At 55.3% G+C, this 230686-nt stretch carries 217 protein-coding genes, 3 tRNA genes and 6 pseudogenes (2 of these 226 only partly in view); 96 read left to right on the forward strand and 130 right to left on the reverse strand.

What is annotated here, in order from left to right; all coding sequences use genetic code 11:
- The 12 genes from BFV65_RS12125 to BFV65_RS12180 all read right to left on the reverse strand — a co-directional run.
- Positions 1-246: the 5' portion of a T6SS amidase immunity protein Tai4 family protein gene (locus BFV65_RS12125; RefSeq protein WP_052952468.1), read on the reverse strand. Its footprint begins 204 nt before the window's first position; the window shows 246 of its 450 coding nt (coding positions 1-246); the start codon lies at positions 244-246; its stop codon lies off the left edge, out of view.
- Positions 231-725, reverse strand: coding sequence for a T6SS effector amidase Tae4 family protein (locus BFV65_RS12130; RefSeq protein ID WP_022648411.1), 495 nt, complete (start codon positions 723-725; stop codon positions 231-233). Before BFV65_RS12130 ends, BFV65_RS12125 begins: the two co-directional genes overlap by 16 nt.
- A gap of 3 nt (positions 726-728) precedes the next feature.
- Positions 729-1154, reverse strand: coding sequence for a Rap1a/Tai family immunity protein (locus tag BFV65_RS12135; protein ID WP_045308301.1), 426 nt, complete (start codon positions 1152-1154; stop codon positions 729-731).
- Between the two features lie 79 nt (positions 1155-1233).
- Positions 1234-2733 carry a type VI secretion system contractile sheath large subunit gene (tssC, locus tag BFV65_RS12140; protein ID WP_006810956.1) on the reverse strand — a complete coding sequence of 500 codons (1500 nt, stop codon included), beginning with the start codon at positions 2731-2733 and terminating at the stop codon, positions 1234-1236.
- A gap of 3 nt (positions 2734-2736) precedes the next feature.
- A complete protein-coding gene (tssB, locus tag BFV65_RS12145) occupies positions 2737-3261 on the reverse strand; it encodes a type VI secretion system contractile sheath small subunit (RefSeq protein WP_058677561.1) in 525 nt (174 codons plus the stop codon).
- Positions 3262-3336: 75 nt separating this feature from the next.
- The gene (gene tssA / locus BFV65_RS12150) at positions 3337-4353 is read right to left on the reverse strand and encodes a type VI secretion system protein TssA (RefSeq protein WP_015570331.1); all 1017 of its coding nucleotides are present in this window, start codon (positions 4351-4353) and stop codon (positions 3337-3339) included.
- An 11-nt stretch (positions 4354-4364) separates the two neighbouring features.
- A complete protein-coding gene (tagF, locus tag BFV65_RS12155; protein ID WP_045308303.1) occupies positions 4365-5081 on the reverse strand; it encodes a type VI secretion system-associated protein TagF in 717 nt (238 codons plus the stop codon).
- 16 nt (positions 5082-5097) lie between these two features.
- Positions 5098-8718 carry a type VI secretion system membrane subunit TssM gene (gene tssM, locus BFV65_RS12160; protein WP_069596697.1) on the reverse strand — a complete coding sequence of 1207 codons (3621 nt, stop codon included), beginning with the start codon at positions 8716-8718 and terminating at the stop codon, positions 5098-5100.
- Positions 8719-8720: 2 nt separating this feature from the next.
- Positions 8721-9959: a DotU family type VI secretion system protein gene (locus BFV65_RS12165; protein WP_023300334.1), complete on the reverse strand. Its 1239-nt coding sequence runs from the start codon at positions 9957-9959 to the stop codon at positions 8721-8723.
- 17 nt (positions 9960-9976) lie between these two features.
- Positions 9977-11320, reverse strand: a complete 1344-nt coding sequence (gene tssK / locus BFV65_RS12170; protein WP_069596698.1) for a type VI secretion system baseplate subunit TssK — start codon at positions 11318-11320, stop codon at positions 9977-9979.
- 28 nt (positions 11321-11348) lie between these two features.
- Positions 11349-11852: a type VI secretion system lipoprotein TssJ gene (gene tssJ / locus BFV65_RS12175; RefSeq protein WP_022648418.1), complete on the reverse strand. Its 504-nt coding sequence runs from the start codon at positions 11850-11852 to the stop codon at positions 11349-11351.
- 23 nt (positions 11853-11875) lie between these two features.
- On the reverse strand, positions 11876-12370 hold the full coding sequence (locus tag BFV65_RS12180) for a hypothetical protein (protein WP_023300336.1): 495 nt from the start codon (positions 12368-12370) through the stop codon (positions 11876-11878).
- Positions 12371-13300: 930 nt separating this feature from the next.
- Here BFV65_RS12180 and BFV65_RS12185 point away from each other — a divergent pair.
- The 3 genes from BFV65_RS12185 to BFV65_RS12195 all read left to right on the forward strand — a co-directional run bounded on the left by BFV65_RS12185 (position 13301) and on the right by BFV65_RS12195 (position 17266).
- Positions 13301-14281, forward strand: a complete 981-nt coding sequence (locus tag BFV65_RS12185) for a GlxA family transcriptional regulator (RefSeq protein ID WP_023300337.1) — start codon at positions 13301-13303, stop codon at positions 14279-14281.
- A gap of 78 nt (positions 14282-14359) precedes the next feature.
- A complete protein-coding gene (gap, locus tag BFV65_RS12190) occupies positions 14360-15370 on the forward strand; it encodes a type I glyceraldehyde-3-phosphate dehydrogenase (RefSeq protein ID WP_023306461.1) in 1011 nt (336 codons plus the stop codon).
- Between the two features lie 213 nt (positions 15371-15583).
- Positions 15584-17266 carry an alpha,alpha-trehalase gene (locus tag BFV65_RS12195; RefSeq protein ID WP_045623225.1) on the forward strand — a complete coding sequence of 561 codons (1683 nt, stop codon included), beginning with the start codon at positions 15584-15586 and terminating at the stop codon, positions 17264-17266.
- 451 nt (positions 17267-17717) lie between these two features.
- Here BFV65_RS12195 and BFV65_RS12200 read toward each other — a convergent pair whose 3' ends face one another.
- Positions 17718-19820 carry a TonB-dependent siderophore receptor gene (locus BFV65_RS12200; protein ID WP_069596699.1) on the reverse strand — a complete coding sequence of 701 codons (2103 nt, stop codon included), beginning with the start codon at positions 19818-19820 and terminating at the stop codon, positions 17718-17720.
- A gap of 160 nt (positions 19821-19980) precedes the next feature.
- Here BFV65_RS12200 and ycgR point away from each other — a divergent pair, with 160 nt between their 5' ends.
- Positions 19981-20712: a flagellar brake protein YcgR gene (gene ycgR, locus BFV65_RS12205; protein ID WP_022648423.1), complete on the forward strand. Its 732-nt coding sequence runs from the start codon at positions 19981-19983 to the stop codon at positions 20710-20712.
- A gap of 37 nt (positions 20713-20749) precedes the next feature.
- On the opposite strand, the gene emtA is transcribed toward ycgR, so the two are convergent.
- Complete coding sequence (gene emtA / locus BFV65_RS12210) at positions 20750-21361, reverse strand: membrane-bound lytic murein transglycosylase EmtA (RefSeq protein ID WP_022648424.1); 612 nt, start codon at positions 21359-21361, stop codon at positions 20750-20752.
- Between the two features lie 107 nt (positions 21362-21468).
- Here emtA and ldcA point away from each other — a divergent pair, with 107 nt between their 5' ends.
- A complete protein-coding gene (gene ldcA / locus BFV65_RS12215; protein WP_038416239.1) occupies positions 21469-22383 on the forward strand; it encodes a muramoyltetrapeptide carboxypeptidase in 915 nt (304 codons plus the stop codon).
- Positions 22384-22480: 97 nt separating this feature from the next.
- A pseudogene (locus tag BFV65_RS12220) lies at positions 22481-24148 on the forward strand (potassium/proton antiporter); the annotation flags it as partial.
- A 160-nt stretch (positions 24149-24308) separates the two neighbouring features.
- On the opposite strand, the gene dadX reads toward BFV65_RS12220, so the two are convergent.
- Together dadX and BFV65_RS12230 are read right to left on the reverse strand one after the other, a co-directional pair.
- Positions 24309-25379 carry a catabolic alanine racemase DadX gene (gene dadX, locus BFV65_RS12225; RefSeq protein ID WP_022648427.1) on the reverse strand — a complete coding sequence of 357 codons (1071 nt, stop codon included), beginning with the start codon at positions 25377-25379 and terminating at the stop codon, positions 24309-24311.
- Positions 25380-25388: 9 nt separating this feature from the next.
- The gene (locus BFV65_RS12230) at positions 25389-26687 is read right to left on the reverse strand and encodes a D-amino acid dehydrogenase (RefSeq protein WP_022648428.1); all 1299 of its coding nucleotides are present in this window, start codon (positions 26685-26687) and stop codon (positions 25389-25391) included.
- Positions 26688-27008: 321 nt separating this feature from the next.
- Between BFV65_RS12230 and BFV65_RS12240 the strand changes: the two genes are divergently transcribed.
- On the forward strand, positions 27009-28541 hold the full coding sequence (locus BFV65_RS12240) for a SpoVR family protein (protein WP_069596701.1): 1533 nt from the start codon (positions 27009-27011) through the stop codon (positions 28539-28541).
- A 66-nt stretch (positions 28542-28607) separates the two neighbouring features.
- Here BFV65_RS12240 and fadR read toward each other — a convergent pair whose 3' ends face one another.
- Positions 28608-29327, reverse strand: a complete 720-nt coding sequence (gene fadR, locus BFV65_RS12245) for a fatty acid metabolism transcriptional regulator FadR (RefSeq protein WP_015570315.1) — start codon at positions 29325-29327, stop codon at positions 28608-28610.
- A 202-nt stretch (positions 29328-29529) separates the two neighbouring features.
- Here fadR and nhaB point away from each other — a divergent pair, with 202 nt between their 5' ends.
- Positions 29530-31068: a Na(+)/H(+) antiporter NhaB gene (gene nhaB, locus BFV65_RS12250; protein ID WP_069596702.1), complete on the forward strand. Its 1539-nt coding sequence runs from the start codon at positions 29530-29532 to the stop codon at positions 31066-31068.
- A gap of 46 nt (positions 31069-31114) precedes the next feature.
- A complete protein-coding gene (dsbB, locus tag BFV65_RS12255) occupies positions 31115-31645 on the forward strand; it encodes a disulfide bond formation protein DsbB (protein WP_069596703.1) in 531 nt (176 codons plus the stop codon).
- Positions 31646-31744: 99 nt separating this feature from the next.
- On the opposite strand, the gene BFV65_RS12260 is transcribed toward dsbB, so the two are convergent.
- The 3 genes from BFV65_RS12260 to BFV65_RS12270 form a co-directional block, all read right to left on the reverse strand.
- Positions 31745-32185: a cysteine cluster protein YcgN gene (locus BFV65_RS12260; protein ID WP_022648432.1), complete on the reverse strand. Its 441-nt coding sequence runs from the start codon at positions 32183-32185 to the stop codon at positions 31745-31747.
- 93 nt (positions 32186-32278) lie between these two features.
- Positions 32279-32938: a fumarylacetoacetate hydrolase family protein gene (locus BFV65_RS12265; RefSeq protein ID WP_022648433.1), complete on the reverse strand. Its 660-nt coding sequence runs from the start codon at positions 32936-32938 to the stop codon at positions 32279-32281.
- Positions 32939-32985: 47 nt separating this feature from the next.
- Entirely contained in the window at positions 32986-33261 is a 276-nt protein-coding gene (locus BFV65_RS12270) for a YcgL domain-containing protein (protein ID WP_006810982.1), read from the reverse strand.
- A gap of 123 nt (positions 33262-33384) precedes the next feature.
- On the opposite strand from BFV65_RS12270, the gene minC reads away from it, so the two are divergent.
- From minC to minE, 3 genes are read left to right on the forward strand one after another with little or no spacing between them, the layout of a single operon-like run.
- Entirely contained in the window at positions 33385-34092 is a 708-nt protein-coding gene (gene minC / locus BFV65_RS12275) for a septum site-determining protein MinC (protein WP_015570311.1), read from the forward strand.
- A gap of 22 nt (positions 34093-34114) precedes the next feature.
- Positions 34115-34927, forward strand: a complete 813-nt coding sequence (gene minD / locus BFV65_RS12280) for a septum site-determining protein MinD (protein ID WP_003859938.1) — start codon at positions 34115-34117, stop codon at positions 34925-34927.
- A 3-nt stretch (positions 34928-34930) separates the two neighbouring features.
- Entirely contained in the window at positions 34931-35197 is a 267-nt protein-coding gene (gene minE, locus BFV65_RS12285) for a cell division topological specificity factor MinE (RefSeq protein ID WP_003859937.1), read from the forward strand.
- 86 nt (positions 35198-35283) lie between these two features.
- On the opposite strand, the gene rnd is transcribed toward minE, so the two are convergent.
- From rnd to BFV65_RS12310, 5 genes are all read right to left on the reverse strand, one after another.
- On the reverse strand, positions 35284-36399 hold the full coding sequence (gene rnd, locus BFV65_RS12290; RefSeq protein ID WP_123059168.1) for a ribonuclease D: 1116 nt from the start codon (positions 36397-36399) through the stop codon (positions 35284-35286).
- 83 nt (positions 36400-36482) lie between these two features.
- Positions 36483-38168, reverse strand: coding sequence for a long-chain-fatty-acid--CoA ligase FadD (gene fadD / locus BFV65_RS12295; RefSeq protein WP_072201026.1), 1686 nt, complete (start codon positions 38166-38168; stop codon positions 36483-36485).
- Positions 38169-38371: 203 nt separating this feature from the next.
- Positions 38372-38953, reverse strand: a complete 582-nt coding sequence (locus BFV65_RS12300; protein WP_069596704.1) for a Slp family lipoprotein — start codon at positions 38951-38953, stop codon at positions 38372-38374.
- 37 nt (positions 38954-38990) lie between these two features.
- Positions 38991-39686 (reverse strand): tRNA (adenosine(37)-N6)-threonylcarbamoyltransferase complex dimerization subunit type 1 TsaB, encoded by a 696-nt coding sequence (tsaB, locus tag BFV65_RS12305; RefSeq protein WP_023300348.1) that lies wholly within the window; start codon positions 39684-39686, stop codon positions 38991-38993.
- A 66-nt stretch (positions 39687-39752) separates the two neighbouring features.
- The gene (locus BFV65_RS12310; protein ID WP_023303884.1) at positions 39753-41663 is read right to left on the reverse strand and encodes a DNA repair helicase YoaA; all 1911 of its coding nucleotides are present in this window, start codon (positions 41661-41663) and stop codon (positions 39753-39755) included.
- Positions 41664-41796: 133 nt separating this feature from the next.
- Between BFV65_RS12310 and BFV65_RS12315 the strand changes: the two genes are divergently transcribed.
- A complete protein-coding gene (locus tag BFV65_RS12315) occupies positions 41797-42141 on the forward strand; it encodes a RidA family protein (RefSeq protein WP_022648440.1) in 345 nt (114 codons plus the stop codon).
- A gap of 6 nt (positions 42142-42147) precedes the next feature.
- On the opposite strand, the gene BFV65_RS12320 is transcribed toward BFV65_RS12315, so the two are convergent.
- On the reverse strand, positions 42148-42327 hold the full coding sequence (locus BFV65_RS12320; RefSeq protein ID WP_022648441.1) for a YoaH family protein: 180 nt from the start codon (positions 42325-42327) through the stop codon (positions 42148-42150).
- A gap of 61 nt (positions 42328-42388) precedes the next feature.
- Here BFV65_RS12320 and pabB point away from each other — a divergent pair, with 61 nt between their 5' ends.
- The 4 genes from pabB (at position 42389) to BFV65_RS12340 (ending at position 47576) form a co-directional block, all read left to right on the forward strand.
- Positions 42389-43723: an aminodeoxychorismate synthase component 1 gene (gene pabB / locus BFV65_RS12325; RefSeq protein WP_032622420.1), complete on the forward strand. Its 1335-nt coding sequence runs from the start codon at positions 42389-42391 to the stop codon at positions 43721-43723.
- Entirely contained in the window at positions 43720-44298 is a 579-nt protein-coding gene (locus BFV65_RS12330) for a CoA pyrophosphatase (RefSeq protein ID WP_022648443.1), read from the forward strand. The genes pabB and BFV65_RS12330 overlap by 4 nt, the downstream gene beginning before the upstream one ends.
- Positions 44299-44482: 184 nt before the next feature.
- A complete protein-coding gene (gene sdaA / locus BFV65_RS12335; RefSeq protein ID WP_022648444.1) occupies positions 44483-45847 on the forward strand; it encodes an L-serine ammonia-lyase in 1365 nt (454 codons plus the stop codon).
- Between the two features lie 130 nt (positions 45848-45977).
- A complete protein-coding gene (locus tag BFV65_RS12340; protein ID WP_023300353.1) occupies positions 45978-47576 on the forward strand; it encodes a cyclic di-3',5'-guanosine monophosphate phosphodiesterase PdeD in 1599 nt (532 codons plus the stop codon).
- Between the two features lie 6 nt (positions 47577-47582).
- Here BFV65_RS12340 and yoaE read toward each other — a convergent pair whose 3' ends face one another.
- Positions 47583-49142: a CNNM family cation transport protein YoaE gene (gene yoaE / locus BFV65_RS12345; protein ID WP_023300354.1), complete on the reverse strand. Its 1560-nt coding sequence runs from the start codon at positions 49140-49142 to the stop codon at positions 47583-47585.
- Positions 49143-49605: 463 nt separating this feature from the next.
- Between yoaE and manX the strand changes: the two genes are divergently transcribed.
- The 5 genes from manX (at position 49606) to mntP (ending at position 53760) form a co-directional block, all read left to right on the forward strand.
- On the forward strand, positions 49606-50568 hold the full coding sequence (manX, locus tag BFV65_RS12350; protein WP_022651434.1) for a PTS mannose transporter subunit IIAB: 963 nt from the start codon (positions 49606-49608) through the stop codon (positions 50566-50568).
- Positions 50569-50615: 47 nt separating this feature from the next.
- Complete coding sequence (manY, locus tag BFV65_RS12355; RefSeq protein WP_022648448.1) at positions 50616-51416, forward strand: PTS mannose transporter subunit IIC; 801 nt, start codon at positions 50616-50618, stop codon at positions 51414-51416.
- Positions 51417-51428: 12 nt separating this feature from the next.
- The gene (locus BFV65_RS12360) at positions 51429-52280 is read left to right on the forward strand and encodes a PTS mannose transporter subunit IID (protein ID WP_006810994.1); all 852 of its coding nucleotides are present in this window, start codon (positions 51429-51431) and stop codon (positions 52278-52280) included.
- Between the two features lie 54 nt (positions 52281-52334).
- Positions 52335-52793, forward strand: a complete 459-nt coding sequence (locus BFV65_RS12365) for a DUF986 family protein (RefSeq protein WP_022648449.1) — start codon at positions 52335-52337, stop codon at positions 52791-52793.
- A 400-nt stretch (positions 52794-53193) separates the two neighbouring features.
- The gene (gene mntP / locus BFV65_RS12370; protein ID WP_032622454.1) at positions 53194-53760 is read left to right on the forward strand and encodes a manganese efflux pump MntP; all 567 of its coding nucleotides are present in this window, start codon (positions 53194-53196) and stop codon (positions 53758-53760) included.
- Here the strand turns inward: mntP and rlmA are convergent.
- From rlmA to mgrB, 6 genes and pseudogenes are all read right to left on the reverse strand, one after another.
- A complete protein-coding gene (rlmA, locus tag BFV65_RS12375) occupies positions 53757-54572 on the reverse strand; it encodes a 23S rRNA (guanine(745)-N(1))-methyltransferase (protein WP_022648451.1) in 816 nt (271 codons plus the stop codon). The genes mntP and rlmA overlap by 4 nt on opposite strands.
- 39 nt (positions 54573-54611) lie before the next feature.
- A complete protein-coding gene (ftsI, locus tag BFV65_RS12380; protein ID WP_023300357.1) occupies positions 54612-56357 on the reverse strand; it encodes a peptidoglycan glycosyltransferase FtsI in 1746 nt (581 codons plus the stop codon).
- A gap of 216 nt (positions 56358-56573) precedes the next feature.
- Positions 56574-56783 (reverse strand): transcription antiterminator/RNA stability regulator CspE, encoded by a 210-nt coding sequence (gene cspE / locus BFV65_RS12385; RefSeq protein WP_001062678.1) that lies wholly within the window; start codon positions 56781-56783, stop codon positions 56574-56576.
- A gap of 12 nt (positions 56784-56795) precedes the next feature.
- Positions 56796-56940, reverse strand: a pseudogene (locus BFV65_RS12390) (DUF2627 domain-containing protein).
- A gap of 669 nt (positions 56941-57609) precedes the next feature.
- On the reverse strand, positions 57610-57897 hold the full coding sequence (locus BFV65_RS12395; RefSeq protein WP_069596705.1) for a YebO family protein: 288 nt from the start codon (positions 57895-57897) through the stop codon (positions 57610-57612).
- Positions 57898-57971: 74 nt separating this feature from the next.
- Entirely contained in the window at positions 57972-58115 is a 144-nt protein-coding gene (gene mgrB / locus BFV65_RS12400; protein WP_003859906.1) for a PhoP/PhoQ regulatory lipoprotein MgrB, read from the reverse strand.
- A 160-nt stretch (positions 58116-58275) separates the two neighbouring features.
- On the opposite strand from mgrB, the gene BFV65_RS12405 reads away from it, so the two are divergent.
- Positions 58276-58515 (forward strand): YobH family protein, encoded by a 240-nt coding sequence (locus BFV65_RS12405; RefSeq protein ID WP_022648454.1) that lies wholly within the window; start codon positions 58276-58278, stop codon positions 58513-58515.
- A 63-nt stretch (positions 58516-58578) separates the two neighbouring features.
- Here BFV65_RS12405 and kdgR read toward each other — a convergent pair whose 3' ends face one another.
- Positions 58579-59370, reverse strand: a complete 792-nt coding sequence (gene kdgR / locus BFV65_RS12410) for a DNA-binding transcriptional regulator KdgR (RefSeq protein ID WP_022648455.1) — start codon at positions 59368-59370, stop codon at positions 58579-58581.
- A 178-nt stretch (positions 59371-59548) separates the two neighbouring features.
- Here kdgR and BFV65_RS12415 point away from each other — a divergent pair, with 178 nt between their 5' ends.
- On the forward strand, positions 59549-60922 hold the full coding sequence (locus BFV65_RS12415; protein ID WP_022648456.1) for an MFS transporter: 1374 nt from the start codon (positions 59549-59551) through the stop codon (positions 60920-60922).
- A gap of 51 nt (positions 60923-60973) precedes the next feature.
- On the opposite strand, the gene htpX is transcribed toward BFV65_RS12415, so the two are convergent.
- From htpX to BFV65_RS12435, 4 genes are all read right to left on the reverse strand, one after another.
- On the reverse strand, positions 60974-61855 hold the full coding sequence (htpX, locus tag BFV65_RS12420; protein WP_003859899.1) for a protease HtpX: 882 nt from the start codon (positions 61853-61855) through the stop codon (positions 60974-60976).
- Positions 61856-62048: 193 nt separating this feature from the next.
- Positions 62049-64097, reverse strand: a complete 2049-nt coding sequence (gene prc, locus BFV65_RS12425; protein ID WP_003859896.1) for a carboxy terminal-processing peptidase — start codon at positions 64095-64097, stop codon at positions 62049-62051.
- A 19-nt stretch (positions 64098-64116) separates the two neighbouring features.
- Entirely contained in the window at positions 64117-64803 is a 687-nt protein-coding gene (gene proQ / locus BFV65_RS12430; protein WP_003859895.1) for an RNA chaperone ProQ, read from the reverse strand.
- Positions 64804-64899: 96 nt separating this feature from the next.
- Positions 64900-65397 (reverse strand): GAF domain-containing protein, encoded by a 498-nt coding sequence (locus tag BFV65_RS12435; RefSeq protein WP_006811006.1) that lies wholly within the window; start codon positions 65395-65397, stop codon positions 64900-64902.
- Between the two features lie 132 nt (positions 65398-65529).
- On the opposite strand from BFV65_RS12435, the gene yebS reads away from it, so the two are divergent.
- The 4 genes from yebS (at position 65530) to BFV65_RS12455 (ending at position 71279) form a co-directional block, all read left to right on the forward strand.
- Positions 65530-66813 carry a membrane integrity lipid transport subunit YebS gene (gene yebS, locus BFV65_RS12440; RefSeq protein WP_022648459.1) on the forward strand — a complete coding sequence of 428 codons (1284 nt, stop codon included), beginning with the start codon at positions 65530-65532 and terminating at the stop codon, positions 66811-66813.
- The gene (locus BFV65_RS12445; protein WP_069596706.1) at positions 66782-69415 is read left to right on the forward strand and encodes a PqiB family protein; all 2634 of its coding nucleotides are present in this window, start codon (positions 66782-66784) and stop codon (positions 69413-69415) included. The genes yebS and BFV65_RS12445 overlap by 32 nt, the downstream gene beginning before the upstream one ends.
- A 56-nt stretch (positions 69416-69471) precedes the next feature.
- Entirely contained in the window at positions 69472-70935 is a 1464-nt protein-coding gene (gene rsmF, locus BFV65_RS12450) for a 16S rRNA (cytosine(1407)-C(5))-methyltransferase RsmF (protein ID WP_069596707.1), read from the forward strand.
- Positions 70936-71039: 104 nt separating this feature from the next.
- Positions 71040-71279 (forward strand): YebV family protein, encoded by a 240-nt coding sequence (locus BFV65_RS12455; RefSeq protein ID WP_006811010.1) that lies wholly within the window; start codon positions 71040-71042, stop codon positions 71277-71279.
- A gap of 34 nt (positions 71280-71313) precedes the next feature.
- Here BFV65_RS12455 and pphA read toward each other — a convergent pair whose 3' ends face one another.
- Positions 71314-71958, reverse strand: coding sequence for a protein-serine/threonine phosphatase (pphA, locus tag BFV65_RS12460; RefSeq protein WP_069596708.1), 645 nt, complete (start codon positions 71956-71958; stop codon positions 71314-71316).
- 167 nt (positions 71959-72125) lie between these two features.
- Here pphA and BFV65_RS12465 point away from each other — a divergent pair, with 167 nt between their 5' ends.
- On the forward strand, positions 72126-73106 hold the full coding sequence (locus BFV65_RS12465) for a VirK/YbjX family protein (protein ID WP_069596709.1): 981 nt from the start codon (positions 72126-72128) through the stop codon (positions 73104-73106).
- Between the two features lie 45 nt (positions 73107-73151).
- Positions 73152-73349, forward strand: coding sequence for a hypothetical protein (locus tag BFV65_RS12470; protein ID WP_032609507.1), 198 nt, complete (start codon positions 73152-73154; stop codon positions 73347-73349).
- 125 nt (positions 73350-73474) lie between these two features.
- Here BFV65_RS12470 and BFV65_RS12475 read toward each other — a convergent pair whose 3' ends face one another.
- Genes BFV65_RS12475 through yobA form a run of 3 tightly spaced genes read right to left on the reverse strand, consistent with a single transcriptional unit; the run spans position 73475 to position 75072 of the window.
- Complete coding sequence (locus BFV65_RS12475; RefSeq protein WP_022648464.1) at positions 73475-73813, reverse strand: YebY family protein; 339 nt, start codon at positions 73811-73813, stop codon at positions 73475-73477.
- Between the two features lie 16 nt (positions 73814-73829).
- Positions 73830-74699, reverse strand: coding sequence for a copper homeostasis membrane protein CopD (gene copD / locus BFV65_RS12480; RefSeq protein ID WP_023300432.1), 870 nt, complete (start codon positions 74697-74699; stop codon positions 73830-73832).
- Between the two features lies 1 nt (position 74700).
- Positions 74701-75072, reverse strand: a complete 372-nt coding sequence (yobA, locus tag BFV65_RS12485; RefSeq protein WP_023300433.1) for a CopC domain-containing protein YobA — start codon at positions 75070-75072, stop codon at positions 74701-74703.
- A gap of 137 nt (positions 75073-75209) precedes the next feature.
- Between yobA and BFV65_RS12490 the strand changes: the two genes are divergently transcribed.
- From BFV65_RS12490 to exoX, 3 genes are all read left to right on the forward strand, one after another.
- Positions 75210-75440: a DNA polymerase III subunit theta gene (locus BFV65_RS12490; protein ID WP_003859784.1), complete on the forward strand. Its 231-nt coding sequence runs from the start codon at positions 75210-75212 to the stop codon at positions 75438-75440.
- Positions 75441-75551: 111 nt separating this feature from the next.
- Positions 75552-76190, forward strand: a complete 639-nt coding sequence (locus BFV65_RS12495; RefSeq protein ID WP_063148574.1) for a nitrilase-related carbon-nitrogen hydrolase — start codon at positions 75552-75554, stop codon at positions 76188-76190.
- 24 nt (positions 76191-76214) lie between these two features.
- Positions 76215-76877: an exodeoxyribonuclease X gene (exoX, locus tag BFV65_RS12500; protein ID WP_022648468.1), complete on the forward strand. Its 663-nt coding sequence runs from the start codon at positions 76215-76217 to the stop codon at positions 76875-76877.
- On the opposite strand, the gene ptrB is transcribed toward exoX, so the two are convergent.
- On the reverse strand, positions 76859-78934 hold the full coding sequence (gene ptrB / locus BFV65_RS12505; RefSeq protein ID WP_069596710.1) for an oligopeptidase B: 2076 nt from the start codon (positions 78932-78934) through the stop codon (positions 76859-76861). The two genes, exoX and ptrB, sit on opposite strands and share 19 nt — an antisense overlap.
- 75 nt (positions 78935-79009) lie before the next feature.
- On the reverse strand, positions 79010-79660 hold the full coding sequence (locus tag BFV65_RS12510; protein WP_022648470.1) for a tellurite resistance TerB family protein: 651 nt from the start codon (positions 79658-79660) through the stop codon (positions 79010-79012).
- A gap of 172 nt (positions 79661-79832) precedes the next feature.
- Here BFV65_RS12510 and purT point away from each other — a divergent pair, with 172 nt between their 5' ends.
- Positions 79833-81011, forward strand: a complete 1179-nt coding sequence (gene purT, locus BFV65_RS12515) for a formate-dependent phosphoribosylglycinamide formyltransferase (RefSeq protein ID WP_022648471.1) — start codon at positions 79833-79835, stop codon at positions 81009-81011.
- 61 nt (positions 81012-81072) lie between these two features.
- Here purT and BFV65_RS12520 read toward each other — a convergent pair whose 3' ends face one another.
- From BFV65_RS12520 to zwf, 9 genes are all read right to left on the reverse strand, one after another.
- Positions 81073-82467, reverse strand: a complete 1395-nt coding sequence (locus BFV65_RS12520; RefSeq protein WP_045308327.1) for a KPHS_23130 family T6SS system protein — start codon at positions 82465-82467, stop codon at positions 81073-81075.
- Positions 82467-82724: a PAAR domain-containing protein gene (locus BFV65_RS22495; protein ID WP_063147810.1), complete on the reverse strand. Its 258-nt coding sequence runs from the start codon at positions 82722-82724 to the stop codon at positions 82467-82469. Before BFV65_RS22495 ends, BFV65_RS12520 begins: the two co-directional genes overlap by 1 nt.
- A 12-nt stretch (positions 82725-82736) precedes the next feature.
- Complete coding sequence (locus BFV65_RS12525) at positions 82737-83456, reverse strand: T6SS immunity protein Tli3 family protein (protein WP_069596711.1); 720 nt, start codon at positions 83454-83456, stop codon at positions 82737-82739.
- Positions 83457-83459: 3 nt separating this feature from the next.
- Complete coding sequence (locus BFV65_RS12530) at positions 83460-84167, reverse strand: T6SS immunity protein Tli3 family protein (RefSeq protein WP_069596712.1); 708 nt, start codon at positions 84165-84167, stop codon at positions 83460-83462.
- Positions 84168-84176: 9 nt separating this feature from the next.
- Positions 84177-86291: a T6SS effector phospholipase Tle3 domain-containing protein gene (locus tag BFV65_RS12535; RefSeq protein WP_069596713.1), complete on the reverse strand. Its 2115-nt coding sequence runs from the start codon at positions 86289-86291 to the stop codon at positions 84177-84179.
- A complete protein-coding gene (locus BFV65_RS12540; RefSeq protein WP_063147806.1) occupies positions 86288-88801 on the reverse strand; it encodes a DUF2345 domain-containing protein in 2514 nt (837 codons plus the stop codon). Before BFV65_RS12540 ends, BFV65_RS12535 begins: the two co-directional genes overlap by 4 nt.
- A gap of 338 nt (positions 88802-89139) precedes the next feature.
- Entirely contained in the window at positions 89140-89781 is a 642-nt protein-coding gene (kdgA, locus tag BFV65_RS12545; protein ID WP_023300441.1) for a bifunctional 4-hydroxy-2-oxoglutarate aldolase/2-dehydro-3-deoxy-phosphogluconate aldolase, read from the reverse strand.
- Between the two features lie 39 nt (positions 89782-89820).
- Positions 89821-91632 carry a phosphogluconate dehydratase gene (gene edd, locus BFV65_RS12550; protein WP_069596714.1) on the reverse strand — a complete coding sequence of 604 codons (1812 nt, stop codon included), beginning with the start codon at positions 91630-91632 and terminating at the stop codon, positions 89821-89823.
- A gap of 234 nt (positions 91633-91866) precedes the next feature.
- Positions 91867-93342, reverse strand: a complete 1476-nt coding sequence (zwf, locus tag BFV65_RS12555; RefSeq protein WP_022648481.1) for a glucose-6-phosphate dehydrogenase — start codon at positions 93340-93342, stop codon at positions 91867-91869.
- Between the two features lie 354 nt (positions 93343-93696).
- Between zwf and BFV65_RS12560 the strand changes: the two genes are divergently transcribed.
- Together BFV65_RS12560 and pyk are read left to right on the forward strand one after the other, a co-directional pair.
- Positions 93697-94566: a MurR/RpiR family transcriptional regulator gene (locus tag BFV65_RS12560; protein ID WP_003859769.1), complete on the forward strand. Its 870-nt coding sequence runs from the start codon at positions 93697-93699 to the stop codon at positions 94564-94566.
- A gap of 114 nt (positions 94567-94680) precedes the next feature.
- Positions 94681-96123 carry a pyruvate kinase gene (gene pyk, locus BFV65_RS12565; RefSeq protein WP_003859767.1) on the forward strand — a complete coding sequence of 481 codons (1443 nt, stop codon included), beginning with the start codon at positions 94681-94683 and terminating at the stop codon, positions 96121-96123.
- A 43-nt stretch (positions 96124-96166) separates the two neighbouring features.
- Here pyk and lpxM read toward each other — a convergent pair whose 3' ends face one another.
- From lpxM to znuA, 3 genes are all read right to left on the reverse strand, one after another.
- On the reverse strand, positions 96167-97138 hold the full coding sequence (gene lpxM, locus BFV65_RS12570) for a lauroyl-Kdo(2)-lipid IV(A) myristoyltransferase (protein ID WP_032624045.1): 972 nt from the start codon (positions 97136-97138) through the stop codon (positions 96167-96169).
- Positions 97139-97257: 119 nt separating this feature from the next.
- The gene (gene mepM / locus BFV65_RS12575; RefSeq protein ID WP_063146310.1) at positions 97258-98577 is read right to left on the reverse strand and encodes a murein DD-endopeptidase MepM; all 1320 of its coding nucleotides are present in this window, start codon (positions 98575-98577) and stop codon (positions 97258-97260) included.
- A 15-nt stretch (positions 98578-98592) separates the two neighbouring features.
- Positions 98593-99537, reverse strand: coding sequence for a zinc ABC transporter substrate-binding protein ZnuA (gene znuA, locus BFV65_RS12580; protein WP_032622452.1), 945 nt, complete (start codon positions 99535-99537; stop codon positions 98593-98595).
- Between the two features lie 77 nt (positions 99538-99614).
- On the opposite strand from znuA, the gene znuC reads away from it, so the two are divergent.
- Positions 99615-100370, forward strand: a complete 756-nt coding sequence (gene znuC, locus BFV65_RS12585; RefSeq protein WP_003859757.1) for a zinc ABC transporter ATP-binding protein ZnuC — start codon at positions 99615-99617, stop codon at positions 100368-100370.
- A complete protein-coding gene (gene znuB / locus BFV65_RS12590; protein ID WP_022648485.1) occupies positions 100367-101152 on the forward strand; it encodes a zinc ABC transporter permease subunit ZnuB in 786 nt (261 codons plus the stop codon). Before znuC ends, znuB begins: the two co-directional genes overlap by 4 nt.
- Before the next feature lie 52 nt (positions 101153-101204).
- Here znuB and ruvB read toward each other — a convergent pair whose 3' ends face one another.
- The 6 genes from ruvB to aspS form a co-directional block, all read right to left on the reverse strand.
- Positions 101205-102215 carry a Holliday junction branch migration DNA helicase RuvB gene (ruvB, locus tag BFV65_RS12595; protein ID WP_006811035.1) on the reverse strand — a complete coding sequence of 337 codons (1011 nt, stop codon included), beginning with the start codon at positions 102213-102215 and terminating at the stop codon, positions 101205-101207.
- A gap of 8 nt (positions 102216-102223) precedes the next feature.
- Positions 102224-102838, reverse strand: coding sequence for a Holliday junction branch migration protein RuvA (gene ruvA, locus BFV65_RS12600; RefSeq protein ID WP_022648487.1), 615 nt, complete (start codon positions 102836-102838; stop codon positions 102224-102226).
- A gap of 80 nt (positions 102839-102918) precedes the next feature.
- A complete protein-coding gene (gene ruvC, locus BFV65_RS12605; protein WP_014884319.1) occupies positions 102919-103440 on the reverse strand; it encodes a crossover junction endodeoxyribonuclease RuvC in 522 nt (173 codons plus the stop codon).
- A gap of 34 nt (positions 103441-103474) precedes the next feature.
- Complete coding sequence (locus BFV65_RS12610) at positions 103475-104215, reverse strand: YebC/PmpR family DNA-binding transcriptional regulator (RefSeq protein ID WP_003859747.1); 741 nt, start codon at positions 104213-104215, stop codon at positions 103475-103477.
- 27 nt (positions 104216-104242) lie between these two features.
- A complete protein-coding gene (gene nudB / locus BFV65_RS12615) occupies positions 104243-104686 on the reverse strand; it encodes a dihydroneopterin triphosphate diphosphatase (protein WP_023300445.1) in 444 nt (147 codons plus the stop codon).
- A gap of 1 nt (position 104687) precedes the next feature.
- Complete coding sequence (gene aspS, locus BFV65_RS12620) at positions 104688-106460, reverse strand: aspartate--tRNA ligase (RefSeq protein ID WP_023300446.1); 1773 nt, start codon at positions 106458-106460, stop codon at positions 104688-104690.
- A 263-nt stretch (positions 106461-106723) separates the two neighbouring features.
- On the opposite strand from aspS, the gene BFV65_RS12625 reads away from it, so the two are divergent.
- The 5 genes from BFV65_RS12625 to cmoB are packed head-to-tail and all read left to right on the forward strand — an operon-like array spanning position 106724 to position 110304.
- Entirely contained in the window at positions 106724-107290 is a 567-nt protein-coding gene (locus BFV65_RS12625) for a hydrolase (RefSeq protein WP_023300447.1), read from the forward strand.
- The gene (locus BFV65_RS12630; RefSeq protein ID WP_069596715.1) at positions 107287-108105 is read left to right on the forward strand and encodes a DUF72 domain-containing protein; all 819 of its coding nucleotides are present in this window, start codon (positions 107287-107289) and stop codon (positions 108103-108105) included. Before BFV65_RS12625 ends, BFV65_RS12630 begins: the two co-directional genes overlap by 4 nt.
- 51 nt (positions 108106-108156) lie before the next feature.
- On the forward strand, positions 108157-108552 hold the full coding sequence (locus tag BFV65_RS12635; protein ID WP_003859737.1) for an MAPEG family protein: 396 nt from the start codon (positions 108157-108159) through the stop codon (positions 108550-108552).
- Between the two features lie 40 nt (positions 108553-108592).
- On the forward strand, positions 108593-109336 hold the full coding sequence (cmoA, locus tag BFV65_RS12640; protein WP_003859735.1) for a carboxy-S-adenosyl-L-methionine synthase CmoA: 744 nt from the start codon (positions 108593-108595) through the stop codon (positions 109334-109336).
- Entirely contained in the window at positions 109333-110304 is a 972-nt protein-coding gene (gene cmoB, locus BFV65_RS12645; RefSeq protein WP_015570275.1) for a tRNA 5-methoxyuridine(34)/uridine 5-oxyacetic acid(34) synthase CmoB, read from the forward strand. Before cmoA ends, cmoB begins: the two co-directional genes overlap by 4 nt.
- Before the next feature lie 260 nt (positions 110305-110564).
- On the opposite strand, the gene cutC is transcribed toward cmoB, so the two are convergent.
- Together cutC and BFV65_RS12655 are read right to left on the reverse strand one after the other, a co-directional pair.
- On the reverse strand, positions 110565-111308 hold the full coding sequence (gene cutC, locus BFV65_RS12650; protein WP_032622415.1) for a copper homeostasis protein CutC: 744 nt from the start codon (positions 111306-111308) through the stop codon (positions 110565-110567).
- A 78-nt stretch (positions 111309-111386) separates the two neighbouring features.
- A complete protein-coding gene (locus BFV65_RS12655; protein ID WP_069596716.1) occupies positions 111387-111947 on the reverse strand; it encodes a VOC family protein in 561 nt (186 codons plus the stop codon).
- 238 nt (positions 111948-112185) lie between these two features.
- On the opposite strand from BFV65_RS12655, the gene argS reads away from it, so the two are divergent.
- Positions 112186-113919 (forward strand): arginine--tRNA ligase, encoded by a 1734-nt coding sequence (gene argS / locus BFV65_RS12660; RefSeq protein ID WP_022648494.1) that lies wholly within the window; start codon positions 112186-112188, stop codon positions 113917-113919.
- Between the two features lie 45 nt (positions 113920-113964).
- On the opposite strand, the gene BFV65_RS12665 is transcribed toward argS, so the two are convergent.
- The 18 genes from BFV65_RS12665 to BFV65_RS12750 form a co-directional block, all read right to left on the reverse strand.
- Positions 113965-114405 (reverse strand): DUF3421 domain-containing protein, encoded by a 441-nt coding sequence (locus BFV65_RS12665; RefSeq protein ID WP_069596717.1) that lies wholly within the window; start codon positions 114403-114405, stop codon positions 113965-113967.
- 45 nt (positions 114406-114450) lie between these two features.
- Complete coding sequence (locus BFV65_RS12670; protein WP_022648496.1) at positions 114451-114741, reverse strand: hypothetical protein; 291 nt, start codon at positions 114739-114741, stop codon at positions 114451-114453.
- Positions 114742-114986: 245 nt separating this feature from the next.
- Complete coding sequence (gene bglB, locus BFV65_RS12675; RefSeq protein ID WP_069597104.1) at positions 114987-116126, reverse strand: beta-galactosidase BglB; 1140 nt, start codon at positions 116124-116126, stop codon at positions 114987-114989.
- 4 nt (positions 116127-116130) lie between these two features.
- Positions 116131-117714, reverse strand: coding sequence for an MFS transporter (locus BFV65_RS12680; RefSeq protein ID WP_069596718.1), 1584 nt, complete (start codon positions 117712-117714; stop codon positions 116131-116133).
- A gap of 261 nt (positions 117715-117975) precedes the next feature.
- Entirely contained in the window at positions 117976-118368 is a 393-nt protein-coding gene (gene flhE, locus BFV65_RS12685; protein WP_048966690.1) for a flagellar protein FlhE, read from the reverse strand.
- Positions 118368-120446 carry a flagellar biosynthesis protein FlhA gene (gene flhA / locus BFV65_RS12690; protein ID WP_003859723.1) on the reverse strand — a complete coding sequence of 693 codons (2079 nt, stop codon included), beginning with the start codon at positions 120444-120446 and terminating at the stop codon, positions 118368-118370. The genes flhE and flhA overlap by 1 nt, the downstream gene beginning before the upstream one ends.
- Positions 120439-121587: a flagellar biosynthesis protein FlhB gene (gene flhB / locus BFV65_RS12695; RefSeq protein ID WP_022648500.1), complete on the reverse strand. Its 1149-nt coding sequence runs from the start codon at positions 121585-121587 to the stop codon at positions 120439-120441. The genes flhA and flhB overlap by 8 nt, the downstream gene beginning before the upstream one ends.
- 149 nt (positions 121588-121736) lie before the next feature.
- Positions 121737-122381 carry a protein phosphatase CheZ gene (cheZ, locus tag BFV65_RS12700; RefSeq protein ID WP_022648501.1) on the reverse strand — a complete coding sequence of 215 codons (645 nt, stop codon included), beginning with the start codon at positions 122379-122381 and terminating at the stop codon, positions 121737-121739.
- A 10-nt stretch (positions 122382-122391) separates the two neighbouring features.
- A complete protein-coding gene (gene cheY / locus BFV65_RS12705; protein WP_000763862.1) occupies positions 122392-122781 on the reverse strand; it encodes a chemotaxis response regulator CheY in 390 nt (129 codons plus the stop codon).
- 17 nt (positions 122782-122798) lie between these two features.
- Positions 122799-123848: a protein-glutamate methylesterase/protein-glutamine glutaminase gene (locus tag BFV65_RS12710; protein ID WP_014884341.1), complete on the reverse strand. Its 1050-nt coding sequence runs from the start codon at positions 123846-123848 to the stop codon at positions 122799-122801.
- On the reverse strand, positions 123845-124711 hold the full coding sequence (gene cheR / locus BFV65_RS12715) for a protein-glutamate O-methyltransferase CheR (RefSeq protein ID WP_017384409.1): 867 nt from the start codon (positions 124709-124711) through the stop codon (positions 123845-123847). The genes BFV65_RS12710 and cheR overlap by 4 nt, the downstream gene beginning before the upstream one ends.
- A gap of 19 nt (positions 124712-124730) precedes the next feature.
- On the reverse strand, positions 124731-126332 hold the full coding sequence (gene tap, locus BFV65_RS12720; RefSeq protein ID WP_032624035.1) for a methyl-accepting chemotaxis protein IV: 1602 nt from the start codon (positions 126330-126332) through the stop codon (positions 124731-124733).
- Positions 126333-126376: 44 nt separating this feature from the next.
- Positions 126377-128044, reverse strand: a complete 1668-nt coding sequence (gene tar / locus BFV65_RS12725) for a methyl-accepting chemotaxis protein II (RefSeq protein ID WP_069596719.1) — start codon at positions 128042-128044, stop codon at positions 126377-126379.
- Positions 128045-128130: 86 nt separating this feature from the next.
- The gene (locus BFV65_RS12730) at positions 128131-129093 is read right to left on the reverse strand and encodes a Csu type fimbrial protein (protein WP_023300457.1); all 963 of its coding nucleotides are present in this window, start codon (positions 129091-129093) and stop codon (positions 128131-128133) included.
- Positions 129090-131474, reverse strand: a complete 2385-nt coding sequence (locus BFV65_RS12735; protein ID WP_069596720.1) for a fimbria/pilus outer membrane usher protein — start codon at positions 131472-131474, stop codon at positions 129090-129092. The genes BFV65_RS12730 and BFV65_RS12735 overlap by 4 nt, the downstream gene beginning before the upstream one ends.
- Positions 131450-132211: a fimbrial biogenesis chaperone gene (locus BFV65_RS12740; protein ID WP_069596721.1), complete on the reverse strand. Its 762-nt coding sequence runs from the start codon at positions 132209-132211 to the stop codon at positions 131450-131452. The genes BFV65_RS12735 and BFV65_RS12740 overlap by 25 nt, the downstream gene beginning before the upstream one ends.
- A gap of 16 nt (positions 132212-132227) precedes the next feature.
- Positions 132228-132773 (reverse strand): Csu type fimbrial protein, encoded by a 546-nt coding sequence (locus tag BFV65_RS12745; protein ID WP_022648507.1) that lies wholly within the window; start codon positions 132771-132773, stop codon positions 132228-132230.
- A 7-nt stretch (positions 132774-132780) separates the two neighbouring features.
- Positions 132781-133353 carry a spore coat protein U domain-containing protein gene (locus BFV65_RS12750; RefSeq protein ID WP_022648508.1) on the reverse strand — a complete coding sequence of 191 codons (573 nt, stop codon included), beginning with the start codon at positions 133351-133353 and terminating at the stop codon, positions 132781-132783.
- 427 nt (positions 133354-133780) lie between these two features.
- Here BFV65_RS12750 and BFV65_RS12755 point away from each other — a divergent pair, with 427 nt between their 5' ends.
- A complete protein-coding gene (locus BFV65_RS12755; protein WP_063162933.1) occupies positions 133781-135040 on the forward strand; it encodes a dicarboxylate/amino acid:cation symporter in 1260 nt (419 codons plus the stop codon).
- A gap of 96 nt (positions 135041-135136) precedes the next feature.
- On the opposite strand, the gene cheW is transcribed toward BFV65_RS12755, so the two are convergent.
- The 6 genes from cheW to flhD form a co-directional block, all read right to left on the reverse strand.
- A complete protein-coding gene (cheW, locus tag BFV65_RS12760; protein WP_003859699.1) occupies positions 135137-135640 on the reverse strand; it encodes a chemotaxis protein CheW in 504 nt (167 codons plus the stop codon).
- Between the two features lie 19 nt (positions 135641-135659).
- Positions 135660-137669: a chemotaxis protein CheA gene (cheA, locus tag BFV65_RS12765; RefSeq protein WP_022648510.1), complete on the reverse strand. Its 2010-nt coding sequence runs from the start codon at positions 137667-137669 to the stop codon at positions 135660-135662.
- 4 nt (positions 137670-137673) lie between these two features.
- Positions 137674-138603 carry a flagellar motor protein MotB gene (gene motB / locus BFV65_RS12770; protein ID WP_022648511.1) on the reverse strand — a complete coding sequence of 310 codons (930 nt, stop codon included), beginning with the start codon at positions 138601-138603 and terminating at the stop codon, positions 137674-137676.
- Positions 138600-139487 carry a flagellar motor stator protein MotA gene (gene motA, locus BFV65_RS12775; protein WP_003859696.1) on the reverse strand — a complete coding sequence of 296 codons (888 nt, stop codon included), beginning with the start codon at positions 139485-139487 and terminating at the stop codon, positions 138600-138602. The genes motB and motA overlap by 4 nt, the downstream gene beginning before the upstream one ends.
- A gap of 123 nt (positions 139488-139610) precedes the next feature.
- On the reverse strand, positions 139611-140189 hold the full coding sequence (flhC, locus tag BFV65_RS12780) for a flagellar transcriptional regulator FlhC (RefSeq protein ID WP_022648512.1): 579 nt from the start codon (positions 140187-140189) through the stop codon (positions 139611-139613).
- 2 nt (positions 140190-140191) lie between these two features.
- Positions 140192-140542 (reverse strand): flagellar transcriptional regulator FlhD, encoded by a 351-nt coding sequence (gene flhD, locus BFV65_RS12785; protein WP_003859693.1) that lies wholly within the window; start codon positions 140540-140542, stop codon positions 140192-140194.
- Positions 140543-141338: 796 nt separating this feature from the next.
- Between flhD and uspC the strand changes: the two genes are divergently transcribed.
- Positions 141339-141767, forward strand: a complete 429-nt coding sequence (gene uspC / locus BFV65_RS12790; RefSeq protein ID WP_022648513.1) for a universal stress protein UspC — start codon at positions 141339-141341, stop codon at positions 141765-141767.
- A gap of 15 nt (positions 141768-141782) precedes the next feature.
- Here the strand turns inward: uspC and otsA are convergent, their stop codons facing one another.
- The 6 genes from otsA to BFV65_RS12820 form a co-directional block, all read right to left on the reverse strand.
- On the reverse strand, positions 141783-143207 hold the full coding sequence (gene otsA, locus BFV65_RS12795) for an alpha,alpha-trehalose-phosphate synthase (protein WP_069596722.1): 1425 nt from the start codon (positions 143205-143207) through the stop codon (positions 141783-141785).
- Complete coding sequence (otsB, locus tag BFV65_RS12800; protein ID WP_032676180.1) at positions 143182-143985, reverse strand: trehalose-phosphatase; 804 nt, start codon at positions 143983-143985, stop codon at positions 143182-143184. Before otsB ends, otsA begins: the two co-directional genes overlap by 26 nt.
- Positions 143986-144138: 153 nt before the next feature.
- Positions 144139-145119, reverse strand: a complete 981-nt coding sequence (gene araH / locus BFV65_RS12805) for an arabinose ABC transporter permease AraH (RefSeq protein ID WP_022648516.1) — start codon at positions 145117-145119, stop codon at positions 144139-144141.
- 14 nt (positions 145120-145133) lie between these two features.
- Positions 145134-146648 (reverse strand): L-arabinose ABC transporter ATP-binding protein AraG, encoded by a 1515-nt coding sequence (araG, locus tag BFV65_RS12810; protein WP_069596723.1) that lies wholly within the window; start codon positions 146646-146648, stop codon positions 145134-145136.
- Between the two features lie 71 nt (positions 146649-146719).
- Positions 146720-147709, reverse strand: a complete 990-nt coding sequence (gene araF, locus BFV65_RS12815) for an arabinose ABC transporter substrate-binding protein AraF (protein WP_023300466.1) — start codon at positions 147707-147709, stop codon at positions 146720-146722.
- 316 nt (positions 147710-148025) lie between these two features.
- A complete protein-coding gene (locus BFV65_RS12820; protein ID WP_069597105.1) occupies positions 148026-148583 on the reverse strand; it encodes a DJ-1 family glyoxalase III in 558 nt (185 codons plus the stop codon).
- 504 nt (positions 148584-149087) lie between these two features.
- Here BFV65_RS12820 and BFV65_RS12825 point away from each other — a divergent pair.
- Both BFV65_RS12825 and BFV65_RS12830 read left to right on the forward strand, forming a co-directional pair.
- Positions 149088-149591, forward strand: a complete 504-nt coding sequence (locus BFV65_RS12825) for a non-heme ferritin-like protein (RefSeq protein ID WP_022648520.1) — start codon at positions 149088-149090, stop codon at positions 149589-149591.
- A gap of 141 nt (positions 149592-149732) precedes the next feature.
- Positions 149733-151076, forward strand: a complete 1344-nt coding sequence (locus BFV65_RS12830; protein WP_022648521.1) for an anaerobic C4-dicarboxylate transporter — start codon at positions 149733-149735, stop codon at positions 151074-151076.
- A gap of 80 nt (positions 151077-151156) precedes the next feature.
- On the opposite strand, the gene BFV65_RS12835 is transcribed toward BFV65_RS12830, so the two are convergent.
- Together BFV65_RS12835 and azuC are read right to left on the reverse strand one after the other, a co-directional pair.
- Complete coding sequence (locus BFV65_RS12835) at positions 151157-151408, reverse strand: DUF2766 family protein (protein ID WP_003859683.1); 252 nt, start codon at positions 151406-151408, stop codon at positions 151157-151159.
- Between the two features lie 106 nt (positions 151409-151514).
- Complete coding sequence (azuC, locus tag BFV65_RS23160) at positions 151515-151598, reverse strand: stress response protein AzuC (protein ID WP_003859682.1); 84 nt, start codon at positions 151596-151598, stop codon at positions 151515-151517.
- Positions 151599-151812: 214 nt separating this feature from the next.
- Here azuC and BFV65_RS12840 point away from each other — a divergent pair, with 214 nt between their 5' ends.
- On the forward strand, positions 151813-153231 hold the full coding sequence (locus BFV65_RS12840; RefSeq protein ID WP_069596724.1) for an MFS transporter: 1419 nt from the start codon (positions 151813-151815) through the stop codon (positions 153229-153231).
- Between the two features lie 42 nt (positions 153232-153273).
- Here the strand turns inward: BFV65_RS12840 and BFV65_RS12845 are convergent, their stop codons facing one another.
- The gene (locus BFV65_RS12845) at positions 153274-153912 is read right to left on the reverse strand and encodes an RpiB/LacA/LacB family sugar-phosphate isomerase (RefSeq protein ID WP_003859680.1); all 639 of its coding nucleotides are present in this window, start codon (positions 153910-153912) and stop codon (positions 153274-153276) included.
- Between the two features lie 245 nt (positions 153913-154157).
- On the opposite strand from BFV65_RS12845, the gene yecR reads away from it, so the two are divergent.
- Entirely contained in the window at positions 154158-154496 is a 339-nt protein-coding gene (gene yecR / locus BFV65_RS12850) for a YecR family lipoprotein (RefSeq protein WP_069596725.1), read from the forward strand.
- Positions 154497-154696: 200 nt separating this feature from the next.
- Positions 154697-155194 carry a non-heme ferritin gene (ftnA, locus tag BFV65_RS12855; protein ID WP_022648525.1) on the forward strand — a complete coding sequence of 166 codons (498 nt, stop codon included), beginning with the start codon at positions 154697-154699 and terminating at the stop codon, positions 155192-155194.
- Between the two features lie 36 nt (positions 155195-155230).
- On the opposite strand, the gene BFV65_RS12860 is transcribed toward ftnA, so the two are convergent.
- Positions 155231-155470 (reverse strand): YecH family metal-binding protein, encoded by a 240-nt coding sequence (locus BFV65_RS12860; RefSeq protein WP_032622412.1) that lies wholly within the window; start codon positions 155468-155470, stop codon positions 155231-155233.
- 188 nt (positions 155471-155658) lie between these two features.
- Between BFV65_RS12860 and tyrP the strand changes: the two genes are divergently transcribed.
- The gene (gene tyrP, locus BFV65_RS12865) at positions 155659-156870 is read left to right on the forward strand and encodes a tyrosine transporter TyrP (protein WP_069597106.1); all 1212 of its coding nucleotides are present in this window, start codon (positions 155659-155661) and stop codon (positions 156868-156870) included.
- A 316-nt stretch (positions 156871-157186) separates the two neighbouring features.
- Here the strand turns inward: tyrP and BFV65_RS12870 are convergent, their stop codons facing one another.
- Positions 157187-157855, reverse strand: coding sequence for a YecA/YgfB family protein (locus BFV65_RS12870; RefSeq protein WP_069596726.1), 669 nt, complete (start codon positions 157853-157855; stop codon positions 157187-157189).
- 411 nt (positions 157856-158266) lie between these two features.
- Here BFV65_RS12870 and BFV65_RS12875 point away from each other — a divergent pair, with 411 nt between their 5' ends.
- The 6 genes from BFV65_RS12875 to BFV65_RS12900 all read left to right on the forward strand — a co-directional run bounded on the left by BFV65_RS12875 (position 158267) and on the right by BFV65_RS12900 (position 163876).
- On the forward strand, positions 158267-159388 hold the full coding sequence (locus BFV65_RS12875; protein ID WP_023300472.1) for a branched-chain amino acid ABC transporter substrate-binding protein: 1122 nt from the start codon (positions 158267-158269) through the stop codon (positions 159386-159388).
- A gap of 68 nt (positions 159389-159456) precedes the next feature.
- Entirely contained in the window at positions 159457-160371 is a 915-nt protein-coding gene (locus BFV65_RS12880) for an ABC transporter permease subunit (protein WP_003859667.1), read from the forward strand.
- A gap of 11 nt (positions 160372-160382) precedes the next feature.
- Positions 160383-161657, forward strand: a complete 1275-nt coding sequence (livM, locus tag BFV65_RS12885; protein ID WP_045308585.1) for a high-affinity branched-chain amino acid ABC transporter permease LivM — start codon at positions 160383-160385, stop codon at positions 161655-161657.
- Positions 161654-162529, forward strand: coding sequence for an ATP-binding cassette domain-containing protein (locus BFV65_RS12890; protein ID WP_023306508.1), 876 nt, complete (start codon positions 161654-161656; stop codon positions 162527-162529). Before livM ends, BFV65_RS12890 begins: the two co-directional genes overlap by 4 nt.
- Positions 162526-163242: an ABC transporter ATP-binding protein gene (locus BFV65_RS12895; RefSeq protein WP_069596727.1), complete on the forward strand. Its 717-nt coding sequence runs from the start codon at positions 162526-162528 to the stop codon at positions 163240-163242. Before BFV65_RS12890 ends, BFV65_RS12895 begins: the two co-directional genes overlap by 4 nt.
- 163 nt (positions 163243-163405) lie before the next feature.
- The gene (locus tag BFV65_RS12900; RefSeq protein ID WP_023306510.1) at positions 163406-163876 is read left to right on the forward strand and encodes a hypothetical protein; all 471 of its coding nucleotides are present in this window, start codon (positions 163406-163408) and stop codon (positions 163874-163876) included.
- 5 nt (positions 163877-163881) lie between these two features.
- Here BFV65_RS12900 and BFV65_RS12905 read toward each other — a convergent pair whose 3' ends face one another.
- Both BFV65_RS12905 and BFV65_RS12915 read right to left on the reverse strand, forming a co-directional pair.
- Entirely contained in the window at positions 163882-164808 is a 927-nt protein-coding gene (locus BFV65_RS12905) for a LysR substrate-binding domain-containing protein (RefSeq protein ID WP_045308586.1), read from the reverse strand.
- A gap of 355 nt (positions 164809-165163) precedes the next feature.
- Entirely contained in the window at positions 165164-165466 is a 303-nt protein-coding gene (locus BFV65_RS12915) for a DUF4225 domain-containing protein (protein WP_225303286.1), read from the reverse strand.
- On the opposite strand from BFV65_RS12915, the pseudogene BFV65_RS23480 reads away from it, so the two are divergent.
- Positions 165404-165535, forward strand: a pseudogene (locus BFV65_RS23480) (integrase); the annotation flags it as partial. The gene BFV65_RS12915 and the pseudogene BFV65_RS23480 sit on opposite strands and share 63 nt — an antisense overlap.
- Positions 165536-165668: 133 nt before the next feature.
- Here BFV65_RS23480 and BFV65_RS12920 read toward each other — a convergent pair.
- The 6 genes from BFV65_RS12920 to uvrY all read right to left on the reverse strand — a co-directional run bounded on the left by BFV65_RS12920 (position 165669) and on the right by uvrY (position 169221).
- Positions 165669-165755: transfer RNA gene (locus BFV65_RS12920), tRNA-Leu, on the reverse strand.
- An 11-nt stretch (positions 165756-165766) separates the two neighbouring features.
- Positions 165767-165840 (reverse strand) — tRNA-Cys (locus BFV65_RS12925).
- 51 nt (positions 165841-165891) lie between these two features.
- Positions 165892-165967, reverse strand: a tRNA-Gly gene (locus BFV65_RS12930).
- 163 nt (positions 165968-166130) lie between these two features.
- A complete protein-coding gene (pgsA, locus tag BFV65_RS12935) occupies positions 166131-166679 on the reverse strand; it encodes a CDP-diacylglycerol--glycerol-3-phosphate 3-phosphatidyltransferase (RefSeq protein WP_069596729.1) in 549 nt (182 codons plus the stop codon).
- Between the two features lie 56 nt (positions 166680-166735).
- Positions 166736-168568 carry an excinuclease ABC subunit UvrC gene (gene uvrC, locus BFV65_RS12940; protein ID WP_023300478.1) on the reverse strand — a complete coding sequence of 611 codons (1833 nt, stop codon included), beginning with the start codon at positions 168566-168568 and terminating at the stop codon, positions 166736-166738.
- A complete protein-coding gene (uvrY, locus tag BFV65_RS12945) occupies positions 168565-169221 on the reverse strand; it encodes a UvrY/SirA/GacA family response regulator transcription factor (RefSeq protein ID WP_017384478.1) in 657 nt (218 codons plus the stop codon). Before uvrY ends, uvrC begins: the two co-directional genes overlap by 4 nt.
- Before the next feature lie 374 nt (positions 169222-169595).
- Between uvrY and BFV65_RS23580 the strand changes: the two are divergent.
- Together BFV65_RS23580 and BFV65_RS12950 are read left to right on the forward strand one after the other, a co-directional pair.
- Positions 169596-169691, forward strand: a pseudogene (locus BFV65_RS23580) (hypothetical protein); the annotation flags it as partial.
- Complete coding sequence (locus BFV65_RS12950) at positions 169688-169912, forward strand: DUF2594 family protein (RefSeq protein ID WP_003859644.1); 225 nt, start codon at positions 169688-169690, stop codon at positions 169910-169912. The pseudogene BFV65_RS23580 and the gene BFV65_RS12950, both read left to right, overlap by 4 nt.
- A 64-nt stretch (positions 169913-169976) precedes the next feature.
- Here BFV65_RS12950 and sdiA read toward each other — a convergent pair whose 3' ends face one another.
- From sdiA to BFV65_RS12990, 8 genes are all read right to left on the reverse strand, one after another.
- On the reverse strand, positions 169977-170699 hold the full coding sequence (gene sdiA / locus BFV65_RS12955) for a quorum-sensing transcriptional regulator SdiA (protein ID WP_032622448.1): 723 nt from the start codon (positions 170697-170699) through the stop codon (positions 169977-169979).
- A 223-nt stretch (positions 170700-170922) separates the two neighbouring features.
- Entirely contained in the window at positions 170923-171675 is a 753-nt protein-coding gene (gene tcyN, locus BFV65_RS12960) for an L-cystine ABC transporter ATP-binding protein TcyN (protein ID WP_023306513.1), read from the reverse strand.
- Positions 171672-172340 (reverse strand): cystine ABC transporter permease, encoded by a 669-nt coding sequence (gene tcyL / locus BFV65_RS12965; RefSeq protein WP_003859632.1) that lies wholly within the window; start codon positions 172338-172340, stop codon positions 171672-171674. The genes tcyN and tcyL overlap by 4 nt, the downstream gene beginning before the upstream one ends.
- A gap of 21 nt (positions 172341-172361) precedes the next feature.
- Positions 172362-173348: a D-cysteine desulfhydrase gene (gene dcyD, locus BFV65_RS12970; protein WP_069596730.1), complete on the reverse strand. Its 987-nt coding sequence runs from the start codon at positions 173346-173348 to the stop codon at positions 172362-172364.
- 103 nt (positions 173349-173451) lie between these two features.
- Positions 173452-174252 carry a cystine ABC transporter substrate-binding protein gene (gene tcyJ, locus BFV65_RS12975; RefSeq protein ID WP_023300481.1) on the reverse strand — a complete coding sequence of 267 codons (801 nt, stop codon included), beginning with the start codon at positions 174250-174252 and terminating at the stop codon, positions 173452-173454.
- Between the two features lie 86 nt (positions 174253-174338).
- Positions 174339-174890 (reverse strand): flagella biosynthesis regulatory protein FliZ, encoded by a 552-nt coding sequence (gene fliZ, locus BFV65_RS12980; RefSeq protein ID WP_023300482.1) that lies wholly within the window; start codon positions 174888-174890, stop codon positions 174339-174341.
- Positions 174891-174944: 54 nt separating this feature from the next.
- Positions 174945-175664 carry an RNA polymerase sigma factor FliA gene (locus BFV65_RS12985; RefSeq protein WP_003859623.1) on the reverse strand — a complete coding sequence of 240 codons (720 nt, stop codon included), beginning with the start codon at positions 175662-175664 and terminating at the stop codon, positions 174945-174947.
- A 163-nt stretch (positions 175665-175827) separates the two neighbouring features.
- Positions 175828-177537, reverse strand: a complete 1710-nt coding sequence (locus tag BFV65_RS12990; protein WP_045346616.1) for a FliC/FljB family flagellin — start codon at positions 177535-177537, stop codon at positions 175828-175830.
- A gap of 268 nt (positions 177538-177805) precedes the next feature.
- Here BFV65_RS12990 and fliD point away from each other — a divergent pair, with 268 nt between their 5' ends.
- The 4 genes from fliD to amyA all read left to right on the forward strand — a co-directional run bounded on the left by fliD (position 177806) and on the right by amyA (position 181616).
- A complete protein-coding gene (gene fliD, locus BFV65_RS12995; RefSeq protein WP_063853253.1) occupies positions 177806-179218 on the forward strand; it encodes a flagellar filament capping protein FliD in 1413 nt (470 codons plus the stop codon).
- A gap of 30 nt (positions 179219-179248) precedes the next feature.
- On the forward strand, positions 179249-179659 hold the full coding sequence (gene fliS, locus BFV65_RS13000; RefSeq protein ID WP_003859616.1) for a flagellar export chaperone FliS: 411 nt from the start codon (positions 179249-179251) through the stop codon (positions 179657-179659).
- Positions 179659-180030, forward strand: a complete 372-nt coding sequence (gene fliT, locus BFV65_RS13005) for a flagella biosynthesis regulatory protein FliT (RefSeq protein WP_006811148.1) — start codon at positions 179659-179661, stop codon at positions 180028-180030. Before fliS ends, fliT begins: the two co-directional genes overlap by 1 nt.
- Before the next feature lie 98 nt (positions 180031-180128).
- A complete protein-coding gene (amyA, locus tag BFV65_RS13010; RefSeq protein WP_069596731.1) occupies positions 180129-181616 on the forward strand; it encodes an alpha-amylase in 1488 nt (495 codons plus the stop codon).
- Between the two features lie 506 nt (positions 181617-182122).
- Here amyA and yedD read toward each other — a convergent pair.
- Complete coding sequence (gene yedD, locus BFV65_RS13015; protein WP_022648547.1) at positions 182123-182536, reverse strand: lipoprotein YedD; 414 nt, start codon at positions 182534-182536, stop codon at positions 182123-182125.
- 75 nt (positions 182537-182611) lie between these two features.
- On the reverse strand, positions 182612-182926 hold the full coding sequence (gene fliE, locus BFV65_RS13020; protein ID WP_069596732.1) for a flagellar hook-basal body complex protein FliE: 315 nt from the start codon (positions 182924-182926) through the stop codon (positions 182612-182614).
- 228 nt (positions 182927-183154) lie between these two features.
- On the opposite strand from fliE, the gene fliF reads away from it, so the two are divergent.
- From fliF to rcsA, 14 genes and pseudogenes are all read left to right on the forward strand, one after another.
- A complete protein-coding gene (fliF, locus tag BFV65_RS13025; protein ID WP_022648549.1) occupies positions 183155-184837 on the forward strand; it encodes a flagellar basal-body MS-ring/collar protein FliF in 1683 nt (560 codons plus the stop codon).
- The gene (gene fliG / locus BFV65_RS13030) at positions 184830-185828 is read left to right on the forward strand and encodes a flagellar motor switch protein FliG (protein ID WP_003859608.1); all 999 of its coding nucleotides are present in this window, start codon (positions 184830-184832) and stop codon (positions 185826-185828) included. The genes fliF and fliG overlap by 8 nt, the downstream gene beginning before the upstream one ends.
- Positions 185821-186528: a flagellar assembly protein FliH gene (gene fliH / locus BFV65_RS13035; protein WP_022648550.1), complete on the forward strand. Its 708-nt coding sequence runs from the start codon at positions 185821-185823 to the stop codon at positions 186526-186528. Before fliG ends, fliH begins: the two co-directional genes overlap by 8 nt.
- Positions 186528-187898, forward strand: a complete 1371-nt coding sequence (gene fliI, locus BFV65_RS13040) for a flagellar protein export ATPase FliI (RefSeq protein ID WP_032624018.1) — start codon at positions 186528-186530, stop codon at positions 187896-187898. Before fliH ends, fliI begins: the two co-directional genes overlap by 1 nt.
- Before the next feature lie 21 nt (positions 187899-187919).
- Positions 187920-188363 (forward strand): flagellar export protein FliJ, encoded by a 444-nt coding sequence (gene fliJ / locus BFV65_RS13045; RefSeq protein ID WP_006811155.1) that lies wholly within the window; start codon positions 187920-187922, stop codon positions 188361-188363.
- A pseudogene (gene fliK, locus BFV65_RS13050) lies at positions 188360-189575 on the forward strand (flagellar hook length control protein FliK). The gene fliJ and the pseudogene fliK overlap by 4 nt, the downstream one beginning before the upstream one ends.
- A gap of 106 nt (positions 189576-189681) precedes the next feature.
- Positions 189682-190152, forward strand: a complete 471-nt coding sequence (gene fliL, locus BFV65_RS13055) for a flagellar basal body-associated protein FliL (protein WP_003859598.1) — start codon at positions 189682-189684, stop codon at positions 190150-190152.
- Positions 190153-190156: 4 nt separating this feature from the next.
- Positions 190157-191161, forward strand: coding sequence for a flagellar motor switch protein FliM (gene fliM / locus BFV65_RS13060; protein ID WP_006811158.1), 1005 nt, complete (start codon positions 190157-190159; stop codon positions 191159-191161).
- Positions 191158-191571, forward strand: a complete 414-nt coding sequence (gene fliN / locus BFV65_RS13065; RefSeq protein ID WP_003859592.1) for a flagellar motor switch protein FliN — start codon at positions 191158-191160, stop codon at positions 191569-191571. Before fliM ends, fliN begins: the two co-directional genes overlap by 4 nt.
- Before the next feature lie 2 nt (positions 191572-191573).
- On the forward strand, positions 191574-191948 hold the full coding sequence (fliO, locus tag BFV65_RS13070) for a flagellar biosynthetic protein FliO (RefSeq protein ID WP_023306522.1): 375 nt from the start codon (positions 191574-191576) through the stop codon (positions 191946-191948).
- Positions 191948-192685 carry a flagellar type III secretion system pore protein FliP gene (gene fliP, locus BFV65_RS13075; RefSeq protein ID WP_022648554.1) on the forward strand — a complete coding sequence of 246 codons (738 nt, stop codon included), beginning with the start codon at positions 191948-191950 and terminating at the stop codon, positions 192683-192685. The genes fliO and fliP overlap by 1 nt, the downstream gene beginning before the upstream one ends.
- 10 nt (positions 192686-192695) lie before the next feature.
- Positions 192696-192965, forward strand: a complete 270-nt coding sequence (gene fliQ, locus BFV65_RS13080; RefSeq protein ID WP_003859587.1) for a flagellar biosynthesis protein FliQ — start codon at positions 192696-192698, stop codon at positions 192963-192965.
- Between the two features lie 6 nt (positions 192966-192971).
- A pseudogene (gene fliR / locus BFV65_RS13085) lies at positions 192972-193764 on the forward strand (flagellar biosynthetic protein FliR); the annotation flags it as partial.
- 290 nt (positions 193765-194054) lie between these two features.
- Positions 194055-194678 carry a transcriptional regulator RcsA gene (rcsA, locus tag BFV65_RS13090; RefSeq protein ID WP_022648556.1) on the forward strand — a complete coding sequence of 208 codons (624 nt, stop codon included), beginning with the start codon at positions 194055-194057 and terminating at the stop codon, positions 194676-194678.
- 98 nt (positions 194679-194776) lie between these two features.
- Here rcsA and dsrB read toward each other — a convergent pair whose 3' ends face one another.
- Complete coding sequence (gene dsrB, locus BFV65_RS13095; protein WP_003859583.1) at positions 194777-194965, reverse strand: protein DsrB; 189 nt, start codon at positions 194963-194965, stop codon at positions 194777-194779.
- A 128-nt stretch (positions 194966-195093) separates the two neighbouring features.
- Here dsrB and yodD point away from each other — a divergent pair, with 128 nt between their 5' ends.
- Positions 195094-195321 carry a YodD family peroxide/acid resistance protein gene (yodD, locus tag BFV65_RS13100; protein WP_017383339.1) on the forward strand — a complete coding sequence of 76 codons (228 nt, stop codon included), beginning with the start codon at positions 195094-195096 and terminating at the stop codon, positions 195319-195321.
- Between the two features lie 296 nt (positions 195322-195617).
- Complete coding sequence (locus BFV65_RS13105) at positions 195618-196418, forward strand: mannosyl-3-phosphoglycerate phosphatase-related protein (protein WP_032624016.1); 801 nt, start codon at positions 195618-195620, stop codon at positions 196416-196418.
- Here BFV65_RS13105 and dgcQ read toward each other — a convergent pair.
- The 3 genes from dgcQ to BFV65_RS13120 form a co-directional block, all read right to left on the reverse strand.
- Entirely contained in the window at positions 196403-198103 is a 1701-nt protein-coding gene (dgcQ, locus tag BFV65_RS13110) for a cellulose biosynthesis regulator diguanylate cyclase DgcQ (RefSeq protein WP_069596733.1), read from the reverse strand. The genes BFV65_RS13105 and dgcQ overlap by 16 nt on opposite strands.
- A gap of 84 nt (positions 198104-198187) precedes the next feature.
- Complete coding sequence (locus BFV65_RS13115; protein ID WP_022648559.1) at positions 198188-198370, reverse strand: YodC family protein; 183 nt, start codon at positions 198368-198370, stop codon at positions 198188-198190.
- 77 nt (positions 198371-198447) lie between these two features.
- The gene (locus tag BFV65_RS13120; protein ID WP_169441341.1) at positions 198448-199362 is read right to left on the reverse strand and encodes a DUF808 family protein; all 915 of its coding nucleotides are present in this window, start codon (positions 199360-199362) and stop codon (positions 198448-198450) included.
- A gap of 175 nt (positions 199363-199537) precedes the next feature.
- Between BFV65_RS13120 and yedA the strand changes: the two genes are divergently transcribed.
- Positions 199538-200452 carry a drug/metabolite exporter YedA gene (gene yedA, locus BFV65_RS13125; RefSeq protein WP_058646935.1) on the forward strand — a complete coding sequence of 305 codons (915 nt, stop codon included), beginning with the start codon at positions 199538-199540 and terminating at the stop codon, positions 200450-200452.
- Here the strand turns inward: yedA and BFV65_RS13130 are convergent.
- The 3 genes from BFV65_RS13130 to BFV65_RS13140 are packed head-to-tail and all read right to left on the reverse strand — an operon-like array spanning position 200424 to position 203074.
- Positions 200424-200915 (reverse strand): very short patch repair endonuclease, encoded by a 492-nt coding sequence (locus tag BFV65_RS13130; RefSeq protein ID WP_022648562.1) that lies wholly within the window; start codon positions 200913-200915, stop codon positions 200424-200426. The two genes, yedA and BFV65_RS13130, sit on opposite strands and share 29 nt — an antisense overlap.
- Positions 200896-202329, reverse strand: coding sequence for a DNA cytosine methyltransferase (locus BFV65_RS13135; RefSeq protein ID WP_113787992.1), 1434 nt, complete (start codon positions 202327-202329; stop codon positions 200896-200898). The genes BFV65_RS13130 and BFV65_RS13135 overlap by 20 nt, the downstream gene beginning before the upstream one ends.
- A 43-nt stretch (positions 202330-202372) precedes the next feature.
- Positions 202373-203074 carry a phosphohydrolase gene (locus BFV65_RS13140; protein ID WP_069596734.1) on the reverse strand — a complete coding sequence of 234 codons (702 nt, stop codon included), beginning with the start codon at positions 203072-203074 and terminating at the stop codon, positions 202373-202375.
- A 284-nt stretch (positions 203075-203358) separates the two neighbouring features.
- On the opposite strand from BFV65_RS13140, the gene ompC reads away from it, so the two are divergent.
- Positions 203359-204525 carry a porin OmpC gene (ompC, locus tag BFV65_RS13145; protein WP_023300494.1) on the forward strand — a complete coding sequence of 389 codons (1167 nt, stop codon included), beginning with the start codon at positions 203359-203361 and terminating at the stop codon, positions 204523-204525.
- A gap of 55 nt (positions 204526-204580) precedes the next feature.
- Here ompC and BFV65_RS13150 read toward each other — a convergent pair whose 3' ends face one another.
- Positions 204581-205444, reverse strand: a complete 864-nt coding sequence (locus BFV65_RS13150; protein ID WP_023300495.1) for an N-acetylmuramic acid 6-phosphate etherase — start codon at positions 205442-205444, stop codon at positions 204581-204583.
- A gap of 153 nt (positions 205445-205597) precedes the next feature.
- Between BFV65_RS13150 and BFV65_RS13155 the strand changes: the two genes are divergently transcribed.
- A complete protein-coding gene (locus BFV65_RS13155; protein ID WP_069596735.1) occupies positions 205598-207214 on the forward strand; it encodes a sensor histidine kinase in 1617 nt (538 codons plus the stop codon).
- Positions 207211-207930 carry a two-component system response regulator DcuR gene (gene dcuR / locus BFV65_RS13160; RefSeq protein WP_023300497.1) on the forward strand — a complete coding sequence of 240 codons (720 nt, stop codon included), beginning with the start codon at positions 207211-207213 and terminating at the stop codon, positions 207928-207930. Before BFV65_RS13155 ends, dcuR begins: the two co-directional genes overlap by 4 nt.
- On the opposite strand, the gene BFV65_RS13165 is transcribed toward dcuR, so the two are convergent.
- A complete protein-coding gene (locus BFV65_RS13165) occupies positions 207911-208873 on the reverse strand; it encodes an FAD:protein FMN transferase (protein WP_069596736.1) in 963 nt (320 codons plus the stop codon). The genes dcuR and BFV65_RS13165 overlap by 20 nt on opposite strands.
- Positions 208874-208931: 58 nt before the next feature.
- Positions 208932-211712: a flavocytochrome c gene (locus BFV65_RS13170; RefSeq protein ID WP_046619333.1), complete on the reverse strand. Its 2781-nt coding sequence runs from the start codon at positions 211710-211712 to the stop codon at positions 208932-208934.
- Positions 211713-212320: 608 nt separating this feature from the next.
- Between BFV65_RS13170 and BFV65_RS13175 the strand changes: the two genes are divergently transcribed.
- On the forward strand, positions 212321-213829 hold the full coding sequence (locus tag BFV65_RS13175; RefSeq protein WP_022648571.1) for an anion permease: 1509 nt from the start codon (positions 212321-212323) through the stop codon (positions 213827-213829).
- Positions 213830-213881: 52 nt separating this feature from the next.
- Complete coding sequence (gene fumA, locus BFV65_RS13180; RefSeq protein ID WP_069596737.1) at positions 213882-215531, forward strand: class I fumarate hydratase FumA; 1650 nt, start codon at positions 213882-213884, stop codon at positions 215529-215531.
- Here fumA and BFV65_RS13185 read toward each other — a convergent pair.
- Entirely contained in the window at positions 215520-216425 is a 906-nt protein-coding gene (locus tag BFV65_RS13185) for a LysR family transcriptional regulator (RefSeq protein ID WP_069596738.1), read from the reverse strand. The two genes, fumA and BFV65_RS13185, sit on opposite strands and share 12 nt — an antisense overlap.
- 95 nt (positions 216426-216520) lie before the next feature.
- On the opposite strand from BFV65_RS13185, the gene BFV65_RS13190 reads away from it, so the two are divergent.
- From BFV65_RS13190 to BFV65_RS13200, 3 genes are all read left to right on the forward strand, one after another.
- Positions 216521-217816, forward strand: a complete 1296-nt coding sequence (locus BFV65_RS13190; protein WP_046619328.1) for a serine hydrolase domain-containing protein — start codon at positions 216521-216523, stop codon at positions 217814-217816.
- 260 nt (positions 217817-218076) lie between these two features.
- Positions 218077-219378, forward strand: coding sequence for an MFS transporter (gene tcuC, locus BFV65_RS13195; RefSeq protein WP_023300503.1), 1302 nt, complete (start codon positions 218077-218079; stop codon positions 219376-219378).
- Between the two features lie 6 nt (positions 219379-219384).
- Complete coding sequence (locus BFV65_RS13200) at positions 219385-220173, forward strand: substrate-binding domain-containing protein (protein ID WP_048966300.1); 789 nt, start codon at positions 219385-219387, stop codon at positions 220171-220173.
- Here the strand turns inward: BFV65_RS13200 and psrA are convergent.
- Positions 220145-221047 carry an L-proline-binding transcription factor PsrA gene (gene psrA, locus BFV65_RS13205; RefSeq protein ID WP_023300505.1) on the reverse strand — a complete coding sequence of 301 codons (903 nt, stop codon included), beginning with the start codon at positions 221045-221047 and terminating at the stop codon, positions 220145-220147. The two genes, BFV65_RS13200 and psrA, sit on opposite strands and share 29 nt — an antisense overlap.
- Positions 221048-221313: 266 nt before the next feature.
- On the opposite strand from psrA, the gene mtfA reads away from it, so the two are divergent.
- On the forward strand, positions 221314-222111 hold the full coding sequence (mtfA, locus tag BFV65_RS13210) for a DgsA anti-repressor MtfA (RefSeq protein ID WP_063146279.1): 798 nt from the start codon (positions 221314-221316) through the stop codon (positions 222109-222111).
- On the opposite strand, the gene BFV65_RS13215 is transcribed toward mtfA, so the two are convergent.
- Positions 222108-223316: an MFS transporter gene (locus tag BFV65_RS13215; RefSeq protein WP_069596739.1), complete on the reverse strand. Its 1209-nt coding sequence runs from the start codon at positions 223314-223316 to the stop codon at positions 222108-222110. The two genes, mtfA and BFV65_RS13215, sit on opposite strands and share 4 nt — an antisense overlap.
- Positions 223317-223454: 138 nt before the next feature.
- Between BFV65_RS13215 and BFV65_RS13220 the strand changes: the two genes are divergently transcribed.
- The 5 genes in view from BFV65_RS13220 to BFV65_RS13240 are tightly spaced (at most 26 nt apart) and all read left to right on the forward strand, a layout consistent with a single transcriptional unit that may run on beyond the window.
- On the forward strand, positions 223455-225197 hold the full coding sequence (locus BFV65_RS13220) for an IucA/IucC family protein (protein ID WP_069596740.1): 1743 nt from the start codon (positions 223455-223457) through the stop codon (positions 225195-225197).
- A complete protein-coding gene (locus BFV65_RS13225) occupies positions 225197-226144 on the forward strand; it encodes a GNAT family N-acetyltransferase (protein ID WP_069596741.1) in 948 nt (315 codons plus the stop codon). The genes BFV65_RS13220 and BFV65_RS13225 overlap by 1 nt, the downstream gene beginning before the upstream one ends.
- Positions 226141-227883, forward strand: a complete 1743-nt coding sequence (gene iucC, locus BFV65_RS13230; RefSeq protein ID WP_045623409.1) for an IucA/IucC family protein — start codon at positions 226141-226143, stop codon at positions 227881-227883. The genes BFV65_RS13225 and iucC overlap by 4 nt, the downstream gene beginning before the upstream one ends.
- Positions 227880-229205, forward strand: coding sequence for a lysine N(6)-hydroxylase/L-ornithine N(5)-oxygenase family protein (locus BFV65_RS13235; RefSeq protein ID WP_023306541.1), 1326 nt, complete (start codon positions 227880-227882; stop codon positions 229203-229205). The genes iucC and BFV65_RS13235 overlap by 4 nt, the downstream gene beginning before the upstream one ends.
- A gap of 26 nt (positions 229206-229231) precedes the next feature.
- A protein-coding gene (locus BFV65_RS13240) for a TonB-dependent siderophore receptor (protein ID WP_038416341.1) crosses the window boundary here: on the forward strand, positions 229232-230686 show its 5' portion. 735 nt of this gene lie beyond the right edge of the window; the window shows 1455 of its 2190 coding nt (coding positions 1-1455); the start codon lies at positions 229232-229234; its stop codon lies beyond the right edge, outside the window.

The raw sequence follows: 230686 nt of genomic DNA on the forward strand, positions 1-230686 counted from the left end.
AGCATCAAACGGCATCCACTCAATAAATGCACTCGCACTGCGGGCCGCATCAGCAGAAAATTGACTGCCTTTATCTGCAACCTGCGCAAGGCAGCGCGCCAGGACCAAATCTTTTACCACCTGCCGGTATGTTTGCTGCTGATAAAAATCAACGTAAGGGTTGTCACCGCGAGCAGAAAAAGATAAGCAAGTGAGCAAAAGAAATGCGGTCTTTAGAAACCTGAATATAATTATTTTAATTCCCAAAACCAGATTTCCTGACAGTACGGAAAGCAATCGGAGTTACATATAAACGAATTATTACTCAGAGGCTCGATAAGGTCGATATGACCACCCCCATACCCATCAATTTTATTGAAGAAAACAACACCTTTTCGGCCCAACATTGAGCGTGCACCAGCCTCGCGGTCTTTAAAGATTTCTGCCTTGCCAAACACATGGGATTTATAAAGCTGATCGGCAAGTAATTTTGCGCCAGGCTCGATTGTTTTTCCCTTATAGGGACCGGTCTTTATGGGTAAACGCCCTGTAAATTCAACATTGCATTTTAACAATGCCAGGCTCATTCTTACCGCACAGGTATTTTCGTATGCCGGTTGTTGCTTGATAATCGTCGAATAATCGTAGCCAATTTCTGAAAAAACCTGTTCACCCGAGGCAAAACCCGCGCGTGTGTGATTTGAAGAGTAATGCTGACGTTTAAGTTGTTCGTATAATGGTCTCATCTGTCACTCTCCTTTTTTGCACGGGCGTAATTCTTTCATGCCGTCAATGATGATTTTTGAAGCGCGTTCCTCGCCTTGCTGTTTCGATAAGTCCGCAAAACGAGAATAGAGAAACTCATGTATTGTATTTGGCAAAAAAGGCCTGCCCTTGCACCATGCAGTGCCCTCAGACGCGTCGACTACGCCGAGAAGATACATATTTGCCTTAATGCGTTCACGTTCATTCGTTTTCGACAGCCAGGCTTTAGCAAAACGCTCTGCACTCAGATTTAAATCGTACCCTGTTAACAGCGTCGGATCGCGTTGGAAGTTTGATGTGTCATCCTGAGGCAATGCTTCCGCTTGAGGGTATTTGTAATTTCCTGCGTCCGCGCTTGCGAGAGTAGAAACTGCCAGCAAACTGGTCGCGATCAAAAGTATATGTTTCACCGGCTATCCTTATTCACTGACAGAAACAAGCTAAGCTCTTCCGCTCAAATTGCCGGCCCCTTCGGGCCGGCAATCATCATTACGCGTCCTTCGTCTTCAGCGACGGCAGTTTAGATACCAGACGCAGGGAAACGGTCAGGCCTTCCAGCTGGTAGTGCGGACGCAGGAAGAACTTCGCGGCGTAGTAGCCCGGGTTGTCTTCAATTTCCTGCACCTGCACTTCCGCAGCCGCCAGCGGTTTGCGGGACTTAGTTTCCTGGGAGGAGTTAGCCGGGTCGCCATCCACGTAGTTCATCACCCAGTCGTTCAGCCAGCGTTCCATCTCTTCGCGCTCGCGGAAGGAGCCGATTTTGTCGCGCACGATGCACTTCAGGTAGTGAGCAAAACGACAGCAGGCGAACAGGTAAGGCAGACGGGAGGCCAGGCGCGCGTTAGCGGTGGCATCCGGGTCGTGGTACTCGGCCGGTTTTTGCAGGGACTGCGCGCCGATGAAGGCGGCGAAGTCGGAGTTTTTGCGGTGAACCAGCGGCATAAAGCCGTTTTTCGCCAGCTCGGCTTCACGACGATCGCTGATGGCGATCTCGGTCGGGCATTTCATGTCCACGCCGCCGTCATCGCTCGGGAAGGTGTGGCACGGCAGGTTTTCCACCGCCCCGCCGGACTCCACGCCGCGAATCGAGGTGCACCAGCCGTACTCTTTGAAGGAACGGTTAATGTTGGCGGCCATCGCGTAAGCCGCGTTCGCCCAGGAGTAGCTGTTGTGGTTCGCGCCGTCGGTCTGCTCTTCAAAGTCAAAGCTGTCGACCGGATTGGTGCGAATGCCGTACGGCAGTCGCGACAGGAAGCGCGGCATGACCAGGCCCAGATAACGGGCATCTTCCGATTCACGCAGTGAACGCCAGGCGGCGTATTCGGTGTTCTGAAAGATTTTTGTCAGGTCGCGCGGGTTAGCCAGCTCCTGCCAGGACTCCATCTGCATCACGCCCGGCGCGGTGCCGGTAATGAACGGACAGTGGGCCGCAGAGCCGATGCGCGCCATCTCGCCCAGCAGCTCAACGTCCTGCGGGCTGTGGTCGAAGTAGTAGTCGCCTACGATGCAGCCAAACGGCTCGCCACCGAACTGGCCGTACTCCTGCTCGTAGATTTTTTTGAAGATCGGGCTCTGGTCCCAGCCCACGCCCTTGTAGCGCTTCAGGGTGCGGCCCAGCTCCTGCTTGGAGATGCTCATAAAGCGGATCTTCAGCATCTCGTCGGTTTCGGTGTTGTTCACCAGATAGCTCAGCCCGCGCCAGGCGCTCTCCAGCTTCTGGAACTCCTCGTGGTGAATGATCTGGTTCACCTGCTGTGAAAGCTGCTCGTCAATACCGGCAATCAGGTTCTGAATGGTGCGGTAGGTATCGTTTGAGAAGGTCACGGTGTTTTCCAGCGCCTGCTGCGCCAGGGTTTTTACCGCGCTTTCTACGGCAGAGCGCGCCTGATCGGTTTTCGGGCGGAACTCTTTATTCAGCAGCGCGCTGAACTCGTCCTGGCTGAAGGCCTGGCCCGCCTGCTGATCGTGTTGTTGAGTCTGGTTGCTCATCGATTATTCCTCGCTACCTTTCGCACTTTCGTCATTTTTTGGCATCTGGCTCAGGGATTTGAGCAGCGTCGGATCCTGAAGGATTTTTGCAATCAGCTCTTCCGCGCCGTTTTTGCCGTCCATGTAGGTCAGCAGGTTAGAGAGCTGGGTGCGCGCTTCCAGCAGCTTGTTCAGCGGCTCTACTTTGCGGGCTACCGCGTCCGGCAGGAAGTCGTCCATGCTGTCAAAGGTCAGATCGACGTTGAGCTTACCTTCGCCGGTCAGGGTGTTTTCCACCTGGAACGCCACGCGCGGCTTCAGCGCCTTCATGCGTTCGTCGAAGTTGTCGATGTCGATTTCAAGGAACTTACGCTCGTCGACGGCTGGCAGGTTTTCCACCGGCTTGCCAACCAGATCGGCCATAACGCCCATCACAAACGGCAGCTGAATTTTGCGTTCTGCGCCGTAGATCTCTACGTCGTATTCGATCTGCACGCGGGGAGCACGGTTGCGTGCGATGAATTTCTGTCCACTGTTACTCATTGCCATGATGTTCTCCATCAAAGATGCGCGGTGAAGGTGAAACGGCAGACTCCATGCCTGTCGTCATAATGCCAGGACGCGTCATTCGCGGCGTCCAAAGATGTTTTCCAGTTGGTTAACGCCGTCTGGCGCCAGGTCGCGAATAATGTCCATAAAGTTGAGTTCAGACAGCCGCTGCACCCGTTCAATCATCAGCGGTGCGGGGTGGCTGGGTTCGTACTGCGCAAAATACTGTTTCGCTTTTTCCAGCATCAGCTGCGCGTCGGCGCGGCTGGTCACCTGCACGCTGCGCCAGTCCGTCACCTGCTGAACGGGCGACGCGGCCACTGGCTGCGGCTCGGCGTGCTGCTCAGCCTGCGCGTCACGGTTCGGCAGCAGCTTGCTGATATCGGTCACCTGACAGGCGCTGGAAACCAGCCCGACGGTTTTCAGCAGCTGTTCCATCTCCGGTACGCCACTTTCCCCGAGATAGCCGGTAAGCAGTTCGCGGATGGCGAGCAGGCGTTCGTTGATCACGATTACCGCTTCGGTGCCGGGCTGATCGCCCCGGGCCAGCTCATCGATCAGTCGTGGACGACCGCCCGGATAATCCGGACACTCTGTTTTACTGCCGTCAAGCAGCGCCTGGGCGTCACGGAGCGAAATCTCATCGCCGTTAGAGCGGAGCAGTGAGGCGTTACGCACCGCGACCGTCAGGTCAGATTTATCGCTCAGCCCGGCGAGGGCGTTAATGCGGTAGAACGGATCGGTTTCGCCATACTCTTCCAGCAGCGGGTAAAGTTGCTCCCAGTAACGGGACAGGGCTTCCTGCACCAGCAGTAGCCCGTCGGCGTAACCTGCCAGCCCGCGACGACGCGTCCAGGCATGGGTTAACGCCAGCATGACGCGAAGATCTTTGGTGCGGCCCAGCAGGCTGGTGGCGAGTTTTTCCACCGTGTTCCAGTCGGCAGGCTCTGCCGGAATGATGGTGTCGCCAAACTGCTGTTCGGCTTTGCCCTGACTGGCCTGCCCCATGGCCTGGAAATCAGCGTCGTACTCCAGGTTTTCACCGCAGGGGTTATCGGGGCTTATCGGCGCGAGAAATTCATCGATATTCATAAGATCCCTGCTTATTCAAACATAGGCGGGTAAAGACCGTGGCGGCCCGGACGGGCGCCGCCTGCCGGATCGAACAGCAGCGTAAAGAGCTGCCCGGTGAAGTTTCCGCTGTGGACGTGGGTGTAAAGCGGATAGCCGTCGCAGCGGTTTGTCCACCAATAGCTGGTCTGGCGCAGCGGATCAAAACACTCCGCCGCCTGCGGCCAGCCCAGCGTGCTCTGACCCTCGTCGTCATAGCCAATCACGTCGAGAATGTCGGAACGCTTTTGCGGCTCAACCGGCTGGGGCGCCGGGATGGTCATCAGCATTTCATCCAGCTGGGAGGCAGAATAGCTGTTACGCACCGCGTGCAGCCCCAGACGGCCAAGCTGCTGGTACCAGCTTTCAGCCTGCCCGAGCAGACGGGATGACCACTCGGTCGGGGTGAAACTCAGTTGCAGGCATACCGGATAGTGGCGGCCTACGCTGTCACGGCCCGGCAGCAGGCAGCCCATCTGAATCATCTGGCTACCAAGCATCGGCGGGACGACAAAGTTCCACACCGGGGCTTTAGAAAACGGGCGCTCGCCGCTGCGCTGCTCTTCCTGTTGCCAGGCCAGCAGGCCGACCTGAAACCAGTGCGACCACTGGCGTTGCAGGGTATCCGGAAAGCGACGCTGCAAAAAATCTCCGGCGCTGGGTAATTTGCCATACCAGCTATAACGGTTCATCGCAGGGGTATTCGTCATACGGCTGTCCTTGCGGTTATGGGCATGAGAAACGGGGAAGCTGGAACGGGTTACGGATGCTGTTCGGGGCAAACTCCAGCGTGACCTGATGTCCGTCGACGTTGAAGGTCGCCTGACGGCTCAGGCTACCCGCGCCAGGACTGGTGCGCGCCTTGTCGAAAAAGCGGTTGAGCGCCCAGGAACCGTTGGTCACCAGCGTTGCGGTGCTGCCATTGGCAAGACCGAGCTGCATACGCACCTGGTTCGTCCCGCCCGGCCCCGGCCAGGTCATGATCTGCACCGCCTGCGGACCGTGGCTGTAGCGCAGCAGTTGGCCGTCCACGTCCAGCGTCAGGTTCAGAATGGTATTGTCCATACGCACGGTGCGCACCGTCACCTTGAAGGATGGCGTGGTCGCGCCGTTTGCGAAGAAGGCATCGCGGACAGACTGCGCCTGCTGGAACGGACGCAGCAGCCCTTCACTGCCCGGCAGCGTTTTACCGTCGATGCCTGGCATAAAGCGCCAGTTCGCCTGGGTGGTGTCCACCTTGTTGGTCAGGTTGTCGCGGAAAAAGGTGTCCATCAGTCCGGTGCCCGGCGCGAACATGCGGGCGAGATCGTCCGGCGTCACCTCAGTGCTGGCGCTGCGCACCAGCGGATAACGCCCGGCAATCGCCTGACGGCAGAACCCACCCACTTCCACGTTAATGCGCTTACGCACGTTCTCCAGATCGCGACGCTGAGTGTCGCTGCTGGCGCCGACGGCCATATTGCTGAACATAGTTTGCAGCCCGCCCGGCAGACGTCCCGCGCTGGCTTGCAGGCGGCTGATTGCATCGCCGCCCGGCGCGGGCATACCGCTGTTGGCTGCATCCTGAACGGCGGTCAGGTAGCGATAAAGCTCGTCAACCTGCTTAAGAAAATCATCAAAGACGATGGTCTTGCCGCCCTTCTCCAGCGGCTGCGCCAGCTCAATCATCGGCGCATAGTGGTCGGTCACCAGTTGCTCAGGCGCCTGCGTCACAACCGCGCCCTGCGTCGGGGCATTGTCACCGTTGCTGAACAGCGCTTCCAGCGTGCGGGTGGCGCGGTTGCTTTGCTCTTCCGCTTTTTGCGCATCTTCCGGCGCAGGCGCAGTGCGCGACAGGGTCAGCACCTTGCTCAGGTTAAGTACCAGACGGCGCAGCGGCGAATTGGTGCCTGAAAGCAGGCGCGCGGTGTTGATACGCTGGGAAAGATCGGCGCTGTTGTTGAGCTGAATATCAGCGAGAAAGCGATCCCAGTTAACGATAAAGTCGCGCATGTAGAGCTGACGCACGGCGTTGTCGATCTGCTGTTTATCTTCCTGGGCAGTGGTCGCTCCCAGTACCCAGGCATCGTCCTCGTGCAGGGCGGTGGTCACGCTGTCGATCTGGTCGTTGAAGCTTTTCCAGTAGCCGTCCGGCGTGTAGAGGCCCGGTACGCCCTCACTCACCGGCTTGCCGCTTTTGCGCGAAAACACCAGCTCGCTCTGCGGGCCGCCGAGATCAGAAAGCGAAACCGGCTTCAGGTTCTCATCATGCTCCAGCAGACGTTTCAGGCGCCCATATACGCGTGTTGAGAGCGGCTGCTGGTTGATCAGCGCCCTTTCACGGGCCACCAGATCCTCATCCTGCGCATACGGTGAAGCCTGAATTTTTGGCTCCAGCAGCTGCGTCAGGTGCCATTCCAGCTCCTGAAGCTGCGCCTGCGTCACGTTCTGCGGCAGGTTGCGTTGCAGGTTAAGCATCACCCACGAGTGCAGGAATTTACCGTCATAATGCTTAGGCTGGTAGAGCATCTGATAGGCTTTCAGCGCCTCATAGCTGTACTCCACGTCGCTGCCGTTGTCGTTGCGCAGCCAGGTGGTAATGTGCATCGCCACGGCAGGCAGCAGCATCTGATCCAGCGCCTTCTGATACAGAGACTGCGAGGCATCGCTGACGTCATCCCCGCGATAAAGCCCCATGCGGCGGGAAACCGGCGGGTTGTTAACGTCGAAGGCATCGCTTTTCGGCAGATCCACCAGGCTGTTAAGCAGCGGCAGAAGCGCAAACAGATCGCGCTGGGGCTGGTTTTGCAGCGCCTTGCTCTGCTGCTCCAGCATCGGCACTTTTGCATCTACCTCTTCCAGATAAGCTTTATTTTTGGCGTAGCTGGTCAGCCACAGACCACCCAGGATCACCAGCAGGGCCAGCAGCGCCGCGTAGCCGGACCACATCACGGCGCGGTTGCGCAGCTCCCACCAGCGGTTTTCCCCGGCGATGCCCGCTTCCTGAAAAATCACGTTTTGCAGCAGATTTTTAATGAAGAAGCTTTGGCCCTTCGCGCCCGGGATCGGCGCCTCTTTGCTTACCGAATCCCAGCGCGTGCTTTCCTCCCCTTCAGGTAAGGAGAGCGCGCGGTTCAGCTCGCCCATCACGCGGTCAAACGGCATCCCTTCCTGGGTGCCGCTGGCAAAGTAGATGCCGCGCGGCGAAAATTCGGTTTCGAAGTTTGAGCGGGCAAAGACCGTGCTCAGGTAGTCTGCCAGCAGCGGACGCAGCGCGGCGAACTCCTGCGGGAAGAGATAGGCTTCCGCACGGGTTTTGGCGTCATGCTCTTTAAGCATGGTTTCCGGCAGGCCAGCATCCAGACGCTGTTGCAGCAGGGAAAATTCCTGCTGGAAGTTGCCCATCAGGTCGTAATCGGCGTGTTTGGTCTGCTCCCACGGCAGCGTAAAGCCCCAGATCTGATCGCGCTGGGCTTTGTCGTAATCCGCAAACCAGGCGCGGAAGCCTTTAAGCAGATCCGCTTTGGTCACCATCACATACACCGGGAAGCGAATACCCAGCTGTTCATGCAGCTCGGAGAGACGCTGGCGCAGGTTGACCGCCTGCTGGCGGGAGGCCTCAGCGGACTGCGAAAGCAGGTCGGAAATGCTGATGGTGATAATCACGCCGTTGATGGGCTGACGACGGCGGTATTTACGCAGCAGGTTGATAAATTCCAGCCACTCCCCGGCGTCCTGAACCTGCTCGCTCTCCTGAGTGGTGTAGCGCCCCGCGGTATCCAGCAGAACCGCCTCGTTGGTAAACCACCAGTCACAGTTGCGCGTGCCGCCAATGCCGCGCAGCGCGGTTTTACCGAAGCGGTCCGCCAGCGGGAATTGCAGCCCGGAGTTGGCCAGCGCGGTGGTTTTACCTGAACCCGGCGCGCCAATAATGACGTACCACGGCAGCTGATAGAGGTACTGCGTACTGAAGCGCTGCGTCCACTGCGCGCCATGTCCCGCTTTGCTGAAGTGGGCTTTTTTCAGCATCTGGGCGGCTTCATCGAAACGCCCGGCAAGGATCTGCTCCTCGCTGTTCAGACGTTTCTGCGGATCGGCCGCCTCCGGGCTGGTGGTATTTTCGTTAAGCTTGTCCATCAGCTTACGGTTCAGCCAGGCGTTATACAGCCGCGGCAGAATGTGGCTCTGAGCCCAAATCAGGTAGACCACCGCAATGCTGATGACGCGGTTCTGCTCTGATTCAAGGGGCCGGGTGTCCACGATGGACAACAGCGGGCCAATCATCCAGATGACCGCCGCGAGTGCCGTTACGCCCAGGAAGCTCCACAGAATGCGATTGGTCAGTATAGAAAGTAGAGTAGTCAGCATCCTTAGTTTCCTTGCGGCAATCCGTTCAGCTCGGCCTGGGTATTGTCAGGCGATACCAGCAGCGTAATCTCCACGCGGCGGTTACGGGCGCGATTTTCAGGCGTCGTGTTAGGCGCTACCGGGTTGATCTCGCCCCGCCCTTCGGCTTTGACGCGCTCAGGCTGCGAGAGGCTACCCTGGAGCTGTTTTTGCACCGAACGGGCGCGCTCAAGCGAGAGTTCATAGTTAGAGGCGAAGCGTGCGCTGCGGATCGGCACGTTGTCGCTGTACCCCACCACCAGAATTTTGCCGCTGACGTTATTCATCGCCTGGGCGATGCGGTCGATGACCGGCTCATAGCGATCGCGCACCACCGTTGAGGCCGAGGCAAAGAGTCCGTCCCCTTTAAGGATCACCACGCTGCGATCCGCCTCATCCTTAACGGCCACCAGACCGGCATCAATTTCCGGTTTCAGGAAGCCGCGCAGGTTCAGTACCGCCGGCAGCTGGCGCGCAGGTTGCTGGATCGTGGTTTCCGGCAGTTGGGACTGGTAAATTTTCGCCAGCACCGGGCTGGTGTTATCACCGAGACGCCAGTTCAGCACGATATAGAACAGGCAGGCGATAAAGCCGACCAGCGCCACGCACGCCCAGAGTGGAATCATCGGCCGCCAGAGCTTGCGCAGAACGGGGCGATCTTCCGGGTGCGGCGAGAGTGGCGGCGGGTAGCTGCCGCGAACGCCACGGATCATCTGCCACAGGCGCTGTTTGATGGTTTCAAGCTGGGTCCGGCCATTGTCCAGCACGCGGTAGCGGCCTTCAAAGCCGAGCAGCAGACAGTAGTTGATCATCTCCAGCAGCAGAATGTGTTCGCGCGGATTCTGCGAAAGACGTGCCAGCAGCTGGAAAAACTTCTCGCCACCCCAGGTTTCGTTATGAAACGTCACCAGCAGACCATTGCTTGACCAGACGCCGCTGCTTCCCCAGGGGGTCAGAGCGGCGGCTTCGTCCAGCGCCGTGCAGAGGCAGTAGCGCGCGCCGACAATCACTTCATATGGTAAGCCCGCCTGCTGGCATCGCACTTCGAAACGGCGAATTTCGTCAATCAGGCGCTGGCGCAGCCCGACCTGATCGTCGTGGGAAACCGAATGACGGATTTGCGGAATCGCATTGAGCAGCGGATTGGCGGCCGCCACCAGCTGATTGTTCCCACTGGCTCCGGTAAACAGGGCATCACTGCCGGTATCCTGTCGTTCCTGCATATTAAGCGCTCGCTTTATTATTCTGTCGGGCTACGGATGGCCCAGAACTCCATATCGAGACCCGGGAATTCCCCTGCGAGATGCAGCGCGAATGCCCCAGACTTGTCCATTTCGTGCCACAGTTCGCTGCCCCTCTCGAGCTCGAAATAGCTGTAGCCTGCATGCCACGGGATCTGCGGCGGCGCGACGGGCATTGCCCGAAGCATGATGCCCGGCAGCTGGAGCTGAACCAGATCGCGAATTTTCGAGACTGGCGCAACCTTCATCTGGGCAGGGAAATGGGTTTGCAGGTGTTCGCTGGGGACATTGGCTTTTACCGCCAGCACGAAGCCAAATTCGCGGACCATGCTGGTCTCCGGTACGGTGGCGATGTTCAGTCCGTGAGAGCGTTCGTGCAGCGGCAGCTGGATGGCATGATCTTCCATGACCAGCGACAGCCCCTGACGCAGCATCAGCATCAGTTTGCCGAAGCAAAGGGCGAGATCGTCATGGTCGTATACCGGCAGTACGCTCTCTGCGGTACGCTGCGGCGTCCAGGTGGCGAGTTCCGTGGCAAACGGCAGCCAGCTTCGCCAGAGCGCTTCAGGGTGAAGCAGCGGCAGCGTTTTTAAATGTGAGATGTCGCCAAGGTGGCGGTTGATCAGCGAAAGAAGCGTGAACTCAACCATCTCGGACGTATTGAAACGCCCCGGCTGGCGCAGGCGGCCGCCGATCTGCTGGCTACGCTGCACCAGCAGGCCGTGCAGGTCATTGATCATGCCGTACAGCTGCGGGCTGTTATTGGCGTTCAGCATTGGCGGGATGTAGCTGTTATCCAGCCGCACGTGGTTGTCGTTGCGCTTTTCAGCGACGCACGCCACGCCGATGGCGGTCCATTCTGCCGTCAGATCTTTCTCCAGCATCAGGGTCAGACGCAGGCGGCCAAACTGAACCGTCGCTTCCCCGACCGACATGGCGTTGTCGTCTTCTACCTCTTGTTCAAACGTAATAAAACGCGCCAGAGAAGAGTGCTCCTCGCTGAAAATCACCTCTTCACGTCCACCGCGACGAACCGGCAGCGCAAGCACCACCTTTTCATTGGTAAGATTATCGGGGATTTTTAGCGGGGCCGGACCGTTGCGGTCGCTGCGCACCTGGAAAAAGGTGCCGTCAGGGAGCAAACCGCTACAGTAGCTCAGGGCAATACAGCCCTGGCGAAGCATCGCTTCATCCAGCTCAAGGTCGAGAAAGCCCCAGAGATACGAACGCTGCAAGGCCCCCCACTCACGAACGTGGTTGAGGAGGTAACTTTCTGTCCGCTGAAAATGGTGGGGACGCAGGAACATGCCCTCGGTCCAGACGACCTTTTCTGCTTTCGTCATGATGATCTCTTTCCTGTTATGAAGGGCGTTACTGGCTGATGACCCGGATACCATTTACGTCAAGGAAGACGCTGGCCTGGAGTTCATCTGCGGACCATTTCCAGAACTGGTAAATCGCGTTTTCGCCGGGAACAGGCAAAGGAAGTGAGACGCGCCATTTTTTGCCGTCCAGTGCCTGGTATTCCGCCATTACGCCGATATAGCGCGCTTCCGGTGAGCTTTGACCGCTCAGGGTTTTCGAAAGCTGGCCCGGCATCAGGAAGAACACATCGCTGTTCAGCAGATTCGCGCCAAGCGTGGCTGACGCGTTGTTCTGTAAGGAGTAGAAGTCGCTGGACATGAAATCCGCATCGGATTTCAGCAGCAATACTCTGACCTTAAGCGGTGCAGAATCATTGATTTGAGGATGAGCCTGAAACTGAAGATTGTAGCGGGAGGGGTCGCTGTGTGAAGACGACGTACAACCACCGATCAGCGCGAGAATCAACGCAAAAAAAGGGAACCACATCCGATGGAAATTTTTATTATTCATAAAAATATGCTCGTGAAACCCGTTTAGTTCAGGATCCAGGTACCGTTCGCGCTGTCTTTGCAGGCTTTGCTGTTGCCATCGACATCAACACAGGTGGTTTTCTTGCGCGCTTTAGGGCGCAGTGCCTGTTTACGCACGGTGGCTTCGTACTGGTCGGCCTTGATCACGGCACGCATCGGCACGTAACCAATCAGCTGTTCACTCCCATCATCGGCCAGCGCCATCCAGAAATGTTCAACCTGCCCAAGCACGACGTAAGTTTTTCCGGTCTCAAGCGTACGGATCACTTTTCCACCGTAGTCAGGACGGCTCATCAGGGATGCCGGGTACATAGCGCGATACGGTTCATTCACCTGAGTGAACTCCGCCGGAGGGGTAACAGCGTGACGGTGCGTCAGCGTGATGCCATTAACCTGGCTGGTCACAATCGTATCATCGGTGATCGCTGGTTTTTGCGGCGCCTTACAGCCCGCCACCGCCATAACAAACAGAAGTGATAACAATACACGCAGTTTCATATGCTTTTCCGTAGCGATATTTAGAGGATGAAGAGAGGGGATAAAATTTGACTTAGGTGCTATTGTTAAAAATAGTCAGGTTTTTCCGGGGCGTTACTATTATTTGGGCATAGCTACCGCACGAGCCTTCGAGAATAAGGCCCAGCGTAATCCTGACATATTTTGACAAACGGTAAACAAGTTTACATGAGCTTATCGCCTTTTCAATATTTCCTTTTTCGCTACTGCTGATTCATGAGGCATTCGCCTCACTCTGAGATTAATCTGAAAAATAGAGAAATCGCGCAATTAACTGATTTAAAGACAAAAAAAACCAAAAGAGAACCATTATCACTAACGTAATACCACTATTTCTGCCACTACCATAATTAGTAGAACGGAGAATTTTTCAGTTGCATATGAATATATCTCACACGAATTATTTGTTGTATCGATAGCAAATCGTCAATACTCAGGACGATGTCCCATCAAATTAAGTAAACACAGTTAGGATGAAAAAATTAATTTCACGCCGCAAATTAACTTTATGCTCTCCCCCCTTCTTAAGATAATTTTCTTTCGTCTGGGCCGTATGAATAATTAAGCCTGACTACAATCTTGCTCGCCAAAGGATTGCTCAAAATATAACCCACCCTTCCCAGGTAATGAATAAAGACGCTGCTTTCGACAGGCGAACTTCATTTGGCATTTTACCGTAACTACACTATTGCTTGCTTTCCACCACTCCGACGATTTATTACAAACATGATGAAAATTTGTTATGAGTTCTTTGCTTTCCCGCACCATAGCTTACAGGCCGAGCGGTAAAAACAGGTTAAGTGGGTATCAAAATATGTGCCGTTGCCGGCATCGGGGTTGACCATAACCGTGCTCGGTAACTGTCAACGTCCTCCACTTGACTTATATTGTAAGGAAGGTACTTTTCAGGACATGAAGAAGATCCTGATAATTGTTCCTGATGGTGGCATGTTGTTTGAAGCCGCCGGTATAGCCGACATTCTGATGCAGGCCAACCGTCTGCACCCGGACGGTCTGGCGCAGCCCCGCTACCGCATCATTATTGCCACTACCCAGCCTCACCTGGTGATCCATGGCCAATCCGGCTTAAATCTGCTGGCGGACTATCGCCTGCCGGAGCTGGATCCGCGCGAGCCGCTGGACACGATTATCATCACCGGCCGTGGCATGAATGAGCAGGAAAGCACTGCGGTGGTGGACTGGCTGCACCTGGCCGCGCCGCATGCACGACGCGTCGCCTCTGTCTGCGGCGGGGCCCTGCTGCTGGCACAGGCCGGACTGCTCGATGGGCGCCGGGCAACGACCCACTGGCGGCTTCTGGAAACGTTGAAAACCCGCTATCCTGCGGTCAACGTTGAGGGCGGCCCGCTCTATGTTCAGGATGGTCCCGTCTGGACGTCCGGCGGCGTCAGTTCCGGGTTTGATCTGACGCTGGCGCTGGTGGAGGATGATTACGGCTTCACCCTCGCCCGCAACGTGGCGCAGGATATGGTGATGTACCTGCGCCGGCCTGGCGGCCAGCTACAGTTCAGCCGCTATAATCTGGAGCAGTCCGGCGCGACCGGACCGGTTAGCGAACTGCAAAGCTGGATCCTGCAAAACCTCACCGCAGATTTGTGCGTCGAAAGGCTGGCCGAACGGGTCGCCATGAGTCCGCGCAATTTCACCCGCGTGTTCACGCGTGACGTCGGTGTACCTCCGGCCCGTTATGTCACCGAAGCCCGCCTGGCCGCTGCACGACAGCTTCTGGAGCAGACCCCGTATCCGCTTGAGGTCATTGCCGAAAAAAGCGGGTTTGGGACCAGCATCAACCTGCGCCGCGTTTTTGAAAAGCAGCTTCATCTCACGCCGGGCGAATATCGCCAGCGTTTCCACTGCCGCAGAATGGCGTAATCTGATCCTTTTTTGTCATTTACGCCAACCGACCTGACACCTACAGTAACTCCAGACAACACAGATAAGGAGTGCATCATGGTTAAGGTCGGTATTAACGGTTTCGGCCGTATCGGACGTAATGTCCTGCGCGCGGCGCTGGGCAATCCGGATCTCCAGATTGTGGCCATTAACGATCTGACGGACAGTAAAACCCTCGCCCATCTGCTGAAATATGACTCTCTGCTCGGCACGCTACCGGTACCTGTGGAAGCGGCGGACGGCGCGCTACAGGTTGACGGGCAACGCATCACCGTATTCAGTGAACGCGACCCGGCAAACATTCCGTGGAAAGACGCTGACGTTGAGGTGGTAATCGAAGCCACCGGTTTCTTCACCGAACGTGATAAAGCGGCGGTGCATATCACGAGCGGCGGCGCAAAACGCGTCATTATTTCCGCCCCGGCTAAAAATGATGATCTTACGGTGGTAATGGGCGTGAACCACACGCTGTACGATCCGGCCCAGCATTTTGTGGTCAGTAACGGGAGTTGCACCACTAACGGTCTGGCGCCAGCGGCGCAGGTGCTGCACCAGCAGTTTGGCATTGAACACGGGCTGATGAACACCACGCATGCCTACACCAACAGCCAGGCGCTGCATGACCAGCCAGAAAAAGATCTACGCGGCGCGCGTGCGGCAGCATTATCGATTGTGCCTTATTCCAGCGGCGCGGCAAAAGCGCTCGGGAAAGTAATCCCCGAACTGGACGGTAAACTCACCGGGTATTCCCTGCGCGTGCCGGTGCCAGTGGTGTCGATTGTCGATCTGACGGTGACGCTGAGCCGCAACGTGACCGCCGAAGAGGTGAATGACGCGTTCCGTCAGGCTGCCGGTAGCGGGCCGCTGAAAGGCATCCTGGGCTACAGCGATGAACCGCTTGTCTCCAGTGATTATCAGGGCGACCCGCGCTCATCCATTATCGACGGGCTTTCAACGCTGGTGATTGGCGGGAATATGGTGAAGATCCTGTCGTGGTATGACAACGAGTGGGGCTTCTCAAACCGTCTGGTGGATTTGGCGGTGCTGATGGATAAAAAAGGGTTGTAGGGCTTAAGCCGGGTGGCATGAAGCTTACCCGGCCTTTCCGTGGTGTGGTTAAAAATTAAGTAATCCAACCCTGGTGTAGTGAAAGCGCACCCGAATTTTCTGGTTATGCGAAAAATGGGACATTCAACACGCGAAGTTATCGATATTCGTCTAAGGTTTTCAGGTAATTGACAACAGCGGTCACGCTGCTCAGCGAAGACAGGAGACGAACCGATGATAAGACCTCGCGCACGACGCCCCGCTTTTTTACCCCTTGCGTTGGCAGGCGCACTACTCGGTGTTACCGCATTTGGTTATGCTGAAGACCAGCCAACGAGCCAGCAAAGCTCACCTGATATTCTTCTTGGCCCCCTCTTTAATGACGTTCAGAGCGCCAAACTGTTCCCGGATCAGAAAACCTTCGCGGATGCCGTTCCCAAAAGCGACCCGCTGATGATCCTGGCGGATTACCGGATGCAGCATACCCAGTCCGGTTTTGACCTGCGTCACTTCGTGGAGATGAACTTTATCCTGCCGAAGGAGGGTGAGAAATATGTTCCCCCTGAGGGCCAGAGCCTGCGCGAACACATAGACGATCTGTGGCCTGTGCTGACCCGCACCACCGACAAAGCGAACAAATGGGACTCCCTCCTGCCTCTGCCAAAACCCTATGTCGTGCCGGGAGGACGATTCCGCGAAGTCTATTACTGGGACAGCTATTTCACCATGCTGGGGCTAGCCGAGAGCGGCCACTGGGATAAGATCGGCGACATGGTGGACAACTTCGCATACGAGCTTGATACCTGGGGCCATATCCCTAACGGTAACCGCAGCTACTACCTGAGCCGCTCTCAGCCACCGTTCTTTTCTTTGATGGTGGAACTGTTGGCCACGCATGACAGCGACGCGTTGAAGAAATACCGTCCGCAGATGGAGAAGGAGTATGCCTACTGGATGGAGGGGGCTGATGGGCTCCAGCCTGGTCAGGCAAACAAACGCGTAGTGAAGCTGGATGACGGCTCCCTCCTCAACCGCTACTGGGACGATCTGGACACGCCACGCCCTGAGTCGTGGCTGGATGACGTGACCACCGCCAAAAATAACCCTAACCGTCCGGCCACCGAGATTTACCGCGATCTGCGCTCTGCCGCGGCCTCGGGCTGGGATTTCAGCTCCCGCTGGATGGACGATCCCCAGAAGCTGGGTACCATCCGCACCACCAGCATCGTGCCGGTGGATCTGAATGCGCTGATGTTTAAGATGGAAAAACTGCTGGCCCGTGCCAGCCAGGAAGATGGGGATACCGCCAGCGCAAGTAAATATGACGCGCTGGCCTCCGCACGTCAGAAAGCCATGGAGAGCCACCTGTGGAACGATAAAGAGGGCTGGTATGCGGATTACGATCTGAAAACCAGGAAGGTGCGTAATCAGCTGACTGCCGCGGCCCTCTTCCCGCTGTATGTGAAGGCCGCATCACAGGATCGCGCCGATAAAGTGGCCGCAGCCGCATCGTCGCGCCTGCTGAAACCGGGCGGTATTTCTACCACCACCATCAACAGCGGGCAGCAGTGGGATGCGCCGAACGGCTGGGCGCCGTTGCAGTGGGTAGCGGTGGAAGGGTTGCAGAACTATGGTCAGCAGAAAGTGGCGATGGACGTGACCTGGCGTTTCCTGAAAAACGTTCAGCATACCTACGATCGCGAGAAGAAACTGGTTGAGAAGTACGATGTCTCTTCGACAGGTACCGGCGGTGGCGGCGGTGAGTATCCGTTGCAGGACGGTTTCGGCTGGAGTAACGGTGTGACGCTCAGGATGCTGGACATGGTCTGCCCGAAAGAGAAGCCGTGCGACAGCGTACCGGAGAATCAGTCTGCGGCAAACGATGATGTTGCACCTGCTAAACAGGCGGCGCAGTAGCGCCCCTCACCCTAACCCTCTCCCCAAAGGGGCGAGGGTTCCCCAGTGATTTCAAAGCAGAAGCAATAACGCTGCCTTCAGAATAACTGAGAGCTTTCAGCGATGACCTGGTCCGGCTGTAAATCGCTGAGGCGTTTCCTGAAGGCCGGGGCGAGGCGCAGGGATGCGCCGAGAGGGCGGCTTTACAGGGACGTTGCCTCCGCCCGTACCCGATAAGCCGGAAGGAATAAGCCGAGGGCACCGCGAAGCGGCGATTTACCGCCGGGAGCCCGGGTCGCCAGGGTGGTGGCGACTGAGCCACCCTGGCACGTTCACCGGTCATGTCGTTACAGAGTAGCAAGGAACATAAAGTGAACGGAATGACCACCACCGCCGTATGTTCCCCTCACCCTAACCCTCTCCCCGGAGGGGCGAGGGGACTGTTCAGTGCGGTAGCGCCACCGGGCTTTTTTCAGAAGCTGTAGCTCGCCCCGACCTGGAAGGTGCGGTCGCGGCCTATCCAGCAGTTGGTCGCGTCATAGCAGGTGAGCGTCTCTTTGTTGGTGACGTTCTGCGCGCTCGCTTTCAGCGCCAGCCCCTCCAGCGATGGCGCCAGTTCGCCCATGCGGTAAGATGCCGCCAGATCGTACTGCGTCGTACCGCCCAGCTTGCCTGCATCATTGGCTGGCGAGATCTCCATCGGCCCGGTGTAGCGTGCACCAGCCCCCAGCGTTAACCCTCTCAGCGGCGTGCTGTCAAAGGTGTAATCTCCCCACAGATTAAAGGCGTTCTCAGGGACCTGCGTCGGTCGTTTGCCCTGGTACTTGTCATCTTCGGTATTGATGGCGTGGGTGTAGGCATAATTGGCAATCAGCGTCAGGTTATCCGTTGGACGACTAATAGCGGAAAGCTCCGCGCCTTTCGATTCCACTTCCCCGGTCTGGCGGTAGTTGAGGAAGCCCGGATCGCTGGTCACCACATTTTTCTGACGAATGTTAAACACCGAGGCGGTGAAGGTAGTTGCATATTCCGCCAGCAGATATTTCACCCCACCCTCCACCTGCTTACTGGTGGTGGGCTTAACGTCTTTCGCGGTCAGCGTACCCTGCGGCGATACCGGTGCGAAGCCTTCCGAATAGCTGATAAACGGCGAGAGACCATTGTCGAAGGCATAAAGCGCCCCCAGTCGTTTGGTGAGGCGATCCTGCGATACCCAGGCTTTGTCACCGTTTTGCAGATAGTTGGTGGTGACGGAACGGTAGTCGTCAAAGCGCAGGCTGGCCAGCACGTTAAGCCCGCCAAACGCAATCTGATCCTGAAGGTAATAGCCATTCTGCTGATAGCCGAGACGGTTTTTCTGCGCGGTTACAAGCCCCAGCGCATCGTTATCGATCTGCGAGTGATTCGGATTGCGCATATCGATACCCGGTGTGGACGAGGCGTAACGATAATGGAAGTGAGAGTTCAGCTTCTGGTAGTCAAAGCCCGCCAGCAGATGATGTTGCCAGTCCCCCAGCGCGACGGTTCGGGTAACCTGGTTATCAATGTTGAAGCTCTGCAAATCTTCATCCGTGGTATAGGCGAAGCGGTTAAGCTGGTAGACCTCGCTGCCCGTCCCGGTGGAATAGGCGCTGCGCTGGTGGGTATCCACGTCAAAGTAGCGCGCTTTCTGGTTAAAGCCCCAGCCACTGTCAAACTCATGCTCAAAGCTGTAGCCCAGCATCCACTGGCGCTGTTTGAAGCCGCTCCACTCATCCCCGGCATAGTCACGACGATCGGCGTATTTAGACCGCAGATAGCTTAGCGGCATCGGATCAGACGGCGTCAGGCTCGGCGTATTTTGCGCCAGCGCGTCAATGGTCAGGCGCGTTTTGTCATCCGGCTGCCAGGTCACGGAGGGGGCCACCAGATAGTTTTCATAGCGCGTGGTGTGCGCCTGTTCGTCACTTTCCGTCGCTTTGCCCAGCAGACGATAGTTCCAGTCGCTGTTCGCGATCTGCCCCGTGGAATCCAGGTACCCCTCTTTCAGATTGCGGTTTCCGGTATTAAAGCCCAGTTCCGTTTTCGCCTCTTTCTGCGGCTTTTTACTCTGAATATTGACCAGCCCGCCCGGGGAGCCGCCGCCATACAGCACGGATGACGGCCCCTTCAGGATATCGACGCTCTCAATCAGCAGCGGATCGATTCGCGCTTTGGTGTTCCCGGTGACGTTATAGGGAAGTTGCAGGCCGTTGTAGAACTCCTGATCGACGTTGAACCCGCGGATTTTGTACTCGCTCATGTAAGAGGTGCTCCCGCGCACCTCCGTGGAAACGCCCGGCGCATAGCGCAGGATCTCGTTTACCGAACTGGCGTGCCGCTGCTCAATCTCTTTAGCGGCGATGGTGTTGATCACCTGCGGCGTTTTACTTTCCGCAACGGCTGATTTCGTGGCGCTATTGGTCCAGGCAGGGAGCGCGCTGCCCTGCTCTGTAGCGGTTACCACGATGGTGGGTTCTTCTGCGAAAGCCTGTGTCTGCAATGCCAGCGTGACGGCGCCTGCCAACGCGCATAACGCAAAACGTGAGGTGCTCATAGTGTCGTCTTATTATTAGATGATATTGGGAACGACAATTATTATCATTTTTATTACCGAATCAATATCAGCGGAGAAAAACAGATCGTTTGTATTAAGTTTCATGCCAGCGTGCCGATAACCCAGAGACAGTCTGTCATCTATCGAGGAGCCATCTGGCGTGAGTAGCTACAGTGAGCAGTTCCTGAAACAAAATCCGCTGGCTGTATTAGGGGTGTTACGCGACCTGAAAAAGGGCGAGGTGCCGCTGCGCATCAACTGGTCAACCAGCCAGTTTATCAGCAAGATCCTGGACGTGACGGCAGAACACCTGATCGTGGATCTGGGTAGCCAGAGCGATGAAAACCGTGCCGCGCTACAGGCAGAAAACCTCTCGGTGATGGCCGAAACGCAGGGGGCTAAAGTCGAGTTTATACTGCCTCGCCTGACCACGATCGTGTACCAGGGTTTGCCTGCGTTTATCACCCCCCTGCCCGCTAATCTCTGGTTCGTGCAGCGCCGCGAGTATTTTCGCATCAGCGCCCCGCTTCACCCGGCCTACTTCTGTAAGGCGAAAATGCCGGACAAAAAAGAGATCCGCTTTCGTCTCTTCGACCTGTCGCTGGGCGGCATGGGAGCGTTGATGGATATGCCGAAGCCGGAAGGGCTGGTGGAAGGTATGCGTTTTAGTCAGATCGAGCTGGATATGGGCGGATGGGGACGCTTCTGGTTTGACGCCCAGCTGATTGCCATCAGCGAGCGCAAGGTGGTGGACGGCAAAAACGAAACCATTACCACGCCGCGATTGAGTTTTCGCTTTCTGAATGTCGGGCCAGGCGCCGAGCGCGAACTACAGCGCATCATTTTTTCACTGGAGCGTGAAGCGCGGGAACGCGCGAATAAAGTGCGCTGAAAGGCGTCGGGCAGCGTGCTGCCGCCCGACAAAGACGTTACATGGCGTCCATTGCTTTCTGTACTTTCCAGATATAACGTGGAGCCTGTGCTGACGGATGATTCTTCACAACGTGTTCGAAGAATTCATCTTTATCCATATCGTTAATCTCTTCTATCGCCTCTTTGCGATCGGATGAGAAGGTTCGGAGCAGCGCGCCAGCTCCGTTAACGTACGACACCACCAGCGCATATTGCATCACTTCCGGATCGTCAATCCCCTTCAGAATGCCATGCTCCAGAATGCTCAGGTAAGCGGTTCCCATAGAGATATTACGTTCCGGGTTTTTCAGCTCGCTGGTGGATGGCTGTCCCTTCCAGCCCATGTAGCGATAGACCTCTCTTCCCGCCGTAGAGGCTTTTAACTGCATCAGCCCCACCGCATTCGATTTACTCACCAGCGTCGGGTTACCGCCGGACTCCACGGCGATGATCGCGGTGATCAGGCGCGGGCTCACGCCCCAGGCCTTCCCGGCTTGTTCGCTGATCGGCATCCACTGCATGGCCCGCTTTACCGGGACTTCAGGATTCCAGGGGGGATTTTTATAATCATGTTTTGAACTACAGCCAGCGAGCAACACAATCAAAAAAGCAAACCATCTCAATTTCACGTCATCTATCCTTATAGCCGGTCATCGCGGTACGTCGCCCCTTGAAGCAGGCGGCGTATAAGCGGCATGATATAGACAATTAGATTCTCATTCAGCAAGGAATTGCCATGCCTCAGTTTCATCTCATCGCACCGTCGGGCTACTGCATCAACCAGGAGGCGGCACAGCGGGGCGTTCAGCGCCTGCTGGAAATGGGCCATCAGGTAGAAAATCAGACAATTATCCCCCGCCGCATGCAGCGTTTTGCCGGTACGGAGGCGCAGAGACTGAGCGATATCAACAGCCTGGCGACGCTGGAAGGTGAAAACACTATTGTGCTGGCCGTGCGCGGCGGCTATGGCGCAAGCCGACTGCTGGAGAGCATCGACTGGTCCGGGCTGGCCGCACGCCAGCAGCAGGATCCGCTGTTAATCTGCGGACACAGCGATTTCACAGCGATCCAGCTCGGCCTGCTGGCGTTGCATAACGTCATTACCTTTAGCGGCCCGATGCTGGCCGGCAACTTTGGTGCGCCGGAGCTGGATGCGTTTACGCAGGACCATTTCTGGCGCGCCCTGCAAAACCCGACGTTTACCGTCGCGTGGCAAGGCAACGGACCGCACTGGGAATGTGAAGGGCAGCTGTGGGGCGGAAACCTCGCGATGCTGGTATCGCTGATTGGGACACCGTGGCTGCCGCAGATCGAGGACGGCATTCTGGTGCTGGAAGATATCAACGAACACCCGTTCCGCGTCGAACGCATGCTGTTACAGCTTTATCACGCCGGGATCCTGGATCGGCAGTCGGCCATTGTGCTAGGCAGTTTCAGCGGGTCAGCCCCCAACGATTACGACGCGGGCTACACGCTGGAGACGATGGTCGATTTCATTCGTTCCCGGCTGGATATTCCGGTGATCGCCGGTCTGAATTTCGGCCATGAGCAGCAAACCGTTACCTTGCCACTGGGTGCCCAGGCGCACCTTGCACACGGTAATTCAGGCAGTCGGTTAACAATCAGCGGTCATCCGGTCTTAAAGGCATAAAAAAGCCGTTATTCCCCCTCAATAAAACGCAGATACAGTTGTTAATATGTTAGGGTTTTAATAACAGCGTTCACATTGAGGTGGGAGTAAGACGACATTGAGTGCCACAGCGATAATCAGTCTTTTCATTCTGGGTTCCATCCTGGTAACCTTCAGCATTTTATTAAGTTCATTTTCATCGCGCCTTGGCATACCTATTCTTGTCATTTTCCTGGCTATCGGCATGCTGGCGGGGGTTGACGGAATCGGCGGTATCCCCTTCGATAATTACCCTTTCGCCTATATGGTAAGTAACCTCGCGCTGGCGGTGATCTTGCTGGACGGCGGCATGCGCACCCAGGCAAGTTCGTTTCGCGTTGCCTTAGGCCCGGCGCTGTCTCTGGCTACCGTCGGCGTGCTAATCACCTCCGGCCTGACCGGTATGATGGCAGCCTGGCTGTTTAACCTCGATATGATGGAAGGCCTGCTTATTGGCGCGATTGTCGGCTCTACCGATGCGGCGGCGGTGTTCTCGCTGCTCGGCGGCAAGGGGCTGAACGAGCGCGTTGGCTCCACGCTTGAGATTGAATCCGGCAGCAACGATCCGATGGCGGTGTTCCTGACCATCACCCTGATTGAGATGATCCAGCAGCACGAAACTGGCCTGAGCTGGATGTTCGCCTGGCACATCCTCCAGCAGTTTGGCCTCGGGATTATCATTGGTCTCGGCGGCGGTTACCTGTTACAGCAGACAATCAACCGTATTACGCTGCCTTCCGGCCTTTACCCGCTGCTGGCCCTGAGCGGCGGGATCCTGATCTTTGCCGTCACCACCGCGCTGGACGGCAGCGGTATTCTGGCGGTTTACCTCTGTGGATTCCTGCTGGGCAACCGACCGATTCGTAACCGTTATGCGATACTGCAAAACTTTGACGGGCTGGCCTGGCTGGCACAGATCGCCATGTTCCTGGTGCTGGGCCTGCTGGTGACGCCTTCCGACCTGCTGCCTATCGTCGTGCCAGCGCTGCTTTTGTCGGCCTGGATGATCTTCATCGCCCGTCCGCTGTCGGTGTTTGCCGGGCTGCTGCCGTTCCGCGGGTTTAACCTGCGTGAGCGGATATTTATCAGTTGGGTGGGGCTGCGCGGCGCGGTGCCGATTATCCTGGCGGTTTTCCCGATGATGGCCGGACTAGACAACGCTCGTCTGTTCTTCAACGTCGCCTTCTTCGTGGTGCTGGTATCGCTGCTGTTCCAGGGGACGTCGCTGGGCTGGGCGGCGAAAAAAGCCAAAGTGGTGGTACCGCCCGTTGGCTGGCCGGTCTCCCGCGTGGGGCTGGATATTCACCCAGACAACCCGTGGGAACAGTTTGTCTATCAGTTAAGCGCCGATAAGTGGTGCGTGGGTGCTTCGTTACGCGATCTGCATATGCCCGCTGAAACGCGTATTGCCGCCCTGTTCCGGGATAACGCCCTGCTTCACCCGACCGGCAGCACGCGGCTGCGAGAGAACGATATCCTCTGCGTGATTGGCCGCGAGCGCGACCTGCCTGCCCTTGGCAAGCTGTTCAGCCAGTCGCCCCCGGTGGCGCTGGATCAGCGTTTCTTCGGCGATTTTATCCTCGAAGCCAGCGCCCGCTTTGCGGATGTGGCGCTGATTTATGGCCTGGAGGGAGGACTGGAGAATCGCGATAACCAGCAAACACTGGGCGAGATTATTCAGCAAATATTAGGGGCTGCACCGGTCGTCGGTGACCAGGTGGAGTTTGCCGGGATGGTCTGGACGGTGGCCGAGAAAGAGGATAACGCGGTGCGCAAAGTCGGCGTAAGGCCGATGGAGGAGGAGGAGGAGTAGCTGCTTTTTTGCCGGGTGGCGCTAACGCTTACCCGGCCTACGTTCGGGCTTTTGTAGGCCGGGTAAGGCGAAGCCGCCACCCGGCACACACATGTTACACCGTCACAACAGGCACTCTTGACGCCAGCGCGCACATCAGTTCATACCCGACAGTGCCCGCCGCAGCGGCCACATCATCAATTTTAACCTCGTTGCCCCACAGCTCAACCGGTGAGCCGATCCCCGCCTGAGGACATGGCGTCAAATCAATAGCCAACATGTCCATTGAGACGGTGCCTACCGTGCCCGTACGCACGCCATCGACCCACACCGGAGTGCCGCTCGGGGCGATGCGCGGATAACCATCTGCATAGCCCCCCGCCACGATACCGATACGCTGTTCGCCCGCTGCCCGATAGCGGCTGCCATAGCCCACCGTATCGCCCGCTTTCAGGGTTTGCACGCCGATAATTTCGCTTCGTAACGTCATCACCGGCTTCAGGCCGCTGTTGGCGATATCCTGCCACTGACCTGAGGGTGACGCGCCGTACAGCACGATCCCCGGGCGCACCCAGTTGTAATGCGCCTCGGGATGCCAGAGCGTTGCCGCTGAGTTCGACAGCGAGCGCGGACAGTCCAGCCCTTCTGCCGCCTGCTCAATGCGGACCATAGCATCGGCAATGCCGTCCGGCTTTTCCGCATCGGCAAAATGCGCCATCAGCGTCATCTCACCGACGTTTTTCAGCGCACGAAGCTGCTGCCAGACCGTGTGCACACGTTCAGGCTGGAAGCCCAGTCGGTTCATACCGCTGTTCACTTTGAGATAGATATCCAGCGGGGCATGCAGCTTCGCGTCCTGAATGGCCTTGATCTGCCAGTTACTGTGAACGCTGGTCGTCAGGCGGTACTTATCCAGCAGAGGCAGATCTTGCGCATGGAAGAATCCTTCCAGCAGCAGGATCGGTCCTTTCCAGCCGCGCTCACGCAGCAGGATGGCCTCTTCCAGATTCAGCAAGGCAAAACCGTCGGTAGCGCCGAGCGCACTCCAGATACGGTCGATACCATGACCGTAGGCGTTGGCTTTCACCACCGACCAGACACGAGAACCCGGCGCAGCACGACGAACAATTTGCAGGTTATCCTTCAGCGCCTGCAAATCCAGCTGGGCCAGAATGGGACGGGACATGACGACTCCTTAATTATGCGCGCCGTGCAGGTGTTGTGGACGCGAGGGGGTAAACCCTGATTGATAGCGTGCGGCGCTTAAATCGTCAAACGGAATTGCCGGCGTCCGCCCGGAAATCAGGTCGCTAAGCAGCTGGCCCGAACCGCAGGCCATGGTCCAGCCAAGCGTACCGTGGCCGGTATTTGTCCACAGATTTTTGTAAGGCGTACGGCCCACAATCGGCGTACCGTCCGGGGTCATTGGACGCAGGCCGGTCCAGAACGTCGCCTGCTCAATGAAACCGCCGCGCGGGAAGAGATCGCCGACGACCATCTCCAGCGTTTCACGACGTGGTTTGAGCAGTTCGGTATTGAAGCCCACGATTTCCGCCATGCCGCCGACGCGGATCCGGTTATCGAAACGGGTGATGGCGATTTTGTAGGTTTCATCAAGAATAGTTGATACTGGCGCGCCGCTGTCCTCTTTCACGGGAATGGTCAGGGAGTAGCCTTTCAGCGGATAGACCGGGATATCCAGGATCCCTTTCAGCATCGCGGTAGAATAGGATCCGAACGCCATCACGTAAGCATCGGCTTTGATGACCTCTTCTCCACACTTCACGCCGTAAATCTTCTCCCCTTCCGACAGCAGCTTGTCGACAGAGGTGTTGAAGCGGAATTTCACCCCGGCCTGCTCACACATGCGCGCCAGACGCTGGGTGAAAAGCTGGCAGTCGCCAGTTTCATCGTTCGGTAAACGCAGGCCGCCCGTCAGCTTGTGCGCGACCTCGGCAAGTGCTGGCTCCACCTGGGCAAGTTGGCTGGCTTCCAGCAGCTGATACGGTACGCCCGCGTCTTCAAGCACGGCGATATCGCGGGTCGCGTTTTCATACTGTTGCGCGGTACGGAACAGCTGAAGTGTGCCGCCCTGGCGCCCTTCATATTCGATCCCCGTTGAGGAACGCAGCGCTTTCAGGCAATCGCGGCTGTATTCTGCGAGGCGCACCATGCGCCCTTTGTTCTCCATGTAGTGGCGGGTATCGCAGTTGCGCAGCATCTGCCACATCCACTTAAGCTGGAACTGCGTGCCGTCAAGGCTTATCGCCAGCGGCGCATGTCGCTGAAACATCCATTTGATCGCCTTCAGCGGAACGCCCGGGGCCGCCCACGGCGCAGCGTAGCCCGGGGAGATCTGCCCCGCATTCGCCGCACTGGTTTCCAGCGCCGGACCGGATTCGCGATCGATAACGGTAACCTCATGTCCCGCCTGACTTAAATACCAGGCGCTGGTTACGCCAACGACACCACTTCCCAGTATGACAACACGCATAGCCACTCCATTATGAGCAAAAGAACAATCATCTAATTACAGATTGATAACCTAGCTGAAAATATTATTCAACATATGACTTTTTTATGGTGACTCAACTCACATATCCCGCTGTATCAGGGGATGGCGCTTATTTGGGATCTCCTGCTGCGCGTTATTTTTAACCAGTAGAAAATTCTGCGAGCACCGCTTTTTTTGCCGTATCGAAAACGGGAAATCGCAAAGAAAAAATTTCTGCGCCCCGCGTATTTGAATGGGGTGATCTATGCTTGAAAGGAGGCTCTCCAGTCAGAGAGAGCGACCAACAACGAGGGCGCGCTAATGGCTACACTAGATTCCATGTCAAGGGACAGCACCCGTCTGAGCGATGGACCCGACTGGACCTTCGAATTGCTGGATGTCTACCTGGCGGAGATCGACCGGGTGGCCAAACTCTATCGTCTGGACACCTATCCCCATCAGATTGAAGTCATCACCTCGGAACAGATGATGGACGCTTACTCCAGCGTCGGGATGCCGATTAACTATCCGCACTGGTCGTTTGGTAAAAAATTCATTGAAACGGAGCGACTGTATAAGCACGGACAGCAGGGGCTGGCGTATGAAATCGTTATTAACTCTAACCCGTGTATTGCCTATCTGATGGAGGAGAACACCATTACCATGCAGGCGCTGGTGATGGCGCACGCCTGCTATGGACATAACTCGTTCTTCAAAAATAACTATCTGTTCCGCAGCTGGACGGACGCCAGCTCCATCGTCGATTACCTTATCTTCGCCCGCAAATACATTACCGACTGCGAAGAGCGCTACGGCGTGGACGAGGTAGAGAAGCTGCTGGACTCCTGCCACGCGCTGATGAATTACGGCGTTGATCGCTATAAGCGTCCGCAGAAGATCTCATTGCAGGAAGAGAAAGCCCGGCAGAAGAGCCGCGAGGAGTATCTGCAAAGCCAGGTGAATATGCTGTGGCGCACCCTGCCGAAACGTGAGGAGGAGAAAACCGTCGCCGAGGCGCGTCGTTACCCTTCCGAGCCGCAGGAAAACCTGCTCTACTTTATGGAGAAGAACGCCCCACTGCTGGAGCCGTGGCAGCGTGAGATCTTGCGCATCGTGCGCAAGGTGAGCCAGTATTTCTATCCTCAGAAGCAGACCCAGGTGATGAACGAAGGCTGGGCGACCTTCTGGCACTACACCATTCTGAACCACCTGTATGACGAGGGAAAAGTCTCTGAACGGTTTATGATGGAGTTTCTGCACAGCCACACCAACGTGGTATTCCAGCCAGCGTATAACAGCCCGTGGTACAGCGGCATTAACCCGTACGCACTCGGCTTTGCCATGTTCCAGGATATCAAGCGTATCTGCCAGTCGCCCACCGAAGAGGACAAATACTGGTTCCCGGATATTGCCGGTTCTGACTGGCTGGAAACGCTGCACTTCGCGATGCGTGATTTTAAGGATGAGAGCTTTATCAGCCAGTTCATGTCGCCGAAAATCATGCGTGATTTCCGCTTCTTCACCGTACTGGATGATGACCGCAACAACTACCTGGAGATCTCTGCGATCCACAACGAAGAGGGCTATCGTGAGATCCGCTCGCGCCTGTCGTCTCAGTACAACCTGAGCAATCTTGAACCGAACATTCAGGTCTGGAATGTGGATCTGCGCGGTGACCGCTCTTTGACGCTGCGCTATATCCCTCACAACCGCGCACCGCTGGATAAGGGGCGTAAGGAAGTGCTGAAGCATGTGCATCGCCTGTGGGGATTTGACGTGTCGCTGGAGCAGCAGAATGAAGATGGCAGTGTGGAGCTGCTGGAGCGGTGCCCGGCGCGGTTGAATACGTTGTAGATTTTTTACCCGGTAAGCGAAGCGCCACCGGGCGAAAAAAACCTCTCAATCGAGAGGTTTTTTATTTCAGCGACTCTGAATCGCTAAATCACCCGGCAGGGTTTTCTGCATTCGGTGCCAGATTTCACCGGAGTCGTGGCCATAACGACGCACCGTTTCATAGACCTGATCGTGCAGCCCTTCGGTGCAGAGCTTGCTCAGTTTATGGTAAAAGCCGAGCGCCAGGCTGCGGGCTTCAGGGTTGGCAAAGTAGTGACGACCAATGCGTGTATATAACCCTTTCATTCCATTCAGGATCAGACCGTAAACCGGATTGCCGGAAGCAAACGCCAGACCGCGGAACACGTTGTAGTCGAGGGTCGCAAAGGCGTCCGCGTGGTCTTCCACCTCATTGGCGGTGGCAAGCACCTTCAGCGCATCTTCAGGATGCTGACGAAACGCGGTGCGGATGAAAATGGTAGCGATGTTGGTGCGCACCGAAAGCAGATTGTCAATCAGCTGCGGTACGCTTTCGTGATCGAGACGCGCCAGCGTTTCCAGAATATTCAGCCCGGACGTTTCCCAGAAGTTATTCACCTTAGTGGGTTTGCCATGCTGTATCGTCAACCAGCCATCGCGCGCCAGACGCTGGAGCACTTCTCGCAGCGTGGTACGGGTGACGCCAATCAGTTCAGAGAGTTCGCGTTCAGCAGGTAGAATTGATCCCGCAGGGAAACGATTATTCCAGATGCTTTCAATGATGTACTCTTCCGCGAAACCCGCCGGGCTCTGCGCCTTAATGACCATAGTGAGATTTCCATTACACAGCTTTAGCAAATTGCACTCATCATACCAGAGGCGCGCAGAGGCAGATAGCGCAGCAGAGACAGAAAAGAGGGATCGCCGTTTCATTTTTATGAAATTTACAAAATGGCTTTATCCCCCTCTCCGCCGCCGTTTTTGCGTATACTGATGTCTTGTCTTATTTGACGGGGAAAGGACGTCTGTCGTGGAAATTTCATTTGGGCGCGCGCTGTGGCGCAACTTTTTAGGTCAGTCACCTGACTGGTACAAACTCACTCTACTGGTATTCCTGGTCGTTAATCCCGTTATCTTTTTGCTGGATCCCTTCGTTGCCGGGTGGATGTTGGTCGCCGAGTTTATCTTTACCCTGGCGATGGCATTGAAGTGCTATCCGCTGCTGCCCGGCGGGCTGCTGGCGCTGGAAGCCGTGGTCATTGGAATGACCAGCGCGGAGCATGTTAAAAATGAGATTGCGTCGAATCTTGAAGTCCTGCTACTGCTGATCTTCATGGTGGCGGGGATCTACTTTATGAAGCAGCTTCTGCTGTTTATCTTCACCCGTCTGCTGCTGAGCATTCCGTCGAAAACGCTGCTCTCGCTGGCGTTTTGCCTCGCCGCGGCTTTCCTCTCTGCCTTCCTGGATGCGCTGACGGTTGTGGCTGTGGTGATCAGCGTCGCCGTCGGCTTTTACGGTATTTACCACCGGGTTGCCTCGTCTCGTCCTGGCGATAACTTGCAGGACGACAGCCACGTTGAGGCGCACAACCGCGATGTGCTCGAGCAGTTCCGCGCGTTTCTGCGCAGCCTGATGATGCATGCGGGCGTGGGGACGGCGCTGGGCGGCGTGATGACAATGGTTGGAGAGCCGCAAAACCTGATTATCGCCAAAGCGGCTGAGTGGCAATTTGGCGAATTTTTCCTGCGCATGGCGCCGGTCAGCGTGCCCGTTCTGATCTGCGGCTTAGCGACCTGCGTGCTGGTCGAAAAATTCAACCTTTTTGGGTATGGCGCGAAGTTGCCCGATCAGGTCCGTCAGGAGCTGCATAAGTTTGACGAGCAGAGCCGCAAACAACGCACGCGCCAGGAGACGCTGCGCCTGATTGCACAGGGCATCATCGGCGTGTGGCTTATCGCTGCGCTGGCCTTCCACCTTGCCGAGGTGGGGCTGATTGGTCTGTCGGTAATTATTCTGGCAACCAGCCTGAGCGGCGTCACGGACGAACATGCTATCGGAAAAGCCTTTACCGAAGCGCTGCCGTTTACCGCCCTGCTGGCGGTGTTTTTCGCCGTCGTGGCGGTGATTATTGATCAACATCTTTTCGCGCCAATCATCGCGTTTGTGCTTCAGGCCACGCCAGATTCGCAGCTAACGCTGTTCTATTTGTTTAACGGTCTGTTGTCTTCTATATCCGATAACGTCTTTGTCGGGACGGTATACATCAATGAGGCCAAAGCCGCGATGGAGCAAGGGATTGTCAGCAGTGAACAGTTCGAGCTGCTGGCGGTGGCGATCAACACTGGAACCAACCTCCCCTCCGTGGCAACCCCGAACGGTCAGGCGGCCTTCCTCTTCCTGCTGACCTCGGCGCTGGCGCCACTCATACGACTTTCTTATGGAAGAATGGTCTGGATGGCGCTGCCGTACACGCTGGTGCTTACCCTTGTTGGTTTGCTGTGCATCAAAATTACTCTCGTCCCCTGTACGCAATGGTTGTTGCAAGCAGGTATACTTGCGGCGCATTAAAATTCGTTTACACTGCGCTGTCTAAGCATGTTCCAGGGAAATGATTATGTTGCGATTTTTGAACCAGTGCTCACGCGGTCGCGGAGCGTGGTTGTTGATGGCCCTGACCGCCTTTGCGCTGGAAATGGTCGCGCTGTGGTTTCAGCATGTGATGGGGCTGAAACCTTGCGTCCTGTGTATTTATGAGCGTTGTGCGCTGTTCGGCATTATGGGCGCAGGTCTGGTAGGTGCGATTGCACCTAAAACACCGTTACGCTATGCCGCAATTGCCATCTGGCTGTACAGCGCCGGGAAAGGGATTGCGCTTGCCTGGGAGCACACCCAGATGCAGCTTCACCCGTCGCCGTTTATGACCTGCGACTTTGCGGCCCGCTTCCCGAGCTGGCTGCCGCTGGATAAATGGCTGCCGCAGGTGTTTGTGGCCTCCGGTGACTGCTCTGTACGCCAGTGGGAGTTTCTGACGCTGGAGATGCCGCAGTGGCTGGTGGGCATTTTTGTCGCCTACTTCATGGTAGCGCTGCTGGTGCTGATTGCCCAGCCGTTCAAGCCAAAGAAACGCGATCTTTTTGGAAGGTAAAAGCAAAACGGCAACGTCAGTTTTGTAGGTCGGGTAAGCGCAGCGCCACCCGACAAAATTGCGCATAATAAAAAACCCGCCTCGGCGGGTTTTTTATTATCACCGATTAGGGTGATTCATAATGTGGTCTTCCCAGTCCTGCACCTCGGACTCTTTCACCGCAATGTGGCGCACGGAAATACGCTCGCCGTGCATCGCCGCTTTCGACCCCGTCAATAGCGGATGCCATGTGGGCAGATCTTTACCTTCCGCCAGCAGGCGATACGCGCAGGTATGCGGCAGCCACTCAAAGGTCGGCAGATTTTCACGGGTTAACTTGATGCAGTCCGGCTCATAGTCGAAACGGCGCTCGTAGTTGCGGCACTGGCAGGTTTTGATGTTTAACTGCTTGCAGGCTACGTTGGTGAAATAGATCTCATCCGAATCTTCATCCATCAGCTTATGCAGGCAGCACTGCCCACAGCCGTCACACAACGATTCCCACTCCGCGTCGGTCATGTCGTCGAGAGTTTTGCTTTGCCAGAAAGGAATGTCGTTCATCGGGATGTCCACACGTCAAAATAGAGCGCACCTTATAACGAGTCTGGCACGTTGATGCAAGTTTTGCCGCCCTTTTCAGGCGGCAAGGTGCTTTTACAGCACGCGGGTTTTCAGCGACAGGCCGTTAAAACTGACGTCCAGCTCGTCGCCACTGTGCAGCGGCCCCACACCTTCCGGAGTGCCGGTAAGGATCACGTCGCCGGGTTTCAGGGTGAAGAAGCGGCTCATGTAGGCAATCAGCGGAACGATCTTATGGATCATGTCAGCGGTCGTCCCCTGCTGGCGGATCTCGCCGTTGACCTTCAGGCTGAGGGGCGTATTCTGCGGGTCGTCGGTAAATTCACTCACCGGAACGAAACCGGAAATCGGGCATGAATTGTCAAAGCCCTTGGCTTTTTCCCACGGCTGCCCCGCTTTCTTCATTTTGCTCTGGACGTCGCGCAGGGTCAGGTCGAGCGCGACACCGTAACCCGCAATCGCTTTCTCTACATGCTCTTCGGTCGCCTGGCGCAGCGTCGCGCCGATCAGCACCGCCAGCTCCACTTCATGATGCACCGAGCCCAGCCCCTGCGGCAGAACCAGCGGCTGGCGAATATCGCACAGTGCGGTTTCTGGCTTAATAAACAGAACCGGCTCATCCGGCACGGCGCTGCCCATCTCCTGAATATGTTTTGCATAGTTGCTGCCCACGCAGATCACTTTGCTGACGGGATAATCCAGTAATGCACCTTGCCAGTTATGATGTTGATACATGGTCGACCCCTAATCGGTTGATGAGTTGTTCCCGGAATGACCCGGGCTTATTTCTTTCCGCTCACCTCAAGATGCTGTTTTAATAAATTCTCCGGTGGCGGCGGAAGCTGTAAATAATAGCCCTGCTCGGTTAACGCCTTTTTGACTTTCTCCAGATCGGCGTTCACCAGCTTCTTACGGCCGTCCAGCGGCAGCAGCATCGCCAGTTGCGGTCGGCCAAAGCTTTTCATTAATTCCTCAGGCACGCGGGAAAAATCGTCTTTCTTTTCGACATAAAGGTAGGTCTGGTCGCGGCTGGTACTTCTGTAGATCACACAAAACATGTTTTTACTCTGAATTAATGGGTGGTTGCTTGCCTCAATATACTCCTGACTATAACATGCCTGATACTCTTCGGAATATCGCGGCGATGTGTTGCGGTTAATAGCAAATTGAGTAAGGCCAGGATGTCAAATACGCCCATCGAGCTTAAAGGCAGTAGCTTCACCTTATCAGTGGTTCATTTGCATGATGCAAAACCCGAGGTTATTCGTCAGGCGTTAGAAGACAAAATCGCGCAGGCTCCCGCTTTTCTTAAGCATGCTCCTGTTGTCGTTAATGTAAGCGACCTTGAGGGGCCGGTTAACTGGAAGCGACTCCAGCAGGCCGTCGTCTCCACGGGGTTGCGCATCGTGGGTATTAGCGGCTGCAAAGACGCAGAGTTAAAAGCCGAAATTGAACGCGCGGGTTTGCCCTTGTTGAACGAGGGCAAAGAAAAAGCCCCGCGTGCAACGCCTGCAACCGTTCCCGCTCCCCCGCCTCCGGCGCAAAATGTAGCCCCAGTCACAAAAACGCGATTGATTGATCTGCCGGTTCGTTCCGGTCAGCGCATTTATGCGCCAAACTGTGATCTGATTGTTACAAGCCACGTCAGTGCGGGCGCAGAACTGATTGCAGACGGCAATATTCACGTTTACGGTATGATGCGTGGGCGTGCGCTTGCGGGCGCCAGCGGCGATCGAGAAGCACAAATTTTTTGTACTCACCTGACGGCAGAATTGGTGTCTATCGCAGGTGAATATTGGCTGAGCGATAAAATCCCAGCCGAATTTTATGGCAAAGCGGCTCGTCTGCAGCTGGCAGATAACGCTTTGACCGTTCAACCGTTAAATTGATCCCTTTTAACAAGGAATTTCTATGGCACGCATTATTGTTGTGACTTCGGGTAAAGGAGGCGTTGGCAAGACCACCTCCAGCGCGGCCATCGCTACTGGTTTGGCCCAGAAGGGAAAGAAAACCGTCGTAATCGACTTCGATATCGGTCTGCGTAACCTGGACCTGATCATGGGTTGCGAGCGTCGCGTGGTGTATGACTTCGTGAACGTCATTCAGGGCGATGCCACGCTTAACCAGGCGCTAATTAAAGATAAGCGTACCGAGAACCTCTACATTCTCCCGGCGTCCCAGACCCGTGATAAAGACGCGCTGACCCGTGAAGGCGTGGAAAAGGTGCTCGACGATCTGAAAAAGATGGAGTTCGACTTCGTGGTCTGCGACTCCCCGGCCGGCATCGAAACCGGCGCGCTGATGGCGCTCTACTTCGCGGATGAAGCCATCATCACTACTAACCCGGAAGTCTCGTCAGTACGTGACTCCGACCGTATTCTCGGCATTCTGGCCTCGAAATCTCGTCGCGCGGAAAATGGCCAGGAGCCGATCAAAGAGCACCTTCTGCTGACCCGCTACAACCCGGGTCGGGTGAACAAAGGTGACATGCTGAGCATGGAAGACGTGCTGGAGATCCTGCGCATCAAACTGGTTGGCGTGATCCCGGAAGATCAGTCCGTATTGCGCGCCTCTAACCAGGGCGAGCCCGTGATCCTGGATACACAGGCAGACGCGGGTAAAGCGTATGCGGATACCGTTGACCGTCTGCTGGGAGAAGAACGTCCTTTCCGCTTCATTGAAGAAGAGAAGAAAGGTTTCCTCAAACGCCTGTTCGGAGGATAAGTTATGGCATTACTGGACTTTTTTCTCTCGCGGAAAAAAAGCACCGCCAACATCGCAAAAGAACGTCTGCAAATCATTGTGGCGGAACGTCGTCGTAGCGACGCCGAACCGCACTACCTGCCGCAGCTGCGCAAAGACATTCTGGAAGTGATCTGCAAATACGTGCAGATTGACCCGGAAATGGTCACCGTTCAGTTGGAGCAAAAAGACGGGGATATTTCGATTCTGGAGCTGAACGTGACGCTTCCGGAAGCGGAAGAGTCACGTTAATCCGTTTGTGGTTTTGTAGGCCGGGCAAGCATCGTACCGCCCGGCAATTTCCCCGGTGGCGCGGCGCTTACCGGGGCTACAATTCTTTAGCGCGGATACCCTTCCAGCAGGGTGTTCAGGCGTTCAGCCATCAGTTCCCCCCGCCATCCGGCGACCAGTTCCGGTAAGCCATTTTGCGGTTTCAACTTCCAGTGCCAGTTCAGCAGCTGGTTAATCTGACGACGTGAAGCCAGCAGCTCGGCGCTCAGTTTGCTTTCCCCCGCCACCGTCTGCACCAGCGCTTTGATATCTTTGAACGCCTTGCGGTAGCCCGGCATATCCATCAGGTTAAGCAGTGGTTCTGGCAGTGCGTCCTCCGGCAGCTGCTGAGCTTTCTCTACCAGCGCGAGCAGCGTTTTACCGTGGAAACGGATCTCACTCCCGGAAAGGCCAATGCTGTCCAGTTCGCCAAGGCTACCCGGCATATAGCGCGCTACCGCCCACAGGTGTTCTTCACGCACCACGAAGTTAACCGCCAGATCGCGCTCACGTGCTTTACGCAGCCGCCAGTCAGCCAGCAGTTGCAGACAGGCCAGTTGACGGGTGCGCAGCTGCCAGGCGTTAGTGATGTCACGCCAGGCCTCTTTCGGATCAACCACTTCCTGACGACGCTGCTGCGTCATGCGGCACTCGTCCAGGGCGGCAGACAGCCAACCGGACGCCTCAGCCTCTTTCATAAGCTGGCCAGCAATCGGCAGCAGGTAGAATACATCTGCCGCGGCGTATTCAAGCTGACGCGCCGTCAGCGGGCGCGCGAGCCAGTCGGTACGCGATTCGCTCTTATCCAGCGTCAGACCGGTGTACTCTTCCACCATCGCCGCGAAGCCCCAGGAGAGCGGACGACCGCTGAACGCCGCGAGGATCTGGGTATCAATCAGCGGCTGCGGCATGATGCCAAAGGTGTTGAGAAAGACTTCCAGATCTTCACTGCCGGCGTGCAGATATTTGGTCACGGCGGTATCAAGCAACAGCTCGCGCATTGGCGCCCAGTCGGTAATGCCGAGGGGGTCAATCAACGACACGTGTTTGCCGTCATACATCTGGATCAGGCCCAGTTGCGGGTAGTACGTGCGGGTACGGACAAATTCCGTATCCAGGGCGATAGCGGGGAAATCACGCGTCACCTCGCACAGCGAAGCCAGCTCGTCGTTGGTAGTGATCATCTGGTAATTCAAATCGGACTCTCTTTTGTTTGCGCCCATAAAAAACGCCGGCTTAACCGGCGTCTGGGCGATTAACGTGAAGCTCAGGCCTTATTGTCCACTTTGGCACGGGCTTCGTCACGTAATTCTCGTCGTAATATCTTCCCGACGTTGGATTTCGGCAGCTCATCGCGGAATTCCACCAGCTTCGGCACTTTATAGCCCGTCAGCTGCCGGCGACAAAACGTTATCAGCGCTTCCTCGGTAAGAGAAGGATCTTTCTTGACCACAAATATCTTCACCGCTTCACCACTGCTGCCGGAAGGAACCCCCACCGCTGCCACCTCCAGCACGCCGCTGTGCTGCATCACCACGTCTTCGATTTCGTTCGGATAGACGTTGAAACCGGAAACGAGGATCATGTCTTTCTTGCGATCGACGATACGCAGAAAACCTTCGTCATCCATCACCGCGATGTCGCCGGTGTACAGCCAGCCGTCTTTGATGATCTCATCCGTGGCATCTGGGCGCTGCCAGTAGCCCAGCATCACCTGCGGCCCTCTGACGCACAGCTCGCCCGGTTCGCCGTGAGGCACTTCGTTACCCTCATCGTCCACCAGTTTAGCTTCCGTCGACGGGACCGGCAGACCGATACTGCCGCTGTGGTAGTCGATGTCATGCGGGTTGACGCTGACCAGCGGGGCGCATTCCGTCAGACCATAGCCTTCCAGCAGATACTGTCCGGTGAGTTTTACCCAGCGCTCGGCAACCGCCTGCTGAACCGGCATCCCGCCGCCCGCAGAAAGATGCAGCGTGGAGAAATCGAGCTGCTGGAACTCTTTATTGTTAAGCAGCGCGTTAAACAGGGTGTTCACGCCGGTCATGGCGGTGAACGGGTATTTCGCCAGCTCTTTAACCAGCCCCGGAATGTCGCGCGGGTTGGTGATCAATACGTTTTGACCGCCAAGCTCGATAAACAGCAGGCAGTTCATGGTCAGCGCAAAAATGTGATACAGCGGAAGCGCGGTGATCACCAGCTCCTTGCCCGGGTGCAGCAGTGGCCCGTAGGTGGCGTTCACCTGTTCAAGGTTTGCCAGCATATTACGATGGGTCAGCATCGCCCCTTTAGCCACGCCGGTGGTACCGCCGGTGTATTGCAGGAAAGCCAGATCTTCTGACACGATCTCCGGCTTAACGTACTGCATCCGATAGCCCGCATGCAGCGCGCGGCGGAAAGAGATGGCATCCGGCAGGTGGTATTTCGGCACCAGCCGCTTAACGTATTTCACGACAAAGTTGACCAGCGTACCTTTCGCGGTAGAGAGCTGGTCGCCCATGCGCGTCAGGATGACGTGCTTAACCTGGGTTCTTTCAACGACTTTTTCCAGCGTGTGGGCAAAGTTGGAGACAATCACAATCGCCGCCGCACCGCTGTCATTCAACTGATGTTCCAGCTCGCGCGGAGTATAGAGCGGGTTAACGTTAACCACGATCATCCCCGCCCTGAGGATCCCGAACAGCGCCACCGGGTATTGCAGCAGGTTTGGCATCATCAGCGCGACGCGATCCCCTTTCTGCAAGCCCAACCCTTCCTGTAAATAGGCCGCAAACGCCCGGCTGCGCTCTTCCAGCTTACGGAAAGTCATCACTTCGCCCATATTCACAAATGCGGGCTGGTCAGCGTAGCGCCGTACCGAGTGTTCAAATAATTCAATCAGGGATTGATAACGGTCAGGATTGATTTCCGCAGGGACATCCGCGGGATAACGGTTAAGCCAAACCTTTTTCAATGCATCACCTCTGAAATGAGTGTTCGTCGTCATCACAGCCCCGATAATAAACAGTTTGTTAACATTATATTAACTCAGCGTACCAGTTTATTAATTCTTCAGGTTGCAGGTTGCGAAGCGCGTCACTCTTTTTTTTCGTTTTATCCGTAAAAAAACAGAGACAGCGGCTGAGCCGCTGTCTCTTTCCTAATAATAACAGTAACTTACTCAGTTACAATTGTTTGAACCTGTGCAGGGCCTGGATTGTACCAACCCCAGCCACCGTAGCCGTAACGATACGGATGCGGACCCCACATCCACGGATCGATTGGCTGTGGCGGCATCACCACCTGCTGGGCGATACGCCAGCGTTTGTAACCGTTCACCTGCATGGTCATAAATTTGTATGGCGTATTGCCGATTTTCCCCGCCACCGAACCGGTAATCGGCCCGACGACGGTCACCAGCTGCCTGCGGAAATCTACCGGATCGAGGAAGCCGCTGACGTCAGCGTAGATCCGCCCGCGCGAGGCTTCACCCAGAACAGGCCGTGCGCCGCTGTCCAGTGGAACGGTGGCAATCTCCAGCCGGGTTTTCCCCTGCTGGTTTAGCACTTCAACCACCTTGCCGCCAAAGCGCGCTTCCTGCCCGACATACAGCTCCGGAGCATTCATCACGCGTACCAGATCCTGCTGTGGCGTCGGGCTGGTGCCCTTGATCGCATCAGGAACGGTGACGCACCCGCTCAGTGCTATGGCAACCGCGCCTGCCATAAAAAAGCGTACAACTTTAGTCTGAACCGCCATGATGCGACTCCTTTTTCTCAGTTCCTGTTACTGAGATTCACTCGCGGCCAGGAAGTTTCTTCCATGCGACGGTGTTTCGTAAATAAACCGGCTCGGCGTGTTCAACGGCCACGGTTTTTCCTGCGGCAAGCTGCTGACAGGCAACAGGCAACATATCTTCGGCGGCAGGCAGGAGCATGTTACCATCCACCAGCGTAAGGCCGGTGTCCTTCGCCATCTCAGGCCATGCCGGCCAGCCGGTTCCGACCGTCGCCCACTCACCGGTGAGCTGTTTCAGGCGCTCGGTGACGGCTTCAGGTTTAAGCACGGCTTCCGACTCTTCGCCGTGCCAGACGCCGTTTTCGTCACGGGTGTACTCCGCCCAGTAGACTTCACCCATGCGGGCATCAATCGCGGCCAGCACGCGGCTGGCACCGGTCATGCGCCAGGCACCCTGAGCCATAGTCGCAAGCGTTGAAACGCCGATCATCGGCAGGTCAGCGCCCAGCGCCAGCCCCTGCGCAATGCCAATCCCGATACGTACGCCCGTAAAGCTGCCCGGACCACGGCCGTAGGCCAGCGCGTCGAGGTCAGTCAGGGCGGTGTTACCCTCGGTTAAAATGGTTTTTACCAGGGGCAGAATACGTTGGGTGTGTTCCCGTGGGCACTCTTCGAAATGAGCAAAAGTCGTACCGTCGTTCCACAGGGCAACGGAACAGGCCTCTGTCGCGGTATCAATAGCCAGAATTCGCATCAGTCGTCGCGCTCTCGCAATGGTCAGTCACAAAATGGCGCGCATCTTAACACACTCCGGGAAGAATTACTCCGCCGTCGGGTTCGCCAGGAAGCGGACCGCGCGTTTAATATCCCGTGTGCGCGGCGCAGGCGGCAGGCTGGCGAGGAAGGTGGCGCCGTAGGGACGCATCACCAGGCGATTGTCGCAGATCACCAGCACTCCGCGGTCGGTGACGTCGCGTATCAGTCGCCCTACCCCCTGTTTAAGCGTGATAACCGCGTCCGGCAACTGGACGTCGTCGAACGGATCGCCCCCGCGCAGACGGCAGTCCTCCATGCGTGCTTTCAGGAGCGGATCGTCCGGCGATGTGAATGGCAGCTTATCGATAATCACCAGCGAGAGCGTATCGCCGCGCACGTCCACCCCTTCCCAGAAGCTGCTGGTCGCCACCAGCAGGGCATTACCGGCGCTGACAAACTGCTGGAGCAGCTGGCCTTTGCTGGTTTCCCCCTGCAACAGCACCGGCAACGTCATGGTCGCGCGGAACTGCTCGGCCAGATCGCGCATCATGGCGTGAGAGGTGCAGAGCATAAAGCAGCGTCCGTTGTTGGCCTCAATCATCGGCTTTAGCATGGCCGCCAGATGGCGCGCCGCCCCTGGCTGGTTAGGCAGCGGCAGATTGCGTGGCACGCACAGCAGCGCCTGTTTCTCATAGTCGAACGGGCTTGGGAGGAGTAAGGATTCAGCCTGCTCAATGCCGAGACGCTCGGTAAAGTGGTGCAGATCGTCGTTGACCGACAGCGTGGCCGAGGTAAAGACCCAGGTGCCGGGCTTTTGCGCCATCACCTCTTTGAATTTATCGGCAACGGTCAGCGGCGTGAGCGCCAGGGTGAAGTGGCGCGAGGTACATTCATACCAGTAGCTGTAGCCCGGCTGGTTGATCTCTTTCAGCCGCTTCAGCCGCCCACGGTAGAGCGTGGCCCGCTCGAAGGCGGCGTCCAGCAGCGCTGAACGTCCGAGGGATAGCTTCGCCACGTCGTAACAGAGTTCAAGGGCATCATCGAGCAGCAGCAGCGCGCGCTGGATATTTTTGTCCGCGAGCAGCTCGCGCAGGTTGCCGCGATAGCCCGGCTCGCCAAGCTGTAAGCGGAAATCCTGTGCGCATTGCGCCAGGCGGTCCGCGCACTTCTGCAACTGCTGGGTATCTTTGAGCTCGGTGCGATAGGCAATGGTAATATCTTTCGCCAGATCCTGAAGCTGACGGCTGGAGAGCGACTGGCCAAAATACTGGCTGGCGATGTCCGGTAGCTGATGGGCTTCATCGAAGATCATCACCTCCGCCTCCGGGATTAGCTCGCCGAAACCACTGTCCTTGACCACCATATCCGCAAGAAACAGGTGATGGTTCACCACCACCACGTCGGCGTCCATCGCCGTTTTACGCGCTTTCACCACAAAGCAGTCTTTATACAGCGGGCAGTCGCTGCCGAGGCAGTTGTCGTTGGTGCTGGTCACCAGCGGCCAGGCCGGGGAGTCTTCCGGCACGCTCGCGCAGGTGCTGATGTCCCCCTCCTCCGTCTGGTTGGCCCAGGCGCGCAGGACGATCACATCGCTGAGTGTTTGTACCGGCAGGTCACCGCCCGCCAGTGCCTGCTGTTCGAGACGCTCCAGACACAGATAGTTAGAACGCCCTTTCAGCAAGGCCAGACGCCCTTTGTATTTCAGCGCTTTCGCCACCGTGGGTAAATCGCGGCTGTAGAGCTGATCCTGGAGCGCTTTTGATCCCGTAGAGATGATCACCTTTTTTTTCGCCCGCAGCGCAGGAGCGAGGTAAGCGTAGGTTTTCCCCGTACCGGTGCCGGCCTCCACAACCAGCGGCTGCGCCTTGTCGATGGCGTGCGCGACGGCATGCGCCATCTGACGTTGAGGTTCGCGCGGTTTAAAACCGGGAATTGCCTGTGCTAACTGACCTTCAGGGGAAAAATCGTCTGCCACGGTGTTCTCTCACTGTATTTTTGCACAGGGATTATGTCAGCCCCTTCTCTCCGGTGCCACCCCAAATAGTGACGACGGCGGAACAATATGGCAGTCTTGCCGCCTGACGATGAAAGATAACGAGGATACGTTTATGACAATTACGCGCATTGATGCCGAAGCCCGCTGGTCTGATGTGGTGATCCACAACCAGACGCTGTACTACACCGGTGTCCCTGCCAATCTGGACGCCGACGCCTTCGAGCAAACCGCTAACACCCTGGCGCAGATCGACGCCGTACTGGAAAAACAGGGCAGCGATAAATCCCGCATTCTGGACGCGACGATTTTCCTGGCGAATAAAGACGACTTCGCGGAGATGAATAAAGCCTGGGATGCGTGGGTAGTGGCGGGTCACGCGCCTGTACGCTGCACCGTACAGGCCACGCTGATGAAACCGGAGTATAAGGTGGAGATTAAGATTATCGCGGCAGTTTAAGCCCGGTTATTCATCTTCATCTTCAAATCGCGCCACTATCCGCTCGCCGGTATGACTGGCGCGAATTTCCTGAGCGACGACGGTGATCGCTTCTCCGCTGCTCATACCCTGGCCCATCAGTTCCTGAATCCGCTCTACCGCTTTCTGCTGTTGGTCATGACTGAGAGAAGGTAAACCTGCAAACATCGTTAACTCCTGCTAAATTATTCGCGCTAATTATTTCACGCTACCCGGTAGTATGCCATACATGAACATGCGCTTCCCCACTGTTATGACCTTACCCTGGCGTGCAGACGCCGCCGAGTTCTGGTTTGCCCGTCTGAGCCACCTTCCTTTTGCCATGCTGCTGCACTCCGGGCATGCGGATCACCCCTACAGCCGCTTTGATATTCTGGTGGCCGACCCGGTTAAAACGCTGACGACCGATGCGCTGTCACCCACGGACGATCCGCTGATGCGGCTTCAGAACGAGATCCATGCTCTGGGCTTATCTGCCACACCGGATCCGGATCTGCCCTTCCAGGGGGGCGCGCTGGGCCTGTTTGGTTACGATCTGGGTCGCCGTTTCGAAAAGCTGCCCGAGCATGCGCAGGCGGATATTTCCCTGCCGGATATGGCGGTGGGGCTGTATGACTGGGCGCTAATCGTGGATCACCGTAAGCAGACGGTTTCCCTGCTTAGCCACCGAGACGTGCAGGCGCGTCTGGCCTGGCTTGAGGCGCAACGGCCCGCCACAGCGGAACACTTTATGCTGACCTCCGGCTGGCACTCGAACATGAGCGCGGCGGAATATGCGGAAAAATTCTCTCGCGTGCAGGCGTATCTTCACAGCGGCGACTGTTATCAGGTCAACCTTGCCCAGCGTTTCCAGGCGGCGTACCGGGGAGACGAATGGCAGGCATTTACTCGCCTCAATGCCAGCAATAAGGCCCCGTTTAGCGCATTTTTACGCCTTGAACACGGCGCCATCCTCAGCCTTTCGCCTGAGCGTTTTATTCATCTGGCTGACGGTATTATTCAGACCCGCCCGATCAAGGGCACCCTGCCGCGCCTTGCCGATGCTAACGCCGACCGCCAGCAGGCGGAGACGCTGGCGGCCTCGCCGAAAGATCGCGCTGAAAACCTGATGATTGTCGATCTGATGCGCAATGATATTGGCCGCGTCGCCGAGCCGGGCAGCGTGCGCGTGCCGGAGCTGTTCGTTGTGGAGCCTTTCCCGGCGGTACATCATCTGGTCAGTACTATCACTGCACGCCTGCCGGCCTCGCGGACCGCCTGCGATCTGCTCCGCGCCGCGTTTCCGGGCGGCTCCATCACCGGCGCGCCGAAGGTCCGCGCGATGGAGATCATCGACGAACTGGAACCGCATCGCCGCAACGCCTGGTGCGGCAGCATCGGCTATGTGAGCCTGTGCGGAACCATGGATACCAGCATCACTATTCGCACCCTGACGGCCTGCGACGGTAACCTTTACTGTTCCGCAGGCGGCGGCATTGTAGCCGACAGCCAGGCCGGGGCGGAATATCAGGAAACCTTTGATAAAGTGAATCGTATCCTGAAACAACTGGAGAACTCACGGTGAAGAAAGACAACCTGACGCTGGATGATTTTCTGTCGCGTTTTCAGCTTCTGCGGCCCCAGGTTAACCGCGCCGCGCTGAATCAACGTCAGGCGGCGGTACTGATCCCGGTCGTGCGTCGTGAACAGCCGGGTCTGTTGCTTACCCAGCGCTCACCGCATATGCGAAAACACGCCGGTCAGGTTGCGTTTCCGGGCGGCGCGGTGGACAGCACCGATGCTTCCCTGATTGCCGCCGCGCTGCGCGAAGCGCATGAGGAGGTGGCGATCCCCCCGGAGGCGGTCGAGGTAATTGGCGTGCTGCCGCCAGTGGACAGCGTAACCGGTTTTCAGGTCACGCCGGTCGTCGGCATTATTCCGCCCGATCTTCAGTATCACGCCAGCGTCGATGAAGTTTCAGCGGTGTTCGAAATGCCGCTTGAAGAGGCCCTTCGTCTGGGCCGCTATCATCCTCTGGATATTCACCGCCGCGGGCACGATCATCGGGTCTGGCTGTCGTGGTATCAGCATTATTTTGTCTGGGGCATGACGGCAGGCATCATTCGTGAGCTTGCGCTACAAATCGGCCTGAAGCCTTGACTATACTTTACATTCCACCCTTTTCTGGCAGGTTTGCGATCGGCGTCGCGCTATTAGCTAAACCATCGTTAACCATTAGTTTAATTCATGTGAATAGTTAAGCCGAGGTTAGTGTTCCCTCTTACACTATGCGCAGTTATAACATCGTTACTGGAACCCCAGTAACCCTGTCAGGAGTGTGAAAGTGATTAGTATATTCGACATGTTCAAAGTGGGGATTGGTCCATCTTCTTCCCACACTGTAGGGCCGATGAAGGCCGGTAAACAGTTCGTCGATGATCTGGTCGAAAAAGGATTACTGGAAAGCGTTACCCGTGTCGCCGTAGACGTTTACGGTTCACTGTCATTAACGGGTAAAGGCCACCACACCGATATCGCCATTATTATGGGTCTGGCGGGTAATATGCCGGACACAGTTGATATTGATGCCATTCCGGCATTTATCCGCGACGTGGAAACGCGCGGTCGTCTGCTGCTGGCTAACGGTCAGCACGAAGTGGACTTCCCGCAGGATGACGGGATGCGTTTTCGTAGCGACAACCTGCCGCTGCATGAAAACGGTATGACCATCCACGCCTGGAGCGGCGAAAAAGAGATCTACAGTAAAACCTACTACTCCATCGGCGGCGGCTTTATCGTTGACGAAGAACACTTTGGCAAAGAGAGCGCGGGCGATGTGAATGTGCCCTATCCGTTTAAATCTGCCACCGAGATGTTGGCCTATTGCAAAGAGACCGGTCTCTCCCTCTCCGGCATGGTGATGCAGAACGAACTGGCGCTGCACAGCAAGAAAGAGATCGAAGACTATTTTGCTAACGTGTGGCAAACCATGCGCGCCTGTATTGACCGCGGGATGAACACCGAGGGGGTTCTGCCTGGGCCACTGCGTGTGCCGCGTCGTGCCTCTGCGCTTCGCCGTATGCTGGTCACCACCGACAAGTTCTCCAATGACCCTATGAATGTGGTTGACTGGGTGAACATGTTTGCGCTGGCGGTTAACGAAGAGAACGCAGCGGGTGGTCGCGTGGTGACGGCGCCAACCAACGGCGCGTGCGGTATCGTTCCGGCGGTATTGGCCTACTACGATCACTTTATTGAGCCCGTGACACCGGAGATCTATATCCGTTATTTCCTCGCGGCAGGCGCTATCGGCGCGCTGTACAAGATGAATGCCTCCATCTCCGGTGCCGAAGTAGGCTGTCAGGGTGAAGTGGGCGTGGCCTGCTCTATGGCGGCGGCCGGTCTGGCGGAACTGCTGGGCGCAAGCCCTGAGCAGGTGTGCGTGGCGGCGGAAATCGGCATGGAGCACAACCTCGGTCTGACCTGTGACCCGGTTGCCGGCCAGGTGCAGGTACCGTGCATTGAGCGTAACGCCATCGCCTCCGTCAAAGCGATCAACGCCTCGCGTATGGCGATGCGCCGTACCAGCGAGCCACGCGTGTCACTGGATAAGGTTATTGAAACCATGTACGAAACCGGCAAGGACATGAACGCGAAGTACCGTGAGACTTCGCGCGGCGGTCTGGCCATTAAGGTGCAGTGCGACTAAACCTTCCTTTTCGCCCATCTGCAACAGATGGGCGAATTTTCCCACCGCCTCTCGTCGCTTCACGTTTTCCCCACTACACTGTCACTGTTGCGTCTGGCTTTTCCGGCCGGTGCTTATCAGGCGACCGTTCATGCAAACTGCACAAACGATCATTAAAGACTATCGCCGAAAACGCGTTATCGTCTGTGTTACGGTTGCGCTCGTTACGCTCGTCCTGACGCTGGGCATTCGCTTTATTTCACAGCGCAACATTAATCAGGATCGGATCCACGACTTTACTCACCACACCGTGCGTGCGCTTGATAAGGTGCTTCTTGCGTTAGAAACCCAGCGTGAAACTCTACGTTTTCTGGTTGATATGCCCTGCGCTGAAGCGAATCCGATTCTGCGAAAACAGGCGGCGATCCTCCAGACCGTGCGCTCCATCGCCCTCGTCAAAGACGGAATACTGTATTGCTCGAGCGTATTTGGCAGCCGAAATATGCCCGTCAGTGACATTGAGCCGATGCTTCCGTCCAGTGAACCCAGGCTGATCTTGTTGACCGATCGGTGGCTGTTAAAGGGCAGTCCGGTACTGATTCAGTGGTCACCCCTTGCGGGCGACGGCAGTGACGGGTTGATGGAGGTAGTGAATATCGATCTCATCACCAAAATGATTCTGGAGCCACAGCGGCCACAAATCACCGACGTGGTCCTGAGAGTAGGCGATAATTTTCTCCGCGACGGGCAGCAGGTGACGAATACGCCGACCTTCGATGAACACGCCTCCCTGCTGGAACAGTCTTCACAGCACTACCCTTTCAGCGTCACGGTCAGCGGCCCGGGGGCAGGCCAAATGGCATTGAAAAATCTGCCCACCCAGCTACCGCTGGCGTTGATGCTCAGTTTACTGATGGGCTATATCGCCTGGCTTGCCACGGCGCGACGCATAAGTTTCACCTGGGAAATTAATATGGGGATTGCTGCCCGGGAGTTTGAACTCTTCTGCCAGCCGCTGGTAAACGCCCGCACCCGGGAATGCGTTGGCGTCGAGATCCTCCTGCGCTGGAACAACCCGCGTCAGGGCTGGATTTCTCCCGATGTCTTTATCCCCCTGGCTGAAGAACATAGCCTGATTGTTCCGCTTACCCGCTACGTCATCAGCGAAACGGTGCGGCAGATAGGCTTTTTCCCGGCCTCACGGGATTTCCATATTGGCATCAACGTGGCCGCCAGCCATTTTCGCCGCGCTGCGCTGATCCGGGATCTCAACCGCATCTGGTTTAAGGCGAACCCTGTTCAAAAGTTGATTGTAGAGTTAACCGAACGCGATGCGTTGCTCGATGTGGATTACCGCATCGTGCGGGAGCTGCATCGCAAAGGGGTGAAGCTTGCGATTGATGATTTTGGTACGGGCAATAGTTCTCTTTCGTGGCTTGAAAAACTTCACCCGGACGTGCTGAAAATTGATAAATCCTTCACCACCGCGATCGGCACCGACGCCGTGAACTCAACGGTAACGGATATTATTATTGCGCTGGGCCAGAGGTTGAATATTGAACTGGTTGCAGAAGGGGTTGAAACCGAGGAGCAGTCACGCTATTTGCGCCGCCACAGCGTACATATTTTGCAGGGGTACTTGTATGCGCGGCCGATGCCGCTGCGGGAGTTTCCGAAATGGCTGGCGGAAAGTAACCCTCCGCCAGCCCGTCACAACGGACACATCGTGCCTTTATTGCCGTTACGCTAGATAGCGTTACTCTTCTTCGTCGTGTACAGAGTGCTCTTTAACAATACGAACCATATCAACGCGATAGTCGTTGGCTTCAACGATGGTAATTTGCAGCGGCGGCAGCTCAAGCACATCACCGATACGCGGGATCTGCCCGTTAACGGCAATCACCAGCCCCGCTACCGTGGCGATGTCTTCATCGTCATTGACCACGTTTTCGACGCCCAGCGTGTGCGAGAGCGCGTGCAGGTCGGTGGTGCCTTTCACCAGCCAGCCGTCACCGTCGGCAACGATTTCTGGCGTTTCATCCGCATCAGGGAATTCACCAGCAATGGCTTCCAGCACGTCCAGCGGCGTTACCAGACCTTGTACCACACCAAATTCGTTGGTGACGATAACAAAGCTCCCGCGAGCACGACGCAACACGCCCAGCAGGTTAATCGGATCCAGCGTCTCCGGCACCACGATGGCAGGCGACGCGGCCGCTACGGCCTCGACGTTGACGCCCTCTTCCAGCGCCACGAGCATCTCTTTCGCGCGCACCACACCGATGATCTCATCCAGCTCGCCCCGACAGACCGGGAACAGGCTGTGCGGCGAGGAGAGCAGCTGCTGGCGAATTTCGTCGACGCTCAGGTTGGCGTCCACCCAGCTGATTTCACCGCGCGGCGTCATAATGCCGCGCAGGGAGCGGGAGGCCAGCGAAAGCACGCCGTTGATCATGTAGCGTTCTTCTTCCACAAACGCGCCTTCCGGCACCGGAACCGGGTTACGGTTCTCGTTATCCGCCTGCACGTTCACCTGACGACGCCCGCCCATCAGGCGCAGGATCGCATCGGCGGTACGCGCGCGCAGCGGCTGATTCGACTGCTGCTTAATGAAGTTACGGCGCGCAATCTGGTTAAACAGCTCGATCAGAATCGAGAAGCCAATCGCGGCGTACAGGTAGCCTTTCGGTATATGGAAACCAAAACCTTCTGCCACCAGGCTCAGACCAATCATCAACAGGAAACTGAGACACAGCACGACGACCGTCGGATGTTGGTTGACGAAACGCGTCAGCGGTTTCGACGCCAGCAGCATTACCGCCATCGCAATCACAACCGCCGCCATCATCACCGGCAGATGGTTCACCATGCCAACCGCTGTAATCACCGCATCCAGTGAGAAGACCGCATCAAGCACCACAATCTGCAGGACCACCACCCAGAAGCTGGCATACCCCTTACCGTGGCCATCATCATGCTGCCGGTTCTCCAGCCGTTCATGCAGCTCTGTTGTAGCTTTGAACAGCAGGAAAAGCCCCCCCACCAGCATGATTAAATCACGGCCGGAGAAGGTGAAATCCATGACGGTGAACAGAGGCTTAGTCAGCGTAACCATCCACGAGATCACGGACAGCAGGCCCAGTCGCATGATCAGCGCCAGCGAGAGGCCGATCAGACGGGCTTTATCACGCTGTTTCGGCGGCAGCTTATCCGCAAGGATGGCAATAAACACCAGGTTATCAATACCGAGAACGATCTCCAGCACGACCAGCGTAAGCAAGCCTACCCAGATTGACGGGTCCATTAAGAATTCCATGACACGCTCCTGCTAAAGGAATGACAAAACGGTGCCCCGCTAATTTCGGGCATTTCAAAGGGAATGGGGGTCGATGCGTGGCGAAGGTCGCCGGTGAATAAGGCGCGGAATGGCCTGGAAGATGACTGACGTCGGTGACGGTCCATATAGTGGGCTGTAGCCCTATACTCCTGAATAATTAAACGGACGCTAAACATATCAGAGACAATGGGTTTTTAGCAAAGATTTACGTTCCTTTGCAAACTTCTGTAACACACGTGGTTTATCTTACAGAAAAATCTGTAAGGCGTAGCTAAATTACGGATCTTCATCACATAAATTATTTTTTCACTATCTAAAATAATTCGCGGAAGTCTTGGTTTTTTAGAACTCTAACCCTTATCTGAATCGATTCGGTTCGCCAATACGATTCTCAGTACGCCTGCCTGGCAGACGTATAAATGATAATAATAGGAGGTAGCAAGTGACCATTGCTATTGTCATAGGCACACATGGTTGGGCTGCGGAGCAGTTACTCAAAACGGCAGAAATGCTGTTGGGCGAGCAGGAAAACGTCGGCTGGATCGATTTCGTTCCCGGTGAAAACGCCGAGACGCTGATTGAAAAGTACACTGCTCAGCTTGAGAAGCTGGATACCAGCAAAGGCGTGCTGTTTCTCGTGGATACATGGGGCGGCAGCCCGTTCAACGCTGCCAGCCGCATTGTCGTCGATAAAGAGCATTATGAAGTCGTCGCCGGGGTAAATATCCCAATGTTGGTGGAAACCTTCATGGCGCGTGACGACAACCCAGGCTTTGACGAGCTGGTGGCGCTGGCGGTGGAAACCGGTCGCGAAGGCGTGAAGGCGCTGAAAGCACAGCCGGTTGAAAAACCTGCCCCTGCCCCTGCTGCACCAAAAGCCGCGGCACCGGCGAAGCCAATGGGTCCGAACGATTACATGGTTATCGGCCTTGCGCGTATTGATGACCGTCTGATCCACGGCCAGGTGGCGACGCGCTGGACCAAAGAGACCAACGTACAACGCATCATCGTGGTCAGTGACGAAGTGGCCGCCGACACTGTCCGTAAAACCCTTCTTACCCAGGTTGCACCGCCGGGCGTCACCGCGCACGTCGTGGATGTCGCCAAAATGATCCGCGTTTACAACAACCCGAAATATGCGGGCGAACGCGTGATGCTTCTGTTCACCAACCCGACAGACGTTGAACGCATTGTTGAAGGCGGCGTGAAAATCACCTCCGTTAACATTGGCGGTATGGCTTTCCGTCAGGGCAAAACGCAGGTCAACAACGCGATTTCAGTGGATGCGAAAGATATCGAGGCCTTCAACAAGCTGAATGCACGCGGTATCGAGCTGGAAGCCCGTAAGGTTTCCACGGATCAGAAACTGAAAATGATGGATTTGATCGGCAAAGTGGGGAAATAAGCCCGGGCCGGTTTTTCATATAGAGCTTATGTAATAGGAGAAGTGCAATGGAGATTACTACTCTTCAGATTGTGCTGGTGTTCATCGTCGCGTGTATTGCGGGTATGGAGTCCGTACTTGATGAATTTCAGTTCCACCGCCCTCTGGTGGCCTGTACGTTGATTGGCGCCGTTCTCGGTGACATGAAAACCGGTATCATCATCGGTGGTACCCTGGAAATGATCGCCCTCGGCTGGATGAACATCGGTGCGGCAGTTGCGCCAGATGCCGCGCTGGCGTCCATTATTTCGACCGTTCTGGTTATCGCCGGTCATCAGAGTATCGGTGCCGGTATCGCGCTGGCCATTCCACTGGCCGCGGCAGGCCAGGTGCTGACCATCATTGTTCGTACCATCACCGTTGCCTTCCAGCACGCGGCGGATAAGGCGGCCGATAACGGCAACCTGACAGCGCTCTCCTGGATCCACGTCTCGTCCCTGTTCCTGCAGGCGATGCGTATCGCTATTCCGGCCGTTATCGTGGCGATTTCCGTTGGGACCAGTGAAGTTCAAAGTATGCTGAACGCCATACCAGAAGTGGTCACCGGCGGTCTGAATATCGCGGGCGGTATGATTGTGGTCGTAGGTTACGCGATGGTCATCAACATGATGCGCGCAGGCTATCTGATGCCGTTCTTCTACCTTGGCTTCGTTACCGCTGCATTCACCAACTTCAACCTGGTTGCGCTGGGTGTGATTGGTGCGGTGATGGCGATTCTTTATATCCAGCTCAGCCCGAAATACAACCGTGTCGCGGGTGCCCCTGCGCAGGCTGCTGGTAACAACGATCTCGATAACGAACTGGACTAACAGGTGAGCGAAATGGTTGATATGACAAAAACTACCACTGAGAAAAAACTCACTCCGGGTGATATTCGTGGCGTGTTCATCCGTTCTAACCTGTTTCAGGGTTCATGGAACTTCGAACGTATGCAGGCGCTCGGCTTCTGCTTCTCCATGGTGCCGGCAATCAAACGCCTGTATCCAGAAAACAACGAAGCACGCCGTCAGGCAATTAAGCGTCACCTGGAATTCTTCAACACTCACCCTTACGTAGCGGCGCCTGTTCTGGGCGTAACGCTGGCGATGGAAGAGCAGCGTGCAAACGGGGCTGAGATCGACGATGGTGCTATCAACGGTATTAAAGTCGGTCTGATGGGGCCGCTGGCAGGCGTGGGCGACCCGATCTTCTGGGGTACCGTGCGTCCGGTCTTTGCGGCACTGGGCGCCGGGATCGCCATGAGCGGCAGTCTGCTTGGTCCCCTGCTGTTCTTTATCCTGTTCAACGCGGTGCGTCTGCTGACCCGCTACTACGGCGTGGCGTATGGTTACCGTAAAGGGGTGGATATCGTAAAGGATATGGGCGGCGGCTTCCTGCAAAAACTGACTGAGGGGGCGTCAATCCTCGGCCTGTTTGTAATGGGGGCTTTGGTTAACAAGTGGACGCACGTGAACATCCCGCTGGTGGTATCGACGATCACCGGTCAGGATGGTCAGACGCGCGTCACCACCGTGCAGACCATTCTGGACCAGCTGATGCCTGGCCTGGTACCGCTGCTGTTAACCTTCGCCTGTATGTGGCTGCTGCGTAAGAAAGTGAACCCGCTTTGGATCATCGTTGGCTTCTTCGTCATCGGTATCGCGGGCTACGCCGTCGGCCTGCTGGGTCTGTAATAAAATGCGTTACCGACCGGGGGCTTGCCCCCGGTCTTTTTATCTGGAGGATGAATGACTGTCACGGACACCGTACTGGTTTTATTTATTGTTGCCCTTCTGGCTTACGCGATCTATGACGAGTTCATTATGCCTCGCCGCCACGGCGAGACGCTGCTGACCCTTCCCCTCTTACGCCGTGGGCGCATTGATGCGTTTATCTTCGCCGGTCTGGTAGTCATCCTGATTTACAATAATGTGACCAGCCACGGCGCAATATTAACCACATGGTTATTATGTGCGCTGGCATTAATGGCGATTTACCTGTTCTGGATCCGCTCGCCAAAACTCATTTTTAAAAAACACGGATTCTTCTTCGCCAATGTCTGGATAGAATATAACCGCATTAAAGAGATGAATTTATCCGAAGACGGAGTTCTGGTGATGCAATTAGAACAACGCCGCCTGCTCATTCGGGTCAAAAATATTGACGACCTGGAAAAAATCTACAAATTACTCCTTAAAACTCAATGAATTAATTTTATAGCATCGGCTATGTATTGTATTATTCTCAAACCAGCAATATAGCCGATGCTATATCTCCCCTGCGAATTAACTTATATTTATTAACGATACATTTACGCATAAACCTAAATGAAAATCGTTATCAATATAGTGGCTATATAAAGCCATCTTCGTTGTTGTTTTATATTCTCAAAATATGTTAAGGTTGCGCCCGTCGTTGGGGAGTAGCCGATTTCCTGCCTGCGGGAAATGTACGTGTCAACATACTCGTTGCAAAACGTGGCGCGTACGGATCGTTTTCAGCACACTTACTGTGCCAAAAGCGATCAGGCGAGACCATAGATACATCAACTGCTGTTTACTGGGGGCAGTGATGTGTCATATGGATATCCCCGGTCTGGACGCACTTATGAATATCTCCGCTACGATCCTTCTGGCTTTTGGCATGTCCATGGACGCATTTGCCGCCTCTATCGGTAAAGGTGCCACCCTCCATAAACCTAAATTTTCCGAAGCCCTGCGCACCGGTCTCATCTTTGGCGCAATCGAAACGCTGACGCCGCTTATTGGCTGGGGTCTGGGGATGCTCGCCAGCCAGTTTGTGCTGGAGTGGAACCACTGGATTGCCTTCGTGCTGCTGGTGTTCCTCGGCGGACGCATGGTAATTGAAGGTTTTCGTGGCAACAGCGATGAAGATGATGCGCCGCTGCAACGCCACGGCTTCTGGCTTCTGGTGACAACCGCTATCGCAACCAGCCTGGACGCAATGGCCGTCGGTGTCGGTCTGGCGTTTTTGCAGGTCAATATTATCGCCACCGCGCTGGCGATTGGCTGCGCCACGCTGATTATGTCAACACTGGGGATGATGGTGGGGCGGTTCATTGGCCCGCTGTTAGGCAAACGCGCCGAAATTCTGGGCGGTATCGTGTTGATCGGGATTGGTGCCCAAATACTCTGGGCACACTTCGCGGGTTAATCTTCGCGCTGCCAGCAATGGATGCTGAAATCCGTCTGGCAGCGAAATTCTGTCTGTGCTGCCAGCGTTTCCCACACCTCTGGTTTTGCCCGCCACGCAAACGGCGTCATTTGCAGTAACGCCACCGCTTCACTTCCCTGCAACGTCATCTCATACGCCACTGACTGCGTCTGCTTTAACGCGAAGCCCGCCAGCTGTTCAGAGTGCGGCGCATGCAGGTGAACTTCATCATAGATCAGCCCTTTTAGCTCCAGCAGATGACGCGGTCCCGGCGTAACGGTGATAACCCACCCGCCGGGCTTAACGACGCGCGCCAGCTCCTCTGCCTTGCACGGGGCATAGATACGCACCACGGCGTCCATACTCGCTTCCTCAAACGGCAGGCGGTGGCTGGAGGCCACGCAGAACGTTACCGCTGAGTAGCGTTTTGCTGCTGCACGGATAGCCACTTTCGACACGTCCAGCCCGTAAGTTTCGGCGCCCTTCCCAGCCGCGACGTCAGCAAACGTGGCGGTGTAGTAGCCCTCACCGCAGCCGATATCCAGCATAGCGGATGCGCCTTCTGTCAGATATTGACGGAGTAAGTCGACAACGGCATCCCTGAGCGGTTGATAGTGCCCGGCATCAAGAAACGCCCGGCGCGCCTGCATCATCTCCGCGCTGTCACCCGGATCCCGGGAGCGCTTGTGCTGTACCGGCAGAAGATTGACATAGCCCTCTTTAGCCCGGTCAAACTGATGTCCCAGTGGACAGATAAACGTTTTCTCCGCGCGCGTCAGCGGCGCGTGGCAAAGGGGACAACTGAAAGACATGACAGCTCCAGGGCGAAAACCAAAAGGCGAAGTGTACCGCTATTCGCCAGGGTTATAAACGGCTGGGTGACGCATCACGATCAGATGGTCAGAATCTGCCGGCAGTCCGTCTGGCTTCACGTTTTCCAGGCGCAAGACGTTACCCATAATTTCGCTGAACACGGGCGCGGAAACGGCCCCGCCGTAGTAGGCTCCGTTTTTCGGATCGTTGATCACCACCACCAGTGCAAAACGGGGATCGCTGGCGGGCGCAACGCCTGCTGTGTAGGCGACGTATTTATCCACATACTTACCGTGTTCATCGATTTTTTTGGCCGTCCCGGTTTTAATCGCCACACGATAGTTACGCACCGCCGCTTTGATCCCGCCACCGCCGGGTAACGCGACGCTCTCCATCATGTGTTCCACCTCGTGAACAATCTCCCCGGGCATCACCCGTTTGCCAATCACGGGGGGATCGATACGGGTGATGGACAGAGGCCGTTCAATGCCATAGCTACCGATGGTGGCATACACATGCGCCAGTTGAAGGGGGGTAACCATCAGGCCATACCCAAAGGCAAAGGTCGCCCTGTCTAACTGACTCCAGAATTTTCGCTGCGGCAGTAAACCTGAGCTTTCTCCCGTTAAGCCAAGCCCGGTACTCTCGCCAAAACCAAAGTTTTTATAGGTATCAAGTAACCGTTGCACGGGCATCGCGAGAGAAAGACGGGATACGCCCGTGTCGCTGGATTTTTGCAGGATCCCGGTCATGGTCAGCTCGGGGTAGTAACCCACATCGCGAATACGATGACCATCAATGGTGTAGGGATGCGTGTCTATCACGCTGTCAGGCTGCACCAGCCCCTGCTGTAGCGCCGTCATCAGCACCAGAGGCTTAACGGTCGAACCCGGTTCAAAGGTGTCGCTGATCGCGCGATTACGAAAGTCATCCAGTGTTGCCCCTTCCCGATTGTTGGGGTTGAAGTCAGGGAAGCTCGCCATCGCCAGAATTTCGCCCGTCTGGATATTAATCAGCACCGACGCTCCTGACTCGGCTTTATTCCACGCCACGGCATTATCCAGCGCGTCTTCGGTGATAGTTTGCAGGCGTTCATCGATACTAAGCTGGATATTATGTGCCGGTACGGGCGCCACCTCCGTGAGGTTCTCAACCACATGCCCGTAGCGATCTTTCCTGACCAGCCGCACGCCTGCCTTCCCGGTGAGCTGCGTGTTAAAGCTTTTCTCGACGCCCTCAATACCCTGACCATCAATATTAGTGAAGCCAATCAGGTTTGCCGCCACGTGTCCGGCAGGATAAAAGCGACGGGACTCATCGCGTAGGTTGATACCGGGAAGACGCAGCTTATCAATCCACTTTGCCTGGGAGGGATCAACCTGACGAGCTAGATAAATGAATCGCCCGTGCGGATTGCTGTTTATTCGCGATGCGAGCGTGCTCAGAGAAAGGTGTAAAGCATTTGCCAGGGCCTGCCAGCGCGAATCAAAGCCGATCCCCCCTTTATCAAGCACAGTTTTGGGATCGGCCCAGACGGCCTGGACAGGTACGCTTACCGCAAGGGGACGCCCTTCACGGTCAACAATCATCCCACGCGGGGCGTCTATCGCCACTTCGCGCAGAGAACGCATATCCTCCTGCTTCACCAGATTATCCGGTTTGATAATTTGTAGCCATGCCACGCGGCCTAACAGAAAAGCAAGGCTACAAAAGATGGCGAGACACAGAAGTGCAAAACGTGCCGGTGTAAAGTTTCCGTTGGCCGTTATTGTCTTTTTTTTCACTTTAACCCCAGGGCTGTTAATCAACGCCCTGATTTAACGGGAAAAAGGGATAATAAGGCGGGAAAACAATGCTAATAATCTCGCGGGTTTGCAACAAGATAATAACAGAGGAGGAATACGTAACATTTTGAAAAATAAGTGAATAAAAAAGCCCCGCATCGGCGAGGCTTATGTCTGAGATCGAAGCGCTAAGCGCTTCAGTCAGCAGTGATTCGATCAGATAGCAGTTACGTTAACCGCAGCTGGGCCTTTCTGGCCGTCCTGAATTTCGAACTCAACGTTCTGGCCTTCAGCCAGAGTTTTGAAGCCGTTACCCTGGATTGCAGAGAAGTGTACGAACACGTCTTTGCTGCCGTCAGCAGGAGTAATGAAACCAAAACCTTTAGACTCGTTGAACCACTTAACTTGACCTTTAATCTTTGCCATTTGCAAAATTCCTTAGAGTGTTTTCTTAGCCCGCAGGCTTTAACATAGATAAAACTGAGACATTACTGCTTGAGGCACTAATATAAGGTTCGGCAGAGAAGCGGTATTCAACGACAACGTGTTTACTCAGGACTTCTTTACTGAAAATGCCACACATAAACAGAACTGTACCTCGTTTGACCCAAAACGTGTTATCACACACAACGTTTAATATGGCAAGCCATTTTTAAACGTGTCTCGATCCGCCGCACAAATTCAGGCGTTACTCCATAACAATCTGCACAGTTATGCGAATTGTCAAATGAAGCGCCACCTGACCTCACCGCCCACAGGGTGCGCTGGCGCGCCCTGTAATCAAAGACTTTTTAAACATAGCTCAATCATTTCAAAGCGTCCATCCCAATCCCTGAATTTCTTTAAAGGAATGACTGAGTTAGAACATTTTGTGAAAAGTTATGCTGAAAACATCGCAATGCACCAGAGTGTGACAGTGAATAAACGATGTTAAATACATTTTGCTAACTGTATTAAAATCCACCATTTAATAAGCGTTATTCTGCACCAAAATAATGAAATTTTTATGACTCTGCCTCAAAACAAGGCAAGCAAAACGTTTCGATAAAAATAAAACACTTCAGGAAAGTTAAAGCTCACAATTTATTCAACGAAACGGTATGACTTGTATAAGGATAAATATTCGCCAGTTTTCAGTATACTGAAACAGTAGTTAACTGCTGCTTAATTATATGTTGGGATGTTATGGGTCACATTTGATAAGGGAGGAGATTTACGCCGCACGTCAGGCCACCTCCCCGTTCCGGGCAGACTATCGTTCGGCCACCAGGCGAATGAACTCTTCCTCGTCTTGTTTTTGAACATCAGCTTCCTTCGGCACCGCTTTCTCCTCCGGCTCGTTGGCTTCGCACAGACGACGCAGCAACGCAGTCTGCCGTTTCTGCTGATCGAGCAATGCTTCCAGCAGCTCAATCTGCTCGTTTGTGCGGGAGCTGGCGCGATTAACGAAGAACCACAGCACCAGTCCAACGACCAGCACCACTAAAGACATTACCAGGGATGCAATGCTCAGCAGCCCCGAATTCATAAACTCACCCATTTCACCACCTCAGTAAAAACAGTCATTTTACCACTGCAGCCACGTAAGGACATCGCTCAGTGCAAAAATAGCCACTACCAGGGGATAAACTTATTGATTGAACAAATGCCGCTAAAGAACTGTACATCCTGATCGCACATCACATTGATAGTCTGCGTCCACAGCACCACGCATGCTATCAGCACTATAATCAGAATTACCCAGCGTATTTTTTTCACTCCACACTCCGTCTTATGACCTGATGTAGCCAGGTTATCACGGCTATCTTAAACAGGGGCTAACTGTACCTTCAACAGACGCTTTTCGGAATCGTGCACTTGTTTCACTGCGTAAACCCGTTACGCTTACTCCATGACAACAAAGAAAAAAGAGGCATCGATGCGTTTACTCGTTCGTACGATAATTGTACTGGCACTTGTGTGGATCGGCCTGCTGTTAAGTGGGTATGGCGTATTAATGGGAAGCAAAGAGAATGCCGCGGGTTTGGGTATTCAGTGTAAATATCTCACCGCCCAGGGGGTAAGCACGGCTCAGTACATCCATTCCGACAGCGGGATCATCGGGTTAACCAACTGTCCTGTGCTGCGTAAATCATCTGTTGTGGTGGATAACGGCTAATCAGAGCTAAATTTCGCTTACAAAAACGCCGCAAGAGTGCGGCGTTTTTATTGGAGGCATTGATCAGAACGGGTATTCGTTATAGCCCATCTGCTCTGAAATTTTGCGCGCTGCGGTATGCAGAATTGCCACATACTCATGAAGTCGCTCTTCGGAGAAACGCAGCGTTGGGAAAGAGATGCTCAGTCCCGCAATGACAACGCCGAAGCGGTCAAACACCGGCACACCGATGCAGCGCAACCCTTCTTCCTGCTCTTCGTTATCTTCCCCATAACCCTGCTCACGCACTTTATCCAGCACGCTCAGTAGTTCATCCGTACTGGTAATCGTGCGATCGGTGCTGCGTTTGTATTCCACACCGTCAAGGATTTGCTTAACCTCTTCACGATCGCGCCAGGCCAGCAGGACTTTACCAATTGCGGTACTGTACAGCGGGTTACGACGACCGATGCGTGAATACATGCGCAGGTTGTACATGGAGTCAATTTTGTGGATGTAAACGATGCTGTCTTCATCCAGTGCGCCGAGGTGAATGGTCTCTTTCGTCAACCGCGAAAGTTCACGCATCTGAATGTCAGCGCTGCGGATCAGATCCACGTTCTGCAAGGCGCGGGCACCCAATTCAAACAGTTTCAGGGTCAGAGAATATTTTTCTGATTCTCCTTCCTGCGCGACATAACCCAATGATTTCATCGTCTGCAAAAAGCGATAAACGGTGCTTTTCGACATCATCACACGCTGCGACAACTCTGTAATACCAATTTCACGCTCTTCTCCGAGCGCCTGCAAGATGCCAAACACCTTCAGCACGGAAGAAACAGAATCTGGCTGCTTATCCAAATCTGCGATTGCCATTTATCACCTCATGGAGAGTGTTTTATAAAAATCAGAACCGGTTTTTATTATAAATTCGTGTGATGCGCGCTGCAATCTATCTGGGTTTACTTCGTTACAAATCTGCGACATAAAACCGAAATAACGATGCTAAAATAGTTACTCTGAAAATAATTTCACACTGAGTCATTCTTTTCCCATGCAAAAAAACGTTTCTGATGGCCTGCCCTTACCACAGCGGTACGGGGCAATTGCCACTATTGTCATCGGCATTTCGATGGCTGTCCTTGACGGTGCGATTGCCAATGTGGCTCTTCCTACCATTGCCAAAGACCTTAATGCTTCTCCGGCAAGCTCCATCTGGATTGTGAACGCGTACCAGATAGCGATTGTGATTTCCCTTTTGTCACTCTCTTTCCTGGGCGATATGTTTGGTTATCGCCGGGTTTATCAGTGCGGGCTGGTGGTCTTTACTCTCACCTCGCTCTTCTGTGCCCTTTCCGATTCACTGCACACCCTTACGCTTGCGCGTATCGCACAGGGTTTTGGCGGTGCGGCGCTAATGAGCGTGAACACGGCCCTGATACGGCTAATCTATCCTCATCGCCATCTGGGGCGCGGCATGGGCATTAACTCCTTTATTGTGGCCGTGTCGTCCGCCGCCGGGCCGACGATTGCCGCCGCCATTCTGTCCGTTGCCTCGTGGCAGTGGCTGTTTGCCATTAACGTGCCGCTGGGCATTGTGGCGATCTTCTTCGCCCTGCGCTATCTTCCGGAAAATGGTCCGAAAAACACCATGCCACGTTTTGACCTGCCCAGCGCTGTGATGAACGCGCTGACCTTTGGCCTGCTGATTACTGCACTGAGCGGATTTGCGCAGGGACAGTCTTTGTCGCTCATTGCCGCAGAAATCGTTGCCCTGCTTATCATCGGCTTTTTCTTTGTACGACGCCAGCTGGCGCTGCCCGTGCCGTTACTGCCGGTCGATTTGCTGCGTATTCCGCTGTTTTCGCTATCAATTTGTACCTCCATTTGCTCGTTCTGCGCCCAGATGCTGGCGCTGGTTGCGCTGCCATTCTTTTTGCAGAGCGTGCTTGGCCGTTCGGAAGTGGAAACAGGCTTGTTGCTCACACCCTGGCCTTTGGCAACCATGGTGATGGCCCCGCTGGCCGGGTACCTTATTGAGCGCGTTCATGCCGGACTGCTGGGGGCTATCGGGCTGATCGTCATGGCAGCAGGACTGTTTGCGCTGTCGCTCCTGCCCTCCTCGCCGGGGGATCTGGATATTATCTGGCGCATGATCCTGTGCGGGGCAGGTTTTGGTTTGTTCCAGTCACCTAACAACCACACAATTATCACCTCTGCCCCACGTCATCGCAGCGGTGGTGCCAGCGGGATGCTGGGTACGGCAAGACTGTTAGGGCAAAGCACCGGGGCCGCAATGGTGGCGTTGATGTTTAACCTTGCCGGGCAAAATGCGACACACGTTGCGCTGATTACCGCAGGGACACTGGCGACCCTCGCGGCTATCATTAGCGGCCTTCGTGTGACCCAGCCAAAGGCGCAGGCATAAAAAAACCGGGCGGAGATTGTCTCCTGCCCGGTTTTTTTCATCCGGCGGGTATTACTTCAGGTATTCGCCGCTTCGCAGCGCTTCAATACGTTTATCCAGCGGCGGGTGTGACATAAACAGCTCGCTCAGCGACTTTGATTTACCATTGATGCAGAAGGCCATCATGCTGTTTGCTTCCTGCGGCTCGTAGCTGGTTTTCAGACGTTGCAGCGCAGCAATCATCTTCTCACGACCCACCAGTTTCGCAGAACCGGCATCCGCGTGGAACTCACGATGACGGGAGAACCACATGGTAATGATGCTTGCCAGGATACCGAACACCAGCTCCAGCACCATTGAAACAGCAAAATAGATCAGCGGGTTACCGTTGCTCTCTTCACCCTCATCACGGTTGCCACCCATAAATCCGGCAGCAATCTGCGCCAGAATACGGGAAATAAAGATAACGAAGGTGTTCACCACGCCCTGGATCAAGGTCATGGTGACCATATCGCCGTTAGCGATATGGCTGATCTCGTGAGCAATAACCGCTTCCGCTTCGTCACGGCTCATGTTTTGCAGCAGACCGGTACTGACGGCCACCAGGGACGCGTCACGACGCGCACCGGTAGCAAACGCGTTGATATCCGGCGCGTGGTAGATCGCCACCTGCGGCATGGCTATGCCCGCCTGCTTTGACTGCTGAGCAACCGTGCTCATCAACCACTGTTCCATATCGTTACGCGGCTGCTCAATAACTTCACCGCCCACGGATTTCAGTGCCATCCACTTCGACATCAGCAGTGAAATGAAAGAGCCGCCGAAACCAAACAGCAGCGCCATAATCAACAGACCCTGAACGCTGCTCGACTGAATTCCCGTCAGGCTTAGCACCAGCCCGAATACCACCATCACCGCCAGGTTGGTGAGCAGGAAGAGCGCGATTCGCATCATAATATTCTTTTAACCTCAGTTTAACAAAACGCACTATGCGATTACCCACATCGTATGGGTATTGCGGCTATTTTCAAGCATCCAGACGGCGTAAGTCACCAGAAAGACACAACTTTACACAATTGGAAATCTGCCTGACGGAAGGATGAGGAACAAAAAGAAACAGGCACAATTTCTTGTGCCTGTTGGGGGATTATTTTGTCGGAGCAGGTTGTACGGCAGGTTTCTCTTTTTCCAGCTTCGCGAGATCAAGCGCGATATGCACCGTCTCGTCCAGATACGGATCGGGCTCCTGGTAATCCTTAGGCAGATCGTCCAGTTTTTTGAGCAGAGGCTTGCCTTCACGTTTGAAGCGATCGTTGATACGCGCCAGACGTGTCGCGTCATCTTCATTATTCTCTTTCTCACGCTGGGCGTAGTTCAGAGAGACAATGTTCCGTTTCGCTTTCAGAGCGTTGAAACGCGCGATGTCCTTCATGATGTACTGGAATTCCGGATCCTTCCCGATGCGGTCGTTGTGATTTTTCAGCAGTTCCGGACCGAACTGTTTCATATCACCCGATTTCACGAATGTCGCGGCATCAATGCTATCCCACGGCAGCGCGTTATCTTCAAACTTCTCGCCCGTTTCCGTCTCTTCGGTACCTGTCGGCATCATGATGTCCGGCGTCACGCCTTTGCGCTGCGTACTGCCGCCGTTAACACGGTAAAACTTCTGAATGGTGTACTGTACTGAGCCCAGCGCCGGCCATTCAGGACGCAGCATCTGGTCGTAAATACGGTTCAGAGAGCGGTACTGCTGAACGGTGCCCTTGCCAAACGTCGGTTCGCCGACGATTAACGCCCGGCCGTAATCCTGCATGGCAGCAGCGAAGATTTCCGATGCAGAGGCGCTGAAGCGATCGACCAGCACCACCAGCGGACCCTTATAGTAGACCACGCCATCGGTATCGGCATCTTCACGCACTTTACCGTTGTTATCGCGCACCTGAACCACCGGGCCAGACGGGATAAACAGCCCTGAGAGCGAGACGGCCTCGGTCAATGCCCCGCCGCCGTTGCTGCGCAGGTCGATGATCACACTGCTGACATTCTGCTTTTCAAGCTTCTGGAGCTGCACTTTTACATCATCGGTCAGGCCAACGTAGAAGCCAGGGATATCCAGAACGCCAACCTTCTCTTTACCCACGGTTTTCACCGACATTTTCACCGCGCGATCTTCCAGACGGATACGCTCACGGGTCAGAGTAACGATACGGGTTTTGGTCCCCTTTCCGGCAGGCAGGATCTCCAGGCGAACTTTGCTGCCCTTCGGCCCTTTGATCAACGCAACTACGTCATCAAGTCGCCAGCCAATCACGTCCACCATGCTCTTTCCAGTTTGACCTACACCGACAATACGGTCGCCTACGCTGATCGCTTTGCTTTTCGACGCAGGGCCACCGGCCACCATGGAGTTGATAACGGTGTAGTCATCATCCATCTGAAGCACAGCACCGATACCTTCCAGAGACAGGCTCATTTCGGTATTGAACTGTTCGGTGTTACGTGGAGAGAGATAATTAGTGTGCGGATCAATTTCGTGCGCAAACGCGGTCATCGCCAGCGAGAAAACATCTTCACTGTTGGTCTGCGCCAGACGACGAATTGCGAATTTGTAGCGACGGTTTAACGTCTCACGGATCTCTTTCTCGTCTTTGCCTGTGAGCTTGAGGCTCAGTTCGTCATATTTGACTTTTCCGTCCCACAGCGCATTCAGTTCAGCCTCATCTTTCGGCCATGGCGCTTTGCTGCGGTCCAGATTAAAGGTGTCGTTGCCGGTGAAGTCCATCGGACGTTCCAGCACTTTCAGCGCGTATTGATAACGCTCAAAACGGCGCTTTTGCGATAAGTTGTACAGATCGTAGAAAAGATCCAGCTTTCCGGAGCGCAGCTCATCACCCACTTCGGATTTGCGTTTAGCGAACTGTTCGACATCGCTGGCCAGCAGTACGTTATGGCTGTAATCCAGCAAGTTCAGATAACGGTCAAAGATTTTGGCCGAAAAGGCCTGATCGAGATCGAACTGACGATAGTGCGAACGAGTAAAGCGCGACGTCACGCGCTCACTCACCGTCGCGTGCTGAGTTTCTTCCTTAAGAACCGGAATTTGATCAACACGCGTAATATCGTCCACAGCGAAAGCGTGGCCTGTTATAGCAAACAGGCCAGCCAGCGCGGTGAGCTTAAAAAAAGTGTTCATGCCAGGCTCGGCCTCCGTTTCAGAACAACAAGTGTTCTGCGCGTACAATCATTGACATACCAGAAGTCAGCTGTACACGAACGCCATCTTTGGTGATTTCCAGTACGGTGGCATCCATCGCATTGTTACCCGCTTTAACCTTCAGAGACTGACCTACGCTCAGGGCGTTGATGTCCGAAACTGGGGTGTGGCGCGGCTCTTCGCGCGGCGCACGTGGGGCTTTAGCTGCTGGTTTGTCAGCACGCGGTTTGCGATCGTTATTTTCAGTACGACGCGGTGCCGGACGCGGTTTACGCTCGCGACGAGGGGCGTCTTCCTGACCGTTTGCCGCTGCGGCTTCGCGTTTTTTGGCCTGCTGTTCAGCACGCTGTGCCTGAACGCGAGCTTTGGCTTCTTCAAGCTGCTTACGCGCATGTTCTACGTGCTGCTCGTCCAGCTCACCACACGGGTTGCCGTCAAGGTCGACACGGGTCGCACCCGGCTTGATACCGTACAGGTAACGCCAGCTCGAGGTATAAAGGCGCAAGGCAGAACGAAGCTGCGTTTTGCTGAGGTTCATCTCCCCCTCAACGCGCGCGACCAGATCCTGAAAGATACCGACTTTCAGAGGACGCGCTTCCCCTTCAGCGCTGAAGCACTGCGGGAAACGCTCGGCCAGAAATGCGATAACTTCTTTACTGCTATTCAACTTAGGTTGATTTTCCATGAAATTTCCTGATTACAACGGACGTTGCCAACAAGCGCAGGCATGAACAGGCGACATTATAATGACGCTATCAGTAAATGCTACGTTATCCGTTGATTATCCTGCGACGCTCGCAAAGAATTTATGATAATCGGTCTCTGCCAGAACATTTTCCAGGTTTGCGGCCAACGCGCGCAGCCCCTGCTCATCCTCGGCAGTAAAGCGGCTGAAGACCGTGCTGTCGATATCCAGAACGCCAATAATCTGATTTTTAACCACCAGCGGCAGTACGATTTCAGAATTGCTGCTGGCATCGCAGGCAATGTGGCCGTCAAACGCATGTACATCTTCGACACGCTGAACCTGACGGGTCGCCACTGCGGTACCGCACACGCCGCGACCTACCGGGATGCGTACGCAGGCGAGTTTCCCCTGGAAAGGCCCCAGCACCAGCGTGTCGCCTTCCAGCAGATAAAAGCCCGCCCAGTTCACGTCAGAAAGGCGTTCGAACAGTAACGCACTGGTATTTGCCAGAGTGGCTAAGAAACTGGTTTCCCCTGCCATTAATGCCTTAAAATCGCGATTCAGATCCGCGTAGAATTCTGTTTTGTTCATTATTCAATCACTTAGTTATCTTACATAATTACCGCATAGCCTATTAAAATAAGCATTAAATGCGCTCATGCTCAAGATGAATCCGTTCATGAGTTATTATAACTTTCAACAATACTTATCTGTGTGCGACTGATGGCCCTAAAAACACCCCAAATTACGCCGACAAGAAAGATCGTTGTCCGTACGGTAAGCCAGGCTCTGCCTCGTGCACATTATCAGCGTTGTCCCCAGTGCGATACGCTTTTTATGTTGCCGAAGATGAAATCGCACCAAAGTGCTTTTTGCCCTTGCTGCGATGCCAAAATTCGCGATGGCCGGGACTGGTCATTGACGCGTCTGGCGGCAATGGCGGTTACCATGCTGCTGCTGATGCCGTTCGCCTGGACCGAGCCGCTGTTAAAGCTCTACCTGCTTGGCGTGCGTATTGACGCTAACGTATTGCAGGGGATCTGGCAGATGACGCGCGAGGGCGATCCGCTCACCGGCGCTATGGTGCTGTTCTGCGTCGTCGGCGCACCGCTGGTGCTGGTCGCGGCAATTGCCTACCTGTGGTTTGGCAACATTCTGGGGATGAACCTGCGCCCTGTCCTGCTCATGCTGGAAAAGCTCAAGGAGTGGGTGATGCTGGACATCTATCTGGTGGGCGTCGGCGTGGCCTCCATTAAGGTGCAGGATTATGCGTTTTTACAACCCGGCATTGGCCTTTTTGCGTTTATTTCACTGGTCCTGCTGAGTATTTTGACCCTGATTCATCTGAATGTTGAACAGCTTTGGGAGCGATTTTACCCTCAGCGTCCCGCGACCCGGCCTGATGAAAACCTGCGCGTCTGCCTGGGGTGCCATTACACCGGTTTTCCGGATAAACGCGGGAGGTGTCCTCGCTGCCACATTCCGTTAAGATTGCGGCGCAACAACAGCCTGCAAAAATGCTGGGCGGCGCTTATCGCCTCACTGATATTTTTATTCCCGGCCAATATGCTGCCGATCTCCGTAATTTATGTGAACGGCGCCCGACAGGAAGATACTATCCTTTCGGGGATTATCTCTCTGGCGCACAGTAACGTGGGGGTTGCCGCCATTGTGTTCATCGCCAGTATTCTGGTGCCCTTTACCAAAGTGGTGGTGATGTTTACGCTACTTATCAGCATTCACTTTAAATGCGAACAAGGACTACGCACCCGCATCCTGCTTCTGCGATTCGTGACCTGGATTGGTCGCTGGTCGATGTTGGATCTGTTCGTGATTTCGCTGATGATGTCGCTCATCAATCGCGATCAGTTACTTGCTTTTACCATGGGACCCGCAGCTTTTTATTTCGGCTCTGCGGTGATATTGACTATTCTTGCAGTGGAATGGCTGGACAGCCGCTTACTTTGGGACGCACATGAGTCAGGAAACGCCCGCTTCGCCGACTGAAGCGAGAATTAAAACAAAACGCCGCATTTCGCCATTCTGGTTGCTGCCTGTCATCGCGCTGATGATCGCAGGCTGGCTTATCTGGACGAGCTATGAAGATCGCGGAAGTACCATCACGATTGATTTCCAGTCTGCGGACGGCATTGTCGCCGGACGTACCCCCGTTCGCTTCCAGGGGGTGGAAGTGGGTACCGTGCAGGATATTTCCCTCGGCAAAGGGCTGAACAAAATCCAGGTCCGGGCGAGCATTAAGTCTGACATGCAGGATGCCCTGCGCGCCGAAACGCAGTTCTGGCTGGTCACGCCTAAAGCCTCCCTGGCTGGCGTTTCCGGGCTGGATGCGCTTGTGGGCGGTAACTATATCGGCATGATGCCTGGCAAAGGTGAGCCACAGGATCACTTTGTTGCGCTGGATACCCAGCCGAAATATCGGCTTAATAACGGCGATCTGATGATCCACCTCCGCGCGCCGGATTTGGGCTCGCTGAACAGTGGTTCTCTGGTCTATTTCCGCAAAATTCCGGTTGGCCGCGTTTACGACTACGCCATTAACCCGAACAAAGATGGCGTGACCATTGATGTACTGATCGATCGCCGTTTTACCAACCTGGTAAAAAAAGGCAGCCGCTTCTGGAACGTCTCCGGCGTCGATGCTGACCTGAGCTTAAGCGGTGCGAAAGTGAAGCTTGAGAGCCTGGCGGCGCTGGTGAATGGCGCTATCGCCTTCGACTCACCTGTTGACTCCAGCCCTGCCGCCGCAGAGGATACCTTTGGTCTGTACGCCGACCTGGCACACAGCCAGCGCGGTGTCATCGTCAAGTTGACCCTGCCGGATGCCAAAGGCCTGAAAGCCGGTTCGACCCCGCTGATGTACCAGGGTTTAGAGGTCGGGCAACTGACAAAATTAACCCTCAACGCGGGCGGCTCCGTTACCGGCGAAATGACGGTGGATCCGAGCGTTGTGGACCTCCTGCGGGAAAAAACACGCATCGAGCTGCGTAATCCGAAGCTCTCCCTCAGCGACGCTAGCATCAGTTCCCTGCTGACGGGAAGCACCTTTGAGCTGATCCCCGGTGAAGGTGCGCCGAATAAAAACTTTGTCATCGCGCCGGCGGATAAAGCTCTGCTGCAAAAACCGGGCGTGTTGACGGTTAAGCTGAATGCGCCGGAAAGCTATGGTATCGAAGCCGGTCAACCGCTAATCCTGCACGGTGTGCAGGTGGGTCAGGTTCTGGAACGAAAGCTGACGGAAAAAGGGGTCTCCTTCTCCGCCGCCATCGATCCGCAGTACGGCAACCTTGTGCACGGCGACAGTAAATTTGTGGTGAACAGCCGGGTCGACGTGAAGGTGGGTCTGGACGGCGTTGAGTTCCTCGGCGCCAGCGCCAGCGAGTGGGTTAACGGCGGGATCCGCATTCTGCCGGGCAGCAAAGGCGCGCTGCGTGAGAGCTATCCACTGTTCGCCAATCTGGACAAAGCCATTGAAAACAGCCTCGGCGACCTGCCGACCACCACGCTGACCTTAAGCGCTGAAACGCTGCCGGATGTCCAGGCAGGCTCCGTCGTGCTTTATCGTAAGTTTGAGGTCGGAGAAGTGATCACCGTTCGTCCTCGTGCGGACGCGTTTGATATCGAACTGCATATCAAGCCGGAGTATCGCAAGCTGCTCACGCCAAACAGCGTGTTCTGGGCTGAAGGCGGCGCGAAAGTGCAGCTCAATGGCAACGGGCTGACCGTACAGGCGTCTCCCCTCTCCCGTGCCCTGCGCGGTGCGATCAGCTTCGATAACCTGAGCGGCGCGGGCGGCAACATGCGTAAAGGTGACAAGCGGATCCTCTTCCCGTCTGAAACCGCGGCGCGCGCCGTCGGGGGACAGATTACCCTGCACACCTTTGATGCCGGTAAACTGGCAGAAGGCATGCCTATCCGCTATCTCGGAATTGATATCGGGCAGGTTCAGAAGCTGACGCTGATCACCGCGCGCAATGAAGTTCAGGCTACCGCCGTGCTTTATCCGGAATATGTACAGACGTTCGCCCGGGCAGGCTCGCGCTTCTCGGTGGTTACGCCGCAAATTTCTGCCGCAGGGGTTGAGCATCTCGACACCATACTTCAGCCGTACATTAACGTTGAACCGGGTCGGGGCAACGCGCGTCGTGAGTTTGAGTTGCAGGAGGCGACCATCACCGATTCCCGTTATCTAGACGGTCTGAGCATTGTGGTTGAAGTACCGGAAGCCGGTTCGCTGGGCATCGGTACGCCGGTCCTGTTCCGCGGTATTGAAGTGGGGACAGTAACAAGCCTGACGCTGGGTAATCTGTCCGATCGCGTGATGGTTGGCCTGCGCATCAGCCAGCGTTATCAGCATCTGGTTCGCAACAACTCAGTGTTCTGGCTCGCTTCAGGCTACTCGCTGGACTTCGGCCTGACCGGTGGCGTGGTCAAAACGGGGACCTTTAACCAGTTCATTCGCGGCGGCATTGCCTTCGCGACGCCGCCTGGCACGCCTCTGGCGCCTAAGGCGCAGGCAGGAAAACACTTCCTGCTGCTGGAAAGTGAACCGAAAGAGTGGCGCGAATGGGGAACGGCGCTGCCGCGTTAATCTCGCAGGCTCCGGTGTCAACGCGCCGGAGCCTTTATGTTACACTGCGCGCCTGAATGTTTCCCTGTGGTGTGCCCGTGGCTCAAAACTCCGTATTTCTTCCTGAACAATTCCTCGCACAGATGCGCGAGGCGCTTCCTGCTCATCTCTCTTTCGACGATTTCGTCGCCGCCTGCCAGCGGCCTTTGCGTCGAAGTATTCGCGTCAATACGCTGAAAATCAGCGTCGGAGCGTTTCTGGATCTCGTCTCCTCCTACGGCTGGCAGCTGACGCCGGTGCCGTGGTGTGAGGAAGGGTTCTGGATCGAGCGGGATGACGAGGAGAGCCTGCCGCTCGGCAGCACCGCCGAGCACCTGAGCGGGCTGTTTTATATTCAGGAAGCCAGCTCCATGCTGCCGGTTGCCGCGCTGTTTGCCGACGGAAACCAGCCTGAGCGGGTGATGGATGTCGCGGCGGCGCCGGGCTCTAAAACCACGCAAATTGCCGCCCGGATGAACAACCGCGGCGCGATCCTCGCCAACGAATTTTCCGCCAGCCGCGTCAAAGTCCTGCACGCCAATATCAGCCGCTGCGGGATCCACAACGTCGCGTTAACACACTTCGACGGTCGCGTGTTTGGCGCTGCCTTGCCGGAAGCTTTTGATGCCATCCTGCTCGACGCGCCCTGCTCCGGCGAAGGCGTAGTGCGTAAAGATCCTGATGCGTTAAAAAACTGGTCCGTTGAAAGCAACCTGGAGATCGCCGCCACGCAGCGTGGACTGATCGACAGTGCGTTTCATGCCCTGCGCCCCGGTGGAACGCTGGTTTACTCCACCTGCACGCTGAATCGCGATGAAAACGAGGACGTCTGCCTGTGGCTCAGGCAACGCTATGCGGATGCCGTCGAGTTTCTGCCGCTGGACACCCTCTTCGATTCGGCCAGTCACGCGGCCACCCCTGAAGGCTTCCTGCACGTCTTCCCGCAGATTTACGATTGCGAGGGGTTCTTTGTCGCACGACTGCGTAAAACCCGCGCCGTCGATCCGCTGCCTGTCCCTAAGTTTAAGGTCGGCAACTTCCCGTTCACGCCGGTCAAAGGCCGTGAGGCGGCACAGGCGCAAGCGGCTGCCAGCAAAGTGGGACTGCACTGGGATGAGAGCCTGCGCCTCTGGATGCGTGACAAAGAGCTGTGGCTGTTCCCGGTCAACATCGAACCGCTGATTGGTAAGGTGCGTTTCTCCCGCCTCGGTATTCGCCTGGCGGAGATCCACAACAAAGGATATCGCTGGCAGCACGAAGCGGTCATTGCGCTGGCCGGCAATGAGAACACCTTCGCCCTGACGCATCATGAAGCGGAAGAGTGGTATCGCGGTCGTGACGTTTACCCGGAAGACGGCCCGTCACAGGATGAAGTCATCGTGACGTATCAGGGCTATCCGCTCGGGCTGGCGAAAAAAGTCGGCTCGCGGCTGAAAAACAGCTACCCGCGTGAACTGGTACGCGATGGTCGCCTGTTTACCGGTAACAGCCGCACTGACTGAAAAAACGCATTTTTTTACTGGCGATTTCTCTCTCCTTGTCTAGGATCAAAAATGGATGACTGCACTGGTCATACCAGATTTTGGGCAACAAACCGGAGAGCATTATGACGAAAACCAGCGTACGCATTGGCGCTTTTGAAATCGACGACGCTGAATTGCGCGGCGAAGCACAAGGCGAACGAACGTTAAGTATTCCCTGCAAATCCGATCCGGATTTGTGCATGCAACTGGACGCCTGGGATGCAGATACCAGCGTCCCGGCGATCCTTGATGGGGAACATTCCGTTCTGTACCGTGAACATTACGACAGTAAAACCGATGCCTGGGTCTTGCGTCTTGCATAACCCAAAGAGAACCCGCCCGAAGGCGGGTTATTTATTACTGAAGCTGCGTCAGCGTCAGAAAGCCCCCGAACACCGCTCCCGTATCAATGTAGTGCAGATTGTTGAAATCGTAGCGCTTGTCCACAGGCGTATGTCCGAACCAGAAGTGATCCGCACCGCTAATGCCCTGCCCTCTACCCACCATAAAGCCCATTAACCGGTCGCGATCCCACAGCACCCGCTGGGCATCTACCGGCTTATGCCAGGCATATTCGGCGGCGGGATAATCCGCATGAGCAATCACGTTCAGACCGTTTTTGCAGGTTATTTCAATAATGTGCGGTAAGCCCCGACACGCGTCGAGTAAATCCTTCGCCTGCTTTTGTTGAGCGACCGTAAGCCCGGTAAACCAGTTACCGCCATTTATCTTCCAGAGACTAAAATCATTATTTTCAAGCGCATCTAACGCCATTTGCTCGTGATTACCGCGTACCGCATAAAACCACTTTTCCTGCATCAGCTGTAAACATTTCACGCTGTCGGGACCGCGGTCGATAATATCCCCCACCGAGATAAGCAGATCCGAAGCAGGATTAAAATGCCGTCGTTTCAGCTCATCCATAAGCCACTGATAGCAACCATGAATATCGCTGACAACCCAGACATGACGCCAGTGTTCTCCCTCTATTTTCTGATACATAACGCCTCCTGTAAGAAGTATAGCTGCCACAGAAAATGTCATGAGCCGACGTTGGATATCGCGAATCCAAACAAACCATAAACCAGCCGGAAATAAAGATCGCTGCGCTATTAATCCCTTATTCCCTGGCCTTTAAAATAGTGCGGAATAAAAAGAGGGATTTTCACGTGTCAAACATACACCTGCAAAACGATGTTTTTTATCCGCATCGCACAAATATTATTTCGGAACTGGTGAGAGGGAAACGCGTTCCCGGCCCAATCTGGCACAAACGTGATTACCGGTTAAAGTTCCTTCTGCGCTCGCTTTTATTCTGGTCCTCCACCCATCGCATGCTGGAGGCGCTATCCGGGCGCGATGATTTCGACAGGCTGCTCACCTCTCAAATTACCTTGCCGAGCAAAACTCACCGCCAGTATCTGATGCGTGGCCTGAACTCAAACGACCGGGCCGATGCTATCGTCAGCCACTATCAGTGGATTGATAGTCTGACAAATACCGCCCTCGCCCACGCGCTGACCAATCCGCAAGAGGTGCCGGTTGTCCGGTTCGAGGCAAAAAACGGCGAAATCTATACCGTCCACGCCTCGTCCGCAGGTAAGGCTGAACGTGAAGGCGAAAGCACGCTTTGGCTGCATGACAATGACAACACGCTGCTTGCCAGCCTGACGATCTGTGTCGCACGCAGTAACGGCCGTATGGTGCTGGTGATCGGCGGCCTCCAGGGTCCACGTCGTCATGTTTCACGGGAGGTGATTAAGCAGGCAACCCGTGCCTGCCATGGGCTTTTCCCGAAACGCGTGCTGATGGAGGTGATCTTCCAGCTTGCCTCACGCTCGAACATCAGCGCGATTTTTGCCGTCAGCGATGAAGGCCATGTTTTCCGCGCGTTGCGCTACCGTCTGAGCAAAGGGCGTCATTTTCACGCCAGCTACGACGAGTTCTGGGAAGGCCTGAACGGAAAGAAACTCTCCCCCTTCTGCTGGCAGTTGCCGCTCCAGATGGAGCGTAAAGCACTGGAGGAGATTGCCAGCAAAAAACGCGCCGAATACCGTCGCCGCTTTGCGTTACTTGATGATATTGCGGCTTCCGTACATGCGCGCATTAATCCCGCAGTCGTCTCAGGCAAAATACAAACAAAAATTTAACAAAACAGCCAAAAAGGACTGGACTTACGCCTGCCGGGTTGTGGTATGTTTGAAGCAGGCGCACAGGAAGTGAACCTTCTGCTGAGACGAAAACCGGATTTTATCGTTTATTTTCATGCAGATAAAAAGAGACCGAATACGATTCCTGTATTCGGTCCAGGGAAATGGCTCTTGGGAGAGAGCCGTGCGCTAAAAGTTGGCATTAATGCAGGCTCAATCGCCTTGCCCTTTAAGAATAGATGACGACGTCAGGTTTTCCAGTCCACAGTAAAAGTGGTCTGAAAAAAAGCGTCAGAACATCACTAAATGTGAAAAACCGCAGAGCTTTTACAAGCACCTGCGGTTTTTTTTTACTGGAAACCTGACGGCTAGCAGAGCTTTTTAGCGCGCTCAATAAACGGTGCCAGACTCTTCTTCTGCCCGGGGTTTGCCGGGTCATCCACCTGGATCACGCTGACAGGCTGTCCGTTACTTTTCCCGCTGGCAACCTGCTGCTCCGCTACGTCATTTAACGGATACTGCACGAGCGTACTGGGATTGATGACATACAGCGCGTTACCGGGACGGCAGGTGAGCATGACCTCTTCACGATTAAATGCCCAGTTGTCCTTACCCACTTCAAACCGGCTGACGGTGATGACCTGCGGCGCGGCCAGCGCACTGCTGGCACAGGTGAGAAGTAAAAGAGAAAGCAGTGTCTTTTTCATAAGTTATTAAACCTTGTCAGAAGGGTTCCCAGGTCGCGAACAGGCTGACGGCCGCCAGTACCAGCGCGCCCAGCACCACTTCTGCCTGTGTCATCCTGATAAAAATCTGTTGTTCCCGCCCGGCATCAGGGCGAAAGCGTGGCACAAGAAAATACCGATTCGCCAGCGCAATTGCCACCATCATGATGACCAGCGCACATTTGAACAACAACAGCCGTACATAAGGCGCTTCCCACGGCACGTCTATGCCCACAATAAAGAGCGTATTGATTATCCCGGTCAGCAGCACGCCCGCCACGGCATAATGCCCCACGCGGGAGAAGCGCATCATGGTAAAGATAGCGGCTGGCTGCCAGCGGCCTTTCGCCAGCCGCATACAGAACAGCAGCGGCAGTAAACCGCCCACCCAGGTGGCGGCGCAGAGCAGGTGAAGCGCATGGTTCAGACGATGCAACGCACCCGGCGCGCCACCGTTCATCGCGGCATGTCCCACACCCGCCAGCAGCACCAGTTGCCCCATCGCGAGCAGTAATAGACGTGAGCCCTTTTGCGGGGTAAGCCATGCAGCGCCCGCGGTCACAGCGGCCAGCACCATTTGCCACAGCCAGACGCCACCAAACTGCGTGCCCAGCACGCTGCGCCAGACCGCCGGGCGAATGACATCCCCCCAGCCGTTACCCATTAACCCACTTTGCAGGCCGAACATCAGCAGAGCAGCCATCAGGCTGATTAAGGCCGCGATATTCTGCTGGCGCTGGAAACGCTGCGTCATGAGGCGCTGCAACGAAGACGGTGCAAACCAGACACTGTATAGCGCGTTGCCGAAAAGTAGTATCAGCGCAACAAAATGGATAAAGCGAAACGCTACGTAGCTCAGGGCCAGCATACTATTTCACGCTAAAGTGATAGCTGCCCTTGGTTTTGTGGCCGTCCACGGAGACCACATGCCAGTCCACCGTATAGGTGCCGGTCGTCAACGGTTTCTCAAGAGGAACAATCAGCTTTGCGTTATCCTTCTCGTCACGCTTCACCGCGCCGGTCTGGATTTTGTGCTGCTGCGCGTCCGTCACCACGACGCCGCTGAAGGCAGGTTCAATGCCTTCCGAGAAATTCAGGGTAATGACGTCGGGTGCCGTCGCGACGGTATTTTCCTGCGGGGATTGTTGCTTAAGGTGCGCATGGGCCAGAGCTGATGGCGCGATTGCCGAAGAGAGCAGAAAAACCAGCGCACACGCGACGCGGGAAGGGGTAAAGTGCATCACAATCATTCCTTTTCGTTATGCCTGAATGCTAAAGAATAACTCTGTATAATTAACGAGTCGAGGAACATCCTTTGCTCCCTTGTCATCGTTGAACAATCGCGGTAACGTTGCCGCCGCAGAAAAAGGAGAAGGAAATGAACGTTAACCTGGCCGCCCTTCCTCAGGACGAGATGGACAAAGTGAATGTCGATCTCGCCGCCGCGGGGGTCGCATTCAAAGAGCGTTACAACATGCCCGTCGTGGCTGAAGTGGTAGAGCGTGAACAACCCGCGCATCTGCGCGACTGGTTCCGCGAACGTCTTATTGCGCATCGCCTCGCCTCCGTTAATCTCTCGCGCCTGCCGTACGAACCTAAAGTTAAATAAGCTTAACGTCCCGTTACACTTCCTTACGCGTTATGTGGCAGGATAAGAAAACCCTGATAAATTTAGGTGTAATCTTAAAATCCCAGCGACTTAGTGTATAAGGAAGTCACGATGTCACGATGGACTATTGCCGCAGCTCAGTATGCTCCGCGGCACAACTGTGTTGATGAGCACGTAAAACATCACCTGCACTTTATTGCCGAGGCTGCCTCGCATGGGTGCGATTTAGTCGTCTTTCCGGAGCTTTCGCTTACCGGCCCTGGCGGAACAACCTTACCCCCACCCCCTGACGATTTGCAGCTTGCCCCCCTCCTTCACGCGGCGCAGTCACGTTTCATCACGGTGATTGCCGGTATTACGCTCCAGCAACAGAAAGGACTCGCGCTTTTCACCCCTAACCTGTCGACCATCCGGCGCTATCCGCAGGGTAACGGTGCGGGTGTTATTCCTGGCAATAAACGGTTAACCATCATTGATAATCAGGCTGACGCCCCGGAACTGGACCCAGAGGCAACGCTGTTCACCAGCAGCCTGGCGGTGGGTGAGCAACGCTGGCGGCAATCCATCAGTTCGTTACAACGCTTCGCGCATAAGTACGCCATCGCGGTATTAATGGCGAACGCGCGCAGCGGTAGCGCGTTATGGGATGAAAAAGGTCAGCTGATCGTGCGTGCCGATAAGGGAGAGTTGCTGTTAACCGGTTCTTTGGGCCGACAGGGTTGGCAAGGGGATATCATTCCATTAGGCTAGGCATTTTAGGATCAGGAGCGATCAATGCTGCGCGTTATCGATACCGAAACCTGCGATTTGCAGGGTGGAATTGTGGAAGTCGCCTCTGTCGACGTGGTTGACGGAAAGATAGTCAATCCAATGAGCCACCTGGTGCGCCCGGACCGTCCCATCAGTGCGCAGGCGATGGCAATTCATCGCATTACGGAATCGATGGTGGCGGATAAGCCGTGGATTGAAGAGATCATCCCTCTTTACCACGGTAGCCAGTGGTATGTCGCCCATAACGCCAGCTTTGACCGCCGCGTGCTGCCGGAGATGCCCGGTGAATGGATTTGCACCATGAAGCTGGCGCGCCGTCTGTGGCCGGGGATCAAATACAGCAATATGGCGCTGTATAAGTCGCGCAAACTAAGCGTGCGGACGCCGGAAGGGCTGCATCATCACCGCGCCCTCTATGACTGCTACATCACCGCAGCGCTTCTGATAGATATCATGAATACTTCCGGCTGGACGCCGGACGATATGGCGACCATTACCGGCCGCCCCGCCCTACTGACCACCTTCACGTTCGGTAAATATCGTGGAAAACCGGTATCGGAAGTGGCGGACAACGATCCGGGCTATCTGCGCTGGCTGTACAACAACCTCGACAGAATGAGCCCGGAACTGCGCCTGACGCTGAAGCATTATTTAGGCGAAGCCTGAGTTCCCGCGCGGCCTGGCAGCGTATCCTGCGCCAGGCCAATCAAAAAGGCGTACTCCAGCGCCACCCCTTCATAGGATTTAAATCGCCCTGATTTCCCTCCGTGCCCCGAGTCCATATCGGTACACAGCAGCAGCAGATTATCGTCAGTTTTTAGCTCACGCAGCTTCGCCACCCATTTCGCGGGCTCCCAGTACTGCACCTGGGAATCGTGCAGGCCGGTGGTCACCAGCATATGCGGATAGGCTTTCGCCTCGACGTTATCGTACGGGCTGTACTCTTTCATGTAGCGGTAATAGGTTTCATCCTGCGGGTTCCCCCACTCCTCAAACTCCCCGGTGGTCAGCGGAATGGTTTCGTCCAGCATGGTCGTCACCACGTCCACAAACGGCACCTGAGCGATAACGCCTTTAAACAGTTCAGGCCGCTGGTTTACCACGGCTCCCATTAACATGCCTCCGGCGCTGCCCCCCATGCCAAAGCAGAGTTGCGGATCGCCATAACCCTGCGCGATCAGCGCATCGCAGACATCAAGGTAGTCATTGAAGGTATTTTTCTTTTTGAGAAATTTTCCGTCTTCATACCAGTGCTGACCCAGCTCGCCGCCGCCGCGAATATGGGCAATCGCATAAACAAAACCGCGGTCGAGCAGGCTCAGCCTGCTGCTGCTGAAATCGGCGTCCATGCTGGATCCGTAGGAGCCGTAACCGTAGACGAGGATGGGGTTTTTACCTTTGTTGAAGTGATCCTTGTGGTAGACGAGAGACACGGGGACTTCAACGCCGTCGCGCGCGGTCACCCACAGGTGTTCACTGCGATAATTTTCCGACTCAAATCCCCGGACCTCCGCCTGTTTAATCACCTGACGCTGCCCGGTGTCCATATCCAGCTCAAACAACGTGTCCGGGGTAGTCATTGACGAATAGCCGTACCGCAGGCGGGACGATTCCGGTTCCGGGTTAAAGCCGATCCACGTCACGTAAGCCGGGTCATCGAACGCAATGCCCACCACTTCGCGGGTTTTGCGGTTGATTTGGCGGATACTGGTCAGTCCGCGCTGACGCTCTTCCACCACCAGCCAGTCGGTAAACAGGGTGAACCCCTCCAGCATCACCTGATCGCGCGCAGGAATTAACACTTCCCACTTCCGTTCATCGCGCACTTTGGTTTTATAAAGGCCAAAGTTTTTGCCCTCGCGGTTCGAACGCAGGTAAAAGCTGTGCTGGAAGTGATCCAGACTGTACTCATGATCTTTACGGCGCGGCAGGAAGCATAACGGCTGGGCATCCGGCAGTTCGGCATCCAGCAGCAGCACCTCAGAGGTGGTGGCGCTGGCAAGGAAGATAATCACGTAGTGGCGAGACGAGGTTTTATGCAGGCTGACGTAGAACGTCTCGTCTTTTTCTTCATACACAAGCTCATCGTCGGCGGAATCGGTCCCCACCGTATGACGCCAGACCTGATAAGGCAGCAGCGTTGAGGCATGCTTTTTAACGTAGTAAACCGTTTCTGAATCGTTACCCCAGACGAAATCGGGGGAGACATTATCCAGCATTTCGGGATACCAGTTTCCCGTTTCAAGATTGCGGAAACGCAAACCGTACTGGCGGCGGGAGAGGTAATCCTCAGCCAGCGCCATAATGGCGTTATCGGGGGAAATGGACATGCCGCCCAGCGTATAAAACTCACTGTGGGCAGCACGTTTGTTAGCATCCAGCAGGATCTCCCATTCGTCCCACTCGGCGCTCAGCACAGACTGGCGCTGGTAGATGGGATATTCGTTTCCCGGCTCATAAATATGGCGATAGCGATAACCGTTTTTGCACCACGGGGCAGAGACATCACGCTGGGGGATACGCTGCACCATTTCGTTCAGGAGCTGATCCTGAAGCGCCTGCTGGCTGGCCATGACCTGGCGGCCATAGTCGTTTTCCTCGTGCAGATAGTCGAGCACCTCTGGCCCGGAACGAGAATCGTCCCGCAGCCAGTAGTAGTTATCGATACGCGTATCGCCATGCGTGGTGATCGCATAAGGAGTACGTCGGGCTTTTGGAGGCATGGCATTCTTACTTTTTCGTTTTACATCCTATAAGGTTGGCAAAACACGCGTATGATGCAAGCGAAACATGGCCTTCTAGCCCGCGAGGGTCTGCTTCTGCTGCTGAATATCCTGCTCAATTCCCTCACGAACGTCCTGTGGGATCTTCAGCGCATCACCCAGGGCGTTCAGGTAGCTGCGCTCCATAAAGTGATCGATATCGATGGCAGCACAGCTCAGAAAATAGAGTTCCAGCGCCTCTTCTTCGTTTTTCACACTTTGCGCCAGCCGCTGCGGATCGAGCGGCTGTTCGATGGCCTGCGCCACCAGCGCCCTGCCCTGCTCCTCAACGCCCGCTTCCCGCATCTGCTGTTCAATCGCGGCACGTTCACTGGCATCAATATGTCCGTCGCTCTTGGCTGCAAAGACCAGGGCGAGGATCAGGCGCTCGGTACGTAAATCTAACGGCGAAACCTGCTTCCCGTACTGCGGTTCATCCTGATGCGCGTTGCGCACCTTGTCTTTGTATTTGTTCCATAAGACGGAGCCTGCAATAGCCCCTCCGCCCGCCAGCAGCGCGCCGGTACCGTATTTGGTAAGCAGTTTCCGCGATGATTTATTGGCAACCAGCAAACCGGCCAGCCCGCCGAGCGCACCCGGCACAAGCAGCTTGCTCAGACCCTGCTCGCCGGACGACGAGCCTTTTTGTCCCAACAGGGATTGCAGTTGATTCATCCAGCCTGACATATTTTTCCTCACGTAACAGTGCGTAACCTTCACAGCCTAAGCGAGCGGGTGTCAGGAAATGTCTGTCAGTGCTAAAGAAGCGCAAATTTCTCCCCTGTCCGGGTTATCCCTATACAAGACATACGCAAACGTTTTCGTTTATACTGCCCGCATCTTTTTCAGGGGGATTTTTATGACTCGTTTAGGAACTGCGCTGCGTCCTGCCGCGACGCGCGTCATGCTGTTGGGATCGGGTGAACTGGGTAAAGAAGTGGCCATTGAATGCCAGCGTTTGGGTGTGGAAGTGATTGCGGTGGACCGTTATGCGAATGCGCCCGCCATGCACGTCGCGCATCGCTCGCACGTCATCGATATGCTTGACGGTAATGCCCTGCGGGCGTTAATTGCCGACGAAAAACCGGATTTCGTGGTACCTGAAATTGAGGCCATTGCCACTGAGATGTTGGTTGCCCTTGAACAGGAAGGCCAGCGCGTGGTGCCCTGTGCCACAGCGGCAAAACTGACCATGAACCGGGAAGGCATTCGTCGCCTGGCGGCAGAAGAATTACAGCTCCCGACCTCCAGCTACCGTTTTGCCGGGGATAAAGCTGCGTTTCTCCAGGCCGTAGAGGAGATTGGCTACCCGTGCATCATTAAGCCGGTAATGAGCTCCTCTGGCAAAGGGCAGAGCTTTATCCGCGACAGCAGCACGCTGGACAAGGCCTGGGACTATGCCCAGCAGGGCGGCCGTGCCGGTGCCGGGCGCGTCATCGTAGAAGGTGTAGTGAAGTTTGATTTTGAAATTACCCTGCTCACCGTCAGCGCCGTGGACGGTGTTTATTTCTGCGACCCGATTGGTCATCGCCAGGAAGACGGCGATTATCGCGAATCCTGGCAGCCGCAGCGAATGAGCGCGCTGGCGCTGGCACGCGCGCAGGAGATCGCCCGCAAAACGGTGCTGGCGCTGGGCGGCTACGGCCTGTTCGGCGTGGAATTGTTTGTTTGCGGCGACGAGGTGATCTTCAGCGAAGTCTCCCCTCGCCCGCACGATACCGGGATGGTCACGCTGATTTCGCAGGATCTCTCTGAGTTCGCGCTGCACGTACGTGCTTTCCTCGGCCTGCCGGTTGGCGGCATCCGTCAGTACGGCCCGGCAGCCTCGGCGGTGATCCTGCCGCAACTGACCAGCCAGAATGTCACCTTTGATAACGTCGAAGGTGCGGTAGGCGCAGGCTTGCAGGTTCGGCTGTTCGGCAAACCGGAGATCGACGGAAGCCGTCGTCTGGGCGTGGCATTAGCGACCGGGGAAAACGTGGACGAAGCCGTCGCGAGAGCGAAAAAAGCGGCCACTGCGGTGAAAGTGACAGGGTAAATAACTAAAGGCTGGTCAAGTAAGCGACCAGCCACATAGCATGATTAACGTTGTTTCGTTTCTATCGCTTCCATTCGTATTCCATGTCCTCGTAGGCTTCATTCGTTTTCGAGATGAAAACAAAACTACCGAGGCCTATAAAAATAACGAAGGGAATGATTATGCTCGCAATCAGTTCCCAGATTGCTGGCGGATCGTTTTGCGCCAGGAAACTGATACGATAGGCAATGAGGGATAACACGCAGAATAAAGCCGCCATCCCCGCAGGATAAAGGGGATTACTCCAGTTACACCAGGTAAGTTTTTTTGGGATAGCTGTCTTCATGGAGGAAAGCGCAGTAATACAAAATTTGTTTTTGTCTGAATAAGCTACCAGTTGCTCCCCCTGGGCATATTTTACCGCATCCGCCGCAAATGCCAGAGCCAGCCACCGATACCCGGCACTCTTTGCGCCCAGAGAGGCATCGATATCCAGCCGTTCCACCGTGAGCGCTTTTTTGTCCAGTGCCTGCATTAATGGATATTTTTCAATACGGGACAGCCCGGTATACCAGAGATTTTTCGGCGTAAGTACCGAACCCGTCTCAAGGAAGACCGCCATTTTGTCCTCTACATCGGTCACATCAGACATAGGCTGATATAAATATACCGGTTTTTCGCCCTCCTCCCGGACATAATGACTGGTCAACAGGAATGCACATGCATTTTCCATGCTCTTTGATTCGCCGCTTTCTTCATGTAAATGAACGATAACAATCAGCCGGTTTTCAACTCTGTAATCAGATAAGTTCATCCATTGGCTAACGATCGCGTAGTCAGGGCATTCTGTGCTGTACTCAATTTTACACGTGCTGGCCGTTTCAATACCCAACCGCTCCAGAGTGCGTCTCAGTTCATCAATGCAGGATCCACTCCCTCCGCGAACCCAGACAACGGTTTCAAAAATACGGTAGTTATAGCCCTTCAATTTTTCTGCCATCGGGTCCAGTAAGCGGTAAAACATCTGTTCATTCCTGGTCTGGTCGAAGCGATCTTCCAGCTGAATGTTAACCGGCGTTTTCGGTGCCAGCGGAAATTCGCCTTCCAGTTTCAACATATTCAGCGCGGGTTGCTCCAGGGGGGTTATTGAAGACCATGCTGCGATAGCCATATTTTTCCGCGCATACGCCTTTAAATTAATCTCCTGCTCTTTTGCTATGAATTTTCGGGTTTCAGCATAATGAATGTTGGCGTCATGAAATATGAAACTTGTAAAAACTAATAACGACACAACACAGATGGGCAGAATAACTGAAGGCACAAAAAAGAGAGCCGTAACGTGTTCCTGTTCAGGCCAGGTTAGAGCCCGGATCGCGAGGCCCATTGCGACGGCTATCACATAGAGGAAAACAATCATGACGACTGGCACAGTGGAAACCGAGTCTGGCTGTTTTTTGTATAACCACCACGCGCGCATTACGAAGCTCCCGCCACAGGTAAGGTACTTTTGATTTCACATCCACACGCCGCGCGACAGCCATCTACCACAACCCCACGGCCATGCATGGTCCAGGTTGGGTGACATTCAGTGATTGGGAACGTCCCTTTATGGAGCGGACACTGCGCAAGATCATCTTTCAAGGCCACGGGCTGACCCATAAAGTCTGCCCCAGAGGCCTTAGTGACTTTTCCTCCGCTTATCAGCGGATCGTTTAACCTAATGACGCCTTTCATCGCTTTATCTCCCTATTTTCCCGCATCCATATCACAGCGCATATGATCCCAGCCGGTGTACTCCTTCACTTCGGGTACGCTGTCGGGTAAATCTTGCCAGTTAGCCTTAAATTGCTGCGTGCTGTTCTTAAGCCCCTGCTTAGTCATATAGACCATTCCCCAGGCCCAGCCAGGGAAACGGGGGTCCAGCGTATCGCTTACTTTATTTCCCATTCCGTCATCCACGGTATAGGCAATCCCCGGCCCACCGGGCAGAATGCGCGGGTCTTCAAATGGTTTTGATGACATATACAACCGGTGTTTGGTCAGTAAAAAGCCCTGATCGTTGACGACGGTGAAAGATATGACATCATCATAATAAGGAGCGTTACTTCCATCAGGTTCATTGCTCCCTGGTGACATAGATGCACCACCTCTTTCCCACGTTTTCCCATAGTCTTTTGATACTGAAAAACCACCAGTAACATTTCCCCACCACGGAATAGCAAGATAGTGCTCTGAAGGATGCACGAATTTTTTGGTGAAGATTCGATAAAACTGACTGGCAATTTGTGAATGGATACCTTTCTTAGTATCGCTAAACCAGAGTTCACCTTCGCAATCCCAGCCTTTCAGTTCGAGATAACGATGATCATCGAACCGGTAAACAACCTGTGTCGGCGGTTCTTTCGCCTGGCATTCGGTTGCCAGCACAACGGACGTAGCTGCGAGAACGGTACATAATCCTTTCATCAGTTATCGCCCCGCATCCATATCACAGCGCATATGATCCCAGCCGGTGTACCCCTTCACTTCGGGTACGCTGTCGGGTAAATCTTGCCAGTTAGCCTTAAATTGCTGTGTGCTGTGCTTAAGCCCCTGCTTAGTCATATAGACCATTCCCCAGGCCCAGCCAGGGAAACGGGGGTCCAGCGTATCGCTTACTTTATTTCCCATTCCGTCATCCACGGTATAGGTAATCCCCGGCCCACCGGGCAGAATGCGCGGGTCTTCAAATGGCTTTGATGACATATACAGCCGGTGTTTGGTCAGTAAAAAGCCCTGATCGTTGACGACGGTGAAAGAAATAATATCCTCATACGGCGCGTAGTCATCACCATTGGGTTCATTATGATTTGGTGAAAACGCTACTGAGCGCCACGTTTTCCCATAGTCCTTAGATACTATGAATCCACTCACTCCCCATCCCGTCAGTGCTATATATCGCTCTGATGGATGAATAAATTTACGGGTAAAGAGTCGATAAAACTGACTAACTGGTTCGGTGTGAATGCCTCGCTTAGTATCCGTGTACCAGAGTTCGCCTTCACAATCCCACCCTTTCAGTTCGAGATAACGATGATCATCGAATCGATAAACTACCTGCGTCGGCGGTTCTTTAGCCAGGCATCCGGTCACAAGCAAAACAGCTAAGGTCGTCAGGCCGATAAAAAATATTTTCATGCTCTATCCTTAAGCAAGTTGACTATCACTCATGGGCTTTGGCATATCCCATTGCAAATTTGCCACATCATGATTTCTGATGGACAGTTCGCGTGACGGCATGGCTGGCGAGGCATTATTAAAGTGGTTTTCCACACCGTACTCCCCTTTTGGAAGCACCTCATCAGGCTTATTCATAAACCATTTCGTACGCTGTTCATCTAGCATTCCGGTACGGTAATATTCTTTAGCGGCAGGATAACCGTTCTGCGGATCGCGCCAGTCTGCCCGATGTAGCAACCCTTCCCAAAATTTCCCCGCCTGATAATCGAATGATTTGCACTGCCCAATAGCCAAATCAAACGCCATAGCGTGCGATGGCACAAATTCGCTCATCACAGTAGAGGAGTGCTGGCTGTAGCCTACCGGGTCAATTTTCTGCCATTCCGCTTGCAGTTCTTCCGGTGTTTTCTTCCAGGTAAGGGTAACTAACTGAAAATCACGCGAACCTGACACCTCACCATAAATAACTTCATGCTTGCGTTCAAAACTCTCTTCTTTAAGCTCTGAAGCAGATAAAACGTGACCAGGCTGCCAGCCAATATTTTGATAGCGGTTCACAGCAAAGGTTGTCGTTACTGTGCGCTTAATGGCGCTGGCTTTGGCGGAATAGGAAATGTAGGCGTCCGGGCTGTCCGGATCGACATAATAGGTATACGGTTTATCACTGGTTTTAGGATCGTTATCCGGGTGATTATTCTCCCCCTGAAGTTTGAAAATAAAAGGTTCCGGTAACTCCTCACCATTTATCACCACATCGCGAGCGCTGTAACTGGCGTTCGTGAGAAAGGCATATTTTGCATCCCCCTCATTTCGCGGCGGTAAGTCAAAGGGGTTAGCATCAGGGATGTTTCCTACTTCACCATGCTGGTAAAACACGCGCTGAAACAGATTCGGTATATCACTGGCAATATTCTGAGGAATGCCCCGCCAGCCAACCCCCTGCACATTCTCCAGCGACACGACGCCATCATTCGGGCAAAAGTAGTTATACACTTTACCGTCGTTGCTTCGGCAATATCTGTCATCCGTTCGTAGCGGATTATCGGAAGGTTTACGCAGGGTACAGGAGGCCTCCAGGGCCAGCAATTCGCTCTCGGCCATTTTCCCGCCACCTTTCCATTGCGTATGCATCAGGCGACAGAAATTTTTAAATGTCTGCTGTCTGGCATCGTCGGTCTGTTGATAACCCGGCTGAATATTTTCAGCCACGCGCGACTCAAGAGAATACGGTGAGTGATTAAGAATCACACAGTTTACCGGAGCATACCCGGCCTGTTTCACCAGCATATTTGCCAGCATAGTAATAATCGTGCCCTGACTATGGGCCACAATGTTAATCACATCTTTCGCCGTAATCGGCTCACTTCGAACCTGAATAATCAAATCCGCCAGCCGTTGAGCGGCAAAAAACTGGTAAATGCGGTGCGGGTTTTCATAAATGGGATGGGTAAAATCGCCATCATTGAAGTGCAGCGAGGCAAATCCCGCAGCGGCAACGCCGAAGCCACCGGCGCCGGGTCCCAGCATATCCGGGATCGTCGTCGTTGCGTTGGCAAAGGTCCCGCCCCCCTTGGCAAAACTCGTATCAAGTGCATTTTTAAAGTTATCGTTCTGGTACTGAAACGGCCCTTTCCCGTCATTACCCAGCGACTTTTTATTCGTCTCGTTATCTTCCTGGTACGCATCATAGGGCAGATGCGCTTTGTCACTCAGCTTCCCGACTTCCTCCCGGTAGCGCTTCTGGTCCGCCCGGTAGTCAGCATGCGTAACCGGTTTATATCCCCAGCAAAACGGGATGATGGGGGAACGCCCGGGAGTGATAATTCTGTAGTCTTTCCATTCGTGGGCGTAAAAATCCTGCCGGTTGAGTCGCTTACCCAGCCCGACAAGTATTCCTTTCTCCTGATTCTGGTAAGCTTCACCCACGTCGTTCACGCCATGGACGAGGATCACAATGCCGGGCATCGGACGCGGTATCCCGACGTTGCGCGTCTGGGCGACTTCGCCCAGGGTTTTGTGTACCGGAATATCGCCTTCTGATACCACCCGTGGAGCGTAGGGTTTTGTCTTCGCCTCCGTCATTCCATTATCTCCATTTTATAGCTGTCGAGGTCGTCAGCATCGAGCAGGGGTGAACGACCGCAGCTGTCCGTCACGCCTTCCACCACCTGTCCGGATGCACTGGTCAGCCTGAATTTTTTGTTTGCCAGAATTTGCTCCGGATCATCGCCGGCGTGCAGTTTGTAGCGAAGTTTAAAGGCGCCTTTCTCAAAGGATGGCGTCGGTACCGACACACTTTCCGGACCGTCGTATTTCAGGCTCGGCGCTTTGAGCTCAATGCCCGTCGGCGAGAAAATCGTGACCAGTCCGGTCGGGCTGATCCGGATCCCGCCGCCCCCGCAGACAAACTGCATTCCCTTTCTGGCACTGCCGTTCATTTTCCCGGCGGTGCTCGTCAGCGTGAAATCCTGCTGCGACAGCATGTGCATTTCGCCCCGCTGCGCCTGCGTCGTAATATCCCCCGCACCGGCAATCATCTGGATGCCGAGTTTGCGGGTAAACAGCGACAGTTTTTCCCCTACGGCCAGCGAGAATTTTTTCACCACATTCACGCTGGCATTCCCGCCCGCTGTGGCAATCAGGTCTTTCCCGGCTGACAATTGCAGGCTGTCCGGCGTAACCTGCGCAATTCCACTTTTTCCATATGCCAAAATACCGGGCTCCGCGAGATGACTCAGCGTCTGGCTGAGCGCATTTTGCCGATCGGTTTCCACATTACTCGCACCTGCCGTAAGCGCACTTTGTTGTAGGGTCATCGCCAGCGATAACGCCTTTTCGAGTTGTGCAATAGCCGCTGTCATATCCAGTTGCTTACCCCCCGCGCGGGGCTGTGCTTCCGTGGTGATCATCACGCCTTTGGCAGCACGCAGCGCCATCCAGTCGTCGGTGCGAGCCTCCACACCTTCCCCGCGCTTTTTGCCCTCAGCATCAACCAGGTGGCCCACACTCACTTGCCCTTTGCCGTACTCGGTAGAGATTTTGATGTGTTCCTGCCCGCGACGATCTTCAAGACGGATCTTGTTCAACGCGGCCGTGCGGATCACGTTTCGGGTATCGTTACGGTTTGTGACTAAATCCGGGTGGCTGCCGTCGTGCATGACATGGGCGATAAAAGGTCTGTCCGGGTCGCCGCCTTCAAAACCGACGGCAACTTCAGTCCCCTCCAGCAACGGAAAGTGAATACCAAAAGTGTCACCGGCGTACGGCCTGCCGAGGCGTACCAGGGCGCTTTCAAATCCGACCCGTTTTTCATCAAGGTCAAAATCGAACTTAACCCGGTAGCGTCCAACCGCATCAATTCCGGCATAGGTTTTATCTCCCCCGATAGCCATCACTCTGGCGGGCACCGTTCCGGCTATCACCGGCCGGGATATGTATTCAGGACGGAAGCTATAGCCGTGGATATAGGGGATCCCAGAAAGTACGGCGCGATAGTGTTCAGCACGGCTGCCGCGGATAGTCATCGCATTTATCACAAACCCGGACTTAAACCCGTCAGGTACAGGCCCTGCAGGATAAAACATAATGCCTGGCTGAAGCTCGGGATCGCTGGTTGTCGCCCCCAGAACACTCTGTCCGTTCAACAGGCGTTCATAACGCAGACGGGCGTAAAATGCGGCGGTTTCCGCCTCTTCACCGTGAAAATCCCCCGCAGCAAGATAGTGATCGGCATAGTGATAGTGTTGGCCTGTCGTTACACCTTCGGGAATATCGCTCGTTTTAACGGTCTTATCCGTCTGCGGCGATTGCGGGTCACGGTAGTTATAGGTGCGAACCAACACATTTTTTGGGATCAGGCCGTGCTGCTCCTCCAGATCGGTGATGTATTCGTTATAACTGGTCATGCCTGAATGTCGGACATAAGGCATCTGTTTGTCGCTGAAGTTGTAACGACGCGCAGAATCCCCAAAAATAACGACGGTTTCCGTTTTCACTTTGTTGTGATTCTCAAAACGGAACCAGATCCCTATCTCTGCTAGCAGCCGACGGATGAACCGCAAATCGGTTTCTTTCCACTGAACGATCATTTCCCGTCGTGGATAACTGTGGCTCAGTTGGTCAAAATCAATGTTGTAGCCGTCAAAGTGACCACTGTCCTTCATCAGCTTTGTAACGAGCTCCGGGACTGTCATGTTCATGTAAACCGCAGAACGGTAATTTTGATCCAGCAGCGCCAGCTCATGCTCCAGCACGCATTCATACAGTGCTTCGTCACCTGAAGACATCAGCCGGGAAAATTGGGTGATCGTGCCATTAATCTGGCGAACCGGCAGCCAGGAGGTTTGCCCATGCCATGAGGCTTCCAGATTGGGTGCACGCAGAATAAACTCAGCCCTTTGATTAAGAACAGCATTAATGGCAATGTTTTGATCCGGACTGGTAAAGCGAATGGTATAGCGATAAGGCTCGCTTAATATCTCTTTTCCTGTAAAAGAATGAACATCAGAAATAACATTTTTGCTACGCGGGAAATACAATAAGTATCTGTTTAACGTGTCCCGCCGTTGAGCCACCTCAGATTCCCCTGACATTATTATCTATCCTTTTAACAAACGTTCCGTTTATTAAAAACAATACACCTATCGTTCTCCAATTAAAATACCCAACCTCAAGTTGAATTGACTCAAAGGAAGTAACATTATTCACAAAATAAATAAAAAGAGCCCAGACAATCTCATCACAGATAAATTAAGAATGAATTATTCATCAAGTATATAAGTGAGGGATTATTTAATAATGAAGAATGATACGCCTGGGGGTTAGGGATATTAAAAATGTTTGTGGGAAGAAGAAGAAGAACTTATACATGCTGGTCACATAAAGTGACCAGCATCAGGCCAGAGGGCCTGCTTTATGCATTGAGCATTTGTTACTGTTTCGCGCCTTCTACCGCTTCGCGAGCCAGTTTAGTAATGCGATCCCAGTCGCCTGCTTCCAGCGCATCCGCCGGAACCAGCCAGGAGCCACCGATGCACAGCACGCTTTTCAGCGCCAGGTAGTCGCGGTAGTTGGCCGGAGAGATGCCGCCCGTTGGGCAGAAACGCACCTGGGAGAATGGGCCTGCAATCGCCTGCAACGCTTTGGTGCCGCCGTTCGCTTCAGCCGGGAAGAATTTAAACTCTTTCAGGCCGTAGTCCATGCCCAGCATCAATTCAGAAACGGTGCTGATACCCGGGATCAGCGGAATAGTACCTTCGGTTGCGGCTTTCAGCAGCGGCTCGGTCAGGCCCGGGCTGATGGCAAACTGTGCGCCCGCTTCGGTCACTTCCGCCAGCTGCTGCGCATTCAGAACCGTACCAGCACCGATGATCGCTTCCGGCACTTCTTTGGCGATAGCGCGAATCGCATCCATCGCACAGGCAGTACGCAGGGTCACTTCCAGAACACGAACGCCACCCGCAACCAGCGCCTTCGCCATTGGGACAGCGTGCTCCAGTTTGTTTACCACAATAACCGGCACGACAGGGCCAGTAGTCAGGATTGCTTCTGCACTTGTTTTCCAGTTTTTCATCAGAGTTTTCTCTCGCCAGATCGTTAAAATCAAGTCGTCTTAAAACGTAATACAGGTTGCGCCCTGCTCCGCACCGGAGAGTTTCTCACGCAACGCACCAAACATCTCGCGTCCGGTACCCACTCGGGATGCGCTCAGGTCAGGAATATGTGGCTGACGCGCCGTCAGCTCTGCTTCGTCCACCAGCAGGGTTAACTCGCCTGTCTGACCGTTAACGCGGATCATGTCTCCATCATGGACTTTCGCCAGCAGGCCGCCGTCGTAGGCTTCCGGGGTGACATGAATCGCTGAAGGCACTTTACCGGATGCCCCCGAGAGGCGTCCATCGGTCACCAGCGCAATTTTGAAACGGCGGTCCAATAATACACCAAGCGGCGGCATAAGTTTATGTAATTCTGGCATCCCGTTCGCTTTTGGTCCCTGATGACGCACCACGACTACGCAGTCTTTATCAAGCAGACCCGCGTCGAAGGCAGGTAAAACGTCGTGCTGGCTTTCAAACACCACCGCCGGGGCTTCGATAACCTGATTCTCTTCCGGCACGGCAGAAGTTTTCATTACGGCACGCCCAAGGTTACCGCTCAGCACTTTGGTGCCGCCGTGAGGAGAGAACGGCTGTTCGAAGGTCGCGATAACCTGAGGATCGAGCGAGTTGCTCGCCCCCTCGCGCCAGTCCAGCTCACCGTTGTTCAGCCACGGCTCAAGGGTATAGCGATGCAGGCCAAAGCCCGCCACCGTGTTGACATCCTCATGCAGCAGGCCGCCTTTCAGCAGCTCGCGCATCAGCACCGGCACGCCGCCCGCGGCCTGGAAGTGGTTAATGTCCGCCGGACCGTTCGGGTACAGACGCGCCATCAGCGGTACCACGGAGGAGATCTCGGAGAAGTCATCCCAGTTGATCAGAATGCCCGCCGCGCGCGCCATCGCGACAAGGTGCATGGTATGGTTGGTTGAACCGCCGGTCGCCAGCAGGGCGACAATCCCGTTGACGATGACTTTTTCATCCACCATTTTGCCCATTGGCATCCACTCGTTGCCGTTACCGGTCAGGCGCGTCACCTGACGGGCTGCGGCTTCGGTCAGCGCTTTACGCAGTGGCGCATCCGGCTGGATGAACGACGAGCCCGGTAGCTGCATCCCCATAAACTCCACCACCATCTGGTTGGTGTTAGCCGTACCGTAGAACGTACAGGTGCCCGGCGCGTGATAGGACGCGGCTTCCGCTTCCAACAGCGCCTGACGGTCCGCTTTTCCTTCGGCATACAGCTGGCGGATACGGACTTTTTCCTTGTTTGGCAGACCGCTTGCCATCGGGCCTGACGGCACAAAAATCGCTGGCAGATGGCCAAACGACAGCGCGGCCATCACCAGCCCCGGGACGATTTTGTCGCATACGCCCAGGTAGAGCGCGCCATCAAACATATTGTGAGAGAGGCCCACTGCCGCCGACATGGCGATCACTTCGCGGCTCAACAGAGACAGCTCCATACCGTCCTGTCCCTGAGTCACGCCATCACACATGGCCGGCACGCCGCCTGCAACCTGGCCCACCGCGTTCACGCTGTGCAGCGCATTGCGGATGATAGACGGGTAAACCTCATACGGCTGGTGGGCTGAAAGCATGTCGTTATAGGAGGTAATGATGGCGATATTGTTACGCAGCATGCTTTTCAGCGCGTCTTTATCACCAGGCTGGCAGGCGGCAAAGCCGTGGGCCAGATTCCCGCAGGCCAGCTGTGAGCGATGGACCGTTTCACTCTTCGCCTGTTCGATGCGGGCAAGGTAGGCAGCACGGGTCTCTTTCGAGCGTTCAACGATGCGTTGTGTTACGCGTAACAATGTCGGATTCATAAAAGCTCCTCTAATTTATCTGTCCAGGCTCGGGAGTTTACACAGTTTCTGACGGTTGTTAACAACGCTGAAACGCCTGATATCCGGAGCACAGGGGCAAAATGTCTGAAGGGAGTGTAATAAAAAAAGCTCCGCGGGTGAATCCACGCGGAGCTTAAAAGATTAAAAATTATGCCACTTGCTGTGTTAGATCATGTTACCGGTAAAATAACACCTTTGGGCTAGAGATGGGGGTTATTCAAACTCGTTCCAGGAGCGGCCATCACGGGTGATCATCGCAACGGAGGCGACAGGTCCCCATGTTCCCGCCTGATACGGTTTTGGCGCGTCCTGGTCGGCTGCCCACGCTTCGGTGATTGAGTCGACCCACTTCCACGCCTCTTCCACTTCATCGCGGCGGACGAACAGCGCCTGGATACCACGCATGGTTTCCAGCAGCAGGCGCTCGTAAGCATCGGCCAGATGCGTCTGGTTGAAAGTTTCAGAGTAACTCAGGTCGAGTTTGGTGGTTTGCAGGTTGTGTTTGTGATCAAGACCCGGCACTTTGTTCAGGATCTGAATATCCACACCCTCGTCCGGCTGTAAACGGATGGTCAGTTTGTTCTGCGGCAGTTCCTGCCAGGATTCTTTGAACAGGTTCAGTTCCGGATTTTTGAAGTAGACCACCACTTCGGAGCATTTTGCCGGCAGACGTTTCCCGGTACGCAGGTAGAACGGCACGCCGGCCCAGCGCCAGTCGTCGATATCCACGCGGATCGCCACAAACGTCTCGGTGTTGCTGGACTTGTTCGCGCCCTCTTCTTCCAGATAGCCAGGGACTTTTTTCCCCTGGGCAAAACCTGCGGTGTACTGGCCGCGCACGGTTTTCTCACGCACGTTGGAGCGGTCAATACGGCGCAGTGATTTCAGCACTTTCACTTTGGCGTCACGAATACTGTCGGCCGTCAGATCTGACGGTGGAGACATGGCAATCATGCACAGAATTTGCAGCAGGTGGTTCTGGATCATGTCACGCATCTGGCCGGCCTGGTCGAAGTAGCCCCAGCGGCCTTCGATGCCCACTTCTTCCGCCACGGTAATTTCCACGTGGTCGATAGTGCGGTTGTCCCAGTTGTTCACAAACAGGGAGTTGGCAAAACGCAGCGCCAGCAGGTTCAGAACCGTCTCTTTACCCAGATAGTGGTCAATACGGTAAACCTGACACTCCTCAAAGAACTCGCCCACCTGGTCGTTGATTTCACGCGAGGTTGCCAGCGACGTACCCAGCGGCTTCTCCATCACCACGCGCGCCGGTTTGGCGTTCAGCTTCGCTTCGCCCAGACCTTTGCAGATGGCGCCGAAGGTGCTTGGCGGCATGGCGAAATAGTTAATGGTGACGCGATTTTCCTGGTCCAGCATTTCACCCAGACGGGTAAAGGCGCTTACATCGTTGACGTCCAGATTGCAGAAATCGAGACGCCCGCTCAGCTTATCCCAAAGGCTTTCATCGATTTTCTCTTTCATGAAGGTTTCGAGCGCCTCGCGCACGACTTTGGTATAAGCCTCCTTATCCCAGTCGGCGCGCCCTACCCCAAGAATTCGGGTATCGGGATGGATCTGGCCCGCTTTTTCGAGCTGATACAGGGAAGGCAGCAATTTTCGGCGTGCAAGATCGCCTTTCGCGCCGAAAATGACCAGGTCACATGCCTGGGCTGTTTGCGTTACCGCCATGTCATTCTCCTCAGTTAGATCTCCTGGTACTCTGCCAGGTATCGTTGTAATTTTATTACAATGCACTGTACTGCTTTTACGCGTTTCCTGAAACCATTAGCGCTTAACGTCACGTGCGATACGGTGATTTTTCGTCGCGCGGGCCATTACGCCCGTCTGGTGACGCAACAAACGTCGATTCTTTGCGCAACAGGGGCAGAGCAAAACCCGACGTCGATCAAGTAATGAAAAAAAACAACAACATTTCTTGTCGACGATTACCCTTTCGGGTGTCCCGGGGGTAATATCGGCTAAATCGAATCAAGGTTTCATCTCTATGAAATCGTTTATGCCCTCATGAGCGTCTTGTTAACAATGAACATGCTGGAAAAAATCCAGTTTCAACTGGAACACCTTAGCAAATCCGAGCGCAAAGTGGCTGAAGTTATTCTCGCCGCGCCCGCTCAGGCGATTCATTCAAGCATCGCCGCTCTGGCACAGGAATCAGGCGTCAGCGAACCGACGGTCAATCGATTCTGTCGTAGTCTGGACACCCGCGGCTTTCCTGATTTTAAACTGCATCTGGCACAAAGTCTGGCAAACGGTACCCCGTATGTTAATCGCAATGTAGATGAAGACGACAGTGTTGATGCTTACACCGCAAAAATATTTGAATCGGCAATGGCCACGCTCGACCATGTTCGCCAGTCTCTGGACATGAGTTCAGTGAATCGCGCGGTCGATCTTCTTACGCAGGCCAAACGGATTGCTTTCTTTGGCCTTGGCTCGTCCGCCGCCGTGGCGCATGACGCCATGAATAAGTTCTTTCGCTTTAACGTGCCGGTGATTTACTCCGATGACATTGTGCTGCAACGCATGAGCTGTATGAATTGTAGCGAAGATGATGTCGTGGTACTCATCTCCCATACGGGCCGCACCAAGAGCCAGGTGGAGCTGGCGCAACTCGCGCGTGACAACGATGCGATGGTCATCGCCCTTACGACGGCTGGTACGCCGCTGGCCCGGGAAGCAACGCTTGCCATTACCCTGGACGTACCGGAAGACACCGACATGTACATGCCGATGGTCTCCCGCCTGGCGCAGCTGACGGTCATCGACGTGCTGGCGACCGGTTTTACTTTACGCCGGGGCGCAAAATTCCGGGATAACTTGAAGCGGGTCAAGGAAGCCCTGAAAGAATCGCGTTTTGATAAAGAATTGCTTATAAAGAGCGATGTTCCCTAATAACGACGATGTACGATTTACGGCATTCGGTCCCCTCGCTACTGCCTTGCGATAGATGAAGGCCGATTCTATGTTCACGCAACACCAAAGTTGTTTCAGTCAACGGAGTATTACATGTCCAGAAGGCTTCGCAGAACCAAGATCGTCACCACCCTAGGCCCGGCCACCGACCGCGATAATAACCTCGAGAAGATTATCGCCGCGGGTGCCAACGTGGTGCGCATGAACTTCTCTCACGGTACGCCAGAAGACCATAAATTACGTGCCGACAAAGTGCGTGAAATCGCAGCTAAACTGGGCCGCCATGTTGCTATCCTCGGTGACCTGCAAGGTCCAAAAATCCGCGTATCGACCTTTAAAGAAGGCAAAGTCTTCCTCAACATCGGCGATAAATTCCTGCTGGATGCCAACCTGAGCAAAGGCGAAGGCGATAAGGAAAAAGTGGGTATCGACTACAAAGGTCTGCCTGCTGACGTTGTGCCTGGCGACATACTGCTGCTGGACGACGGACGCGTACAGCTGAAAGTGCTGGAAGTTCAGGGTATGAAGGTGTTCACCGAAGTGACCGTCGGCGGCCCGCTCTCCAACAACAAAGGCATCAACAAACTCGGCGGTGGCCTGTCTGCCGAAGCGCTGACCGATAAAGACAAAGCGGATATCGTGACCGCAGCGCAGATCGGCGTGGATTATCTGGCCGTCTCCTTCCCCCGCTGCGGCGAAGATCTGAACTATGCTCGCCGCCTGGCGCGTGATGCAGGCTGCGATGCGAAAATCGTAGCGAAAGTGGAACGCGCTGAAGCGGTCTGCGATCAGGACGCGATGGACGACGTGATCCTGGCGTCTGACGTGGTGATGGTTGCCCGTGGTGATCTGGGCGTGGAAATTGGCGACCCTGAACTGGTCGGTATCCAGAAAGCGCTGATCCGTCGCGCGCGTCAGCTGAACCGCGCGGTGATCACCGCCACCCAGATGATGGAATCCATGATCACCAACCCAATGCCAACCCGTGCGGAAGTCATGGACGTGGCGAACGCCGTGCTGGATGGTACTGACGCGGTGATGCTGTCAGCAGAAACCGCTGCGGGTCAGTATCCGGCGGAAACCGTGGCCGCCATGGCGCGCGTCTGCCTGGGTGCGGAGAAGATCCCAAGCATTAACGTCTCCAAGCACCGCCTGGATATCCAGTTCGACAATGTGGAAGAAGCGATTGCGATGTCCGCGATGTACGCAGCCAACCACCTGAAAGGGGTCACGGCGATCATCACCATGACCGAATCTGGCCGTACCGCGCTAATGACGTCTCGCATCAGCTCCGGTCTGCCGATCTTCGCCATGTCCCGTCACGAGCGTACGCTGAACCTGACGGCGCTGTATCGCGGCGTGACGCCAGTTTACTTCGACAGCACCAATGACGGTGTGGCCGCCGCGCACGATGCTGTGAACCTGCTGCGCGACAAAGGTTATTTGGTATCCGGTGATATCGTTATCGTGACGCAGGGTGACGTGATGAGCACCATCGGCTCAACCAATACCACCCGCGTACTGACCGTAGAGTAAGCTCCGATCCCCTCTCCCCTAAGGGGAGAGGGGTGAAGGTTTCCTATTTCTTCGGGAAAAGCTCTTTACGCTTGTACGGCTCTGTTTCGCCAGGTTTACGCGTTTTGAGCAACTTCAGGATCCACGTATATTGCTCCTTATGTGGCCCCACCAGCACTTCCACCTCTTCATTCATGCGGCGTGCAATGGTGCGATCGTCCGCGGTCAGCAGATCGTCCATCGGCGGACGTACCTCAATGCTCAGGCGATGCGTTTTACCGTCATAAACCGGGAACAGCGGGATCACGCGGGCACGGCAGACTTTCATCAGGCGACCAATCGCGGGTAGCGTAGCTTTATAGGTCGCGAAGAAATCGACGAACTCGCTGTGCTCAGGACCGTGGTCCTGATCGGGCAGATAGTAGCCCCAGTAACCCTGACGTACCGACTGAATGAAAGGCTTAATACCATCGTTACGGGCGTGCAGACGTCCGCCAAAGCGACGGCGCACGGTATTCCAGACGAAATCGTAGATTTTGTTTCCCTGATTATGGAACATCGCCGCCATTTTCTGGCCCTGCGATGCCATTAACATTGCCGGAATGTCGACCCCCCAACCGTGCGGCACCAGGAAAATCACTTTTTCATCATTGCGACGCATCTCGTCGATGATTTCCAGCCCTTTCCAGTCAACGCGGTCGACGATCTTTTCCGGCCCTTTCAGCGCCAGTTCCGCCATCATCGCCATGGCCTGTGGCGCGGTGGTATACATGTCATCAATGATTGCTTCGCGTTCGACGTCGGTTTTATCCGGGAAGCAGTACAGAAGGTTTATTTGCGCCCGGCGGCGTGCGCTTTTACCTAAGCGCCCTGCCAGGCGCCCCACATTGCCGAGCACCGGATCGCGGAGGGAAGCAGGTAGCAACGCCATGCCAGCAAACACGTATACGCCAAGCCAGGCGCCCCAGTTACGCGGGTGGCGAAAGGATTTTTCAAACTCGGGAATGTACTCAATATTGTTTTTTTTGGTTTCCATGCGGGTTCCAGGGTCTGGTGACGCAAAAATATATTCAGATAGTGTAGCGAGGCAGCCGTCCGCGTACAAAAGAAAAAGCCGGCGCACACTGACGCCGGCTTATTTTTGAGGGTGTTAGCTTAGTCGAAGCGCAGCTGTGGCATCACCTCTTTCACCTGCGCCAGGTATTCTTTGCGATCTTTCCCGGTCAGCCCTTCGGTGCGCGGCAGTTTCGCCGTCAGCGGGTTAACCGCCTGCTGGTTGATCCACACTTCGTAGTGCAGGTGCGGCCCCGTCGAACGGCCTGTGTTACCGGACAGCGCGATGCGATCGCCACGTTTCACCTTCTGGCCCGGTTTGACCAGCAGTTTACGCAGGTGCATGTAGCGGGTGGTGTACGTGCGACCGTGACGAATAGCAACGTAATAGCCAGCAGCACCGCTGCGTTTCGCCATGACCACTTCACCATCCCCTACCGCCAGCACTGGCGTGCCCTGCGGCATGGCGAAGTCAACGCCACGGTGCGGCGCTACGCGACCCGTTACCGGGTTCAGACGACGCGGGTTAAAGTTGGAGGAGACACGGAACTGTTTCGCCGTTGGGAAACGCAGGAAGCCTTTTGCCAGGCCCGTACCGCTGCGGTCATAGAACTTACCGTCTTCCGCGCGAATGGCGTAGTAGTCTTTGCCGTCTGAACGCAGACGAACACCCACAAGCTGGCTCTGCTCGCGCTTACCGTCCAGCATTTCGCGGGACATCAGGACAGAGAACTGATCGCCTTTTTTCAGTTTGCGGAAATCCATCTGCCACTGCATGGCTTTGATCACCGAGCTGATTTCAGCGCTGGTCAGGCCAGCATCGCGGGCACTGGAAACAAAGCTGCCGCCGACGGTCCCTTTCATCACGCTGTTAACCCAGTCGCCCTGCTGCATTTCACTGGTCATTTTGAAACCGTTTGCGGTGCGATCGTAGGTGCGGGTTTCGCGACGGGACATCTCCCAGGTCAGACGTTGCAGATCGCCGTCGGGCGTTAAGGTCCAGGAAAGCTGCTGACCAATTTTCAGGTTACGCAGCTCTTTATCGGATGCGGCAAGCTGGCTAATGTTGCCCATGTCGATACCGTACTGGTTCAGGACGCTGCTCAGCGTATCGCCAGTAGAAACAACATATTCATGAATGCCGGTTTCATTCTGGATCTTGTCATCCAGCTCATCCTGGGGAATAGCTTCATCTTCCTGTGCGGCCTGATCGATAGGCTCGCTGGCCTCAGGCAGCAGAGAGCGGATCTCGCTCTTCTCCAGTTCGATGGTTTTAATAATAGGGGCAGAACTCGGGTGGTAAACATAGGGCCGCCAGACGGCGACCGCTAACGTGAGAACTGTAAGCGACCCCAGCATAACGCGGTGGGGTCGAGGCAGATTGTTAAATGCCAGGGCGACAGAGCGGGCTATCTGTTGCACGTATTCACTTCCTCGTTAATCTCCTTTCAGGCAGCTCGCATACTGATTCGCCAGTTGGCTGAGGAACTGCGAATAGCTCGCTTTGCTCAACTGGATGTTCGTACCTAGCGGGTCAAGGGTTCCCATGCGCACGGATGTTCCCCTGGCCACGGCTTCTACGACCGCTGGCCTGAACTGTGGCTCAGCAAAAACGCATGTCGCTTTTTGCTCAACCAACTGTGTTCTGATTTCATGTAAACGCTGCGCACCTGGCTGAATTTCAGGGTTGACGGTAAAATGCCCCAATGGGGTCAGACCGTAATGTTTCTCGTAATACCCGTAGGCATCATGAAAAACGAAGTACCCTTTTCCTTTAAGCGGTGCGAGCTCGTTACCCACCTGTTTGTCGGTTGCGGCTAATTGAGCCTCAAAATCCTTCAGGTTGGCGTCGAGTTTGATTCGACTTTGCGGCATAAGTTCCACTAATTTGTCGTGGATTGCAACCGCTGTAAGCCGCGCTATCTCTGGGGAGAGCCAGAGATGCATGTTGTATTCACCGTGATGGTGATGGTCGTCACCTTTTTCGCCATGAGCATGGTCGTGGTCGTGTTCGTCGCCCTCGTCCTCAGCCCCTTTCATCAGCAACGGTTTCACAGCGGACAGCTCACCAATCGTCACCTGTTTCTCCGCAGGGACCTGTTTAGCGGATTTCTGCATGAACGCTTCCATCTCAGGACCAATCCAGACGACTAAGTCCGCGTTCTGTAAGCGTTTTACATCAGACGGACGCAGAGAATAATCATGCTCGGAGGCCCCGTCAGGCAGAAGAACCTCTGTGTCCGTCACACCGTCGGCGATGGCAGCGGCGATAAAGCCAAGTGGTTTAAGCGAAGCGACAACGGCAGCGTTAACATCTTGTGCTGTTGTCCCCCAAAGAGCAGCGGATAAAGCTGCGAAAAGAAGCGTATTTTTCTGTAACATAATGCGACTAATCATCGTAATGAATGCGTGGAATGTGATATTATAACATTCGATGACTTCTGCAAGCTTAAATTGACATGACGACTTTAGTTTCTCTTGAAAATGTTTCGGTCTCATTCGGCCAGCGCCGCGTCCTTTCTGACGTGTCGCTGAATCTGAAGCCCGGCAAAATACTCACGCTGCTCGGCCCTAACGGTGCAGGCAAATCGACGCTGGTGCGCGTCGTATTAGGCCTGGTAGCCCCTGACGCAGGTGTTATCGTCCGCGAGGACAAATTGCGTATCGGCTATGTGCCGCAAAAATTACATCTTGATGCCACCCTGCCCCTGACGGTGAGCCGCTTCCTGCGTCTCCGTCCCGGTACGCGTAAAGCGGATATCCTACCGGCGCTAAAACGCGTTCAGGCGGGACATCTTGTTGAGGCGCCTTTGCAAAAGCTGTCGGGCGGTGAAACCCAGCGCGTATTGCTTGCCCGCGCCCTGCTCAGCAGCCCTCAGCTGCTGGTCCTGGACGAGCCGACGCAGGGTGTCGACGTCAACGGTCAGGTTGCGCTGTACGATCTTATCGACCAGCTCCGTCGGGAGCTTAACTGCGCGGTGCTGATGGTCTCCCATGATCTGCATCTGGTAATGGCCAAAACCGACGAAGTGCTGTGCCTGAACCATCACATCTGTTGTTCCGGCACGCCGGAAGTGGTGTCAATGCATCCCGAATTTATCTCCATGTTTGGCCATCGTGGCGCCGAACAGTTGGGCATCTATCGCCATAATCACAATCACCGCCATGATTTACAGGGACGAATTGTCCTGCGTCGGGGAAATGGACACTCATGATTGAACTGTTACTGCCCGGCTGGCTGGCCGGGATTATGCTTGCCTGCGCCGCGGGTCCACTCGGCTCGTTTGTCGTCTGGCGCAGAATGTCCTATTTCGGCGATACGCTGGCCCATGCGTCATTGCTGGGTGTCGCGTTTGGTTTGTTGCTGGACGTGAACCCTTTTTATGCGGTGATTGTCGTCACGCTGCTGCTGGCCGCCGGTCTGGTCTGGCTGGAAAAACGCCCTCACCTGGCCATTGATACCCTGCTCGGCATTATGGCGCACAGCGCCCTGTCGCTGGGCCTGGTGGTGGTGAGCCTGATGTCCAACATCCGCGTGGACCTGATGGCTTATCTGTTCGGCGATCTGCTGGCCGTCACGCCCGAAGATCTGATTTCCATTGCCATTGGCGTGGTGGTGGTGCTCGGGATCCTGCTGTGGCAGTGGCGGAATTTACTGGCAATGACCGTCAGCCCCGATCTGGCCTTTGTCGACGGCGTGAAGCTTCAGCGCGTGAAGCTGCTCTTGATGCTGGTGACGGCGTTAACCATCGGGGTGGCGATGAAATTTGTTGGCGCGCTGATCATCACGTCGCTGTTGATAATCCCTGCCGCCACGGCGCGTCGTTTTGCGCGTACGCCGGAGCAAATGGCCGGTATCGCGGTGATAATCGGGATGATCGCAGTGACGGGCGGATTAACCTTCTCGGCGTTTTATGACACGCCAGCGGGGCCGTCGGTGGTATTGTGCGCGGCGGTGTTGTTTATTTTCAGTATGATGAAAAAAACCGCGCAGTAGTCAGCATGTCCCCGGTGGCGCTTCGCTTACCGGGGCTACCATTAATCGCTACTTACGGCATCGCGGGCGGCGTAATGCCGAAATGATTCCACGCCCGCACCGTCGCCATACGACCACGCGGGGTACGCTGTAAAAAGCCCTGCTGGATCAGATACGGCTCCAGCACATCCTCGATAGTCTCACGCTCTTCGCCAATTGCCGCCGCCAGGTTATCCAGCCCCACCGGCCCGCCAAAGAACTTATCCAGCACCGCCAGCAGCAGCTTACGGTCCATATAGTCAAAGCCTTCGGCATCAACGTTCAGCATATCCAGCGCCTGCGCAGCAATGTCAGCCGAAATGGTGCCATCGTGCTTCACCTCGGCAAAATCACGCACGCGACGCAGCAGGCGGTTGGCGATACGCGGCGTACCGCGGGAACGTTTCGCCACTTCAAACGCTCCCTCTTCGCTCATATCCAGCCCCATGTAGCGCGCGCTGCGCCCCACAATATGCTGAAGGTCGGGCACCTGATAAAACTCCAGACGCTGCACGATACCAAAACGGTCACGTAGCGGTGAGGTCAGCGAGCCGGCGCGGGTCGTGGCGCCAATCAGGGTAAACGGTGGCAGATCGATTTTGATCGAGCGCGCGGCCGGGCCTTCGCCGATCATGATATCCAGCTGGTAATCCTCCATCGCCGGATAGAGCACTTCCTCCACCACCGGTGACAGGCGGTGGATTTCATCGATAAACAGCACGTCATGCGGTTCGAGGTTGGTCAGCATCGCCGCCAGGTCCCCTGCTTTCTCCAGCACCGGGCCGGAGGTGGTACGCAGGTTAACGCCCATTTCGTTGGCGACGATATTCGCCAGGGTGGTTTTACCTAACCCCGGCGGACCAAAAATCAACAGGTGATCGAGCGCATCGCCGCGCAGCTTTGCCGCCTGGATGAAAATCTCCATCTGAGAACGAACCTGCGGCTGGCCGATGTACTCATCCAGCAGTTTGGGACGGATCGCGCGATCCACCACGTCATCTGGCTGAATGGTGCCTGCCGATACCAGGCGGTCTGCTTCAATCATCCTTTACCTCACAATGCAGCGCGCAGCGCTTCACGAATCAGAGTTTCACTGCTGGCATCCGGTTTGGCAACTTTACTCACCATACGGCTGGCCTCCTGAGGTTTATAGCCCAGCGCCACCAGCGCGGCAACCGCTTCCTGCTCGGCATCATCATCCGTCGCTGGCCCGCCCGGTGAAGTCAGCACCAGATCGGCCGCCGGGGTGAACAGATCGCCATGCAAACCTTTAAAGCGGTCCTTCATCTCGACAATCAGGCGCTCGGCGGTTTTCTTGCCGATGCCCGGAAGTTTAATTAACGCAGCCGGATCTTCGCGCTCAACGGCATTCACAAACTGTGGCGCTGACATACCGGACAGAATCGCCAGCGCCAGCTTGGGCCCGACGCCGTTGGTTTTAATTAATTCGCGGAACAGGGTGCGTTCCTGTTTGTTATTGAATCCGTACAGCAGCTGAGCGTCTTCACGCACCACAAACTGGGTAAAGACAACCGCCTCTTTGCCCGCCTCCGGCAACTCGTAGAAGCAGGTCATCGGCATATGGACTTCATAGCCCACGCCACCCACTTCCAGCAGCACTAACGGGGGTTGTTTTTCAATGATGATGCCTCTGAGTCTGCCTATCACGTGACGCTCCTGCGTTCTGGATGAAATTAACTGCCGACATAATAAAAAAAGGCTGGATAAACATCCAGCCTGATTTGTCATTATCGTAATCTGCCTCGCGCCAGATTGAGCCTCGACTCGCTCATTTGCATCGCGTTCTGGCTGACGTGGCAGTGGGTAATCGCAATGGCCAGCGCATCGGCGGCGTCGGCCTGCGGGTTCGCCGGGAGCTTCAGCAGGGTACGCACCATGTGCTGCACCTGGCTTTTCTCCGCGCTACCTATGCCCACCACCGTCTGCTTAACCTGACGGGCCGCGTATTCAAACACTGGCAGGTCCTGGTTCACGGCGGCAACTATCGCCACGCCGCGCGCCTGCCCGAGCTTTAACGCCGAGTCAGCGTTCTTCGCCATAAAGACCTGCTCGATGGCGAAAAAGTCCGGCTGAAACTGGGTGATGATCTCCGACACGCCCGCATAAATGAGCTTCAGGCGCGACGGCAGATCGTCCACTTTGGTACGAATACAGCCGCTGCCGAGGTAGGTTAGCTGGCGTCCCACCTGACGGATAACGCCATAACCGGTGACGCGTGAGCCGGGGTCAATCCCGAGGATAATCGACATCACGCGTCTCCCGTAAACGGTTTACAGGCTCTCATCAGAGAGTCGCTGCAACCTCATCAGAGATTTCACCGTTGTGATACACTTCCTGCACGTCGTCGCAGTCTTCGAGCATGTCGATCAGACGCAGCAGTTTCGGTGCGGTTTCTGCATCCATGTCCGCTTTTGTGGAAGGGATCATGGACACTTCAGCGTTATCCGCTTTCAGACCTGCCGCTTCCAGCGCATCGCGCACGGCACCCATCTCTTCCCATGCGGTGTAGACATCGATAGCGCCGTCGTCGTAGGTCACAACGTCTTCCGCACCGGCTTCCAGCGCCGCTTCCATGATCGCATCTTCGTCGCCTTTCTCGAAGGAGATGACGCCTTTTTTGCTGAACAGGTAAGCTACAGAACCGTCAGTGCCCAGATTACCACCGGTTTTGGTGAACGCGTGGCGCACTTCCGCGACGGTACGGTTACGGTTGTCGGACAGGCACTCTACCATCACCGCCGTACCGCCAGGACCGTAACCTTCATAAATGATGGTTTCCATGTTCGCGTCTTCATCACCGCCCACGCCACGTGCGATTGCACGGTTCAGGGTGTCTCGCGTCATGTTGTTGGACAGGGCTTTATCCACCGCCGCGCGCAGACGTGGGTTAGAGGCCGGATCGCCGCCACCCAGACGCGCCGCTGTTACCAGCTCACGAATGATTTTGGTAAAGATTTTACCGCGTTTGGCATCCTGTGCCGCTTTACGGTGTTTGGTGTTGGCCCACTTACTATGACCTGCCATAAAAAGTTCTCCAAAAATCGCGCCTTCTCAGGCAGCGTTAATTACAAATTCTTCTATCGCCTGCCGGTTGCTCCATGACTTGGTCAGTGCGGCGGCATCCGCCGCATCCACCCAGCGGTAGGTCAGGTGTTCCGTGAACACGATCTCCCGCTCATGGGGAAGCGCAAGGCAGAACCACGATTCCGTATTGCGCTCAATTCCCGGTGCATAGCGATGACGTAAATGGCTAAAAATTTCAAACTCCACCGTGCGCTGACAGTCCTTCAGGGTCAGTTGCTCGCGAGCAACGTCAATGGCGACCTCTTCCTTTACTTCACGTGCGGCGGCCTGCGGCGCGGACTCTCCCTCTTCCAGACTGCCGGTAACCGACTGCCAGAAATCAGGATCGTCGCGCCGCTGCAACATCAGCACCCGCTTCGAGTCTTCTGCATAAATGACCACCAGAACCGAAACGGGACGCTTATATGCCATATCAGTTTTTCTCTTCCTTCTTCACCACCTCAATGCCCAGCTCAGCCAGCGCGGCCGGATTGGCAAAGCTTGGCGCTTCAGTCATCAGACACGCCGCTGCGGTGGTTTTCGGGAAGGCGATAACATCACGGATGTTGTCGGTGCCGGTCAGCAGCATGGTCAGACGGTCAAGACCAAAGGCCAGACCCGCGTGCGGAGGCGTACCGTATTTCAGGGCGTCCAGCAGGAAGCCAAACTTCTCGCGCTGCTCCTGCTCGTTAATGCCCAGAATGCCGAACACGGTCTGCTGCATTTCACCGCTGTGAATACGCACGGAGCCGCCGCCCACTTCGTAGCCGTTGATAACCATATCGTAGGCATTCGCTACCGCATCTTCCGGTGCAGCCTTCAGTTCCGCCGCCGTCATGTCTTTTGGCGAGGTGAACGGGTGGTGCATCGCGGTCAGGCCGCCTTCACCGTCGTCTTCAAACATCGGGAAGTCGATCACCCACAGCGGCGCCCATTTGCTTTCATCGGTCAGGTTCAGGTCTTTGCCGAGCTTCAGACGCAGCGCCCCCATCGCATCCGCAACGACTTTCTTGTTGTCTGCGCCGAAGAAGATCATGTCGCCATCCTGCGCGCCGGTGCGCTCCAGAATAGCTTCCACGATGTCCGCATTCAGGAATTTCGCAACAGGGCTGGTAATGCCTTCCAGACCTTTTGCACGCTCGGTTACTTTAATATAGGCCAGACCCTTCGCACCGTAGATCTTGATGAAGTTGCCGTAGTCGTCAATCTGCTTACGGCTCAGCGCAGCACCGCCCGGTACGCGCAGGGCAGCCACGCGGCCTTTCGGATCGTTAGCCGGACCAGCAAAGACCGCAAACTCAACGGCTTTCACCAGGTCTGCCACGTCCACCAGCTCCATTGGGTTACGCAGGTCTGGTTTGTCGGAGCCGTAGCGACGCTCGGCTTCCGCGAAGGTCATGATTGGGAAATCGCCCAGCTCAACGCCTTTTACGTCGTTCCACAGGCTACGCACCAGGGCTTCCATCACCTCACGCACCTGCTCGGCGGTCATGAAGGAGGTTTCCACATCGATCTGGGTAAATTCTGGCTGACGGTCTGCACGCAGATCTTCATCGCGGAAGCATTTCACGATCTGATAGTAGCGGTCGAAGCCGGACATCATCAGCAGCTGCTTGAACAGCTGTGGTGACTGTGGCAGCGCGTAGAATTTGCCCTTATGGACGCGGGATGGCACCAGGTAGTCGCGCGCGCCTTCCGGCGTGGCTTTGGTCAGCATCGGGGTTTCGATATCGAGGAAACCGTGGTCATCCATAAAGCGACGCACCAGGCTGGTGATTTTCGCACGGGTTTTCAGGCGCTGAGCCATCTCCGGGCGACGCAGATCCAGGTAGCGGTATTTAAGACGCGCTTCTTCGGTGTTGACGTGGTTGGAGTCCAGCGGCAACGCTTCTGCGCGATTGATAATCACCAGATCGGACGCCAGCACTTCGATAGCACCGGTCGCCATATCGGCGTTGATGTTTTTCTCGTCACGCGCACGCACGGTGCCCGTCACCTGAATGCAGAACTCATTACGCAGCTCAGAGGCCAGCTTCAACGCATCAGCGCGATCCGGATCGAAGAACACCTGAACGATACCTTCGCGGTCACGCATATCAATAAAGATAAGGCTACCAAGATCGCGACGACGATTGACCCAACCACACAGGGTGACCTGCTGCCCGACGTGGGACTGACGCAGCTGCCCGCAATATTCTGTACGCATGAGATATCCCTTAATTAGCCGCAGGCTGATTGTCGCCTGTCTTACAGGCTACGATGTCGCAGCTTTCTGTATGTCACAACTGGATGAAAAAAGGCGGCTATTATACTGGAAATTCTGCCGCACGATAAGAGCGAAGCACGGCCTGACGCGTGTTTGCTGTGCTCTTATTGTCTATTCTCACAAAAATTAACAAAATTATCCGACCGATAACAGGCCATCCCGTCGTAAGGTGTAAAAAAGCAATTAATTTTACTGGAGTGACAATGTTAACGCTTGATGCCACCAAAACCGCCCTTGTGGTCATTGATTTACAGGAAGGGATCCTGCCTTTTGCCGGTGGTCCACACACCGCTGACGATGTTGTAAGCCGTGCTGCGCGTCTGGCGGAAAAATGCCGGGCCAGCGGTGCGCCTGTCGTCATGGTGCGCGTCGGCTGGTCCACTGATTTCGCCGAAGCGCTAAAGCAGCCGGTTGATGCTCAGGCCCCGGCGCATGCGCTGCCGGACAACTGGTGGACATACCCGGTCTCACTCGGTAAACGCGACAGCGATGTAGAAGTCACCAAACGCCAGTGGGGCGCATTCTATGGCACTGACCTGGAGCTCCAGCTGCGCCGTCGCGGGATAGACACTATTATTCTGTGCGGGATCTCCACCAACATCGGTGTGGAATCCACCGCCCGTAACGCCTGGGAGCTGGGCTTTAATCTGGTGATAGCGGAAGATGCGTGCAGCGCAGCCTCTGCGGATCAGCATCAGGGCAGCATGACCCATATCTTCCCGCGTATTGGTCGCGTGCGCAGCACGGATGAGATCCTCAGCGCGCTATGATGTACGTGGGTTTGCCCCAGTGGTCGCACCCGAAATGGGTGCGCCTGGGTATTACTGGCCTTGAAGAGTATGCCCGACACTTTAACTGCGTGGAGGGCAATACCACGCTGTACGCCTTGCCCCGCGCGGAGATCGTCGAGCGCTGGCGCGAGCAAACCACCGACGATTTCCGCTTTTGCTTCAAATTTCCGGCAACCATCTCCCACAACGCCGCGCTGCGAAACTGCGATGATTTAACCTACGAGTTTTTCACCCGGATGTCGCCCCTGGCAAACCGTGTTGGCCAGTACTGGCTCCAGCTTCCCGCCACGTTCGGCCCGCGCGATCTACAAGCCCTCTGGCAGTTTCTCGACGCCCTGCCCCACGATTTCACGTACGGTGTGGAGGTGAGGCATCCAGATTTCTTTACCAAAGGCGACGCGGAGAAAGCGCTGAATCGCGGCCTGCATGAACGATCGGTCAACCGCGTGATCCTCGACAGCCGCCCCGTGCACAGCGCAATCCCGCACAGCGAAGCCGTTGTTGATGCCCAGCGCAAAAAACCGAAAGTACCGGTTCATGCCATTGTTACCGCGCAGAACCCGATGGTCCGGTTTATCGGCAGCGATAACATGCAACAGAATGAGGAGATGTTCGCCGTCTGGCTGCAAACGCTCGCGAAATGGGAGCAAACCACCACCCCGTACCTGTTTTTACATACGCCGGATATTGCCCAGGCACCTGAACTGGTCGATTCTCTCTGGCAGGCCTTGCAGCAGGCGGTTCCGTCGGTTGGCCCCGCGCCGTCCATCCCACAACAATCTTCTCTTTTCTGAAATCACCCCCTATCATAGAGACGTGCCATCTGCCAAAAACAGGGAGTTAGTATGGTCAGCGCGCTGTATGCGGTGTTAGGTGCATTACTGCTGATTAAATTTTCATTTGATGTTGTGCGCCTGAGAATGCAGTACCGCGTCTCCTACGGTGACGGGGGCTTTTCTGAGCTGCAAAGCGCAATCCGGATCCACGGCAACGCGGTCGAGTACATTCCCGTCGCGTTAATTTTACTGCTGTTAATGGAGATGGATGGCGCTGAAACCTGGATGGTGCACGTCTGTGGGCTGCTGCTGATTGCAGGGCGTTTGATGCATTATTATGGTTTTCACCACCGCCTGATCCGCTGGCGTCGTTCCGGCATGAGCGCGACCTGGTGCTCGCTTTTGCTGATGGTGCTGGCTAACCTTTGGTATATGCCGTGGGAGTTGGTTTTCTCCTTCCATTAGCGCACAATATGCCCCTTTATTTTTCCCGGATTTTTACGTTATGTCAGATCGCGACACGCTTTTTTCCGCGCCTATCGCCAGCCTGGGCGACTGGACCTTTGATGAACGGGTAGCCGAAGTCTTCCCGGATATGATCCAGCGCTCTGTTCCCGGTTATTCCAATATCATCTCCATGATCGGCATGCTGGCGGAGCGTTTCGTTCAACCCGGCACGCAGGTCTATGACCTGGGCTGTTCGCTGGGAGCGGCAACGCTGTCCATTCGTCGTAACGTTCATCACGAAGGCTGCAAGATTGTGGCTGTCGATAACTCACCGGCCATGGTTGAACGCTGCCGTCGCCACATTGACGCGTATAAAGCCCCTACGCCTGTGGAGGTGGTGGAAGGCGATATCCGCGATATCGACATCCAGAACGCCTCGATGGTGGTCCTGAACTTTACCCTTCAGTTCCTGGTGCCGGACGATCGTCAGCGGTTGCTGGATAAAATTTATCAGGGTCTGAACCCGGGCGGCGCGCTGGTGTTGTCTGAGAAATTCAGCTTTGAAGACGCCAGCGTGGGCGAATTGCTGTTCAATATGCACCATGATTTCAAGCGTGCAAACGGCTACAGCGAGCTGGAGATCAGCCAGAAGCGCAGCATGCTTGAAAACGTCATGCTGACGGATTCCGTTGAAACCCACAAAGCGCGCCTGCGCAAAGCCGGATTTGAACACAGCGAACTGTGGTTCCAGTGCTTTAACTTTGGTTCTCTGGTGGCGCTGAAAGCCGGAGACGCAGCATGATCGAGTTCGGTAATTTCTATCAACTGATTGCCAAAAACCACCTTTCCCACTGGCTGGAAACCCTGCCTGCGCAAATTGCCACCTGGCAGCGCGATCAGCAGCATGGTCTGTTGAAGCAGTGGTCCAACGCCGTGGAGTTTCTGCCTGAACTGACGCCTCATCGTCTGGATTTACTGCACAGCGTGACGGCGGAGAGCGAAGAGCCGCTCCCGGCCGGGCAGATCAACCGCATCGAAACGCTGATGCGTAACCTGATGCCGTGGCGCAAAGGGCCGTTCTCGCTGTACGGCGTGAACATCAATACCGAATGGCGCTCAGACTGGAAATGGGATCGCGTTCTGCCGCATTTATCCGACCTGACGGGGCGCACCATTCTGGACGTGGGCTGCGGTAGCGGCTATCACATGTGGCGCATGATCGGCGCAGGCGCGCATCTGGCCGTCGGTATCGATCCGATGCAGCTGTTCCTGTGCCAGTTTGAAGCGGTGCGAAAGCTGCTGGGTAACGACCAGCGCGCGCACCTGCTGCCGCTGGGCATCGAGCAACTCCCTGCTCTGAAAGCCTTTGATACCGTGTTCTCGATGGGCGTGCTGTACCACCGTCGTTCCCCGCTGGAGCATCTCTGGCAACTGAAAGATCAGCTGGTCAGCGGCGGTGAGCTGGTGCTGGAAACGCTGGTCATCGAAGGGGATGAACATGCCGTTCTGGTGCCGGGCGATCGCTATGCGCAGATGCGCAACGTTTACTTCATCCCTTCCGCGCTGGCGCTGAAGAACTGGCTGGAGAAATGTGGGTTTGTCGATGTACGCATCGCCGATGTGTGCGTGACGTCGGTTGAGGAACAGCGTCGCACCGACTGGATGATCACCGAATCGCTGGAGCAGTTCCTCGACCCGGACGATCACAGTAAAACCATCGAAGGCTATCCGGCCCCGATGCGTGCGGTATTGATTGCGACCAAGCCGTAGTTTGTGCCGGGTGGCGGCTGCGCCTTACCCGGCCTACGCGTCGCACGTTTTCTCCAAAATAGTTCAAGTTGCAGCAAGGCGGCAACGCAGCGAATCCCCGGGAGCTTACATCAGTAAGTGACCGGGGTGAGCGAGGCGGCCAACGCGGCTGCGGCTTGAAATATGAAGGAGAAAAAAAGGCCCCTGTGTAATTTGCAGGGGCCTGGTACAAGCAAGCATCATATTGGGCGACATGATGCGCGGTAAAAATCGGTACGTTGCTACACGTGATGACGTTCAATCAGCGATTTCATTTCCGCAACCGACTCTCCATCCACACCGTAGCGCGAGTACTCATCCGCTTCAGCATCCGTCGACATTGACAACCCTGTATTGCGATAACGCATGGGTGAAGGTATCCATTTACCCGCCGAGCTGTGTAGCTCTTCCACCCCTGCGTTTAAAAACAGTTCCAGATTGCTGGCGCGTACTCCTGCGCCCGCCATGATTATTGGAACACCGGAATGTACTTTTAGTTCCGTAATTAATTTCAGTCCTTTTTCAGCCGAGGGCTGCTGGCCCGACGTCAGAACGCGCGCCACGCCCAGTTCTGCCAGCGTATCAAAGGCTTGTATCGGATCCTGACACATATCGAACGCACGATGAAAAGTGACCGCCATTCCCTGGGCTGCACGCATGACCTGGCGCATACGCGAAAGATCGATGTTTCCGTCTTCGTCCAGCACACCGATCACCAGGCCCGGAAAACCGGAATCACGGACGAGGGCGATATCCTCAAGCATGGCACTGAACTCACCCGCCGTATAACAAAAATCACCGCCGCGCGGGCGAATAATCGGGTGCACCGGAATGGTGATGGCCTGACGGGCTGATTTCAGCACGCCAAAGGACGGGGTTAATCCCCCTTCTTTCGGTGCCGCGCAAAGCTCGATGCGATCGGCCCCCTGCCGTTGCGCAGTGACGGCACACTCCACGCTGTAACAACAAATTTCCAGCAGCGCCATGTCATCCTCCTTAAATTTCACTCAACGTACCATCGTGGCACGTTGCCCGATTCGTGTCTGGATCGACGCTCACAGTGCTTACGCTTCGCTGGCGACGATCTGCTCAATAGTCCAGGGATGGAATTTCACCGTCACGCTGCCGTCCGTTACGGCAAGCGTAGGGTTCGGTAGGCGTTCGCGCTCACCTTTTGGCGAGCTGGTTTTGACGAAAATACCCGGCTGGCTTAACCCCTCGTCGGAAAGCAGCGCCAGCGCACGGGCGTTCAGCGTCTCGGGCTCCCCAGGCAGAACAATTTCGATATGCTCCCAGCCTTCGTGCGGATAACGCTTCTCTCCTGGCAAGGGCAGTTCCACAACGGTGAATTGCCAGTGCGCCACCGTAACCGGCGCGTGAAGTTTGAACAGGCAAATCGGGCGACCGTTAATGATATTCTCTGACAGCAGTTCACCACACTGTTCAAAGCCACGCCGCCAGCGTTCTGCGGTGGCATTCTGGTGGCAGCGCAAAGAGATGTGATCGGCCTCAAGCGGCGCGATATCCAGCCCGAGACGGGTGGCAAGTTCTGTGAACGCCTGGGTGAAGCGCGGTAAATCTGCGGAAATATCATGCAGTTCGTCAATGGTGTGCCAGTTCGCCATAGGTCAGTCTCGTTTCGTGTCGCAAAGCCGCTAATTTACTCTGTTGATCTCTGTCGACCAACCGCAGAATCACGGTTTTTTTGACTGCATGATTATGCATACCGTCTTCGCCTGGATTCTGAGCGATCTTCGCCCCCCGCAGGGCTGACGCCCGAGGCCATTTGCAGTATACTCCCGCCCTAAATTCTTAAACTGGCGTGGGTGTTTTTTACCCGCATCAAAAACGTAAGGTATCCAGGTGAATATTCAGGCTCTTCTCTCAGAAAAAGTCAGTCAGGCACTGATTGCCGCAGGTGCGCCTGCGGATTGCGAACCACAGGTTCGTCAGTCAGCGAAAGTACAGTTTGGCGACTATCAGGCTAATGGCGTGATGGCAGTGGCTAAAAAACTGGGCATGCCGCCGCGACAGCTCGCTGAGCAGGTACTGACGCATCTGGATCTCAACGGCATCGCCAGCAAAACCGAAATCGCCGGTCCGGGCTTTATCAACATTTTCCTTGAGCCTGCGTTCCTGGCAAGCCACGTTGACGCGGCGCTGAAATCTGACCGTCTGGGCGTGGCTCAGCCAGAAGCGCAGACCGTGGTGGTTGACTACTCCGCGCCAAACGTGGCGAAGGAGATGCACGTCGGTCACCTGCGCTCCACCATTATCGGTGATGCGGCCGTGCGTACCCTGGAGTTCCTCGGTCACAAGGTGATCCGCGCTAACCACGTAGGCGACTGGGGCACGCAGTTCGGTATGCTGATCGCATATCTGGAAAAACAGCAGCAGGAAAACGCAGGCGAAATGGCGCTGGCAGACCTGGAAGGTTTCTACCGTGAAGCCAAAAAACACTACGACGAAGACGAAGCCTTTGCCGAGCGCGCGCGCAGCTACGTGGTGAAACTTCAAGGCGGCGATCCGTACTTCCTCGAGATGTGGCGCAAGCTGGTGGACATCACCATGTCCCAGAACCAGCTTACCTATAACCGTCTGAACGTGACCCTGACCCGCGACGACGTAATGGGTGAAAGCCTGTATAACCCGATGCTGCCGGGCATTGTGGCGGACCTGAAAGCCAAAAACCTGGCGGTGGAAAGCGAAGGCGCAACGGTAGTATTCCTTGATGAGTATAAAAACAAGGAAGGGGAACCGATGGGCGTGATCGTCCAGAAAAAGGATGGCGGCTATCTCTACACCACCACCGATATCGCCTGTGCGAAATACCGTTACGAAACCCTGCATGCAGACCGCGTGCTGTATTACATCGACTCCCGTCAGCACCAGCACCTGATGCAGGCGTGGACTATCGTGCGTAAAGCGGGTTATGTGCCGGATTCCGTGCCGCTGGAACACCACATGTTCGGCATGATGCTGGGTAAAGACGGTAAGCCGTTCAAAACCCGTGCAGGCGGCACCGTGAAGCTCTCCGATCTGCTGGATGAAGCGCTGGAGCGCGCCCGTCGCCTGGTGGCCGAGAAGAACCCGGATATGCCTGCTGACGAGCTGGAGAAACTGGCTAACGCGGTTGGGATCGGTGCGGTAAAATACGCGGATCTCTCCAAGAACCGTACCACCGACTATATCTTCGACTGGGACAACATGCTGGCGTTTGAAGGCAACACGGCGCCATACATGCAGTACGCTTACACCCGCGTACTCTCCGTCTTCCGTAAAGCCAGTATTGACGAAAGCGTGCTGGCGAACGCCACGGTGACCCTTACCGAAGACCGTGAAGCACAGCTGGCTGCCCGCCTGCTTCAGTTCGAAGAGACGCTCTCTGTGGTCGCGCGCGACGGTACGCCGCACGTTATGTGTGCTTACCTTTACGATCTGGCCGGTCTGTTCTCTGGCTTCTACGAACACTGCCCTATCCTGACCGCCGAGAGCGAAGCGGTGCGTAACAGCCGCCTGAAGCTGGCGCAGCTGACGGCGAAGACCCTGAAACTGGGTCTGGATACCCTGGGTATCGAAACCATAGAACGTATGTAAAAAAGAAACCCGGCGGTTGCCGGGTTTTTTTATAAATGAACGCCATCAGTCGTAAACGAGTACCTGGAAGGTATCTAATTCATACTCTCTGCCGTTATAGCCGATGCAGCAACCTCTGCTGAGGTGACTTCCAGCTTTACCCACAAAGAGACCGTTATCGAATTTTGCACGGGCAACGTAGAGCTTAGTGCCATTGGCTTCATGTCCCGCCTCAACCATATTCGGTGGGAAATGTTTATCCTTAACGTCTACCCATTTTAAAGCGCCCACGTAAACTTCAAATTCATTACAAAAGTGCTCTCTTCCTCCCCATGGGACCCATGCCGTATTGCCGAACACCCATTTCCCCGGATGAATCCCACCATTCACTTTTGCGCGAATAATAAACAATGGAGATGGTCCTTTGATACCAGGTACACCTATTTCATAACCTGCTACAGGCGCGTCCAATGGGATAAACTCATCTCTTTTCGCTGATTTCCACATAATGATGTCCTTTTCAGTCTAAATAATTATCCGTAGTTAAAATCATTAAAACTCAGAAATTGAATGAATGGCAAAGTCATTATTCAGGCTTTGAAAAATAATCACCTTAACCAGTGATTTTTCCGGGCCTTCTGCATGGATAAAACGGCGAAGCGCAATAAAGGTATGGAACTGGCCAGCCACCAGTTGGCTTCCGACATACAGTAGTGGGAAATAACCCGCACCATCAATATCCTTGAAAACCGTGTCGAACATATTGATATGTTCATCAGACATTTTATCGGCATGCATATTTACAGCAGGGTTAACGATAATACCGCCCATTGTATTTTCCATTGCATCACTCCTTGTATGAATATTAGAAGAATCTTAACGCAGATAAAAAATAGGATAAATACGGATTGTGTTTTGTGAAGAAAATCACGATTTAATACTAAGCGTAATGTATTTCCAGCCTAGTATTCACCCCATCAATATATAACACGCCTGATATAGATAGCGTAAGGTATTTTCCCGGTGCCATTATAAAAAAAAGCCTCTTCTAAAAGAGGCTTTGCAGTAATGAGATTATTATTCAGGTATTAAAAATATTTCCGCAAATATTCCGTCAGACACAGAATCGCCATTGCCTGGCCATACGGCATCGAGGTCAGCGGTATCTGGCGGTAAAACGCCAGATCGCTGCCCATCCCCGTCCCGAAGGACGTTTGCAGCAGTTCCCCTTCCTGCGAGATGTTTTGCACGATACCGCAGATCGCTTTCTCCGCCACCTCTGCATACTCTGCGCCGACATACCGCTTGCGCACGGCTTTCAGAATGCCGTAGGCAAACCCTGCCGTGGCCGACGCCTCCAGATAAGAATCAGGATCGTCCAGCAGCGTATGCCACAATCCACTCTCATCCTGACATTTTGCCAGTGCGGCGATCTGCGCATTTAGCACCTGCACCAGATAGCGACGAACGGCGTTGTTTTCTGGCAGATCCACCAGTTCGAGGAAATCCGGGATCACGATGGTCAACCAGCTGTTGCCGCGCGCCCAGCGGGCCCGGGCAAAGTTGTGATTGCCGTCGTAATTCCAGCCGTGGAACCACAGCCCCGTCTCACGATCCATCAGGTTCTGTACGTGGAGCAGGAACTGATAGATCGCCTCCTCGACGTACTCCGGCTTGTTAAGCAGTTTGCCGATTTTCGCCAGCGGCAGCACCGTCATCATCAGCGTGTCATCCCACATCTGCTGATGGTTCTCTTCCGCCAGTGTGATGTGCTGCATGCCGCCATGTTCGGTGCGCGGCATCTCATTCATCGCCCACTCCGCCCAGCTTTCCAGCCACGGCAGCCAGGCCGGGTTTTTGGTCTCTTCGTAGCGATACGCCAGCGTCAGGAACGGCGACATGGTATTCACGTTTTTGGTGGTTGCGCCTTCTGCGAAACGGTCAGTAAACCAGCTGTCGATAATCTCGCGCATGCCTGCGTCACCGGTCTGGCAGTAATACTGCCAGATACCGTACAAACCAACGCCGTGCGTCCATTCCCATCCGGCCCAGCCTTTGGTGTCGATCACGCGCCCGTCGTCCAGCCGCAGCAAAAACTCACCCGTTTTGTCGTGGATATTGACCAGATTATGCGTCACCTTTTGAATCAGCGATTTCAGTTCATCCCTGGCGATAAAGCGCTCAGGCTGACGCAGTAACGGGCTATGTTTGACAGGCCAAACTTTCATCATCTTAACCTCTGTTGTATGTCGAATTCAGTACCGCACGATCCTTCAGTGAAGGGGCCGCCGGCTTGTTGCGATTCAGGTAACCGATATTGTTGTTGCCCCACAGGGATTCATACGGCATACCGGCCAGCATCTCCACGGTGGCGCGGGCCTGCGGGGTCGCCGCCTCCGGCATCGCATGGCCGGACTCGCGCATTTTCGCGGTCTCTTCACGCAGGGTGCAGTGGGTCTGCAAATTGAGTTTGAAGCGCAGGGAGACCAGGAAGCCGCAGAACAGTACCAGAATGGTGCCGACGCTCAGGATCATCAGGATAGTGTGGCTCACTTCCGCAGGCTGCACTTTTTGACCGCTGACAAAGCCAGACATCTGCATCACGATCCCCACCAGCATTACCGCACCGGCCTGGGACGCTTTACGGGTCAGCGTCATGATGCCCGCGAAGATCCCTTCGCGACGCTGACCGGTGATCACTTCGTCCACGTCAGCAATGTAGGTGTAGGTATTCCACGGTACGTAGTTGATACCCCCGCGGCCAAGACCGGCAACCGCAGAGATCAGCAGCAGCAGAGCGTAAACGTCGCTCAGGCCCGCGTAATAAAGCACCGCGTAAGAGAGCGAGGCCAGGCCAAACAGCACGACCACCATGCGGTAAGACGGCGCAGGTCCGAAGCGAATGCACAGCGGGATCATGCCAATCACGGCGAGGAACTGGAAGATGGCCATCGTGCCCAGCAGGTTGGACGCCATGGATGCTTCCTGCATCAGCACAAACACCACGTAATAGGTGAATACGGCGTTGAACACATCCTGGGCAATATAGCCGCCGAGATACATGCCCAGATGCTGGCGGAAAATCTTGATACGCAGCGTCGAACTTAATTCGACAAAAAGACGGTTCAGGCTCTGTCCCAGGGTCAGCTTTTTCTTCTCTTCTTCAGCGCGCAGGGCTGCTTCAGACCACTCTTCCCGCGGACGCTCCCAGGTGAAGAACCAGACGAAAGTAAGCATCAGCGCGCAAAGTACGGAGAAGACCAGGCTTGCATAGAAGAAGGAGATCGCGTTGTCTTTGCCGAAATGCGTGAGCAGGATCCCCGGCAGGAAGGAGGCCAAAATGGCGGACATCTGGGCCATGGAGATACGCGCCCCGGAGAATTTGGTTTTTTGTTTGAAATCGTCAGTCATTTCCGGCACCAGCGTTTCATACGGCACCAGAATCATGGTGTAAACAATATCAAAGATCAGATACGTCAGCAGGTAATACCAGAAACTCATGTCCCCTACCCACATCAGCGAGTAGCTGAAAACGCAGGGAATACCGAGCAGGATGAAGAACTTACGCCGGCCAAAACGCTTACCCAGCCAGGTGGTACCAAAATTATCGGTTAAAAAGCCCATTAACGGACTGACAACCGCATCCAGCACCCTTGCGGCGGCGAAGATAAAGGTTGCTTCAATCGGTGTGAGTCCACAGAAGGTCGTATAAAAATACAAAAGCCAGGCGGCCGTCAGGGCGGTAGTCCCCGCTCCGAGGAAGTCCCCTGAACCGTAAGCAAGATAATTTGCGAGTCCAATTTTACGTGTTTTCATTGCCGTCAACCCTAATCAGTTTTGGGAGACTCCCTGTAAGCAAACCTCGTCCGGGAGTTTTTACACGGCTACAGTAAAAGTATCGACCTGGTGAAACCTTTCTGTTTCTGCCATCACAGGGTGGTGAATGGCAAAAATGCAAAGAGTGTCAATACGCGTGTCACTGATTTATAAAACAGCGTTTCTTTTGTATCAAAAGGGAAGGTCAATTTTGCGAGCCAGCCTTCAGAAATGCCTGAAGACTGGCGAAAAGGCGGGCAGTTAGCGGTAGTTGACGAGCACCTCGTTGCGCTGAACCTTCAGCGCCGGGATCAGACGTCCACCGCCTGGCACTTCCCAGATAAAGCGTAAAGGTTCCTGAGCAGACACCCCGTTGAAGGCCTGGGTGATGCCACTTTGGCCCTCGATTTCCGCGCAGCGGGTCAGCGAGCACAGCCGCACCCGCAACCCGGCCGGTGTGGGTCCCGTCAGGGTGTAATTCCAGGCCACCAGCGTCATCTGCCCGGAGACGGGCTCAGAGGCTGACAGCGGACGGGAGGAGATCGACTCCCCCCGATGGTTGAGCGTTAAGCCGATACTGCTGGCCTGCCATGCCCCCTCGCCTGCGGCCTGCACCGCCAGCGGGAAAAATAAGATCCACAGCCACTTACGCATTATTTCCCTCCTATGGTCGCCGTCATGCGAATATTGCGGTTATCGGACAGCTCCATATTCGACAGCACCACCAGCTGGTTCAGGCTCCGGCGCAGGAAGCGCGACAGCAACGGACGCAGCGCATGATTCACCAGCAGCACCGGCGGCGCGCCCAGCATCTCCTGACGCGCCAGCGCCTCCTGGGTTTGCGCCAGCAATCTGTCCGCCAGACCCGGCTCCAGCCCGCCACCGCCCTGTAGGGCCTGAAGCAGCAGACGTTCCAGCGGCGTGTCCAGGCCAATCACCTGCACTTCGCCGGTTCCCGGGAACCATTGCTGGGTTATGGCGCGCCCGAGCGCCACGCGCACCACCGCCGTCAGCTCATGTGGATCGCTCTGGAGCGGCGCATGCTCGGCCAGTGTTTCCAGAATGGTGCGCATATCGCGGATCGGCACCTTCTCATCGAGCAGATTTTGCAGCACTTTGTGCAGGGTGGTTAAGGTCAGCACGCCCGGCACCAAATCTTCGGTCAGCTTCGGCATCTCCTGCGTTACGCGGTCAAGCAGCTGCTGCGCCTCCTGACGTCCAAACAGTTCCGCGGAGAACTGGCCAATCAGATGGTTGAGGTGCGTCGCGACCACGGTACTGGCCTCAACAACCGTGTAACCCTGGATCTGCGCCTGCTCTTTCAGGGCGCTCTCAATCCAGATGGCCGCCAGACCAAAGGCCGGGTCGGTCGTCTGCTCACCCGGCAACGTGCCAGCGGCCGTGCCAGGGTTAATCGCCAGCCAGCGGCCGGGGTACGCATCACCGCTGCCGATTTCCACCCCTTTCATCAGGATGCGGTAGCGTGCGGGCGGGAGATCCATATTGTCCCGGATATGCACCACCGGCGGCAGGAAGCCCATGTCCTGGGCGAATTTTTTACGAATGCTGCGGATACGGCCAAGCAGTTCGCCATCCTGCTGGAAATCCACCATCGGGATCAGGCGGTACCCCACTTCCATCCCCAGCGAATCTTCGAGCTGAACGTCGTTCCAGGTGGCTTCCACCGCCTGGGTGTTCTCAGGCATTTTGACCGGCGCTGGCTCTGCCTTAGGCTGAGTTTCGCGGCCACGCATCCACCAGGCAAGGCCCAGCAGCGCGGCAGTGAACAGCAGGAATACCAGGTTTGGCATGCCCGGCACCATACCGAGCAGGCCCAGTACCGCCGCGGAGAGCAGCATAACGCGCGGGTTGCTGAACAACTGCCCCACCATCTGCTCGCCTACATCCTGATCGGTGCTGACGCGGGTCACAATTACGCCCGCCGCGGTGGAGATCACCAGTGCCGGGATCTGCGCCACCAGACCATCACCAATGGTCAGCAGCGTATAGCTTTCCGCTGCGTGGCCCATGTCCATGCCGTGTTGCAGCACGCCGACCAGCAGGCCGCCGACGACGTTAATCACCATGATCAGAATGCCCGCGATGGCGTCACCGCGCACAAACTTACTCGCACCGTCCATGGAGCCGTAGAAATCTGCCTCCTGGGTCACTTCGGCACGGCGTTTTTTTGCTTCATCTTCCGCAATCAGCCCGGCATTCAGGTCGGCGTCGATTGCCATCTGCTTGCCCGGCATCCCGTCGAGCACGAAGCGCGCGCCCACTTCTGCGATACGCCCCGCCCCTTTAGTGATAACCATGAAGTTGATAATCACCAGAATGACGAACACCACGATACCGATGGCGAAGTTGCCGCCCACCAGGAAGTGACCGAAGGCTTCGACCACCTTGCCCGCCGCCGCCGCGCCGGTGTGCCCTTCCATCAGGATGATACGCGTGGAGGCAACGTTCAGCGCGAGGCGCAGCAGCGTAGTGAACAGCAGGATCGTTGGAAACGCGGCGAACTCCAGCGTGCGCTGGGTGAACATCGCCACCAGCAGCACCATGATGGACAACGCAATGTTAAAGGTGAAAAGCAGGTCGAGGATAAATGCCGGTAACGGCAGCACCATCATCGACAGAATTAGCAGGATCAGAATCGGTCCGGCAAGGATCTGCCATTGCGTCGATTTCAGGTTGCCGGGCAGGCGCAACATTGCCACCAGATTAGCCATCAGTGTCCTTCTCGTTCAAAAAATCCAGTGCTTCAGGCACCGGAAGGTTCTCAGGTTTTACAGGTCGTTGACCGCCCGCTAAACGCCAGCGTTTCAGTTGCCACACCCAGGCCAGCACCTCTGCGACAGCGGCGTAGAGCTGGCCCGGGATCTGTTGTCCAATTTCCGCGTGGCGATACAGCGCACGGGCTAATGGCGGTGCTTCAAGGATCGGTACGCGGTTTTCCGTCGCGATCTCACGAATGCGCAGCGCAATTAGCCCGGCCCCTTTCGCCACCACTTTCGGTGCGCTCATTTTGTTTTCGTCGTACTGAAGCGCCACGGAGTAGTGGGTCGGGTTAGTGACAATCACATCGGCTTTCGGCACATCTTCCATCATGCGACGACGCGCGGCAGCACGTTGCATCTGGCGGATACGGCCCTTGACGTGCGGGTCGCCTTCCATCTGTTTATATTCATCGCGAATATCCTGACGCGACATTCGCAGCTTCTTGATATGGGAAAAGATCTGGAAGATAACGTCGAACGCCACCATCGGAATAATGCTGAGAACCACCAGCAGCGAGCCTAATCCGACCAGGTTCAGGGCATTCTTCATCGCCGTCATGGGGGATTCACTGATCAGACGCATCATCTCCGGCCAGTGGTGCCACAGAAAAAACCCGGCAGCACTGCCCATAAGAAGCGATTTCAGGATCGCTTTAAGAAGCTCAGCCCCGGTTTGAGCTGAAAACATTTTCGCAATACCGGGTAGCGGGTTGAGCTTGGAGAATTTTGGTTGCAGCGATTTACCGCTGAACACCAGGCCACCGAGCATGACCGGCGAAACAAGAGCCACGATGACCACCCCGGCAATCAACGGCAGCAGAGCGATCATGGCGCTTTTTACCAGGTTGATGATCTGAATGAGGATCAGATTGGGGTCATTGACCATGCTGTGATCAAAACGTAAGCCAGCAGAGAGCATTCCCGCCAGTCTGCGGGCAAGCATCTCCCCGCCCCACCAGATTATGCAGACGCCCACCACCAGGATCAGCAGGGAGGTCAGCTCTCGGGATCGGGGGATCTGCCCATCCTCACGGGCTTTTTCAAGTCGGTGGGGTGTGGGGGCTTCTGTTTTGTCGTCGTTCTCTTCTGCCACTGTGCCTGCTCGCAGCCCATTAATTCACGGGTATCATGCCAGCGCAGAGAAAATCCAATGGCGGGAAAAGCCCGTTTATTCGGGCTCTTTTCGCTGTTTTTGTTCTGAACAACCTCAGGCCGCGTTCACAGCCTGAGGCAGAAGGGCAATCAGAAACCAAGACTGTCCAGCAGATCGTCCACCTGATCCTGGCTTGCCACCACGCCCGCTTTACTGGTGTCAAGCTGTGGACCATTGAGCAGGCTTTCGTTCTCGCGTTTCGGACGGGCAGCCGGTTCCGGAATATTTTCCAGCAGCACCATCAACAGCTGACGTTCAATCTCCTGAATCACATCCATCATGCGCTTGATCACCTGGCCGGTGAGGTCCTGGAAATCCTGCGCCATCATGATGTCCAGCAGTTGCGCATTGGTGAAGCTGGTGTGCCCTGGCACATCGCCCAGGAACTGACGGGTGTCCGTTACCAGTTCGCGGGCATCCGCCAGCTCAATGGGGTTCTCAAACCACTCATCCCAGCGTTGGGTCAGCGCTTTCGCCCCCTTCTCCATCGCATCCTGGTGCGGCTGTGACGCCTCAACGCTGTTCAGCGCTCGCTCGGCCGCCTGCGCGGTCATCTGCACCACGTAGTCCAGACGGTCGCGCGCGTCGGGGATGGCTTCCGCCGCTTCGGCGATAGCCTGGTCCAGCCCCAGCTCACGGAGGCTGTCGCGCAGCATGCGGGTCAGGCTACCAATACGGGCAATAATGTCGCTCGGCGAATGTTCTTCAACGGGTTTCATAGCAGGTTGCAACATTTCCATCACCTCACATGCCGAGTTTCTCGAAGATCTTCCCGAGCTTCTCTTCCAGAGTCGCCGCGGTGAATGGCTTCACCACGTAGCCGCTTGCGCCCGCCTGTGCAGCGGCAATAATGTTCTCTTTCTTCGCTTCTGCGGTCACCATCAGCACCGGCAGAGAGGCCATGCCTGCATCCGCGCGGATGGTTTTCAGCAGTTCGAGACCGTCCATGTTCGGCATGTTCCAGTCGGAAATCACAAAACCAAACCCGCCAGCCTGCAGCTTGTTCAGCGCATCCACCCCGTCTTCTGCTTCTTCAACGTTGTTGAAGCCTAGCTCTTTTAGCAGGTTGCGCACAATGCGACGCATGGTGGAAAAGTCATCCACAACCAAAAACTTAAGCTCTTTATCCGCCATAAAATAATACTCCTGAGTCAAATACGTATTGCCTGTCCGGCACTGATTTTCGCCAGCATCTGCTGGCTTACCTGGCTAAGATCGACCACTTCGCTTACGCCACCCATATTGATGGCCTCGCGCGGCATGCCGAACACCACACAACTTGCTTCATTCTGCGCAATCGTCCAGGCGCCAGCCTGGTGCATCGCGAGCATTCCGGCGGCGCCGTCGTTGCCCATCCCCGTCAGGATCACCCCCACGGCGTTGCGCCCCGCATGTTTCGCCACCGAATGAAACAGCACATCCACCGACGGACGGTGCCGGTTAACCGGCGGCCCGTCATGAATTTTGATTTGATAGTTCGCCCCGCTGCGCGCCAGCTCCATATGTTTGTCACCCGGGGCGATATACGCGTGACCTGGCAGCACGCGCTCGCCGTCTTCCGCCTCTTTCACACTGATCTGGCACAGCTTATTCAGGCGCTCCGCGAATGAGCGGGTAAAGCCCGGCGGCATATGTTGCGTAATCAGGATACCCGGGCTTGAGAGCGGCAATGGCTGGAGTACATGGCGAATTGCCTCTGTTCCTCCGGTTGACGCCCCAATGACCAGCAGTTTTTCCGAGCTGAGTAACGGTCCGGCCTTCAGGGTTGCCGGCGCGGCCATCGGCTTGTGGGCCGCCAGTTTTGCGCGCGACGCGGTACGGATTTTCTCGGCGATCATCTCGCTGTACGCCAGCATCCCCTCGCGAATGCCGAGCTGCGGCTTGGTGACAAAATCCACCGCCCCCAGCTCCAGCGCGCGCAGGGTTATCTCCGAGCCTTTCCCGGTCAGGGAAGAGACCATCACCACCGGCATCGGGCGCAGGCGCATTAATTTTTCCAGGAAATCGATGCCATCCATGCGTGGCATTTCGACATCCAGCGTCAGCACGTCGGGGTTATATTTTTTGATTAAATCCCGCGCGACCAGCGGATCGGGCGCTGTTGCCACCATCTCCATATCGCTGTGGCTATTGATGATTTCGGTCATAATCTGACGCATCAGCGCAGAATCATCGACAGACAATACCCTGATTTTACTCATGCTTTTTCCTTACTCAGCGCATAAACCGTTTGCCCACGCAGGCTAAACTCACGCACGAGGTTGCTGAAGTTTTCCGAGTGCCCGGCAAACAGTAAACCGTCAGGCTTGAGCAACGGAACAAAGCGACGCAGAATGTCCTGTTGCGTCGTTTTATCAAAATAGATCATCACGTTACGGCAAAAAATGGCGTCGAATGGCCCCGGCACGTTGTACTGCTTATCCAGTAAATTAACGGGGGCGAATTCCACGCAGTTCGCCAGCTCCTGGCGTACGCGCACCAGTCCTTCATGCGGGCCGGTACCGCGCATGAAGTAACGCTGTAGCTGCTGAGGAGACAGCGTTTTTAGTTCATCCTGGCGATAAACGCCGTTACGGGCTTTTTCCAGCACTTCGGTGTCGATGTCGCTGGCGTACACTTTCCAGCGGCCCGGCGCCATTCCCAGGGTGTCTGCAAGGGTGATGGCCAGCGAGTACGGCTCTTCCCCGGTAGAGGCTGCCGCGCTCCAGACGCGATACTCTCCGCTACGGCGACGGGCGTGTTCCGCCAGCACCGGGAAGTGATGCGCCTCGCGGAAAAACGCGGTCAGGTTGGTGGTTAATGAGTTGATAAATGCCTGCCATTCGGCGCTGTTCTGGTTCGCTTCGAGCATGCTCAGATAGCGGCCAAAATCATCCAGCCCCAGCGTGCGCAAGCGCCGCACCAGCCGGTTGTAGACCATGTCTCGCTTATGGTCCGCAAGCACGATCCCCGCACGCTGGTAGATTAACTGACATATCCGACGAAAATGCGCGTCGGACAGCGCGAGGCGCTGTGTCATCTGCAACAATAATGACGTTTGCCCTGAGGGCATGGGTGATGTCATAGCGCCTTCTCAATCACATTCAGGATACAACGGGCACGGCCTGTGACCGTCCGACTTCTGTTACTGCTTCAACGTGCTCTTTCACATTAAATACGGCGACCAACCCGGTAAGGTGATCCGCCTGGTTTGCCAGCTGATCGGTAGCCGCCGCCGCCTCTTCCACCAGTGAGGCGTTCTGCTGCGTAACCTGATCCATCTGTGTAACGGCCTGCGCCACCTGCTCAATACCACGGCGTTGTTCATCAGACGCCGAGGCAATCTCGCCCATAATGTCGTTAACCCGCGTCACGGAGGTGACAATCTCGTGCATGGTCTGCGCGGCGGTATCCACCAGCGCGGAGCCCTGCTGAACGCGGGAGACCGACTCTTCTATCAGCCCTTTGATCTCTTTCGCCGCGTTGGCGCTGCGACTGGCGAGGTTTCGGACTTCACCGGCAACCACCGCGAACCCGCGCCCCTGCTCTCCGGCACGCGCCGCTTCAACGGCCGCGTTCAGCGCCAGAATATTGGTCTGGAACGCGATACCGTCGATGACGCTGATAATGTCGCCAATTTTCTGCGAGCTGGCGGCAATCTGCTGCATCGTGCTGGCGACGTGAGAAGCCTGGTCGCCCCCACGTTTCGCCGTCATCGCCGCCTGTTTTGACAAGTCGGACGCCTGACGCGCGTTATCGGCGTTCTGGCTTACCGTCGCGGTCAGTTGCTCCATGCTGGCCGCCGTCTGCGCCAGCGATGCCGCCTGCTGTTCGGTGCGGGATGAGAGATCGTTATTGCCTGCCGCAATCTCGGAGATCCCGGTATGCATGGCGTAACTGCCCTGACGAACGTTGCTTACGGTTTCCCGCAGCGAACTCTGCATCGCCTTCAGGCTGGCGAAAATCGCTGATATTTCATTCCTGCCATACACGGCCACCGGACGCGCCAGGTCGCCCTTCGCCATACTGTCGAAGTGGCTGCTGACGATCGCCAGCGGCTGGACGATCATTTTGCGCGACCACCACAGCGAGCCGCCGGTCAGCAGGGCGGCCAGGATCACCATGGTCAGGAAAATCACCCCTGACATGCGGTAGCTGGTACGGCTGTCCGCACCGGCACGCGCCACAAACTGGTTAATATCCTGCTGCCATGCGTTAAAGCTGTCGTCAAATGCCGCCTGAGACGCCTGCACCGGCGCGGTCAGGAAGTCAGAGAGCTGGTTGTTCTCCAGCCACGTCGCCTGATGGTCGAGATCGCCGTACCACACATCAAAGGTCTTTTTCATGGCGACCTTCAGCGTTTTCTCTTTCTCACTCACCGCCTCCTGCGCCGTAAACGCCTTAAACTGCGCGTCGGCCTGCTTCAGGCTGCTGCGGGCCACGACCATCAGCGCCTTAATATCATCCGGCGGATAGCTCAGCGCGGTTAACGTCCCTGCTTTGTTCAGCGCAGTGCTTGCCTGCAACAGCACGGCACGCGTTTGTGCCAGTGCGGAGCGCTGCTGATTACTCGTCTCAACTTCCTGCAAATTCTGATAGCCATCGCGAAACGCCCAGAAAGACAACCCGTTACTGCCAACCTGCAAAACCCCACACAGGATCAGAATCAAAAACAGTGTGGTCGAGATACGAATACGATTTAACATCCACGCTCCCATCAAGCGGCAAGCAGCCGCGGTTTAATTGTCAGTCAAAATGTTTCCCAGTTTTCATCTTGTCCGGTCACCGCTGCGCGCGTAGGTGTTGTCACGGGCGCCGGGGTTGCTTCGCTGTACGCTGACCGCGAGCTGACCGTATTTGTTGTTTTTGAAGTAAGACGGAACGCCGAGACGGCCATTTTCAGGCGGCTCGCCTGATCCTCAAGCGCAGCGGCCGCGGCAACGGACTCCTGCACCAGGGCGGCGTTTTGCTGCGTCACACGATCCATTTCCGATACCGCCAGAGCGACCTGGTCAATACCACGACTCTGCTCATCCGATGCAGAGGCGATTTCACCCATGATGTCCGTCACGCGCGTCACGGCATTCACGATGTCATTCATGGTTTCACCCGCACTTTCCACCAGCACCGAGCCGGTATCCACGCGTGAAACAGAGTCTTCAATCAGGGCTTTGATCTCTTTCGCCGCATTGGCGCTGCGGCTGGCGAGGTTACGTACTTCGCCAGCGACCACGGCAAACCCACGTCCCTGCTCGCCCGCACGCGCCGCTTCAACGGCCGCGTTCAGCGCGAGAATGTTGGTCTGGAAGGCGATGCCGTCGATAACGCTGATGATATCGGCGATTTTCTTCGAGCTGTCGGCAATGTCATGCATGGTTTTCACCACGCCGTCGACCACCCGACCGCCGCGCTGGGCGGTGTCGGACGCGCTTTCTGCAAGCTGCGACGCCTGACGGGCGTTGTCGGCATTCTGCTTCACGGTCGCGGTGAGCTGCTCCATGCTTGCCGCCGTCTCTTCCAGAGCGGACGCCTGCTGTTCGGTACGGGACGAGAGATCGTTGTTGCCCATCGCGATTTCACTCGTGCCGGTATAGATGGCATCCGCCCCCTCGCGCACGTTGGCGACGGTATCAATCAGCGAACGCTGCATATGGTCGACGCTGGTCGCCAGCTCGGTGATCTCGTTGCGACCAGAAACGGTCAGCGTTTTTGTGAGATCGCCCCGGCCAATATCGCGGATATGGGCAATGACGCGGCCAAGCGGATTAAGAAGGATATGACGAATGCCGTACCACACGGCCACCAGCACGATGACCAGCGCGAGGGCGAGCACCGCCATCTGCCATTTCGCGAAACGGTAGTCGTTCTGGCTTTGCGTAAAGGCGGAGTGATAAAGCTCGCCGCTGGCTTTGGCGTACTCGCCGAGCGCCGCGCCGAGTGCGTTCTGCATGCCCTGGGTCGGCTGCGCGAAATAGGCGTCCATATTGCCCTTCTCCAGGAACTGCACCAGCTCCGTGAGGCCGGCGAAGTAGGCCTGATATTTTTCATCTATGTTCGCGCTCGCCTGCGCCATTGCGGGTTGAGGGGCGATTTTTTTGAAAGCCTCGTAATGTTTCGCCGCGTCTGCCAGGGTGGCGCGCGCATTCTTCAGCAGTTCCGTTTTTGCGCTGCTCTGCTGGTTGTTCGGATCCATCATCATGCGGGCAGACGAGCGGCTCAGATTGATACGCGTCTGCAACATCAGATCCCAGGTTGTGGTCAGTTCGCTTTGCTGCATCCGCAAATCGTTCGAGGCCGCGAAGCTGTCCTGGTTCTGTTTTAACGAGGAGAAAAAGAGGCCGCCAGAAATAAGCTGAAGAAGTGCGAAAATGACCAGCACCATCATAAGCATTGTGACAACGCGGATACGGTTCAACATACAACACCTTCTCATCGATTGATTAACGGTGTTATCGGCAGGGGCCACGGGAACTTTACATTTGCGAAAGGGAAAAGCGCGGGGAGTCAGAACGCGACGTCAACGATCAGCGTGTCGGTGTAGGTTCCGGCAGGGGGCGTGGCCTGGCTGGTCAGGACCTTAGCGCTGTAGTTATAGGTGCGTAAAAGCCCGTCGGTACTGACCTGGGATGAGCTGGCGCTGGCCCAGCGCTCGCTGCCACTGCCGCCCCAGCGGTTGCTGGTCGCCTCTTTATAGATGTCGTAACTCATAAAATTGCTGCCGCTAACCATACGACGAACGTTGTTCAGGGCGTTTGCTCCATTATTAATGCCTATGGTGTAGGTGCTGCCCTTGGTGCAGGTGACGGCGATCGACTGCGAAACGGTGGGAAAATTTTGCACCAGCGGCGCGCTGTTAAAATTCACGTCCGGCGTGGTCATCGTGCTGCAATCGTTGGTGACGGTCATGTTGAGGAGAATGGAGGTAGTTGCCGTGCCGGTTTGCGGGGTCAGGCATAGCCCGCCCGCGCCAACGGCGCACACGTTGTAGTTGATGCTGAACGTTAACAACACCTGGTACGGCCCGGCCGTGACGTTCTGCCCCGGCACAGTACGGAAATAAAGCGGAATGTTGTAGCGCCTTGACCCCAGCAGCCCGAGCAGGGTGTTGCCATTCCAGGTATAGGTTTTGCTGATTTGTACTTCACTGTTTCCGCCGCAGCCAGTGGCACCGCACAGGCGCGTGGGGATAACGTCCGCGATGGCCGCATTATCGGTACGTTTCATGGTGGCGCGGCTGTTGGCGGCTATCGACGCCGAGGTGTAGGTCAGCGTCACCGAGTCGTTGGTTAGCAGGTTGAGAACAGTATCGCAGGACACCACCAGCGTGCCGGTGGTTTGCACCTCCCCCGTACTGCTCAGGGCGAATGAGGTGACGCTGCCAAACGAGGCGTTCACCGTACTGACGGTGCAGGCCGCCCAGCCGCTGCCCGAGAACAGCAACAGTATGGCTATCAACAGGCGTTTCACGGCGCCTCCCGGCAGGTCAGCGGACCGTAGGTTTGCAGCTTATGCTCGGGATTTGCGCCCACGTTCAACGTTGCGATACAGCGTTTACCGTCCGGGGTGATGACCTCCAGAGGATTCACATCGTTGAGGTTTTCCAGCCAGGCGATGCCGTCGTAGCCAACAACCGCGCTACTGCGGGACGCGCGTTTGACCTGGCTTCCCACCGGGATCGCATTGCCCTGCGCGTCATGCAGGATCACGCTGGCAACCCGCTCCTGCTCCATCGGGAAATCCACCAGATAACCGTTATGCCGACGAATCGCCACCCGACGCTCGGTCTCTTTCAGCCGGGTATCCGCAGGTAAGTTCAGGGTATCAATGCGGTAGCTCGCCGGGTAATAGGCGGAAACGCCGCTGACCAGCAGATAACCTTTGTTATTGGTTTTACCAACCGGCTGGTTCTCGTAGCTGACGGGTACGTCCGGATGTCCGTCGGTGCTGATCACCACAAACGCATCGTTGATTTTGTTCGCCGCAAACAGCTCACCGTCCATCAGGACGACAGAGCCCATCGCCTCCCCCCACCAGGTCATCATCCCCTTCTCACCGTAGCCGCCGCCCTGAAGCTCAACATTGTTATTCCGCCAGCCGAGCGTGGCCTGTTGATAGTTACTCGACCGCGACTGGTTGGCCCAGGCCATGTTCCAGCTAAAGCCGCCGTCAGACGGCATCGAGTGGTTGTAGTTAATGCGTTGAGTGCTGCCTGCGTCAGGGGTGTTTTCAAAGGTGACGGCGGCACTGTCACGTTCGCCGAGGGGAACCTGCAACGACAGCGCAACCGTCCAGTCGTCCCGCTGCTGGTCACGGCTGGCCGCCAGGTAAATACTGCTTGAGCGCCACAGATTTCGGCTCCAGGAGAGGTTGAGCAGCTCGGTTTTCCGGCTGTCAAAACTCTCCACGCCGATCCACGCCGCACCGATATTGCCGTAATCACCGAGGTTAAAGGTTAAGGAGTACTGGTCGGTATTGCGGCTCAGGCTGGCAACGGGGTTATCATATTCATCATAAACGGTGGGCTGATCGTACAGGGCGAGGTTGCCGAAGCCGCGGTCGCGTCGGGTATGCTGGGTCGCTACGCTAAACTCGCTGGTGCTGTACTGATAGCCCCAGTTCATCTGGCCCCCTTCGTCGCCGCGCATCCGGCTTTGTGTATAAGACGTATTCACCACGCCAAAACGCCCGAGCTTCAGCACCGTGCCCGCGCCGCCGAGCGCCAGCGACTCCGCCCCTTCCGCATGCCCCTCCAGCGTCAGCCAGTCGGTCACCCCGTAGCGATACGATCCGCTGCCCGCCGCCGGGCCATAGTCAAAATTCTCTATACCGTAGTTGCGCCGCAGGCTACCCAGCGTCACGGCGCCGTCGCTTAACCCCTGCTTCAGCAGATCGCTGCTGACATAAAACGGCAGCGTGGTGCTCACCTGACGTCCCAGCGCGTCGGTGGTGACCAGTACCGCATCCCCTGCGCCGTTGATGTACGGCAGATTAGTGAGGGTAAACGGCCCCGGCTGAAGGCGGGTGGAGCCGGAACGGTAGCCATTAATAAAGAGATCGACCGAGGTCGGGACGGCCGCCTCACCGGAAAACGCCGGCAGCGGCCAGGTCACCAGATCCGGACGCAGGGAGAAGTCGCGCCCGTAGCTGATCCCGCCCATCCGCACGCTGGTGCTCCAGCTCAGCGCATCGCTGATGACGTCCCCAACGGTCCAGGTGGTGGCATCCTCCTCGTTGGTGATCAGCAGGGTTGAGTCATAGCGCACGTATCCTTCCTGCTGCCCGCTGCTTCCGGCGAAATTCTGTCGGGCGTACCCTGTCGAAGAAAACGAATAGTCTTCGTTGAAATAGCGGAACTCATGCCACACCGACGCCTGGCCGCCCGTATGTTCGGTATGGTTGGTATAAACGTCGTAGTTGAGCAGCGCGCCCCGGCCATAATGCGGCTTGCTTTGCGCGCTCTGACCGCTAAACGACGTGATCCGCGCCGTAACCCAGTCCCGGGGGACCGTCAGCATGAGCCGCTGGGCGCTGCTGTCATACTCTACGCGTACCGATGAGAGCGTTGAAAGGTTCACCTCTCCGGCAGGCACATGCTCCTGCGGCAGTCCGGCGCGAAGCAAATCCGCTCCTGAAATAAACCAGGCGCCCTCGCGCTGCGTCACCGGCACCACCAGACCCGTGTCATAGTGGTTCAGCACCAGAGCGAGCTGGAATACAGCTTCGCCGTTTATCGTCCGCGCGTCCGGCGGCGGCGGTAAACTGTCGTCGCCGGTTTCGGCAAATGCGCTGGTACTGACGCAAAGCAGGATCATCATCGCCGGTTTCAGTTGACGGGCGTCGATTGCCATTGCGTATCCCTGGCATTAATTTGCGCGCTCATCCGATTCGGCTGATAAATCCCTGCCGGAAGCGGCCAGCTTCGGGTGCTGCCTGGCAGCACATAACCCAGCAGCCCCTCGGCAACCGTGCGTTTTTGCCCGCCCTGCTCAACCGCAACCTGGCTGAGCCTGACGTGAACGTTTCCCTGATTGCGGACCTCAAGCGCGGGTTTCCCCTCCTCCTGAATGACCCGCCAGTTGAGCTGCTGAGTGTTCGCCTGCGCGTGATGCTCACCTTCGTTGAGGGTGGGGATCCCCTGTCCATAAACAAATAAGGGAATGGAATAGCGCATTTGCAGTTTGAGGCCCATAGACGGTTCCGCTTTGGCATCCGGCTGGGGAATCTCATCCACAATGATGCGGTAGGCTTGCTCGACGCCGGACGGGATCGTCCCCTGCTTAATCAGGCGAATAAGCTGTTTACTGCCCTTAGCGATAGTCACGATCGGCGGGCTGGCGACCACATCCTGCTGGGCGGTGTAACGCTCATATCCGCCCTCCTGTTTCCAGCGCACAATGCGTATCTGCATTGTCGTGGCGCTGTTGCCCTGATTCTGGATCCACAATTCAGTTGCTCTGGCGTCTGCCGAAAGCCACGGATCGATAGGCCAAAGAAGAATGGTTGCGGCTGCTTGCGCCTTAACCGCTGTAAGGGCCGTTATCCCCAACAGACTCAACAGGCCTGACCGCCTGAAAAATGGCTTCATCAATGCTCTCCCTTTCCTACCATGACAAGGTCACGGTGAGTTGATCTGAATACGTTCCTGACGGGCTAAACCCGGTCAAAAGCGCGACGCCAAAAAGAGGCAGCGCGATGTTATTGCTGTTGGTATAGGTAATCGGTATTGCCTGGTTAACCCCAATTTCACTGTTTGCGGCCAGAGAGCTGCTGCTGTAGAGCCGGTAACCGACCACCTCTGTCCCGCCTGAACGCGTCATCCGCCGCACAGAGCTATAATTCTGACCGCCATTAATGCTCATACTTAGCGCCACACCCGGTGTGCAGGCGATGGACAACGCGCCGTCGGCAACAAAGCTGGTGCTGACCGGTGCGCTCTCCACGCCGCTGCGGGTCCCGAAATTCAGCGTACCGAAACGCCCGCCGGTGCCGGTGCTCACCGAGCATCCAGGCACAACCGTCGCGCTCACCCTGAATGACTGAGACGTCACCGCCCCGGCGTCTGGGATCAACATCAGCCCGACCAACAGGGTCAAAAAAGGGTGCACGACGCCCTCTGCGCTGTCGCGCAGACATAACAATGCCTTCATGGCTGAATCAGTAGGTGACGCTGACGTTAATCGTGTCGGTATAGGTTCCCGGTACGACCGTCACGCTATTGCCGCCGCCCGTAATGCGTGCATAGAGGGTGTAGCTATCCACCCCACCCGCAGTAGAGGCGACCGGCAACGCGGCATTGTTCGCAACCACGTTGTTGTAACCGCTATCGCTGAACAGGCTGTAGGCAACGCCCTGCGCCGCATTGGCGGTGTTGACCAGATAGCGGCCCGGCGTACCTGGGGTGCCGACAACGGTTCCGGGTGCGGTAGCGTTAGTGTTGCCGGTGATCGCCACCGTGTAACTGGCAGTGGTACATTGAATGGTAAAGGTGTTTCCTCCGCTGGCACCGGTTAACTGGGTTGTCAGGGTGGAGAATGTTGCAGGATGAGTGCCGAAATCGAGCGTCCCGAAGTTAATGCCGTTTTGCGTTGGCGAGCCGTTGATCAAGCAGCCGTTGGTCAGCGTCAACGTCGCGCCGATAGTGCCGCTACTGGTGACCGCGAGAGCCTGACCGACCGTTGCCGCCGTCAGCAGCGTTCCCGCGCAGATAAAAAGAAGTTTTCTTTTCATTTACCACCCTCCAGAAGAAATATAGGTTCGCTTGCCATATTTTATTCATACTGTTCAGTATGTTAGCCCCGCTTAAACATTCCCCGGCGCGGTTACTGAGAATTTAGTTTATGGTTAGCACTTCAACCACTTTCATCAAAAAGAGGGCAACCCCGCTCGAATTAACAGGTTATTAACAAACATTACAAAGGGTTAGCAAAAAAAAATGGGCATTATTCTTGCTTAACTTGAGGATATATCGCCTGTAGTGTGATCTGAGTCACAATATATCGTCATGATAAAAACAACGAATTTCATAAAAATTAAAAACAAGTTGTAACTCACGCAGCTTTACTTCAATTTATGCCCCGAATATTTTCCTGCGCTTAAATAAAAATTTTGTATGCATTGACGCAGGAAACTCTTTTAGCGCATAGAGGATCTTTTTGTGGCAAGTGCAAACAAACTCACGCTCTTCATCGTGATTTTCATGCTGGCGGGCATTCTTTCCGGTGCGGCGATCCATGAGTATGCTTCGCCCGACGCGATACAGGCCTGGTCGGAGAACATCACCCTGCTGACCGATATTTTCCTGCGGCTGATCAAGATGGTGATAGCCCCGCTGGTGTTCAGCACCCTGACGGTGGGCATTATGAGGCTGGGTGAAACGTCTACGATTGGGCGCGTCGGGGGTAAAGCGATGGTGTGGTTTATCAGCTCATCCGTACTTTCCATTCTGGTGGGGCTGTTTATTGTTACCCTTGAACAACCCGGCAGCGGTCTGAACCTGAGCATTCCGACAGAGACGGTTGATACCGGCCTGGCCGTGAGCGGGATGTCGCTGAAAGCCTTCCTGTCACACACCATTCCAACCAGCATTGCCGGCGCGATGGCGAACAATGAGATCCTGCAAATTGTGGTCTTCTCGATGTTCTTCGGCATTGGCGGCGCGTCACTGGGCCAAAAATTCAACGCCCCGCTGGTCGCGGCGCTGGATGTGGTATCCCACATTATGCTGAAGGTGACGGGCTACGTGATGTACGTTGCGCCGCTGGCCATTTTCGCGGCGATTTCGTCCGTCATTGCCACCCAGGGGCTGGGCATTTTGCTGAACTATGCCTCGTTTATTGGCGGTTATTATGTGGCGATCCTCCTGACCTGTCTGGTATTGCTGGCCGTGGGTTACATGGTACTGAAGAAAGAGATTTTCCGTCTGGTGGCGATGCTGAAAGATCCGGTGCTGGTGGCGTTTACCACCAGCAGCTCTGAAGCGGCATACCCAAAAACGCTGGAGCAGTTAGCGCGCTTTGGTTGTTCACGGAATATCGCCTCTTTCGTCCTGCCGATCGGCTACTCGTTTAACCTGGTCGGCTCCATGGTGTACTGCTCGTTCGCCTCAATGTTTATTGCCCAGGCGTACAACATTCACCTGAGTTTTACCGAGGTGACGGTGCTGATGTTAACGCTGATGCTGGCCTCGAAGGGCATTGCGGGCGTACCGCGCTCGTCGCTGGTGGTGCTGGCGGCAACCATTCCAGGCTTTAACATTCCGGTAGCCGGGATCCTGCTGCTGATGGGGATTGACCATTTCCTGGATATGGGCCGATCGGCCATTAACGTGCTGGGGAACGGGATTGCGACGGCGATGCTGTCGCAGAATGAAGGGGCGCGGGAAGCGGAGGCAGAGCTGGTGGAGCAGGAGGCGTAAAGATACAAAAGAGCCGGGTGGCGCTGACGCGTACCCGGCCTACGTGTTCGAACCATTTGTAGGCCGGGTAAGGCGAAGTCGCCACCCGGCATTATTTTATGCCACGTGATTCGCCGCAATATCCAGCAGCGCCATCTCTTCGCTGTTCAGCAGCTTCTCAATATTCACCAGAATCAGCATACGCTCGCCGAGCGCACCCAGCCCTGTCAGGTATTCCGTCGACAGCGTGACCGCAAACTCCGGCGCAGGACGGATTTGATCGGCGGTCAGCGACAGCACATCTGACACGCCGTCCACCACAATCCCCACCACGCGCTGCCCCAGATTCAGAACAATCACCACCGTGTTATCGTTGTACTCCACATCGCCCTGGCTGAACTTCACGCGCAGATCCACGATAGGCACAATCACACCGCGCAGGTTGGTCACACCCTTGATAAACGCTGGCGTATTCGCGATGCGCGTTACCTGATCGTACCCGCGAATTTCCTGCACTTTCAGGATGTCGATACCGTACTCTTCATCACCTAAAGTGAAAACCAGGAATTCCTGCCCAGATGGCTCGCCCGCCAGTTTCGTTACGTTACTCATACCGGTCATGTTATTACCTTTTACTTAATCAGGCGGCTGTGTTCGCCACACGTTGTTCACGATTTAATCCCTGAAGTGCCGATACATCGACGATCAGCGCGACGCTACCATCACCCAGGATGGTGGCAGCAGAGATCCCCGGCACTTTGCGGTAGTTACTTTCCAGGTTCTTAACCACCACCTGATGCTGACCAATCAGCTGATCGACCAGCAGCGCGTAGCGGCGTCCGGCGCTTTGCAGGATCACAACGATACCCTGCGTGGCCTCGGTTTTTGCCCCGTCCACTTCGAACACTTTCCACAGTTCCACCAGCGGCAGGTACTCGCCGCGCACTTCGAGCACGCGCTCGCCGCCCGCCAGCGGATGCAGATCTTCTTCGCGCGGCTGGAGGGATTCCATCACCGCGTTCAGCGGCAGAATAAAGACTTCGTCCGCCACTTTAACGGACATGCCGTCAAGAATGGCCAGCGTCAGCGGCAACAGGATACGGATCGTGGTGCCCGCGCCCTGCTTAGACTGGATCTCAACGTGACCGCCCATCTCCTGAATGTTACGTTTCACCACGTCCATGCCCACGCCGCGGCCGGAAACGTCGGTGACCTGCTCTGCGGTTGAGAAGCCCGGGGCAAAAATCAGCATGCCCACTTCTTCGTCAGTCATGTTTTCGTTGACCGCCATGCCCTGCGAAATCGCCTTCGCCAGAATGCGCTCGCGGTTCAGGCCCGCGCCGTCATCGGTCACTTCGATGCAGATGTTGCCGCCCTGATGTTCTGCTGACAGGATCAGGTTGCCCACTGGCGATTTTCCGGCTGCCACGCGGTTTTCCGGCAGCTCAATGCCGTGGTCGAGGCTGTTACGCACCAGGTGCGTTAACGGGTCGATAATGCGTTCAATCAGGCTCTTATCCAGCTCGGTGGAGCTGCCCATCAGCGTGAGTTCGATCTGTTTGTTGAGCTTGCTGGCCAGGTCGCGCACCAGGCGCGGGAAGCGGCTGAAGACATATTCCATCGGCATCATGCGGATGGACATCACCGATTCCTGCAAATCGCGGGCGTTACGTTGTAACTGGCCCATGCTGGTGATGAGATCGCCGTGGGTCACCGGGTCCAGCTCGTTGGAGCGCTGGGCCAGCATCGACTGGGTGATCACCAGTTCACCCACCAGGTTGATCAGCTGATCCACTTTCTCCACCGCCACGCGAATGCTCGTTGACTCGCTGGAGCGCGCCGCCGGTTTTTCACCGCGGGCCGGGGCGGCCGTCTCTTTGGGCACGGCTTTCAGTGCAGGGGCAGCGGCAACTACCGCAGGGGCAATTTCTGCCGGCGCGGGTACTTCAACGGCCGCCGCCTCGGTTTCAAACGCAATTTGATCCGCTTCAATCACGAAGCACAGCACCGCCACAATGTCATCCTGACCGATCCCGCCGTCGAGCGTCGCGGCCAGGCTGTCTTTACCCTTCACCACGTTGCTGAGCGTCGCCAGGTTACCCAGCTCCTCTTCCAGCAGGTTGACCTCGTTCTCTTTCAGCCGTGACAGCACTACGCGCAATTTTCCTGCGGGCGCATCAGGCGCACTGTCTGGTTTGGCCGCGGCGTCAACAACGCTCAGTTTTGCCGCAGGGACAACGGGCGCAGACGCCTCACCTTTGGCTTCCAGCGCTAACTGACGCAGCGCGTTGCAGATGTATTCAAAGCTGGCGGCATCAGGCTCTGCCGAACTTTTATAGGCGTCGAGCTGTTCCTGCATAATATCTTTCGTTTCCAAAAACAGGTTGATAATGTCGGTATTGAGCTGCATCTCACCGCGTCGTGCTTCATCCAGCAGGTTTTCCATTAAATGGGTCGTTTCCTGCAAAATGGTAAATCCAAACGTTCCGGCTCCGCCTTTAATGGAATGCGCCGCACGGAAGATGGCGTTGAGCTGTTCTGAGTCCGGTGCCTCGGGCACCAGATCCAGCAAATGTTGCTCCATATCGGCCAACAATTCGTCGGCTTCATCAAAAAATGTCTGGTAAAAATCGGTAATATCCATGCTCACGCTATCACCTCGGATTGGCTGGTGGCGATGTTGGAACGGCAGCCGAAGGGACGGCCCCAGGCTGTTTTAAATCGTCCAGTGACTCATTCTGACTTTCGGCGTTTTCATGCAGGATGGCCTGCTCCGCCTGCTGGTTCAGCACTAAAAGACTGATACGACGGTTGATGGCGTCATCCGGTCCGCGGTCGGTCAGGCGCATGGTTGCAGCCATGCCGACCACGCGCAGGACCTTGCCATCATCAAGCCCACCCGCCACCAGCTCGCGACGCGAGGCGTTGGCGCGATCGGCAGAAAGCTCCCAGTTGCTGTATCCCTTCTCTCCCGTGGCGTACGGGAAATCATCCGTGTGACCGGAGAGGCTAACGCGGTTCGGAATGCCGTTCAGCACCGGTGCAATCGCGCGCAGAATATCTCGCATGTAGGGCTCCACGTCGGCACTGCCGGTTTTGAACATCGGTCGGTTCTGGCTGTCGATGATCTGAATACGCAGCCCTTCCTGCACCAGGTCAATTTTCAGATGCGGACGCAGCGCGCGCAGTTTAGGGTCCGCCTCAATCAGCTGATCCAGGTCACCGCGCAGTTTTTTCAGGCGCGCCTGCTCCATCCGTTTTTTCAGCTCATCGATGTTAGGCTGTTTTTTCACTTCGCCCTGCTGCTGGGTGTAATCGTCACCGCCGCCGGGGATCGGGCTGTCGCTGTTCGATATGCGCGGCCCGCCGGTGACCGCCGTCGCCAGCGGCGTTCTGAAATATTCCGCAATCTGAATAAGCTCTTTCGGGCTGGAGATGGAGATCAGCCACATCACCAGAAAGAAGGCCATCATAGCGGTCATAAAGTCGGCGTACGCGATCTTCCATGAGCCGTGAGAACCGTGCCCGTGCCCCTTATGCTTGCGTTTTTTTACGATGACGATCGGATGGGACTGGTTTTTCATGCGTCCTCAGTTGTCGTCTGTTGGTTGGGGTTTTTCACCGCGCGCACGTGCTCTTCCAGTTCGATAAACGACGGACGTTCGCTGGAGTAGAGCGTCTTACGACCAAATTCGACGGCGATCGGTGGCGCATAACCGTTGAGGTTTGAGAGCAGCGTAATTTTCACGCACTGCATCATTTTGGTGGTTTCAGCGCTCTTCTGGCGCAGCACGCTCGCCAGCGGGGAGATAAAGCCGTATGCCAGTAAAATACCAAGGAACGTCCCCACCATCGCGTGGGCAATCAGGGCGCCCAGTTCAGCCGCCGGGCGATCCGCCGAGGCCAGGGCATGAACGACGCCCATGACCGCCGCCACTATACCGAACGCCGGAAGCGAGTCGCCCACCAGCGCCAGGCTGTTGGCCGGAACTTCGGATTCGCTCTCGTGGGTTTCGATCTCTTCGTCCATCAGGGCTTCAATTTCGAAGGTGTTCATGTTGCCGCTGATGATCAGTCGCAGGTAATCGACGATAAAATCGAGCATCATCGCGTCAGCCAGAATACGCGGGTAGCTGGCGAAAATTTCGCTCTCTTTCGGGTTTTCAATGTCCCGCTCCAGCGAGAACATTCCTTGCTGACGTGACTTCGCCATCAGGCGATAGAGCAGCGCCAGAAGATCCATATACATGCTTTTGGTGTATTTCGAGCGACGAAACAGCAGCGGAATCGCCTTCAGCGTGCCCTTGATCGATTTACCGTTGTTACCAACGATAAAAGCCCCTACCCCTGCACCGCCGATGATGACAAGTTCAGCCGGTTGATAGAGTGCTCCAAGGTGCCCGCCGGTCATCATGTAACCGCCGAAAACTGTACCGAGAACTACCAGGTAACCTAATAAGATAAGCACGACATCATCCTTCCGCTAGTGACTATGGCAGGACGTTCATTTCGAGCGCGTGACCTGAACGCAGGGTAAAAAAAAGCAGCGGTAATCGCTTACCGCTGCTGGAATCTTGCCCACAGGTTCGGGTTAAACAGCGTGTTCGATCTGTTCATCCAGCAGTTGTGGAATAATATCGGCAGCATCCCGGGAAAGTTTACGTCTTTTTACGGCTCGGGATGGAGGCTGGCATAAACTACAGGCGAAGCTGCCCGCAGGCTGGTGCGCGTGGGTAATAAAATTGCCGTCACAGCAGTTGCAGCGCGACAATTCAAGCATTCCGCTTTCAACAAAACGCACCAGCGTCCATGCGCGGGTCAGCGCCAGCAGGGGTCCCTGTTCCTGCTGCGGGCATTGCTCAAGGTAAAGTTTGTAGGCTTTAATCACGGCATCCACGCCACTGCATAAGCCCGTTTTAAGCAGGTACTGCCAGGCGTTACAGAACATGGAAGCATGGATGTTCTGCTCCCAGGTCATGAACCAGTCAGTCGAAAACGGCAGCATGCCTTTTGGCGGTGGGCTACCACGCAATTCTTTGTACAGCTTGATCAAACGACCACGGCTCAGTTGCGTCTCGCTTTCCAGCATTTGTAAACGCGCACCCAGCGTGATGAGTTCCATTGCCAGCTGGATATCACGGGCTTCCTGAACAATGCTTTTTTCGCTCATTGTTAAGCCCTTTTCTTCCGGGCTACGTCGTCAGGCTGGCTGATTTCGTTGAGCAGGCGGGTGGAGAGAAGAATACCGGTGTGGATCTGTTGCAGATCGTCCACGCGGGATTCCTGAGTCAGACGCGTAATGGTCTGCGGGTTATCGAAACGGAACTGGCAGACAAGCTGATTGGTTTCAGCCAGCTTGACCATCTGCGGAAGTGTTAATCCCCCCAGCATGGTTGCCATCTCTTCGTTAACACCCAGACGAAACATCGCTGACGGTTTGTCCTGACTAATCAAACGCTGCGCGAGCAATAAATACGACAAATTGATGTCGTAAATATGTTTTAGCAACTCGGATGTATGCATTTTTCCCATCCCGAATAACCAACTATTATTTTTATGCGGAAAGACCGCACCCCGTGATGTCGCCGGGAAATCACCCGGTATAAAAAGAAAAGGCCAAATGCATAGTTGAATTTAGGTTTGTACGTCGTAAAGCGCGTGACCGGTTAACATGGCCAAAATGTCGGTTACACATTTTATCTTTTCTTACAAATAACTAAGATTTTTCCTAATTCGACGCAAACTCTACTCGTCAGTTTTGACACATACAATGCAGCCCCCCCTGGAATTTAAAAAAAATGTGATCTGTGTCACATAATTTACGCGAATGTAACCCATAAATCCATCAGCGTGACTTGTAATTTGGGTGTTTTTTATCCAACCCAAGCTTGTTTATATTCTTCAGGAACGAATACTCATGCATCCGGACGGGGGAATTGGGTCTGGGAAATGTAAAGACAGGGCAAATCCGCATTGATCTGCTATGGGGAAAACTTCACGTTGAAACTACCATTAATTAATAAAGTAAAAACAGGAGGTTAACGCTGGCAACACAGAAATCAGTTTCGTTGCGTAACGATCTACGCCGGGTTGATGATGAGTTAAGGCGAGTTAACCACCCGGAAGGGAAAATGTGTAATTTACGTTAAGCTGTTAATTTTTTTCATTTAGGCCATCTTTTCAGTTATTCTTCTTATAAGAATAATTAATGAATAATTATGATAAGCTTCACACTAATGACGCATTCACCTCTTGCAGTAATGGCAGTTTCGCGGTAAAGCTGGGGAAACTTGTCATTCTGACATCAAAGGAGTGCGTGATGAGTTACTCCCATCTGCTTGTTTCAGTTGCTGTTTCTCCCGAAAGCCACCAGCTTGTCGCCCGAGCCGTATCCATCGCCCGCCCCGCCAATGCCCGCATCAGCCTGATCACGCTGGCCGCGGAACCCGAAATGTATAATCAGCTGGCTGCGCCGATGCTGGAAGATATACGTGAGGTATTGCAGGAGGAAACGCACCAATTCCTGCAAGAGTTGGTGGAGAGGGCAGACTATCCGATTCATCAGACCGTTATCGCGACCGGTGAATTAAGCGCGCATATACTCGACATCTGTCAGAAAGAGAATATTGACCTGGTTATTTGCGGAAATCATAACCAGAGTTTTTTTTCTCGTGCGGCATGCTCGGCAAAATCTATCGTTTCGTCAAGCCAGGTTGATGTCCTGCTGGTGCCTCTTGGGGGCAATTAATGCCCCCGGAGAAAATCAGGCGAGTTTAGGGAAGGTCGCGATCTTTTTTTGCAGATCACCTTCCTGATTTTGCGGCTGGATCGCGCGCAAATCGTCAATAAAACGCGCCTGCCAGCGGTTAATATCATTCTTCATGATGGTCTCCATCATTTCCGAATGGCGTGAAATACGTTCCGCAAGCGGCATAGTTAACGCACGGTTCAGGGCATTTGCCACGTCATCGCGATCGTAAGGGTTTACAATCAGCGCTGAGGTTAACTCGTTTGCCGCACCGGCAAATTGAGACAGCACCAGCACACCCGGGTCAGCAGGATCTTGTGCTGCAACATACTCTTTTGCCACCAGATTCATCCCGTCACGCAGGGGCGTGACCAGCCCGACGTCCGCATAGCGGAACACTTTCATCAGAATTTTGCGCTCAAAGTGCTGATTCAAATAGAAAAGTGGTGTCCAGCCAAGCTGCCCGTAGCGCCCGTTGATGCGCCCTGCTTCGGTCTCAAGCTGGTGACGGATATCCTGATAGGCCTGAACCTCACCGCGTGAGGTCGGCGCTATCTGGGTATAACGAATCTTGCCGTGATGCTGCGGGAATTTTTCCAGCAGGGTTTCGTACGCGAGGAATCGCTCCGGCAACCCTTTGGAATAATCAAGTCGTTCAACCGAAAAGATATTCTTAACGTGCTTGAGTTCATCCTTAAGCTGGGCAAGCTTCGGAGGCAATGGACCGGAGGCCTGCTCGGCAATTTCGTCTGGCTCAATACCAATCGGGTAGACCTCGGTATGGAAATTACGTCCCCACGCGGTGTGAGATTTGCCGCCGTGAGTGACCAGTCGGGTTTTACCGGACACGCTGTCGAGGAAGGCCAGCCTGTCGTTTTCCGTCTGGAAACCGAGCAGGTCGTAATCGGACAGCGCCTCAAGGATCTCTTCATGCTGCGGCAGTGCCGTGAAAATCTCCGGCGTCGGGAAAGGGATGTGCAGGAAAAAACCGATTCGGTTATTCACACCACGTTTTCGCAGCTCTCTGGCGAAAGGCAGCAGATGGTAATCGTGGATCCATAAAATATCGTCTTCTTCGATTAGCGGCAGCAGTTTATCTGCCAGCAGCGCATTAACGCGCATATAGCCTTCATAGGATTCACGCTGGAATTTCACCAGGTCCAGACGATAGTGAAACGCTGGCCATAGCACGGCGTTTGAGAACTCGGAATAATATTCATCATAGTCCTTCTCACTGAGTGCGAAGGAAGCCCACGTGATATTGCCCCGTGACACCTTTTTAAGCGGTTTCTCATCATTACTGATTTCCCCGCTCCAGCCAAACCAGAGACCACCCGCGGCTTTGAGGGCACCTAATACCCCGACCGCCAGGCCACCGGCACTGGCTTTTTTATCATCCGGCGGTGCGATGCGATTAGAGACGACGACTAAGCGACCCATAATGATTTCTCCCGTTGTTTTGCGCTATTTGTTGTTGTTGCTGGTTAGCGACATCAGATATCCACTGCCAGACGCTGGCGACGTTTTCCAGCCGCCATCCGGCAACGGTTTCACCCGGCCCTACCTTGACAGACATGCCACTGGCCCGGTTTACCACGCTGAACCCGGCCTCATCGGTCAGGTCATCCCCAAAAAATACTGGCGTACGCCCTTTAAACGGCGCTTCCGCCATAAACGCTGCAATGGCAGCGCCTTTATTAATTCCTGCTGGTTTAATCTCGACCACACATTTACCGGGCTGTAACGCCAGCTCCGGATGGGCTTCCGCCACGCTTCTTGCTACCGAAAAGATCGCCGCCTCATGGTGAGGCGCCTGACGGTAGTGCAGCGCAAAGGCCATGCCTTTGGCTTCCAGTTCCGTACCGGGAAGCAGTTCCAGAGCAGAAGAGAGTTGCGCATGCAGCGCCTGAACCAGCGTATCGGGGAGTGAAACTATATGCAGTTGATCATGGATATCGCGGCGCTCCGCTCCGTGCACACCGGCCAGCGGAAAGTGATAAGGACTGGCGAGCACATCCAGCTCGGCCATTGAGCGCCCTGAAATCAATGCCAGTGCCCCCTCGTTCTGTCGGGAGAGCTGCTGCAAATTCTCTAACACCAAATCCGGTACAACAACGTCGTCAGGATGCGGTTCAATCCCGGCGAGCGTCCCGTCGAGGTCAAAAAAGAAAGCAAATTTTCCGGGCAGTACAGGCGGTGCGGTTAACAAGTCAGCCACCCTAATCCTCCTTACAGTGAACAAAACAGCCATGTAAGTATAGACAGTGTGACGGCGCTCGCCATTTAGCAACCGGCCCGTCAGCATAACTGGCGGGCCGGTCAGGGGGTCAACTATGGTTAATAGTTGAGCAGATAAGTGGCTAAAAATAAATCAGACGGTACGCTTAGCTTTTTGCTTGTAACGGTCGAAGATCACTGCTGCCAGCAGGATCAGGCCGCGTACGACGTACTGAGAGAACGGAGAAATATTAAGCAGGTTCATGGCGTTCTCCACGGTCCCCAGAATCAGGATCCCCGCAACCACATATGAGATTTTTCCGATGCCGCCCTTGAGGGATACGCCCCCCAATACGCAGGCTGAAATGACAATCAGCTCATAACCGATAGAGGTCATTGGCTGGCCGCTGGTCATACGCGACGCCAGAATAATCCCCGCCGCTGCCGACACAAGCCCGGAAAGCACGAAGATAATGATCTTGGTCCGTACGACCGGGACACCCGCCAGACGCGCCGCTTCCTCGTTCCCGCCAATCGCCAGGGTATTACGACCAAAGGTGGTGCGGTTAAGCAGGAAACCAAACAGGATCAGACAGGCTACCGTCAGCCAGATAGGCGCAGGCAAGCCCAGCCAGTTGGCATAGCCCAGCGTAAAGAAGCGCTCGTCTTCAATCCCCACCGCCTTACCGTCGGAGATGATATAGGCCAGACCGCGCACGATTTGCATGGTCGCAAGCGTCGTGATCAGGGCGTTAATCTTCAGGCGCGCAATCACAAAGCCGTTCACCAGACCGCTCAGCACGCCGAGCATCAGCCCCGCCAGCACGCCGATCCACAGGCTTTCGGTCATATTGATCACCACGGCAGTGGTGACCCCGGCACAGGCAATCACCGAGGCGACCGACAGGTCAAAATCGCCGGAGGCCAGGCAGAATAGCATTCCGCAGGCCACCATGCCGGACATGGAGATGGCCAGCCCCAGCCCCTTCATGTTGATGAAGGTCGCGAAGTTTGGCACAAAAATCGCGCACGCAACGAACAGGGCGGCAAAAACCACCAACATGCCGTACTGGTCCCAGATGCGGCCAAAACTGAAAGCCGACTTCGGCGCTCCGGATGTAGTAACAGAGGACATCATTGACTCCTTACTCAGGCGACAGCCTGGCTAACTTTAGGCATGGCGAGACTCAACGCCTGTTGTTCATTCGCCTGTTCATGCAGCAATTCACCGGCAATTTCGCCTTCACGCATCACTACAATGCGGTCGGCGACGCCCAGCACCTCGGGCAGATCGCTGGAGGCGAACAGCACCGCCACGCCGCGTTTTGCCAGCTCATAGATGACGTTATAGATTTCGTGTTTCGCCCCCACGTCGATACCGCGCGTTGGTTCATCCAGCAAAATGACCTTCATGTCTTCCGACAGCCAGCGCCCCAGAATGGCTTTTTGCTGGTTGCCGCCGGACAGGTTCATGATCAGCTGTTCAGCCCCGGTAGTTTTGATGTTCAGCGAACGGATATGGTGATCAGCGTTGCGCGCCTCCCACCCGTCGTTAATCAGACATCCCGCGCGGATGAACTTGCGCCGGGCAGAGATGTTGATGTTGTCGCGCACCGAGTGCACTGGAATAATGCCTTCGGCCTTTCGATCCTCCGGACAGAGCATGATGCCCGCGTTAATCGCCTGCGCAGGCTTCTGTATATCGACCTTTTTCCCGTCGACGAAGACCTGGCCCTGGGTAATACGCGTCCCGCCAAACAGCCCTTTCATCAGCTCGCTGCGCCCTGCCCCCACAAGGCCAAACAGCCCGACGATTTCGCCGCTGCGCACCGAGAGTGAAATAGGTGTGCGCACGCCTGGGGCTTTAACGCTATCCAGACGCAGACGCTCAGGGCCGTAATCGCGCGGCTTCCAGTGGTAAATATCCCCCAGATCGCGCCCGACCATCGCCTGCACCAGCTGGTCATGATTGACCTGCTGCATATCGGTGAAGGTGCGCACGTAGCGGCCATCCTTAAACACGGTGATGGCATCGCTTAAGGCAAAAATCTCTTCCATACGGTGGGAGACGTACAGAATGATGCGGCCCTCTTTGCGCAGCTCGCGGATCACGCGAAAGAGGTTTTCAATTTCACGCGCCGAGAGCGAGCTGGTTGGCTCGTCAAAAGCGATGATCTTGGCGTTACGCGCCAGCGCTTTGGCAATTTCCACCATCTGCCACTGGCCGATGGAGAGATACTTGAGGGGCGTTTGCGGATCGACATCCAGCCCAAGGTGCCTGAGTTGCAAGCCCGCTTCATAGTTGAGCAGCGAGCGGTTGACCACGCCGCTTTTATGCGGAAGCTGGCCCAGGTAGATGTTCTCCGCCACGGTCATTTCAGGAATGAGATGCAGCTCCTGATAGATGATGGCGACGCCCGCGTTTAACGCTGCCGTGGTATCGGCAAAGGCCACCTCTTCGCCGCGAATGGCCAGCGTGCCGGTGGTGGGCGTGTAGTTGCCGCTGAGAATTTTTAGCAGCGTGGATTTTCCCGCGCCGTTCTCCCCCATCAGGGCATGAACCTGGCCGGCATAGCAGTCGAAGCTGATATCGGTCAGCGCGTTTACGCCGGGGAATGTTTTACCGATGCCGCGGAAAGAGAGATACGGATCAGACTGTTGCATAACGACTCCGTGATTCCTGTAGTGTGTACGTCAGGCCCCTCACGGCGTGTGAGGGGCGCAATCACAGCGTATTACTTACCGCCCAGTCCTTTTTTCGCCAGCTCCTCTTTGAAATTATCGCGGGTGATCAGCACCACATCGGTTACTTCGGTGAATTTCGGCGGCTCAACCCCCTTGGTCACCCAGTTGTAAAGCATTTCGCTGGATTTATAGCCGTGGACATCCGGGCTTGGCAGCAGAGAGCCGTAGAAGCCGGTCGCCTGCGCTTTAGACAGTTCGCTCACGGCGTCCACGCCGTTGATGCCGATCCCGATAATGTCCGGTGCTTTAAAGCCCTGGCCTTCCGTTGCACGCACGCCGCCCAGCACGGTGTTATCGTTCATCCCCACCACCAGCCAGTGTTTCACCTCCGGATGCTGGACGAGCATAGAGTTCGCCGCATCAAAGGCGCCCGGGATATCGTTGGATTTGGTCGGGACTTTGTAGATTTGTTTTTCCGGGAAGCCAGCCGCTTTTAGCGCGTCCATGGAGCCCGTGGTGCGACGACGGGCGGTATCCAGCTCGTCAGCGGTAATCGCCATCACGGCGGTCTCTTTTACATCCCAGCCGCGTTTTTGCATCTCTTTATAGAGCTCCTGGCCCTGACGCTCGCCGATTTTGGTGGCCGCCATCATCACCAGCGGAACGGTATCCATCGGTTTGCCTTTGGCATTCACGAACTGATCGTCCACCGCAATCACTTTCATGTCATAACCGCGCGCTTTCGCGGCAATCGCTGAACCCAGCTTTGGATCCGGCGTACAGATAACGAAACCTTTCGCGCCGCTCGCCGCCAGGCTATCAATGGCGTTAAGCGTTTTCTCGCCGTCAGGTACGGCGATTTTAATTACCTCAAATCCCAAATCTTTTCCGGCTTTATCAGCAAATTTCCATTCGGTTTGGAACCACGGTTCTTCCGGCTGTTTAACCAGAAAACCGAGCTTTAAATTTTCAGCGATAGCGGATTGTGACATAACGGCAGCCAGGCCGATGGCCGCCAGCGCTTTAGTAAATTTGTGCATGGTAAACTCCAGCTTTAGCATTCTTATCTGTAGGGAATAATGGCGAACAACTTATTTAATCGGACTTAAAACAAGGCATTAGCGCTTACCTCGTTATAAGCGTTATTGCTGGAGATAGTTTTAGCGGGAAATTAATCATCCATAAGAGAGCGACATCACACCGCAGAATTACAGTAATTGCGTACATAAATTCAGCGAAAAATGACATAAAAAAGGACGTAATTGTCCTACAAATGGAAAGGAGTTAAGCAGGATTATCCATAAGGTCAGCTAAGAAATCCCTGTAACCCGGACGCCTTAGCGTCCGGCAGAAAATTTACCAGCGGTAATAGATGTGTTCAGCATGATCGCGCACGGGGGCGTCGTCGCCCAGCAGACGCGCAGAGAGCGTCAGCGCAAAGTCAAAAGCGTGCCCCAGCCCCTTGCCGCTGATGAGGTTGTTATCCTCCACCACCGGCGCATCCACATATACTCCATCATCAACGGTCTGCCAAAGATCGCCGGAACAGACGTAGCGCCGCCCCTTCAGTAGCCCGTTTGCGCCCAGCACCCGCGCAGCCGCAGAGCAGATCGGGCAGATGAGTTTGCCGTGCTCGTCATGCGCGGAAACAAAGCGTATCACCTCCTGGTTAGCCGCAAGATTGATACTCCCCTGCGGCCCACCGGGTAACACGACCGCGTCATACAGCGTATTAGTACGTTCCGTTAAGGTACTGTCAGCAACCATGGGGATATTGTGGTAACTCACTACCGCACGGGACTCCGCGCAGGCCAGCGTTTCCACCTCAATCTGCAAGCGACGCAGGATATCAACTGTGATAATCGCTTCTGCTTCTTCAAAACCAGGTGCCAGCAGCACCGCAACTTTTGTCATCATAAACCTCTACGGGTGAAAAGATATAAAACATCGTTTCATTTTCCAGATCTGTTAGATAACAATCTTACGACGCGATCACAGAACCGTATATTGCGGGAAAATTGATTTAGCTCAAATTTGCTACAGCAGGATATATTTGCAGTTATTATTTCTGATTTAACACTTTCACAGAATTTCCCGCCACAGAAGGTTTCCTGAAACGATAAAAATGGGAAGAAATGATTTTAATATCATTAAAATCATATAGATAAAAAATATTATATCTCGTTACCTGTTTTCTGTTCTGCGCTATATTTAAATTTGTAATGTATGGTAAACACAGCCCAACTAAGAGTTTTCTTAATTCCAAGAGAAGCGTATGCTTATTTAAATCGAACACAGGACGTGAATTTTCGAGTTTGTTTACCTTGCAGAAATCTTTTTCTGTTATTCAATCGTCAGTACCTGCCGGGTCAGGTTTCGTAGCGGACATCAAGTCCCACAGTCAATAAGGATATGAGTATGACTACCCAAACGATGATGCAAAAACTGAATGCCCAGATGAACCTGGAGTTTTATGCTTCAAATCTGCATCTGCATTTGAGCGCCTGGTGTTCCAGAAAAAGCCTCAACGGCACTGCCACCTTCTTTCGTACTCAGGCGCAAAGTAACGTCACGCACATGATGCGTGTCTTTAACTTTTTGAAAGCCATCGGCGCCAATCCCACAGTCAAAGAGCTTGAAACGATTGAAGATAATTACTCTTCTCTGGAGGAACTGTTCCAGAAAACGCTTGAAGAGTATGAGCAACGCTGTACGAAGCTGAACAAGCTGGCCGATGAAGCCAAAGCGCAACAGGACATCATTACCCTCAAGTTTTTACGTGATATGGACAGAGAGCAGCAGCAGGATGGCATGCTGCTGAAAACGCTCGCAGACGAAATCCGCAACGCGAAACGCGCGGGGATCTGTCTGGAGCAGACGGACCGCCATCTTCTCGACATAGCTACCGTGCAACACCACTAAGTTCCTTCACCCGCTCCCGTCAGGGAGTGGGTGCCAACTCCCTGCTTTTGCTGACATTTAACAAATCAGATCTTGCTCCCAATGAATAACCACACATCGTGTAATGATTTGTTTAATTACATTCATTAACGAGGGAGCATCATGATCACCATTGAGTTTATTGTCATTATCCTCTGCCTGCTGGTAGGTACCCGCTTCGGCGGGATGGGCCTGGGGCTGATAAGCGGCATCGGCCTGTTTATTTTGAGTTTTGTCTTTGGTCTGCAACCCGGTAAACCGCCGGTTGACGTGATGCTCACGATCCTGGCCGTCATCGGCTGCGCGGCCACACTACAAACCGCCGGTGGCCTGAACGTGATGATGCAATTCGCAGAGCGCCTGCTGCGTAAACATCCCCAGCACATCACCCTTCTCGCGCCGTTTACCACCTGGATGTTGACCTTTCTCTGCGGGACCGGCCACGTCGTCTACACTATGTTTCCCATTATCGCGGATATCGCCCTGAAAAAAGGCATTCGCCCGGAACGGCCGATGGCGGTGGCCTCGGTGGCCTCACAGATGGCGATCACCGCCTCCCCCGTTTCCGTGGCCGTCGTTTCGCTGGTCTCAATTCTGGGTGCGCAGCACGGTATCGGCCACGCGTGGGGGATCCTCGAAATACTCGCCGTTTCCGTACCGGCCTCACTGTCAGGCGTCGCCATTGCGGCACTGTGGAGCCTGCGCCGGGGAAAAAACCTCGCAGACGATCCTGAATTTCAGGAAAAGCTGAAAGATCCGAAACAGCGGGAGTTTATCTATGGGGGAACGGAGACGTTGATGGATCAGCGTTTCCCTAAACAGGCCTACTGGTCAACGTGGATCTTCTTCGCCGGGATTGCCGTTGTGGTCCTGCTGGGTGCGTTGCCCGAGTTGCGTCCGGCGTTTGAGATCAAAGGCAAAATGACGGCCCTGTCGATGAACCTTGTCATTCAAATGATGATGCTTATTGCCGGGGCCATCATGCTGATGACCTGTAAGGTTAATGCGTCGGCCATTTCAAACGGAGCGGTATTTAAGGCGGGGATGGTCGCCATCTTCTCGGTGTTTGGCGTGGCATGGATGAGCGATACCTTTTTCCAGGCGCATCTCGACGAACTGAAAATGGCACTGGAGGGGGTAGTGAAGAGTCATCCCTGGACGTATGCCATCGTGTTGTTTCTGGTGTCGAAACTGGTCAACAGCCAGGCCGCGGCCTTAACCGCAGTCGCCCCGATGGGGTTGATGTTAGGCATCGATCCGAAAATGCTGGTGGCCTTCTTCCCGGCCTCCTACGGCTACTTTGTGCTGCCCACCTATCCGAGCGATCTGGCCTGTATTGGATTCGATCGCTCCGGCACCACCCGCATCGGTAAATTCATCATCAACCACAGCTTTATTCTGCCGGGCCTGATTGGCGTCAGCTGTGCCTGCGTGGTGAGCTATCTGCTGGTGCAGACGTTCTTTTGAGCCTTCTGTGGGCGACAGACTCTGTCGCCCTTCGACGTAAAATCAGAAAACGGTTTCTAATTTTAAAACATCGGTTTATTTTAATGTGACTCACCCTGCGGCGTGAAGCGCAGTTCAATCAGCGCGATCGCTTTCTGGATCGCGCGGAGCGTAACCGGGTCCGCCGCAGCAGGATGATTGGTGAAATCGATGTTTTTTAGCTGGGTCGACATCTTTTCGCGTACCTCAACCGGCGCGATAACGTCAATCACATCAAGGATTTGTTTAATAACCAGCTGGCAGGCGACGACGTCAGATACCAGTTCCTGATCGGCGCTCAGGTTTTGTGACATGGGGTTCTCCTTATTCAAAGGCCGCCATAGTAGCAAAACAGACGCCCTTCCATCTCCCTCTCGTCGTCCGCAGACATAAAAAAACCTGCCGAAGCAGGTTTTTTTATCAGAACATCGCACCCGGTGGGACGTCTTTAAACGTTGTGCAGTAGTTAGCCCACATGCTTTTCAGGATTTTGCGCAGTTTCATTATGTTGCTCCAGTAACGTGTTATGCAGGTGTTATTATCAATACGCTTATAATATGACCGCCATCACAAAAATCAACCATTTTGTGACCTGCATCACGGTTAATAAACCCTCAGTGCTGCCGGTTTGTTAAAAAAAGGCACGATAAATCCGCACGTTACAGACTTATAAATTCCAGTAAATTTTTATAAAATTTTTTGAGCGGGCAGGAAGAGAATGAGTGAAAACGTATCCGGCAAAGAGAGCCGTGGATTATCGCCTGCGGCACTGCTGGTGGCCGGTGCTTTCTTTATGGAGTTTCTGGACGGGACGGTGATCGCCACCGCATTGCCGGATATGGCAAAAAGCTTTGGCATACAGGCCGTGGATCTGAATATCGGCATCAGCGCCTACCTGATCACCCTTGCCGTGCTGATCCCCGCCAGCGGCTGGATCGCCGACCGCTTCGGCGCGCGAAAAGTATTTGCCCTCGCGCTGGCGATCTTCACGCTGGCCTCGGTATTTTGCGGCCTGTCCACCACGCTCGAGGAGTTTGTCGCAATGCGCGTCTTCCAGGGCATGGGTGGCGCGCTGATGGTGCCCGTGGGTCGCCTGGCCGTGTTACGTACAACGCCAAAGCATCAGCTCATCACGGCAATCGCCACCCTGACGTGGCCTGCGCTGGTCGCGCCGATCATCGGCCCGCCGCTGGGCGGGTTCATTACAAGCTATGCCGACTGGCGCTGGATCTTCTTTATTAATGTGCCGCTGGGGATAATCGCCATTTTGCTGGCACTGCGAATCATTCCGGACCTGCATGAAGATACGCGCCGACCGTTTGACTTGCCGGGTTTTGTGGTCACCACCCTTGCCATGGTGAGCCTGGTTTATGCGATGGAGTTGATGGGCGCAGAGCCTCTGCGGACAGAATTAACCGCCACGCTGTTTATCGTCGGTGTCGTCGCGTTGAGCCTGGCGCTTCGCCACTTTAAGCGGGCAACCTGGCCGATGATCAGGCTCGATGCGATGCAAGTGCCGACGTTTCGCGTCACCCTGTACGGCGGATCGCTGTTTCGCGCCTCCATCAGCGCGGTTCCGTTCCTGTTACCGCTGATGTTCCAGGTCGGCTTTGGCATGGACGCGTTCCATTCTGGCCTGCTGGTGCTGGCCGTTTTCGTAGGCAATCTCACCATTAAACCGGCGACGACGCCCCTGATCCGCAGCCTGGGGTTTAAGCGGCTGTTGCTGATTAACGGTTCACTGAATGTCCTGGCGCTGCTGGCCTGCGCCTTTCTTACGCCGCAGACTCCTGTGTGGCTCGTCATGCTGATCCTCTATCTGGGTGGCGTTTTTCGTTCGATCCAGTTTACAGCCATCAGTACGCTGGCCTTTGCGGATGTACCCTCGGCGCAGATGAGCTATGCCAATACGCTGTTTTCAACCGCAACGCAGCTTGCCGTGGGACTTGGGATCACGCTCGGGGCAATTGGTATTCGTATCGGGGAAAAAGTCAGTGAGACGATGGGGATTGCCGGCATGCCGGGAATGAGCTTCCGGCTGGCATTTGTGGCGATCGCGCTGATCTGCCTGGTGGGAATGGTTGACACGCTGCGTCTGACCAAAAATGCAGGCAGCGCGGTATCATTGAAAAAGTAAGGCTCTGTGCCGGGCGGGCAACGCACCGCCCGGCAATGGAAATCAGCCAACAATACCGCGCACGAAGGCTTCGATCTCTTTGTCCTGGCAGTTCTCGAAGAAGCACTGCTGGAAGCGCTGGCCTGAGACGGCGGTTTTAACCAGCTCAGGATCGATTGCACGCAGGGTATCCAGATAGTTTTCTTTTACCACCGCCGCTTTCACCTGGTTCAGAATACCGGCGTTACGCACCTGCGGCTCCTTACGCTCTGGTGGATAGCCTTCGCCATTGCGTCCGGTAAACGCTTTCTCAAAAATAAAGCGTACGTTCAGTTCTGCCCCCCAGCCGAAGCCCTTCGCAAACGGCAGAGAAAGCGCGTTACCGTTGTTGATTTGCGCGAACAGGAAAGCATCCGCAGGATCGATGCAGTAACCGCAAATCACACCCGGATGGATGTTCAGGGACATTAACGCGCCCTGCCCGGTACCGCAGCCGGTGACAACAAAATCAACGGCTTTAGCGTTAAGCAGAATGCTCGCCATGATGCCCAGGTGAATATAAGTGAGATGATGATCGTTCTCATCACTCATACCGACGTTATAGACCGGGAAACCTTTCTCATCAGCAACGGCTTTCAGCTCATTAAGGATGATGGGATTCTTAGCGGCCTGGCTGTTTTCCATCATCAGTGCAATTTTCATCTTGTCTCTCCTGAATGCATGGCGGGCGATCCCGCTGTGGATACCTTTTCAACTTAACCTTACTATCAAACAAACGCACTTTCAAATTAAGTGAAAACTTGTTTTAAAAAACAAAGATGCGCTCACAATTTCGCGCGGTGGCCCGGCTCGTTGTAGAGTGAAAGGGCAGATCCTCCGGCTATTCCGGCCATTGCGTCCCGTCGCGTTGGTTACAATGGCGTATTTCCCGTCACGCAGAGTGAAACATGAAACGTGTAATCATAGCCGGAACGATCCTGTTGCTCGCCGGGTGCAGCATCAACCGTCAGGCAGAAGTCAGTAGTACGGATGCCCCAAACGGAATTGTGCGCCTCGACTATGGCCAGGCCATGCTGCAAAACGCCTGGTCTGATGACTATGTTAATAACGGTACGGCAACAAAGGCCTGCCAACGCATGGGCTACGCCTCCGCGTCAGCCTACGGGCAGCCGATTAAAACCTGCACCCTGATCAGCGGTTCACTCTGTCTGAACGAAAGTGTGACCATTCAGTATAAATGTCAGGGATATGCCGTTACCTCTTCCAGCCAGAATCCGTGGTATTAACCGCGACTGCCAGTCACGCTGGCAGTTTATTTAATAAGAACAAAAACAATTCTCATTAATAAATACAAATGGCGGCAATGCGTTTTATTCCCATTCGTATTTTTAATAAATAAATATTTATTTTACTTTTTGCAAATAATTAAATAACAAATTATAGTGTCGCTCATCGTGAACCAGAATTAATAAACCGGAGCTGCACCATGTTAAAAACTGAAATGATCGACAAGCTCAATGCGCAAATGAATCTTGAGCTATTTTCTTCCCTGCTTTATCAGCAGATGAGCGCCTGGTGCAGCTATCACAGCTTTGAAGGGGCTGCCGCCTTCCTGCGTCGTCATGCCCAGGAAGAGATGACGCACATGCAGCGTCTGTTTGATTACCTGACGGACACCGGCAGCCTGCCGCGCATTGATAACGTGGTATCGCCTTTCGCCGAGTACGGCTCTCTTGATGAACTGTTCCGTGCCACCTATGAGCACGAACAGCTGATCACCCAGAAAATAAATGAACTGGCTCATGCCGCCATGACCAGTCAGGATTATCCAACCTTTAATTTCCTTCAGTGGTATGTGGCTGAACAGCACGAAGAAGAGAAGCTGTTTAAATCCGTGCTGGATAAATTATCTCTGGCAGGTAAATCCGGGGAAGGTCTGTACTTCATTGATAAAGAGCTGTCGACGCTCGACACGCAGAATTAATAGAAAAGCGGTGCTGAGTTTTCAGCACCGCTTTATTCAATGACGGCAAATTTTACTTTCGTGCGTGGAAAATCCGTCTGCTGCCGGAATGAATTTTCCGCGCGCCGCCAGAAACGCCACCAGCTCCGCGGCTGTCATTTCCGAAGCTGAACAAGTATGGAAACGCGCCGCTTCGCCAAAGCGGGCATGTATCGCCTCAACCAGACTCTCCTTCGTATAACGCTCACCTGACTCAATCATCATATTCAGCACGTCGTGTCCGTGAATTGACATCATTACCTCTCGCAAATAAAAAGCAGACTAAATGCTCCCTCCACGACACGCTTTGCGCTGGCGCAGGTTCCCCCTTTCTTTTTGTAAATTAATCATTACACCCTATGTAACGGTGATTTGACGAGATGGTGCTTTTCCCTTACTCTGCGCCGCAGAATGAGTCGCGGTATGGAAGCGTTGTAGAGGAAAGCGTGAAGAACAGAACTCTGGGAAGTATTTTTATCGTCGCCGGAACGACAATTGGCGCAGGAATGTTGGCCATGCCGTTGGCTGCCGCCGGCGTCGGGTTTGGGGTTACCGTAGTGCTGCTGGGCGGTCTTTGGGCCCTGATGTGTTACACCGCGCTATTATTGCTGGAGGTTTATCAACATGTCCCTGCCGATACCGGCTTAGGCTCCCTGGCTGCACGCTATCTTGGACGCTACGGGCAGTGGATCACCGGTTTCAGCATGATGTTCCTGATGTACGCGCTGACCGCCGCCTACATCAGCGGCGCCGGGGAGCTAATTGCGTCAAGTATCAATGACGGCTTCGGTGCGTCGCTTTCACCGGAAACAGGCGCCATTGTCTTTACGCTGATCGGTGGCGGTGTGGTTTGTGCGGGCACGTCGCTGGTCGATCTGTTTAACCGTTTTTTGTTCAGCGCCAAAATTCTCTTCCTTGTTGTGATGCTGGTGCTGCTGGCACCGCATGTGCACAAGGTTAACCTGCTCTCCCTCCCGCTGGAGAAAGGTCTGGCGCTTTCGGCCATCCCGGTGATTTTCACCTCTTTCGGTTTTCATGGCAGCGTGCCGAGCATCGTGAGCTATATGAACGGGGATATTCGCAAGCTGCGCCGCGTCTTTGTGATCGGCAGCGCCATTCCGTTGATTGCTTACCTGTTCTGGCAGCTGGTGACGCTGGGCAGTATTGATTCCACCACCTTTATCGGCCTGATGGCAGAGCATTCTGGTCTGAATGGATTCCTGGTTGCCCTGCGTAACGTGGTGGCCTCTTCACACGTGGAGCTGGCGGTACATCTGTTTGCAGACCTGGCGCTGGCAACCTCCTTCCTTGGCGTGGCGCTTGGCCTGTTTGACTATATGGCGGATCTGTTCCAGCGTCGCAATACCGTTGCCGGACGCTTACAGACGGGGGCGATGACCTTCCTGCCGCCGCTGGCCTTTGCGCTCTTTTATCCGCGCGGGTTTGTGATGGCGCTAGGGTATGCTGGCGTGGCGTTATCGGTACTGGCCCTGCTGCTGCCTTCCCTGCTGGCGTGGAAGAGCCGCCAGCAACAGCCGCAGCAAGGATACCGCGTGGCGGGTGGTAAGCCGCTGCTGTGCGTGGTGTTTGGTTGTGGGGTGGTGATTATTCTGGTGCAGGTGCTGATTGCAGCGGGAATGCTGCCGGAAGTGGGATAACTTATTTATACAGGTCCTGAGGTACTGTTCCGTTCACCTTAAGATCAACAGAATATGATTTTTTCACAGCATGTGAACGGGATAAGGGGGCCGCCGCGGCCCCCTTATCAATCCCCGCGGCCCCGCGGAAAATCGGTGCTTCGCACTGCGCTCACCTCCCGACCATCTGCCTGCGGTCGGCTCAACTCTACATCCTGTCTCGATTCGCCTCTGGCCGCCATCCATGGCGTCCAGCCCTTGTCATCTGGTCTCCGGTTCGCCGATTTTAGCGGGGACTCAACACCCGTGCCCCATTCAGGCCACAGTAATTAATGATTTAATGCAGGCAGCAACTCTTAAACTTCTTCCCGCTCCCGCACGGACACGGATCGTTACGTCCCACCTTCGACCCGTTCACGATCGGCTTTTTCGCTTCCGGCTGCTGCGGATTAGCCACCCAGTAGTTGTACAAACGCAGCGCCGCAGGCTGAATGCTCTCGATGCTGGCCATATACTCCTCTTCGGTCAGCGCATCCAGCTTCTCGCTGTTCTCTTCCGTTCCGTGCAGGGCAATCACCGCCAGATCCGCTTCCAGCGCTTCCGGCAAGGATGTCCAGTCCGTCAGCGCCACGCCGCGCATGTAGCCATAGCACCACTCTTCCACTACGGTATAGCTCTGACCGTCAACGTCGTTATAGCCAAACAGCGGTTCAAACTGATCCGGGTATTCGCTCAGGCGCTCGGCAATATCGTTCATGTGCTTAAAGCAGAGATCGATAAAACGGTTCATCTCACGATCGTTTTTCCAGCGTGGAATATACTTCTCACCACCCCATACCGCCACCAGCCAGGTGTCGGGCTCCACCACAACGGGACCGGAAAGTACTGCGGTAAGCATGCCGTCCAGTTCGGACACGTCAATCACGGATGCATCGTCGTGTCCGTAAGAGATTAATGTCTCTTCCAGCCACGCCATCTCGCTTTCATTTAATGGGCCTTCAGCCATTGCTGATACTCCTGATAAAAAAAACGATCCTGACATATATCGCCGCGCATGCCTATCTGAAGTTTAGGTCTTTATTGCTGCAAAAACGTGCAAATCGTGACCGTTGCACAACTTATGGGCTTTGTTGTTAAGGAGATGTGATCTCCGCTGTAAATTCATCTCATCCCGCAAAGGCGCATAAAACGGCGCTCTATACTCAACGTGTTGTGACCCGGTCAAGGGATTAACCATTCTGGCAACCTTTTTGCTTAATGTTCTGCGCGCTTCGCGGTGCGTGGGATCCTCGCCGTATTAAGCACGAGATTGCTTCTAAAGTGCATTTTGTTCTCGCTCTTGTTTTTGGATTTACGATGCCATCAGGCGTTCGGGTTTATACCTGGTGCAAAAACCTCTTTGCTAAGGAACATAATAATGTCGCTGAAATTTACCAAAACTCCCCTCTCCCTGTTGCTGGCCGGTTGTCTGGTGACGGCCTTTTCTGCACAGGCCGATATCGTGATCGGCGTGGCCGGGCCGTTCACAGGCCCGAACGCAACCTATGGCGATCAATACTGGCATGGCGCTACGCAGGCGGCGGAAGACATTAACGCCGCTGGCGGGATCAACGGTGAGAAAATCAAACTGGTTCAGGGCGATGACGCCTGCGAACCCAAACAGGCCGTTGCCGTCGCCAACCGCTTAGTCGATCAGGATAAAGTGAAAGCGGTCGTCGGCCACTTCTGCTCCTCGTCGACCATGCCCGCCTCCGAGGTCTATAGCGATGCCGGGATCCTCTCCATCACCCCCGGCTCAACGAACCCGCTTATTACCGAGCGGGGCATGAGCGATATGTTCCGCATGTGCGGACGTGACGACCAGCAGGGCCAGGTCGCCAGCGATTTTATTCTTGATAAGCTTAAAGCCAAACGGGTCGTCATCATCCATGATAAAGATACCTACGGTCAGGGGCTGGCGGACGCCACTAAAGCGGCGCTGGCGAAACGCGGCGTTAAGGAAGTGATGTACGAAGGGTTGTCCCGCGGGGAGAAAGACTTTAACGCGCTGGTGACCAAAATTGGCGCACAAAAACCAGACGTGGTGTTCTTCGGGGGCTGTCACCCGGAAGCGGGCCCGCTGGTTCGCCAGATGCGTGAACAGGGCGTGCAGGCGAAGTTCTTCTCGGGAGACTGTATCGTCAATGAAGAGATGGTCACCGCCGCCGGTGGGGCGCAGTACACCAACGGTATTTACATGACCTTCGGTAAAGACCCGCGCCTGATCCCGGACGGAAAAGCCGTCATCGAGAAATTCCGCGCCGGTAAATTCGAACCAGAAGGATACACCCTCTACGCCTATGCGTCTGTGCAGGCTATCGCAGCGGCATTCAAGGCCACGAAAGGGACGGACTCCGCAAAAGCCAGCGAGTGGCTGAAGGCCAACCCTGTCGACACGGTGATGGGTAAAAAAGCCTGGGACAGCAAAGGTGACCTCAAAGTGTCTGACTACGTGGTCTACCAGTGGGACGACAAAGGCAAATATAAAGAAGTGCCATAACGGGACGGAATCTGCTCAACGCCGGCAGGTCTGACTGTCGGCGTAACCCTTTATTCAGGTGCGCGACCATGAGTACATTCTTCCTGCAACAATTAATTAATGGCTTAACGCTGGGTTCGGTCTATGGTCTTATCGCCATCGGCTACACCATGGTGTACGGCATCATCGGTATGATCAATTTCGCCCACGGCGAAGTGTATATGATCTCCGCCTATCTCTCGGCCATTGGCCTGGCCCTGCTGGCGTTTTTTGGACTCCACTCCTTTCCGCTGCTGATCCTGGGAACCCTGGTTTTCACCATCGTGGTCACCGGCGTTTATGGCTGGACGATTGAGCGCATCGCCTATAAGCCGCTACGCAATTCGACGCGTCTGGCGCCGCTGATTTCGGCCATCGGGATGTCGTTGATACTGCAAAACTACGTCCAGCTTAGCCAGGGCCCACGGCAGCAGGGCGTACCGACCATGCTGGATGGCGTGCTGCGTTTTCACCTCGGCGAAGGGTTTGTCCAGATAACCTATACCAAAGTCTTTATTCTCATCGCCTCGTTCGCGGGCATGCTGGTGCTGACCTGGATAATCAACCGTACCCGCTTAGGGCGCATGTGCCGTGCGGTGCAGCAGGATCGTAAGATGGCCTCCATTTTGGGTATCAACACCGACAGAATTATTTCGCTGGTGTTTGTTATCGGCGCAGCCATGGCCGGGCTGGCGGGCGTGCTGATCACCATGAATTACGGCACCTTTGATTTTTACGTCGGGTTCGTTATCGGCATCAAGGCCTTTACGGCGGCGGTGCTGGGCGGCATCGGCTCTCTGCCCGGTGCGATGCTTGGCGGGCTGATTCTGGGCGTCGCAGAAGCGCAATTCTCCGGGATGGTGAACTCGGATTATAAAGACGTGTTCTCGTTTGGATTGCTGGTATTAATCCTGATCTTCCGTCCTCAGGGGCTGCTGGGCCGCCCTGTCGTGGCTAAAGTGTAAGGAACAACGCGATGACCTCTGACGGCTTTTCCCTGAAGCGCTGCATTCTGGACGCGATTTTTTCCGGAATGATCGCCCTGATTATTTTCGGCCCGATTGCGGGCGTGATACTGGATGGTTACAGCTTTAACTTTGACGGCCAGCGGCTGGCGTGGATTGTAGGCACGGTGATGCTGGGACGCTTTTTGCTGAGCGCCTTTTCAGCTACGGCGGCCGGAAGACGTTTACAGGCGCGGTTTGAATCCGACAATGCGGGGGTGTATGTCCGGCCACCGGCGTATAAAAGCCGCATGCGCTGGATCATTCCGCTGATTGTCACGCTGGCGATCTGCTTCCCGTTTGTGGCCACAAAATACGTTCTGACGGTCGCTATACTCGGACTGATCTACGTCCTGCTCGGTCTTGGGCTGAACATTGTCGTTGGCCTGGCAGGGCTGCTGGATCTGGGTTATGTCGCCTTCTATGCCATCGGCGCTTACGGACTAGCGCTCGGGTATCAGTATCTGGGGCTTGGGTTCTGGAGCATGCTGCCGCTGGCGGCGCTAATGGCTGCGGGCGCGGGCGCCCTGCTCGGCTTTCCGGTGTTGCGCATGCACGGGGATTATCTCGCCATCGTCACGCTCGGGTTTGGCGAGATCATCCGCCTGGTGCTGAACAACTGGCTCACCTTCACCGGCGGGCCTAACGGCGTTTCAGCCCCTGCTCCGACCTTTTTTGGCCTGGAGTTTGGCCGACGCGCCAAAGAAGGTGGCATCCCCTTCCACGAGTTCTTCGGCCTGACCTATAACCCCAACATGAAGTTTATTTTCATCTATGCAGTACTGTTCCTGGTAGTCATGCTGGTGCTGTACATTAAACACCGGCTGACCCGAATGCCCATTGGACGCGCGTGGGAAGCGCTCCGTGAGGATGAGATTGCCTGCCGTTCCATGGGGCTGAATCACGTTCTGGTCAAACTCTCGGCCTTCACCCTGGGCGCATCGACGGCAGGTATCGCCGGGGTGTTTTTTGCCACCTGGCAGGGGTTTGTTAACCCCACCTCTTTCACCTTTTTTGAATCGGCCCTCATCCTCGCGATTGTGGTCCTGGGCGGGATGGGCTCCACCGTCGGCGTCGTACTGGCCGCCTTTGTGCTGACCGTCACGCCGGAACTGCTGCGCAGCTTTGCGGAATACCGCGTGCTACTGTTTGGCATGCTGATGGTGGTGATGATGATCTGGCGTCCTCGCGGTCTGATCCGCATCAACCGCAGCGGATTTGCCGTGCGTAAAGGAGTGGCGCCATGAACGCAACGATTTTGCGTGTAGAACATCTGATGATGCACTTCGGCGGGATCAAGGCCTTAAACGACGTCAATCTTGAGGTGCAGCGCGGCTCTATTACTGCACTCATTGGGCCTAACGGCGCGGGAAAAACAACCGTCTTTAACTGCCTGACCGGTTTCTACCGGGCCTCCGGCGGCAACATTCTGTTCAATGCACGAAATAAAACTACCAATGTCATTCAGGTGCTCGGCCAGAAACTCCAGCCGGGCGACTGGCTCAGCCCGGCGCAGCTTGGTCAACGCCTGTTCTATAAGATGTTTGGCGGCACGCATCTGGTGAACCGCGCGGGTCTTGCGCGCACGTTTCAGAACATCCGCCTGTTCCGCGAGATGTCCGTTGTGGAAAACCTGCTGGTGGCACAGCACATGCGCGTCAATCGCAATCTGCTGGCGGGGGTGCTGAACACCCCTGCGTATCGTCGGGCAGAGAACGAGGCGCTGGACCGGGCGTTTTACTGGCTGGAGGTGGTGGATCTGGTAGATTGCGCGAACCGTCTGGCCGGGGAAATGTCCTATGGCCAGCAACGACGCCTCGAAATCGCCCGCGCCATGTGCACCGGCCCGGAGATGATTTGTCTCGATGAACCTGCTGCCGGTCTGAACCCGGTGGAGACGCACAAGCTGAGCGAGATCATCCGGTTCCTGCGCGACCACCACGACATCACGGTTTTGCTGATCGAGCATGATATGGGGATGGTGATGGGCATTTCAGATGACATCATTGTGCTCGATCACGGCGATGTGATTGCCAGAGGTAAACCGGCTGAGATCCAGCACAATGAAAAAGTGATTGCCGCGTATCTGGGCACTGACGAAAGCGAGGTAAATCTGTGAGCGCACCGATGCTTCAATTTCATAATGTGGACGTTTTTTACGGGGTGATCCAGGCGTTGAAGCAGGTTTCACTTGAGGTAAACAAAGGGGAAACCGTGGCCCTGATTGGCGCTAATGGCGCGGGGAAGTCAACATTACTGATGTCTGTCTTTGGTCAGCCCCGGATCCGCAACGGGCAGATCCTCTTCTGCAGCGAGGATATCAGCCACAAATCCACCCACTATGTTGCCACCGGCGGCATCGCGCAGGCACCTGAGGGACGACGCATTTTCCCGGATATGTCTGTAGAAGAGAACCTGCTGATGGGGACAATCCCCGTCGGCAATCAGCATGCAGCTGAAGATATGCAAAGCATGTTCGACCTCTTCCCTCGCCTCAAGGAGCGGCGTAACCAGCGGGCGATGACGCTCTCCGGCGGTGAACAGCAGATGCTGGCTATTGCCCGGGCGCTGATGAGCCGTCCTAAACTTCTGCTGCTGGATGAACCCAGCCTCGGCCTCGCACCAATCGTGGTTAAACAGATCTTCCAGACGCTGCGCGAACTGGCCCGTAACGGAATGACGATTTTTCTGGTCGAGCAGAATGCCCACCACGCGCTGAAATTGTCCGACCGCGGCTATGTGATGGTTAACGGCCAGATTCGGTTAAGCGGCAGCGGCGAGGCGTTGCTGAAGGATCCGGAGGTGAGAAAGGCGTACCTGGGCGGCGTGTGAAGCCTGGAGGCTATAGTGAGAAAAACTCACAGTGATTGCCATTATTAATCGTTTTTCTGATGCGACCGCATTCAAATATCATCTTTACGACCCGCCTTTGCGCGGGTCGATAAAACGTTCAGCCGCAAACTGAATAATAATGATAAGAGGATCCGGGGCAAATATGACACTTGATGCGTTATATCAGTTAATGAAAACTGTATTACCACCTGACACCGATTCAGCCGATGATTTACAGGATTTTATGGCCATGCTTATGGCGACGAAACATCACTCAGAGGCTCTGTCACCGTTTTCGCAGCGCGTATACATGCTGTCCGTTGCCCATCGCGACCCTAAGCAAGCGGCTGCGCTGATTTCAGCCTGTCATCCTGAAGCAGGAAAGCCCCTTCCGCTGCTCGACTTCTCCGGCTGGCCGCACGTGCGCTACGCCACGTCGGGTGAATTACAGACGCCCGAGACTGAAGAATATTTTCACAGGATTTCGTCTGCCGCCACGATATTACGCGGTGCAATTATTGACGCTGAGCAGCAGAAAAACACGCCAGCATTTTATATTCTGGATAAGGTACTCAGCCTGAACAGCGCTTTGCCAGAACGCTATAAAAAGATGGCAAACATCTCTTACTCATAACGGTATTAATAAACCCGGCTTTCATCGTATTCCAGGTAATCGATATCCAGAGCCGGAACGACCGGGGTATGGTTTTGCAGCCAGCCCAGAAGGTGCTGGATGCTCTCTCTTTTGAGCGAATTTTTTGGCCAGACGAGGTAGTAACCATCTCCCGTCGCGATAGCTTCCCTGAACGGCAGGCCCAGCAGGCCGCTTTTCAGGGCATCAAGCGTGAGATGCAGGTCGGCGATAGCGATGCCGTGCCCGTTCATCGCGGCGATACTTCCCTGTTCAAGGGTATCAAACACCATGCCGCTGCTCATATCGAGCCCCGGAAACAATCCTGTTCTTCGCAGCCAGCGCCGCCAGTCACGTCTGTCCGGTGAAGGATGGATCAAATCGCATTGCGAAAGCTGCTGCCGGGCCGGTTCGATAAGCGATGGGGTGCAAACCGGGATAAGCCATTCATGAAAAAGCAGCTGGCTTTCCGTTGTCTCACCAAAACGGCCATTACCGAGAAGGATGGCGCAGTCGTATGGCTCAAGACTGAAATCAACGGTGTCAATGTCCATCCAGACGCTGGCAATCTCCACCTGCGGTTTTGGATGGTTGTTGCGAAAAGATCGCAGCACGTCGAGAAGCCATCTCATGGTCAGGGTGCTGGGTGTTTTTAACCGCAGCAGATGGTTTTCACTGCGGAATGCCCGGCAGGCCCATTCAATGCTCGTGAAGCTTTCGTTCAGCTGTCCGGCAAGCACTCGCCCGGCTTCAGTGACCTCCACGCGAGGACCTTGCCTTTTGAAAAGCTCGCAGTCGAACCACAGTTCAAGGGTACGGACATGTCTGCTGACCGCGCCCGGCGTAATATTGAGCGTTTCAGCGGCTTTACTGAAGGAGTTCAACCGCGCAGCAACTTCAAACGCACGCAGTGCATACAATGGCGGTAAAGACATAGCGTCCCTTAAATGAAAAATTCATTATGCTAAAACTTGTTACGGGGCAATGCCAGCAAGTAAATTATGGAGAAAAACAATGAGCCCCAATATACCGAGTCATAGCAATAGGGGTCAAAATCTATATGCAAAAAGCTGCTGACAAACTCGTAGCCATTGGCAAAGATGTTTATCTGAACGGCTGCAATAGTGATTACAAACACCCTATACGCGATAAATAGCGGGTATTTATGCAGCCTGTTAACTTTTAGTTTGCCGAGATAAAGCAAGAGAAAAATTGCAATAGATACAATGAAATAGGCCACGGCAGGCCAAACAGGTGGATGAAGCGAAAATTCTAACTCTTGAGACATAATCAATTCTCTTTTGCTATCTGGTACATCTGCCACCCCGTAATGCTCCCACTGGTCAAATCCAGCGCCATTGCGGTTTTAAAAGCCTCTTGCCAACCTCTGATATAATCGTGGAATAAACTCCAGGACCTCTCTCTGGGACCCAAAACTTTTCTGCCCGCACCATATGCCGATAAAGAGAGATCAACGACGCCATAGACTAAGTCAGCCTGGTTATTACCATAACCTAACTTCGTAGCAGCAAATCTAAAGGGATATCGGATCTGGAAGGCACGCTTAACGAAAAACAGGGAATCGCTGGTCATAAAAACGCGTCACAGACAGCACGTTATGATAGAAAAATTCCTATAGTTCCGGTAGTCGGAGGGCAGTAATGCCCTCTTTTTATGGTGAAGCCGAATGGCGAAAGAATGGCGAATGGCGAATGGCGAAAATTAGGCAATAAAAAACCACCTTTCGGTGGTTTACACGACACTGCTTATCATTGATTTTATTCTAGTTTTCCCATGGTAGCCGGAGTGGGACTTGAACCCACACAGCGCGAACGCCGAGGGATTTTAAATCCCTTGTGTCTACCGATTCCACCATCCGGCCAGGGAAGAAAGTGGAGGCGCGTTCCGGAGTCGAACCGGACTAGACGGATTTGCAATCCGCTACATAACCGCTTTGCTAACGCGCCTTAAATCTTTTGTCTTTCGACCTGCACCCGCAAACTGCCGATGCATTAATCTGGAGCGGGAAACGAGACTCGAACTCGCGACCCCGACCTTGGCAAGGTCGTGCTCTACCAACTGAGCTATTCCCGCATGTTATCAAGTAACTATTTAACGACTTGCTAAGCACTTGATTTCATTATCGTCCGGCTTACTGTGCCGCCGTTCGATGCGTTGCATTCTACTGATATGACGTTATGAGTCAACGTTATTTTTTGCATCTCAGGATCGTTTGCTGAAAATTAAGCCGAAACGATCACTGTTCAAGCAAATCACCGCGCGCAGCGTTCAAATATTGCAACATTGACCACAATGTCAGCACCGCCGCAACCCACAGCAGACCAATGCCGGCCCACTCTACCCAGGCATTCGGACGCCACAGCATCCACACCAGCGCCGCCATCTGCGCAGTGGTTTTAACTTTACCGATCCAGGACACCGCCACGCTGCTGCGTTTACCCAGCTCCGCCATCCATTCGCGCAGGGCAGAGATAATAATCTCACGGCCAATCATGGTCGCGGCAGGCAGCGTCACCCACCAGGTATGATAATGTTCCGCCACCAGCACCATCGCGATTGCCACCATCACCTTATCCGCAACCGGATCGAGGAACGCGCCAAAGCGGGTACTCTGGTTCCAGCGACGCGCCAGATAACCGTCAAACCAGTCCGTCACGGCGGCAATCAGGAAAATAAGCGCACAGGCAAAAGGCGCCCAGAGGACCGGCAGGTAAAATGCCAGGACGAAGAACGGAATGAGCACAACGCGAAAGAGAGTAAGCAACGTAGGGATATTAAATCGCATGATGACGGTAACTGTCTGTTGTCAGTAAAATTTAGCTCTATGTTGCTACAGAGCCCTCAATGTTTCAACGAGTAGTAGATCTTTTCTGCCAGCCCTTGCGAAATACCCGGCACTTTTGCAATTTCTTCCATACTGGCGTTGAGTAATCCTTGCAATCCGCCCATATACTTCAACAGCATCTGGCGACGTTTTGGCCCGACGCCTTCAATCGTCTCAAGGGTACTGGTATTTTTCACTTTCGCCCGTTTTTTGCGGTGTCCGCTAATGGCATGATCGTGCGACTCATCTCGGATGTGCTGGATCACGTGCAGTGCAGGGGAATCTGGCGGCAGGCTAAAGCCCTCGCCTTCCGGCTCAAAGAACAGCGTTTCCAGGCCAGCCTTACGATCTGCCCCTTTAGCTACCCCTAGCAGCAACGGATGGTTCTTATCCCACTCCACGTCGAGCGATTCGAATACCGCCTTCGCCTGCCCCAACTGCCCTTTCCCGCCGTCGATAAGGATAACGTCCGGGATTTTGCTCTCTTCAATCGCTTTACCATAGCGACGACGCAGCACCTGATTCATGGCGGCATAATCGTCACCGGGCGTAATGCCGGTGATGTTATAGCGACGATACTCTGCCCGCAGTGGGCCATTGGCATCAAAGACCACACACGACGCCACGGTCTGCTCACCCATCGTATGGCTGATGTCGAAGCATTCCATGCGTTTCACTTCCGGCAGCTTGAGCAGCGTAGCAAGGGCGGTTAAACGTTGGCTGACGGTCGATTGCTGGGAAAGTTTGGTGGTCAGCGCCGTGGCGGCATTGGTTCGCGCCAGCTTCAGATAACGCGCACGATCGCCGCGCGGTTTCGTCTGGACATTCACCCGGCGACCTGCCAGCTCTGAAAGTGAGTCCGCCAGCAGGGTTTTATCGTCCAGCGTGAAGTCGAGCAGGATCTCCGAGGGCAGCGTACGCATCTGGCTGCCCTGCAAATAAAACTGGCCGACAAAGGTCTCCACCACTTCACCCATCTCAGTCCCGCCCGGCACTTTCGGGAAGTAACTGCGGCTGCCGAGCACTTTGCCCTGACGAATAAACAGCACGTGAACGCAGGCCAGGCCGGCGTCAAAGGCAACGCCGATGACATCGAGGTCGTCGCCCGTATTGGAAACAAACTGCTTCTCGGTCACCCTGCGCACCGCCTGGATCTGGTCGCGGATGCGTGCGGCCTCCTCAAATTCCAGCGCCGCGCTGGCTTTTTCCATGCGGGTAATCAGTTGCGTCAGCACCTGATCGTCTTTCCCGGCTAAAAACAGGCGGACATATTCCACCTGCTGCGCGTACTCTTCTTCGCTCACCAGCCCTTCAACGCATGGTCCCAGGCAGCGGCCAATCTGATATTGCAGGCATGGCCGGGAGCGGTTGCGATAAACGCTGTTTTCGCACTGGCGAACAGGGAAGATTTTTTGCAAAAGCGCCAGCGTTTCCCGCACGGCATAACCATTCGGGAAGGGGCCGAAATATTCTCCTTTCGCATGCTTAGCGCCACGATGCATCGCCAGCCGCGGGTGCGTGTCGCCGCTCAGGAAGATAAACGGATAGGACTTGTCATCACGCAGCAGAACGTTGTAGCGCGGCTGATACAACTTAATGTAGTTGTGCTCAAGGAGCAGCGCTTCCGTTTCCGTGTGCGTTACGGTGACATCAATGTTGTGTATAAGTGCGACCAGCGCTTCGGTTTTACGGGAGGCAAGGTTGCTGCGGAAATAACTTGAAAGGCGTTTCTTCAGATCTTTCGCCTTACCGACATAGATAACCGTACCGCCAGCATCATACATCCGGTAGACGCCTGGCTGGCTGGTGACGGTTTTCAGAAATGCTTTTGAATCGAACGCTTCACTCACTGACTTATTAACGACTCCGCATTGCACAAACCATGGCGAATGGCCAGGTGAGTCAGTTCGACATCACCGTGGATGTTCAGTTTACTGAACATCCGATAGCGATAGCTGTTGACCGTTTTCGGGCTGAGATTCAACTGCTCAGAAATCTCATTCACCTTCTGACCTTTAGTGATCATCAGCATAATCTGCAATTCGCGCTCAGACAAACTGGCAAACGGAGATTCCGTTTTTTCCGGTTCAATCTGACTCAACGCCATCTGTTGAGCAATATCAGAAGCGATATAGCGCTGCCCTGCGTGAACGGTGCGGATCGCATTGACGACTTCCTGCGGTGCTGCACCTTTACTGAGATACCCCGCAGCCCCCGCCTGCATGACCCTGGCGGGCAGTGGATTTTCGGTATGGACGGTCAGCATGATGACTTTGGTATCAACGAACATGCGCGCGATTTTGCGCGTGGCTTCAAGCCCGCCAATACCGGGCATGTTCATATCCATCAGCACCACGTCTGCGGAGTTCGCGCGACACCATTTGACGGCATCTTCGCCACAGCACGCCTCGCCGGCAACTTTAATACCCTTTATATCTTCAAGAATGCGTCGTATCCCTGCGCGCACCAGTTCGTGGTCATCAACAAGAAGGACGTTGATCAAAGGAAATGTCTCCAGAATAGGGATAACGCTACTGACTGCTAATCGGGTTTATATTAACGGTTTTCCATGCAAGATTAAAACGCTAAAAAATCGGCTATACGATTCGGGTCTCGTTTTTGGAAATTAGGCTGTACAGTAAGTGGAAAGAAAACCCATGTGTACTGGGCTTTACCGCTATTTTTTTAGCACCAGCATTCAAAAAGCCACCAAAACATTTGTTAACGTAAACTAAAAAATGCTCTCATTTTTTTGTAACAACAATTAACGGATGGCGTACCGGCGATAAACATTTAATTGTCGCTAACATATTGGGCAGATTACCTTCATAATCCGCACCGGCCAATAATCAATACGCGTAAAAGTATAAAAAACAACCACTGCATTTTTTACCGCAGCTTGTGGTATACTCCGCCGCCTTAACTTTCATCGTCGCGCTCATGCGCTGTTTTATAATGAGGAAAAATAAATGAGCACACCTGAATTTGCCACTGCCGAGAATAACCAGGAACTGGCACAGGAAGTAAACTGCCTGAAGTCGCTGCTGACGCTTATGCTACAGGCGATGGGCCAGGCTGATGCTGGACGTGTGATCATTAAAATGGAAAAACAGATCGCGCAGATGGAAGATCAGGCGGAATCCGCTGTTTTTGCCAATACAGTTAAGCAAATTAAACAAGCCTACCGCCAGTAACAAAAAAGGCTGGATGCATTGCATTCAGCCTTCTCCTCGTCTGACACGCAGAACGTGATATCAGTCAAATAAGCCCAGTCGCCGCGGCATAACACGCTATCTGGATCTTATTCGGCGCGTTGAATTTCTTCTGCATATTCTTCTGATGGAAGTTGACGGTATTTTCCGAGATGGAAAGAATGATGGCGATTTCTGCCGACGTCTTCCCTTCTGCGGTCCACTTCAGAATTTCCCGTTCACGCTTGCTGAATTTCATTTCCGGCGGCATCACCGTCTCATGTTCAAAGCGCAACAGTGTAGTGAGCGCCATCTGAACCAGCATTTGTAAACGCAGCTCAATCTCTTCACTGGATATCGAGTGTGCCTGTAAGCTAGTACATGACACGGAGAGGAAGCCGAGCGCATGATTTGGCAGCATCAGACACTGGGTTATTCCCTTACGTAAACCGTGGTCCCGCGCGCCGTCCCATAATTGCTGGGCATCCGTGAATAATTCATCCGTCCAGGGCAAATGACCCTGAATGAAATTCTCCGGCTTCAGTACCGGGTCAATGGCGAAATAATTCTCGGATTGATATTGCGCCATCCATTGTTGCGGATAACTGGAATGGACGGATGTTCGCGGGCGGGTAAATGGCACAGGGTGTCGAACACAAAGCGCATAATAATCGAATTCAAGCGCCTGCGTTTGTCGCTGAAGTTCCTGATATACCTCGTCAGCACAGGTCATTTCCTGAAACCGGAGGACGCATTCCCGTCGCCAGGTGAAAAAGTCTATATCCCTCATACTTGCCGAATGAAGCCTCTGATAAAGATAATCATTATTATGGTGAATATAACCTAACACATAAAGCAGGATCATTTATATAAAATATCGACCACAGACGGATTATCTTTAATTTGGCGATGGCTTATCCACATCGGGCGGAATAAAAAATCAACAAAACTGAAGTTATGGGAGGATAATTTGCTCCAGAAGCGACATCTGGAGCAAATTGAGCGTGAAAATGCTACTGCATTAAGAATTTTTCAAGGAACTGGCGGGTTCGAGGCTGCTGAGGATTGGCAAACAGCGCCTTAGCTGGCCCCTGCTCTACTATTCGCCCCTGATCCATGAAAATTGCCCGATCGGCAACGTCGCGAGCGAAGCTCATTTCATGCGTCACAATCACCATCGTGCGTTTTTCCTGCGCCAGCTGTCGGATAGTGTTAAGCACTTCCCCGACCAGCTCAGGATCGAGTGCGGATGTGGGTTCGTCGAAAAGGATCACATCCGGGCGCATCGCCAGCGCGCGCGCAATGGCGACACGCTGCTGCTGTCCGCCAGATAACCGACGCGGATAGCTCGTCTCCTTCCCGGCCAGGCCAACCTTCGCCAGCAGCTCGCGGGCGCGGGCCGTCGCGTCTTCCTTTGGTTCACCCTTTACGATGACCGGGCCTTCAATAATATTTTCCAGCACCGTACGGTGCGGAAAGAGATTAAAGCTCTGGAATACGAAGCCAACATGCTGACGCAGGCGGCGAATCAGCCCTTTTTGCTGGCTGATGGGTTTCCCGGTATCAATGGTGATATCGCCCACGCGGATCGTCCCGCCTTCAGGCTGCTCAAGCAAATTAATGCTGCGCAACAGCGTGGTTTTCCCTGACCCACTCGGGCCGATAATTGCCACCACTTCGCCCTGCTCAACCTCAAGGTCGATGCCGTGCAGCACCGTTTGCCCGTGGAATTTTTTCACCAGGTTTTTGACGTCAATTGCACTCATTTTGGATCTCGCTCCTGGCGGTTAAGCTGGTTTTCAAAATAGTTTTGCAGGGCGGACAGCACCGTCGCCATCACCCAGTAAATCAGCGAGGCCGCCAGATACATGGTAAACACTTCCAGCGTGCGCGAGGTGATCAGTTGCGCCTGACGGAAAAGCTCCGGCACCTGAATGGTCGCCGCAAGCGAGGTGTCTTTCACCAGGCTGATAAAGCTGTTGCTCAGCGGAGGTAGCGCCACGCGCGCCGCCTGGGGCAGGATCGCCCGGCGCAGCGTCTGCCACGGGGTCATCCCGATACTGGCCGCCGCTTCCCACTGTCCTTTATCGATGGACGAGATCGCCGCACGCAGCGTTTCAGAGGTGTACGCCGCCGTATTCAGCGACAGGCCAATCATCGCCGCCGGGATCGGATCCAGCTCGATACCGAACTGGGGCAGCCCGTAGTAAATCATAAACAGCTGGGCGATAAGCGGCGTTCCGCGAAACACGGAGATGTAAAACCGCGCCAGCCACCGCACCGGCCAGATGTTCGACATGCGCATCAGTGCCAGCACAAACCCGAGCACCAGCCCGAAGAACATCCCGCCGATACTGAGCTGTAAAGTAAACACCGCGCCCTTAAGCAAGAACGGCAGCGAATCAATAACCAGTTGAATACTTTCTTGCATTATTATTTTTCTACCTGATTTTTAGACATGGGGATGATAGGCAAACAGGGCAGGCGCCCCGCCAGTATGAACAAACAAAATGGGTCCTTCATCCTTAAAGCGCTTGCGGGCGATACCGTCGATAAGGCCCGCCATCGCCTTACCGGTATAGACAGGGTCAAGCAGAATACCTTCGAGGCGGGCCAGCAGCTTAACGGCCTCCATCCCTTCATCAGTGGGGGTGCCATAACCCGGCGCGAAGTAGTCATCCCACAGCAATATTTCCGCCTTCGCCTGAAGCGCAAGCTGTTCTGCCACCGCCTGTTGCAGGGTGACGACTTTCGGCTTTTGATCCGCAACGCTTCTGGAAACCGTCACGCCAATCAACTCTACGTCCGGCATCAGTTGCTCAAGCCCGACCGCTAAACCGGCATGGGTACCCGCGCTGCCGGACGCCACTACCACCGAGGACAAACTCACCGCGCCTTCGCACTGCTGGGCGATTTCCAGCGCGCTCTCAACATAGCCGAGAGCACCCAGCGCATTCGAGCCGCCAACCGGGATGACGTACGGACGAAAGCCCTGCCCTTCCAGGCGCGTCGCCAGTTCATCAAGCTGTGCAGCCGGGTCGGTCAACGCGTCAACCATTTCAACCTGCACGTTGAACAGATCCAGCATCAGGCGGTTACCGTTAGTCAGGTAATTCTCTGCCTGCGTGCCAATCGGGTTCTCCAGCAGGGCTACGCAGTGAAGGCCCAGCTTCGCCGCCACTGCCGCCGTCTGGCGAACGTGGTTAGACTGAATTGCCCCGGCGGTGATCAGCGTATCCGCGCCCTCGCGCAGGGCATCGGCGGCGAGAAATTCCAGCTTGCGCAGCTTATTCCCGCCCATCGCCATGGGCGTCACATCGTCACGCTTAATGAAAATATCGCGCCCCAGATAGTCAGAAAATCGCGGCAGATACTCCAGCGGCGTGGGTGCGCCGATAAATTCCAGACGGGGAAAGCGCGTTAAATTCTGTAGTGACATGGTTCCTCCGGTCACGCAAACAATTGTTATTTCATTATGCACGCAGACGCGCGAGAAATAAAAAAGGCGCTTTTAAAAGCGCCTTTTTTTGTCGGTCAGAGACTTATTTCGTCACGTCTGCGCCGAACCACTTCTCAGAAAGCGCCTTCAGGCTGCCGTCTTTCTGCATTTCAGCAATGGCAGCATCAATGGCTTTCAGCAGATCTTCGTTACCTTTACGCACCGCCACGCCGGACTCCTGACGGGAGAATGCATCGCCCGCGACGGCCAGGGTATTGTTGGTTTTCTTCACCAGATCCAGCGCTGCCAGGCGGTCAACCAGAATGGCGTCTATACGGCCTACGCGCAGATCCTGGTATTTCGTCGGGTCATCATCATAGGTGCGGATGTCCACGCCCTGCACGTTCTGGCGCAGCCACTCTTCGTAGTTGGTGCCCAGACCGACGCCGACTTTCTTACCTTTCAGATCCGCGGCGGATTTGATGCTGCCTTCGTTACCTTTCTTCACCAGCGCCTGGATACCGGACACGGTGTACGGCGTAGAGAAGTCATACTTCTTCTTACGCTCGTCAGAAATGGTCACCTGGTTAATCACCACGTCGATACGTTTGGAATCCAGTGACGCCAGCATACCATCCCATTTGGTCGGTTTCAGGGAGGCTTTGACGCCGAGATGCTTGGCCAGCTCTTGCGCAAACTCCACTTCAAAACCGGTCAGCTTACCGTCGTCGCCCTGGAAGCTGAACGGAGGATAGGTTCCTTCCAGCCCAACCAGCAGCGTGCCGCGCTCTTTGACTTTGTTGAGCAGATTATCTGCCGCGAACGTTTTCACGCTCATCCCCGCGACCAGCGCAACGGCCATCATCCCCATCAGCGCCTGACGACCCAGAACTGCTAATTTCATAAGTACCCCGATACAGTGGAATTTTTGAGTAGTGTAGAGAAATCGCCTGCAACGTCAAAGGCGGCTGCGCTACATCTTATTCTTTTTTAATATATATCAGAAGTTGTTCCTGCGTGGACTTTCTGCTTTATGACGCCCGGCATCTGGACTTTATATTGAGCGTACTTTCGCAGCGCGATGCGGTAATTGTTGGTACTGGTGGCGGGCAGCCAGGGCTCCAGATTTTCATCCAGGTATCCGGTCGTCAGCAGATCGCGGGAGATATTTTGCATGGTCAAATGCTGACCCAGGCGGCGCAGGCGAACCACGTATTCACGCACGGTGCCGTGACTCATCTCCGTTTGTTCAAACAGGAACTGCTTGAAGCCGATAATATCGAAGAAGTCGCTTTGCTCTTTGCAGTGGAGATCGCCACAGAAACGGCAAAGCGCTACCCACTCTTTTTGCTCTTCAAGCCAGGCGGCTTCATCCATCAGCGTGTCGAGGCGGGAAATCGCAATCTTATTCACGATTTCACCGCGACGAACCAGCGTGATGCGGTCGAGTAATTTTTTACAGTGGGCGCAATGCGTCTGGCTGTGTTTAAAGTCTTTCAGGTAGCGGCTTAAAGGCCGTCTTTTAGATTGCTGCACCGTCATGATAACTCCTGGTTGTCAATACGTTGTGCGGCATTTCCAAGGCGAATGACTCACCTATAACTTACCCAGTTTTGTGCGCAGGCGTTTAATGGCCTGGCTGTGCAGCTGGCTCACCCGTGACTCGCCCACCTCCAGCACGGCGCCAATCTCTTTGAGATTGAGCTCTTCCTGGTAATAGAGGGTTAACACCAGTTGCTCACGTTCCGGTAAAGCTTCAATCGCTTCCATCACGCGCTGGCGTAAATTCCCTTCCAGTAAGTGGTGTAACGGGTTTTCTTGCTGATGTTCATCCGTCACCAGCTCGATGCTATCGCCATGCTCTTCGCGCCACTCATCATAAGAGAAGAGTTGGCTGTTATTGGTATCGAGCAACATCTGGCGATACTCTTCAACAGGAATGCCCAGACGCTCCGCCACTTCGGTTTCCGTCGCGTTGCGCCCCAGTTCCTGTTCCAGCTGCCCCATCGCATGCGCCACTTCGCGCGCGTTGCGGCGAACGCTGCGCGGCACCCAGTCGCGGCTGCGCAGCTCGTCCAGCATCGCACCACGAATACGCTGCACTGCGTAAGTCGTAAATGCCGTTCCTTGCAGAGCGTCGTACCGGTCAACTGCATTCAATAACCCGATACCGCCCGCCTGTAGCAGATCGTCCAGTTCCACGCTCGCCGGCAAACGCACCTGGAGGCGCAATGCTTCGTGACGCACCAGCGGAACATAACGCTGCCACAGCGAGTGTTTATCCATTACACCTTCAGCGGTATAGAGTGAATTCACGATAAACAGCCCTGCGTTAGTTGAGTTATCGGCATGATTATCCGATTCTGGAGGGGTTTTAATCGGGTGAATAGTGGGTGAAATGAGGGGTTATTTGGGGGGTTACGCTTGTGCGTGGATAGAAAAAACCCCGCCGAAGCGGGGTTTAAGCGTAATCAGGCGATTAGCCTTGCAGCAGAGACAGAACCTGCTGAGGAACCTGGTTAGCCTTGGCCAACACGGAGTTACCAGCCTGCTGGATGATCTGCGCTTTAGACATATTTGACACTTCGGTCGCATAGTCGGCGTCCTGAATACGGGACTGCGCTTCAGACAGGTTGGTGGTGGTGTTGTTCAGGTTGGTTACCGCAGAGCTCAGACGGTTCTGTACCGCACCCAGTGAAGAACGGAATTTATCGATTGAACTGATGGCGTCGTCCAGTGATGCCAGAGGATCAGTTGTAGCAGTACCTACGCTAGTTGCTTCCGTAGTGATTTTACCGGTTGAGGTAACATTTACTGCTGCTCCAATTGTTGGAGAATAGGTTTTGTTCGTATCTGTCGCTGATGAATAAGCTGCAACAGTAACATTTCCATTGTCTTTATTAACTGCATAAGACACTGTGTAGTCTTCAACGCTAGTGATATTGCCTGCGTCATCGACAAAAGTATTATCAGTGGAAGCACCTGTCGCGTCGAAGGCTAAGTTTTTAGTCAGAACACCTGAGTTCATGGAGATATTGGTAGCATTAGCTTTAGTTTCAGCTAAAACTACATCGGAGCTAACGGTAGCTTTGTAGCTCACAACTCCAGTATCGGTGGCATCAACACCTGGCGCAACAGTATACTCAGTACCTTTGAAGTTTAAGGTCGCACCGTCAGTATTTTCACTAGCTGTCTTAAGCAGTGCTTTCATCGTAGCGTCTGCTGCGCCGCCAGCATTGTTGGTGGTCAGGTTACCTGAAGCATCAACGTAAGCTGCTTTACCGCCAATAGTAATATTACCGGCAGAGTCGGTATCAAAGTTGACGGTACCGTCTTTAGTGGTATAAGTACCGCTTACTGTCTGACCAGGATCCGCTTTTAAGGTAGCAGCTAATGCATCACGGTTTGCAGTTTTAGCTGCTTCGTCAGCACCAGCGGTTGACTTAGTAGTAGTGAAGTTACCTGCTTTCGCGTCATAAGTATAAGTAGCACCGTTAGTTGTAACGGTATCGCCTGTTTTCAACTTACTGAAAGCAACATCAGTAGTAAGATCTTTATTTGTGGTGGTCAGATCATAATTCCCGGTAGTGGCATTCAGTTTTGCCCCAGCGGAAGTCAAATCACTAACAGTTGCTGCCTTATTAGCAATAGTACCCTTACCATTTACATTGAAGCCGTTCAGACCCAGAGTATCAGAGTCGATTTTTTTCAGGTCGATGGTGATGGTCTGGCCATCGTTCGCGCCAACCTGAATTTTCATGGAGCCGTCTTTTGCCAGCACGTTCACGCCGTTGAACTGGGTCTGACCAGATACGCGGTCAATTTCGTCCAGACGGGATTTGATTTCATCCTGAATTGAGTCCAGGTCAGACTGGGAGTTAGTACCGGTAGAAGACTGAACGGTCAGCTCACGAATACGCTGTAAGTTGTTGTTGATTTCAGACAGTGCGCCTTCAGTCGTCTGTGCAACAGAGATGCCGTCGTTAGCGTTACGTGCAGCCTGAGTCAGACCTTTGATGTTGGAGGTGAAGCGGTTAGCAATCGCCTGGCCAGCAGCATCATCTTTTGCGCTGTTGATACGCAGACCAGATGACAGACGCTCAATGGCGGTAGACATTGAAGACTGGTTCTTGTTGATGTTGTTCTGAGTGATCAGCGAGAGGCTGTTGGTATTAATGACTTGTGCCATGATTACGTTTCCTGTTGTTCATCAAATCTGTGGGTTAGATTTGGGTTTCCACCCTTCGGCTTCATCGCCGTCAATGGTGTTATCGTCTGGTCCAAACCAACCTTTAGATTTTTTTTCAGGATCGCATCATTTTTTTTAGCCACAGAAATACTCTTCTCCAATAGCGTTATTCTCGCCATTAAAAATTTGAACCTAACCGTAAACTTTCCTGAGTTGAGGCCGATAACCCCACTATTCGTTCTACGTGTCGTTACATTAAGGAATAAATATGGCAAGTATTTCTACGTTGGGAGTCGGATCAGGTTTGCAGTTAGGCGACATTTTGGACAGTCTGACCGCTGCACAAAAAGCACAACTGACGCCGATCTCTAAGCAGCAGACTTCCTATACAGCAAAACTTAGTGCCTACGGCACGCTGAAAAGTGCATTGGAATCCTTCCAGACGGCAAATACTGCACTTAGCAAAGCCGATCTGTTTACAGCGACTACCACCGCCAGCAGCAGCACAGCCTTCAGTGCCACAACCACCGGCAGCGCGATTGCGGGTAAATACACCATTAACGTATCGCAGCTTGCGCAAGCGCAAACCCTGACAACAGCTAAAACGCAAAGTGATAATAAAACGGCGATTGCGACGGCGGACAGCACCATCACCATTCAGCAAGGTGGTGACAAGAAACCTGTCACTATTGATATCAGTGCGGAAAACTCATCTCTGAGTGGTATCCGAGATGCGATCAACAAAGCGGATGCTGGCGTAAGTGCCAGTATTATTAACGTCGGTAATGGTGAGTATCGTCTGTCCATTACGTCAAAAGATACCGGTAAAGACAATGCCATGACTATTAGTGTCAGCGGCGATACGGCACTTCAGTCCTTCATGGGCTACAACGGTAATAGCGCAGATACCACTAACGGCATGATGGAAAGCGTTACGGCCCAAAATGCGCTATTGAAAGTTAATAACGTTGATATTGAAAACAGCAGCAATACAATCAGTGATGCGCTGGAAGATATCACTCTCAACCTGAACGACGTGACAACCGGCAATCAGACCTTAACGATCACTACCGATAACACTAAAGCGACCAAAGCGATAAACGACTGGGTGACGGCGTATAACTCCCTGCAAGATACTTTCAGCAGCCTCACAAAATATACTGCTGTGGATGCGGGTTCAGACGCTCAGAATACCAGTAATGGCGCGTTATTAGGCGACAGTACGCTACGCACTATTCAGACTCAGTTGAGAAGCGTGCTGAATAATCCTCACACCAGTTCCAATATCAAGACCCTGGCTCAAGCTGGCATCACTACCGACCCAAGCACCGGTAAACTGGAAGTGGATGATGACAAGCTTAGCGCGGCAATGAAAAACAGCGCGGCTGGTATCAAAGACCTGCTGATCGGTGACGGGAAAACATCCGGTATCACCACCACCGTTGGAACAAACCTCACAGGTTGGCTCTCCAGCACCGGCATCATTCAGGCTGCCAAAGATGGTGTCAGTAAAACCCTGAACAATTTAACTAAGCAATATAACGCGGCCAGCGAGCGTATCGACACCATGGTAGCGCGTTATAAAGAACAGTTTACGCAATTAGACGTCATGATGAACTCGCTGAACTCTACCAGCAGCTACCTGACGCAGCAGTTCGAAAATACGTCCAGTAACAAGTAGTAAACGCTAATCAGACCCGAGGGGGATAACATGTACGGCGCAAAAGGCACGCAAGCCTACGCAAAGATAGAAGTTGAAAGCGCGGTGATGAGCGCCAGCCAGCAGCAGCTGGTTATCATGCTATTTGATGGAGCCCTCAGCGCGCTGGTACGCGCGCGTCTGTTCCTGGCAGACGGTAATATCCCGGCAAAAGGGCTGGCGCTCTCAAAAGCCATCAACATTATCGAAAACGGGCTGAAGGTTGGCCTGGTGGAAAATAACGGTGATGAGCTTACGCAAAACCTGATTGCCCTTTATGCCTATATGGTACGTCGCCTCCTGCACGCCAACGTGAATAACGACGCCAGCGCCATCGAAGAGGTGGAAAACCTGCTGCGCAATATCGCTGACGGGTGGAAGGAGGTTGCCGGTACGCCACAACTGATGCAGGACGCCGTCTAATGAGTAACGCACCGCAACTTTATGCCCTTTATCAGCAACTCCTTGAGCAGAGCCAGTTGATGTTGCGACTGGCGCGGCAGGGACTATGGGATGATCTAATCATCTGTGAAACCGACTATGTTAATGCGGTGCACTCACTGGCTCGTCTCACTCAGGAAAGTGAACCTTCGATGCAGATTCAGGAGCAGCTTCGCCCGACGCTGCGGGTGATCCTGGACAACGAAGGCCAGGTAAAAACATTGCTGCAAGCCAGAATGGATGAGCTGGCGAAGCTGGTTGGGCAATCCTCCATCCAGAAAACCGTTCTCTCCACCTACGGTAATCAGGGCGGTCATGTCCTGGTTCCGCAAAGTAATAGCGATATTAATTAGCCATTTAACTGGCGGGCAAGCGTTAACCGTTTCGTTCGCCAGGCATTTCTGCCAAACCTGCTCCATACTTGAGTTTCGCGACCTCATGGAGATGGTGCATGCGCAACCCAACACTTTTACAATGTTTTCACTGGTACTACCCCACCGGCGGTGAATTGTGGCAAGAAGTCACGGCATTAGCCCCCAACCTGAACGAAATCGGCATCAATATGGTCTGGTTACCCCCGGCCTACAAAGGCGCATCCGGCGGCTATTCCGTCGGGTATGACTCTTATGACCTTTTCGACCTCGGTGAGTTTGACCAGAAAGGCAGTGTCGCCACCAAATACGGCGATAAAGCCCAGCTGCTGGAGGCCATCAACGCCTTAAAAAGCAACCAGATTGCGGTGCTTCTGGACGTGGTGGTCAACCATAAAATGGGGGCCGATGAAAAGGAACCCGTCCGCGTGCAGCGCGTGGATGCTCAGGATCGCACCCAAATCAGCGATGAGATCATCGAATGTGAAGCCTGGACGCGCTACACCTTCCCCGTTCGGGCCGGGCAGTATTCGCAGTTCATCTGGGATTACAAATGCTTTAGCGGTATCGACCACATTGAAAATCCCAGTGAGGACGGTATCTTCAAAATCGTTAACGACTACACCGGCGAAGGCTGGAACGATCAGGTCGACGACGAGATGGGCAATTTCGATTACCTGATGGGTGAAAATATTGATTTTCGCAACCACGCGGTGACGGAGGAGATCAAATACTGGGCGCGCTGGGTGATGGAGCAAACCCACTGCGACGGCTTCCGCCTGGACGCGGTAAAACACATTCCGGCCTGGTTCTATAAAGAGTGGATTGAACATGTCCAGGAGGTGGCCCCGCAGCCGCTATTTATTGTGGCGGAATACTGGTCTCACGAAGTGGATAAATTGCAGCAATACATCAATCAGGTGGACGGCAAAACCATGTTGTTTGATGCGCCACTGCAAATGAAATTTCACGAAGCGTCACGCCAGGGACGCGACTACGATATGAGCCAGATTTTCACCGGTACGCTGGTGGAAGCCGATCCGTTCCATGCCGTAACGCTGGTGGCCAACCATGACACCCAGCCCTTGCAGGCGCTGGAAGCCCCGGTTGAAGCCTGGTTCAAACCGCTGGCCTACGCGCTCATCCTGCTGCGTGAAAACGGCGTGCCGAGCGTGTTCTACCCGGATCTTTTTGGCACCAGCTATGACGACACTGGCGGGGATGGTGAGACGTATCACATTGATATGCCGGTGATTGAACAGCTCCACGAGCTGATCCTCGCCCGGCAGCGTTTTGCCCACGGCGTGCAAACCCTCTTTTTCGATCATCCAAACTGCATTGCGTTTAGCCGCAGCGGGACAGAGGAGCACCCGGGCTGTGTGGTGGTGCTGTCGAATGGTGATAACGGTGAGAAGACGATCTGCCTCGGCGAGAATTACGGCAATAAGACCTGGCGGGATTTTTTAGGCAACCGCGAGGAAACCGTGACCACGGCGGCGGATGGCGAAGGGACGTTCTTCTGTAACGGGGGAAGCGTCAGCGTCTGGGTGATTGAAGACGCGCTGTAGTACGGGAAAGGTGCGGCCTGATGCCCTCACCCCGACCCTTTCCCACAGGGAGAGATATCTCCAGTAATTTAAAAGCAGAAGCAATAACGTTGCCTTCATAATAACTGAGGACTTTCAGCGATGCCCTGGTCCGGCTGTAAATCGCCGAAGCGTTTCCGTAAGGCCGGGGCGAGGCGCAGGGAAGCGCCGAGAGGGCGTGGCTTGCATGGATGCAGGCTCATGCCCGACCCGATAGCCTGAAGGAAAAAGCTGAGGGTACCGCGAAGCGGCGATTTTCCGCCGGGAGCCCGGGTCGCCAGGGTGGTGGCGACTGAGCCACCCTGGCACGTTCACCGCTCATGTCGCTACAGAGTAGCAAGGAACATAAAGTGAACGGAATGACCACCAGAGCCGTATGTTCCCCCTCACCCCAGCCCTCTCCCTCCAGGGAGAGGGGGCCGACGGTGAAGGCATTATTTTGTGGAGATCCCTCAGACCACGGGTAGAGGGCGCAAACTCCAAAACGGTTACGGAAGCTTACTCTCCAGCGGATTCTTGCTCAGGTAATCTGCGCATTCCACCGTTGGGCGATCAACCTTGTACAGTTCCATGCCGTCATACTCCAGCGCCGCCCCATCACGATCGAGCGGATAGACGTCTCGTTTTTCGGTCACGTTATAATAATCATCTGAACGCAGCATGATCTTACCCGGCACCGCGATAACGCGCTGCCACTGACGGCAGTCCAGGGTATCACCCTCTGGCGTCACCACCAGCGTGGCAATCGCCTCCGGGCTCACCATCGCGCTCTGCGGCCCTTTCGACTGCCAGTAACCTGCCAGATGCGAAGGTGCCGGATGCTTAACCACTTCCTGATAGTTTTCGACCTGAACGCATCCCGCTAACGTCAGCATTGCAGCCACAATTGCTACTTTTTTCATCATCTTTCCTGCATGCGAAGAAAAAAATATTGTGGCATTAAAGCCATCAGGCTGCCAGCGTAAGATTGGAAGGTTTCACACCTGCATCGACATCACGTCCTGATACGCCGACACCAGCTTGTTACGCACCTGCAACCCCATCTGCAATGACACCGACGCTTTTTGCAGATCGGCCATCACATCGTTGAGCGCCACGCCGGGTTCACCGAGGGTAAATCTCTCAGCCTGGGTACGGGCCGCGTTTTGCTTATCGCTGATCCGGTCCAGCGCCGCATGCAGTTGACCGGCGAAGCTAATGCCCTGCGGCTGGTCAGCCACGCTCTGATTACGGGCGGTCATCGCCGTTGCCTGTAACTGACTGAGTACCCCTTCAATGCCCTGTATAGTCATGACTCTCCCCTGGATGGTTTTTTACGAGGTCAAGACTAACAGCTTGTCAATAAGATAATGGCGGTAAATAGCGTTAAAAAACCAGGTTATTTGACGCATAGAAAATCCCGAATCATCAAATAATGGCAGGGCCATCAGTATGGAACTTTTGTCGTGTTTGCCGACCCGGGAGTCAGTTTTGTTTCTCTACACGAATAACGTAAACCACCAGGATTTAAGAGGTGCGCAATGAGTGCGACAGCAGCATCGACAGCGCCGCAGAATAAATCACTCGAGTGGATGAACCGCCTTCGCGCCAACCCTAAGATCCCGTTGATTGTGGCAGGCGCTGCCGCCATTGCGATCGTTGTCGCGATGGTCTTATGGGCAAAAAGCCCGGATTACCGCACGCTCTACAGCAACCTTTCCGACCAGGATGGCGGTGCCATCGTCACCCAGTTGACCCAGATGAACATCCCGTATCGCTTTGCCGATAACGGCGGTGCGCTTGAAGTGCCGGCAGATAAAGTGCACGAGCTTCGCCTGCGTCTCGCCCAGCAGGGGCTGCCGAAAGGCGGCGCGGTTGGGTTTGAACTGCTGGATCAGGAAAAATTCGGCATCAGCCAGTTCAGCGAGCAGGTTAACTACCAGCGCGCGCTGGAAGGTGAGCTGGCCCGTACGATTGAAACCTTAGGCCCGGTGAAAAGTGCCCGCGTGCACCTGGCGATGCCTAAGCCGTCCCTGTTTGTCCGCGAACAAAAGTCCCCTTCTGCCTCTGTGACGGTTAACCTCGAACCTGGCCGTGCGCTGGATGAAGGGCAGATCAGCGCCGTCACGCACCTGGTCTCCAGTGCGGTAGCCGGTCTGCCGCCGGGTAACGTTACGCTGGTGGATCAGAGCGGTCACCTGCTGACGCAGTCCAACACCGCCGGGCGCGATCTCAACGACGCCCAGCTGAAATACGCTGCCGACGTGGAAGGCCGTCTCCAGCGTCGCATCGAAGCGATTCTGGGCCCGGTGGTGGGCAACAGCAACGTGCATGCGCAGGTCACCGCGCAGATTGATTTCTCGAATAAAGAACAGACCGAAGAGCAGTACGCCCCGAACGGGGATGCTTCTCGCGCCGTGTTACGCTCGCGTCAGATCAATGAGACGGAACAGGTCGGTGGCCAGTATCCTGGCGGTGTGCCGGGTGCGCTCTCTAACCAGCCTGCGCCTGCCAACGCCGCGCCAATCTCCACGCCGCCGGCCAACCCGCAGAACGGTCAGCAAACGAATCAGCAGACGACCTCGACCGCGAACAGTGCCGGCCCGCGTAACAGCAGCCGTAACGAAACGACCAACTACGAAGTCGACCGGACTATCCGCCATACCAAACTGAACACGGGCGATATTCAGCGTCTCTCTGTTGCCGTGGTGGTGAACTACAAAACGCTGCCGGACGGTAAACCGCTGCCGCTCACGGCAGAGCAGATGAAGCAGATCGAAGATTTGACCCGCGAAGCGATGGGCTTCTCTGAAAAACGTGGCGATACCCTCAACGTTGTGAACTCACCGTTCAACCCGGTGGATGAGACCGGTGGCGAACTGCCGTTCTGGCAACAGCAGGCGTTCTTCGATCAGCTGATGTCCGCAGGCCGCTGGCTGCTGGTGCTGATTGTCGCGTGGCTGCTGTGGCGTAAGGGTGTCCGTCCTCAGCTTCAGCGTCGCGCTGAAGCCGAAAAAGCCGCGCTGGAACAGAAGAACGCGCGTCCGGACGAGGAAGAAGCGGTTGAAGTTCGTCTCAGCAAAGATGAACAGATGCAGCAGCGTCGTGCTAACCAGCGTATGGGCGCAGAGGTGATGAGCCAGCGCATTCGCGAAATGTCAGATAACGATCCGCGCGTCGTCGCGCTGGTCATCCGCGGTTGGATGGGTAACGAACATGAGTAATACGCTTACAGGCACCGATAAGAGCGTCATCCTGCTGATGACCATTGGCGAAGATCGCGCGGCGGAGGTGTTTAAACACCTCTCTCAGCGAGAAGTGCAGATCCTCAGCGCGGCGATGGCCAACGTGCGCCAGATCTCCAACAAGCAGCTGACCGAAGTGCTGGCGGAGTTTGAGCAGGAAGCCGAGCAGTTTGCTGCGCTCAACGTCAACGCCAACGAATACCTGCGCTCCGTGCTGGTTAAGGCGCTGGGCGAAGAACGCGCCGCCAGCCTGCTGGAAGATATTCTCGAAACGCGCGACACCGCCAGCGGGATCGAAACGCTCAACTTTATGGAGCCGCAAAGCGCCGCCGATCTTATTCGCGACGAGCACCCGCAGATTATCGCCACCATTCTGGTCCACCTCAAACGGGGCCAGGCGGCCGATATTCTGGCGCTGTTCGACGAGCGCCTGCGCCACGACGTGATGCTGCGTATCGCCACCTTCGGCGGCGTCCAGCCAGCCGCGCTGGCGGAGCTGACCGAAGTGCTGAACAACCTGCTCGACGGCCAGAACCTCAAGCGCAGCAAAATGGGCGGCGTGAGAACGGCAGCGGAAATCATCAACCTGATGAAAACGCAGCAGGAAGAGGCGGTTATTACGGCAGTGCGCGAGTTCGACGGCGAACTGGCACAGAAAATTATCGACGAGATGTTCCTGTTCGAAAACCTGGTCGAAGTGGACGATCGCAGCATCCAGCGCCTGCTTCAGGAAGTGGATTCGGAGTCCCTGCTTATCGCCCTCAAAGGCGCCGAGCAGCCGCTGCGCGAGAAGTTCCTGCGCAACATGTCCCAGCGTGCGGCCGATATCCTGCGCGACGACCTGGCCAACCGTGGCCCGGTGCGTTTGTCTCAGGTGGAGAACGAACAGAAAGCGATCCTGCTTATTGTTCGTCGTCTGGCAGAAACCGGCGAGATGGTGATTGGCAGCGGAGACGACACCTATGTCTGATGAACTGTCGTGGAAGCGCTGGACGCCTGACGACCTCTCCCCTCCCACCGCAGAGTTCACCCCTGCCATAGTGTCGTCCGATGAGGGCGACGCCGGGGCGGGCGTGCCCGAGCTGAGTGAAGAGGAACAGCGCGCCCAGATGCTGGCCCAGATGCAAATGCAGGCGCACGAGCAGGGCTTCAACGCCGGGATGAACGAAGGCCGTCAGACCGGGCACGCACAGGGTTATCAGGAAGGGCTGGCGAAAGGTTTAGAGCAGGGCATTGAGCAGGCGCGCCAGCAGCAGGCGCCGCTGCATGCCCGCATGCAGCAGCTGGTGAGCGAGTTTCAGCACACGCTGGATGCGCTGGACAGCGTGATTGCCTCGCGCCTGATGCAGATGGCGCTGGAGGCGGCCCGTCAGGTGATCGGCCAGACGCCGGTCGTGGATAACGCCGCGCTGATTAAGCAGATCCAGGGGCTGCTCCAGCAGGAGCCGCTGTTCAGCGGCAAACCGCAGCTGCGCGTGCATCCTGATGATTTGCAGCGCGTGGAAGAGAGCCTCGGCGCGACGCTGAGCCTGCACGGCTGGCGGCTGCGCGGCGATCCGTCGCTCCATCACGGAGGCTGTAAGGTCTCGGCGGATGAGGGCGATCTGGATGCCAGCGTCGCGACCCGCTGGCAGGAACTGTGCCGCCTGGCGGCACCGGGAGTCGTCTGATGACCGCTCGCCTTACGCGCTGGCTTAACACGCTCGATAATTTTGAAACGAAGATGGCGCAGCTGCCATCCGTTCGTCGTTATGGACGCCTGACGCGTGCCACCGGTCTGGTCCTGGAAGCCACGGGTCTGCAACTTCCGCTCGGCGCCACCTGCGTGATTGAGCGTCAGGACGGGAGTGAGACGCGTGAAGTGGAAAGTGAAGTGGTCGGGTTTAACGGCCAGCGACTGTTTCTGATGCCCCTTGAGGAAGTGGAAGGGATTTTGCCCGGCGCCCGCGTCTACGCGAAAAACATCAGCGGTGACGGCCTGCAAAGCGGCAAACAGCTCCCGCTCGGTCCGGCGCTGCTGGGCCGCGTGCTGGACGGGAGCGGCAAACCGCTCGATGGCCTGCCCTCCCCTGATACCACCGAAACCGGCGCGCTGATCACCCAACCCTTTAACCCGCTGCAACGCACGCCAATCGAGCACGTACTGGATACCGGCGTGCGGCCGATTAACGCCCTGCTCACCGTGGGACGCGGCCAGCGTATGGGGCTGTTTGCCGGCTCCGGCGTGGGTAAATCGGTCCTGCTCGGCATGATGGCGCGTTATACCCAGGCGGACGTTATCGTCGTCGGCCTGATTGGTGAGCGTGGTCGCGAAGTCAAAGATTTCATCGAAAACATTCTTGGTGCGGAGGGTCGCGCCCGCTCGGTGGTGATCGCCGCCCCGGCGGACGTGTCGCCGCTGCTGCGTATGCAGGGTGCCGCCTACGCCACGCGTATCGCGGAAGATTTCCGCGACCGGGGCCAGCACGTGCTGCTGATTATGGACTCCCTGACCCGCTACGCGATGGCGCAGCGTGAGATTGCGCTGGCCATCGGCGAGCCGCCCGCGACCAAAGGTTACCCGCCGTCGGTCTTCGCCAAGCTCCCGGCGTTGGTTGAGCGTGCGGGGAACGGCATCAGCGGCGGAGGCTCCATCACCGCGTTCTATACGGTACTGACCGAAGGCGATGACCAGCAGGACCCGATTGCCGATTCTGCGCGCGCGATCCTCGACGGCCATATCGTGCTGTCGCGCCGTCTGGCCGAAGCCGGGCACTACCCGGCGATTGATATTGAAGCCTCGATCAGCCGTGCGATGACGGCCTTGATCACCGAACAACACTACGCCCGCGTGCGTAACTTCAAACAACTGCTCTCCAGCTTCCAGCGCAACCGCGATCTGGTAAGCGTCGGGGCGTACGCCAAAGGCAGCGATCCGATGCTCGATAAAGCGATTGCCCTGTGGCCGCAGCTGGAGGCATTTCTGCAACAGGGTATTTTTGAACGCGCCGACTGGGAAGATTCCCTCCAGGCACTGGAGCTGATTTTCCCGCAGGTGTAACACAGGTGGAGGGCGAAGGTCATGGCGCAGAACAGCGCGTTATCAACGCTGAAAGATCTGGCTGAAAAAGAAGTTGATGATGCCGCATTGCAACTTGGCGCAATGCGACGCGGGTGCCAGCAGGCTGAAGAACAGTTGAAGATGTTAATCGACTATCAGCATGAATATCGCACCAACCTTAACACCGACATGACGCAGGGCATTGGTAGCCAGCGCTGGATTAACTATCAGCAGTTTATCCAGACGCTGGAAAAGGCGATTGAGCAGCATCGCCAGCAGCTTAACCAGTGGACGCAAAAAGTCGATACCGCGCTGAATTTCTGGCGCGAGAAAAAACAGCGGTTGCAGGCCTGGCAAACCTTACAGGACCGGCAGATTGCAGCCTCGACCCTGGCGGAAAACCGTCTGGATCAGAAAAAAATGGATGAGTTTGCCCAGCGCGCATCAATGAGGAAACCAGAATGATCACACTGCAACAACTGCTGATGACCGACAGCGACCCGTCCGGCGGCACGCTGACCGGAAAAGGCGCTGAGGGCGCGCAAGATTTTCTCTCTCTGCTGGCGGGCGCGCTGACCGAGACCACCGGCAAAGGCAAAGATGCTCCGCTGACGCTGGCCGATCTGAAAGCGGCGGGAAGCAAGCTGTCGACAGCGGCACAGGAAAAAAAACGGTGATACCACGCTCCAGGCCAAAATCGCCGAGCTGCTCTCCCGCCAGGAGACCCTGACTGATGAAGATACCGCCGTCTCCCTGCAAAGCCTCGTCTCCGGTCTGAAACCCGCAGCGAATACGGATGCGCTGAAGGCGCTGACCCGGACGGACGCGAAAGCAAACAGCGAGACCACGACTGAAGAAGAGGAGCTGGCCGGGTTAAGCGCGCTGATGGCGATGTTGCCGCACCAGCAGACTACCACCCCAATGGCGACGCAGCCAGCAAGCACCGGGGAGGTCGCCCCTCGTGCCGCCCTCCCCTCTGCGCTAGCCCAGACGGACAACGGCCAGCATCAGCCGCTTAGCCATGCGTTAACGGGTCAGGAAAAAACGTCGGTTCAGGACAGCGACACGTCGCTGCCCGCCACGGCAGCCGTTACGCCAGCTGTTGCCGCCGTCGCGGAGAAGCAGGACGTAGTGAGCACGGCGTCGTCTGCCGCCAGCCCAACCGCGACGCTGGCCCCGATCGTTAGTCACCTGGCAACCCCCCAGTCTGCCGCTACCGTTGCGACCGCGCCGGTGTTAAGCCAGCCGCTGGGCACGCACGAATGGCAGCAGAATCTAAGCCAGCACATCACCCTGTTCACCAGACAGGGCCAACAGACCGCAGAGCTACGCCTGCACCCGGAAGATCTGGGTCAGGTGCAAATTTCGCTTAAGCTGGATGACAACCAGGCGCAGTTGCAGATGGTTTCGCCCCACAGCCACGTTCGTGCGGCGCTGGAAGCGGCCCTGCCGATCCTGCGCACGCAGCTTGCGGAAAACGGCATTCAGCTTTCCCAAAGCAGCGTCAGCAGCGAAGGCTTTGCCGGGCAGCAGCAATCTTCATCCGGGCAACAACAGCACGCTTCGCGTTCAGGCCAGCATGGCGGGTTTAGCGAGGAGAGCGAAGAGTTATTGCCAACCCCTGCCGCCCTGCAATCCGCCGCGCGCGGCAGCCGTGCCGTAGACATCTTTGCCTAAACGCCAGAGGTAACGTGATTATCCCCGTCTTTTCCACGCTTTGACCTAAGCCGGACACGGGATAATCACCGTATTAAGCTGTACCGAAACAGGAAGCTCGTATCAGATGACAGACTCCGCTATCACCAAAAAAAGCAAGCGTTCCATCTGGATCCCGCTGCTGGTGTTGATTACCCTCGCGGCCTGCGCCACCGCAGGCTACAGTTACTGGCGTATGCAGCAGGAACCCTCCAGCGCAGCCGCCAAAGCTGAAGCGCCGCCTCCACCGGCGCCGGTCTTCTACCCGCTGGATACGTTCACCGTGAACCTCGGCGATGCGGATCGCGTGCTTTACGTGGGCATTACGCTGCGTCTGAAAGATGAAGCGACCCGTGCACGTCTGAACGACTACCTGCCAGAAGTGCGTAGCCGTCTGCTGTTGCTGTTTTCTCGTCAGGATGCCTCCGCGCTCGCCACCGATGTGGGCAAGCAAAAGCTGGTCGATGCGATCAAACAGACGCTGGCGACCCCGCTGGTCAACGGCCAACCTAAGCAGGAAGTCACTGACGTTCTGTATACAGCCTTCATTCTGCGGTAACGACATGGGCGACAGTATTCTTTCTCAGGCAGAAATCGATGCGCTGCTCAATGGCGACAGCGATAAGAGTGACGATCCGAAGCCGGGTCTGACCGGCGACGATAATATTCGTCCCTACGATCCCAATACCCAGCGTCGCGTGGTGCGCGAGCGTTTACAGGCGCTGGAGATCATCAACGAACGTTTCGCACGTCAGTTCCGAATGGGGCTGTTTAACCTGCTGCGTCGTAGCCCGGATATCACCGTCGGTGCGATCCGCATTCAGCCGTATCATGAGTTTGCCCGCAACCTGCCGGTGCCAACCAACCTTAACCTGATCCATCTGAAACCGTTGCGCGGTACCGGCCTGGTGGTGTTCTCGCCAAGCCTGGTATTCATCGCAGTGGACAACCTGTTCGGTGGCGATGGCCGTTTCCCGACCAAAGTGGAAGGCCGCGAGTTTACCCATACCGAACAGCGCGTTATCAACCGCATGCTGAAGCTGGCGCTGGAATCCTACAGCGACGCGTGGAAAGCGATTAACCCGCTGGAAGTGGAGTACGTGCGTTCCGAGATGCAGGTGAAGTTTACCAACATCACCACCTCACCGAATGACATCGTGGTGAACACCCCGTTCCACGTCGAGATCGGCAACCTGACGGGCGAGTTCAACATCTGCCTGCCGTTCAGCATGATTGAACCGCTGCGCGAACTGCTGGTGAACCCGCCGCTGGAGAACTCACGCCATGAAGATCAGAACTGGCGTGAGAACCTGGTGCGCCAGGTTCAGCACTCGCAGCTGGAGCTGGTGGCTAACTTTGCCGACATCTCCATGCGGTTATCGCAGATCCTGAAATTACAACCCGGCGACGTTTTGCCGATAGATAAACCCGACCGCATTATTGCCCATGTGGATGGCGTACCCGTGCTGACAAGCCAGTACGGCACAATTAACGGCCAGTATGCGTTACGCGTTGAGCACTTGATCAACCCGATTTTGAATTCGCTGAATGAGGAACAGCCCAAATGAGTGACATGAACAATCCGTCCGATGAAAACAGCGGAGCACTGGACGATCTGTGGGCTGACGCGTTAAACGAGCAAAAAACGACGCCGACGAAAAGCGCGGCAGACGCGGTCTTCCAGCAGTTAGGCGGCGGCGACGTCAGCGGGACGTTACAGGACATCGACCTGATTATGGACATTCCGGTCAAGCTGACCGTTGAGCTGGGCCGCACCCGCATGACTATTAAAGAGCTGCTGCGCCTGACGCAGGGTTCCGTGGTGGCGCTTGACGGTTTAGCGGGTGAGCCACTGGATATTCTGATCAACGGCTACCTGATTGCACAGGGCGAAGTAGTGGTGGTGGCCGATAAATACGGCGTACGTATCACCGACATCATTACCCCTTCCGAACGTATGCGTCGCCTGAGCCGTTAAGTATGAAAACCCAGGCAACACTGTCCGCGCCCTCCGCCGTACCCGGCTCCCCGCTGCTTCAGGTGAGCGGCGCGCTGTTCGGTATTATTGCCTTTATCCTTATCGCCGCCTGGCTGGCAAAGCGTTTCGGGCTGGCGGGGAAAACGGCCGGCACGCGCGGACTGAAGGTCAGCGCCAGCACCACACTCGGGCCACGCGAGCGCGTGGTCATTGTGGAAGTGGAAGATGCGCGACTGGTGCTGGGCGTGACTGCCTCCAGCATTAACGTTCTTCACACGCTGCCCCCTTCGCCTGTCACGGTGGAGGCTAACGCCCAGGCCCCTGCGGATTTTCAGTCCGTTATGAAGAGTTTGCTCAAGCGTTCCGGGAGATCCTGATGCGCCGTTTGTTATTGCTTACGCTGGCAGGTCTGGGCCTGTTCGCACCTTCTGTGTATGCGCAGCTGCCGGGGCTGGTTTCCACGCCGCTGGCGAACGGGGGACAAAGCTGGTCCCTCTCCGTGCAGACGCTGGTGTTCATCACCTCGCTGACCTTTATCCCGGCGATCCTGCTGATGATGACCAGTTTCACCCGCATCATCATTGTGTTTGGTCTGCTGCGAAATGCGCTCGGCACGCCGTCCGCGCCGCCCAATCAGGTGCTGCTGGGTTTAGCCCTGTTCCTGACCTTTTTCATTATGTCGCCGGTGATCGACAAGATTTACACCGAGGCGTACCAGCCGTTCAGCGAAGATAAAATTTCCATGCAGGTTGCCCTGGAAAAGGGGGCTCAGCCATTACGTGAATTTATGCTTCGCCAAACGCGCGAAGCGGATTTGGCCCTGTTTGCCCGTCTCGCTAACACGGGCGAGTTACAGGGACCGGAAGCGGTGCCGATGCGCATTCTGCTGCCAGCGTATGTGACCAGTGAGCTGAAAACGGCGTTCCAGATTGGCTTCACCATTTTCATTCCGTTCCTGATTATTGACCTGGTGATCGCCAGCGTCCTGATGGCGCTCGGGATGATGATGGTCCCGCCCGCAACCATTGCCCTGCCCTTTAAGATCATGCTGTTCGTGCTGGTCGACGGCTGGCAGCTGCTGGTCAGCTCGCTGGCGCAGAGTTTCTACAGTTGAGGAACGCGCAATGACGCCTGAGTCGGTCATGATGATGGGCACGGAAGCGATGAAAGTCGCGATTGCCGTCGCCGCGCCCCTGCTTCTGGTTGCGCTGGTAACCGGTCTGATTATCAGTATTCTTCAGGCCGCCACGCAGATTAACGAAATGACCCTGTCGTTCATCCCGAAGATCATCGCCGTCTTCGTGGCGATTATCGTTGCCGGGCCCTGGATGCTCAATTTGCTGCTGGACTACATGCGCAACCTGTTCACCAATCTGCCTTACATCATCGGCTGACGGACGATGCTGCAATTCACCAGCGATCAGTTTGTTCAGTGGCTCGGGATCTATTTCTGGCCGATGCTGCGCATCATGGCGCTGATCTCCACCGCCCCCATACTCAGTGAAAAGTCGGTGCCTAAACGCATCAAAATTGGGTTGGGCATGGTTATCACCATTATCGTTGCCCCTTCCCTGCCGGCGGTGGATATTCCGATTTTTTCCCCGAATGCGATCTGGATTGCCCTGCAACAGGTGATGATTGGCGTGGCGGTCGGATTTACGATGCAGCTCGCCTTCGCCGCGGTACGAACGGCGGGCGAACTGATCGGTTTGCAGATGGGTCTGTCTTTCGCGACGTTCGTTGACCCGGGCAGCCATCTGAATATGCCCGTGCTGGCGCGTATTATCGACCTGCTGGCGATGCTGTTGTTTCTCTCGTTCAACGGCCACCTGTGGCTCATCTCTATGCTGGTGGACACCTTCCACACGCTGCCGATTGGCGACAACCCGGTGAACAGTAACGCTTTTCTGGCGCTGGTGCGGGCTGCCGGGCTGATCTTCCTCAACGGGCTGATGCTGGCGCTGCCTGTCATAACCCTGTTGCTCACCGTTAACCTCGCATTGGGTTTACTCAACCGAATGGCCCCGCAGCTGTCGGTATTCGTCATCGGCTTTCCGGTGACGTTGACGGTTGGCCTTTTATTAATGTCATTATTGATGCCACTTATCGCCCCCTTCTGCGAGCATTTATTCAGCGAGATATTCAATCTCTTAGCGGATATTGTCAGCGAACTTCCACGCAAATAATAACCCGCAGTGTTTGCAATGTCTTTCTGAGGATATTCCTAAAAATAATCTTGAAAAACATCTACCAGGATATATCTGACGCGGTTTAAATGTTTCTAACCACCTCACAATACTTAATATTTACTTTACTTTAAGATGATTCCTGGCAAATTATACGTAACTTTACGGGATAGTGAGTTCGCCTGAAAGTCTTTGTCATGCTCACAGGTTTTATTAGATTTTTTCCATCCCGTATGGCTGTTTATGAGCTCTCAGGCAGGTGGTGAATTATCGTTACGCATTGAGTGAGGGTATGCCATGTCAACGATCATTATGGATTTATGCAGCTACACCCGGCTAGGGTTAACCGGGTACTTAGCAAGCAGAGGGGTAAGAAAGAGAGACATCAACGATGCACACACCGTTGAAGAACTCGCAGCCGCTTGTGAGACTCACAAGCCCGGCGTGGTGTTTATTAATGAGGACTGTTTCATTCACGACCCCGCTAACAGTCAGCACATTAAGCAGATCATTAATCAGCATCCCAGAACCCTGTTTATTGTTTTTATGGCCATCGCCAATATTCATTTCGATGAGTATTTGTTGGTGCGTAAAAACTTATTAATCAGTTCGAAATCGATTAAACCAGAGTCGCTTGATGACATTCTGGGCGATTATTTGAATAAAGAAGTTAAGAATGTAGGGGCGGTTAACTTACCCACCCTATCATTAAGCAGAACTGAATCAAGTATGCTAAGAATGTGGATGGCTGGACAAGGGACAATTCAGATCTCAGACCAGATGAATATCAAGGCAAAAACAGTATCGTCACACAAAGGAAATATTAAAAGGAAAATTAAAACGCATAATAAGCAAGTGATATACCATGTCGTACGCCTGACAGATAATGTGACGAATGGGATTTTCGTTAATATGCGCTAATTTGCACGGCCATGTTGTACCCTACCTTGATCTCTGGCCTGGCCAGAGATTTTGCTTTTCAGCAGCCGGGCCGGGGAGAAGACGCCCCCGACGCCGACCTATTCCGCCGTTTCCACAAAGATCCCATCCGGGTGCCCCAGTTCGTTGAAGAACCAGATGCCGAGCGGGTAATCTTCCAGCGACACCAGATACATTGTGCCTTCATTAAACTCTTCTATTGCCAGCACCACGCCCGGGCGGCGCGGCCCACCGTCCGTTTTGACGGTTACCCGATCGTTGACCTTCATACATTCCTCCTGTGGTTTTGAGCCAGTGTAGAACAAATTACCCTGGCTGGCATCGCCGCCTGACGCGAATGGCGTTTTTGTGTGCGGTCTATACTTAGCTGTTGAGACGGTTAAATGAGGAGCCCGCCATGAAGACTGACAAAGAGTACAGCGACACCATTAAGCGTGAGGTGGAAGTGGATGTCGATGCCCTGCTTGCCGCCATTAATGAAATCAGTGAGTCCGAAGTTCATCGCGCGGAGGATAATTCAGACCGTGTCGTGGTCAATGGTCGTGATTACCATACCTACCGTGAACTGGCTGAAGCATTCGAGCTGGATATCCATGACTTTAGCGTCTCGGAAACGAACCGCTAAGGCGAAAAAAATCCCGGTCATGGGGATGACCGGGATCAAACTTGCTTATGCAAGAAGCACTTGTAAATTCGTTACACCAGGAAATCTGATGCAGGTAAGACATTATCCCCAACAGATTTCTCTTACAAGCATATATTCTCTTAGCGAATATTATATTTTATACATGTGAATTTTGGTTATGAGTATAAACATGCGCCGCGTGTGGGTTTATCGGGATCGTTTCCACTTCAACGGGACATCAATGCTGAGTTTTTTTAAGACTTTTCTTAGATGAACATCATTATTCAGGAGACGTTATGCCTTCGCTAAAGGAGACTCTGCTCGTCTTTACCGATCTCGACGGTACGCTGCTGGATTTTCACACTCTCGACTGGCAGCCTGCCGCTTCCTGGCTGAAGAGATTACAGGATGAACAGGTACCAGTCATTCTGTGCAGCAGCAAAACCGCGTCCGAAATGCGTGACATCCAGCAGGAACTTGGCCTTGGCGGGCTGCCCTACATTGCGGAAAACGGCGCGGTGATCCAGCCTGACGTACGGTGGGAAAACGCCGCACGGTTCATCTCAGAAAAGAAGCATGACGATATCTGGCAGTTTATTGCCCGGGTACGCCAGAAGATGCATCTGAAATTCACCACCTTCGACGATGTGGATGAGCGCGTGGTCGCCGAATGGACCGGGCTAAGCCGTCCCCGTGCGGCGCTTGCACGTAAACACGAGGCTTCCGTGACGCTGATCTGGCGTGACAGTGATGAACAAATGAAACGCTTCGCAGCCGAACTGGCCCGGCAGGGGCTGAAGATCGTCCCGGGTGCTCGCTTCTGGCATATTCTGGACACGAGCTGTGGCAAAGACGTGGCGGTGCACTGGCTTGTGGAACAGTATCACCTGCACGACGGATTTGACCCGACAACGCTGGGCCTGGGCGACGGCCCCAATGATGCCCCTCTGCTGGACAGCGTAGCCTTCGCCGTGGTGGTGAAAGGCTTCAACCGGGAGGGGGTCAGCCTTAAGAACAACGATCCCACACGGGTTTATCGCACTCAGCACACCGGACCGGCCGGCTGGCGCGAGGGGCTTGATTACTTTTTAACGTGATCCTGCCAGATGACCCGGTTACGCCCGCGCTGTTTCGCCTCATACAGACGCGCATCGGCGGTGGATTGCAGATTTTCGAAGTGATAATTGCCCTTCTCCTGCGCGCCAGAGACGCCAAACGACGCGCTCACGCGCAGGGTAGTACTTTTCTTAATCAGGATCTCTTTGCTGTCGATACGCTCACGGATCTGCTCTGCAACTTCCGCTGCCTCTTCAAGCGTCATGCCGGGCAGCACTACACAGAACTCTTCGCCGCCGACGCGCCCAGCAATATCTTTAGTGCGCAGGGTACTGGCAATCAGCCCCGCAGCATGGGACAACACCTTATCACCCGCCTGGTGCCCGAACCGGTCATTAATACTCTTAAAGCAGTCAAGATCGATCTGGATGACAGAGAAAGGCAGCGCCTGCTGTTCACACTGCTTCGCCAGTATTTTCGCCCGCTCAAACAGCGCCCCACGATTATTCAACCGGGTCAGAGGGTCGTGCCAGGCCTGCCATTGCAGCGAATTCTGCAACGAATACATATTACTGACCATGCGCCGGATCACCAGCCATGAGATGAGCAGCATCGCGGTGAACAGCGCCCAAAGCAATGCCAGCACAATACTGATGCTGCCGAAATCGCCGCGCACCCCTTCTTCCAGGGTGTGCACGCGCAGGACGATGCCATCAAAGTGGTCGAGACGCTCCCAGCTGACAAAACGACTCCCCAGGCGAATGCCGCCTTCGGAATCCGATTCTATTGCGTGCGCTATCTGCGCTAGTTCGGGCGCGTCAAAATGATTAACGTCCGCAGCAGATGATCCACACGTCGCAAGCAGGGTGAGACGACTGTCATACAGCTGGTATTCCCCTTCCGGGTTATCGCCTACGGCCTCCACCAGCAGACGACGCAGGGTGGCAAAGGTGAAATCCATCGCCACCACGCCATACCAGACGTGATTGTAATAAACAGGCACACTGGCGGTGATCAGCGGCTTTTTGCCCACAAAGGAGGAAGGAGGCGAGATAAACCAGCGCACGGCACGCGCACGGTTCTCACGCTCGGACTGTTGGGTAAACCAGGGCTGAGTGACCAGATAGTAGTAACGCTGCACGATATCGCTGGCATTTTCCGGCGTATCCGTTTCCAGAAAGAATCCGGCGCGAGAGACATAAATCACGCGCTCTTCGTTGCCGGAAGAACTGGATGCCAGACGCAATAAATACCCCACTTCAAGCGCGGCGGACAGTTCATTATCAAGAAACTCATCATCGCGATTCAGAAGGGTGGTCTTTTCAACGAAGGCATCAGACACACCGTTGATCGGCAATGTGCGCTGTTTATCAACCTCAATTTGCCATGTGGGGGATGCGCGCAAACGGGCAAAACGCTTTACCGCATCATGTAGCACGCCAAACGCCAGCGGCGTTTCCAGCGCATCACGCATGCTGTGGCGAAAAAACAGCATTTTATCGACGCTGAACTGGAGTTGTCTGTCCAGCGCACTGGCAACCGTTTCCAGATGGTTACGCTGACTGGAGATATAGACATCTTCCAGTACCACAACTTCGCGCCAGGTCAGGAGGGTGGAAAAGATCAGGACAACGATAAAACAGAGGTTAACAACCAAACGGGGATTGCTACGCTTATGCAGCCACTGCAAAAAAGATTGTTTTACAACAAAGGTATTGTGCTGCACACGCACTCCCTGAGTGTCGCTCACCATCCGATATGATAAGTCTTCTGCCAGTAAAAACGCCCGGCAAGGCCGGGCGTTGTGTGATTAAGCCTTATCGCGTTTTTGCCTTTTATCACCAGGCTGAAGCTCATCTTCACGAAAAGCCTCCCGCTTAATGCCGTATCCGTCATGCCACCGACACTCCACCATTCCACTGGAATAACCGGTGACAATCATGCATGGACCACCATTCTTTGGCTTAACTTCATCACTGACCAAAAAGACCATACCTGCCTCCTGTATCAGGGTGAAACGTTTTCAATTTAGACGAGGAATGGTCTTTTTGCATCCGGGGTCAGCAAAAATTAATGCGATTTTCCGCGTACTTTTTCTACCAGCTTGACCACTGCCACCACAATGACACCTACGATAAAGCCCAACACAAGGTTAAGCAGCGTCGGCAGAATGGCGGCGATCACCGAACCATGTCCCGACGCCAGATGTTCAATTGCATGATGCAGCGAAGCAACGCCGTGCACGATAATACCGCCGCCGACCAGGAACATCGCCAGAGTTCCCACTATCGACAAACTTTTCATCAGCCACGGCGCCAGCACCAGCAGGCTTTTGCCGATAACGCGGGCAATGGCGCTGGATTTTTTTTCCAGCCAGAAGCCGATATCATCCAGCTTGACGATCAGACCGACCAGCCCATACACCCCAACCGTTACAAGAATGGCAATCAACGAAAGCACCATGACCTGATTCATCAGCGGTGCTTCGGATACGATCCCAAGCGTAATCGCCACAATCTCGGCCGAAAGGATGAAGTCAGTACGGATCGCACCTTTGACCTTATCGCGCTCGAACGTTTTTGGATCCTGCGCGGCCAGCGCTTCCAGACGCTGCTGGCGCATTTCCGGGGTGTCTTTCTCTTTGCGTGCGGCAAACATATGCAACACTTTTTCGGCACCCTCGAAGCACAGGAACGCCCCGCCAATCATCAGCAATGGCGTAATGGCCCAGGGTATAAAGGCGCTAATGAGAAGCGCCAGCGGAACAAGGATCACCTTGTTAATAAAGGACCCTTTCGCTACGCCCCACACCACCGGCAGCTCACGGTTCGCCCGCACGCCGCTGACCTGCTGCGCGTTAAGTGACAAGTCATCCCCCAGTACCCCGGCGGTTTTTTTCGCTGCCAGTTTCCCCATGACTGAAATGTCATCCAGCAAGGTGGCGATATCGTCCAGTAATGTTAATAAGCTACTTCCTGCCAAAATCTCTATCCTTCTTTTTTTGCTAATTAAGTGAATAGTATGGAACAAAACTCACCGCCCGGAAACAGGCACCTCACGTCAACAAAAATTTCACATTAACAACACAATTAAAGCACTCGCCAGCCCGATAGTTTTGGCGTTAACTATGAGCGAACTTTTTATTTCGTCGTGAGGGACTATGCGTTTTCGGCATTTATTACCGCTCATTGGAGCACTTTTTTCCCTGTATATCATCTGGGGATCCACCTACTTTGTCATTCGTATTGGCGTGGAAAGCTGGCCCCCGCTGATGATGGCCGGTATTCGTTTCCTTATGGCTGGCGTGCTGCTGATGGCGTTTTTATTGCTGCGCGGTCACAGGCTACCGCCGCTGCGTCCCTTGCTTAACGCCGCCCTGATTGGCCTGCTGCTGCTGGCGGTGGGCAATGGCGCAGTAACCGTCGCCGAACACCAGAACGTGCCGTCGGGCATCGCCGCCGTGGTCGTCGCGACCGTGCCGCTGTTTACGCTCTGCTTTAGTCGTCTGTTCGGGATCCGCACCCGTAAGCTCGAATGGCTGGGCATCGCGATTGGGCTTGTGGGTATTATCATGCTGAACAGCGGCGGTAACCTGAGCGGAAACCCCTGGGCTGCCGTTATGATCATGATCGGCTCGATGAGCTGGGCCTTCGGCTCGGTCTACGGCTCCCGCATTGAGCTGCCCTCCGGGATGATGGCGGGTGCCATTGAAATGCTCGCGGCAGGCATCGTGCTGCTGATTGCCTCGGCGTTGACGGGTGAAAAACTGACGGCAATGCCAGATCTCTCAGGTTTCCTGGCCGTCGGGTATCTGGCCCTGTTTGGCTCGATTATTGCCATCAACGCCTATATGTACCTGATCCGCAACGTCTCACCGGCGGTTGCCACCAGCTACGCCTACGTTAACCCGGTGGTTGCCGTGCTTCTGGGTACCGGTTTTGCGGGCGAAGTGCTGTCGACGATTGAATGGCTGGCGCTGGGCGTGATTGTCTTTGCCGTGGTGCTGGTCACGCTGGGTAAATATTTACTGCCCGCGAAACCGATTGTCACGGCGTGTGAGGTGGAGAAACCGTGATCGGGTGAATGCCCTGGGTATCGATCTGCGCGGCCTGACCGCCGCCGCAGATCCACTCTTCCAGCCGCTCCGTCAGTTCCACGTCATTCAGCTTCATTCTTCCGCGCAGTGCGCACTCCCAGACAATCAGCACCCGCCAGCCCTGGGCGTAAAGCTGCGAAACATCGCGTTTATCACGCTCGACGTTCCTGCCAATCTTCTCCAGCCAGAAGTCGGTGCGTGTCGCCGGGACTTTAAACAGATAGCAGTCGTGATGATGCCAGAAACAGCCGTGGGTAAAGATGATGCACTGGTACGCATCGATCACGAAATCAGGACGCCCGGCAAGCGTGGCATCCTGAACCCTGAATTCAAACCCGATGGAGGTAAGGAGGCCAGCGATCCGTTTTTCGATCGCGGTATCACGCGTGCCGATGGCACGCATGTTTTTACTCCGCGTGGCCTTATTGTGAACGTCCGCCATTGACGGCCTCACTCTGACGCAGCTGAACGGCCTTGCTGATGCGTGAGGCCAGCAGTTTTGCGACGGCGGCAAAGGCTGGCACCACCACCGAGTTGCCAAACTGACGATAGGCTTGTGTATCCGACACCGGAATGCGAAAACTGTAGCCCTGCGGCGCCTCAAAGCCCATTAAGCGGGCGCACTCGCGCGGCGTTAAGCGCCGCGGTCGGTGCTGTTGATTCTGAGGGTCGTCGAAATCTTTTTCGCCCAGCGCCTTATCCCAGCCCCGATCGATAAGAATTTCCGCGCCATCTTTGTAATAGCGCGCCGACAGCGTACGCGTCACGCTGTCAGGATTAAGCGGATTGACCATGCCAAACCCAAAGCCATTGCCTTTGGCCTGATGCTTTTTGGCATAGCGATAGAGGTATTTCCACAGCACTGGCGTCAGAATGAATTTCGCATCGACGGCGGGCTCCAGCAGATCGGCCACTGTCGGACGGCGCGCCGGATACAGCGAGGGCAAATCGCGCAGCGTAAAATCGCCTTTCAGATTGAGATCGCGGCGGAATCCCACCAGCACGATGCGTTCGCGGTGCTGTGGCAGGAAGTGTTTGCCGTCGATAATTTTCGGATCGTCAGGCCCCATGTCCTCTGCATCCGCCACGTCGTAACCCAGTTCATCCAGCGTTTGCATGATAATGCGGAAGGTTTTGCCGCCGTCATGGCTCTTTAAATTCTTGACGTTCTCCAGCACAAAAATTGCCGGGCGGCGGGCATCAATAATCCGGGCAACATCAAAGAACAGTGTGCCCTGCGTATCACAGGCAAAGCCGTGTGCGCGTCCCAGCGCGTTCTTTTTCGACACGCCAGCCAGTGAGAACGGCTGACACGGGAAGCCTGCCAGCAGCACATCGTGCGCCGGAATGGTGTTGCGAATGTGCTCAGCGGCTTCTTCGTCGCTGACGCCGGTTTTGTGGCTCAGGGTGACGTCGCGGATGTCGGCATTAAACTGGTGCTCGTCGGGGTCGCAGTACCAGTTCGCCTTATAGGTGCGGACGGCATGTTTGTTCCATTCACTGGTGAACACGCACTGCCCGCCAATAGCTTCAAAGCCATGGCGAATGCCGCCAATACCGGCAAAGAGATCGATAAAGCGAAAGGCATAATTCGGATGCGCAGCAGGCGGGCGCGGCAGCAGGTTGCGCAGATAACGGAACTCGCCGTCGCTCAGGCGGTGCCCTGCCCTGTCGCTTATCAGCAGCCGCTTGAGTATTGCCGGGCTCCAGTGGCTCTCGCCATGTGCCACCAGCTGGTTTGCCAGCGTTTTAGCATCATACATTTCCAGCAGCTGACGCAGGAGTGCCTGCACGGCTGCCGTTGATTTCTCAACCCGCTCAGGCGCGGGCACAGTCACTGATCGATTTTCCTGCATTCTCTTAACCGGACAATAAAGACAGAAAACAGAGTACCACAGTTCAGGATCGCACACTGCGACGGAAATGGGTCAATATCTGGCTGTCGGTTCCGAGATAATCGCCCTGTAATTCGGCACTCAGCTTCGCCATAAACTGGATCAGGAAATCGGCATTGTGACGCGCAAGTTCGCGTCCCCGTGCGGTTTGCATGGTGTCCGGCAGGCGCAGGAGTTTGGTCTGAAAGTGATCGAGCGCGAAAGCTTTATCATCCAGCGCACGCGCCCCGGCAAACGGGTCGTCGGCATTAAACAACGCGGTGCCCAGCGCACCGGACACGGCAAAGACGCGCGCAAGGCCGATGGCGCCTAACGCCTCCAGCCGGTCGGCATCCTGGACCGTTTTGGCCTCCGGGCTTTGCGGCGCGATACCGGCACTGAAGCTGTGTGCTTCAATGGCATGCTCAACGGCCGCATACCGATCGGGCGGAAAATCAGGAAAATCGCGGCTCAGGATCTGGCGCGTTTCTCGCGCTGCCAGCCGCGAGGAGTGACTACGCTGCGGGTGATTTTTCGGCAGGCTGACAATGTCATGGAAGTAGCATGCGGTCAGCACAACCAGCGGATCGCAATCCCCGTCAGCCATAATGGCCTGCGCCGTCATCCAGACGCGGCGAAAATGGGCGATATCGTGCGCCGCATCATCAGTAAAATGATTTTCGTCGAGCCAGCGCTCAAAACGGTGCTGCCACTGCGCAAGTTCCATCATTCCATCCTGTTGCTCAAAAGAGAGTGAATTATAATACACCCGAATCAAAATCCTTAATAAATAGAATTTCGAAATACTTAATAATAATTACCCGCTATATTTTCAATGAATTAATTCACGCGAATAATAAAGAGATAAAAAGAAATATTTTGTAATATTTTTACCAGTTTAATTACATTTATTTTTGAACCTAAATAATAATCCATAGAATAGTATCAGCCATGTAGTTACGGAGGGTAATTACATATATTCAGACAATTTATATTTAAAGGGAATATATAATGAAAAGAAAAGTTCTGGCAATTCTCGTACCCGCGTTATTAATGGCTGGCGCAGCAAATGCGGCGGAAATGTATAACAAAGACGGCAACAAAGTTGACCTGTACGGTAAAGTTGATGCACGTCATACCTTCTCCGACAACCCAGGCGACGACGGCGATGAAACCTATGTCCAGATTGGTTTCAAAGGCGAAACACAAATTAATAACGATCTTATTGGTTACGGCCAGTGGGAATATAAAACCTACGCTAACGATACCGAAGGCGCAGGCGACACCTCTTTTAACCGTCTGGCCTTTGCTGGCCTGAAATACGGCGAATATGGCTCATTCGATTATGGCCGTAATTACGGCGTCGTGTATGACGTTGAAGCCTGGACCGATATGCTGCCAGTATTTGGTGGCGACTCCTATACCTGGACCGACAACTATATGGTTGGCCGTACTAACGGTGTGGCGACCTATCGTAATAATGACTTCTTCGGTCTGGTTAACGGCCTGAACTTTGCACTGCAATATCAGGGTGCTAATGAAGGTGCTAACGCAAACGAAAATCAGGAAGGCACCAAAAATGGCCATGATGATGTTCGTTTCCAGAACGGCGACGGCTTTGGTATGTCAACTACCTATGACTTCGATTTCGGTCTGTCGCTGGGTGCCGCTTATTCATCGTCTGACCGTACCAACGACCAGGTTGCTTACGGCGCAGGTACCTATAATCGCTTCAGCAAATATGCCGGCGGTGAACGTGCGGAAGCGTGGACAATCGGTGCAAAATACGATGCGAATGATGTCTACCTGGCAATGATGTATGCGGAAACCCGCAACATGACTCCGTACGGCAACGATGGCATCGCCAACAAAACTCAGAACTTTGAAGCCGTAGCGCAGTACCAGTTTGACTTCGGTCTGCGTCCATCCCTGGCGTGGGTCTATTCAAAAGGCATCGATTTGGGTGGTAACGATTATCATCCAGGCAATGGTTATGACTATGTAGACCAGGATCTGGTTAACTACATCGACGTGGGCATGACCTACAGCTTCAACAAGAACTTCTCCACCTACGTTGATTATAAAATCAACCTGCTGGACGAAGATGATGCCTTCTACAGTGACAACGGTATTGCAACCGATGACATCGTTGGCATCGGTATGATCTACCAGTTCTGATCCCCATAAATAGCAAAGCCCGCAACGCGGGCTTTTTTTATTTGACGCTGAAATATTACGGCGCTTCCTGCAAGGCCAGGCGAACAAACCCGTTATTCTGTGCCAGTAATTCATGCGCTTTCCAGGCATCCATACCCGTCAGCACCATTAGCACCGCCGTTTTACACTGATGGTTACAGCTTTCCAGCGCCGCCTTCGCCTGCGCCCGGGAGCATCCCCCCGCTTCCATTACAATGGCAATTTGTCGCTCGGCCCATCTGGTATTGCTTGCCTCCAGATCAACACGCAGGTTGCTGTACACCCGTCCTGTCCGTATCGCCAGACCGGTGGTGACCATATGCATTATCATGCTTTGCGCAATGCCCGCTTTGGCGTTGGTATACCCGGCAACCACATCCGCGCCCAGATCGGGGGCAATAACCATGCTCGCCAGCTGCGCCGCTTCACTTTGCGCATCCTCCGTAATGAGCGCGACCGTTGAGCCCAGAGACCACGCATGACGCATCGCGCCCCAAACCCATGGCGTTTTGCCGCTGACGGACAGCGCCAGCATCATGTCATGCTCGCCGAATTTTATCGTCTGAAGGTCGGCAACACCGCGCGCGTAGCTTCCGGCGTTATCGCCTGCTGTCATCGCAATGACCGGATGTTTTCCCGGCGCGAACGCTTCTGCCGCCTGCTTCGCCACACCTCCGGACGCGCCTGCGCCGATCAGCACCAGACGTCCGCCGTGACTAAGCGTCGCCGCCGCGTTATCCACCACGCGAGCCAGCATACTTAAGTGAGGGGTAAGTGCAGAAGAGATTTGTGCGTCATCCTGGTGTATGACATTAAGCATATCCAGCGTAGATAATCTGTCGATGTTCATCGTGCTGGCGTGCCGTCTTTCCCTGGCCGTACCGGTAAGCATAATGCTCATAAACTGCCTCCTTATTATGAGTACCCCCACACTATAAAGTGTTTTATACAGGTCACATGAGAGAAGGCTCACGAAACGCCTCTCTTTACATGGCTTTATGAAATGCCCGTCATCAGCGATAATTAGCCCTTTCTTTTTCATCGCGGAGTGTTAATGAGCGATTTGCAGCCCTTCCCCCCGACGCGCAAGCGCCCTATGAAGCTGAATACGCTGGTTACGCTGATGGTGTGCGCCATTATCGGTTCTGTGCTGCTGGTGGTCTTCGCGCTGTACTCTGTGCAGATCACCCGTGCCACGCGCGATGACGTGAAAGATACTGCGCTGGGTATCGCCCGAACGCTGGCCGACAGCCCGGAGATCAAGCGTGGCCTGATGGAATCGCCGCAGGCTGGCATCATCCAGCCGATTGCCCAGGCGGTGACGAAGCGCAACGACCTGCTATTTACGGTGGTTACCGACCTGCGTGGGATCCGCTATTCCCATCCAAACGAAGCGCTGTTAGGTTTGCATTTTATTGGCGACGATCTGACGCCCACCCTCGAAGGGAAAGAGAATGTCTCCGTGAACCGCGGCGCGCTCGCGGAAGCACTGCGCGTCTTTACGCCCGTTTATGACGATCGGCACGACCAGATCGGCGTGGTCGTGGTGGGTATTTCGCTGAATAAAGTTGAAGATCAGATTGCCCGCGGTCGGCTCAATGCCGTGTGGACCATCTTATTCAGCGTTCTGATGAGCTCAGTGGCGATATGGTGTCTGGTCCGGGTTCTGAAACGTATTCTCTTCGGGCTGGAGCCTTACGAGATCTCTGCCCTCTTTGAGCAGCGCCAGGCCATGTTGCAGTCCCTGCGCGAAGGCGTGATGGCTGTTGATATGCACGGGCGCGTGACGATGATTAACCACACCGCCAGAGAAATTTTGCTCCTGAGCTCGGGTGAGCACTCCGAGAGCAGCGGCGAACCATTGCTGGTCAGCCTGCGGGAAGTGGCGAAAACCGGCATTGCTCGTCAGGATCAAGAGATCGGCTGTAACGGACGGCTACTGCTGTGCAACATGGTCCCCGTGAAAAGCCAGAATCAGGTCATCGGGGCAATCAGCACCTTCCGCGATAAGACCGAAATCAGCCAGTTAATGCAGCGTATCGATGGTATGGTCAACTATGTTGATGCCCTGCGCTCACATACGCATGAGTTTATGAACAAGCTGCACGTGATCCTCGGCCTGCTGCACATGAAGCGCTACGATAAGCTGGAAGAGTACATCATCCAGACCGCACAGAATTATCAGACGGATATCGGCGCGATACAGCGCAAGGTTAAATCGCCGGTCATTGCGGGTTTCCTGCTGGGTAAAATCAACCGCGCCAAAGAGGCGGGAGTGACCCTGACGCTGGCGGAAGAGAGTCAGCTTCCTGACACCAGCAATGAAGAGCAGGTTGCGGTTCTGATCACCGTGCTGGGCAATTTAATCGAAAATGCCCTGGATGCGATGGAAGGTCAGCCGGAAGGCGAGATCGGCCTGCTGCTGCATTATCAGAACGGCTGGCTGAGCGGTGAGGTCAGCGATGACGGTCCCGGCATTGATCCCGAGCGGCTGGAGGCTATTTTTACAAAGGGCTACTCAACAAAAGGTGAAAACCGTGGCGTTGGGCTGTTCCTTGCACGTCAGCAGATCCAGAACCTGGGCGGAGATATTACCGTCGAGTCGGAGCCTGGCGTATTTACCCAATTTTTTGTTCAGATCCCCTGGGATAGCGAGAGGAATATCGCGTGATAAATGTATTAATTGTCGATGATGACGCCATGGTAGCCGACCTCAACCGTCTGTATGTTAACCGCGTTGAGGGTTTTAACTGCTGCGGCGTCGCTTCCACGCTCAACCAGGCCGAAGCATTGATCGCAAACCCAGGCCAGCCGATCGATCTGGTGCTGCTGGATGTCTATATGCAGCAGGATAACGGGCTGGATCTATTGCCCATCATCCGCGCATCGGGCCGCCCGATTGACGTTATCATGATTTCGTCAGCCTCCGACGCCGCAACGATCCAGACGTCGATGCACTATGGCGTGGTGGATTACCTGATTAAACCGTTCCAGTTCCCGCGTTTTGAAGAGGCGCTGAACGGCTGGAAGGCAAAGCGCAGTCTGATGGGCTCGCATCAGTATTATGAACAGGCCGACGTCGACAGGCTGATCCACGGCGGCGCGCCGGAGCTCGCCGACAGCAAAAAATTACCGAAAGGCTTAACGCCGCAGACGCTGCGCACCATTTGCCAGTGGATCGACAGCCATCCGGAGATAGAATTTTCCACCGACGATCTGGCGAATGCGGTCAACATTTCCCGCGTCTCCTGCCGCAAATACCTGATCTGGCTGGCGCAAATCAATATCCTGTTCACCAGCATTCACTACGGTGCCACCGGTCGACCGGTATATCGCTACCGTTTGCAGCCGGAACAGGTCGGCCTGCTCAAACAGTACTGCCAGTAATTCGGTAGCTGTCGTCCAGAAGGGTAAAACGGAAGTGGTGCATCGAGGAGATCACCACTTCTTTTGTTTTGGTGACAAAAATGGCTTCAATATCGGGGCGCGAACGCAGCGCGGCGCAGCCCTGCTCCACGCCCATGCCGTAGATCAGCGTGGTCCAGATATCGCCGTCGAGGGAGTCTTGCGAAATAATCGTCACGCTGTCCAGTTCGTTATCCAGCGGGTAGCCGGTACGCGGGTCAAGTATGTGATGATAACGTTTGCCGTTCTGCTCGAAGTAGCGCTCATAGGTGCCTGACGTCACAACCGACCGGTTTTCTACCGTTATGGCGCCAATCAGCGCATCACCGGCGAACGGTTTTTTCAGGCCGACGTGCCAGCCGTCCTCCGGCGAGCCTAACGTCTGGACGTTGCCGCCAAGGTTGATCAACCCGAGTTCGGTGCCCTCTTTATGCAGGTAATCCCGCACCCTGTCGGCGATATAACCTTTGGCGATAGCCCCCAGATCGATCTCCATTCCCTGGCGTGTAAGAAACACGCTGCTGTTGGCGTCATCCAGTACAACGTTCGCAGGATCCGTGATACTCAGCAAGGCGGCGATCTCGTCCGCGGGCGGTACAGCGTCCCCCTTAAAGCCAATTTTCCAGCGTTTGACCAGCGGACCTATCGCCAGGTTGAACGCACTGTCTGTAGGCAGGCTGGCCGCTTTCGCGCAGCGGATCAGGTCAAACACCGGGCGACTGACGACAACCGGATGCTGACCGGCAGCATGGTTGACATCCATCACCTGCGAATCCGCACGGTTGACGGTGAGGAGATCTTCGTACTGTTTGATCAGGCGAAACACGCGGGACGCGAGGGCTTCGTCATGGGAGAAGAGTTTCAGGAGGATGGGCGAGCCCATCAGAACGGCGTTGTAGCTGTAAACGCGATGGCTATCAGGCATTACATAAGTCCTCAGATGTAGCCCCGGCAAGCACCGCGCCGCCGGGGAAACAGGAGCCTTACCGTGTTTTCGAACGCATAGCCGCCTGATGTCCGGCAAGCGTACCAAAAATAATGATATCTGCCACCGCATTACCACCGATGCGGTTACCGCCGTGGATACCCCCGACAACCTCACCCGCAGCAAAGGCTCCCGGCAACACGTTGTGGTTGCTGTCCAGCACGCAGGTTTCTGTATTGATGGTCACACCGCCCATGGTGTGGTGCACGCCCGGCGCAATCTGAATGGCATAGAACGGCCCTTCGTTGATAGGCGCACGCAGCGCGGTGGTGCGGCCAAAATCATCGTCATGCTGTTTTTCCACAAAGCCGTTGTAGCGTTCCAGCGTTGCCAGGAACTGGTGGTGATCCATCCCCAGCGCTTCCGCCAGGGCTTTTGGCGAGCTGGCGCTGGTGACAAACCCTTTCGCGATGTACTCATCCGCGGCTTTGTTTTTGGCGCGAACATGCTCGTCAAAGACGATGTAAGCGTATTTCTCCGGCAGCGCGATGATTTGCGCCGAGACTTTGTCGCGGGTCGACATTTCGTTATAGAAGCGGTTGCCCTGCTGGTTTACCAGAATCGCCCCGCCGCCGCGGATGGATTCGGAAATCAGGTACGACGTTTTCTGCTCAACGGTTGGGTGGATCTGGATTTCGCCCATATCGACGGTGCCTGCGCCAATACGCTCCAGCAGCGCGATACCGCCGCCGGTTGCGCCTTTGTGGTTAGTCGTCACGAACCCTTCCAGGTCCGGACGGTATTTCACCACCATCTGGCTGTTGGCGCTGAAGCCGCCCGTCGCGACAATTACGCTTTTAGTTGCCACGGTGAGGGTTTCGTTCTCTTCGGTGGTCAGACGCACGCCGGTCACTTCGCCGTTTTCGAAGATGATGTCGCTCACGGAGGTATCCAGCATCACCTCGATGTTGCGTTTGTTGACATTGCGCACCAGGCCGCTAATCAGATATCCGCCCACCGCGGAACCATCTTTCGGACGGTGCGTACGGTCGATGCTCATCCCGCCGGTGGTGGTGATGTCGTTGAGCATAATGCCGCGCGTTGCCAGCCATTCGATGGCCTCCGGCGCGTTCTCGACAAAGCGACGCAGCAGTTCAGGGTTGTTCTTATTGCCACCGCCTTTCAGGCTTTCCTGGTAGAACAGCTCTTTGCTGTCCTGAATGCCCTTCACGCGCTGGAAGCGGGTCTCAGCCGCGTTCATACCGGCAGAGGCTTTAATGGTGTTCCCGCCAATAGTCGGCATTTTCTCAACGATCAGCACGCTCGCGCCTTCGTCGTGCGCCTGAATCGCCGCCGCCAGACCGGCACCGCCGCTGCCGACCACCACCACGTCCACGCTTTTAGTCTCATTCGGGTCAGCGCCCTCTTCTGCCGCCAGCGCTTTGCTGGATTTCAGCATCGCCTTCGAGACCGCTTTTTTCACCGCCTCGCTCTGGCTGGTTGCGCCGGTGATAGCATCCACGTGCGGGGTATTGGCATCCAGAATTCGGGTACGGATCTCTTCGAAGCTGGTGACAAACTCGACGTCTTCACTCGGGCCGGAGGCCAATTCGATATCGGCGATGCGGTCGGTTTCGAGGCTGACGTTAATCACCAGTTCGTTAGCATCGTCCTGCACTTTTTCAATAAAGGTGCCCGGTTTGAATTTAGATTCGCCCATGCTCATGTCGCGGATCATCGCTTCCACCAGCGAGAAGCGCCACAGCGGTTCCGGGATGCTCAGTTCTTCGCGTCGGGTACTGTCCATAAACAGCTCCAGGCTTTCGCCCGCCGCGATGCGATCGGTCCAGTCCGGATAGGCGATGGTGGCGCGGCCAACGGCAATCAGGTCGTAACCGTGATCCAGCGCTTCATTCACATCCGTGGCATTCACCACGCCGCCAACGCCCATCACCGGTACCTGCGCCAGCGTGTCAGAGCGCATGGCGCAGTATTTTTCGATAAGTGGCGTCGGGTCCTGAGTATCGACGATAGAAGGACGCAGGGCGGCGCCAAGGGAGAAGTGCAGATAATCCACCCCACGAGCGGCCAGTTTTTCCAGCAGATACAGGGTGTCTTCGAAGCGAATGCCGGGGACTTCCAGCTCTTCCGGTGAGAAGCGGTAGCCAACGATGAACGCGTCGTCCGCATACTGGCGCACCATCTTGTGGGTAATGTCCAGCACCGCCAGCGGGAATTTCGCGCGGTTATCGCGGCTGCCACCCCACTCGTCGTCGCGCTGATTAGAGTTCGGGGAGTAGAACTGCTGGATCAGATAGGTATTCGCCCCGTGGATTTCGACGCCATCGAAGCCGGCCTGAATTGCGCGGCGTACGGCTTCGCCGAACTTGCCGATCATGCCTTCCACTTCTTCTGAAGTCAGAGCAACCGGCGTCGCGGCACCGTCACGCGGCGCGGCAACCGCGCTTGGGCCAACCGGCGTGCGGCCGCCGATCAGTTTTGGGTCGACCATACGGCCGCCGTGGTAAATTTGCAGAAGGGCTTTGGAACCTTTGGACTTAATGGCGTCAGCGATTTTTGCCAGTCCGGCGATTTTTTCGTCGTTATCAATACCAATTGCGCCCGGGAACGCAAGGCCGAGATCGTCAACAAAACAGCATTCAACGATAATGGTGCCGATGCTACCAGCGCGGGCACGGTAGTACTCCACCAGCTCGCTGGTCACGGTGCCATCGTAATACCCCGTACAGGTTGTCATCGGGGCCATTAACAAACGGTTTTTCAGTTCAGTACCATTCGGTAATGTGAAGGGGCTTAAAATACGTTCGTTAGTGCTCATAATAGAAACTCCAAACTTTAAAAATTAAGAATTCGTTATCGGTATGGATTTTTTATTTCGTGTTTTTGCCGATGTCATGACATTAATATAAAGCTTTTTTTAGTTTCTAAAGCCATTACGTTAGTTAATAAACTATTTAATCCCTGCGATAACATTAATAACACATTGGTGTTAGCGCGAATGTTTTATACGTTCACATTAATTTAAAAAAAGTTAAATCAACAATGGTAAAGCCAATACACCATACACACCAAAAACACTTTAAAATCAAAAGGTAAAATACAACCCAAACTAATAATGTTATAAAATTGATAAATAAAATGCTTAAAAATAGCGAATAACCACACTACTCAGAGTGGTTATTATAAAAAGTATAAAATTACGTCCTCAATTCTGTTTTTTTGATCGCGATCAATAGTAATGGCATCCAAAGGCGCAATATAAAAACATCATCATTTTTTATTTAGCGCAAACAATAATGCGTTAAATCGCTATTACTGAAAACACAAAAACGCACCTTAAATAACTAAAAAAAGCAAAACGAATAAAGCAATCGAATTTGTGTTTTCGCTGTACGACGAATTTTTGACAACTTAAGACGTGAAACTATGAAAACAAAAACTGCTGTAACGCCTCCTGCGGCGAATCTGGCATCAAATGGAACAGCAAAACGCCTGCTGATGATGGCCCTGCCCGTCATTGTCGCCGTCCTGCTGTTGTTTGTCCCCGTTCCGGAAGGTCTGCCGCCTTATGCGTGGCACTACTTCGCCATCTTTGTTGGCGTCATCGTCGGGTTGATTTTCGAACCTCTGCCGGGCGCCGTAATCGGCCTCACCGGCGTGGTGGCGATTGCGCTGTGCAGCCAGTGGGTGCTCTTTAGCCCCGAACAGCTGGCTGACCCGAAATTCAAGCTGGCGGGCGCCTCCTTTAAATGGGCGGTGAGCGGGTTTGGTAACTCCACCGTCTGGCTGATCTTCGGTGCCTTTATGTTTGCCGCAGGCTACGACAAAACCCGCTTCGGCCGCCGTCTGGCGCTGATTCTGGTGAAGTACCTGGGCCGTCGCAGCCTGACGCTCGGTTACGCCATTACCTTCGCGGACCTGCTGCTGGCCCCGTTCACCCCGTCCAATACCGCGCGCAGCGGTGGGACCATCTACCCGATTATCGCTAACCTGCCGCCGTTGTACGGTTCAAAACCCAACGACCCAAGCGCGCGCAAAATCGGTTCCTATCTGATGTGGGTGGCAATCACCGCGGCTTGTATCACCAGCTCGATGTTCCTTTCCGCTCTGGCACCTAACCTGCTGGCACTGGCGCTGGTGAAAAGCACCGTTGGAATTGATATCTCCTGGGGGACCTGGTTCCTCGCCTTCCTGCCGCTGGGTATCCTGCTGATCCTGACCATGCCGCTGCTGGCCTACTGGTTCTACCCGCCAGAAGTGAAGGTAAACAATGAAGTACCACTGTGGGCGACCCGCGAACTGGAAAAACTGGGCAAACTGTCGCGCAATGAGATCCTGCTGCTGGTATTCGTGTGCTGCGCGCTGCTGATGTGGATCTTCGCCGCGGCGTGGATTGAACCGGCCATGGCTGCCCTGCTGATCGTTGGCCTGATGCTGTGGACCGGCGTGCTGGAGTGGAACGACATCACCGGCAACAAAGCCGCGTGGAATACCTTCGTCTGGTTCGCCACCCTGGTGGCACTGGCGGATGGTCTCTCCTCCACCGGCTTTATCAGCTGGCTGGGTAAAGAAGGCGGCCTGCTAATGAGCGGTATCTCGCCGGGTGTCGCCACCATCGTCCTGCTGCTGGCGTTCTACCTGCTGCACTACCTGTTCGCCAGCACCACCGCGCACACCACGGCGCTGCTGCCTGCGATGCTGACCATCGCCTCCACCATTCCGGGCATGAACATGGAAGTGTTCGTCCTGCTGATGGTGACCTCGCTGGGCGTGATGGGGATCATCACCCCGTACGGTACTGGCCCAAGCCCGATTTACTACGGTAGCGGCTACCTGCCAACCAAAGACTACTGGCGCCTCGGCACTATCTTCGGCGCCATCTTCCTGGCAGCTCTGCTGCTGATTGGTTACCCGTGGATGTCCATGATGTTCTGATTTCTGACCGCCGGACATTTCCTCCGGCGGTTAAATTTTTGTGGAGCAAGCTATGTCAAACAAACCCTTTATCTACCAGAACCCCTTCCCACTCGCGCATGACGACACCGAATATTATCTGCTGACCAAAGAGCACGTTTCCGTTGCCGAGTTCGACGGTCAGGAAGTGCTGAAAGTCGAGCCAGAGGCGTTGACCCTGCTGGCCCAGCAGGCCTTCCACGACGCAGCGTTTATGCTGCGCACCTCTCACCAGAAGCAGGTTGCGGCTATTCTGAGCGACCCGGAAGCCAGCGAGAACGATAAGTACGTTGCCCTGCAATTCCTGCGCAACTCCGAGATTGCGGCGAAAGGCGTGCTGCCCACCTGTCAGGATACCGGCACGGCAATCATTATGGGTAAGAAAGGCCAGCGCGTCTGGACCGGCGGCGGTGACGAAGCCGCGCTGAGCCAGGGCGTGTATAACACCTATATTGAAGACAACCTGCGCTACTCGCAGAATGCGGCGCTGGATATGTATAAAGAGGTGAATACTGGCACCAACCTGCCCGCGCAGATCGACCTCTACAGCGTGAATGGTGACGAGTACAAATTCCTCTGCATGGCGAAAGGCGGCGGTTCCGCCAACAAAACCTATCTGTATCAGGAAACCAAAGCGCTGATCACCCCGGCGAAGCTGAAAAATTATCTGGTTGAGAAGATGCGGACCCTCGGCACCGCGGCCTGCCCGCCTTACCATATCGCCTTCGTTATCGGCGGCACCTCAGCGGAAGCCACGCTGAAAACCGTCAAGCTCGCCTCTGCGCGCTACTATGATGGCCTGCCAACCGAAGGCAATGCGCACGGCCAGGCGTTCCGCGACGTCCAGCTCGAGCAGGAACTGCTTCAGGAAGCGCAAAACCTCGGCCTTGGCGCGCAGTTTGGCGGGAAATACTTCGCGCACGATATTCGCGTGATCCGTCTGCCGCGCCACGGTGCCTCCTGTCCAATCGGCATGGGCGTCTCCTGCTCCGCTGACCGTAATATCAAAGCGAAAATCAACCGCAACGGGATCTGGATTGAGAAGCTGGAGCACAATCCGGGCCAGTATATTCCTGAATCCCTGCGCCAGCAGGGAGAAGGCGACGTGGTAAGCATTGATCTGAACAAGCCGATGCCCGATATTCTGGCGCAGCTTTCCGCGCACCCGGTCTCCACCCGCCTGTCGCTGAATGGCACCATTATTGTGGCGCGCGACATCGCCCATGCGAAGCTGAAAGAACTGCTCGATAACGGCGAAGCCCTGCCGCAGTACGTCAAAGATCACCCGATTTACTATGCAGGCCCGGCCAAAACGCCGGAAGGCTACGCGTCTGGCTCCTTAGGTCCAACCACAGCCGGGCGTATGGACTCCTATGTAGACTTATTGCAATCCCACGGTGCGAGCATGATCATGCTGGCCAAAGGCAACCGCAGCCAGCAGGTGACGGACGCTTGCCACAAGCACGGCGGCTTCTACCTCGGCAGCATTGGCGGCCCGGCGGCGGTGCTGGCGCAAAACAGCATCAAGAGTCTGGAGTGCGTGGCGTATCCGGAACTGGGAATGGAAGCGATCTGGAAAATTGAAGTGGAGAACTTCCCGGCGTTTATCCTGGTGGATGACAAAGGCAACGATTTCTTCCAGCAGATCCAGAACAAGCAGTGCAAAGGCTGTTCACAGCGCTGAGTCTTTCCACAATGACGGCAGCAGCGACAGCGTTTCATTAATTAACCCGCGCTTGTCGCTGCCCGGTTTCCAGATCGTCACCATCGTTTGACCGATCCCCTGGCTGCCCACTTCGGTGTGCAGCCTTTTTACGTTTTGCCATCGCGCCGCCTGAAGATGCGTCGGCAAAAATCCCCAGCCGCACCCTTTCTCCAGCAGGCCGCGCAGCATCTCCAGTTCGTTAGTGAAAAGCGTGTGCCCTGAAATTTGCAGGCGACGGGCAACCGGCTCGTCTGACGCGGCATGCATAATCACCTGCGGAACCAGAGAGAGATCGAGCAGCGACACCGGCGACGCAACCTCCGCAAAAAGCGTCGTTGCGGCGTAAAAATCCATTTCGATCGCCCCCAGCGACCGCCACTCCATCTCATTGCCCACGCTGCGGTTGCGCGCCTGGCAGATCCCCAGATCGGCCTGACCGTTCGCCAGCATGGCTTCCGCCTCATCGCGCGATGCGCTGGTCAGGCTCAGGCGGATCTTTTTCGCCGCCAGTGTGGCAATCAGCGCCTGTAAAAAAGCTCTGGGGGTGAACGGATCGTAAACGAGGGCAATGTCCTGCGTGGCGCTGTCCGGCACCGATCGGGCAAACGCCTCAAATGCTTTGACCTGCCGCATCAGCAGGTGCGCCTGCCGCTGAAGCTGCTCCCCCTCCGGCGTCAGGCGCAGGCTGCGCCCCTCCCGCAGGAACAGAGCGTAGCCCAGCCCATCCTCAAGAAAATCGATCAGATCCCGCAGGGTTGTACGATCTTTGCCGAGTTTACCGGCCGCCTTCATCAGGCTGCCGTGCTCAGCGACGGCGGTGAACGCCTCAAGTTGGGCAAAGGAATAGATCAGGGATGCCACGTCATTCTCCACGCGATTTTTCCGGGGGATTTTCCCCCATAACGCGTTTTTTATTATAGGCCGCAGGTTCTTAAACTGAAGTCCTTCCTGAGCCAAACGAGATAAATATGAAAATCAAAACAAACCGCACACTGCTCGCGGCGCTGGTTGTCAGCAGCCTGCTCTCGCCCGCCGTCATGGCGGCCTGCAACGGTACCGACCTCACGACCTGTCCGGCGCCTTTCGATGCCAGACTCCCGGATGCACATACCATGCTCACCTGGAGCCAGGCCGATCGCGTGGTGGGCTTTCGCAATGACTACCGCAACTACGCGGGCGATGTGTTCCGCCACGGCAACGCAACGCCGCTGCTGCCCGCAGAAAAACCGCTCACCGATGCCCGCTATCAGGTGAAGGGTAAGATTTACAATCTTCAGGATTACCTGAAACGCCAGAACGTCAGCGGCATGCTGGTGCTGAAAAATGGCAAAGTGGCCTATAAATACCTGGGAGAAGGCAATACCAACTCAACGCTCTGGACGTCGCGTTCCGTGGGCAAATCTGTGGTTTCCGCGCTGGTGGGCGTTGCGATAAAAGAGGGTAAAATCCACTCACTGGACGACCTCATCACCCAGTACGAACCGGATTTAAAAGGCACCGCCTGGGAGGGCGTAACGCTAAAACAGCTCATCACCCACACCTCGGGCGTGGCGTGGAACGAAGATTACACTAACCCGCAGTCAGACTTCGCCCGGCTTACCGAATGCGAAGCGAAACCGGGCACCTACGACTGCGTGCGCACCCTGGTGAAAGGATTACACCGTGAACACCCGGCGGGTGAAAACTGGTCCTATTCCTCGGGTGGCGCCTGGCTGTTAGGCGATGTGCTTGAGCGCGCCACCGGCATGACGCTCGCGGCGTATCTGGAGAAAAGCATCTGGCAGCCGTACGGCATGGCGAGCGACGGCGTGTGGCATGCCTACAGCAAAGGCCAGCACGACGTGGGTGCGCATGGATTTAACGCCACGCTGGAAGACTGGGGGCGTTTCGGAGAGTTCATCCTGCATAACGGTACACTGCCGGACGGAAAGCAGATCCTCCCCGAGGGATGGGTGAAGCAGTCCTCAGCCTGGACACAGGCCAAAGGATCGGTGTCCGAGGCGCATCCGAAGGGGTTGTACGGCTACCAGTGGTGGAACAACGAAGTGCCGGCCACCGCCACAAACGTGGAGCCGAAAGTCGAAAATTCGCTGAAGGATTCCCTGTGGGCGCTGGGTATTTTTGGTCAGATGATCGTGGTTAATCAGAAAGAAAAACTGGTTATCGTCCAGTGGTCCACCTGGCCGCAGGCAGAGCCGTCATTCAGCGCCCAGCCGCTGGAAGCGTCGCTGATGTTTAGCGCGATTGCCAACGCGCTGCGCTGATAATCCCAAGCCAGGCCCCGCCTGGCTTCTCTCCTGCGCGGTGTCACAAAACTGATATATCAGCAACTTAGCGAAATGTGGTAAATAAAAGATCACCGAAATGTTAAGTTATTGTTGAATATGTAAATACTGGTCAACGCTTTGTCATTAATGCACCACACGCATCAGTCCATGTGCGATTTGCGCTTATCAATTTCCACTTCCTGATCCAGTTTTCAGAAACAGACGAGCATAACGTCACTATAAAACTGGAGATAATTATGGTTTCCTCAACCTCACCTGCAACGGTTCGTTCGAAAGCGGGCGCGATTTTCCGCGTCACGTCGGGCAACTTTCTTGAGCAATTCGACTTCTTTCTGTTCGGCTTTTATGCCACCTACATCGCCCACACGTTCTTCCCGGCAAGCAGTGAATTTGCGTCACTGATGATGACCTTCGCCGTCTTTGGCGCGGGCTTTCTGATGCGTCCGATCGGGGCCATTGTGCTGGGGGCTTACATTGATAAAGTGGGCCGCCGTAAAGGGCTGATCGTCACCCTGTCGATTATGGCCGCCGGAACCTTTCTGATTGTGCTGATCCCTTCTTATCAGAGCATTGGCCTTTGGGCGCCGCTACTGGTGCTGACTGGCCGCCTGTTGCAGGGCTTTTCGGCAGGCGCCGAGCTGGGCGGGGTTTCGGTTTATCTGGCGGAGATCGCCACGCCGGGCCGCAAGGGTTTCTACACCAGCTGGCAGTCGGGTAGCCAGCAGGTCGCCATTATGATCGCGGCGGCGATGGGCTTTGCGCTGAATATGGTGCTGGAAGAGAGTGCCATTCGCGAATGGGGGTGGCGTATTCCGTTCCTGTTTGGCTGTCTGATTGTGCCGTTCATCTTTTTCCTGCGCCGCAAGCTCGAAGAGACCGAGGAATTCAGCGCCCGTCGCCACCATCTGGCGATGCGTCAGGTCTTCACAACGCTGCTCGCCAACTGGCCAGTAGTCATCGCGGGCATGCTGATGGTAGCGATGACCACCACCGCGTTTTACCTGATCACCGTTTACGCGCCGACCTTCGGTAAAAAAGTCCTGATGCTCAGCGCCTCGGACAGTCTTTTGGTCACGCTGCTGGTAGCCATTTCTAACTTCATCTGGCTACCGATTGGCGGTGCACTGTCGGACCGCTTCGGACGCAAACCGGTGCTGATCGCCATGACGCTGCTGGCGCTGGCGACCAGCTATCCGGCACTGACGATGCTGGCGGCAGCCCCGAGTTTCTCCATGATGCTGACCGTGCTGCTGTGGCTCTCTTTCCTCTACGGCCTGTATAACGGCGCGATGATCCCGGCCCTGACGGAGATCATGCCAGCAGAGGTGCGCGTGGCGGGCTTCTCGCTGGCTTATAGCCTGGCAACGGCGGTCTTTGGCGGTTTCACGCCGGTGATTTCTACCGCCTTAATTGAGTACACCGGCGATAAAGCCTCCCCGGGCTACTGGATGAGCTTTGCCGCCGTTTGCGCCCTGCTGGCAACGCTTTATCTCTATCGTCGTCGCACGTTAATTCTGCAAACTGCCGTTAAGGAGTGATCCCTCATGCTTACATTCAGAACGGTGATTGCCGCCCTGACCTTCACCACCCTCAGCGCGGGCGCGCTTGCGCAGGAGGTGACGGTGATGATTTCTGGCGGCTTCAAAGCGGCGCTGGAGAAGCTGACGCCGCAGTACGAAGCGCAAAGCGGCGACAGGCTCATTGTGGTCTCCGGCCCGTCGATGGGCAAAACACCGCAGGCCATTCCGGCTCGGCTCGCCCGGGGCGAAAAAGCGGACGTGGTGATTATGGTTGGAGATGCGCTGGCGAAACTGGAACAGGATCGCAGGACGGCGGCGGGCTCCCGCGTGGAGCTGGCGGATTCGCCCGTCGGGATGGTCGTCAAAGCGGGCGCGCCGGTGCCGGATATCAGTACGGTACCCGCCCTGCGGCAAACGCTGCTGAAGGCGCATTCCATGGCTTATTCCGACAGCGCCAGCGGCCGGTATGTTGAGAGCCAGTTGTTCCGTAAGCTGGGCATCGACGGCCAGGTCCAAAATAAAGCGCACCGGGTTGAGCGCATCCCGGTGGCGTCTGAAGTGGCAAAAGGGAAATACGATCTCGGCTTTCAGCAGGTGAGCGAGCTTCTGCCGGTCCCGGGCGTGACGTTTGTGGGTAAGTTGCCTGACGACATACAGTACATTACCCGTTTCGCCGGAGCCGTAACGCAGAAGGCCGACCATCCTGAGCAGGGAAAAGCGCTGCTGGCCTTTCTCTCCTCGCCACAGGCGGCCAGCGTCATTACGGCAACGGGCTTAACGCCCGTCAGTGCACCTCGCGATACTGCTCGGTGATCAGCGTTTCGAGTTCGGCAGCAATGTAGGACTGGATCCGCCCGCGGCGGCGAATCAACCCCACGGTTCGCCTGACCTCTGGCTCGGTTAAAGGCACCGACGTCAGCAGCGAATGCTCTGCGCGGGGCATTGACATGGCGGGAACGGCCGCAATGCCGATCCCGGCTTCAACCATCCCGAGCATAGTCGTCACGTGCCGCGTTTCGCAGATGCTGGGGCGCTCAGGCCGAATATGTCCGACCCGCTGGTCGAGAAGATTGCGGTTGCCGGAGGTCTTATCCAGACCGATATAATCCTGCTGATAAAAAGCCTGCCACGTCAGGCTTTTTCTTTTTGCAAGCGGGCTGTCTCGTCGGCAGGCGGCCACGTAGACGTCCTCCACCAGCGGGACAAACTCGATGTCGGGCTGTAAACTCCGGGCAAAGCAGATACCAAAATCCGCCTGTCCGCGGGTGACGGCCTCGATAACATTTCCGGCGCTGCTGTCGATAAGTTTAATGCGCACGCGGGGGTAACGAGACTGAAAGCGGCGGATCACATCCGGCATAAAGTAACAGGCGGCTGACGGCACTGTCGCCACGGTGATTAATCCCGTGCGCTCCTCGCTGGCCTTATCGATATCCGAAAGCATGGACTCCACGTCGACAAGCAGTTGCCCGCACCGGTCGGCAAAGGTCTGTCCATACAGGGTCAGCGTGACGCGCCGGGTGGTTCTGTCGAACAGTTTTGTCCCCAGTGCCGCCTCCAGCTTTTCAATTCTTCGACTCAACGCCGACTGGGAAAGGCAAATAGATTCTGCCGCAAGACGGAAATTGCCGTATTCCAGTAAAGCGCGGAAGGCGTAGAGATCGTTGAGGTCAAAATTGACGGGCATACTGACGGGATCCTTAAGCACGGTAGGGTAAGAAGAGATTTATCATAGCCGCGTACGACATACTTCACAAAATGAAGGGGATACCCCTAAAGCGCTATCAACCTGACGGCACATAGTGATAGTTTATGCGGGCTGGATTCCTCTTAAACAGGCTGCCAGTCTGCATGCCGCCGAAGAGGAGTGTCATACTGCTTAACAGAGTATGTTGGCATGCTAACAGCCCCTGACCTTTCCATTTTGTTCACGTGCGAGTAACGAGCAAAGCGATGATTAAGTGGCCCTGGAAAACGAACGAAGCTGGTCGAAATATGGCGCTGCCCTGGGATGAGGCTCTGGCGATCCCCGTGCTGGCGAATCTCTTGCCTGAAGAGCAATCAAAGCTGATTCAGCTGGCCGAGCGTTTTTTACAGCAAAAACGGCTGGTGCCGCTACAGGGCTTCGAACTGGATCCGCTTAAAAATTCGCGCATCGCCCTGCTCTTCTGCTTACCGGTACTGGAGCTGGGTATCGAATGGCTGGATGGCTTCCATGAAGTGCTGATCTACCCGGCGCCGTTTATCGTCGATGATGAGTGGGAGGATGACATCGGGCTGGTGCACAACCAGCGTATGGTGCAGTCCGGGCAGAGCTGGCAGCAAGGGCCGATCATCCTCAACTGGCTGGATATTCAGGACTCGTTCGATGCCTCGGGCTTCAACCTGATCATTCACGAAGTAGCGCATAAGCTGGATACCCGCAACGGCGATCGCGCCAGCGGCGTGCCGCTGATCCCGCTGCGTGAAGTCGCGGGATGGGAGCACGACCTGCACGCGGCGATGGAAAACATTCAGGATGAGATAGACCTGGTGGGTGAAAGCGCGGCCAGCATTGATGCCTATGCCGCGACCGATCCCGCCGAGTGCTTTGCGGTGCTGTCCGAGTATTTCTTTAGCGCACCTGAGCTTTTTGCCCCACGCTTCCCGGCGCTGTGGCAGCGTTTCTGTCATTTTTACCAGCAGGATCCGCTCCAGCGTCTGCGGCAAAGTGAGGACGCAGCCAGCACCTCCTCTCATCCGTTCCACTAATGTTCAGCAGGGGTACGATCGGTCGATCGTACCCACACGCTCACCGCGAGAAACAGCAGCGCCATTCCCCATGCGGCAGTAATCAAAAACTGCTCACCGTAAAAGCGCGTCACCACGGGTACCAGCAGCGCACTGGCCCCGTACCCCAGCGTATGGCTGGTGGCGATCACCCCTGCCCCTTTGCCCGTCGTCAGCCGATCGTTGAGCAAAAGCTGGTATCCCGGCGTGGCCATGGCGGCACCCAGCGAGGTGATGACAATGCCCACGTAGAACAGGGCTAAACTGGCGAGACACATCAGCCCAAGCCCCGCCACCATCAAGACCGCGGCAATTAAGAGTAAAACCCTCGGGCTAAAATGCTGCGGGCGTACCACCAGAAACTGCGCCGCCATGGTCGCCAGCGCGGCCAGGCTCAGCAGCAGGGCGACATGATGGCTGATTTGCACGGCATCGCCATTAAATAACGGATGAAGATGCGGCGATAAACCAAGCTGCATCAGGCTGACCAACGCCGCCAGCAGCAGCGCCAGCAGCAGGAAAGGCATCATAGAGGCCTGTAACCGCGTCGACTGGTGCGCCACCGGCGGCAGCGGGGGATCGGCGGCTTCGCGCAGCACCAGAAGCAGCGCGATAAACGGTGCCAGCGCCATCAGCCAGAGCGGTGCGACCGGGCTGACGCTGAGCATCAGCGCGGCCAGAGGCGGTCCCAGCAGACGCCCGCAGCTAAGGCCAGAGCTTATCGTTGCCAGCGCCGCCATTCTTTTATCCAGCCCCGCGCGTTGAATGGCCCACGTCTGGGCCGCAGGCACCAGCCCCGATACCGTCAGGCCGTACAGCATGCGCGACAGAACCAGGCCCGCCATTCCCCAGAGGGCATTCAGCGCGCCGTTGGCCATCGCCCAGACCACCAGCGCCATCAGGACGAAGCTCGCCAGATAGCCGCCTAACGAGGCCAGCATCACGACCTTACAGCCGTGCCGCTCGCTCTGGCGTCCCCACCAGGGCGATGCGGGTAAAAAGAGCATCGAGCCGAACATCAGCAGCCCGGCCCAGACGGAGAGCGACAGTCCGGTCAGGGAGACCAGCTGCGGCAGCATGACCAGCAAACCGTTTTGTCCGATACCCAATAAACCGGCGCCCAGTGCAAGGGGCCAGTTTGCCTTCGGGGCCATATTGTCAGTGATGTTCTCAGTACAGGTGCGCATAGAATTGTGAAGATAATGTCAATAAATGTGTGGAAATTATGAAGTTTATGAAAACAAATATTGCAAAAATAGTTGCGGCTGTAAACAGAATGAATATCATAACGAGAATTATTATCAGTCATGGAATGAGGTACATCTATGCGTGCTCTGCCCCGCTCCGCCGGTACAGATGTTGCGGCCCAGTGTTTTTTGAACGCGCTGCTGCGCGAAACGAAGGACTGGCACTATCTTCCCGCAACCCGTGCGGATGAGTTATCGCAGATACATATCCCGCTCTCCCCAACCCAGGCCATCCGGGTTCCGGTACGCTATTTCTCCCCCACGCAGCATCACCAGTATTGTTTCCCGGCCACGCTGATTCAGGCTGACAGCGACGGCGGTGACACGGTCACATTCCATCAACTGATTGATTTCATTCTTGAAAAAGAGACAGTAAAAGGCGCTCTGGACGCCGATACGCTGGCCCGCTTTAAGCAGCGCGTCCTGGAGAGCCATACGCACACCTGGCAGGCCATTGATTTACGCCACAACTGGGCAAACCTGCGCGATAAGCCGCTGACCTTTGCCGAAGCGGAACAGGCGCTGCTGGTCGGCCATGCTTTTCATCCTGCCCCAAAATCGCACGAGCCGTTTAACGAGGCCGAGGCGCGCCGCTATCTGCCGGATTTCGCCTCGCGCTTCCCGCTGCGCTGGTTTGCGGTTGAGCATGAACTGATTGCCGGGGACAGTCTGAACGTCTCCCTGCGTGAACGTCTGCTGCGCTTCGCGGCCCAGAGTGCGCCGGATCTTCTCGGCCACTTCACCGACACCCGCTGGCTGCTGCCGATGCATCCGTGGCAGGCTGCCTATTTGCTGGAGCAGCCGTGGTGCCAGCGTCTGGTTGAAAAAGGCGCCCTGCGGGATCTTGGCGAGGCGGGCGCACAGTGGCTGCCTACCAGCTCTTCCCGCTCGCTGTACAGCGAAACCAATAGCGACATGATTAAGTTTTCCCTCAGCGTGCGGCTGACCAACTCCGTGCGCACGCTGTCGGTCAAAGAAGTTAAGCGCGGCATGCGCCTGGCGCGGCTGGCGAAAACGGCACGCTGGCAGGAACTCCAGGCGCGCTACCCGACCATGCGCGTGATGCAGGAAGACGGCTGGGCCGGGCTGCGCGATGAAAGCGGCGTCATTCAGGAAGAGAGCCTGATGGCCCTGCGCGTCAACCTGCTGTTTGATACGCCAGATACCCAAACCAACGTGCTGGTGAGCCTGACCCAGGCGGCACCGGACGGCGGCGACAGCCTGCTGGCGGCAGCGGTGCGCCGTCTGAGCCAGCGTCTGGATCTCCCGCTCGCCCAGGCCGCGCGCTGCTGGCTGGACGCCTACTGCGACCGCGTATTGCTTCCGCTGTTCAGCGCCGAGGCGGACTACGGTCTGGTCCTGCTGGCGCACCAGCAAAATATCCTCGTTGAGATGCAGCAGGATTTCCCCGTTGGGCTGATCTACCGCGATTGTCAGGGCAGCGCCTGGACCGAAGGGGCCGACGCGTGGCTGAAAGAGGCAGGCGAAACCGAGGTGGAAAACCGCTTCGGTGAGAGCCAGCTGCTGCGCTACTTCCCTTATTACCTGCTGCTGAACTCTACCCTTGCCGTCACCGCCGCGCTCGCCGCTGCCGGCTTCGACAGCGAAGAGAACCTGATGCCCCGCGTGCGTGACGCACTGGCCAAACTGCGCATGACGGCGAAGCAGACCCGCTGCCTTGATTATGTGCTCGACAGCCCGACCTGGAACTGCAAAGGCAACTTCTTCTGCTACCTGCACGATCGCAACGAAAACACCATCGTCGATCCGGCGGTGATCTATTTCGACTTTAGCAACCCGTTTTATAAGGAGAAGGCGTGATGGCAAACGCGAACATCGTCCATTCCGGCTACGGCTTTCGCTGTACGGCCACGGAACAAAACCTGCCGCTGACGCTGGGTCTTGACGGCAGCGCGGTCCTTGCGCGTCTGGCCGGGCTCCCGGACGGCTGGCTGGTGGACGCCCTCGACCAGCTGTTTGTTGCCGCACCCGCCCTGACCGGCATTACCCTGCCGTGGGCCGCCTGGCAGGATGAACCTCAGGCGCAGGCGCTGTTTAGCCTCGCAAACGGGGATTATCTGGCGCGCGAAATATTCTGGCAGCTGCCGCTGTGGCTGAAAGGCGAACGTCCGCAGGCGAGCGGCGGAATGCAGTTTGATGAAAGCCGTCAGCTGTACTTCCCGCTGCGCCCTCATCGTCCGCAGGGCGAAGTGTATCGCCGTTACGATCCGCAGATTAAGCGCACCCTGAGCTTCCGCGTAGCGGACGTGGCGCTGGACGGCGAGCGTTTTACCCGCTGGATGAACACCCCACGCGTGAACGCCTTCTGGGAGATGGCGGGCCCGCAGGCCGAGCAGGAAAACTACCTGCGCCGTCAGCTCGACTCGACCTATTGTTACCCGGTGATCGGCTGCTTTGACGATCAGCCATTCGGCTATTTTGAACTCTACTGGGCGGCGGAAGACCGCATTGGCCGCCACTATCGCTGGCAGCCGTTTGACCGCGGGCTACATATGCTGGTGGGTGAAGAGAACTGGCGCGGGGCGCAGTATATCCGCAGCTGGCTACGCGGCCTCAGCCACTATCTGTATCTCGATGAACCGCGTACGGCGCGCATTGTGGCGGAACCGCGCTTCGACAACCAGCGTCTGTTCCGCCATCTGGCATCCGCCGGTTTTGACACGTTGAAAGAGTTCGACTTCCCGCACAAACGTTCCCGTCTCATCATGAGCGAGCGTCACCGCTTCTTCCATGAGGTGGAACTGTGAACGCGCTCTGGCAGAAAGTGAACCGCGAGATGGTGGCGAAGATCCTCGCTGAACTGGAATATGAACGCACCCTGCGCGCCGAGCCGGTTTCGGCGGACTACTGGCGCATCAGTATGGGCAACGCGACCTGGCAGTTTAGCGCCACGCGTGGGATCTGGGGCTGGCTGCATATTGACCCTGATACCCTGACCACCGCCAGCGGCGCGGCGGTCGAAGCGGAAAACGCGCTGCTGCAACTGGCCACCGTGCTGGAGATGAGCGACGCGCAAACGGCGGAGCACATGGAAGATCTCTACGCCACGCTGCGGGGCGACATGCAGCTGTTGCAGGCGCGTGACACGCTGGATGCCGATGCGCTGATCCACCTCGACCCGGACGAATTACAGTGCCTTATGCGCGGTCACCCGAAGTTTATTTTCAACAAGGGACGCCGCGGCTGGGGGCTGGATGCCCTGCGCCTTTACGCGCCGGAATATCGCGGGCGTTTTCGTCTGCACTGGGTCGCCGTGCAACGCGATCGTCTGGTCTGGAGCAGTGACGCCGATTGCGATATCAACACCCTGCTCGCCAGCGCCATGGACGATGCCGAGCGCAACCGATTCGACGCCCGCTGGCAGGAACTGGATCTGGACGACAGCTGGCTGCCGGTGCCGCTGCATCCGTGGCAGTGGCAGCAAAAAATTGCCATTCATTTCCTGGCACAGCTCGCGCGCGGTGAGATGGTGGAGCTGGGAGAGTTCGGCGATGAGTATCTGGCGCAGCAGTCCCTGCGCACGCTGACCAACGCCAGCCGTCGCGCGCCGTATGACATCAAGCTGCCGCTGACCATCTACAACACTTCCTGCTACCGCGGTATTCCGGGCAAGTATATTGCCGCCGGTCCGCTGGCCTCGCGCTGGCTACAGCAGCAGTTCGCCAGCGATGCCACGCTGATTCACTCCGGGGCGCAGGTGCTTGGCGAACCCGCAGCCGGATATCTGTCGCATCCGGGTTATGCCGCATTGCCTGAGGCGCCGTACCGCTATCAGGAGATGCTGGGGGTGATCTGGCGCGAGAACCCATCCTGCTATTTACAGGATGGCGAACAGGCGGTGCTGATGGCCGCGCTGATGGAAACCGATAACGACGGGCGCCCGCTGATTGACGCATGGATCAAACGCTCGGGGTTAACCGCAGACGCATGGCTGGAAAAGCTGTTTGAGGCGACGGTGATCCCCTTCTATCACCTGCTCTGCCGCTACGGGGTGGCGCTCATCGCCCACGGCCAGAACGTCACGCTGGTGATGAAAGATTACGTCCCACAGCGCATTCTGCTGAAGGATTTCCAGGGCGACATGCGCCTGGTGGACGAGGATTTCCCGCAGGCGCAGAGCCTGCCGGAGCAGGTAAAAGCCGTCACCGCACGCCTCAGTGCGGATTACATCATCCACGACCTGCAAACCGGCAACTTTGTCACGGTGCTGCGCTTTATTTCCCGTCTCACCCTGCAATGCGGCGTGAGCGAAACCCGCTTCTATCAGATCCTGGCGCAGGTGTTACGTCGCTATATGGCCGCCCATCCGGATCTTGCGGCGCGCTTCGCGAAGTTCGACCTGTTTAAGCCGCAGATTATTCGCGTGATCCTCAACCCGGTCAAACTGACCTTCTCTGAACACGATGGCGGCAACCGCATGCTGCCGAACTACGTCTGCGATCTTGATAACCCTCTTTTTCTGGTCTCCCAGGAGTCAGCGCAATGAAAACCTATGATTTCATCGGCATTGGTATCGGTCCGTTCAACCTCAGTATTGCCGCGCTGGCAGAGGGGCTGGACGGTTTTAGCTCGCTGTTTCTTGAACGCAAGCCGCACTTCTCCTGGCACCCGGGAATGATGGTACCGGACTGCCATATGCAGACCAGCTTCCTGAAGGATCTGGTCAGCGCCGTGGAGCCAACCAACCGCCACAGCTTCCTGAACTACCTGGTACAGCGCAAAAAGTTCTACCGTTTCCTCACTACCGAGCAGCGCACCGTCTCGCGCGAGGAGTTTGCCGACTATCTGTGCTGGGCGGCGGATAACCTGACTAATCTGGCCTTCAGCCAGCAGGTGCAGCAGGTCAGCTTTGATGAGCAAAACGGTCTATTTGAGGTCGTGACCCAGCGGGATCGCTTCCTGGCGCGCCACGTCTGCGTGGGGATTGGGAAGCAGATCAATCTGCCAGACTGCGTCACCGCGCAGGACGACACCTGCTTCCATGCCAGCGAAATGATGCTGCGCACGCCGGATTTAGCAGGCAAGCGCGTCACCGTCGTCGGCGGCGGCCAGAGCGGTGCGGATCTGTTTTTGAATATCTTCCGTGGGGAATGGGGCCAGCCGCTGAGCCTCAACTGGATCTCGCGTCGCAACAACTACAACGCGCTGGATGAAGCCGCGTTTGCTAACGAGTATTTCACGCCGGAGTATGTGGACAGCTTCTCCACCCTCGGTGACGACGCCCGTCGCCAGATGTTGCAGGAGCAGAAGATGACCTCCGACGGGATCACCACGGAGTCGCTGCTGGCCATCTATCGTGCTATGTATCACCGCTTCGAAGTGCTGCGGGAAAAACCCTGGGCGCACCTGATGCCGTCCCGCTCGGTGACGGCGCTGACGCGCCAGGAGAACGGGCAGCGCCTGAGCATCCAGCATCACCTGGACGGCGGGCGCGAACAGCTGGAGAGCGACGTGGTGATTTTCGCCACCGGCTACCGCGCCGTGCAGCCTGCTTTCCTCGCTCCGCTCTCTTCCCGACTGCGTCTGGATGAGGATGAAGCCTTCTGCATCAACAACGATTTCACCCTTGAATGGGACGGCCCGCAGAGCAACCGCCTGTTTGCCGTCAATGCCGGGATGCACCGTCTCGGTATTGCCGAACCCCAGCTCAGCCTGATGGCCTGGCGCGCGGCGCGAATTCTGAATCGCGCTCACGATGACGAGCCGTTTGAACTGGCAACCACCCCCGGCGTGATCCACTGGCGGAGCACCACCAGCCCGGAGAGCAGCCAGGTTTTTAAATCATTAATGAAGACCACCGAGTACTGACACACACATTCAGGATCAACATAACAATGAAACGTTCTCATCTTTGGGTTTTAAATCCGTGCTTGCTTGCCATGCTTTCTACCTCTGCGTGGGCGGAAGAACAAAAGGAAGAAGATATTGTGGTTTCTGCCAGCCGGGCACATCGCAGCGTGGCAGAGATGGCGCAAACCACCTGGGTTATAGAGCGGGCGGAAATTGAGCAGCAGGTTCAGGGCGGGAAAGAGATTAAAGAGGTGCTGGCCCAGCTGATCCCCGGCATGGACGTCAGCAGCCAGGGACGCACCAACTACGGCATGAACCTGCGCGGTCGCTCCATGATGGTAATGGTGGACGGCGTACGTCTGAACTCGTCCCGCAGCGACAGCCGCCAGCTCGACTCTATCGATCCGTTCAACATTGACCGTATCGAAGTCATTTCCGGCGCCACCTCGCTGTACGGCGGCGGCAGTACCGGCGGTCTGGTGAACATCGTCACCAAAAAAGGCCAGCCGGAGACCGAAGTGGAGTTCCAGACCGGGGCAAAAAGCGGATTTAACAGCCATAACGACCATGATGAGAACGTCTCAGCAGCCGTGAGCGGCGGCAACGACAATGCCTCTGGACGTCTGTCGGTCTCCTATCAGCGCTACGGCGGCTGGTATGACGGCAACGGTGACGAGGTGATTATCGATAACACCCAGACCGGCTTACAGTATTCCGACCGTATCGACGTGATGGGAACGGGCACCATTAACATCGACGATCATCAGCAGCTCCAGTTAACCACCCAGTACTACAAGAGCGAATCCGACGGCAAGCACGGCCTGTTCCTCGGAGAGAATTTCGCTGCGGTCACGGGCGATGCCAAAGCCTATAACAAAGACAACCTGAACTCTGACCGTATCCCGGGCACAGAGCGTCACCTGATAAACCTACAGTACTCGAACACCGACTTCTGGGGGCAGGATCTGGTTGCGCAGATTTACTACCGTGATGAGAGCCTGACCTACTACCCGTTCCCGACGCTGAGCAAAGGCGCGGTGACCAGCATTGGCGCGTCCCAGCAGAAAACCGATTTTTACGGCGGCAAGCTGACGCTGAACAGCAAGCCGATGGATGACCTGACCCTCACCTGGGGTGTGGATGCCGATCACGAAACGTTCGACGCCAACCAGCAGTTCTTCGACTTAAGCAAAGCGGCGGCGAGCGGCGGCATGGAGCTGGACAACGCCTACAACGTGGGCCGTTACCCGGGATACAGCATTACCAACCTCGCGCCGTTCCTGCAAGCCAGCTATGACATTGACGCTATCACCCTGAGCGGCGGCGTGCGCTACCAGTACACCGAAAACAAGGTGGACGATTTTGTCGGTTACGCCCAGCAGCAGGCAATCGCCACGGGCAAAGCCACCTCCGCTGACGCGGTGCCGGGCGGGAAAACCGACTACAACAACTTCCTGTTTAACGCCGGGATCCTTGGACGTCTGACCGAACAGCAACAG

Origin of the sequence: Enterobacter hormaechei subsp. hoffmannii (assembly GCF_001729745.1) — a bacterium.
GTDB lineage: Bacteria > Pseudomonadota > Gammaproteobacteria > Enterobacterales > Enterobacteriaceae > Enterobacter > Enterobacter intestinihominis.

Bases quoted from the DNA above. Each gene is read 5' to 3' on its own strand.
- BFV65_RS12130 (WP_022648411.1), bottom strand. From the start codon at position 725: ATGAGACCATTATACGAACAACTTAAACGTCAGCATTACTCTTCAAAT.
- tssC (WP_006810956.1), bottom strand. From the start codon at position 2,733: ATGAGCAACCAGACTCAACAACACGATCAGCAGGCGGGCCAGGCCTTC.
- tssB (WP_058677561.1), bottom strand. From the start codon at position 3,261: ATGGCAATGAGTAACAGTGGACAGAAATTCATCGCACGCAACCGTGCT.
- tssA (WP_015570331.1), bottom strand. From the start codon at position 4,353: ATGAATATCGATGAATTTCTCGCGCCGATAAGCCCCGATAACCCCTGC.
- tagF (WP_045308303.1), bottom strand. From the start codon at position 5,081: ATGACGAATACCCCTGCGATGAACCGTTATAGCTGGTATGGCAAATTA.
- tssM (WP_069596697.1), bottom strand. From the start codon at position 8,718: ATGCTGACTACTCTACTTTCTATACTGACCAATCGCATTCTGTGGAGC.
- BFV65_RS12165 (WP_023300334.1), bottom strand. From the start codon at position 9,959: ATGCAGGAACGACAGGATACCGGCAGTGATGCCCTGTTTACCGGAGCC.
- tssK (WP_069596698.1), bottom strand. From the start codon at position 11,320: ATGACGAAAGCAGAAAAGGTCGTCTGGACCGAGGGCATGTTCCTGCGT.
- tssJ (WP_022648418.1), bottom strand. From the start codon at position 11,852: ATGAATAATAAAAATTTCCATCGGATGTGGTTCCCTTTTTTTGCGTTG.
- BFV65_RS12180 (WP_023300336.1), bottom strand. From the start codon at position 12,370: ATGAAACTGCGTGTATTGTTATCACTTCTGTTTGTTATGGCGGTGGCG.
- BFV65_RS12185 (WP_023300337.1), top strand. From the start codon at position 13,301: ATGAAGAAGATCCTGATAATTGTTCCTGATGGTGGCATGTTGTTTGAA.
- gap (WP_023306461.1), top strand. From the start codon at position 14,360: ATGGTTAAGGTCGGTATTAACGGTTTCGGCCGTATCGGACGTAATGTC.
- BFV65_RS12195 (WP_045623225.1), top strand. From the start codon at position 15,584: ATGATAAGACCTCGCGCACGACGCCCCGCTTTTTTACCCCTTGCGTTG.
- BFV65_RS12200 (WP_069596699.1), bottom strand. From the start codon at position 19,820: ATGAGCACCTCACGTTTTGCGTTATGCGCGTTGGCAGGCGCCGTCACG.
- ldcA (WP_038416239.1), top strand. From the start codon at position 21,469: ATGCCTCAGTTTCATCTCATCGCACCGTCGGGCTACTGCATCAACCAG.
- dadX (WP_022648427.1), bottom strand. From the start codon at position 25,379: ATGTCCCGTCCCATTCTGGCCCAGCTGGATTTGCAGGCGCTGAAGGAT.
- BFV65_RS12230 (WP_022648428.1), bottom strand. From the start codon at position 26,687: ATGCGTGTTGTCATACTGGGAAGTGGTGTCGTTGGCGTAACCAGCGCC.
- BFV65_RS12240 (WP_069596701.1), top strand. From the start codon at position 27,009: ATGGCTACACTAGATTCCATGTCAAGGGACAGCACCCGTCTGAGCGAT.
- fadR (WP_015570315.1), bottom strand. From the start codon at position 29,327: ATGGTCATTAAGGCGCAGAGCCCGGCGGGTTTCGCGGAAGAGTACATC.
- dsbB (WP_069596703.1), top strand. From the start codon at position 31,115: ATGTTGCGATTTTTGAACCAGTGCTCACGCGGTCGCGGAGCGTGGTTG.
- BFV65_RS12260 (WP_022648432.1), bottom strand. From the start codon at position 32,185: ATGAACGACATTCCTTTCTGGCAAAGCAAAACTCTCGACGACATGACC.
- BFV65_RS12265 (WP_022648433.1), bottom strand. From the start codon at position 32,938: ATGTATCAACATCATAACTGGCAAGGTGCATTACTGGATTATCCCGTC.
- BFV65_RS12270 (WP_006810982.1), bottom strand. From the start codon at position 33,261: ATGTTTTGTGTGATCTACAGAAGTACCAGCCGCGACCAGACCTACCTT.
- minC (WP_015570311.1), top strand. From the start codon at position 33,385: ATGTCAAATACGCCCATCGAGCTTAAAGGCAGTAGCTTCACCTTATCA.
- minD (WP_003859938.1), top strand. From the start codon at position 34,115: ATGGCACGCATTATTGTTGTGACTTCGGGTAAAGGAGGCGTTGGCAAG.
- minE (WP_003859937.1), top strand. From the start codon at position 34,931: ATGGCATTACTGGACTTTTTTCTCTCGCGGAAAAAAAGCACCGCCAAC.
- rnd (WP_123059168.1), bottom strand. From the start codon at position 36,399: ATGATCACTACCAACGACGAGCTGGCTTCGCTGTGCGAGGTGACGCGT.
- BFV65_RS12300 (WP_069596704.1), bottom strand. From the start codon at position 38,953: ATGGCGGTTCAGACTAAAGTTGTACGCTTTTTTATGGCAGGCGCGGTT.
- tsaB (WP_023300348.1), bottom strand. From the start codon at position 39,686: ATGCGAATTCTGGCTATTGATACCGCGACAGAGGCCTGTTCCGTTGCC.
- BFV65_RS12315 (WP_022648440.1), top strand. From the start codon at position 41,797: ATGACAATTACGCGCATTGATGCCGAAGCCCGCTGGTCTGATGTGGTG.
- BFV65_RS12320 (WP_022648441.1), bottom strand. From the start codon at position 42,327: ATGTTTGCAGGTTTACCTTCTCTCAGTCATGACCAACAGCAGAAAGCG.
- pabB (WP_032622420.1), top strand. From the start codon at position 42,389: ATGAACATGCGCTTCCCCACTGTTATGACCTTACCCTGGCGTGCAGAC.
- BFV65_RS12340 (WP_023300353.1), top strand. From the start codon at position 45,978: ATGCAAACTGCACAAACGATCATTAAAGACTATCGCCGAAAACGCGTT.
- yoaE (WP_023300354.1), bottom strand. From the start codon at position 49,142: ATGGAATTCTTAATGGACCCGTCAATCTGGGTAGGCTTGCTTACGCTG.
- manY (WP_022648448.1), top strand. From the start codon at position 50,616: ATGGAGATTACTACTCTTCAGATTGTGCTGGTGTTCATCGTCGCGTGT.
- BFV65_RS12360 (WP_006810994.1), top strand. From the start codon at position 51,429: ATGGTTGATATGACAAAAACTACCACTGAGAAAAAACTCACTCCGGGT.
- BFV65_RS12365 (WP_022648449.1), top strand. From the start codon at position 52,335: ATGACTGTCACGGACACCGTACTGGTTTTATTTATTGTTGCCCTTCTG.
- mntP (WP_032622454.1), top strand. From the start codon at position 53,194: ATGAATATCTCCGCTACGATCCTTCTGGCTTTTGGCATGTCCATGGAC.
- rlmA (WP_022648451.1), bottom strand. From the start codon at position 54,572: ATGTCTTTCAGTTGTCCCCTTTGCCACGCGCCGCTGACGCGCGCGGAG.
- cspE (WP_001062678.1), bottom strand. From the start codon at position 56,783: ATGGCAAAGATTAAAGGTCAAGTTAAGTGGTTCAACGAGTCTAAAGGT.
- BFV65_RS12395 (WP_069596705.1), bottom strand. From the start codon at position 57,897: ATGGGTGAGTTTATGAATTCGGGGCTGCTGAGCATTGCATCCCTGGTA.
- BFV65_RS12405 (WP_022648454.1), top strand. From the start codon at position 58,276: ATGCGTTTACTCGTTCGTACGATAATTGTACTGGCACTTGTGTGGATC.
- kdgR (WP_022648455.1), bottom strand. From the start codon at position 59,370: ATGGCAATCGCAGATTTGGATAAGCAGCCAGATTCTGTTTCTTCCGTG.
- BFV65_RS12415 (WP_022648456.1), top strand. From the start codon at position 59,549: ATGCAAAAAAACGTTTCTGATGGCCTGCCCTTACCACAGCGGTACGGG.
- htpX (WP_003859899.1), bottom strand. From the start codon at position 61,855: ATGATGCGAATCGCGCTCTTCCTGCTCACCAACCTGGCGGTGATGGTG.
- prc (WP_003859896.1), bottom strand. From the start codon at position 64,097: ATGAACACTTTTTTTAAGCTCACCGCGCTGGCTGGCCTGTTTGCTATA.
- proQ (WP_003859895.1), bottom strand. From the start codon at position 64,803: ATGGAAAATCAACCTAAGTTGAATAGCAGTAAAGAAGTTATCGCATTT.
- BFV65_RS12435 (WP_006811006.1), bottom strand. From the start codon at position 65,397: ATGAACAAAACAGAATTCTACGCGGATCTGAATCGCGATTTTAAGGCA.
- yebS (WP_022648459.1), top strand. From the start codon at position 65,530: ATGGCCCTAAAAACACCCCAAATTACGCCGACAAGAAAGATCGTTGTC.
- BFV65_RS12445 (WP_069596706.1), top strand. From the start codon at position 66,782: ATGAGTCAGGAAACGCCCGCTTCGCCGACTGAAGCGAGAATTAAAACA.
- rsmF (WP_069596707.1), top strand. From the start codon at position 69,472: ATGTTTCCCTGTGGTGTGCCCGTGGCTCAAAACTCCGTATTTCTTCCT.
- BFV65_RS12455 (WP_006811010.1), top strand. From the start codon at position 71,040: ATGACGAAAACCAGCGTACGCATTGGCGCTTTTGAAATCGACGACGCT.
- pphA (WP_069596708.1), bottom strand. From the start codon at position 71,958: ATGTATCAGAAAATAGAGGGAGAACACTGGCGTCATGTCTGGGTTGTC.
- BFV65_RS12470 (WP_032609507.1), top strand. From the start codon at position 73,152: ATGTTTGAAGCAGGCGCACAGGAAGTGAACCTTCTGCTGAGACGAAAA.
- BFV65_RS12475 (WP_022648464.1), bottom strand. From the start codon at position 73,813: ATGAAAAAGACACTGCTTTCTCTTTTACTTCTCACCTGTGCCAGCAGT.
- copD (WP_023300432.1), bottom strand. From the start codon at position 74,699: ATGCTGGCCCTGAGCTACGTAGCGTTTCGCTTTATCCATTTTGTTGCG.
- yobA (WP_023300433.1), bottom strand. From the start codon at position 75,072: ATGCACTTTACCCCTTCCCGCGTCGCGTGTGCGCTGGTTTTTCTGCTC.
- BFV65_RS12490 (WP_003859784.1), top strand. From the start codon at position 75,210: ATGAACGTTAACCTGGCCGCCCTTCCTCAGGACGAGATGGACAAAGTG.
- BFV65_RS12495 (WP_063148574.1), top strand. From the start codon at position 75,552: ATGTCACGATGGACTATTGCCGCAGCTCAGTATGCTCCGCGGCACAAC.
- exoX (WP_022648468.1), top strand. From the start codon at position 76,215: ATGCTGCGCGTTATCGATACCGAAACCTGCGATTTGCAGGGTGGAATT.
- ptrB (WP_069596710.1), bottom strand. From the start codon at position 78,934: ATGCCTCCAAAAGCCCGACGTACTCCTTATGCGATCACCACGCATGGC.
- BFV65_RS12510 (WP_022648470.1), bottom strand. From the start codon at position 79,660: ATGTCAGGCTGGATGAATCAACTGCAATCCCTGTTGGGACAAAAAGGC.
- purT (WP_022648471.1), top strand. From the start codon at position 79,833: ATGACTCGTTTAGGAACTGCGCTGCGTCCTGCCGCGACGCGCGTCATG.
- BFV65_RS12520 (WP_045308327.1), bottom strand. From the start codon at position 82,467: ATGCGCGCGTGGTGGTTATACAAAAAACAGCCAGACTCGGTTTCCACT.
- BFV65_RS22495 (WP_063147810.1), bottom strand. From the start codon at position 82,724: ATGAAAGGCGTCATTAGGTTAAACGATCCGCTGATAAGCGGAGGAAAA.
- BFV65_RS12525 (WP_069596711.1), bottom strand. From the start codon at position 83,456: ATGAAAGGATTATGTACCGTTCTCGCAGCTACGTCCGTTGTGCTGGCA.
- BFV65_RS12530 (WP_069596712.1), bottom strand. From the start codon at position 84,167: ATGAAAATATTTTTTATCGGCCTGACGACCTTAGCTGTTTTGCTTGTG.
- BFV65_RS12535 (WP_069596713.1), bottom strand. From the start codon at position 86,291: ATGACGGAGGCGAAGACAAAACCCTACGCTCCACGGGTGGTATCAGAA.
- BFV65_RS12540 (WP_063147806.1), bottom strand. From the start codon at position 88,801: ATGTCAGGGGAATCTGAGGTGGCTCAACGGCGGGACACGTTAAACAGA.
- kdgA (WP_023300441.1), bottom strand. From the start codon at position 89,781: ATGAAAAACTGGAAAACAAGTGCAGAAGCAATCCTGACTACTGGCCCT.
- edd (WP_069596714.1), bottom strand. From the start codon at position 91,632: ATGAATCCGACATTGTTACGCGTAACACAACGCATCGTTGAACGCTCG.
- zwf (WP_022648481.1), bottom strand. From the start codon at position 93,342: ATGGCGGTAACGCAAACAGCCCAGGCATGTGACCTGGTCATTTTCGGC.
- BFV65_RS12560 (WP_003859769.1), top strand. From the start codon at position 93,697: ATGAACATGCTGGAAAAAATCCAGTTTCAACTGGAACACCTTAGCAAA.
- pyk (WP_003859767.1), top strand. From the start codon at position 94,681: ATGTCCAGAAGGCTTCGCAGAACCAAGATCGTCACCACCCTAGGCCCG.
- lpxM (WP_032624045.1), bottom strand. From the start codon at position 97,138: ATGGAAACCAAAAAAAACAATATTGAGTACATTCCCGAGTTTGAAAAA.
- znuA (WP_032622452.1), bottom strand. From the start codon at position 99,537: ATGTTACAGAAAAATACGCTTCTTTTCGCAGCTTTATCCGCTGCTCTT.
- znuC (WP_003859757.1), top strand. From the start codon at position 99,615: ATGACGACTTTAGTTTCTCTTGAAAATGTTTCGGTCTCATTCGGCCAG.
- znuB (WP_022648485.1), top strand. From the start codon at position 100,367: ATGATTGAACTGTTACTGCCCGGCTGGCTGGCCGGGATTATGCTTGCC.
- ruvB (WP_006811035.1), bottom strand. From the start codon at position 102,215: ATGATTGAAGCAGACCGCCTGGTATCGGCAGGCACCATTCAGCCAGAT.
- ruvC (WP_014884319.1), bottom strand. From the start codon at position 103,440: ATGTCGATTATCCTCGGGATTGACCCCGGCTCACGCGTCACCGGTTAT.
- BFV65_RS12610 (WP_003859747.1), bottom strand. From the start codon at position 104,215: ATGGCAGGTCATAGTAAGTGGGCCAACACCAAACACCGTAAAGCGGCA.
- nudB (WP_023300445.1), bottom strand. From the start codon at position 104,686: ATGGCATATAAGCGTCCCGTTTCGGTTCTGGTGGTCATTTATGCAGAA.
- aspS (WP_023300446.1), bottom strand. From the start codon at position 106,460: ATGCGTACAGAATATTGCGGGCAGCTGCGTCAGTCCCACGTCGGGCAG.
- BFV65_RS12625 (WP_023300447.1), top strand. From the start codon at position 106,724: ATGTTAACGCTTGATGCCACCAAAACCGCCCTTGTGGTCATTGATTTA.
- BFV65_RS12630 (WP_069596715.1), top strand. From the start codon at position 107,287: ATGATGTACGTGGGTTTGCCCCAGTGGTCGCACCCGAAATGGGTGCGC.
- BFV65_RS12635 (WP_003859737.1), top strand. From the start codon at position 108,157: ATGGTCAGCGCGCTGTATGCGGTGTTAGGTGCATTACTGCTGATTAAA.
- cmoA (WP_003859735.1), top strand. From the start codon at position 108,593: ATGTCAGATCGCGACACGCTTTTTTCCGCGCCTATCGCCAGCCTGGGC.
- cmoB (WP_015570275.1), top strand. From the start codon at position 109,333: ATGATCGAGTTCGGTAATTTCTATCAACTGATTGCCAAAAACCACCTT.
- cutC (WP_032622415.1), bottom strand. From the start codon at position 111,308: ATGGCGCTGCTGGAAATTTGTTGTTACAGCGTGGAGTGTGCCGTCACT.
- BFV65_RS12655 (WP_069596716.1), bottom strand. From the start codon at position 111,947: ATGGCGAACTGGCACACCATTGACGAACTGCATGATATTTCCGCAGAT.
- BFV65_RS12665 (WP_069596717.1), bottom strand. From the start codon at position 114,405: ATGTGGAAATCAGCGAAAAGAGATGAGTTTATCCCATTGGACGCGCCT.
- BFV65_RS12670 (WP_022648496.1), bottom strand. From the start codon at position 114,741: ATGGAAAATACAATGGGCGGTATTATCGTTAACCCTGCTGTAAATATG.
- bglB (WP_069597104.1), bottom strand. From the start codon at position 116,126: ATGAAAGTTTGGCCTGTCAAACATAGCCCGTTACTGCGTCAGCCTGAG.
- BFV65_RS12680 (WP_069596718.1), bottom strand. From the start codon at position 117,714: ATGAAAACACGTAAAATTGGACTCGCAAATTATCTTGCTTACGGTTCA.
- flhE (WP_048966690.1), bottom strand. From the start codon at position 118,368: ATGCGTAAGTGGCTGTGGATCTTATTTTTCCCGCTGGCGGTGCAGGCC.
- flhA (WP_003859723.1), bottom strand. From the start codon at position 120,446: ATGGCTAATCTGGTGGCAATGTTGCGCCTGCCCGGCAACCTGAAATCG.
- cheZ (WP_022648501.1), bottom strand. From the start codon at position 122,381: ATGTTGCAACCTGCTATGAAACCCGTTGAAGAACATTCGCCGAGCGAC.
- cheY (WP_000763862.1), bottom strand. From the start codon at position 122,781: ATGGCGGATAAAGAGCTTAAGTTTTTGGTTGTGGATGACTTTTCCACC.
- BFV65_RS12710 (WP_014884341.1), bottom strand. From the start codon at position 123,848: ATGAGTAAAATCAGGGTATTGTCTGTCGATGATTCTGCGCTGATGCGT.
- cheR (WP_017384409.1), bottom strand. From the start codon at position 124,711: ATGACATCACCCATGCCCTCAGGGCAAACGTCATTATTGTTGCAGATG.
- tap (WP_032624035.1), bottom strand. From the start codon at position 126,332: ATGTTAAATCGTATTCGTATCTCGACCACACTGTTTTTGATTCTGATC.
- tar (WP_069596719.1), bottom strand. From the start codon at position 128,044: ATGTTGAACCGTATCCGCGTTGTCACAATGCTTATGATGGTGCTGGTC.
- BFV65_RS12735 (WP_069596720.1), bottom strand. From the start codon at position 131,474: ATGGCAATCGACGCCCGTCAACTGAAACCGGCGATGATGATCCTGCTT.
- BFV65_RS12740 (WP_069596721.1), bottom strand. From the start codon at position 132,211: ATGAAGCCATTTTTCAGGCGGTCAGGCCTGTTGAGTCTGTTGGGGATA.
- BFV65_RS12745 (WP_022648507.1), bottom strand. From the start codon at position 132,773: ATGAAGGCATTGTTATGTCTGCGCGACAGCGCAGAGGGCGTCGTGCAC.
- BFV65_RS12750 (WP_022648508.1), bottom strand. From the start codon at position 133,353: ATGAAAAGAAAACTTCTTTTTATCTGCGCGGGAACGCTGCTGACGGCG.
- cheW (WP_003859699.1), bottom strand. From the start codon at position 135,640: ATGACCGGTATGAGTAACGTAACGAAACTGGCGGGCGAGCCATCTGGG.
- motB (WP_022648511.1), bottom strand. From the start codon at position 138,603: ATGAAAAACCAGTCCCATCCGATCGTCATCGTAAAAAAACGCAAGCAT.
- flhC (WP_022648512.1), bottom strand. From the start codon at position 140,189: ATGAGCGAAAAAAGCATTGTTCAGGAAGCCCGTGATATCCAGCTGGCA.
- flhD (WP_003859693.1), bottom strand. From the start codon at position 140,542: ATGCATACATCCGAGTTGCTAAAACATATTTACGACATCAATTTGTCG.
- uspC (WP_022648513.1), top strand. From the start codon at position 141,339: ATGAGTTACTCCCATCTGCTTGTTTCAGTTGCTGTTTCTCCCGAAAGC.
- otsA (WP_069596722.1), bottom strand. From the start codon at position 143,207: ATGGGTCGCTTAGTCGTCGTCTCTAATCGCATCGCACCGCCGGATGAT.
- araH (WP_022648516.1), bottom strand. From the start codon at position 145,119: ATGTCCTCTGTTACTACATCCGGAGCGCCGAAGTCGGCTTTCAGTTTT.
- araG (WP_069596723.1), bottom strand. From the start codon at position 146,648: ATGCAACAGTCTGATCCGTATCTCTCTTTCCGCGGCATCGGTAAAACA.
- araF (WP_023300466.1), bottom strand. From the start codon at position 147,709: ATGCACAAATTTACTAAAGCGCTGGCGGCCATCGGCCTGGCTGCCGTT.
- BFV65_RS12820 (WP_069597105.1), bottom strand. From the start codon at position 148,583: ATGACAAAAGTTGCGGTGCTGCTGGCACCTGGTTTTGAAGAAGCAGAA.
- BFV65_RS12825 (WP_022648520.1), top strand. From the start codon at position 149,088: ATGACTACCCAAACGATGATGCAAAAACTGAATGCCCAGATGAACCTG.
- BFV65_RS12830 (WP_022648521.1), top strand. From the start codon at position 149,733: ATGATCACCATTGAGTTTATTGTCATTATCCTCTGCCTGCTGGTAGGT.
- BFV65_RS12835 (WP_003859683.1), bottom strand. From the start codon at position 151,408: ATGTCACAAAACCTGAGCGCCGATCAGGAACTGGTATCTGACGTCGTC.
- azuC (WP_003859682.1), bottom strand. From the start codon at position 151,598: ATGAAACTGCGCAAAATCCTGAAAAGCATGTGGGCTAACTACTGCACA.
- BFV65_RS12840 (WP_069596724.1), top strand. From the start codon at position 151,813: ATGAGTGAAAACGTATCCGGCAAAGAGAGCCGTGGATTATCGCCTGCG.
- BFV65_RS12845 (WP_003859680.1), bottom strand. From the start codon at position 153,912: ATGAAAATTGCACTGATGATGGAAAACAGCCAGGCCGCTAAGAATCCC.
- yecR (WP_069596725.1), top strand. From the start codon at position 154,158: ATGAAACGTGTAATCATAGCCGGAACGATCCTGTTGCTCGCCGGGTGC.
- ftnA (WP_022648525.1), top strand. From the start codon at position 154,697: ATGTTAAAAACTGAAATGATCGACAAGCTCAATGCGCAAATGAATCTT.
- BFV65_RS12860 (WP_032622412.1), bottom strand. From the start codon at position 155,470: ATGATGTCAATTCACGGACACGACGTGCTGAATATGATGATTGAGTCA.
- BFV65_RS12870 (WP_069596726.1), bottom strand. From the start codon at position 157,855: ATGGCTGAAGGCCCATTAAATGAAAGCGAGATGGCGTGGCTGGAAGAG.
- BFV65_RS12875 (WP_023300472.1), top strand. From the start codon at position 158,267: ATGTCGCTGAAATTTACCAAAACTCCCCTCTCCCTGTTGCTGGCCGGT.
- BFV65_RS12880 (WP_003859667.1), top strand. From the start codon at position 159,457: ATGAGTACATTCTTCCTGCAACAATTAATTAATGGCTTAACGCTGGGT.
- livM (WP_045308585.1), top strand. From the start codon at position 160,383: ATGACCTCTGACGGCTTTTCCCTGAAGCGCTGCATTCTGGACGCGATT.
- BFV65_RS12890 (WP_023306508.1), top strand. From the start codon at position 161,654: ATGAACGCAACGATTTTGCGTGTAGAACATCTGATGATGCACTTCGGC.
- BFV65_RS12900 (WP_023306510.1), top strand. From the start codon at position 163,406: ATGACACTTGATGCGTTATATCAGTTAATGAAAACTGTATTACCACCT.
- BFV65_RS12905 (WP_045308586.1), bottom strand. From the start codon at position 164,808: ATGTCTTTACCGCCATTGTATGCACTGCGTGCGTTTGAAGTTGCTGCG.
- BFV65_RS12915 (WP_225303286.1), bottom strand. From the start codon at position 165,466: ATGACCAGCGATTCCCTGTTTTTCGTTAAGCGTGCCTTCCAGATCCGA.
- pgsA (WP_069596729.1), bottom strand. From the start codon at position 166,679: ATGCGATTTAATATCCCTACGTTGCTTACTCTCTTTCGCGTTGTGCTC.
- BFV65_RS12950 (WP_003859644.1), top strand. From the start codon at position 169,688: ATGAGCACACCTGAATTTGCCACTGCCGAGAATAACCAGGAACTGGCA.
- sdiA (WP_032622448.1), bottom strand. From the start codon at position 170,699: ATGAGGGATATAGACTTTTTCACCTGGCGACGGGAATGCGTCCTCCGG.
- tcyN (WP_023306513.1), bottom strand. From the start codon at position 171,675: ATGAGTGCAATTGACGTCAAAAACCTGGTGAAAAAATTCCACGGGCAA.
- tcyL (WP_003859632.1), bottom strand. From the start codon at position 172,340: ATGCAAGAAAGTATTCAACTGGTTATTGATTCGCTGCCGTTCTTGCTT.
- dcyD (WP_069596730.1), bottom strand. From the start codon at position 173,348: ATGTCACTACAGAATTTAACGCGCTTTCCCCGTCTGGAATTTATCGGC.
- tcyJ (WP_023300481.1), bottom strand. From the start codon at position 174,252: ATGAAATTAGCAGTTCTGGGTCGTCAGGCGCTGATGGGGATGATGGCC.
- fliZ (WP_023300482.1), bottom strand. From the start codon at position 174,890: ATGACGGTGCAGCAATCTAAAAGACGGCCTTTAAGCCGCTACCTGAAA.
- BFV65_RS12990 (WP_045346616.1), bottom strand. From the start codon at position 177,537: ATGGCACAAGTCATTAATACCAACAGCCTCTCGCTGATCACTCAGAAC.
- fliD (WP_063853253.1), top strand. From the start codon at position 177,806: ATGGCAAGTATTTCTACGTTGGGAGTCGGATCAGGTTTGCAGTTAGGC.
- fliS (WP_003859616.1), top strand. From the start codon at position 179,249: ATGTACGGCGCAAAAGGCACGCAAGCCTACGCAAAGATAGAAGTTGAA.
- fliT (WP_006811148.1), top strand. From the start codon at position 179,659: ATGAGTAACGCACCGCAACTTTATGCCCTTTATCAGCAACTCCTTGAG.
- amyA (WP_069596731.1), top strand. From the start codon at position 180,129: ATGCGCAACCCAACACTTTTACAATGTTTTCACTGGTACTACCCCACC.
- yedD (WP_022648547.1), bottom strand. From the start codon at position 182,536: ATGAAAAAAGTAGCAATTGTGGCTGCAATGCTGACGTTAGCGGGATGC.
- fliE (WP_069596732.1), bottom strand. From the start codon at position 182,926: ATGACTATACAGGGCATTGAAGGGGTACTCAGTCAGTTACAGGCAACG.
- fliF (WP_022648549.1), top strand. From the start codon at position 183,155: ATGAGTGCGACAGCAGCATCGACAGCGCCGCAGAATAAATCACTCGAG.
- fliG (WP_003859608.1), top strand. From the start codon at position 184,830: ATGAGTAATACGCTTACAGGCACCGATAAGAGCGTCATCCTGCTGATG.
- fliH (WP_022648550.1), top strand. From the start codon at position 185,821: ATGTCTGATGAACTGTCGTGGAAGCGCTGGACGCCTGACGACCTCTCC.
- fliI (WP_032624018.1), top strand. From the start codon at position 186,528: ATGACCGCTCGCCTTACGCGCTGGCTTAACACGCTCGATAATTTTGAA.
- fliJ (WP_006811155.1), top strand. From the start codon at position 187,920: ATGGCGCAGAACAGCGCGTTATCAACGCTGAAAGATCTGGCTGAAAAA.
- fliL (WP_003859598.1), top strand. From the start codon at position 189,682: ATGACAGACTCCGCTATCACCAAAAAAAGCAAGCGTTCCATCTGGATC.
- fliM (WP_006811158.1), top strand. From the start codon at position 190,157: ATGGGCGACAGTATTCTTTCTCAGGCAGAAATCGATGCGCTGCTCAAT.
- fliN (WP_003859592.1), top strand. From the start codon at position 191,158: ATGAGTGACATGAACAATCCGTCCGATGAAAACAGCGGAGCACTGGAC.
- fliO (WP_023306522.1), top strand. From the start codon at position 191,574: ATGAAAACCCAGGCAACACTGTCCGCGCCCTCCGCCGTACCCGGCTCC.
- fliP (WP_022648554.1), top strand. From the start codon at position 191,948: ATGCGCCGTTTGTTATTGCTTACGCTGGCAGGTCTGGGCCTGTTCGCA.
- fliQ (WP_003859587.1), top strand. From the start codon at position 192,696: ATGACGCCTGAGTCGGTCATGATGATGGGCACGGAAGCGATGAAAGTC.
- rcsA (WP_022648556.1), top strand. From the start codon at position 194,055: ATGTCAACGATCATTATGGATTTATGCAGCTACACCCGGCTAGGGTTA.
- dsrB (WP_003859583.1), bottom strand. From the start codon at position 194,965: ATGAAGGTCAACGATCGGGTAACCGTCAAAACGGACGGTGGGCCGCGC.
- yodD (WP_017383339.1), top strand. From the start codon at position 195,094: ATGAAGACTGACAAAGAGTACAGCGACACCATTAAGCGTGAGGTGGAA.
- BFV65_RS13105 (WP_032624016.1), top strand. From the start codon at position 195,618: ATGCCTTCGCTAAAGGAGACTCTGCTCGTCTTTACCGATCTCGACGGT.
- BFV65_RS13115 (WP_022648559.1), bottom strand. From the start codon at position 198,370: ATGGTCTTTTTGGTCAGTGATGAAGTTAAGCCAAAGAATGGTGGTCCA.
- yedA (WP_058646935.1), top strand. From the start codon at position 199,538: ATGCGTTTTCGGCATTTATTACCGCTCATTGGAGCACTTTTTTCCCTG.
- BFV65_RS13130 (WP_022648562.1), bottom strand. From the start codon at position 200,915: ATGGCGGACGTTCACAATAAGGCCACGCGGAGTAAAAACATGCGTGCC.
- BFV65_RS13135 (WP_113787992.1), bottom strand. From the start codon at position 202,329: ATGCAGGAAAATCGATCAGTGACTGTGCCCGCGCCTGAGCGGGTTGAG.
- BFV65_RS13140 (WP_069596734.1), bottom strand. From the start codon at position 203,074: ATGGAACTTGCGCAGTGGCAGCACCGTTTTGAGCGCTGGCTCGACGAA.
- ompC (WP_023300494.1), top strand. From the start codon at position 203,359: ATGAAAAGAAAAGTTCTGGCAATTCTCGTACCCGCGTTATTAATGGCT.
- BFV65_RS13150 (WP_023300495.1), bottom strand. From the start codon at position 205,444: ATGAGCATTATGCTTACCGGTACGGCCAGGGAAAGACGGCACGCCAGC.
- BFV65_RS13155 (WP_069596735.1), top strand. From the start codon at position 205,598: ATGAGCGATTTGCAGCCCTTCCCCCCGACGCGCAAGCGCCCTATGAAG.
- BFV65_RS13165 (WP_069596736.1), bottom strand. From the start codon at position 208,873: ATGCCTGATAGCCATCGCGTTTACAGCTACAACGCCGTTCTGATGGGC.
- BFV65_RS13170 (WP_046619333.1), bottom strand. From the start codon at position 211,712: ATGAGCACTAACGAACGTATTTTAAGCCCCTTCACATTACCGAATGGT.
- BFV65_RS13175 (WP_022648571.1), top strand. From the start codon at position 212,321: ATGAAAACAAAAACTGCTGTAACGCCTCCTGCGGCGAATCTGGCATCA.
- fumA (WP_069596737.1), top strand. From the start codon at position 213,882: ATGTCAAACAAACCCTTTATCTACCAGAACCCCTTCCCACTCGCGCAT.
- BFV65_RS13190 (WP_046619328.1), top strand. From the start codon at position 216,521: ATGAAAATCAAAACAAACCGCACACTGCTCGCGGCGCTGGTTGTCAGC.
- tcuC (WP_023300503.1), top strand. From the start codon at position 218,077: ATGGTTTCCTCAACCTCACCTGCAACGGTTCGTTCGAAAGCGGGCGCG.
- BFV65_RS13200 (WP_048966300.1), top strand. From the start codon at position 219,385: ATGCTTACATTCAGAACGGTGATTGCCGCCCTGACCTTCACCACCCTC.
- psrA (WP_023300505.1), bottom strand. From the start codon at position 221,047: ATGCCCGTCAATTTTGACCTCAACGATCTCTACGCCTTCCGCGCTTTA.
- mtfA (WP_063146279.1), top strand. From the start codon at position 221,314: ATGATTAAGTGGCCCTGGAAAACGAACGAAGCTGGTCGAAATATGGCG.
- BFV65_RS13215 (WP_069596739.1), bottom strand. From the start codon at position 223,316: ATGCGCACCTGTACTGAGAACATCACTGACAATATGGCCCCGAAGGCA.
- BFV65_RS13220 (WP_069596740.1), top strand. From the start codon at position 223,455: ATGCGTGCTCTGCCCCGCTCCGCCGGTACAGATGTTGCGGCCCAGTGT.
- BFV65_RS13225 (WP_069596741.1), top strand. From the start codon at position 225,197: ATGGCAAACGCGAACATCGTCCATTCCGGCTACGGCTTTCGCTGTACG.
- BFV65_RS13235 (WP_023306541.1), top strand. From the start codon at position 227,880: ATGAAAACCTATGATTTCATCGGCATTGGTATCGGTCCGTTCAACCTC.